This window comes from Paenibacillus sp. L3-i20, assembly GCF_022180385.2.
Lineage (GTDB): Bacteria > Bacillota > Bacilli > Paenibacillales > Paenibacillaceae > Pristimantibacillus.
In genome coordinates this window covers 2,695,992-2,860,440 of the sequence record NZ_BQME02000001.1, presented here as the reverse complement: position 1 = coordinate 2,860,440, position 164,449 = coordinate 2,695,992, and the positions used below count along the sequence as shown (strand labels likewise).

The 164,449-nt window shown below is 41.1% G+C and carries 141 protein-coding genes and 2 pseudogenes (1 of these 143 running past the window's edge); 43 read left to right on the top strand and 100 right to left on the bottom strand.

Annotated features, from left to right (window positions below; all coding sequences use genetic code 11):
* Positions 1 to 920, top strand: a pseudogene (locus MFF31_RS13195) (hypothetical protein); the annotation flags it as partial.
* Positions 921 to 1,031: 111 nt separating this feature from the next.
* On the opposite strand, the gene MFF31_RS13190 reads toward MFF31_RS13195, so the two are convergent.
* The 3 genes from MFF31_RS13190 to galU all read right to left on the bottom strand — a co-directional run bounded on the left by MFF31_RS13190 (position 1,032) and on the right by galU (position 4,577).
* The gene (locus tag MFF31_RS13190) at positions 1,032 to 2,162 is read right to left on the bottom strand and encodes a S1C family serine protease (RefSeq protein WP_238188423.1); all 1,131 of its coding nucleotides are present in this window, start codon (positions 2,160 to 2,162) and stop codon (positions 1,032 to 1,034) included.
* An 11-nt stretch (positions 2,163 to 2,173) separates the two neighbouring features.
* Positions 2,174 to 3,358, bottom strand: coding sequence for an FxLYD domain-containing protein (locus MFF31_RS13185; protein ID WP_248565480.1), 1,185 nt, complete (start codon positions 3,356 to 3,358; stop codon positions 2,174 to 2,176).
* A gap of 349 nt (positions 3,359 to 3,707) precedes the next feature.
* Positions 3,708 to 4,577, bottom strand: coding sequence for a UTP--glucose-1-phosphate uridylyltransferase GalU (galU, locus tag MFF31_RS13180; RefSeq protein WP_238188421.1), 870 nt, complete (start codon positions 4,575 to 4,577; stop codon positions 3,708 to 3,710).
* 225 nt (positions 4,578 to 4,802) lie between these two features.
* Here galU and trxB point away from each other — a divergent pair, with 225 nt between their 5' ends.
* Both trxB and MFF31_RS13170 read left to right on the top strand, forming a co-directional pair.
* Positions 4,803 to 5,744, top strand: a complete 942-nt coding sequence (trxB, locus tag MFF31_RS13175) for a thioredoxin-disulfide reductase (protein ID WP_238188420.1) — start codon at positions 4,803 to 4,805, stop codon at positions 5,742 to 5,744.
* Between the two features lie 388 nt (positions 5,745 to 6,132).
* Positions 6,133 to 6,567: a Dps family protein gene (locus MFF31_RS13170; RefSeq protein ID WP_238188419.1), complete on the top strand. Its 435-nt coding sequence runs from the start codon at positions 6,133 to 6,135 to the stop codon at positions 6,565 to 6,567.
* A 13-nt stretch (positions 6,568 to 6,580) separates the two neighbouring features.
* On the opposite strand, the gene MFF31_RS13165 is transcribed toward MFF31_RS13170, so the two are convergent.
* The 6 genes from MFF31_RS13165 to MFF31_RS13140 all read right to left on the bottom strand — a co-directional run bounded on the left by MFF31_RS13165 (position 6,581) and on the right by MFF31_RS13140 (position 15,033).
* Positions 6,581 to 9,337 (bottom strand): ABC transporter permease, encoded by a 2,757-nt coding sequence (locus MFF31_RS13165; protein ID WP_238188418.1) that lies wholly within the window; start codon positions 9,335 to 9,337, stop codon positions 6,581 to 6,583.
* Positions 9,331 to 10,020 (bottom strand): ABC transporter ATP-binding protein, encoded by a 690-nt coding sequence (locus MFF31_RS13160; protein ID WP_238188417.1) that lies wholly within the window; start codon positions 10,018 to 10,020, stop codon positions 9,331 to 9,333. The genes MFF31_RS13165 and MFF31_RS13160 overlap by 7 nt, the downstream gene beginning before the upstream one ends.
* Before the next feature lie 91 nt (positions 10,021 to 10,111).
* Entirely contained in the window at positions 10,112 to 11,500 is a 1,389-nt protein-coding gene (locus MFF31_RS13155; protein WP_238188416.1) for a sensor histidine kinase, read from the bottom strand.
* 2 nt (positions 11,501 to 11,502) lie between these two features.
* Positions 11,503 to 12,204: a winged helix-turn-helix domain-containing protein gene (locus MFF31_RS13150; protein WP_238188415.1), complete on the bottom strand. Its 702-nt coding sequence runs from the start codon at positions 12,202 to 12,204 to the stop codon at positions 11,503 to 11,505.
* Between the two features lie 200 nt (positions 12,205 to 12,404).
* The gene (locus MFF31_RS13145) at positions 12,405 to 13,040 is read right to left on the bottom strand and encodes a fumarylacetoacetate hydrolase family protein (protein WP_238188414.1); all 636 of its coding nucleotides are present in this window, start codon (positions 13,038 to 13,040) and stop codon (positions 12,405 to 12,407) included.
* 58 nt (positions 13,041 to 13,098) lie between these two features.
* Positions 13,099 to 15,033 carry an ABC-F family ATP-binding cassette domain-containing protein gene (locus MFF31_RS13140; RefSeq protein WP_238188413.1) on the bottom strand — a complete coding sequence of 645 codons (1,935 nt, stop codon included), beginning with the start codon at positions 15,031 to 15,033 and terminating at the stop codon, positions 13,099 to 13,101.
* A gap of 146 nt (positions 15,034 to 15,179) precedes the next feature.
* Between MFF31_RS13140 and MFF31_RS13135 the strand changes: the two genes are divergently transcribed.
* Entirely contained in the window at positions 15,180 to 15,746 is a 567-nt protein-coding gene (locus MFF31_RS13135; protein ID WP_238188412.1) for a guanylate kinase, read from the top strand.
* A 381-nt stretch (positions 15,747 to 16,127) separates the two neighbouring features.
* Here MFF31_RS13135 and MFF31_RS13130 read toward each other — a convergent pair whose 3' ends face one another.
* Positions 16,128 to 16,598 carry a hypothetical protein gene (locus MFF31_RS13130; RefSeq protein WP_238188411.1) on the bottom strand — a complete coding sequence of 157 codons (471 nt, stop codon included), beginning with the start codon at positions 16,596 to 16,598 and terminating at the stop codon, positions 16,128 to 16,130.
* A gap of 139 nt (positions 16,599 to 16,737) precedes the next feature.
* The gene (locus MFF31_RS13125) at positions 16,738 to 17,298 is read right to left on the bottom strand and encodes an NAD(P)H oxidoreductase (RefSeq protein ID WP_238188410.1); all 561 of its coding nucleotides are present in this window, start codon (positions 17,296 to 17,298) and stop codon (positions 16,738 to 16,740) included.
* 210 nt (positions 17,299 to 17,508) lie between these two features.
* On the opposite strand from MFF31_RS13125, the gene MFF31_RS13120 reads away from it, so the two are divergent.
* Entirely contained in the window at positions 17,509 to 17,880 is a 372-nt protein-coding gene (locus tag MFF31_RS13120; RefSeq protein WP_238188409.1) for a winged helix-turn-helix transcriptional regulator, read from the top strand.
* A 147-nt stretch (positions 17,881 to 18,027) separates the two neighbouring features.
* Here MFF31_RS13120 and MFF31_RS13115 read toward each other — a convergent pair whose 3' ends face one another.
* Entirely contained in the window at positions 18,028 to 18,759 is a 732-nt protein-coding gene (locus tag MFF31_RS13115) for a hypothetical protein (RefSeq protein WP_238188408.1), read from the bottom strand.
* A gap of 1,900 nt (positions 18,760 to 20,659) precedes the next feature.
* Here MFF31_RS13115 and MFF31_RS13110 point away from each other — a divergent pair.
* The 3 genes from MFF31_RS13110 to MFF31_RS13100 all read left to right on the top strand — a co-directional run bounded on the left by MFF31_RS13110 (position 20,660) and on the right by MFF31_RS13100 (position 24,341).
* On the top strand, positions 20,660 to 21,163 hold the full coding sequence (locus MFF31_RS13110; RefSeq protein WP_238188407.1) for a MauE/DoxX family redox-associated membrane protein: 504 nt from the start codon (positions 20,660 to 20,662) through the stop codon (positions 21,161 to 21,163).
* Positions 21,164 to 21,168: 5 nt separating this feature from the next.
* Positions 21,169 to 21,726, top strand: coding sequence for a TlpA family protein disulfide reductase (locus MFF31_RS13105; protein ID WP_238188406.1), 558 nt, complete (start codon positions 21,169 to 21,171; stop codon positions 21,724 to 21,726).
* An 803-nt stretch (positions 21,727 to 22,529) separates the two neighbouring features.
* A complete protein-coding gene (locus MFF31_RS13100) occupies positions 22,530 to 24,341 on the top strand; it encodes an ABC transporter ATP-binding protein (protein ID WP_238188405.1) in 1,812 nt (603 codons plus the stop codon).
* A 248-nt stretch (positions 24,342 to 24,589) separates the two neighbouring features.
* On the opposite strand, the gene fumC is transcribed toward MFF31_RS13100, so the two are convergent.
* Together fumC and MFF31_RS13090 are read right to left on the bottom strand one after the other, a co-directional pair.
* Positions 24,590 to 25,975 carry a class II fumarate hydratase gene (fumC, locus tag MFF31_RS13095; RefSeq protein ID WP_238188404.1) on the bottom strand — a complete coding sequence of 462 codons (1,386 nt, stop codon included), beginning with the start codon at positions 25,973 to 25,975 and terminating at the stop codon, positions 24,590 to 24,592.
* 180 nt (positions 25,976 to 26,155) lie between these two features.
* The gene (locus MFF31_RS13090) at positions 26,156 to 26,824 is read right to left on the bottom strand and encodes a bifunctional 2-keto-4-hydroxyglutarate aldolase/2-keto-3-deoxy-6-phosphogluconate aldolase (protein ID WP_238188403.1); all 669 of its coding nucleotides are present in this window, start codon (positions 26,822 to 26,824) and stop codon (positions 26,156 to 26,158) included.
* Positions 26,825 to 27,037: 213 nt separating this feature from the next.
* Between MFF31_RS13090 and MFF31_RS13085 the strand changes: the two genes are divergently transcribed.
* Complete coding sequence (locus tag MFF31_RS13085) at positions 27,038 to 27,712, top strand: class I SAM-dependent methyltransferase (protein WP_238188402.1); 675 nt, start codon at positions 27,038 to 27,040, stop codon at positions 27,710 to 27,712.
* Positions 27,713 to 27,898: 186 nt separating this feature from the next.
* On the opposite strand, the gene MFF31_RS13080 is transcribed toward MFF31_RS13085, so the two are convergent.
* Positions 27,899 to 29,122 (bottom strand): multidrug effflux MFS transporter, encoded by a 1,224-nt coding sequence (locus MFF31_RS13080; protein ID WP_238188401.1) that lies wholly within the window; start codon positions 29,120 to 29,122, stop codon positions 27,899 to 27,901.
* 120 nt (positions 29,123 to 29,242) lie between these two features.
* Between MFF31_RS13080 and MFF31_RS13075 the strand changes: the two genes are divergently transcribed.
* The 8 genes from MFF31_RS13075 to MFF31_RS13040 all read left to right on the top strand — a co-directional run bounded on the left by MFF31_RS13075 (position 29,243) and on the right by MFF31_RS13040 (position 37,491).
* Complete coding sequence (locus MFF31_RS13075) at positions 29,243 to 29,542, top strand: DUF1648 domain-containing protein (protein WP_238188400.1); 300 nt, start codon at positions 29,243 to 29,245, stop codon at positions 29,540 to 29,542.
* A gap of 172 nt (positions 29,543 to 29,714) precedes the next feature.
* On the top strand, positions 29,715 to 30,527 hold the full coding sequence (locus tag MFF31_RS13070; protein WP_238188399.1) for a 3'-5' exonuclease: 813 nt from the start codon (positions 29,715 to 29,717) through the stop codon (positions 30,525 to 30,527).
* Positions 30,528 to 30,546: 19 nt separating this feature from the next.
* Complete coding sequence (locus MFF31_RS13065; protein ID WP_238188398.1) at positions 30,547 to 31,458, top strand: DMT family transporter; 912 nt, start codon at positions 30,547 to 30,549, stop codon at positions 31,456 to 31,458.
* Positions 31,459 to 31,605: 147 nt separating this feature from the next.
* On the top strand, positions 31,606 to 33,102 hold the full coding sequence (locus MFF31_RS13060; RefSeq protein ID WP_248565479.1) for a PTS transporter subunit EIIC: 1,497 nt from the start codon (positions 31,606 to 31,608) through the stop codon (positions 33,100 to 33,102).
* Positions 33,103 to 33,942 carry a PRD domain-containing protein gene (locus MFF31_RS13055; protein ID WP_238188396.1) on the top strand — a complete coding sequence of 280 codons (840 nt, stop codon included), beginning with the start codon at positions 33,103 to 33,105 and terminating at the stop codon, positions 33,940 to 33,942. It begins immediately after the preceding gene.
* 273 nt (positions 33,943 to 34,215) lie between these two features.
* Entirely contained in the window at positions 34,216 to 35,580 is a 1,365-nt protein-coding gene (locus MFF31_RS13050) for an extracellular solute-binding protein (RefSeq protein WP_238188395.1), read from the top strand.
* A 76-nt stretch (positions 35,581 to 35,656) separates the two neighbouring features.
* Complete coding sequence (locus tag MFF31_RS13045; protein ID WP_238188394.1) at positions 35,657 to 36,565, top strand: carbohydrate ABC transporter permease; 909 nt, start codon at positions 35,657 to 35,659, stop codon at positions 36,563 to 36,565.
* Between the two features lie 74 nt (positions 36,566 to 36,639).
* Positions 36,640 to 37,491 carry a carbohydrate ABC transporter permease gene (locus MFF31_RS13040; protein ID WP_238188393.1) on the top strand — a complete coding sequence of 284 codons (852 nt, stop codon included), beginning with the start codon at positions 36,640 to 36,642 and terminating at the stop codon, positions 37,489 to 37,491.
* 174 nt (positions 37,492 to 37,665) lie between these two features.
* Here the strand turns inward: MFF31_RS13040 and MFF31_RS13035 are convergent, their stop codons facing one another.
* From MFF31_RS13035 to MFF31_RS13015, 5 genes are all read right to left on the bottom strand, one after another.
* Entirely contained in the window at positions 37,666 to 39,072 is a 1,407-nt protein-coding gene (locus tag MFF31_RS13035; RefSeq protein WP_238188392.1) for an aldehyde dehydrogenase, read from the bottom strand.
* Positions 39,069 to 39,671: a TetR/AcrR family transcriptional regulator gene (locus tag MFF31_RS13030; RefSeq protein WP_238188391.1), complete on the bottom strand. Its 603-nt coding sequence runs from the start codon at positions 39,669 to 39,671 to the stop codon at positions 39,069 to 39,071. The genes MFF31_RS13035 and MFF31_RS13030 overlap by 4 nt, the downstream gene beginning before the upstream one ends.
* A gap of 146 nt (positions 39,672 to 39,817) precedes the next feature.
* Entirely contained in the window at positions 39,818 to 41,710 is a 1,893-nt protein-coding gene (locus MFF31_RS13025; RefSeq protein ID WP_238188390.1) for an LTA synthase family protein, read from the bottom strand.
* Between the two features lie 234 nt (positions 41,711 to 41,944).
* Positions 41,945 to 43,717 (bottom strand): ABC transporter ATP-binding protein, encoded by a 1,773-nt coding sequence (locus tag MFF31_RS13020; protein ID WP_238188389.1) that lies wholly within the window; start codon positions 43,715 to 43,717, stop codon positions 41,945 to 41,947.
* Positions 43,714 to 45,471, bottom strand: a complete 1,758-nt coding sequence (locus tag MFF31_RS13015; protein WP_238188388.1) for an ABC transporter ATP-binding protein — start codon at positions 45,469 to 45,471, stop codon at positions 43,714 to 43,716. The genes MFF31_RS13020 and MFF31_RS13015 overlap by 4 nt, the downstream gene beginning before the upstream one ends.
* 134 nt (positions 45,472 to 45,605) lie before the next feature.
* Here MFF31_RS13015 and MFF31_RS13010 point away from each other — a divergent pair, with 134 nt between their 5' ends.
* Both MFF31_RS13010 and MFF31_RS13005 read left to right on the top strand, forming a co-directional pair.
* Positions 45,606 to 45,995, top strand: a complete 390-nt coding sequence (locus tag MFF31_RS13010) for a DUF4190 domain-containing protein (protein WP_238188387.1) — start codon at positions 45,606 to 45,608, stop codon at positions 45,993 to 45,995.
* Positions 45,996 to 46,031: 36 nt separating this feature from the next.
* The gene (locus tag MFF31_RS13005) at positions 46,032 to 46,784 is read left to right on the top strand and encodes an exodeoxyribonuclease III (protein WP_238188386.1); all 753 of its coding nucleotides are present in this window, start codon (positions 46,032 to 46,034) and stop codon (positions 46,782 to 46,784) included.
* Between the two features lie 47 nt (positions 46,785 to 46,831).
* On the opposite strand, the gene MFF31_RS13000 is transcribed toward MFF31_RS13005, so the two are convergent.
* Positions 46,832 to 47,515, bottom strand: a complete 684-nt coding sequence (locus tag MFF31_RS13000) for a TIGR00266 family protein (protein WP_238188385.1) — start codon at positions 47,513 to 47,515, stop codon at positions 46,832 to 46,834.
* Positions 47,516 to 48,119: 604 nt separating this feature from the next.
* Between MFF31_RS13000 and MFF31_RS12995 the strand changes: the two genes are divergently transcribed.
* The gene (locus MFF31_RS12995; protein WP_248565478.1) at positions 48,120 to 49,853 is read left to right on the top strand and encodes an ABC transporter ATP-binding protein; all 1,734 of its coding nucleotides are present in this window, start codon (positions 48,120 to 48,122) and stop codon (positions 49,851 to 49,853) included.
* Entirely contained in the window at positions 49,853 to 51,688 is a 1,836-nt protein-coding gene (locus MFF31_RS12990) for an ABC transporter ATP-binding protein (RefSeq protein WP_238188384.1), read from the top strand. Before MFF31_RS12995 ends, MFF31_RS12990 begins: the two co-directional genes overlap by 1 nt.
* A 77-nt stretch (positions 51,689 to 51,765) precedes the next feature.
* Here MFF31_RS12990 and MFF31_RS12985 read toward each other — a convergent pair whose 3' ends face one another.
* On the bottom strand, positions 51,766 to 52,908 hold the full coding sequence (locus tag MFF31_RS12985; protein WP_238188383.1) for a saccharopine dehydrogenase family protein: 1,143 nt from the start codon (positions 52,906 to 52,908) through the stop codon (positions 51,766 to 51,768).
* A 109-nt stretch (positions 52,909 to 53,017) separates the two neighbouring features.
* Between MFF31_RS12985 and MFF31_RS12980 the strand changes: the two genes are divergently transcribed.
* On the top strand, positions 53,018 to 54,088 hold the full coding sequence (locus tag MFF31_RS12980) for a helix-turn-helix transcriptional regulator (RefSeq protein ID WP_238188382.1): 1,071 nt from the start codon (positions 53,018 to 53,020) through the stop codon (positions 54,086 to 54,088).
* Between the two features lie 81 nt (positions 54,089 to 54,169).
* Here MFF31_RS12980 and MFF31_RS12975 read toward each other — a convergent pair whose 3' ends face one another.
* Together MFF31_RS12975 and MFF31_RS12970 are read right to left on the bottom strand one after the other, a co-directional pair.
* Entirely contained in the window at positions 54,170 to 55,063 is an 894-nt protein-coding gene (locus MFF31_RS12975) for a helix-turn-helix domain-containing protein (protein WP_375541290.1), read from the bottom strand.
* 153 nt (positions 55,064 to 55,216) lie between these two features.
* Complete coding sequence (locus tag MFF31_RS12970; RefSeq protein ID WP_238188381.1) at positions 55,217 to 57,148, bottom strand: FAD-dependent oxidoreductase; 1,932 nt, start codon at positions 57,146 to 57,148, stop codon at positions 55,217 to 55,219.
* 116 nt (positions 57,149 to 57,264) lie between these two features.
* On the opposite strand from MFF31_RS12970, the gene MFF31_RS12965 reads away from it, so the two are divergent.
* Entirely contained in the window at positions 57,265 to 58,437 is a 1,173-nt protein-coding gene (locus MFF31_RS12965) for an acyltransferase (protein WP_238188380.1), read from the top strand.
* A 292-nt stretch (positions 58,438 to 58,729) separates the two neighbouring features.
* Here the strand turns inward: MFF31_RS12965 and MFF31_RS12960 are convergent, their stop codons facing one another.
* Both MFF31_RS12960 and MFF31_RS12955 read right to left on the bottom strand, forming a co-directional pair.
* Complete coding sequence (locus MFF31_RS12960; RefSeq protein ID WP_238188379.1) at positions 58,730 to 59,089, bottom strand: Lin0512 family protein; 360 nt, start codon at positions 59,087 to 59,089, stop codon at positions 58,730 to 58,732.
* A gap of 37 nt (positions 59,090 to 59,126) precedes the next feature.
* A complete protein-coding gene (locus MFF31_RS12955; protein ID WP_238188378.1) occupies positions 59,127 to 59,888 on the bottom strand; it encodes an SDR family NAD(P)-dependent oxidoreductase in 762 nt (253 codons plus the stop codon).
* A 231-nt stretch (positions 59,889 to 60,119) separates the two neighbouring features.
* On the opposite strand from MFF31_RS12955, the gene MFF31_RS12950 reads away from it, so the two are divergent.
* Positions 60,120 to 60,896: a MerR family transcriptional regulator gene (locus tag MFF31_RS12950; RefSeq protein WP_238188377.1), complete on the top strand. Its 777-nt coding sequence runs from the start codon at positions 60,120 to 60,122 to the stop codon at positions 60,894 to 60,896.
* Between the two features lie 116 nt (positions 60,897 to 61,012).
* On the opposite strand, the gene MFF31_RS12945 is transcribed toward MFF31_RS12950, so the two are convergent.
* Positions 61,013 to 61,240, bottom strand: coding sequence for a hypothetical protein (locus MFF31_RS12945; RefSeq protein WP_238188376.1), 228 nt, complete (start codon positions 61,238 to 61,240; stop codon positions 61,013 to 61,015).
* A 276-nt stretch (positions 61,241 to 61,516) separates the two neighbouring features.
* Between MFF31_RS12945 and MFF31_RS12940 the strand changes: the two genes are divergently transcribed.
* On the top strand, positions 61,517 to 63,127 hold the full coding sequence (locus MFF31_RS12940) for a copper amine oxidase N-terminal domain-containing protein (protein ID WP_238188375.1): 1,611 nt from the start codon (positions 61,517 to 61,519) through the stop codon (positions 63,125 to 63,127).
* Between the two features lie 104 nt (positions 63,128 to 63,231).
* Here the strand turns inward: MFF31_RS12940 and MFF31_RS12935 are convergent, their stop codons facing one another.
* From MFF31_RS12935 to MFF31_RS12905, 7 genes are all read right to left on the bottom strand, one after another.
* On the bottom strand, positions 63,232 to 64,212 hold the full coding sequence (locus tag MFF31_RS12935) for a helix-turn-helix transcriptional regulator (protein WP_238188374.1): 981 nt from the start codon (positions 64,210 to 64,212) through the stop codon (positions 63,232 to 63,234).
* Between the two features lie 224 nt (positions 64,213 to 64,436).
* Positions 64,437 to 64,997 (bottom strand): GNAT family N-acetyltransferase, encoded by a 561-nt coding sequence (locus tag MFF31_RS12930; protein ID WP_238188373.1) that lies wholly within the window; start codon positions 64,995 to 64,997, stop codon positions 64,437 to 64,439.
* Positions 64,998 to 65,144: 147 nt separating this feature from the next.
* Positions 65,145 to 66,719: an alpha/beta hydrolase gene (locus MFF31_RS12925; protein WP_238188372.1), complete on the bottom strand. Its 1,575-nt coding sequence runs from the start codon at positions 66,717 to 66,719 to the stop codon at positions 65,145 to 65,147.
* Positions 66,720 to 66,745: 26 nt separating this feature from the next.
* Positions 66,746 to 67,768 (bottom strand): FecCD family ABC transporter permease, encoded by a 1,023-nt coding sequence (locus tag MFF31_RS12920; protein WP_238188371.1) that lies wholly within the window; start codon positions 67,766 to 67,768, stop codon positions 66,746 to 66,748.
* Positions 67,761 to 68,768, bottom strand: coding sequence for a FecCD family ABC transporter permease (locus MFF31_RS12915; RefSeq protein WP_238188370.1), 1,008 nt, complete (start codon positions 68,766 to 68,768; stop codon positions 67,761 to 67,763). Before MFF31_RS12915 ends, MFF31_RS12920 begins: the two co-directional genes overlap by 8 nt.
* 34 nt (positions 68,769 to 68,802) lie before the next feature.
* Positions 68,803 to 69,825 (bottom strand): ABC transporter substrate-binding protein, encoded by a 1,023-nt coding sequence (locus tag MFF31_RS12910; protein ID WP_238188592.1) that lies wholly within the window; start codon positions 69,823 to 69,825, stop codon positions 68,803 to 68,805.
* Positions 69,826 to 69,928: 103 nt separating this feature from the next.
* Complete coding sequence (locus MFF31_RS12905) at positions 69,929 to 71,578, bottom strand: AraC family transcriptional regulator (protein ID WP_238188369.1); 1,650 nt, start codon at positions 71,576 to 71,578, stop codon at positions 69,929 to 69,931.
* Between the two features lie 201 nt (positions 71,579 to 71,779).
* Between MFF31_RS12905 and MFF31_RS12900 the strand changes: the two genes are divergently transcribed.
* Positions 71,780 to 72,256 (top strand): GyrI-like domain-containing protein, encoded by a 477-nt coding sequence (locus MFF31_RS12900; RefSeq protein ID WP_238188368.1) that lies wholly within the window; start codon positions 71,780 to 71,782, stop codon positions 72,254 to 72,256.
* A 191-nt stretch (positions 72,257 to 72,447) separates the two neighbouring features.
* Here the strand turns inward: MFF31_RS12900 and MFF31_RS12895 are convergent, their stop codons facing one another.
* From MFF31_RS12895 to MFF31_RS12800, 20 genes are all read right to left on the bottom strand, one after another.
* On the bottom strand, positions 72,448 to 72,801 hold the full coding sequence (locus MFF31_RS12895; RefSeq protein ID WP_238188367.1) for a hypothetical protein: 354 nt from the start codon (positions 72,799 to 72,801) through the stop codon (positions 72,448 to 72,450).
* A 28-nt stretch (positions 72,802 to 72,829) separates the two neighbouring features.
* Positions 72,830 to 73,036, bottom strand: a complete 207-nt coding sequence (locus tag MFF31_RS12890; RefSeq protein WP_238188366.1) for a bacteriocin immunity protein — start codon at positions 73,034 to 73,036, stop codon at positions 72,830 to 72,832.
* Between the two features lie 339 nt (positions 73,037 to 73,375).
* Positions 73,376 to 73,768, bottom strand: a complete 393-nt coding sequence (locus MFF31_RS12885) for an immunity protein YezG family protein (RefSeq protein WP_282570456.1) — start codon at positions 73,766 to 73,768, stop codon at positions 73,376 to 73,378.
* 290 nt (positions 73,769 to 74,058) lie between these two features.
* Positions 74,059 to 74,538 carry an immunity protein YezG family protein gene (locus MFF31_RS12880; RefSeq protein ID WP_238188364.1) on the bottom strand — a complete coding sequence of 160 codons (480 nt, stop codon included), beginning with the start codon at positions 74,536 to 74,538 and terminating at the stop codon, positions 74,059 to 74,061.
* Between the two features lie 450 nt (positions 74,539 to 74,988).
* Positions 74,989 to 75,465, bottom strand: coding sequence for an SMI1/KNR4 family protein (locus tag MFF31_RS12875; protein ID WP_238188363.1), 477 nt, complete (start codon positions 75,463 to 75,465; stop codon positions 74,989 to 74,991).
* A gap of 26 nt (positions 75,466 to 75,491) precedes the next feature.
* A complete protein-coding gene (locus tag MFF31_RS12870) occupies positions 75,492 to 82,094 on the bottom strand; it encodes an S-layer homology domain-containing protein (protein WP_248565477.1) in 6,603 nt (2,200 codons plus the stop codon).
* An 84-nt stretch (positions 82,095 to 82,178) separates the two neighbouring features.
* A complete protein-coding gene (locus MFF31_RS12865) occupies positions 82,179 to 86,021 on the bottom strand; it encodes a DUF5704 domain-containing protein (protein ID WP_238188361.1) in 3,843 nt (1,280 codons plus the stop codon).
* On the bottom strand, positions 86,008 to 87,147 hold the full coding sequence (locus MFF31_RS12860) for a stalk domain-containing protein (protein WP_238188591.1): 1,140 nt from the start codon (positions 87,145 to 87,147) through the stop codon (positions 86,008 to 86,010). Before MFF31_RS12860 ends, MFF31_RS12865 begins: the two co-directional genes overlap by 14 nt.
* An 18-nt stretch (positions 87,148 to 87,165) precedes the next feature.
* Entirely contained in the window at positions 87,166 to 88,191 is a 1,026-nt protein-coding gene (locus MFF31_RS12855) for a hypothetical protein (RefSeq protein WP_238188360.1), read from the bottom strand.
* Positions 88,124 to 88,666, bottom strand: a complete 543-nt coding sequence (locus MFF31_RS12850) for a hypothetical protein (protein ID WP_238188359.1) — start codon at positions 88,664 to 88,666, stop codon at positions 88,124 to 88,126. Before MFF31_RS12850 ends, MFF31_RS12855 begins: the two co-directional genes overlap by 68 nt.
* 14 nt (positions 88,667 to 88,680) lie before the next feature.
* A complete protein-coding gene (locus tag MFF31_RS12845) occupies positions 88,681 to 89,046 on the bottom strand; it encodes a hypothetical protein (RefSeq protein ID WP_238188358.1) in 366 nt (121 codons plus the stop codon).
* A 70-nt stretch (positions 89,047 to 89,116) separates the two neighbouring features.
* The gene (locus MFF31_RS12840; protein WP_238188357.1) at positions 89,117 to 89,620 is read right to left on the bottom strand and encodes a hypothetical protein; all 504 of its coding nucleotides are present in this window, start codon (positions 89,618 to 89,620) and stop codon (positions 89,117 to 89,119) included.
* Positions 89,621 to 89,655: 35 nt separating this feature from the next.
* Positions 89,656 to 90,168, bottom strand: a complete 513-nt coding sequence (locus MFF31_RS12835; protein ID WP_238188356.1) for a hypothetical protein — start codon at positions 90,166 to 90,168, stop codon at positions 89,656 to 89,658.
* A gap of 17 nt (positions 90,169 to 90,185) precedes the next feature.
* Complete coding sequence (locus tag MFF31_RS12830; protein WP_238188355.1) at positions 90,186 to 92,282, bottom strand: hypothetical protein; 2,097 nt, start codon at positions 92,280 to 92,282, stop codon at positions 90,186 to 90,188.
* Complete coding sequence (locus MFF31_RS12825; RefSeq protein ID WP_238188354.1) at positions 92,279 to 94,135, bottom strand: pilus assembly protein CpaF; 1,857 nt, start codon at positions 94,133 to 94,135, stop codon at positions 92,279 to 92,281. Before MFF31_RS12825 ends, MFF31_RS12830 begins: the two co-directional genes overlap by 4 nt.
* A gap of 2 nt (positions 94,136 to 94,137) precedes the next feature.
* Positions 94,138 to 94,974: a hypothetical protein gene (locus MFF31_RS12820; protein WP_238188353.1), complete on the bottom strand. Its 837-nt coding sequence runs from the start codon at positions 94,972 to 94,974 to the stop codon at positions 94,138 to 94,140.
* Position 94,975: 1 nt separating this feature from the next.
* Complete coding sequence (locus tag MFF31_RS12815) at positions 94,976 to 95,551, bottom strand: hypothetical protein (RefSeq protein WP_238188352.1); 576 nt, start codon at positions 95,549 to 95,551, stop codon at positions 94,976 to 94,978.
* Positions 95,548 to 96,558 (bottom strand): SAF domain-containing protein, encoded by a 1,011-nt coding sequence (locus MFF31_RS12810; protein ID WP_238188351.1) that lies wholly within the window; start codon positions 96,556 to 96,558, stop codon positions 95,548 to 95,550. The genes MFF31_RS12815 and MFF31_RS12810 overlap by 4 nt, the downstream gene beginning before the upstream one ends.
* A gap of 464 nt (positions 96,559 to 97,022) precedes the next feature.
* Entirely contained in the window at positions 97,023 to 97,367 is a 345-nt protein-coding gene (locus tag MFF31_RS12805) for a hypothetical protein (RefSeq protein ID WP_238188350.1), read from the bottom strand.
* A gap of 216 nt (positions 97,368 to 97,583) precedes the next feature.
* Positions 97,584 to 98,867, bottom strand: a complete 1,284-nt coding sequence (locus MFF31_RS12800; RefSeq protein ID WP_238188349.1) for an MFS transporter — start codon at positions 98,865 to 98,867, stop codon at positions 97,584 to 97,586.
* A gap of 352 nt (positions 98,868 to 99,219) precedes the next feature.
* Between MFF31_RS12800 and MFF31_RS12795 the strand changes: the two genes are divergently transcribed.
* Positions 99,220 to 100,200: a phosphotransferase enzyme family protein gene (locus MFF31_RS12795; protein ID WP_238188348.1), complete on the top strand. Its 981-nt coding sequence runs from the start codon at positions 99,220 to 99,222 to the stop codon at positions 100,198 to 100,200.
* 382 nt (positions 100,201 to 100,582) lie between these two features.
* Here the strand turns inward: MFF31_RS12795 and MFF31_RS12790 are convergent, their stop codons facing one another.
* Positions 100,583 to 100,960, bottom strand: a complete 378-nt coding sequence (locus MFF31_RS12790; RefSeq protein WP_238188347.1) for a DUF3221 domain-containing protein — start codon at positions 100,958 to 100,960, stop codon at positions 100,583 to 100,585.
* A gap of 203 nt (positions 100,961 to 101,163) precedes the next feature.
* Between MFF31_RS12790 and MFF31_RS12785 the strand changes: the two genes are divergently transcribed.
* Complete coding sequence (locus tag MFF31_RS12785; RefSeq protein ID WP_238188346.1) at positions 101,164 to 103,407, top strand: glycosyltransferase family 2 protein; 2,244 nt, start codon at positions 101,164 to 101,166, stop codon at positions 103,405 to 103,407.
* A gap of 114 nt (positions 103,408 to 103,521) precedes the next feature.
* Here MFF31_RS12785 and MFF31_RS12780 read toward each other — a convergent pair whose 3' ends face one another.
* The 4 genes from MFF31_RS12780 to MFF31_RS12765 all read right to left on the bottom strand — a co-directional run bounded on the left by MFF31_RS12780 (position 103,522) and on the right by MFF31_RS12765 (position 105,259).
* Entirely contained in the window at positions 103,522 to 103,887 is a 366-nt protein-coding gene (locus tag MFF31_RS12780) for a hypothetical protein (RefSeq protein WP_238188345.1), read from the bottom strand.
* A 42-nt stretch (positions 103,888 to 103,929) separates the two neighbouring features.
* Complete coding sequence (locus MFF31_RS12775; RefSeq protein ID WP_238188344.1) at positions 103,930 to 104,385, bottom strand: alpha-helical endospore appendage domain-containing protein; 456 nt, start codon at positions 104,383 to 104,385, stop codon at positions 103,930 to 103,932.
* A 51-nt stretch (positions 104,386 to 104,436) separates the two neighbouring features.
* Complete coding sequence (locus MFF31_RS12770) at positions 104,437 to 104,742, bottom strand: alpha-helical endospore appendage domain-containing protein (protein WP_238188343.1); 306 nt, start codon at positions 104,740 to 104,742, stop codon at positions 104,437 to 104,439.
* Between the two features lie 211 nt (positions 104,743 to 104,953).
* Positions 104,954 to 105,259: an alpha-helical endospore appendage domain-containing protein gene (locus MFF31_RS12765; RefSeq protein ID WP_238188342.1), complete on the bottom strand. Its 306-nt coding sequence runs from the start codon at positions 105,257 to 105,259 to the stop codon at positions 104,954 to 104,956.
* Positions 105,260 to 105,468: 209 nt separating this feature from the next.
* Here MFF31_RS12765 and MFF31_RS12760 point away from each other — a divergent pair, with 209 nt between their 5' ends.
* The gene (locus tag MFF31_RS12760; protein WP_238188341.1) at positions 105,469 to 106,578 is read left to right on the top strand and encodes a glycosyltransferase; all 1,110 of its coding nucleotides are present in this window, start codon (positions 105,469 to 105,471) and stop codon (positions 106,576 to 106,578) included.
* Positions 106,579 to 106,699: 121 nt separating this feature from the next.
* On the opposite strand, the gene MFF31_RS12755 is transcribed toward MFF31_RS12760, so the two are convergent.
* From MFF31_RS12755 to MFF31_RS12735, 5 genes are all read right to left on the bottom strand, one after another.
* The gene (locus tag MFF31_RS12755) at positions 106,700 to 108,280 is read right to left on the bottom strand and encodes a response regulator (RefSeq protein WP_238188340.1); all 1,581 of its coding nucleotides are present in this window, start codon (positions 108,278 to 108,280) and stop codon (positions 106,700 to 106,702) included.
* A complete protein-coding gene (locus tag MFF31_RS12750; protein WP_238188339.1) occupies positions 108,267 to 110,111 on the bottom strand; it encodes a cache domain-containing sensor histidine kinase in 1,845 nt (614 codons plus the stop codon). Before MFF31_RS12750 ends, MFF31_RS12755 begins: the two co-directional genes overlap by 14 nt.
* Before the next feature lie 26 nt (positions 110,112 to 110,137).
* The gene (locus tag MFF31_RS12745; protein WP_238188338.1) at positions 110,138 to 110,965 is read right to left on the bottom strand and encodes a carbohydrate ABC transporter permease; all 828 of its coding nucleotides are present in this window, start codon (positions 110,963 to 110,965) and stop codon (positions 110,138 to 110,140) included.
* Positions 110,965 to 111,846: a carbohydrate ABC transporter permease gene (locus MFF31_RS12740; protein ID WP_238188337.1), complete on the bottom strand. Its 882-nt coding sequence runs from the start codon at positions 111,844 to 111,846 to the stop codon at positions 110,965 to 110,967. Before MFF31_RS12740 ends, MFF31_RS12745 begins: the two co-directional genes overlap by 1 nt.
* An 86-nt stretch (positions 111,847 to 111,932) precedes the next feature.
* A complete protein-coding gene (locus MFF31_RS12735) occupies positions 111,933 to 113,315 on the bottom strand; it encodes an extracellular solute-binding protein (RefSeq protein WP_238188336.1) in 1,383 nt (460 codons plus the stop codon).
* A 231-nt stretch (positions 113,316 to 113,546) separates the two neighbouring features.
* Between MFF31_RS12735 and MFF31_RS12730 the strand changes: the two genes are divergently transcribed.
* The 3 genes from MFF31_RS12730 to MFF31_RS12720 all read left to right on the top strand — a co-directional run bounded on the left by MFF31_RS12730 (position 113,547) and on the right by MFF31_RS12720 (position 115,642).
* Positions 113,547 to 114,179, top strand: coding sequence for a DUF1361 domain-containing protein (locus MFF31_RS12730; RefSeq protein WP_238188335.1), 633 nt, complete (start codon positions 113,547 to 113,549; stop codon positions 114,177 to 114,179).
* Positions 114,180 to 114,182: 3 nt separating this feature from the next.
* The gene (locus MFF31_RS12725; protein ID WP_238188334.1) at positions 114,183 to 114,500 is read left to right on the top strand and encodes a hypothetical protein; all 318 of its coding nucleotides are present in this window, start codon (positions 114,183 to 114,185) and stop codon (positions 114,498 to 114,500) included.
* 293 nt (positions 114,501 to 114,793) lie between these two features.
* Entirely contained in the window at positions 114,794 to 115,642 is an 849-nt protein-coding gene (locus tag MFF31_RS12720) for an ROK family protein (RefSeq protein WP_238188333.1), read from the top strand.
* Between the two features lie 223 nt (positions 115,643 to 115,865).
* Here MFF31_RS12720 and MFF31_RS12715 read toward each other — a convergent pair whose 3' ends face one another.
* From MFF31_RS12715 to MFF31_RS12695, 5 genes are all read right to left on the bottom strand, one after another.
* A complete protein-coding gene (locus MFF31_RS12715) occupies positions 115,866 to 116,810 on the bottom strand; it encodes an alpha-helical endospore appendage domain-containing protein (protein ID WP_238188332.1) in 945 nt (314 codons plus the stop codon).
* A gap of 222 nt (positions 116,811 to 117,032) precedes the next feature.
* The gene (locus MFF31_RS12710; RefSeq protein WP_238188331.1) at positions 117,033 to 118,367 is read right to left on the bottom strand and encodes an ABC transporter substrate-binding protein; all 1,335 of its coding nucleotides are present in this window, start codon (positions 118,365 to 118,367) and stop codon (positions 117,033 to 117,035) included.
* Positions 118,364 to 121,021 (bottom strand): EAL domain-containing protein, encoded by a 2,658-nt coding sequence (locus MFF31_RS12705; RefSeq protein ID WP_238188330.1) that lies wholly within the window; start codon positions 121,019 to 121,021, stop codon positions 118,364 to 118,366. The genes MFF31_RS12710 and MFF31_RS12705 overlap by 4 nt, the downstream gene beginning before the upstream one ends.
* A 680-nt stretch (positions 121,022 to 121,701) precedes the next feature.
* Complete coding sequence (gdhA, locus tag MFF31_RS12700) at positions 121,702 to 123,084, bottom strand: NADP-specific glutamate dehydrogenase (RefSeq protein ID WP_238188329.1); 1,383 nt, start codon at positions 123,082 to 123,084, stop codon at positions 121,702 to 121,704.
* A gap of 171 nt (positions 123,085 to 123,255) precedes the next feature.
* A complete protein-coding gene (locus tag MFF31_RS12695) occupies positions 123,256 to 124,242 on the bottom strand; it encodes a diaminopimelate dehydrogenase (RefSeq protein WP_238188590.1) in 987 nt (328 codons plus the stop codon).
* Between the two features lie 242 nt (positions 124,243 to 124,484).
* On the opposite strand from MFF31_RS12695, the gene MFF31_RS12690 reads away from it, so the two are divergent.
* The 4 genes from MFF31_RS12690 to MFF31_RS12675 all read left to right on the top strand — a co-directional run bounded on the left by MFF31_RS12690 (position 124,485) and on the right by MFF31_RS12675 (position 129,072).
* A complete protein-coding gene (locus tag MFF31_RS12690; protein WP_238188328.1) occupies positions 124,485 to 125,942 on the top strand; it encodes an aminotransferase class I/II-fold pyridoxal phosphate-dependent enzyme in 1,458 nt (485 codons plus the stop codon).
* Between the two features lie 278 nt (positions 125,943 to 126,220).
* A complete protein-coding gene (locus MFF31_RS12685; RefSeq protein ID WP_248565476.1) occupies positions 126,221 to 126,715 on the top strand; it encodes a hypothetical protein in 495 nt (164 codons plus the stop codon).
* Between the two features lie 132 nt (positions 126,716 to 126,847).
* Positions 126,848 to 128,062: an MFS transporter gene (locus tag MFF31_RS12680; protein ID WP_238188326.1), complete on the top strand. Its 1,215-nt coding sequence runs from the start codon at positions 126,848 to 126,850 to the stop codon at positions 128,060 to 128,062.
* 101 nt (positions 128,063 to 128,163) lie between these two features.
* Positions 128,164 to 129,072: an oxidoreductase gene (locus MFF31_RS12675; protein ID WP_238188325.1), complete on the top strand. Its 909-nt coding sequence runs from the start codon at positions 128,164 to 128,166 to the stop codon at positions 129,070 to 129,072.
* Between the two features lie 152 nt (positions 129,073 to 129,224).
* On the opposite strand, the gene prpB is transcribed toward MFF31_RS12675, so the two are convergent.
* From prpB to MFF31_RS12625, 10 genes are all read right to left on the bottom strand, one after another.
* Positions 129,225 to 130,127 carry a methylisocitrate lyase gene (gene prpB / locus MFF31_RS12670; RefSeq protein WP_238188324.1) on the bottom strand — a complete coding sequence of 301 codons (903 nt, stop codon included), beginning with the start codon at positions 130,125 to 130,127 and terminating at the stop codon, positions 129,225 to 129,227.
* A gap of 72 nt (positions 130,128 to 130,199) precedes the next feature.
* Positions 130,200 to 131,615, bottom strand: a complete 1,416-nt coding sequence (locus MFF31_RS12665; RefSeq protein ID WP_238188323.1) for a bifunctional 2-methylcitrate dehydratase/aconitate hydratase — start codon at positions 131,613 to 131,615, stop codon at positions 130,200 to 130,202.
* The gene (gene mmgD, locus MFF31_RS12660) at positions 131,590 to 132,756 is read right to left on the bottom strand and encodes a citrate synthase (RefSeq protein WP_238188322.1); all 1,167 of its coding nucleotides are present in this window, start codon (positions 132,754 to 132,756) and stop codon (positions 131,590 to 131,592) included. The genes MFF31_RS12665 and mmgD overlap by 26 nt, the downstream gene beginning before the upstream one ends.
* Before the next feature lie 26 nt (positions 132,757 to 132,782).
* The gene (locus MFF31_RS12655) at positions 132,783 to 133,928 is read right to left on the bottom strand and encodes an acyl-CoA dehydrogenase (RefSeq protein WP_238188321.1); all 1,146 of its coding nucleotides are present in this window, start codon (positions 133,926 to 133,928) and stop codon (positions 132,783 to 132,785) included.
* 23 nt (positions 133,929 to 133,951) lie between these two features.
* The gene (locus MFF31_RS12650; protein WP_238188320.1) at positions 133,952 to 134,803 is read right to left on the bottom strand and encodes a 3-hydroxybutyryl-CoA dehydrogenase; all 852 of its coding nucleotides are present in this window, start codon (positions 134,801 to 134,803) and stop codon (positions 133,952 to 133,954) included.
* Between the two features lie 22 nt (positions 134,804 to 134,825).
* Positions 134,826 to 136,013, bottom strand: coding sequence for an acetyl-CoA C-acetyltransferase (locus tag MFF31_RS12645; RefSeq protein WP_238188319.1), 1,188 nt, complete (start codon positions 136,011 to 136,013; stop codon positions 134,826 to 134,828).
* Positions 136,014 to 136,182: 169 nt separating this feature from the next.
* Positions 136,183 to 136,587, bottom strand: coding sequence for a ribosomal maturation YjgA family protein (locus MFF31_RS12640; protein ID WP_238188318.1), 405 nt, complete (start codon positions 136,585 to 136,587; stop codon positions 136,183 to 136,185).
* Positions 136,588 to 136,858: 271 nt separating this feature from the next.
* Positions 136,859 to 137,641, bottom strand: coding sequence for an ABC transporter permease (locus tag MFF31_RS12635; protein ID WP_238188317.1), 783 nt, complete (start codon positions 137,639 to 137,641; stop codon positions 136,859 to 136,861).
* A 29-nt stretch (positions 137,642 to 137,670) separates the two neighbouring features.
* Positions 137,671 to 138,375, bottom strand: a complete 705-nt coding sequence (locus tag MFF31_RS12630; protein ID WP_238188316.1) for an ABC transporter ATP-binding protein — start codon at positions 138,373 to 138,375, stop codon at positions 137,671 to 137,673.
* 83 nt (positions 138,376 to 138,458) lie between these two features.
* A complete protein-coding gene (locus MFF31_RS12625; RefSeq protein ID WP_238188315.1) occupies positions 138,459 to 138,980 on the bottom strand; it encodes a PadR family transcriptional regulator in 522 nt (173 codons plus the stop codon).
* Between the two features lie 841 nt (positions 138,981 to 139,821).
* On the opposite strand from MFF31_RS12625, the gene MFF31_RS12620 reads away from it, so the two are divergent.
* Together MFF31_RS12620 and MFF31_RS12615 are read left to right on the top strand one after the other, a co-directional pair.
* Positions 139,822 to 141,006: a carboxylate--amine ligase gene (locus MFF31_RS12620; RefSeq protein ID WP_238188314.1), complete on the top strand. Its 1,185-nt coding sequence runs from the start codon at positions 139,822 to 139,824 to the stop codon at positions 141,004 to 141,006.
* A gap of 42 nt (positions 141,007 to 141,048) precedes the next feature.
* A complete protein-coding gene (locus MFF31_RS12615) occupies positions 141,049 to 141,372 on the top strand; it encodes an ATP-binding cassette domain-containing protein (RefSeq protein WP_248565475.1) in 324 nt (107 codons plus the stop codon).
* An 86-nt stretch (positions 141,373 to 141,458) separates the two neighbouring features.
* On the opposite strand, the gene MFF31_RS12610 is transcribed toward MFF31_RS12615, so the two are convergent.
* The 5 genes and pseudogenes from MFF31_RS12610 to MFF31_RS12590 form a co-directional block, all read right to left on the bottom strand.
* Complete coding sequence (locus MFF31_RS12610) at positions 141,459 to 142,493, bottom strand: FecCD family ABC transporter permease (protein ID WP_238188312.1); 1,035 nt, start codon at positions 142,491 to 142,493, stop codon at positions 141,459 to 141,461.
* Positions 142,494 to 143,498: a FecCD family ABC transporter permease gene (locus tag MFF31_RS12605; protein WP_309296671.1), complete on the bottom strand. Its 1,005-nt coding sequence runs from the start codon at positions 143,496 to 143,498 to the stop codon at positions 142,494 to 142,496.
* An 81-nt stretch (positions 143,499 to 143,579) separates the two neighbouring features.
* Positions 143,580 to 145,244, bottom strand: a complete 1,665-nt coding sequence (locus MFF31_RS12600; protein ID WP_238188589.1) for an ABC transporter ATP-binding protein — start codon at positions 145,242 to 145,244, stop codon at positions 143,580 to 143,582.
* A gap of 241 nt (positions 145,245 to 145,485) precedes the next feature.
* Positions 145,486 to 147,420 (bottom strand): ABC transporter substrate-binding protein, encoded by a 1,935-nt coding sequence (locus MFF31_RS12595; RefSeq protein ID WP_238188310.1) that lies wholly within the window; start codon positions 147,418 to 147,420, stop codon positions 145,486 to 145,488.
* A gap of 139 nt (positions 147,421 to 147,559) precedes the next feature.
* Positions 147,560 to 147,682, bottom strand: a pseudogene (locus MFF31_RS12590) (LuxR C-terminal-related transcriptional regulator); the annotation flags it as partial.
* Positions 147,683 to 147,781: 99 nt separating this feature from the next.
* Here MFF31_RS12590 and MFF31_RS12585 point away from each other — a divergent pair.
* On the top strand, positions 147,782 to 148,024 hold the full coding sequence (locus MFF31_RS12585; RefSeq protein WP_282570455.1) for a hypothetical protein: 243 nt from the start codon (positions 147,782 to 147,784) through the stop codon (positions 148,022 to 148,024).
* An 80-nt stretch (positions 148,025 to 148,104) separates the two neighbouring features.
* Here MFF31_RS12585 and MFF31_RS12580 read toward each other — a convergent pair whose 3' ends face one another.
* The 4 genes from MFF31_RS12580 to MFF31_RS12565 form a co-directional block, all read right to left on the bottom strand.
* On the bottom strand, positions 148,105 to 148,443 hold the full coding sequence (locus tag MFF31_RS12580) for a VOC family protein (RefSeq protein WP_238188309.1): 339 nt from the start codon (positions 148,441 to 148,443) through the stop codon (positions 148,105 to 148,107).
* A gap of 370 nt (positions 148,444 to 148,813) precedes the next feature.
* The gene (locus MFF31_RS12575; RefSeq protein ID WP_238188308.1) at positions 148,814 to 150,439 is read right to left on the bottom strand and encodes an AraC family transcriptional regulator; all 1,626 of its coding nucleotides are present in this window, start codon (positions 150,437 to 150,439) and stop codon (positions 148,814 to 148,816) included.
* Positions 150,440 to 150,685: 246 nt separating this feature from the next.
* Positions 150,686 to 151,675: an ABC transporter substrate-binding protein gene (locus MFF31_RS12570; RefSeq protein WP_238188307.1), complete on the bottom strand. Its 990-nt coding sequence runs from the start codon at positions 151,673 to 151,675 to the stop codon at positions 150,686 to 150,688.
* 248 nt (positions 151,676 to 151,923) lie between these two features.
* Positions 151,924 to 152,580: a carboxylesterase family protein gene (locus MFF31_RS12565; RefSeq protein ID WP_238188306.1), complete on the bottom strand. Its 657-nt coding sequence runs from the start codon at positions 152,578 to 152,580 to the stop codon at positions 151,924 to 151,926.
* A 154-nt stretch (positions 152,581 to 152,734) separates the two neighbouring features.
* On the opposite strand from MFF31_RS12565, the gene MFF31_RS12560 reads away from it, so the two are divergent.
* From MFF31_RS12560 to MFF31_RS12550, 3 genes are all read left to right on the top strand, one after another.
* Complete coding sequence (locus MFF31_RS12560) at positions 152,735 to 153,199, top strand: GntR family transcriptional regulator (protein ID WP_238188305.1); 465 nt, start codon at positions 152,735 to 152,737, stop codon at positions 153,197 to 153,199.
* Positions 153,200 to 153,459: 260 nt separating this feature from the next.
* On the top strand, positions 153,460 to 153,690 hold the full coding sequence (locus MFF31_RS12555) for a hypothetical protein (RefSeq protein WP_248565474.1): 231 nt from the start codon (positions 153,460 to 153,462) through the stop codon (positions 153,688 to 153,690).
* 18 nt (positions 153,691 to 153,708) lie between these two features.
* Positions 153,709 to 153,957 carry a hypothetical protein gene (locus tag MFF31_RS12550; protein ID WP_238188304.1) on the top strand — a complete coding sequence of 83 codons (249 nt, stop codon included), beginning with the start codon at positions 153,709 to 153,711 and terminating at the stop codon, positions 153,955 to 153,957.
* Between the two features lie 232 nt (positions 153,958 to 154,189).
* Here MFF31_RS12550 and MFF31_RS12545 read toward each other — a convergent pair whose 3' ends face one another.
* The 7 genes from MFF31_RS12545 to MFF31_RS12520 form a co-directional block, all read right to left on the bottom strand.
* Positions 154,190 to 155,245 carry a serine hydrolase domain-containing protein gene (locus MFF31_RS12545; protein ID WP_238188303.1) on the bottom strand — a complete coding sequence of 352 codons (1,056 nt, stop codon included), beginning with the start codon at positions 155,243 to 155,245 and terminating at the stop codon, positions 154,190 to 154,192.
* A gap of 167 nt (positions 155,246 to 155,412) precedes the next feature.
* Complete coding sequence (locus MFF31_RS12540; protein WP_238188302.1) at positions 155,413 to 156,423, bottom strand: ABC transporter substrate-binding protein; 1,011 nt, start codon at positions 156,421 to 156,423, stop codon at positions 155,413 to 155,415.
* Positions 156,424 to 156,514: 91 nt separating this feature from the next.
* Entirely contained in the window at positions 156,515 to 158,179 is a 1,665-nt protein-coding gene (locus MFF31_RS12535; protein WP_238188301.1) for an ABC transporter substrate-binding protein, read from the bottom strand.
* A 249-nt stretch (positions 158,180 to 158,428) separates the two neighbouring features.
* Positions 158,429 to 158,587 carry a GNAT family N-acetyltransferase gene (locus MFF31_RS25425; protein ID WP_375541289.1) on the bottom strand — a complete coding sequence of 53 codons (159 nt, stop codon included), beginning with the start codon at positions 158,585 to 158,587 and terminating at the stop codon, positions 158,429 to 158,431.
* 241 nt (positions 158,588 to 158,828) lie between these two features.
* Positions 158,829 to 159,170: a DUF1801 domain-containing protein gene (locus MFF31_RS12530; RefSeq protein WP_238188300.1), complete on the bottom strand. Its 342-nt coding sequence runs from the start codon at positions 159,168 to 159,170 to the stop codon at positions 158,829 to 158,831.
* A 228-nt stretch (positions 159,171 to 159,398) separates the two neighbouring features.
* Positions 159,399 to 160,661 (bottom strand): RNA polymerase sigma factor, encoded by a 1,263-nt coding sequence (locus MFF31_RS12525; protein ID WP_238188299.1) that lies wholly within the window; start codon positions 160,659 to 160,661, stop codon positions 159,399 to 159,401.
* Complete coding sequence (locus MFF31_RS12520; protein ID WP_238188298.1) at positions 160,658 to 161,092, bottom strand: YciI family protein; 435 nt, start codon at positions 161,090 to 161,092, stop codon at positions 160,658 to 160,660. The genes MFF31_RS12525 and MFF31_RS12520 overlap by 4 nt, the downstream gene beginning before the upstream one ends.
* A gap of 271 nt (positions 161,093 to 161,363) precedes the next feature.
* On the opposite strand from MFF31_RS12520, the gene MFF31_RS12515 reads away from it, so the two are divergent.
* Positions 161,364 to 161,684, top strand: a complete 321-nt coding sequence (locus MFF31_RS12515) for a hypothetical protein (RefSeq protein WP_238188297.1) — start codon at positions 161,364 to 161,366, stop codon at positions 161,682 to 161,684.
* Positions 161,685 to 161,848: 164 nt separating this feature from the next.
* On the opposite strand, the gene MFF31_RS12510 is transcribed toward MFF31_RS12515, so the two are convergent.
* The 5 genes from MFF31_RS12510 to MFF31_RS12490 form a co-directional block, all read right to left on the bottom strand.
* Entirely contained in the window at positions 161,849 to 162,067 is a 219-nt protein-coding gene (locus tag MFF31_RS12510; RefSeq protein WP_238188296.1) for a hypothetical protein, read from the bottom strand.
* Between the two features lie 318 nt (positions 162,068 to 162,385).
* The gene (locus MFF31_RS12505; protein ID WP_238188295.1) at positions 162,386 to 163,105 is read right to left on the bottom strand and encodes an SDR family NAD(P)-dependent oxidoreductase; all 720 of its coding nucleotides are present in this window, start codon (positions 163,103 to 163,105) and stop codon (positions 162,386 to 162,388) included.
* A gap of 186 nt (positions 163,106 to 163,291) precedes the next feature.
* Complete coding sequence (locus tag MFF31_RS12500; RefSeq protein ID WP_238188588.1) at positions 163,292 to 163,726, bottom strand: hypothetical protein; 435 nt, start codon at positions 163,724 to 163,726, stop codon at positions 163,292 to 163,294.
* Positions 163,727 to 163,819: 93 nt separating this feature from the next.
* Complete coding sequence (locus MFF31_RS12495; RefSeq protein WP_309296670.1) at positions 163,820 to 164,095, bottom strand: alpha-helical endospore appendage domain-containing protein; 276 nt, start codon at positions 164,093 to 164,095, stop codon at positions 163,820 to 163,822.
* Positions 164,061 to 164,449: the 3' portion of a GNAT family N-acetyltransferase gene (locus MFF31_RS12490; protein ID WP_238188294.1), read on the bottom strand. Its footprint extends 187 nt past the window's final position; only the last 389 of its 576 coding nucleotides appear in the window; the start codon falls outside the window, past its right edge — the gene reads right to left on this strand; it ends in the stop codon at positions 164,061 to 164,063. Before MFF31_RS12490 ends, MFF31_RS12495 begins: the two co-directional genes overlap by 35 nt.

The following is a 164,449-nucleotide window of genomic DNA, read 5'->3' as shown; positions in this document are numbered from 1 at the left end:
GGCATCCGGGCGGCGGACATCAAGGACCGTGGCATCCGGGCGGCGGACATCAAGGCGGCGGACATCAAGGCGGCGGACATCAAGGCGGCGGACATCAGGGCGGCGGACATCAAGGCGGCGGACATCAAGGCGGCGGACGTCCCGAGCAGAATTTTTCAGAATATGGATTTATAGATCAATATCAGCAAGACCATGAGCATCTCAGCCAAGAGTTGCAAGAACAAGAACGTCATGAGTTGGAATCACAAGAAATAGAACGTCAAGAGCTAGCACATCACGAAATAGAACATCAAGAGCAAGATTTTCAAAGACTAGGACAGTTAGAAGTAGAACTGCAAGAACAAGAGCTACAAGAACAAACACGTCCACAACAAGGACATCAAGGTCAAGGACATCAAGGTCAAGGACATCAAGGTCAAGGACAACAAGGTCAGGGACAACAAGGTCAAGGACATCAAGGTCAAGGACAACAAGGTCACGGGCATCAAGGTCACGGGCATCAAGGTCAAGGACACCACGGTCACGGGCATCCGGGTCATGGACATCCAGGACCATGGCATCCGGGACCATGGCATCATGGGCCTGGACCATTTCCAATACCCGTTCCAATACCAGTACCCCTACCTTATCCTCCAGGACAGCAGCCATACGTAACCGTCGTTATTAATGGGGGGAGATTGTTTCCAAATATTACAAGCGGATACACTGTAAGGTTCCGCCCTGGCTTAACAGTAGGCGGCGCACTCGCTGAAACTGGGGTTGTAACCTTCTCTCCTGCAGGAACAATCGCAACTGTTAATGGTGTGCCTATTGTCGGAAATATTAACTATCAGTTACAACTAAACGGACGGATTATTCCTTCAACTCTTCTCGGTTTCCCAATCCAACCTACAGATACCGTTTCTTTGGTGCTGGTTTAGTACCTATAGAAACCTATATACTCTTTCGCCTATTATTCAAAGCTTCGTACTTCCAGTAAACTCGAAATAGCAAAAAATGCCCAGAAGGTCAATGACCTGCTGGGCATTTTGCTATTTACTTATTACCTTTCCTTTTCCGGTAATCAGCTTTAGTTGATCATTTTCATATCCAACTTTATATTTCACTTGGTACTTACTTAATACATTTTCTCCATTCTTTCTTTCATCTACGGAGATAACTGCCGTCACAATAGCTTCCTCATCTTTGCTAGTGACATGCATATCATCAATTACGACATTTCGGGTAGTCAAGTAACCTTCTCGAAACTTCACGTAACTGGTACCTTCTTTCCAGGTTCCTCCAAGTAGTGAGTATGCATAAACATAATCGCTATTATTGAGACTGTCATAAAAGTGCGTAACTAAGTAACTAGCAAGTTTATCTATAGATGCTTCATCCTGTGATTGCTTCTCTCCATCTGTAACTGTAGGATCTTCCGTTAACAAAAGGTCAGGAAGCATTGTCATTGGCTTTTTTGACCATCCTTCAGCCATCCCAAGTACATTCGACAGAGGAATGCTGAAGCCAATTCCACCTTCCTCAACCCCCGCAGAGTTAATGCCTAGAACAGCGCCTGTTCTCATATCAACAAGTGGTCCTCCACTATTGCCAGGAGCAATATGTGCTGAAATTTGATATACGTCTTTATAGTTGTAGGAATCGATCTGAAAGCTTCGACCTACGCCGCTGATGATGCCTGTCGTCACGGTGTTCTGAAATCCGAGAGGACTGCCTACAGCCAATACGTCGTCACCAACCTCACCGTTTTCATACCGTACGAGTGTTAATGGCTCTTTTCCAGCAAGCTCTTTTACACGAACCACTGCTAAATCTACATCTGTACTAATACCGATGACTTCACCTTCAAGTTCGCGAGCATCAGCCATCTTTACTCGAACATTACGAACACCGTAGACTACATGAGCATTTGTAATAAGGTCGCCCTCACGGTTATATAGGAATCCTGACCCCTGTAAGCCTGTTTCGGTTTCTATCATAACAACTAACTTCTGTGTTTCAAAAATAACATCCTTCAACGATTTCTTAATTTCTCCGATAGCTAGCATTGGCTTACCATTTAATTGCTTTGGTATTTCTAAACGTATTGTAATGCTTACTAATACCCCTGCACAAAGAATAAGGATGGAACCCAAAATGCCAACCCACATTTGTTTTTTCATTCTATGCCCCCCTAGTCCAAGTACCATGTGGCATGATCTACAACAACGACGACATCCTTTGTATTTACACCATAAATCGTCGCAGTATAGCTCAATTGCTCACCTGGCTCGATATAATTAGGAGTTGCTGATGCAGATCCTTTACCGAAAACTTCGCCATCCATGCTTTGCACAGTAAATTCAACTTTTACTTCGTATATCGGTCTTGTTGCAGCATTTTTCATAACACCAACAATTGTTAAATCACCAAATTCATCTAATGTATGATCCGTGCTTACGACTTCTACGGCTGCAGTCTGATTAATTAAATCTTCTTCAGCTGCTCGCTGCATCGCTTGCTCAATCCTTTGCTGCTCCGCTTGTTCGTATCGCTTCTGTTCATCCTCGACACGCTTCATTAAAGAGGTTAGGTCAGCATCCCCTTTTACCAAAAAAAGTGACTCTTCTACGACGGACAACGCATCTGTGAAGTTTTTTCTCTTCAAGAGCCCTTCTACTTCTGCTAAAGTAAGTTTACGGATACCAACTAAAACTCGATCCTTTAATGCAATTGCTTCTTCACCAAACAATCCATTGACCACTTTTAGCATATCGGCATGTTCTTCCACTGTAACAAGTGTCTCAAGCTGTTTTTGTAATTGTTGAATCGTCATCTTCATCTGAAGCGCATCAAGTCTCTCCCTGAGTTTGTCATAGATCGGTTCCTTATGACCACTAAGCTCAGACCTAAGAAGATTAACTCCAGCTTCAGCGTCCTTAATTTTATTGTTAGACAGCTGCTTCTCCACATCATCAGCTATCAATTTCACCTCTATTACATGCTGAATAATATCTTTGTCGGCTTTAATAGGTGCAAAAGCAGGACGAACCTTAGCAGCCTTAGATAGTAGATCCAGCGCCTTCTTATATTCCCCGCCAAGTGCCGCAGTTTTTGCTTCCGTTTGAAGATTAAGTACATCTTCATTTATATTTTTTTCATATTGGAAATAGTAAAATACCGATGCCGTAACAATGAATGCTAGACAAAGTAAACTAATTGGCATGATCCAGTTTTTTTTCGATTGCATTGCTTCCGATTGGATTACGCTACCTTCCCCCGAAATAGCAATACGCTGAATATCGTTTCGCACACTAATTACTTCTAACGATGCAGCACCTTCCATTTGCTCGCCTGGCCAAATCGCATTTTCATCCACTTGCAGTATTTTATAAGAATGTAGCCTTCTGCCGCACTGACTGCAAAAAATTGCTTCATCCGAAAAATCTCTTACGCAATGATGGCAATACACTTACATTCAACTCCCAGCCTATGTTCTCTATCTCTATCTACTCTCTTTCTCTATTCTATAACAAATAGTAAAAAATCACCATTTCAAAATAGTGGGAAAATCAACTTGCAAGTTACCTTTTGTCTTACTGGCAAAATAAAAACAGCACAAGATAATCCTTGCGCTGTTAATTTTACGCAATGCTTTTTCATTGACCTGCATGGAGTATCCTATCCAATAAAATCGCTCAGTCATTACAATTCAAGTTTCTCAATCATTACAATCCGAGTCTCTCCATCATATACTTGCGAATATCCTCAGACAAATCATCTCGTTCCAATGCGAAATCGATTGTTGCCCGGACGAAGCCTAGCTTGTCCCCTACATCATGTCGACGTCCATCGAATCGAAAGGCTGTTAACGACGCCATCCGTCTCAATTCCTGCAAGCTATCTGTCAATTGAATTTCTCCGGCTTTGCCTGGTTTAGCCTTTTCGAGCAATCCGAATATAATCGGATCAAGTACATATCTGCCAACTACCGCATAATTGGATGGTGCTTCACCATGGGCTGGTTTCTCTACGATATTGCGTACAACGGATACCCGTTTCTCTTGTTCTATGTCAACAATTCCGTATTTATGTGTTTGATCCCAAGGAACTTCCATAACAGCAACAACCGAGGATTGACTTTCTTCATATATATCGATCATTTGCTTCAAGCATGGCGGTTCAGAGGTTAATATATCGTCGCCAAGCAACACTGCAAACGGCTCATCAGCAATAAAACGACGTGCGCATAATACTGCATGTCCAAGACCTAATGGTTCTTTCTGGCGCACATAATAAATATCCGCAAGTTGTGATATCTCCTTCACCACAGATAACAAAATCTCATTATTCCGTGCTTCAAGTTCAGCTTCCAACTCCACAGATTTGTCAAAATGATCTTCAATCGCTCGCTTATTTCTGCCGCTTACGATAACAATACTTTCAATGCCTGATTGCACTGCCTCTTCTACAATATATTGAATAGCCGGCTTATCGATAATTGGTAACATTTCTTTCGGTTGAGCTTTTGTCGCCGGAAGGAATCGTGTGCCTAGACCTCCTGCTGGTATAATGGCCTTTCGAATCTGGTTAGCCATAATCGATAAAGCTCCTCTCTCCCCAAGGCTGGGAGTCGCAATTTCCCTTTCACTATACCCTCTTTTATTATTGAATACTAATTAGAAAGTTATAATCTCAAGAAAAAATATTCTAGGTTATTTAAGAAAATGAATGTTAGATGAACTGTATTGACATTTGTTACAGTTTGTTATAATTTTAGATTAACATTCATCTATTACTTTACTTGACCGGAGGGTTATCCTATGGAAAAAACAATTATTATCGGAACTGGACCTGCTGGTCTTACTGCTGCTATTTACTTGGCCCGCGCTAACATGGAACCGCTAGTGATCGAAGGCTGGCAGCCTGGCGGACAACTTACTACAACAACTGAAGTTGAGAACTTCCCCGGTTTCCCTGAAGGCATTCTCGGAAGCGAGTTAATGTCCAATATGCGTAAACAAGCACAACGATTCGGTGCAACATTCAAAACAGGCTCTGTCAAAAGCATTGACTTCAGCAAGCGCCCTTACACACTTGAAGTTGAAGGACATGGTCAGTTGCAGGCTCAGTCAATCATTATCTCAACAGGTGCGTCCGCCAAATATTTAGGTATTCCGGGCGAACAAGAAAACATAGGTCGTGGTGTAAGCACATGCGCAACTTGTGATGGCTTCTTCTTCCGTGGCAAAAAAATTATCGTGATCGGCGGTGGTGATTCCGCTATGGAGGAAGCTGGCTTCCTTACACGTTTTGCTACTGAAGTTCGACTAGTGAATCGCCGTGATGAGCTTCGTGCCTCCAAAATTATGCAAGACCGTGCCCGCAGCAATGAAAAGGTTGCATGGAGCTTAAATCGTACACCTCTTGAAGTAGTTGCTGGGGACAATGGCCTTAAAGGTCTTCGTGTCCGTAATAACGAAACTGGTCAAGAAGAACTGCTTGAAGCCGACGGTGTCTTCGTTGCTATCGGTCATACACCGAACACTGGTTTCCTTGGTGGTCAAATTGATACTGATGAACAAGGTTATATCCTTGTTAAGCCAGGTACTACATCAACAAATATTCCAGGTGTGTTCGCTTGTGGTGACGTTCAAGATACTACTTATCGTCAAGCGATAACTGCTGCTGGCAGCGGCTGTATGGCAGCTCTAGATTGCGAACGTTACTTGGAGTCGCTTGAACATGAATTGCAGCACGCATAAAAATCAATCGTATAGATGCTCCATATAAGCAGTTATAGACAATAATCGTAAAAGGTATTCCCTCTGCGCAATTCAGCAGAGAGAGCACCTTTTTTTGTTGCAACAATCATGTATTCCATTATAGGACTACGTTAGAGCAGAATAATGAATCATGAAACTTCTTATCAGGAAGCATATCCTCGTATCTTAACTTAATGGAAGTTATTCACTTGACAAATGGACTTTGATTTATAATAATTATAAACAAGGAATTGATCTAAATATCAACGAATATATTTTGACCGTATTTCACACCTCTATTTGGAACAAACTAACACGAAGTTTGGAACTGTTTGCGGAAGTACGATACATCTCATAACTAATTAACCATTTTGAAAGGATGATAAACATGACTATTCAACAACATCTTAATCGTCAAATTGCCAACTGGAGCGTTCTCTACATTAAATTGCACAATTACCATTGGTATGTGAAGGGCTCCCAGTTTTTCACCTTGCATGAAAAGTTCCAACTATTTTACGAAGAGGCTGCCCTTAATGTAGATGAATTAGCTGAGCGTTTACTAGCTGTAAAAGGACAACCCCTTGCAAGAATGAGTGACTATTTAGAAGCTTCCAGCGTAAAAGAAGCAAACGGGCAAGAAACAGCTGTAGAAATGGTCGATCAGCTAATTGCTGACTACACGCTTATTATTGGTGAATTAAAGGAAGGTATGGAAGCAGCACAAGCTGTAGGTGACGAAACAACTGCTGATGCTTTTCTTGCCATCCATATAGCATTAGAAAAACATGTATGGATGTTAAGCGCATTTAACGGCAGATAATCCATTCCTGTCATTATTCATTGCTCCTTCGCAGCGCGTCGGCGGCTTTTAGCTTAAGCGCTGCGCGAGCGGGCAATATATTCAATATCATCGCCATTATCAGCAGGCCGCATATAATAGGAAGCAAAATCTCGAACGGATAGTGAAGCGACAACACTTCTCCACTTGGAATAGTTTCACTTTTGTCAGAATGTATCATTATATTAGCTCCACTCGAACCAACAGCCCATCCTACCAATATACCAAGTGCACTAATGATGAACCCTTCGATAAAGAACATCCAATACAATTGCTTACTGGATACGCCAACGCAGCGCATCATCGCAATTTGTTTTCCTCTTTCTTTCACCGCTCTATACTGAATAATAGCAAGTCCCATTAGACCGATCAGAGCTGAAAATAAGGTGAATCCAACAAACCCGATTCCGAGCTGCCTATTAATCATTTGTTCAGCACTATTGTTTATATAGGGAACAGAAAAATTCAATATGCCGTTAATGACAAACCGTTCTTCCAACTGAGTGGCAAGTAGTATATTTTTATAATCAAACCTAAAAAGCGCAAAACCCAGATCGGTCTGATTCAACCATTTAAAGCCATGTGGACGAAGCTCTTCTACAACCGTGGGATGCATATACGTTAAACCCCAAAAGTCTATTAAATGAGCTTTTGTTGTATCCGGTGCAATTCCAGCCACGACAAATGGAATCTCTCTCAATACTTTCCACTCACTTCCAATTTTTCGAGTGACTTTGTGCTCGTAGACCGGTAAAGTAATAGAATCTCCTGCAGTCACGCTAGTCACACTTTGGTCGGATGTTGATTCCTTCCAATAATAATGGGGCAAGATGATGTAGTTTTCACTGCTACCTACTGCTTTCCACGCTTCCTCATCCGTAGCAAACTGGGGGGATCGCTCTAATAAAGGTATCGTATCTCCCAAAAGCAACTCTTTTGTAACTGGAATAACCGACTGTGCGAGAGCATTCTCTTTAAAATTAATCATGAATGGTTCTACAAATAATACGCCTTTTGTATTCTTTTGAATAAAAGAATCATTGGCTACAACTTCTTCTATCTTTATCCGTTCATCAATTGTGCGGTATGCTGAGAATCCCCCATGTCCAATTACCCTCTGCTCCGTTTGTTCCACATCGCTAGTATTCATAATAAGCTGCGTTAGCACAGTAGTGAACGTAATCATCATCATTGCTAATGCAAATAGCAGACTGGCTGTATAAGTGCGATTTCTCGCTCCTCTCGGATATTTGATTGCTAACATAATGGAAAGTTGCGGAATTCTAATCAAAGAAAGCAGCCATCGAATAGGTCTGCTCGCTTTATCAAGCGCATATAAAGCAAACATCTGTACCGTTATACAGGTCGCTATCCAAGTCAATAAAATAATAGGCAATGATCCACCATTAACTTCAGGATAATCAATAAATGCAAAAACAACATGTACAACAGTCGAGAAAATGCCCAGCGCGATCCCTATCCTTTTTATTACACTGCGACGACCGGCCAGCCTCTCTTGATAATTAACATCTCCTCGGATAGCTGCGATAATGTTTGCTTTTCCTGCTCTGCGAGCCGCAATTATCGAAACAATGAATAGAAGAAACAAAATAATAGCAAATAGGAGTAAACTTCCACCAACTGAAAAATGAGGATGTATAGGAATATGTTCTCCTGTCATCCGTGCTAGCTCATCCTTATACGTACCATAAAATATTTTTACAAGGAGATAGCCAATTCCACTCCCTGCAAGCAGCCCACTCACCGTGCTAGTTATCGAAAGCAATAACGATTCTATCAAAAATATAGTGCCTATTTGCCCGCTCGATAAGCCAATTGCTTTCAAGATGCCATAGATCTCATTTCTTGTATTTGCGATCATAATCAGTACCTGTCGCATAAAAAGAATACTAGATACTACAGCAACTGCGCTTATAAAACTGAGGAACAGTGTCAGTTTCATTCCATCAGCCTTAGATTTATAAGCTGCCATTAAATACTCTGTACGAAATTTCACTTCGCCAGTCGGGAATATCGAGTGATCAGTTAGCAATGGATCTACCGTTCCGACTAATAGTGAAGGATAGAACGTTTTTTTGATGCTTGCTAACTCCCTTACCGTGTTCTCTGTTGCTATTATTGTACCGGCGAATGCGTTCGATTCACGAAATCCAGCCAGTCCTTTTTGCTTTATTATTTCTTTAATTCGCAATATCTTGCTGCCAATCTCCGTTGTTACTGTTACCGTTTCTCCTTCCTCCACCTTTAACAATTTAGCTATCTCTGTATTTATAATAAGCTCATTGTCTTCTAACCCGTTGCTCCATAACGTTGCTTTTTCATAGTCGAGTAAAGCAGCGTCATCCATCTGAAACCCAAGCATATTCAGTGACTTTAAAGCTTCTATCTCATCAACTGAAGCTGCTTGTGTAACAATAGACGCCTCCACTGAGACATAGGGCAGCAGTCGATACGATACTGCTGTTGTCGCTACATAATTACGTAAAATTGCTATCTCCTTCTCAGAAAAACCAGTAGACTGAGTTGATTCTGGTGTTAATCTCCAACTAATTGAACCAAGACGTGAATCAAGCCAATCTTCACTGCTTTGTTTGATTGAATTATAATTGACGAAGCTGATCGTAATTAACATCGCTCCAATCGCCCCAGCAAATACGGTCAGAAGCGTTTGCTTCCATTGCAACCGCAAATTTCTAATAGCCATCCGCCATATTAAACGGGAGCCTAACATTGCGCTGTCCCTCCATCACGAATAACACGTCCATTCTGCAAGCGAATCGTACGCATTGTACGACCAGCTACCATTGGATCATGCGTCACAATTACGACAGTTGTGCCATGATGTTGATTCAGCATTTCCAGCATCCCAATAATTTGCTCTGCCGTATCTGTATCGAGAGCACCAGTTGGTTCGTCAGCCCAAATGATGGCTGGCTTTCCGACAATCGCTCTTGCAATTGCTACTCGTTGGTTTTGCCCACCGGAAAGCTGTGAAGGATATCGATTGGCTTTTTCAATTAGCCCAACTTCTCTTAAGGCATCGAGCGCACGAACACGAGCCTTTTCTGGAGCTTGGTGAGCCGCTATCAAGGGTAGTGCCACATTTTCCCAAGCTGTAAGAACAGGAACCAAATGAAAGCTTTGAAATACAAATCCCATCTTCGTTAATCTGAGATTTGCAATTTCTTTGTCGTCCCATGTATGAATCGGTGCATCGCCAATCCATACTTCACCGCTGTCGATAGATTCTATTCCAGCCAATATATGAAGCAAAGTCGACTTCCCACAACCAGACGGACCAGTTATCGACACCATTTCCCCTTGTTCAATCGTAAATTGAACCTCTCGAAGTGCTTTTGTTGCCGCTTCTCCTTTCCCGTAGGTTTTCGATAAGCCTTTTACTGTTATTCGCATGAGCTGTTCACCTCTAGTTCTACTGGATAACTCTAATCTAGCAGAACGATATGGATTCTTAATGGAGCAAATATGCAAAACTTGTGCAGATTTATCGTTCGTGCATAATAGGAATAATTACCTGAAAAGTCGTTCCTGTATTTATAACACTATCCACACTTACAGTACCACCATGTACTGTAACAATCTCCTTCACAATAGCAAGTCCGAGACCAAGACCTGCTGCTCGGCCTTTTCGAGTACCATTCACTTTCCCTCGATAAAATCGTTCAAACACTTTCGCAAGATCTTCTTCCTCGATCCCCCATCCATCATCAACTACTAAAAACTCCGCATTATTATGTTCATTGAGCCTAACAGTGACACTTACGAAACTCCGAGTATAATGGAAGGCATTCCCTATCAAGTTGATAAGAACACCCTTTATTCGATTCCTATCCGCATATAGTCGAACTTGAGGAAAGCTCGTCCATTCCGTTCGAATGTTACGTTCCTCCCCCTCCACTGATAATATTTCCAACACCTCTTCAGCCAACTCAGACAACGAAAACCAACTTTTGAACAATGGAAGGTTGCCACTTTCAGCTAATGACAACTCCTGTAAATCATGTACAAGCCGAGTTAGTCGAAGGGTCTCATCATGCAAGGTTAGCATCTTCGTCATGGAAAGCGGCATTTCAAGCCCAATTGCACTATCTAGTTGTGTTCTCATAATGGCAATTGGCGTTCGAAGTTCATGAGCAATATCTGCAACCATTGTTTGTCGTACCGTTTCCAACTTCTCTATTTTGCTAGCCATTTCTCTTATTTTGGCTATTACCGCAGCATGTGCAGATTGAGCCCGTTCTTGCATTGTCGCTAATTGAGTAATAGACATACTTCCAACTTCTATTTCAGAAAGATGCGAAAGGTTCTCCGTTTGATTCATTTCTCGCAATAAAGAAAGTGAAGTTATATACTGCTGCTTTGCACTATTTTTTCTATTACGTGATATTAACCACAGCACTATTAAATAAATGAAAGCTCCGGTCGCAACAGAAGCATAGATTATAGAATCGATAGAGCGTTCTAAACGAACCTCCGTATATCCAATAACGGCTTCTTGTGACAAAACAGCTATTTTTCGCGTTTTAGAGGACCCTTCATTTTCTTTAGTGGATGCAATTAAATCCTCTCCCATTTCTCCACGATAGAAATAAAGAGATAATGAAGGATCACCTGCATACATATAACGATCTCGTTCCAGTTGCTCAGTAAATCCATCCCAGTTTCCATTAGCTTCTACATATAGCTTCGCATAACCATTCCAGAACAGCTCGGCGCGTATCAACTCCCTCTGCACCGACTGCTGCTGCCAATACTGGATGCCGAAAAAAACAAAAAAGGATGAAGCCACACTGACGACAATAAGCAACGAATGTTTAGAAAAAGTAATAGACGCTCCTTCTTTCTTCTTCTTCTGAGTAACAATGGGAACCATCGTCATACCTCCTCGGTAAATCGATAGCCTACTCCGTACACTGTATGTATATATGGTCGCTCTGATTGTTGATCCTCTAGCTTCCTTCTCAAGTTACGAATATGTGAATCCATTGTCCGCTCATAACCCAAAAAGCCCTCTCCAAGCGCTTCATCCATTAAATGTGTACGTGAAAACACACGTCCCGGGTGTGAAGCAAGCTTCCATAGCAGTAGAAACTCCGTACGTGTAAGGTCAATTCGGACTCCGCTCTTTTCCACTGTGAACTTTATCTTATCTAGCCTAAGAGTTCCCCTCGTTATGCAATCAGCTTGTCTCTGCTCTGGTGTTACCGGTTCATGCTTCGTCACTCTACGCATAACTGCCTTAATGCGAGCACTTAATTCTCGAAGACCAAACGGCTTTGTCAAATAATCATCCGCTCCCAACTCCAATGCCAACACTTTATCAAACTCGTCACCTCTAGCTGTTACCATAATAATAGGTAACTGCCATGTTTTTTCGTTATATTTGCATATATCAATACCGCTAACTTTATCTCCCAACATCCAATCCACAAGCAGAAGGTCAGGTCGAGAGCGCTCGATTAATGCTTCTGCTTCTTCGAATGTCGAAGCTCCCAGCACATTAATAGACTCCCTGCACAAATAATCTGCACACTCTGTTAGCAAAGCGGACTCATCTTCAACCCATACAATGACCAACAATCGAACCCCCTTTTATCGAACAGGTAAATTATTACACACTTCATGTAAGCTGTCATTATCTTCAACTCTGTATAGTGGTTTAAGTAAGTTACAGCAAAATAATAAAAAGGCCGTATGAGATTGTTGCTCTCGATACGACCTTTTTGTACTTCATTTATAATTGCTATCTATTATTAAGAAACTGTGCGTCATTGTTTTTACACTAGCTTCACATTACAACTTCCTAGCTTCTGCTCGCCCCAATAGGCTTCTAGTAAATCGCCATCTTCAAGCGCAGCTACGCCTGCTGGGGTACCTGTGAATATAATATCGCCAGGTCCAAGACCATAGTTTGCTTCGATATGATTCACAAGCTCAGTAACGCCAAACAACATATCCTTCGAGCAACCAATTTGAGCAGTTTCACCATTTCGTCTGAGTGAAAATTCTACACTAGCAAGCTCTGCTTCACCAGGAAAAGGTATCCATGTTCCTAGCGGTGCAGACTGCTTAAACCCCTTAGCTGGTAACCATGGCTGCCCCTTAGCCTTCAACTTCGATTGTACATCTCGGAGTGTAAGATCAAGTCCAAGTGTAATAGCATCAATGCAATCATTGATTGGCGCTCCAGGCTTATAAGAATCACTAATTTTAAGTACGATCTCCAGTTCAAAATGCACTTCGCCTACAGTTCCGGGCAATGTAATCACACCACCAGCCATCTCCGTTATTGAATGCGAAGGCTTCGTGAATACTAATGGTTCCTCAGGTACTTCATTTCCTAATTCAAGTGCGTGCAAGCGATAGTTGCGTCCAATGCAATAAATATTTACTACATCACGATTATTGAACATGTATGGGAGACCGCCTTTACTGTTTTTTTGCTTACGTGTAGATTAAGCGATATTTGTATTATCCTTGTTTTTGGGCAGCGATGCGCTCTGCAAGTTCATTAAGCTCAGTCCAGCGCTCCATAAGTGACTCCAACTTTTCTTCCTGCTCCTGCTGTTTGATTGAAAGTTCTTGGAGCTTAGCAGAATCGCTGCTTGCTGCTTCCATTGCGCTAGAAATAGCGCTAAGCTCATCCTCAGCTTTCGCAATCCAACCATCAATTTCATCAAAATCCTTTTGTTCCTTATAGGACATTTTCAGCAATCTTTCTTTAGCCTGCGGCTTCACTTCAGCAGAGACAGCACCCTTGTTTGCATGAGTGACAGCATTGGCAGTTGCGGCAGATGCAGCTTTTTCCTTCTTCTCCGTAGCAGCCTGATAATCGGAATAGTTACCCGTATGATGGGTAATAACGCTGTCACCTTCGAAAGCGATGATCTTCTCAACCGTTCGATCTAAGAAGTAGCGGTCATGGGAAACAACAAACACTACCCCTGGAAAATCGTCTAAATAATCTTCAAGTACTGTAAGAGTTGCAATATCGAGATCATTCGTAGGCTCATCCAAAAGCAACACGTTAGGCGCATTCATTAAAACTCTTAGCAATTGCAATCTTCTTTTCTCTCCACCAGATAGCTTAGCTATAGGCGTCCATTGCATCGTTGGCGAGAATAGGAATCTCTCTAACATTTGACCAGCAGATATTAACGAACCATCCGCCGTCTTCACTTGTTCGGCTCCTTCGCGAATATACTCGATGACACGAAGTGATTCATTCATCTCTTCCCGCTCCTGCGAGAACCAGCCTAACTTAACTGTCGGACCAATATCTACTGTTCCTCCATCAGGAGTTAACTTCCCTGCAATTAGATGAAGAAGTGTTGACTTACCACTGCCGTTACGCCCAACGATGCCCACCCGATCCTCTGGAACAGCAATGTAGCTGAAATTGTGAATGAGTGTCCGATCTCCGTAGCTCTTAGAAATCTCTTCCACTTCCACAATCTTTTTGCCCAGTCTCGACGAAGCGACGGACAAATCCAGCTTGCCGTCAGTACCTTTAGGACCTGCTGCCTTAAGCGCTTCGAAGCGGTCGATACGAGCTTTCTGTTTCGTCGTTCTCGCTTTTGCCCCACGTCTTATCCAAGCCAACTCTGTACGAAGCAAGTTTTGACGCTTCGACTCTGTCGCTGACTCCCGTTCTTCGCGTTCAAGCTTTAATTCTATGAATCGGCTATAATTTGCTTGATAGAAATGGGCTTGTCCACGGTCCAGTTCGATAATACGGTTACTTACACGATCTAGGAAGTAACGATCATGCGTAATCATGAGCAATGCTCCACGTCGCTTCTGCAACATACCTTCTAGCCATGCAACCGAATCATTATCGATATGGTTCGTAGGCTCGTCCAATATAAGTACATCTGATGGTAAAAGCAGTGCCGCTGCCATCGCAACACGTTTACGTTGTCCACCAGACAACGTATCAACCTTCGCCTCATACTCATAGATCCCAAGCTTCGATAATGCAGTCTTCGCTTCGTTCTCCAATTGCCAAGCATCAAACTCATCCATAAGCTGATTCGCTTTAATAAGTTCTGTTTGCGCTTGCTCGCTCGTTGGGTTCAGCTCGATAGCTTCCATCGCAGCCGCATATGCTTGTACAGCTCTGAGCTGCGGTGAATTTCCTCCTAGTACATGCTCAAGCGCAGTCTCATTCGGCTGGAAAGTCGGGTCCTGTGCCAGCATGCGCACAATGACTCGTCCACCTATCGAAATTGTACCTGAATCAGCTTGCTCCATGCCCGCGATAACTTTTAGAAAAGTCGACTTTCCTGTACCGTTAACGCCGATAATACCAATCTTGTCACCGTCTTCTAAACCGAAGGTAACATCTTCAAACAACATCTTTTCGCCATAGCTTTTTGTTATATGTTCAACCGATAATAAGTGCATCGTCCAGACCTACTTTTGTTATAAGATAGTGCCGCTTGCACGGCCATCTTTATCATAGCATAGAACGGTTTGCTTCCGCACGACGTTGCCATAATGAAGAGGCCACTCCATACCGATATAAATATCAAAGAAGGGAGCGAGCCATTATGTCTAATTCATCCCCTAAATTATTCGTGTTCACCGGAACGAGCGGCTCAGGCCGCAAAACAGCCGCACACACAGCATTAAAGAACAGTGACATTATCCATATTCCTTCTTGTACCGACAGACCTCCGCGAAGCAAAGAACATCCAGACAGCGACTACAGATATGTAAGTCCAGCCCAATTCGAGCTCATGTATGTCAATCATTTTTTCGCAGAAGATGTTCGGATTGATCATTATCGTTATGGCATTGGAAGGCGTATTCTCGATGCAACGTTAAACGAGGGCAATGACGTCTATATGATTCTTAATCGAGAAGGAGCAGACAAAATTCGTGCGCTTTATGGGGATCGAGTTATCCGTATTTTTCTGTATGTGGATAAGAACACCGTACGTGAACGTCTAGAATCTAAGGGAACTCCCTATGAAATAATTGATAGTTACCTCGATCATTACAGTGAAGAAGTAACGTATCGCAAGAGTTGTGAACATGTGCTGGAGAATGTGAATTTGGAAAAGACAGTTGAGAAGATTAGGGAGATTGTGCAGAGCTATAAGAGTAACAATTGATAAAATAGGATTACATTCGGTCCCTAATCCAATGATTATTCTTCTCTACGAAAAGCAATACAATCTCTTTTACTGGTATGTCTATTCATATACGTATTTCTACATCTGTTGAAGTACTTTTTAGATAAAGACGAGCGTGACTATTCTTTTGAAATAATCTCGCCTTTCCATGCTTATTATAGAAGTCTTCATATTCCATAGGAACTAAACTTCCTTCATGAAGAGCCGTCGCAAATGCGAACGGCTCTATTTTCTTAACTATTGCCCAACAAAAAAGACAGAGAATGAGTCCCTTATTTAATACCCTTACAATGAATACTAATAAAAAAAGGAAGATAGAAATTTCCCTATCCCCCTCAAAGTCTCGCTAGCTGTTCCAAATTAATCATAAAACCATACGTATGCCGATTTAGATCCAATGATATAAAACTCAGCCTTTCTATTGTCCCCGTCCACAAAACCCCCGATCCCTCGCCATACCGCACACTTATTGCTGCCCGTACGTTCAGTCCATACTAAATCAGGAGCATTAGGTACAGAATCGGCTTCATATAACGTATAATAATCATGTACGGTTGAACAAACCCTAAAATCTCCTCCAGTAGAATTCACAGTAGGCGCACTTACATAATAATTGGGCCCTAGCCTAGTTAGCTGGTCTTCCCCAATCCAGTTCCACACTCCATCCCCGGCTTTAGGACTTACCTGCGACTCTCCCACTGCGTTTGCCGCTGATAACGGAATCATAAATACTAGCACCAAAAGCAACAAATAGATTCTTGTCCATGTCCCTCTGCGCAAACTCAAAACATCAACCAGCCTCCTAGCAGAAAATTGTTGTAAATTTCTCACATCAACCAACCTCCTAGAAATATTTTGTTTTGCACAAATAGTATACCATTAGACATTACTATTTTTTAGAGTAATTTGCTGATTTTTACTAATATTCCTCGCGATTAATAGGGTTATAAAGTTACGCTCCTCTATCTCATTATTTGTACTCACGTCCGAGCTGATATGCACGTTCCAGCAAACTCTCAATATGCTCCTTGGATTCAGAAAGGGTATCGCATAGCAATTCAACTCGTGATTCTTTTACTTGGGCGTAACCAGCAAGCAGTACATTGAGATAGTGTGACAATGTCTCGTCGCGCTTATATTTTTTCATATGCTCTTGATCCCCGCCAGTAAGGCAAATCCACAACACTTTTTTCTCCCCGATCTTCCCGAACAAACCTAAGTTCCATACTTTGTCCAAATAACCTTTAAGCATCGAAGGAACGTTGTACTGCCATAACGGGAACACAAAAACGAGCGTGTCCGCTGAAAGAATTCTGTCCATTTCTTTGCGAATCACGGGAGGATAGTTTTTGTTTGGATTTATCCAATCTTTTTCATCTTCAGCCGTATATACAGGATTGAATCCGTCGTAGTGCAAGTCCAACATATCGACTTCGTGGTTGTTTTGTTCTAAGCCTTCTATAAAACGGTTCATTACAGCGTGCGTAAGTGAGTTTTGTCGCGGATGAGATACAGTAACAAGCGTTTTCATTGGTTAACGACCTTCCTTTATATCATATTCCCGGCGGCATCTATGGATAACCTTTCGAAAAAATAGTCAATGGCCGGTTACAGTTGTTATTATGTATGATATAAATTATTCTGATAAGTACGCACTTTAAAGTGCAGTAGCTACTTTTAAGTTCCGTAGTATCATTTTTATACTGATTGAATTACTTTGGAAGGAAGGAGTGGTTTTGTTATGAAGAAATATCGCAATGGTATGGAAGCCGCTCTGGAAGTCGTCGGTGGAAAGTGGAAAAGCATCATACTATTCCATTTGATAAGCGGGAAAAAGCGAACCAATGAGCTCAGAAGATTAATCCCCGATATTACCCAAAAAATGTTGACGCAGCAACTTCGCGAGCTCGAAAAGGATGGCATTATTAACCGCATCCTCTACCATGAAATCCCTCCTAAAGTGGAGTATGAGATTAGCGAATACGGTTTGAGCTTGAAAACGGTGCTGGACAACTTGTGCTTATGGGGAGAAAGGCACTTGGACAAAGTGTATGGAGACAGATCGACCATCCTGGAGGTATACTATTCGGACGATACCTATGAGCGTATGTAACACCTTCATTACATTATAAAAAAGCGGCTCGCATTGAATATGCTCGCCGTTTTTCGTTATATGATCCGGAATGTAACTTGATCGTCCCTATCCGTTTTGATTTGGACTGAGGCGAGTGAAATATACGTCAGTACGAATAAAGAATTGCTAACACCTAGCGCTATCAATTTTATAAACTTCATCAGGAAAGGGTAATTTGGACGTCGGGTGCAATATGTATATATCTGCCTCTGATGTTGCTTCCAACATACTCAAATGATAATTCTCCTCTACGAACAGAACAACAATCTCTTTTACAGGTATGTTTAATGGAATACGTATTTCTTCATCCGTTGAAGTACTTTTAAGATATAGACGAGCATGACTATTCTTTTGAAATAAGTTAATTAACTCAAGTTGATATTCATAAGTATTATCCGATGTAATTTGTAATGAGTCAGTTGTAACCTCCTCTTCTAACCATCCGCCAGTGTCTACGTACTTAAACAATATTGGACTTAAGGAGAGCATACATAAAATCATTATAGAAACAGCAACTATTCTCCATGGAGATGAAGGAATCCATCCTTTGAAAAGTAAAATTATTGATGAAGCGATTAACATTATTGATGGTATTCCAAAATAGGCAAAAATCACGTTTGATACTAAATCTATTCCTCGTTGAAAATTTGCTGTCGTTCCAAAGACAAACCAAATAACGGCGGATAGATTAATTAAAATAGCTACTATCCATATAATTCTTATTAAGAGCAGTAATGATGTCACCCCCTTTTTATTTTTAAAATATGGGGACTGCAAAATAGCGTCCTTATCTACTAGTGAAATAATTATGAGTTTATATAGAAACCTTTCAATAGCTACTAGATGCAATTTTTCCAAACAGCTTCATTCACAACATTTTTACTTCATATTCCCTACACTCTCTCATATAATATTTTGTTCAGATAAGTATTTCTATATTTTATTTGGATAATTTTTTATTGTTCTTTCTAAACTAAAAAATCCAGTTTTCACAAGGGTTTAAGCTTGTATTGTCGAACTCATATGTACGGAAATTATAATCCATGATTCAAATATCTTGCTATCATAGGGGATCAATTGTGTACCCATCCATTTCTATGCAACGGATCAGCAGTTGCGTATTCCTGCTATCATCGGATGTTTAATAGACGAGCGAATCATCTGTATCGAAATGAATATTTCGTAATAAAGGAGAAACATTATGAAAGCTAAAATTGTAATTGGTGAATTACTTATTCTGTGCTTTATCGGATTTTCTTCATTTATGCTCAATAAATCAAAGACATTGGAGTACGCTTTTCAAAATGCAAAGATAGATGTAAAAAATACCATTGAATTTCATAACAATGGTAAGTCACTCGTTTTATTTCAACGCACATTTAACTCTAATTATGGGTTCGGAATCCCATGTCCTATTAACCTCGCTCTTTTTCATCACATTATCACATCTTTCTCTTATTTGGGCTCTATTAAAACATGAAATATTATAAAAAAATGTAATTGTCATGGAATAGAATTTACATCTAGCAAAACAATAAATAAACCCAGTCAATACCTATAAACAGGCTTCAACTGAGTCTAAATGTACCACAATAAATTATCATCTTCCGAGCATATTATAGCAAAACACTTCGAGTTTTAGGGAATTACTCCTTTTTTCACACCTTAAATTCGCAAGCCTTGTTAGGCTTTGGAATTATAAAATTGATTCAATGAACTAAGACAAATAAGCTAAACTAGCAGGCGCCAAATAGAAAATAGCAAGAAATATTAATCTAAAGAACGTAAGAATCTCGACAATTTTTGCATCCCCCCCTAATTTCTCTACGGATAATAGGACTAGAGCCTTAAACAAACTACGAGATAATCAATTGTTAACGCATTTTATAACATTCCATCACGAACATTCATACAACATGAAGGCATCAGAGCTTTACAATAAAACATATAACTCTCATACTGCGCCATTATGCAAGTCTGTGGGCATCTTCCCTTTGTTGAGGAACCGCTTTTGCTCAACTATCTTGTTCTTGCTTTTCTATCAAACTTAAAACTCTTAAGCAAACACACTGATTTCATGACCATAGGATCAGTGTGTTTTCGCTTGGTAAATTGGTGCAATAGTCGCATTGTAATCAACTTGACAAACACCGGACAAGATGTCATATTATTCAATATAAGAAATCTATCGATAACAATTATTAATAGATATTGCTAATAATTGAAATACTTGGTAGAATCATTTTAACTACAGACGAGCAGTGGATATAGTATAATTTTGCCGTATCAACTTGCATACTATCCACTAATCCACGATTATTCATTATTCAGCGCTATACGAGCATGGAACTCAGATCTAGAACATGCGTCGTTCTACACTTCATCACTCTCCACTGCTTTTACCTTCAAGGAACTACTACACACTTTGCTTGGGCATTCCAAGACATAAAACTACCTCTTCGTATACATAATATGACAAAAACTCCTTTGAATCTTTTGTTCATAAGGTTCCAACTGCGACATAAAATAACCAAAATCAACTTACCTTTTTAAATCCAACAACTTCCTTTTGAATTCTATAATGCATTTTTTGATCGTTATTGATACATGGCTTTTTTGTGTAATTTTATTTGTTTATATTTTACATAAATAGATTTATATGAGTTTTAATATTGCGATACCATCAAAGTTAGCTATCAAAATCATGTTCACGAGCTAATTCAACAAAATCTAAATAATAAGCGTTGGGAGGATGTTTATGGATGTTAATTTAGTCGTATCAGTTGCACTAGCTACTTTATTGCTCTACTCGTTTGTTGCCAAAATTGCAGCTTATCCTGATTTTAAAACAACAATTGAACAACTGAAGTTTCCACTGTTTTTCACTTGGATCGTAGTAGCGACTGAGGGAATTATAGCAGCGATGCTTGTTGTTGATTACACCAGATTAATTGGTCAGATTGCCGCAATGCTGTTGTTCCTTTCTTTTTATGCGGTTGCTGGACTCGCTATTTATAAAAATTTGAATGTAAGCTGCAATTGCTTCGGGAAATCTAGCGAAGAAAAGCTTGGCTGGGGGACAATGTGGAAGATTACACCGCTCTTGCTGCTAACATTAATCGGACTTTTCGTTGATCACTCTTCATCATTGGCTTCAGTGAATCTAACCGAAACTATCAGCTGCATCGGTATCACCATTGGTTTATTGAATATGTACTTAATGTTGAAAAATAGAAAACTATTGCTAGAGGGAGGCTCATAAGTTCTATGACTCTATTCAATCTATCCTATGCTTTTTTGTGGGCGATAATAGCACTTCAATCCTACTTCATCATTCAGCTTGGGAGAAAATTGCAATCTAAAGTACAATCCGAGGATGCCCATCATCTTATTGAAGAAGATCATGGGATTCCCCAAAGAGCATTATTTCCTCAGTTTCAATTTGAAACCGTTAACAAAGGCTTTATCGATTTACAACACCTCGATAAACAAAAACATGGATTTTTGATCGCTTTTACAGACGCAACATGCAGTTCTTGCAAAGAGCTATATCCGATATTAGAAAGATTCCATCAACAAAACCCACATTTCCAATCACTTATTCTAATGATCGGTCAGCAGCCTGAGGTGAAAGAAATTATTAATCAATATGAACTAACCGTTCCAGTAACAACAATCGATACAGCCGCTTCGTACGAAACTGGTATCTTCCCGTTTGTCTATTATCTATCTCCTAAAGGAGAGGTTATTGCTAAAAGTGTCGTGCAGCGCAGAGAAACGTTAAACGCTCTTATTGCTCGAACTGTTGTTCCAAAAGCTTCATAATTCGGAAAGGAGGTGGAACTATGGCATGCTCTTGTAGCGGCAATTGCGATTCTCGACGTTGTACTACAATCTCTCATGAGGTAAGACGCTTCACATGGTGCAATATTAATAGTAATTCAATCACTGAATTCGCATGTGGTTTCTAAGCTATTTTCTTTAAATTATCTATGCTCCTGACCAATTGAAAGGAGGTGAAAGATTATGGCATGCAATCCTGCTGGAGATTACTGTTATGCTCAACGTTGCGCTGCGGATACTCATATGGTGAAAGTTACTTATTGGTTCGCCGGAGAAAAGTGTAGATATGAATCTGAATCAAGATGCGGTTGCTAAGCAACTTCCCCTAGATATAAAATTTTCAATACATTTTTTTATAAACCAATAACAGAAAGTAGGTGAAAGATTATGGCATGCAATCCTGCTGGAGATTACTGTTATGCTCAACGTTGCGCTGCGGATACTCATATGGTGAAAGTTACTTATTGGTTCGCTGGAGAAAAGTGTAGATATGAATCTGAATCAAGATGCGGTTGCTAAGCAACTTCCCCTAGATATAAAATTTTCAATACATTTTTTTATAAACCAATAACAGAAAGTAGGTGAAAATTATGGCATGCAATCCTGCTGGAAATTACTGCTATGCTCAACGTTGCGCTGCGGATACTCATATGGTGAAAGTAACTTATTGGTACGCTGGAGAAAAATGTAGATACGAATATGAAGAAAGATGCGGTTGCTAGTCCATTCAAAAGAGGAGAGCGTTCAGCGCTCTCCTCTTTATTATATAATGAAGGTGAGCTCACATGCAGATAAATAACTTAATTTCGGACAAAAACAGGGTTGTTTTTAGCGTATTTATCCGGTTCATGCCGCTTATGCTTAAAATTATCCCTGGTGCAACCATCCTTCTTATTCTGCTCAAAATCATTACTGCTTTACTTCCAGTAGCCCAGATTTACATTGTTAAAGAACTGGTTGATTTAGTAACCTCAATATTCACAAAACAGCAAGGTGTCCCCACTAACGTTTATACCATCCTGTCGTTGCAAGCGTTAATTCTAATCGCCAATCGTGTTTGCAGTTATTTAGATTCTGTCATCGGATTTCGAACACAACAGAAATTGAAGTTTTATTTTGAACAATTATTAATCAACAAAGCTTCTCAATTACCGTTAAGTTACTTCGATCGCCCCGACTATTATGATCAATTGGAGCGAGCTGCATTTGGTGTAGATGTTAAAGGCTTTAACTTAGTCAATCTAATAATGACCATTGGTTCCAATATAATAACTTTAGTCGGACTCATATTTATATTATTGTCTTTCCATTGGATATTGGCCGCCATCGTCTTAAGTATGATAATTCCCAACATACTGGTGAATGCATATTTCGGTAAGCAAAAATATCAACAAGCAATGTCTCAAACACCAGAACAACGAAAAGTTCATTATTTGCTTGGCATTCTACATAGTCGCAGCTCGGCTAAAGAAGCAAGAATCTATGATTTTGTCTCTTATTTGACCTTCAAATGGAAAAGTGTATTCTGGAAAACTGCTAACGAACAATACGAACTGCGCAAACGAACCGACAGTAGACTGCTACTTGTAGAAGTTTCCCAAGTGGCGTTAGATATCGGGGTTATTATTGTACTCATAATATTTGGTTCTACCGGTGCATTAACGATCGGCCATTATGTCTCATTAACACAAGCTCTCCAGCATATTCAGTCAATTATTTCTGGATTAGGGTACTCGATTGCAGCCATTTACGAAGAAAGCCTCTTTATTAATGAGGTGTTGCACTTCCTTGATTTAGACGAGGAAAACTCGAAGGATCGAGATCAACAGTTCCCTGAAAAATTAAGTTCAAAAATAGAAGTGAAAAACTTATCTTTCACGTACGCAACGCATACAACTCCTCAGTTAAAAGGATTAAGCTTCACCATCTCTCCAGGGGAGAAAATCGCTATTGTTGGCGAGAATGGCGCAGGCAAAAGTACGCTTGCGAAGTGTTTGCTCGGGCTTTATTTACCCGATCAAGGGTCCATCTTGTTCGACGGTGTAGACATCTGTACGATCGATCCAAAAAGCATGCGTCAAAATGTATCCGCTGTATTTCAAGATTTTGAAAGTTATCAATTAACTGTTCGTGAAAATATTGCCATGGGTCATCCCAAAATCAATGATGATGCTTATATTGAGGCTGCAGCCGCTAAAGCTGGTGTCGGTGAATTAATCGGGCGTCTGCCTAAAGGTCTAGATACGGAGCTTGGCGCGATGTTCCATAATGGACATGAGCTGTCAGGAGGACAATGGCAAAAGATAGCTCTAAGCCGAGCATTCATGCGAGATGCGCAAATCATTATTCTCGACGAGCCAACAGCAGCGCTTGATCCTAGAGCTGAAGCAGAAATCTATGATAACTTCGCTACCCTTTACGAAGGAAAAACGACCATCATGATCTCCCATCGTTTGAGCAGTTGCAGACATGCGGATAAAATCATCGTGCTACATCACGGGGAAATTATTGAAGAAGGCAGTCATGAGTCATTGCTCGCTGCAAAAGGCGCTTACGCCGAAATGTTCCATACTCAAGCAAAGCGGTATGCATCTTAACCATTATTAGATACTTAGTTTAGCCATTAGCAAAATAACATCGAAGAGTGAACGGACCTCAGGATTCCCTTCCTCAAATTCGTTCTCTGGTGCACCTATAGAGTACCATTTACTTAATGGATTGCAACATTACATTAGTCATTATAGATAAGGTCTATACGTTCATGTTTCATTTACATGAAACAAAGAGGATGTCCCAAAAGTCATAACTTTTTGAGACATCCTCTTGCTATTGCTTCAATTATATATTAACGTCTTCCGATCATATTTTCCGGGCGAACAAACTCATCGAATTGCTCGGACGTAAGTAAGCCGCTTGCAATAGCGGATTCCTTGAGCGTCAGGCCCTTCTTATGAGCGTTCTTAGCAATCGCTGCTGCGTTCTCATAACCGATATGTGGGTTAAGAGCTGTTACTAACATAAGTGATTGATCCAAGTTGCGCTTAATCACTTCTTCATTTGGTTCAATACCGATCGCACAGTTATCGTTGAACGAAATCATTGCGTCTGCCATTAGTGCAAGCGACTGAATGAAGTTGTACATAATAACAGGCTTAAACACGTTCAATTCAAAGTTGCCTTGGCTCGCTGCCATACTAATTGCTGTATCGTTACCAATTACTTGGCAAACAGCCATCGTTAGCGCTTCGCTTTGTGTAGGATTAACTTTACCTGGCATAATGGAGCTGCCCGGCTCGTTTTCTGGAATCGTAATTTCGCCGATGCCGCAACGTGGACCGCTTGCAAGCCATCTCACATCGTTAGCGATCTTCATGAGATCAGCAGCTAATGCTTTGATCGCACCATGCGTATATACCATTTGATCATGACTGGTTAGGGAGTGGAATTTGTTCGCTGCTGTAACAAACGTTTTGCCTGTAAGAGTCGTTACTTCTTCCGCTACAGCTACTGCATAGTCAGGATGTGCGTTAAGTCCTGTTCCTACAGCAGTTCCGCCAAGCGCAAGCTCACGCATTGTATCTACACTTTGAATAATCATTGCACGAGTTTTGTCGAGCATTGCATACCAACCGCTAATTTCTTGACCGAGTGTAATTGGTGTTGCATCTTGAAGATGTGTACGGCCGATCTTTACAAGGTCAGCGAACTTCTCAGCTTTAGCACGAAGTGTACCATTCAGTACATCAATTGCTGGAATCAAGCGATCTTCGACAGCGATAACGCCTGCAATATGCATAGCAGCTGGGAATGTATCATTGGAACTTTGTGAACGATTGACATCGTCGTTAGGATGAACACGGACAGCGCTTCCACGTTCAGCAAGCAATTGGTTAGAACGATTAGCTACAACTTCATTTACGTTCATGTTTGTTTGAGTACCGCTACCAGTTTGCCATACAACTAGCGGAAACTCGTCATCCCATTTGCCGCTCAAAATTTCATCGACTACTTCACCGATAATGACCGCTTTTTCTTCATCCAAAACACCTAGCTTATGATTTGCAAATGCGGAAGCCTTCTTTACAATCGCCATTCCATATACTACTTCAATCGGCATACGTTCGCCGCCAATTTTAAAGTTTTGTAGGCTGCGCTGCGTTTGTGCTCCCCAAAGTCTGTGCGCAGGAACATTTATTTCTCCCATAGTGTCCTTCTCAATGCGGTATTCCATTTAAGTAACGACTCCTTTACGATCATATTAGTCCTATTCTAACAACCCTGTTTCTGTTATAACGCTAATTGCTCCGAGAAGCAAGACAGTACTAGACAAATTAGTATAAACGGACTCCACTGGGTGACTTAGCACCTGCGGCAATGAACTATATATTAAAAATCGTTTGTGAGTTAATAATTATGAACCTGTTGCCTCACGGTATGCAGCTATGTACGCAGCAGCTTTTTGCTCAATAATTGTAAAATCGCCAGTTTTCACTGCTTCCTTTGTTAGATCAGAACCAATACCAACCGCAACTGCGCCAGCTTTGATCCAATCTTTCAAATTATCAAGAGAGACACCGCCTGTTGGCATAATATTCGCTTGAGGCAATGGTCCTTTAATAGAAGGAATGACACTTGGCGAATATAGATTGCCTGGGAATAGCTTGACCACATCAACCCCAAGTTCAAGTGCAGTTTGAATTTCTAGAATCGTCATCGTACCTGGTAGAATAGGGACTGCATATCGATTACAAAGTTTGATTGTCTCGGGGTTCAGTGTTGGAGATACTACATATTCTGCACCTGCAAGAATTGCAGCACGAGCAGTCTCGGGATCTAACACAGTTCCAACGCCAATGATCGCAAAATTATGAGCGTCTGGGGACACATCGCTTGAATATTCTTTGGATAGCTGTTCAATTGCACGTAATGCAAATGGTACTGTCATCGTAATTTCAATCGCTTTAATTCCACCCTTGATTGCATGGCGGGCCATATCTGCTACTTCTTCTGCCGAATCAGCACGTAATACAGCTACAACACCTGCTTCAGTTAACTGCTGCAATATTTTAAGCTTCTTCATGTTTGAACCCCTCTTTCCTACTTCAAAATAATTGTTTGTAATCGTACTTAACCTACGGCTCATTATAGACTTTTTCGGACCACCCTTCAATCTGTTCACCTAATATACAAGAAACTTTTTATAGTTTTAAACTATAAAGTATATAAGTTTTATATATTTCCTTAATAATCGTATATGGAATAAGATGGAACAAATAGAAAAGGAGGAGTTAATATGAACAATGTTGTTAAGGATCTATTCGATCAAGGTGCAAAGGATTATGACATCCAGCGTCGCAGTTTAATACCATGTTTTAATGACTTTTACGGAGCGGCAGTAACATGGACGAATATCACCAAAAGCGCACCCGCTATACTAGATTTGGGTGCAGGAACAGGGCTTCTTTCTGCTATGATGCTGAACAAATTTCCTGATGCACGAATGACCCTAATCGATTTCAGTGAAGATATGCTATTGCAAGCAAAGCAACGTTTATCAGGCAACGAGCATGCAACTTTTATTACAGCTGATTATGTGGCATGCCCATTTGACACAACATATGACGCAATCGTTTCTTCTCTTTCCATACATCATCTATCCCATGAAGATAAGCAAATATTATTCCGAAAAATAGTGCAACATCTTAATCCGGGGGGAGTTTTTGTTAACGCGGATCAAGCATTAGGTGCTACGGCCGCAATCGAACAAGAAAATTTTGCATTATGGGAACAAGCTGTACGCGCAAGCGGGTTAGCAGAATCCTTAATTGATGCTTCCAAAAAACGGAGAGCGCTGGATCAAAGTGCAACATTAGAAGTACAGCTACAATGGCTGCGTGAAGCCGGATTCCCGGAAGTCGATTGTGTGTATAAGCAGTATGCATTCACTGTTTTTGTTGCCCGTACGTAATACAGATACATGAACTCTATAAGTAACATGAGCTAACATTCGCCCATCACTCGTAGTAGCATTATATGTAACGCAAAAGAACTGATGCAAGAGAGTACTTCCTTCTCCTTGCATCAGTTCTCACTAATTGTTCATCTAAACATCAATCTTATTCAATTAGCTACAATCCATTCAATCAGTTAGCGATTAGTGTCCTCGCTTCATCCTCGTTAAGAAGAAAAAACAACCCAATGAAGTACTTACGAGCAATAAAATTACGATAGCTAACGGTACTGCTGTAGCTTCCCCGCCCAAGCCAACTAATGGAGCAGCAGCCCCGCCGAAAATAAATGAAAGCATACCAAGCAGTGCAGACGCACTACCCGCAGATTGTCCTTGATCTTGCAATGCTAATGAAGTTGTCGTTGTCGAGATGACGCCGATGCTGGATACAACTAAGAAAAAAGCAATAATGACAATAGGCAAGCTAAGCTTCAGTACTGCTGCAATAAGCAAAATGATTGCACCAGTCGCCGCCATCGTAAGTCCGCCTCCTAGCAACTTTCTCGCTTCGATGCGTCCTGCTAGCTTCCCCGCTATTTGACTAGTCAATATAATCCCTATTCCATTCAAGCCAAAGACGAAACTATACGTACGCGGAGATACTCCATACATTTCTTGCAGTACAAAGGATGACCCCGATATGTAAGCAAACATAGCTGCCATCATAAACCCTGAAGTCATGGCATAACCCATAAATTTGGAATCGCTAGCCAACGTGCGGAAAGTTCGAAGTGTATTCCCAATTCCACCGCGCGAACGCCGCTCTACAGGCAATGTTTCCTTAAGTCCGAATATAATTGCTGCAAGCATTAGCAAGCCGGACACACTTAGTACTGCAAATACACCTCTCCAAGATGTAAAAGTCAAAATTTCTGCACCTAGTATCGGAGCAAGAATTGGCGCAGCACCATTTACTAACATAAGCAAAGCAAAAAACTTCGTCAATTCAACCCCAGAGTATAAATCCCGCACACTAGCACGGGCAATAACGATGCCTGCCGCCCCTGCAAGTCCCTGTACAAAACGCAACGCAATAAAAGTCCAAATCGTGGGTGCAATAACACATAAAAGTGATACAATGGAATAGATGGAAATTCCGATAATGAGCGGCATTTTCCGTCCACGAACATCACTAATTGGACCAACAATTAATTGTCCAAGCGCAATACCAAGCAAACAGGCAGTTAAGCTTAACTGTGTAATAGAAGCAGAAGCGCCAAGTTCACCTGCAAGAGCAGGCAATGCTGGTAAATACATATCGATAGAAAGCGGCCCTATACTAGCGATTGTTCCTAAAATAATGGCGATCCATAATCTTTTGGAACGAGGGATAGCATTGGAGCTTGGTATAGACTTAGTTGTACTCATCGTGATGAACCCTTCTTTCTTGATTAAAGCTGCTCAAAAAACTTAAGTATCATTCTAACCCCGAAAACCTATTCTGACAACTATTAACGTACGCTATCTCTCATCTAGAGGAGCCGTGAAATGATGAATGAACGCCCCATTATTAAACTAACTCGAACAAGAAGTGAACTTCTATTAGATCTATTAGGAATAGCAGCTATCGTTGCATCAACCGTTTATTTCTTTCTGTGCTGGTCAGACATGCCTCAAAGTATTCCTATTCATTTCAATTCGACTGGTCAAGCTGACGGCTGGGGTAGCAAATATATTGTTATTCTGTTACCTATAATAGGTTTGCTTCTATATATAGGACTAATCCTTATTCGCAAAAAACCATACCCAGTAAGTTGCCTACTATCTTCAAGCAAATATAACTCATAAAATAGCCAGTCTCCGAACAGAGCTGGCTATTTACTTATCGTCCTCCGTTTTCCAAAACCATACTAACTCCCTTCCTAAAAAGTCCCAACGCGTTAACGAATTCTATAATGCGCAATTTGGACAAATATCTGTTAGAATGGATGTTGCGAGTCTTATACCGGAGGTTATCTACTTGGACTATATTGTATTGGATATTGAATTTAATGGACGTAAATTTGCAAGTGATTTGCCGATGGAAGTTATTGAAATTGGAGCGACACGATTAGACGCCTCCCTTCAACTTGTTGACGAATTTACTGCTTTCGTAAAGCCAGTTTATTTCTCCAAGCTGAATCATTTTATACAGAAAAAAACGGGTATCCCTCAACAATCTATCGATACTGCATCAAGCTTTCCAAAAGTAATTGGCGATTTCTTAACATGGCTGAGTCGAAGTGAAGATCCTCTCATTATTACTTGGGGCGGCGAAGATATGAAACGAATCGTGTTAGACACACGCATGCATAAGCTTGATGATGCTTATTGGATGAAGACCCCTTATTTCGATCTGCTTAAAGGTTTTTTACGTGTCAAAGGACTAACGAATGATGTCAGCGTTGAAGGCGCTCTTAAAGAATTAGGACTTACATCAGAAGGTGCCGCCCATCGAGCACTTGATGATGCTCGTATGACTGCGGATATTTTTAGAGCAGTGTTTGCAGAACTCGATTTCGGAAAAACGCAGCACTACAAAGATATGTACACGAATGCGAAAGAAAGAAGATTAATTAAAAATGCGATCCGATTACTGCGCTCTCAGAAAATAGTACCGACATGGGAATCGTACGTAGAACATGTACTCAAAGACAAGATTTCCTTGGATGATCCGCGGAAAGCAGCGGAGATGAAGAGCTATTTTGAAGCGGAGCTTGTCAAGAAAGAGCAACCTGCTTCTAAGTCAGCTAAAGTAAATAACACAGATAAAGACGAAACATCACAATTATAAGTCGGGAGAGTAAGCGTCGATGGATCGCAGCATGAAGAGCTTCAGCGGATATGAACTATTATATATTATTGGAATTGTTGCGATCTCCTTCTCCTCTATTTTTGTCAAATGGTCAGATGCGGATGTCGCAGTTACAGCTATGTACAGACTTTATTTAACCAATCTATTACTACTACCGTTTGTATGGAAATATCGGCGCGAATTATTTAGCTTAACTCCTCGTCAGTGGGGACTCATTACCGCTTCCGGCGTTATGTTAGGCTTGCATTTCTTATTGTGGATGGCATCGCTTAACTATACAACGGTCGCAAGTTCGACGGTTATTCTTACACTTGAACCTGTCCTCGTTATGCTGGGCTCCTATTGGATATATAAGATAAAGGCTAACAAAATGATGTTATTGGGTATGGCAATCGCCATTACTGGATCTATTGTTATTGCAGCAGGCGATTTCACTATGTCTGGCACAGCATTACTTGGTGACATATTATCCTTTTTTGGGACAATTGCAGTTGCCATACATATGCTTATCGGTAAAGGCCTTCGAGAAAATATGGGCGCTTTCGCCTATAACTTCTGGGTATTTGCCATCGCTGCCACTGCTTTAGCTATTTATAATGTAATCAAAGGAAATGCTTTTACAGGCTATGACTCTAGCGAATGGGGCATCTTCTGGCTGCTAGCAATCGTACCAACATTATTTGGCCATTACCTGTTTAACTGGCTGCTTAAATATATGAATGCCACTGCTGTATCTATGGCTGTCCTTGGGGAGCCCGTTATCGCCTCCTTACTTGCTTGGGTACTTCTTAAAGAATCTTTAACCGGCTATCAACTGGGAGCTGGCGTGTTCATTCTATTTGGGGTTTGGCTGTTCATTCGATATGGTTCAGACAAGCCAAAAAATACTACTACTCTATCTGTAAATTAAACTTTGTTTTGACAAATGAAAGTCGTAAAAGGTATAATTTTTTGTGAATATTCATAAAAATGGACGTGTTACCTACAAAGGGCATTAGTTCAAGAAGGGATGTTGTTCTTGAGCTGCGCTCTTTTTTTATTAGCATAAAATGGGGTGATGGGCAAATTGAGTTACATCCAGCGTATTGGTCGTTCATTAATGATTCCCATTGCGGTTATGCCTGCCGCTGCTATACTATTTCGATTTGGCAAGATCGAATTCGATGAACCATTCCTCATTCGATTAGCGGCAATTTGCGAGGCAGCTGGCGGAGCAATCTTTGACAACCTCCCCCTTCTTTTTGCTATCGGTATCGCCATTGGTCTCACGCAAGGACAAGGTGTTGCAGCTTTATCTGCCGCAGTTGGTTATTTAGTATTTCAAGAGGTTATGCGAACATTTGAAGTTATACATACCAATGATTTAGCAGATGCAAATGTCCAGATGGGCGTTCTTGGAGGCCTCATTACGGGGGGCATAACCGCTTATCTCTATAACCGATTTAAAGATATACAATTGCCTCAAGCGCTTGGTTTTTTTTCAGGTAGACGGTTTATTCCGATCATTACATGTATAACGATGACGGTTCTAAGCGGAGCATTAGGATTTATTTGGATGCCTATACAAGAAACGATTCAAGTGTTTGGACTTTGGTTAGAATCAACCGGCGGCATTGGTACTTTTCTCTACGGAACCATTAATCGCCTGCTCATTCCAACGGGATTGCATCATATTATTAACAATCTTCTTTGGTTCCAACTTGGTGAATTTTCAGAGGCCGGGGGCAAAATTGTACAAGGTGATCTTGCAAGGTTCTATGCCGGTGACCCTACTGCTGGAACGTATATGACAGGTTTTTTTCCAATTATGATGTTCGGATTACCAGGTGCAGCTTTTGCAATGATCAAATGTGCAAAACCAGAAAACCGTAAAGTCATTATGTCCATTATGTTAAGTGGTGCTTTCACCTCTTTTCTTACCGGCATTACAGAGCAAATTGAATTCGCTTTCATGCTAGTAGCACCATCCCTGTTTGTTGTACACTCTCTACTAACTGGGCTCTCTATGATGATTATGTATATACTAGAGGTAAAGATGGGATTTGGATTTTCTGCTGGCTTCATCGATCTTGCTATTAACTGGAATGAAGCCTCTAATCCGTGGCTTATATTCCCTGTAGGCATAGCCTATTTCATCATTTATTATTTCATATTTTATTTATTTATTCGTATATTTAATCTCGCTACACCCGGACGAATGCCTGACAATATTGAAAATCCCGTATTAGCAAACATTCCGATTATTAGTAATGCTATGCCTATTTCAAGAACTACAAGTCCAAAATTAATGACACAAAAAGCTGCTGAAGTGTTGGAATTTATCGGTGGCAACGAAAATATTATAGACATCGATGCTTGTATAACGCGACTTCGTCTGACACTAAAAGAACCAAATCATGTACAAGATCATGCGCTTAAAGAGCTCGGTGCTGCAGGCATTATACGAATTGGCAAAGACAGTGTACATGTCGTATTCGGCACAGATTCCGAGCTAATCAAAGAAGAGATTCAGAAACTAATTAAATTGAACGCAACTAGAACAGGAGGTAAGTAGATGGCCGCAATTGAAAGAAGGATTATCCACGTGCTTTCCAACAATGTAGTGATGACCAAACTATCCTCCGGTAAAAATTCTATTGTGTTCGGAAAAGGAATCGGCTTTAAGAAGCAGCCTGGTATGAATGTGGTGGAAAAAGAAATTTCACAGGAGTTTTTCTTGCACACTATGGAGACAATTGAACATTACGAGCAAATATTAAACAATGTTGATACTCGAATTGTAGGAATAACGGAAGAAGTTATTGCGATGGCCCAGCAGCGACTGGAGGGCGAATTCTCTGAGACAATTCATGCTGCCTTAGTCGATCATATTAACTTTGCTATTGAACGTTGCCGTAGAGGTGTGCTTATTACTAATCCGTTCGCTTACGAAATCCGACTGATGTATAAGGAAGAATATGAGGCCGCCGCCGAAGCCGTTAATTACTTGAATCAAAAACTTGATGCAAAGTTTCCTGATGATGAAATTTCCTTCCTTGCGATGCATTTCCATGGAGCGCGCAACCGAGAACGCGGAACAGAGACGTTAGCTGTCGTTAGACTTGTAGCAAAAGTAATGGATGAGGCCAAAGTTATGGGTCTGCAATTTAATGACTCCTTCTCCTCCATCCGTTTCATCTCTCATCTCAAGGGACTTATCGACCGCATTAGAAAAGAAGCACATATTAAAAATCCGTTGCTCCAAAAAATAAAAATCGAATATCCACAATCTTACAACTATTCTTTAACTCTATCCCGATTGTTAGAAGAACAGCTCAAAAAGCCTGTTCCTGACGATGAAATCGGCTTCCTTACTCTTCATATCGAACGTCTAAATCAGCGTGAACAGCTATAATATAAAAATTAATTTCACATATTTTAAAAATAATGATTGACATAAAAGTTAAAATTTTATAACATTGCATCGTAAAACAAAATAACAACTCACGATAATGTGTTACCGAAAGGGCATTAGTTATCGAAGCTATTTTTTGCTTCGTTTCTAATGTCCTTTTTTTATTTCTCTAGAAAGGGGGATCGTGATCGCAGTTGAGATTGTAACCAATAAAAAACTGAAGTATGGATAGATCTTATGGACCACCAACTCATGTTAAGGGGAGATTAAACGATGACAAATGTGAAGAAAAAATCAGTAATAATCACGTTAGTACTGCTACTAGCGGTTAGTATGCTTGCTGCTTGCTCAGGTGCAAATAAAGAAACAGAAAAGCCAGCAGCAACTGAAGCACCTAAGGAAACTGAAGCTACAACTTCCTCAGAGCCAACTGCAGCAACCGAAGGATTAACCGGCGAATTCGAAATTCAATACTTCGTTGGCGGATATGGTGACAAATGGTGGAAACATGTAGTCTCTGAATTCGAAAAAGCTAATCCAAACTTAAAAGTAACACAAACAGCAGGATCACAAATTAACGAGCAAATGAGACCACGCTGGATTCAAGGCACACCTCCAGATTTCGTTTATATCGATGGTGCAGGCTCAAACGAAGCTCAAATGGTAACCGATGGTCAACTGCTTGATATGACTGAATTTCTGAAAGAAGCTAAAAACAAAGATGGCAAAGCTCTTCTAGACATCGCAATCGGCCAACCGACTGATTACGCTGGCAAAAACTTCACAATGCCTCTCGTATTCGGTTCATGGGGAACTTTCTACGATAAAGCTTGGTTCGCTAAGCAAGGTTGGGAAAAACCAACTGATTTCGAAAGTTTCCTAGCAGTAAGCGAAAAGATTAAAGCATCAGGCGTTTCCCCTTACATTCACACAGGCGTATATCCTTATTACATTAACGGAGGCTTACTGAACTCCGCAATCGTATCTGAAAACGGTAACGACGGCTCTATCATTTCCAGAATGGCTAGCTTAGAAGAAGGTGTATTCAAAAGCGAACCGATTATGAAAGCGCTAGATAAAGTTGTTCAAATGCGTGACAAAGGACTAGTTGACCCGGGTTCAATCGCACTTAACCATACTGATTCCCAAATGGCGTTCCTACAGCACAAAGCAGCATTTATTCCTAATGGCTTGTGGCTTGAGAACGAAATGATCAAAGATGTTCCAGCTGGTTTCGAATTTGATTTCATTCCATCCATCATGCAAGATAAAGGCGAAAAATATGTAGCAATCCCTTACACAGCATCCGTTGCAATTGCTGAGAAAGCAAAAAATCCAGAAGCTGCTAAAGCGTTCCTACAATTTATTTTCACTGAGAAATACGCAGTAGATTGGGCTGAGATGACAGGCGCTATTATGAACGTCAAAGCTGATCTTAGCACGTCCTCTGCTGGTCCAGTTGTAAAAACAGCAATGGATTACTTTAATAGCACTGAGCTAGTTGTAGCACCTGCACTAATCGTTAATGCAGATGTAGAAAAAGCACTTCAAGACTCCATCATCGCATTGCTTGACAAACGTATTACACCTGCTGAGTGGGGCGAGCGTATGGAGAAAGCTGCAGCTGCAGCAAGATAATTATGATGTAACAGCAGGCAGTCGAGGATTGTTCCTCCTCTGCCTGTACTATGACTTTTCAAGGGGCGTGTGAGCCATGACAGCCAAACCAATATCCTATCGACTAAGACGTGCCATGTTCATACTGGGCTTTATATTGCCAACCTTCATCTTGTTCTGTTTCTTAACTGCATATCCTCTGCTAAAGGGCTTATATATAAGCTTTTTTAAATGGTCTGGTTATTCAGGCAATATGAAATTTATAGGCATCGACAATTATAAACGATTGTTCCAGGATGAAATTATTCGTACAGCTATCTTTAATGACTATTTTCTTGTAATCGGAAAAGTCGTTTTGATTCTTATTATTGCTACTTTTCTTGCCGTTGCCCTGACACGCTTAAACATTAAACGTTCATCTCTGTTTAGAGTCATTCTCTTTTTTCCAAACCTAATCTCTGTTGTTGTCATCGGTGTTCTATGGAGATATATTTATAATCCGTCAGATATCGGATTTCTCAATGCCTTTCTCTCCTTGTTTACGAATGAAGCGGTAACTACAGTTTGGCTAGGACAAACGAACACAGCAATGTGGTCGATTCTTGCTCCTGCTGTATGGGCTGGTATTGGCTTTTATATGATTTTATTGATGGCCGCAATTATGAATATACCTGAGTCATTGTACGAGGCTTCCAATATCGATGGTGCTTCCAGATGGCATCAGTTCAAGCATATTACCATTCCGCTCATTTGGGAGCAAATGAAGGTATCTATCATTCATATCGTCATTACGACACTTAACGGCTCATTCATCATTATTTGGCTTATGACTGAAGGCGGTCCAGACAATTCTACACAGGTTATGGGATCATACTTATACCAAATTGGGTTCAAACAATATCATATGGGTTATGCCTCCGCTATAGGCGTACTTATTCTCGTGCTTACGCTTACTACTTCATTAATTCTAAATCGTTTAATGAAACGTGATGCAGTCCAAATGTAACTAGCGGATCTTCCAATCGTTACTCTATCCGTTTGAAGCGCATTTGCTTCACAAAAATTTAGGAGGCAGCCATCATGAAGCTCACCAAAAAAGAATCATTTGTTACGTGGATTGTCCGCCTGCTTCTGCTGGTATGGACAGTAGCAGTTGTATATCCTCTAGTATGGACACTACTTTCATCATTGAAGGACAATAAACAATTTTATGGAAACAAACCTTGGGCTCTGCCTGACTTCCCGCTCATTTGGTCCAACTTTTCCTACGTATGGACAGAATACAAATTTGCTGGTTATTTCTTCAATTCAGTCACTGTCACTTTAGCAAGTACAGCACTGGCACTTCTTCTATCGGCCATGACTGCTTATGTAATTGCCAGGTTTCCATTCAAAGGCAGCAACTTTCTGTATTTCATCTACGTATCTGCGATGATGATACCACTTATATTAAGTTTGATACCTCTCTTCTTCTTGTTAGACAGCTTACACCTTACGAATAACATCCTTGGTCTAATTTTAGTCTACAGTGCAGGAGCTTTACCGTTTGGTATTTTTGTATTAGTTTCATTTTACAAATCACTCCCGAAGGAAATGGAAGAAGCAGCGGCAATTGACGGCAGTTCCGAAGCAGGTACTTTCTTCCGTATTATGCTGCCTCTTTCAAGACCTGGACTCATTACAGTGGCGATTATGAATATACTCACTATTTGGAACGAATACATTTTGGGAACGATCATAATGAACGATCCAATGCAAAAAATTTATACGTTGCCTGTCGCTATTGCGGTTATGCAGGGTGAAATGCAATATCGTACTGAATGGGGACCATTGTTCGCAGCACTCGTTATTTCTATGATCCCAATCATTATTCTCTACTCCGTGTTCCAGAAACAAATTACAGGCGGTATAACAGCCGGTGCAGTAAAATAGTAATCGAACAACTGCCAATGCAGAAGTTAACATCCATTCAGTAAAGACTCAGCTTTCCCTCATTAGTGAAATAAAAAGCATCACCTAGCATGGTGCAGCTGTTCTTAACAGCCATACCCGCTAGGTGATGCTTTTTTCAGTTCGCTTTACTATCTCTGACTGCTATATTGGACTCTATTTCAATACTTTACGTATCCATTTAAGCTTTCCCTTGTATGGAGGGAACATAATACCGGTCTCAAAGCGAGTACTTCTCTTTAGTATACTCTTGTTGTGAGAGAATAGCTCAAAGCTATGTTTACCGTGATAGCCACCAATACCAGATGTTCCAACTCCACCAAACGGGAGTTCATGATTGATAATATGTGAAAGTGTATCGTTCACACATCCTCCGCCAAATGATAATGTCCCCAGTACTAACGACTGGATCGCATCATCTTCTGTAAAGAGATATAATGCTAACGGTTTTGGACGTTGCCGGATCATCTTTATCGCTTCATCTATGTGTGAATAGGTCAATATCGGCAATATCGGACCGAAAATTTCATCATCCATAGTAGCAACGTCCAAAGCACCATCGCCTACTTTGCCAATATCGAGAAGTGCCGGCTCAAGAAACAAATCTGCACGATCCTGTCTCCCACCGAAAATGATATGTTTAGCATCCAATTCCAACAACTTCGCCAAACGATCAAATTGATTCTCGTTAATGATCCGTCCAAAATCATCGTTCCTCTGTATGTCATCACTATAAAATGAAGTGATCGTTTCACGAAGTTTTGCAAGCAATGGCTTCTTCACATCTTCATGGACAAGCATGTAATCCGGTGCGATACAGGTTTGCCCAGCATTAAGGAATTTACCCCATATGATGCGCTTCGCTGCAAGCTCAAGATTGGCGGCCCGATCGACAATTACGGGACTTTTGCCCCCGAGTTCCAGTGTGACAGGAACAAGATTTTTCGCTGCAGCCTGCATCACAATCTTGCCTACACTTACACTGCCTGTAAAAAAGATATAATTGAATGGAGCATTGATAAGAGCAGAAGTTGTCTCCTTCTCCCCTTCGATAACTCTAATATAGGATGAATCAAACGTTTCTTCTATAAGCTTGCTAATAACAGCCGATACGTGCGGTGTATGTTCAGACGGCTTCACTACTGCACAATTTCCTGCTGCTATAGCGCCAATCAATGGCTCGAACACTAGTTGAACAGGATAATTAAACGGACTGACAATCAATATCGTGCCGTAAGGCTCCGGCATAATGTAGCTTTTTGTACCGAAGAGCTGAATGGGTGTTTTTACTTTTCTAGGCTTCATCCACTTCTTCAACTTCTTAGCTATAACGCCAATACTATTCAATACAAGCCCAATCTCCGAAGCGTAAGCCTCTGTTTCACTTTTTCTTAAATCTTTATGCAGAGCAGCGGAAAGTTCATTCTCGTAACGAATAATAGCAGAGCGTAGCTTTAATAATTGTTCTAACCGATATGTACTGCTTGCAGTAGCACCAGAATAAAAGAATTGCCTATGCTCATCTAAAATACGATGCACGTCAACTTCTTTCGTAATCATCATCTCAGAACCTCCTTATGAGACTTAGAACTTCCTGAAATGCCTTGCCAGTACACCTGCCATGCTGCTTCAAGACGTCGCTCCGTTCTGTCAGATCCACCGTACACCAGTTCCAAACAAATAGAGTCTACTAATGCCGAAAATGCCACATTCGCCGTCTCAGCATTTAATTCTCCCAGCTCGCCCTGCTCGGCTGCTTGTAGAAATCGTACTAACCAGAACTCACTTATTCGATCAACGTGTTCGGTTGAATACCCATTAATTTCAGCATATAAATGAGGCGGTGGATAAAAAGATACGCGCAAATAAAAACGTAGATGACTAGAACTTTGAAAACTATCGATATAGCTGCGTAACGTTTTATACAAACATTCCTCAAGTGAGGCTTCTTCATTATCCTTTAATAATGCAGTAATACGTTCCAGCTCTATCTCAAAGGCATCTCGAACCACCTGTAAGAATAAATCATCTTTACCTTTAAAATGTGCATATATCGACTGCTTCTTAAGACCAACTTGATCAGCAATTTGCGAAAGTGACGTACCTTCATATCCGTATTGCGTAAATATAGTTAATGCGGCTTCTTTCAGCGCAATACTCATATCATGTTCCCTCCTCGAATGAGTTGACGAACGAACGTTCGTTAATCAAATCACTCTATCATGTTTTTATCGCTATAACAAGAAAAAGAATGTCCCGAAGCATGTTCATCTGCAAGGGGACATTCTCTTCATCTTGTGAATGTTAATTATTCTGTTCGCTTAGGCAGAAGCTTCATATAACCATCAGAAAGCTTCATTACCTCTATAATGTAATCATAGTCTGCCCGATGTTTACTGAAGTCTTCTACTGGCTCCATCGTCTTCAAATCGATTGCTGTTCCATCTTCAAAGCCCTTGCCTGGTATAAACATAATCTCATCATTAAAGAACGTTCCTTTAGGAGAGTAAGCTCTCATAGCGACTACATTTCTCTTTGTATTAAGCAAATCTTTGCCGAAAACAGTATAGCCTTCGTCCTTCAATGAAATACCAAGCATATTAGCAACGGTTGGCATCATATCGATTTGTCCAGCCACACCCCCATATGTTTTCCCTTCTACACCTGGAGCATGTATCAACAAAGGGACATTGAAGCGGCTAATACGTTCATCATAGTTGATTCCAAGCACTTTTTCGACCCAAGCTGGGTCATTTTCTTTTGGCTGCAAACCATGGTGATCACCATAAACGACTAAAATAGTATCTTCCCACATGCCATTTTTCTTTAAGTTCTCAATGAAATCACCTAATGCTTTGTCAGCATAGTTTGTCGCTGCAACATAATGTCCTAACTGCGTACCGCTCAGCTCGACTGGAATTTCAATGTTCTTGAACTCCTTTTTCACCCAGAATGGATGATGACTCGATGTTGCAATGAAATGTGCATAAAATGGCTGGTTTTTTTTGTGAAGTTCTGTTAGCTTCTCTAAGCCTACACGATACATTTCACCATCCGAAGCACCAAGACCATTAAACTCATCATTTACGAAGCTCGGACGATCATAATACTTATCAAATCCTAGTGCAGGATATAAATCTTGACGATCCCAATAAGTTACATCATTAACATGGAATGTATTCGAGACGTAATTTTGCTTTGCTAGAAGTCTTGGCAAACTTGGTATTTCACGATCGCCATATGCCTTTGACATTGCAACATTCCCGATTGGATAAATACCAGTATTCATTAAAAATTCTGCATCGGACGTATTTCCTAAACCAATCTGTTGAAACATATTTGGAAAGTAGAAGCTATTTTTGTTAATGAGATCATTTAGTACTGGTGTTACTTCCTGTCCACCTACTTTTAGACCAATCATCATATCTTGGAAAGATTCCAATTGTATAGCAATCACGTTTTTCCCTTTTGCAACTCCAAAAAAGTTAGAGGAACCGGCCTCTACAACGCCGCCTTCTCCTTCACCTATGAAGCTTTGTTCTAGCTGTTCCAATGTCTCCATCGTTTCTAATGCAGAGCCATTTTCAACTGCTTTTTTATCTTTTGCCAAATTGACGGCTGTTGCTACTTGATAGTTTAGAACACCAAGTCTTTCCGCTTGAACAAGCTCATTCGTAATTTTCATATCTGTACGGATATATAGGAAAGAAGCTCCTATAGCAACTAATAATGCAATACCAACATATAGTGGTTTGGCTGCAGATTTGCTTTCCGCCTTGTCATCTCTGCTTCTTAACGTCAGCAAGTAAAGTACAGCTAGCAGTGCTAAATCCAAAAAGAACACAAAAAATTTCAAACTAATTGCAGATCCTACACTTTCTTTTACTCCGCCTACTTGATCTAAACTGTGTAGAACAGTATATGTCGGTATATTGCCGAAGAATGTGAAATAAACCGTACATGAAAACAGCAGTATAGATAAAATGACATTCGTTGTGTTGAATACGAGTGACTTCCATCTTGAAGTTGTAATTAACTCAAACACACATAACAGCACCAAAACTGCTGCTGCATCGGACAATAATCTGTCCACTTGTATACCGCCAAAAGTAAATTGACGGAAGAAAGCCATTTTTACCATTACGAGAATAAAGGTTGTCCAAAAAGGTGATTTGCGAAAAACGTTCAAAATCGAATTCAACTTTCTCACTCCTTGAATAATACATTGCCAACAACAAAAACCGTCAGTAATCGACGGTTGCAAGTGTATTTTTAATTGTTATGCTTATATTAACGTATCTATCAAAATAAATAAATAGGAACCTATTTACAATCGCAGAGAGAAGAATACCAGACTAACATTATAAATCGTAATTCAAGGGCTGGAGAATAGCGCATCTCTCCTACGGTATGCGGGCTTTAGGCGTCCCTCCATTTAATCTCGCACCTCTTGATCACCATGCCAGAGCCCTCTGAAAGATTCATTTTCTTCCAGCAGTTTATCAAGTGTTCCTTCTGCTTCAACGTAGCCATCTTTCATTACAATAATATGATCCGCATTGGATAACGCTGCTTTTCTGTGAGAGATAACTAAACAAGTCGCCTCTCCTCTTTCTGCAAATAGTCGAGTCCAAAGCTTACGTTCCGTCTCAACATCAAGTGCACTCGAAAGATCATCAAATACGAAGAGGTCTGCCTCTCTTACTAACATTCTAGCAGCTGCACTCCTTTGCACTTGTCCGCCAGACAACTTAACTCCCCGCGGCCCTATCATCGTATTTAAACCTTCTGGCAACTGTTTGAGATCATCTTCCATTACTGCAGTATGAATAGCTCTTTGCATGGCATCTTCATGAAATGGTTGGCCTAACAAAATGTTATCGCGAAGCGAATCACTATATAACCTTGGAACTTGAGCTGTATAGGCACTTCTAGGTGGAATAAAAAATGAAGCATGATCAGCTATTTCTACTCCATTCCAATGTACTACTCCACTATCTTTTGGCAGAAGACCAAGCAGAACCCGTACAAGTGTTGTTTTGCCAGAACCGATTGGACCAGTCACTACTGTAAAAGAACCTTTCGGCAAATGAAGATCTATATTTTCAATTCCTCTGCCTGTTTCTGGATAGCGATAGGTTAATCCTTTTACTTCAAGTAGCTCAAGCTTTTCGCTCTCCGAAAGTACAGCTGTTTCTGTTACTTGTTCATCCTTTTTGCGCAAACGCAATGATTTATACAATGTAAGCACCTTTGCAGGTGATCCTTGTAAAATCCAAGTCAATCGGGATAATGCGATGCTCATTTGTTTAAAATAAGTTAGAAACCTGCCAAAGTTAGCAATAAATTGAGTAACAAACGTTAAGTAATACACAAAAAGTGCAAAATCTCCAATTGCAAATTCCCCACTGCGCATTTTTGCTCCTGCAAGCAGAAGAATCAATCCCGTTCCCAAATTAACGGTGTTCGAAAAAATCGAGTCTAGCCCTTCAGTCATTAACTTATCTTTAAGCATCGTCTTACGCCGATTTTCGTTGAGAATTCTAAAGCGATCTACTACCCGCTTTTCTGCACCGGCAACTTGTATCGCTTGCACATTGCCGAACATCTCGCTAATCGCTCCAGTAACCTTTGAGGTCGCTTCTCTGCTCGCAGAGCGGTACTTCTGCAGCTTCGTCGTAGCAAGTTGTGCAGCAATAACTACGAGTACAAGTGGAAGAAATACGAGCAGCGTCATCCCTGCATCAATACGTATAAGTATAAAGCAAGCAATAACAGCAAAGCAGGTCATACCGAATACATCCACAGACCAACTGGTTGCTTCTTCCGTTTGATCGACATCATCACGGAAGTAACTAATCGCTTCTCCAGGTGAGCAAGGTATTGCCTTAGCTCCCGGCTCCTTCTGTACATGTTCAAGCAAGTTTCGTCTAAGTAGCATACTCACCCTAAATCTAAAGTTTACATCTGTAATAAATCCTATACATACGCTTAAACTTCGAGCAATCGCCACTCCAATTAGCATAGCTACTAACATCCCAGTTCCATAAATAACTGGATCATCAAGCGTCAACGAATCAAAAAATGCTTTTACAATAAGGCCGGGAAAAATAGGAATGATGTAAATTATGGTCCAGATGAGTGCATTAACAAAATACAAGCTTTTACGATAACCAATTAATCTCATCATATATTTAAAAGTGCTCATGCTGTTACCTCCTCTAGCCCGGCTGCAAGCATTCGACTAAATCTGGAGGAAGGGTCCTCTGCCAGCTTAATTCTTGCTCCAGACTCGATAACTGTTCCTTGCTCAAGAATGACAATTTGATCTGCTCGTTCAATTGTAGCTAGCCGATGTGCAATAATGATGCACGTACGCTCGCGAAGAAGCTTATCAACTGCTCTTTCAAGACGTTGCTCCGTTAGTGGATCTAATCTAGAGGATGCTTCATCCAAGATGACGAGTCCTGGTTCATTCAGAAACACACGAGCAAACGCAAGCAATTGAGCCTCGCCCGCAGATAAGCTGCCTCCACCTGAATCAAGCAATGAATCAAGACCGTTTGGTAGTGATGCATGCCATTCTCCTAGCCCTAAATCCCCCAGCACTTCAACTATAGTTTCATCTGAAATACTTCTATTATAGAAGGTTAAATTATCTCTTACACTTCCTTGCAATATTTCGATACTTTGTGTAACTAAAGCAACCTTACCTCGCAGTTCTGACAACTTACAGTTTCTAATATCGATATCGTTTAATGTAATGTGCCCTTGCTGGGGATCATAAAAACGGAGCAGCAAACGACCAATTGTCGTTTTCCCGCTGCCAGTACGTCCTAACAAGCCAAGTACTTGTCCAGGCTTTACGTCAATATTTAGAGCAATCAGAGTAGGCTGTTCTTCATATCCAAAGGTTACATTGTGAAAAGCTAATGCCAAAGGTCCCTCTGGCAACTTTACCCCAGGACCATCTTGAATCTTTGACGTTAAGTTAAAGAGCTCTCTAATACGTTTTAAGCTTGCATCTGCTTTTTGCAAATCTTCAAGCTGCATACGAATTTTCTCAACTGGCTTAGCAAGCAATTCCGTATAAAAAAAGATGAGATAGATCGTACCTATCGTTATGTTGCCTGTTTTCCACAAATATGCACAAATCGCAAATGCCATAGCATTACCAAGTGCAAATACGATAATAGTTGTGATCCACATTGATGCAAAGCCCAAAAATGCTTTTTTTCTAAGTGGTAGCATTCGCCGGATTAAGGAAGAAAACCGATTTATGACGAAGCCAGATGCACCATTCGCACGAGTATCTTCGGTACCTTCCAAATGTTCACCGATAAACCCATAGAACTCCGCATTCGACTGCCGCCATTTTGCCCAAACAGGAGCCGCTATTTTCCGAATTTTTTTCACAATATAAAGAGCAGACAGCACAAATATTAGCATACCTGCGCCGATCCAAACATTTTCGCGGAATAACAGAATAATGATACCGATCGTGAGAATTACGTTACCTGCCATGTTGATGATAAAGCTTGAGAAAAAATTGGCCAGCGCATTTACATCTCCATCTACCCGTTCAATTAAAGAACCTGACGTATTCGATTTGTGAAAAGTCATGTCTAATCGCAGGCAATGTTCCGCTAAGTCACCACGCAGCTTGTTTGTTGTACGCCATGCCAAATTTTCACTGACGTAAGTAGCAAAAACTGCAATGATCTGTTGAACGATCGAAAATCCGATAAACATTAATGCAGCATACATTAGAAGCTCAATCGGCTTGTCTGACGTTGCAGTATCGATAAAATAGCGAATGATTTGCGGATTGACGAGTTGAAGTGCAATGGAGCCAAATAGGAGAACGGTTAATCCGACCAACGTTGACTTATGAGGTAATAAATATTTGCTGAGCATACTATAGTAATGACTAAAGGTTTCTGAATTCTTTGGCTTACGCATTATGATTCCTTTCCTATCTTGCTATACAATCATGAGTTGTAAGCAATAGACATGTCTGATATTATTTTTACAGATTAGTTGCTCGTTCGACATTATTCGTTTACGATCAACTTAAGTAAAAAGGAGGCAATACATTGAATCAATTCTCGGATCATAACAACAATCAGAATAATCAAAACCATACTTCTGATCCATTCGGGCAACAACCCCAATTTTCTAATCAACAGCAGTTTCAACCTTATCCTTATCCACCCAAGACCAATGGGAAAGCAATTGCAGGTTTAGTACTAGGAATATGTTCACTTGTTATACCATATATCGGATTTTTACCAGGAATAGTTGGCTTTATTTTAAGTATATTATCGCTTAAAGAAATTAAGAAGAGTAACGAACAAGGACGAGGACTTGCTATCGCTGGTTTAGTCACTTCTATTATTGGTTCTTTATTGTGGATAGTTATAGTGGTGATTTTTGTTATTATTGTGATTTTTGCAGCCACAGTAGATTCGCCTTCCTATTACTAAGACCTACTAACTCTGACTCAAGGAGACCACACAATTATGAAGAAGCTTGTATCCTGGAATGTGAATGGACTTCGCGCTTGTGTTGGCAAAGGATTCATTGATTATTTCCAGAGTGTTAATGCTGATATTTTTTGTCTCCAAGAAACGAAGCTGCAAGAAGGTCAAATTGATCTAGATCTGGGAGCTTATCATCATTATTGGAATTATGCTCAGAAAAAAGGCTACTCCGGTACTGCTGTATTTACAAAAGAAAAGCCATTATCCATTTGGTATGGTTTAGAGGAAAATGAAGAACCAGAAGGCAGAGTTATTACGTTGCAATTCGAAACGTTCTATCTTGTAAATGTGTACACCCCAAATGCCAAACGTGATCTTTCAAGGCTCGATTATCGGTTGGAATGGGAACAACGCTTCCTCGATTATGTACAGAAGTTAGATTGTAATAAACCAGTTGTTATATGTGGCGATTTAAACGTCGCTCACGAAGAAATCGATCTAAAGAACGCAAAGTCTAACCATGGAAATTCCGGATTCACTGCTGAGGAACGCTCCTGTATGTCACGCCTTCTTAGCGCTGGATTCGTCGATTCCTTCCGTCATCTCTACCCTGAGCGAACGGATTCATTCTCATGGTGGTCTTACATGCCTAAAGTAAGGGAACGAAATGTCGGTTGGCGCATCGATTATTTTCTCGTATCTGCTAGACTAGCAACCAACATTACAGCAGCTGACATCGATTCCGCTATTATGGGAAGCGATCATTGCCCTGTTTCCTTGGAGCTAGACTAATTTTGTCCTTAATCGAATCAAAATCGATTAAGGACAATTTTTATTTTCTAGTTCGACGAAGTTGGAACGTAACGACGAAGCCAACTGCCAAAACTTGCAGGATTACGGCTCTGAATAAGTATGACTCCCTCTCCACGGAAACGACAAACGAGCATTTCACCACTTTTAATGCTGGATACCCAACCTTTGGAAGACTTCTCAATACTATATTGCATCGTGCTCGGCCAAGCTACGAGATGACCATTATCGATAACAACTTCTTCTCCTGGTGCCAGGTTTACCTCGTGTATAGCACCGAAGGATGACAGAAATATTGTACCTCGGCCGCTAATTTCAACTACGAAAAAACCTTCCCCAGAAAATATCCCTCTGCTTAAGTTTTGCATTTTCGTACTAACTTCTACACCTTCTGTAGCAGCAAGAAAACCATCTTTTTGCACAAGAAGCTTATGACTGCCATCCAATTCAATGGCCTGAACATCGCCTAACGTCTTAGGTGCGAGGAGTAGCTCTCCATTGCCTCTTGCAGCGTTCACCTCTTGAAAGAAGAAGCTTTCTCCGCTTAGCATCCGTCCGAGCCCTTTCATAATGCCTCCATTTGTTGTACCTTTCAATTCAAGGGTAGGCGACATGGATACCATCGCTCCTGATTCCGCCTTAATTCTATCCCCTTGTGCAAGTTGTATACTTAACATCGCAAATGCACCTTTGTTCAGCACTTCATATTTCATATCCTACTCACTCCCTAACTTGTTTCTGTTCCGTTATATGATTATTATAGCCGATTTCCAATTTTATGGGGAATCGTTAACGTTACAGTCCTGTTCTAATGACAATTATATTTATCGAATTATTAGATTACGCATACTAGTTTACTACAGTTTAAGTTGTTGTCTTTAACTAAAATTGAGTCACTCATTATATAAAAAAGGTATTTTTTATAGTTATTAATCCAGTATACAAATATGGATTGTGAGCAATAAAAAGCTATACTATGATCTAATTGCAACCTAATGAAATAGGCTATATCCAAAGCTCTTACATTTACTGCTTATGGGCAGAGAAATTCATTTACCTTTTGCAAGATTAAGTCGCAATCGAATCTACTACTTTCAGCTAACCCCCTTAATTTTCAATTTATCAGAACAAACGTTCTATATCAAGTGATTTTTTGGAGCGAAATGGATTTCTCATCCTATGGACAGTTATAAATTCAACCTAGGGTATCTATGCTCTTTTTGTATTTTATGTCATTATTGATAACTAGAGGTATATTTCGGAGGTGCTCACTTGAACCAAATGAACAAAACAAGCTCTTATCGTATTCTTTTGATCATGATGAAACGAGCTAAAAAGCATTGGGTTTCTTATATCGGTGTAAGCATTATTGCTCTTGCTGCATCCTTACTGCCTGTTGGCTGGGCGGAAGCGATGCGTCAATTGTTTAACGCAGCAAAAGAAATGGACAGTAACGCACTTAAATCCGCTGCGCTATTGTTTGGGGTGTTATTCGCGGGTGAAATTACTATCTCCACGATTAGAGCCTTTCTCATGCAGAAACTGTCCAACCGAACAACACAAGATCTTCAACGCGAAGTGTTACAAGGACTATTTATTATGAAAATGGCTAGATTTATGAGTTGGCATACTGGTGATAAGCTCCAAAGGATGAATCAATCCGCAACTAGCGCTCAAACAGGCATTAATCAGAAGTTGCCTGAACTTATCCAAAACTCACTATCTATCGTATTTTTATTTACCTATTTGACCGTTCTCTCGTGGGAGCTTATGGCGGGGGCAATTACTGTTGCGCTGCTAATACCTCTCTTAAGCAACTGGTTAGGCAAACCCATTCGCAGAAACCAAGAACTAACGAATGAGTCACAAGCAATTACCGATGCTTCTCTACTTGATCAACTTCAAGGCGGGGAAGTATCTCGGAGCTATGGTCTTCGGGATTCGTTCAATAAGCAATGGGAGAGCAATCTTGAAACTACAAGGCGGAGATGGCTTCGCACAGACTTTCTTCGAACGATGACAAACTCAACGATTACGATAGGGTTCTTTTTGGGTCAAGCTTATATTTTTATTATGGGGGCTTGGATGGTCTCTCAGCAAACGCTTAGTATCGGTTCTATTGCTGCATTTGTCCTTTCTTATGAAAGACTTGTATTTCCCATGGCTCAACTATCTAACACTTGGGCAGCTGTTCAAGACGCAATTGCACATGCAGGTCGGGTTCTGGAACTAACCGAGGAACCTCCCTCTGATCAACATAAAAGTTCAGACAGCGTAATCAAACTTCCACTTCAAGCAGATATTCATCTGGACAATGTGACCTTTCGTTATGGCGATAAGATCATTATTAAAAACTTCTCTGCCAGCTTTCTTCAAGGCAACACAACAGCTCTAGTAGGTCCTAGCGGCAGCGGCAAAAGTACTATCCTAAAGCTTTTACTCGGATTGTATCCGGCTGATTCGGGTACGATTCATTATGGGAACTCAGCGCTCCATAATGACAATTGGAAACAATGGCGGGAGCAAACAGCATATTTGCCTCAAGACGCTGCCATACTCGACGCAACTGTAGCAGACAATATACGTATCGGGAAGCTTGATGCTACTATTGATGAAATTAAGGAAGCAGCAAAGCTGGCTAACGCTCACTCCTTCATCGAAGCCCTCCCAAATGGCTATGAAAGCATACTTGGTGAAGGTGGCGGTCGACTTTCAGGAGGCGAACGACAACGTCTTGCACTGGCAAGAGCTTACGTACGTGACCCTCGTATTCTATTACTTGATGAGCCTACTTCAGCTCTTGATGCGACCAACGAAGCTCTTATGCAAGAAGCGCTTCATACGATGAAGCAAGACCGTACTGTCATTGTTGTTGCCCATCGACTGTCTACTGTTAGAGATGCTGACTGTATCTTGTATGTGGAAGATGGTCAATTAATGGAGGCAGGAACTCATCAACAACTTATGGATCAACGGGGACGATATGCATCGTTAGTTCAAGCTGGCGAATGGGTTGATGAAGAAGTTGTGTATGAAAGGAGCCTAGCCTAATGAACAAATATAGTGTACTAAGTCGAAACCCTAGAATTCGCGAGCTCGTTCCTATGCTTTGGAAGCGGCTTGGCTCTGGGCAACTATGGTTTGTCATTGCTATACTTTTCTGTCTTAGTGATATGGTTATTATGATGCTTACTCCTTATGTACTTGAGATTTATTTCAACGTTTTAGAAAACGGCGAATTAAAAGAAGTTCAAAATTTACTCATCCTCTTCATTGTCCTCGTAATTGTTTTAAGTGGACTCGGGCTGTTGGGCCATTATCTCAAGCAGGATAATATGAGTAAATTACATCGGGACATTACATTAGATTTAGTTGATCATGCACAGCGACTTCCACTAGAAAGATCTCAAGCCTCACATACTGCTGATCTATCACAACGAATTATGTTAGATTCGAGCAAAGTGACCGTATTACTTGAAAGAATTTTTAACAATATGGGAAACCAAGTTATTATGCTAATACTGGCATTGCTCTATATGCTGAAACTCCAATGGCAAGTTGCCGTTGGCGTGATGATTCTTATGCCCTTAGGCTTAATTGGCAGCCATCTGCTGCGCCATAGATTAGAACGAATTGGAAAAGAAGTGGCTGATGAAGAAAGTAGCTTTCGTCAATGCCAACAGGAAGCATTACAAAGTATGGACACGTTAAGGGCGTTCGATGCCGAGAGTTGGATGATGGATCGATTCATCACGCAACGTCAAAATCTTAATAAACTTTATTTACGGAGAATGTGGCTCCAACAATTAGTAAATGTACTAACAACTACTTTAGCTTTGTTCATTGCATGGGGGTCCATTCTTACAGTTGCATGGATGGCTGTTCAGGGCAAACTTCAGCTGGGAACGTTAATGGCATTCTTCATCCTCATTTGGAGAATTTACGACCCTCTGCTCATTCTTGGACGTCTATGGGGAGAAGTTCAGGAATCAAAGGGTGCTGCTACTCGTATATCCAGCATATGGCGAGCTAACAAAGAACCTAATGAAAAAGTCGAAGTTATTCCAGCTAACGCTGCTCTAAGTGAAAATCCCATTTTGAGCTGGAATAATGTCACTTTTCACTACCAACAACATGCCAATATACAAGAAATGGATGGTGTGGACACTTCTGAATTTGGTCAGATGAATGAACCTTTGCTGAAAGATTTCCAGCTCTCGCTTAGTCCCGACACTTTTACAGCTATTGTAGGTTCCAGTGGATCTGGCAAATCGACTGTTGCTAAACTAGGCGCAGGTCTGCTCTTCCCGATCGAAGGTTCCGTACATATTAATGGCTCATCTTCCCTAGTAAATGCTGAATTTGCTAGAAAGAACGTGTCTTATGTACCACAAAATCCTTATCTCTTCTCTGGTACTATACGAGAAAACTTGATGATGGCTATGCCTAATGCACTCGAATCTGATCTTATTGAAGCAGCAAAGATTGCGGAAGCTCATTCGTTCATTGAAGCTCTTCCAGATGGCTATGACACACAAATTAGCGAACATGGCTCTTCACTCAGCGGTGGACAGAAACAGCGACTAGCCATAGCTCGTGCTGTACTAGCTGCAAGACCAATCTGGATATTTGACGAAGCCACCTCTGCGTTGGATCTAGAAACAGAACGACGAGTTATGGAAGCTATCTTGTCCCGCATACGTGAACGAGGCAGTTCTCTACTTGTAATTGCCCATCGCCTGACAACCGTACAAGAAGCAGACACAATCATTGCAATGGAGACAGGTCTAATTAAAGAGAACGGTTCACATCGTGAGTTGCTCCAACGTGAGGATGGACTCTATCGCAAACTTTGGAAACAGATGGACGGTGGGGAAGCAGAGTAAGCACAAACAAGTTAGGTATCTAAGAGGACCTCCAAAAAGCGATGGCTTTTTGGAGGTCCTCTTTCGTCTGATAGAATCTATTTTATATGCGACCAGTATTTCACGTCCTCAGCCCAAACTCTGGCAGTCGTTGTTTCCTGCTGCCCTTGCACATATGCAAGTGTTAAACGATCATCTTGTGCAAGCAGTTCAAACAGTTGTTCAGAGTGATACACTCCTACTGGCAGGTTGGCGCGATACACTAAATCTACTGTCGCTGCAGCCATTGATGCCGTCACGCTCGATTCAACTCTTCCTTGCACATACAATTGCATTAACTTGTTCTCGCGATCCATGCGACCAGTTACATCAACCTTTAATGCATACCGATCAGAGCCATAACTCATCTTTTCAAATGCTTTAACAACAATCGATCTGATGAACTTCCCTCTAAAAAATTTAGTTAAACCAAGCTTCGTCATAAACGCTACTAGCGAAGTAGCAATATGTGAGTCAAAGCATAGTCGAGTCGCTATTGAGCTAGTACTCATTGTCCTTGGCAGCATAACCTGATCGGAGAATGGAAATCGATACGCTCTATGTTTCCCAAGCCCTCCTCCAAAGTCAATTGTTCGTCCATCTGTAAAGCTTTTCACACTTACTCGTTCACCCGCTTCCATTACTTCAAATGTATCTGCTAAACTATCTACCGTCCATTCGATAGCCGCTTTCCCGTGACTATCGCCAAGACCTAACATAATGCCAATTGAAACGTGATCGAGATGTTCAAATGTATTGCGTGCCTGTCGTACCAAAAGGTTGCTAAGTCCTGGTGCTAAACCGACACTAATAACTGCTGTAGCTCCCGACACACTGGCGACATCATTTAACTTCTCCATTTCTAATAAAAATGTACCATTCGCTGAAACATCAATATAATGGGTGCCGCTTCGCAAACATGCTGCCGCAAATGCAGTGTCACTCTGATCCAGACACATAACAACTAGCTTAACCGATGACAACCACTCCATATCAATGACATTCCCTACATTAAGTTGCAGAGGCTTCACATGCCCTCCCGTATTGGCACAGAAACGTTCTGCCTTCTCCTTACTTCTCCCAGCTGCATATATACGTCCCTGATATAGTTCACTTAGAGCATTACATATCGCTCCGCCAACGTGTCCATATCCGCCAATTACGACAATATCCCTCTTCAATCCCATCAGCTCTCTTTCCATTCCTGTGTCTATCTCTTACAATTAACTAAGAATTATTCTCAATTATATAGAAACAGCAAATAAGGACTATCCCACATTTATGGGAAATGCGGCGCAGGGGGAATACACGATGGACATTTTAACGAAAAAACTAAATTCGCTTGCAAAACGTTCTCAAACCTCACAGCAATATAGGGAGCTTACAATCGCCGCACTTAGAGAGGCATTGCCTTTCGAGGCAGCTTGTTGCTCCGCAGTAGATCCAATTACTTTGCTTTCGACGGGAGCAGTAACTGAAGATGGCGTAGAAACCATCCATAATAAACTATTAGAGTCGGAATATGTGCATGATGATATAAATGTATATAGTGATTTGGTGCGTTCGGAAATAATGGTCGCTACTTTATATCAATCTACAAATGGACAACCCGAACAAAGTGAAAGATACCGGGGCGTGCTAAAACCAGCAGGATTCGGCGATGAACTGAGGGCAATTCTTATTACAGACGGGGCATGTTGGGGACATCTAACTTTGTTCCGTACAAGTGAGCAGCCACCTTTCAGCCAAGGTGAAATGGACCTTATTCGAACAACAGCACCAATTATAGCAACGGAGCTGCGTCGTTTCACATTGACATTGCCTGAGGCAGGCAATGCAGTAAATAAAAATAGTGATCCTGGCATGATGACGATTTCTACTGGACTTGTCCCTCTTGCAAGCAATTATGCTGCATCCGAGTGGCTGCAACTGCTCCGACAGTGGGAGAACATTTCTAGCGATCAATTACCAAGACCCATTCAAGCAGTCAGCGTAAGAGCACTTGCTGATACAGACTTACCTTCCTCTGCATCTATGCCAGCAGCCAAAGTATGTCTCCGAATTCCTGATGGGACCTATTTAACGCTGCGTGCCAGCAAGCTGAATGGACTAGTGGGCGAGAATTGTATTGTTCTATCATTCGAGATAGCCAAACCTTCAGACATTCTGCCTCTGATTGCGAAAGCATATGACCTAACCCCAAGGGAAACGGATATCGCAGAGCAAATCTTCCGTGGGTGCTCCACAAAAGAAATTGCTTCAACGCTTCACATCTCTGCCTATACCGTACAGGATCATCTCAAATCGATATTCGACAAAACAAATGTCAACAGCCGCCGAGAGCTTGTCTGGCAATTGTTCACTCGATACGCAATTGAATGAAAAATCGGGAACCCTAGTAAGCAGGGCTCCCGATTTTTTTCATCTCATTCATTAATGATATAGCAAACAACACTTCACCAGTTATTCCTCTTCAAATGAAAGGTTTGTCGGTTCGTCCATAAGATCCGAACTCATCTGCATGTTTGTACTTTCGGTACGTTTATCCACTTTTTCGAAGGTGAAGCCATCCATCCATACTTTTCCCTTTCCAGTAAGGAGTACCCCGAAGGAAATTAGGTCACTGCCAGCCGGTACATCAAGAACGATAGAATATAAATTCCAAGCTCTAGTGCCAACGATCGGACGATCGCTCATGTTATCAAATTGAAGCGTATCTCCTGTCGAATTGTCTACTCTCATCCACAGCCCGGCAAAATACTCAACATCCTCCGATTGAATAAAAGCCGATAGTTTAATTCGCTCGCCTTTAAACTTATCTGCTTTAAATTGCTGCATCATAGTTGCAAATTGATCTGCTGAAACTGCGGTCATGGACTTTAAATAACCGGAGACCTTCCCCATATGCACATTTTCACGATCTATCCCCATCACATAATCAGCTGGATTGCAGCCACTCAAAATCCATCCTTTTATCCCCTGCTTCTTACTGCTCATCGTTTGAACCTCCTTATACATTTGTCCGTTAAGATTCATTATTAACTTGCGATAACGACCAGGTGGCAGGTTGTATACTTTCTTGAATGCACGTGTGAAAGCTTCCTGTGATTCAAACTTGCATTGAATTGCAATTTGCAAAATATCCTCAGTAGAATGCAACAACAACGCTGCGGCACCAGCCAAACGTCTGCATCGCACATAGTCGATAACTGACATTCCTACCTGCTGTTGAAAAATGCGGTGAAAGTGATACATCGAAAATCCCGCCGCGGCCGCAACGTCTTCCAACGTAAGCTCTTCCTCCAAATGAGTTTCAATATAACCTATCGCTTGATTAATCATAGGATGATATTTCACGTGATCACTCCTTGTATCAAACATTAACATAGGATGTTTACTTGTTTTTGATCGCTTTTGCTAAGTTAAAGAAAGTACAATAAGAACTGTACCCCGTCAGCAGGCACGACGGTGTACAGCCCATAATTACGTTTCAATATTTTATAATAGAAGCTATTCGTAACTTACGCCAACGTGATTTTTCACAACATCACGAACAATGGAAAACACTTCGCCATTGCTTAGAGATGTTGTATCTTCAAGCTCTTTAATCGTACTTTCTTCGACCAGACGTAAGCCTTTGAGCATTGCTAAAGCTTCCTTTGGTCCCACTGCAATACCCGCAGTCACGAGTACCGTATATGCTAGTTGATCAAGAGTTAACTGTTGCTTCCCTGGTTCTTCCAGATTTGCTATAGCAGCATATGGATTACCAGCAAAGTTGCCTGAATGAACCGTCTTTACCATCATCATATTATTGGCGAAGTGACCTGCATTTGCTTTACCGTCGAGATCCCACGCGTCATTATAGTCACCGCCGAAAGTGAGGGACATACTGACAGCTGCAAGCAGTCCTTTGTAATGTTTATGTTTCATATATTCGGGCTTGTCATACTGAACAGCGACCAGGTCCATTCCTTGCTTTGTTAGCTGTTTTCGAAGCTCTGATATTAACTCCTTTGACTTAGATAGTTCACGGAACGTAACCTTCTTGTCTTGCGAAAGTTTCACCGCAGCTCCAGCTGCTTCAGCTGTAGCCATACCTAGCGGTATGACGCGTGCACTGCCGTGTGGAATCGTATCAAAACTTGCCGCACGTCCCACAACTAATAAGTTGTCTACTTCAAGCGGAACTAATGTACGGAAAGGCACCCCATATTGCTCAGGAGCAACAACAATTGCCCCTCTATCCTGATGATTGAGACGTTGAATATCCACTTTATAAGATCCGTAAGCAATTGCATCCCAGTGATCTCGATTATCCATAACATCTACAGTCGTCAAGCGATATTCACCTTGAATATGTCTTGTTTCCCTGACATATAGCTCTGGTGCTGTACCAGCAAACTCAACATCTTTTAGCTGCTTATAGGTTTTGCGTAGATAGTTTGTAATGAGCGGTGCTTCCTTTCTACCAATCTCAAGTGCTTCCTTCACTGATTCCGGATTTAGCGGGTCAATTCCGAATATATGCATCGCATTAATGAGCACCGTGTTATCATTTTGCCTGCCTACATTAAGTGCGCGTATTCCAACTCTCTCTGGATTCGATGACACATATTCTCTAGCTTCCTTAAACCCCCATGCGCTCATGCTGTCTATTCCTGTACCATCACCAATCTTCTCGAACGAATCCCATACTTCTTGCGTCACTCCACTAAGCTTGAATACTAAGGTAACCGCCATCTGTGCATCCCGATTACCGATATCTTCTCTTCCTAAAGTAAATGGAGCCCCTGCTAATGCTGCGATATCACCATCCTGCGTCGCATCAATGACAGCAGATGATTCCACTTTATGCATCTTGCCAACACTATCAACAATTTGCAGTCCTTTAATCGACTTGGCTGCGCCTGACACTTCAACCAAAGGTTCCATGCTCTTAACCTTCATGAGCAAATCGATATTCGATTCTGCCTTGACCATTTCATAAAAAGCGTTCGCAGCGGTATTCGTATCTACCGATGTTCCTTCCAGTCGGTCATACCATTCTTGAAATATCCCTTTATTCAGGAAATTAAATTGACCCGACATAGCAGATTGGCTAGGTGAATAATTCAAATCTAATGAATTTAACCATCCAATCGTGATGAGCCCACCCAATATTTCTCTATTTCGTCCATCAACTAATAACACTTTTAACCCATTCCTTGCGGCAGATAACGCTGCTGTTACACCTTCAGGATCAGTTCCTGCGACGATAACATCATATTGTGGTTTAGGCTCATTAATAGACTCTACATCAAGTAAAGCTTGCGGTGAATAAGTATTTTTTGTGCTATTCTTTTTTTCTATCGTAAGCCAAAACGTCACACTACCTGCTGCTAATAAAAGCGATATTAATACTGAAAAGATGACAATTTTTCTCTTCCTGCTTCTAATCATAATGCCTCCTTATAATCAAAACGATATAATAATACGCACTTGACGTAACTGACCCATTCATACAATATATTACTAGGGTTATTTTGGAAGTATATTAATCTTCTAATGGAGGTCACATGAGCAAACTAAGTACGATTATTGCAAAAGAAAGCCGAATAACCGAAATCGATTTCGTACGTGCTTTTGCCATAATAGGTGTACTCGCAGTACATGCCACTTCATTTGCTACGATTGAAATGTTGCCTCATCAAAATAGTTATCCCATCTATAACTTTATTAATATATTTATGAAATTCGGCACACCAATCTTTATTTTCCTTAGCAGCTTTGTGCTATTCCTTAGTTATTTCCATAAACCGATAAATAAGAGTACTCTTATTTCCTTTTATAGAAGAAGATTGGTTTACATTATTATACCATTTCTTGTTTTTTCGACAATCTATTACGGAGCAGTTGCACTTACTAGAGAAGACGGTCAGTTGCCCCCCAATTTGTTCATTGATTATGCCATTAAACTTTTAACGGGCACATCGTATTCTCATCTTTATTTTGTTTTTATAAGTATTCAATTTTATTTGTTATTCCCAATCATACTTCTAGCGCTCCAAAAGTTCCCTCGTTTCATTCCATGGTGTATACCATTCGGCTTTTCTTTACAATGGGGCTTTTATGCACTTGATCATTTCATCTATATTCCTAACATTGGGAGCTGGGCGTTCTCATATTTCAGCTTTTATATGCTGGGTGTTTATGTAGGCATTCATTTCAAAAAAATACAGCACTTTTTATTTTCAACAACTGAGCATGTTAAAAAAAAGCGAACAAAAATCACATCCGCAGCCATTTGGAGCCTCTGGATTTTGACTGGTCTTAGTCACGTCATCATCCAATATAAACTTAGAGTTCATCATATCGTCTATCCGAAATATGTATACAGTATGATTTGGAATGTGTATATCTTTATGTCCTCATTCGTATTTATGCAAGCAGCCTTTTATCTTCAACGGAAAGTGAGCGCCCATTTCCTTCTCCGAAAGCTTCGTGAACTCGGTCAATTCGCATTCGGTATCTATTTACTGCATCCACTATTACTTGCGGCTTATCGGGAACTTCGTCCAACAACTGAACATACCGCAATTCTTCACGGATGGTATGCCGGTGGATTTGTGCTCGCCCTAATCGGCTCTTGGGTAATCGTTGCTTTCACCAATCGTTATTTCCCGTTTGCTTGGTTGTTATTTGGGAAAAATGAGCATAAGAAAAAGGACAACCCGCATATCTCTGCGTAGATTGTCCCAATACGTCTATTTATCATTAAGTGATTAATGTGTTCTATTGGTCGTTTCCACCACTCAGCTTTACGATTTTGTATGTTGTTCTTCCATGAACATTGCATTTTTCCGACCTGTAAAGACAATACTAAACAGGCAGCTAATAATAATATAAGTTGATTTAAATGTACGGTTTTTCATTTGTTATCTCCCCTTTGTCTTTGGCCTGTTCTTATCATAATGTAGAACATAATATGCAGCCATCGAACAACCTTGCAGGGAATATTACAATATTGTCACGTCCGATTCATTAATAGCCAACTTCAACCGATGCAATGACGACATAAGCTAGATCGTTACGATCTTCCTTGTCAGGCAGTACAATCCCACTTGTTGTAACCATGCCGCCTGGAACAACTTCAACCGTTACTTGTCCATATGGAAGCTCCCTCCTGACCGTCTCTACATCAAGAGACTCCATATCAGCGGGAATCGCCAGTCTGACATTCACTTTCATGTTGTTCAAGTCACCATCTGGCAAAACTGAGCGAATGCCAGGCATCGAATTATGATGAATCGCATTTTGAACAGCTCTAACCGCCGCTTTGGTCACATTTTGCCCATGGAGATCGATCCCCATCCCAATTTCTACAAACATTAATTTGTCCATTATATAATTTCTACCCCTATCTTCAAAAAATAGTCTCCTACTGTGCTGTCCATCCGCCATCTACTACTAGCAACGTCCCTGTAACGAGATCAGAAGCTGGAGAAGCTAAATAAATGACAGCTCCAGCTACATCATCAATTGTACCTATTCTACCCATCGGTATTCGCGAAAGCACATTTGCTTTGAACTCTGGTGTTTCTAGCCGCTCGGCAGTGCCAGGCGTATGTATAAAGGTTGGTCCAACAGCGTTAATGTTAACGCCTCTACTTGACCACTCTAAAGCGAGCACCTTGGTCAACTGATTAACACCACCTTTAGAAGCACAATACGCAACTCCTTCTGGAATACCTACGATACTTACTTGAGAGCTTATATTAACAATTTTCCCATATCCTTGCTCCAACATATACCGACCAGCAGCTTGGCAACAGAAAAACACGCCCTTCAAATTAGTATCCAACATGTCATCCCAGTATTGCTCTGTAACGTCCTCTGCTAACATCCCCTCGCCAAACCCCGCATTATTAACGAGAATATCTAAACTGCCAAAATCGTTGACGACCTGTTGAAAGACTGATCGAATTGCAATCACATCACGGACATCCAAAGAATACGCTGACGCAATCCCACCTTCGGCGCTTATTTCATCTACCAGTGCCGTTAGGTCATCTCTATTCCTCGCAGTAACTGCCACCTTGGCTCCCGATGCTGCGATAGCTTTAGCCAATCCGTATCCTATTCCTTTGCTTGCTCCCGTTACAATAGCAACTTTCCCTTCAATACTAAAGTTCGGCTTCATGGCAGCTCTGTACCTCCTTTTTATTTGCGCAAACATATCTAAAATAATCAATTAGGTCACTACTAACTTTACCATATTATTGCTAATTATTTAGTGGAAAGTGAGGCAAAACAACAGCCCCGTAGCGGGCAATAAGAGAAATATTTATACAAAAAAGTTGCACCTCCCGTTACGTTAGGTTGTATGCTTATACTTATGTACATATTTTTTAAGGTAAAAGGTGGCTAAAAGATGAATCAACCTATTATCTATTCGATTGGACAAATTTCTAAACTTACCGGTATATCGATTCGCACCCTTCACTATTATGATGAAATTGGTTTGTTAAAAGCAGTTAAAAACACGAAATCAGGACATCGTCAATATTCACAAAGTGATATTGTGACCTTACAGAAAATTGTTACTTTCAAGTTTCTTGGCTATAGTTTGGAACAAATTATTCAATTTGTAGAGCAGCAGCAATTCGATGCCAGTTTGCAAGAGACGTTGCTCGCTCAGAAAAAAGAGCTGGAAGTGAAAAAAGCCCATTTGGATACGACGTTAAAAGCGATTCAACGAGCGATTTCGCTGCTAGAGGAAACAAAGGTCATTGATAGTGGAGTGTTAATTAGTATCATCCAAAACATTCAGTCCGAAAAGGCTCAACGTGAATGGCTCGGACAATATGTAGAGTCCAAAACGATTAGCGGGCTTTTTGATCGATCAGATGAAGAGTTAGAGGAACTCGACAAGCAGTATATTAAACTCGTTCAGGAAACTCGGCGACTAGTTGGCAGTCCAATTGACAACCCTGAAGTTCAACAAATGATCGAAGAGTCCATTCAGCTCAATCTCGGATATGTTGGGGCAGAATTATTAGAAGAGATCGCCGGTCTCGCTGAAATTGAGGAAGAAAAATTGAAAGAACTTGAAGCACTCGCGCCAACTCCCTTCACACCTGAGGAGAATGATTGGCTTCAACTAGCGATGGATCATTATTTGAAACAGAAGGGGATGATTCCCAAATAATCTGTTGCATTTATATCGTAGTCAAACAATGAGATCGCACTCACAGATTATAATGACCGCTTAGTTCGATCTTTAGCGTTAATTCTAACTGATTAGTGCGATCTTTGACATTTGTTCTATGCGATCACTTGGCTCAGAAATTCTTTTTCATCCTCATGCAGACCTTCATATAACGAATCTCCCGCAAAGCGATGCGCCTCGATAAAATACACTTTTGCTTGATAATGATTACCCAAAGCTAAGTAGGCCCTGCCTAAACATATGGAGGGTAACGGCACCTGATTTGTAAGTGTCCATTCTCGTGCGATAAGGGACGCCTGAATACATTCCTTATAATGGCCCATTGAAAATAAAGTATCTCCCAGCCCACTTTGAACCCAGTAATAACTATCATGACTCTCCGATTCATCTTCAGCTTGAATGATGGTAAGTAAATTTCAAAAAAAATATTCATTGCCCTATTAGCTCCTAGTTCCCTTATCCTTATCTTAATCTCATTATTTCACAATACGTTACACATTTTTGACAATGTTAGAAAATTCTAAGAACCATTATTTCTTCGCAACCTTTTCAAACGATATTCGTCTACTTTTTTATAAAATGGATAAAGGTGGTGTGTCATGTACCATTCACAAAGTGAAAAACGTATGAGTACAACATATGTGTGGTTGAAGTTGTTTCTGGTTGCTGTTATTGCTTTTGGCGGCTTATCAATAACAACTACATCTGAGGTCAATGCACTTGAAGCACTTGCTGCAGTTAAGCTTACTGACAGCAAACAAGCGATTGAACGAGCAAAACAATTGAAGTTGTTGCCGGAAGAGAAAGCCGAGATCAAAGCAATAAAGGAAACAAAGCCAGTTGAAGCATGGAAAATAAGTTACTCTGTCGGTAAAAATACTGAAAAGGAGTTCATTAAGGAAAGCGGCGGCATTACACTGAGCGCAGCTTCAGGTGAGCTCTTGGATTTCCATGAAAATGTTAGATTAAATAACAAGGGCTGTGCTTATCCATGCGAACTCCCTGATCCACAAACAATTCAAGCTAACATAATTAAAGCAGCAACTGACTTCTTATACAGTAACAACTGGAAGATAGATGCGGACTATAAACACGATAATTACGCAATCTCTGATTACGTAGCTAATGAACGTGGATCTCTGTTTCCTTCAGTCCGATTTAATCGAACACATAATGGTGTACCCTATCTGAACAACGGGATAACGTTTAGAGTTAACCCATCAGATAATACAATAAGCGAATACAGCTTTAGCTGGTCAAAAACTACCTTTCATCTACCTAAGGACATCATCAGTCCAGAAAAAGCAGGTCGTATTTTGTTCAATGCAATTGAACCTAGTCTCGTGAGCTCAATGGATCTTCGGCAACCAGAGAAATTTAAACCCATCTATACAGTTAGTCCTAATTCCTTAAATAACGGTCCTGTAGTTTACAAGTTAGATGCGAAGGGAAACTTCTCTGAAGGGAAGGCTCCACAAACGTCATCACCTCCAAAAAACGTAAAAGCTAAATATTCTAAAGAATACGCAAAACATCGTCTTCTTTCCTTATACGAACTAGAGCTACAATATACGGACACGGAACTTGGTAAGGCAGAACCCTTCTATTATTTACGACTTAAGCAAGGAGTACCATTGTTACATCAAGAGCCGCACCCCTATATTGATGCGCAGACTGGGGAATGGATCAACTTTCTTCATGAGCCACTTACCGTTAAACTTCCACCTGCGGGCGATTGGCTAATCGACTTAGTAGCCGCACCTAAAGATATAGACTATAAAGCAGCTGTTGTGTGGGACAATGAACTTGTTGAGCTTGTTAATACGCCAATTATTAATAAAGGAACTACCCTTGTTCCTTTCAGAGAACTTTTGAAAAAGTTAGGTGCCAAGATCGGCTATGATCATGCTAAACGTAAAGTTACTGCTAGCCTTGATGGTGTCACTGTAGTGCTCACCATCAATTCAAAAACAGCTTATATTAACGGCAAAGCTCATACACTCATTGCTCCTCCACTTACAACAAAAGGAGTCACCTATATACCAGCACGAACAGTATTAGAAGCGTTCGGAGCAAAGGTTGGCTGGAACTCGGAATCCCGGCTTGTGCTCGTTCAGACTAACCCCGAATTACCGAAGCTAACCCAATTACAATTGGACCAGTTCAGGCTACAGTCACAAATTCGGTGGGAAGAGAAACATTGGAAGTAAAAAAATTTCAGTAGACATACAAAGAAGCCATACTCCATTTAATACGGGAGTGAAGGCTTCTTTAGTTTACTTTACTTTGCTACCTAGCCCAATAGGTGCCAATCTCACATACAATCCGAGATCTTTCTTTTTTTGGAAACCTCACTCGGATTAAAACCGAATGTTTTGCGAAATAGCGCAGAAAAGTGGCTCATATTCGAATATCCTACCATTAATGCGGTTTCACTTACGTTTGTTTGTCCCTGCTCAAGCAGCATTCGGGCAGTGTTCATTCTTTCCTCACGAATATAACCGAACACCGTTGTACCGAACAGCTCTTTAAAACCTGCCTTCAGCTTAAAATCGTTTAATCCAACTTGCCTTGCAAGCTCAAGAAGCCCTGGAGGACAGCTCTGTGTATGGCGCAAAATTTCTTTCGCTTGATACAACTTATCAATATCCGCCTTTTTCAGTTGCGTTGCTCGCAACTCCATATCTTGGGTCTGATCCATACCATACCAACAAATTGCAATAAGCTCGATTGCTTTGCCCTCCAAATAATATTGGCCCATCGGCCCACTGTATGGACAATTTTGCAGTTGATCCAATATAGTCTGTATTTCCGGAGAGAGGGAATGTTGTTTGTAATAGAAGGAATCATGAGGATGCCAAGGGAACTCCGTAAATAGTTGCCTCCATAACCTCATATCTATGCGAAGCTCCAAATGAATCAAACGATCCGTTTGCCGATGTTCAAACCGAATTTGAGCATTATTTATGTAAATGACGTTTCCTGTTCCAGATTTAATGGCACACTCCTTCTGGCTGCCGGCAATCGACCAATTTCCATTTCCATATAACGTAAACGATATTTCTAAATGCGGGTAATGTACACCTACGAAAAAAACATGATTTTCTCTTAAAGACACATCAACTGAATGAAGCTCCATCCCCGGTCTAAGTTGAATACGGCGGACATAACCTTCCCCCCACTGTTCCGGCAGTTTCATTCTCCCCCCTGGTCCTGGATTCGAATGATTGATCGTTGACTTCATCCATTCATCGTGCAGTGACTCTATATGGTAAGAATCAAACGTATGATTCATCCAAGCACCTCCGTAGTGATAATCGTTATCAATTAAAATTGTAACAATTAAGTTGGAAAAAGAAAACAATTATCTCTGTCGTTCAGGCAATAGTTAAACTATTAGAAAAAAGATCACATCTTCCTAGTCGTGGTTACTAGGAAATGTGATCTTCTTTTGGGATATCGGTTAATATCTATCCATGTTAGCCTATGGAGGCTATGTCATAACGATACGAACAACCTTTACTGCTCGCTGTCTGCGTGGACAATAGCAAAATACTCTTTTTCCAAAATGGAGAAAAAATGTTGATCAATCCACTGCTCCTGCCAATACAGCTCTTCTTTAAATACGGCTTCCTTAGTCATGCCTAGTCGCTCCATAATTGCTGATGATCGTGTATTAAGTGAATTACACATTCCTATAACTTTATGTGCATCTAGTTGATTAAAAGCAAAGTCTAGCAGCAGCTTGACGGATTCGCTTCCGTATCCTTGCCTCTCGTAGTCAGGTAGGATCGAAAATCCTAGTTCCCAACTCCTCCGATGATCAACATAATGCCAAATTTGAGCTAAGCCTATCGGAGTATTATGTTTATCGTCTCTTAATGAAATGATAAAATCATAGCTGCTCCTCTCGCCCTCCTCTTCTATTTTCTCCATGTACTCCTCACGAACCTCATTTACATCGGAATGTACAAAGTCTTCGTAGTACCATAAATTTTGATCACATTCTACTCTACAAATAAAATCTAGATCATCCGTCGTTATTTGGGTAAGTAATAATCGATCTCCCAACAAAATCATAGCTTCACACTCCTAGTTATCGTTTATCGTAGCAACCACTCCTCTTATTTTATCATCCCATAGCCCATTATTTATGGTAACAAATGGTTATAATTGAACAGCGCTGTTTCTTCGCTAGTCATATGTTCTGCAATATGTACGCTCTCGTCAAATAAATCTCAACAACTGGTTAATGAGCGGAGGAAGCACGGTAATATGTCCCTCACCTTCAACTTCTCGGTACGTAACGACAAATTTATCTCCCGAATAAGGCAGTAGCAGTTCATATAATTGCTTCGCGTCCTCAACCATTCCCCGCTTCTCTTCAGAACCAACGACAACTAGCAGTTCTGCCCCATACTGACTCCCATGCCACTTTCCTGCAACACTGGACCACTTCTTGATCAGCTCATGTTTCTTCCACCAAATAGACGGGCTGCCAGCAATATATGAACTGAATGCCTCTGGTTTTGTGAACAACGTATAAAGTGTAAAGAATCCACCTAAGGAATGTCCAAACAGGGACTGTCTCTTCTTATTAATCGGAATGATTTGTTCTATTTCTGGTTTCAACTGTTCTTCGATAAATGTAGAAAAGGCATCAGCCCCGCCCGTTTCCGGCCATTCTGAACCATCCGGCCTTTGTGGCAGCTCTTCTGGTAAAGCTGCTAGCGTGTAATCAAAAAATCGCTGTTGTGAAACGATTGGATCATCCGAGTCATATCCAATTGCTACAATAACCTGCGGTTCAATACCATGTGGCTTTCGGCCTTGAAGACGCATCGCCTCTGCCAGCGACCCGAATGATGCATTGCCATCCAAGGCATATATTACAGGGAACCCCTCTTCTGGAGCTTCCGTCTGTGGCAGCCATAGGAAGATGCGGTATTCTCTTCCCGTTTGCTTTGCTCGCATGATCAGATGGCGCGTATGCGGAATCGAGAACTCATCCGTCCATCTGGTATGTGGGGCAGTATCAATAGCTAAAGACTTATTCGCTACATCCTCGTTAAGAAATAGCCACTTCAAAGCTTTCAAATAGTTTTCGGCCATATATAACCAGTCATGGGTTCCACCCGCTTGAAGCTCAAAGTGAAACTTATTTGCTGGAAATCCTTGCTCCGTTATCAATGCCGATGCTTCAATCGTTTGATTAACCATATTGCGTTGAATATTTTGTTTATAGATACCTTCACAATCACCAACCGACATGTAGATACGAAGCTCATGGGAAAGTCCGGCCTGCTTTTTCATAAATGGCAGAACGTCTTGAAACCAAAAGGAAGCAGAAAGCAAACCTAATAAACCGAACGTGTCTGGACGCCAATATCCTGCAAATAACGAAATTAAACCTCCAAATGATCCCCCAATAATTGCCGTATGCTCAGCATTTGGTTTTGTCCGATAATGCTCATCGATGAACGGCTTTACAACGTCCGCTAATTCATCAATATATTCTCGGCCCTTACCTCCGAAGGCTGGATAACTATTCAGCAGCGCAGAAGCCGTCCACGGTGTATACTCAACATTCCGATCATGCGACTTTACCCCAATCATAATGACTTGCTGAAGCTTCTCCGTAATCATAAGGTGATCCAACTGATTCGTTACATTTTGAAACAGCCCTCCACCGTCCTGAACATAAGCTACTGGATAGGTGCGAGTAGAATCATAATGGTAAGAAGGGGGTAAGTATATAACAAGTTCTCGGTTTTCTACCGTCTTTTTCTCAAAATGGTTCATACGATAACACCTTTCTCCTGCCTATTCTATTTTTTCGATCGAATGAGCAACCATACAAAATACGGAACGCCAATGATAGAGATGACGATGCCAACAGCTAGTTCCGCAGGGGCAAATATCGTTTTCCCGATAAAATCTCCGAATACGACCATTGCCGCTCCTATTAATCCGCTCACTGGCAAAATAGAGCGATGGCGCAATCCTACTAATCTTCTCGCAATATGGGGAGCGATTAAACCGACGAAGCCGATGCTGCCAGAGACAGCAACACTTGCGCTCACAAGACCTATACTGCAAAGAAGCATTTGCTTCTTCACTCGCTCTACAGATACTCCAAGGCCGGTCGCACTGTGCTCCCCAAGCTGGAACAAATCTAACGATTTAGCCTTCCACCATAAGATAGGCGGCAGAATGAGCAGCCAAGGCAGCATCGTTGCAACGAATTTCCAATTGGCATTATATATGCTCCCTGCAAGCCAAACTGTAGCCATCTCAAAGTCATTCGGATTCATTTTCAAAGACACATACAATGTAACCGCTCCAAAGCCCGATGCAACCGCTATGCCGACTAGAAGTAAACGCTGTGGATCAAGCTTGCCTTGGTCCTTCGCAAACAAATAGATCAGTACAGTCGCAAGGAGCCCGCCTGCAAGACCGAACATTGGCATCATCATAACAGCTGCCCAGCCGCTTAGTTTCAATTGCCCTTGGAATAAAAACATGAACAAAACAACTACCATCCCCGCTCCCGCATTAATGCCAAGAATTCCGGGATCAGCGAGACCGTTGCGTGTTACTCCTTGAATTACTGCACCTGCCATTCCAAGTGCACTGCCTACTAACGCAGCCAATACGATTCGCGGTAGCCTGAATTGGTAGACAACTAGCACATGTTCTTTATTACTATCAATTCGCAGCAACGTTCTTACGATTTCTGGAACGGAAATATCAAACATCCCATTTGTTAAGCTAAGATAAGCACCAATGAATGTCACTAGCAAAGAGCCTGCTATAACGGACCATAATCGGGTATTCGAATGTTCAAACATGTTTGCCGCCTCCTCTCGTCTTAATTAAATAGAGGAAAAACGGTACACCGAATAACGCCGTCAACACTCCGATTGGTGTCTCGAACGGCTGATTCACAAATCTCGATAATATATCGCAGAAAGCTAGGAATAATCCGCCTAACACGCCTGATACAGGAATAATCCAGCGATAATCCATGCCCGACAGAAATCTTGCGATATGCGGTATAATTAGCCCTATGAATGCAATTTTCCCTGCTAGTGCCACAGAGACGCCAGTGAGGATTACGACGGACAAGATAGAGAGAATACGAACGAGCATCGTCCGTTGCCCAAGGTTCGTCGAAACCTCGTCACCTAGTGATAGCACCGTAATCGACTTGGACAACCCAATCGCAAGAGCGAGTCCAACAATTGCAAAAGGGATCGACATTTTTATTAGCTCAGGGTCCATTTGATTAAGCCTAGCATTGTACCAGAAGCTGAGACCTTGTGAGATTTGAAAATAACTGGATACAGCTGCAGAAACTCCACTTAGAAATGTTCCGATAATCGTACCCAAAATGGCAAGCTTAACGGGCGACATCCCGTTCGGAATGAGCCATGCAATGCCAAATACGATAGCCGCACCTAATGCCGAACCAATCATCGACATTGCGATAAGGCTGACAGAGCCTCCCGTTGGCAAAAATATCATGGCGAGCGTCACTAGAAAAACAGAACCGTCTGATACCCCCATCATGGATGGAGATGCTAGATAGTTTCTTGTCATTCCTTGCATGAGCGCACCCGAAACAGCCAAAAATGCGCCTATCAGCAAAGCACCAATAGCTCTAGGCATACGCGAAACTCGAATAATTTGATGATCTACATTATTGGGATCAAAGTGAACAATTGCCTGCCATACCTCTCCTAACGAAATATTTTTTGTTCCGAAGGATATAGATATGAGAATCAATAAGATAGCAGCTGCCGGTGCCATCACAAGGATAGCTACCGGCAGCGTTTGTTTTAATCGCATAAGAACACGCCTTATTCGCTTCTATTTGGTCAATCTATTTGTTAAGTGGCTCCATAATTGCTTTCAAAAATTCAATCTTGCTATAAGCTGTTCCACCTTGAGCAAGCGGATCAACCACGTTTACAAATGTACGTCCTTCTTTAATTGCCTTAGTTGTTTTCATAATTGGATTCGCTTGAAGCTCTTCAAACGCATTCGGCGTATCCTTGTTCTCATCTGGTGAGAATTGAACAAATAAATAATCGGGATCTATTTCCGTGAACTTTTCTACAGATATTTCTTCCTGCGCTTTAGCAGCTTTAATAACGTCTGGGACTGTTAGGCCCAGCTCTGAATAGAGAACCGGATTAAAGAAAACTTTCTCTGGATATACATACATCTTGCCCGTACGGATACGAACAGCGAGCACTTTTTTGTCTTTAAGCTTGTCGCTTAACGTTACTTTTGCCGCTTCCAAATCCGTTTTATATTTCGTAATCACTTCTTCAGCCTGTGCTTCTTTTCCACTTAGTTCGCCGAGCAGCTTCAAGTTAGCTTCCCAGTTTGTAGATACGTGAGAATAAAGAATAGTCGGTGCAATCGCAGCTAATTTCTCTTCCATTTCTGGAGGAGCTTTTGTCGAAGCTAATATTACGTCTGGCTTCAATGACAAGATGGACTCGAAATTCGGTTCCATCTTCTCACCAGTCGAAACTGCATTTTTCGTAATGGATTGGAACATTGGAGCAAATTCTCCCCTGAAACTAATTGCTCCTACTGGCTGAACATCAAGAACAATGGAGTCTTCCATAGCCTCTACAGCTCCCGTAATGACGATACGCTCAACTTTAGCCGGCAGTACATATTCTTTATCTAAATATTTAATTGTACGAGTTTCTGTTGAACCTTCTTTGGCAGGCTCCTCTTTGTTTGTTCCTTCTACAGCTTGTTTCTTTGTATTTGTAGCAGCACCTTTATTATTTGCTGGTACTTGCTCACCCTTGTTGTTGCCTCCACATGCCGTAACCATAACTGCTATTGCAACTACTAAAATTAGACTTCCAATGCCCTTTTTCATCACACTGTCTAGCTCCTCTCACTCCAACTATAATTGATAATGAATATCATTAGCAATTATAGGCTATGAGTCAGGCATCGACCATGGACAGTATCCTGAACCATTATGGACGATTTCCTGTTAATAACGCAGACGTCCCATCGATAATCCGACTAAGTGCAATAGGAGAATATTCTCTCCAAGGCTCAGAAGGAATCATTTTGAGACGATTCTCCCATACAAAAGGAAGCGACAGCCACTCTATCGACTGACTCAGCTTCGCCCAATAGTCAAGTGTCTCCGACTCCTGACAGACAAGAAGAAGCACATAATCAGCCTTCACCTTTTTTAAATCGTCCAGAGTCATTGGAATGTTCCATACTGGCTCATCCTCTATATGAAAAGGGACCACCCCCAGCCCGTCATATAATACGTCTTGAATAACAAGATCAGAGAACATGCTCACGGTATCTCTCAGCAGCTTAATAGTAGCTACTTTTAGTGGCCGTGATTGATGGTTTGACTGAATCTCATGTGCAACTTCCGAAGTTTTTTGGTCAAATGCCTCAATCCATTGCTTGCCTTCTGACTGCTCGTCCAGTGCTTCTTCCAACACATGAAGCCTATTTCTCCAACCTGTTCGTTCGTCTGGCAGCTCCAGAATCGGTGCAATTTGGGATAACCTCTCTTTTTCCCAAGGCTCCAAATCATGCTCACAAATGATAAAATCCGGGTTCGCTGCTTCTAGCTTGACGATATTCGCCTCTCTATTCATATTCTGGCGATATGCATCCAGATGGACTGGAATTTCATGGCCATAACGATCACAATAATATTTGCTCCATTTCGAATGAAGCGGCGCCGCATAAGGAATAATGTCCAGCGGAAGCAAATAACCGATTAGAGCTGTAGAACCATATACCGCAATCTTTTTTCCTCGTTTCTTCAAATACGCAGTTGGGGACATGCCAACAATCTGCTTAAACTTACGACTGAAATAAAATTCATCCGCATATCCAACCTCGTGTGCGATCTCCTTCAGAAGGCGGTCTGTTCGCAACATTAGCGACTTCGCTCGATCGATTCGAATTTTCGTCAAATAATCGAGGGCGCTTACTCCGTACGTTTTTTTGAACAAATCAACAAAATATTTGGGACTTAGCTCTGCCATGTTAGCTAACCGCTCTATCGTCATCTCAGTATGACTATTTTCCTTCATAAATGCTTTAGTACGCTCTAGAGCTTCCTTTGACCCTTCCTTGGAAACCTTCTTCCCCGAAGTAATCAGCAGGTAAAGTAGTTCTGAGCAATCTAGCTGTGCTCGCCACTTCTTCAACTGATCACCACTTACAAAGCCGTCATAAATCGTTCGACCTAACGAAGCCAAATTTCCAGCTGGTGCGAGTGATAGACCTTCCATATTGGTAAATAGAAAATGTGTAGATTCATTCGACTGGGAATCTAAGACCCTATCATTCCAAAATGCTACATTTAAACGAATTACAACAACAGTTAAATTCCCGTCAGTGTCCGATGTTAAGCCAAATGTACTCTCTGGTGGGCATGTGTAAATATGCTCTCGCTCAAGTAACGTGCCTCCATCCGCTCTTTTAAGTTTGCCGCTACCTGCAAGCGGAATAATTAATGTTCCCGATCTCGTCACATGCTGCTCCAATATGTCGCCAGACGCACCTGTATATAGCTCAGCCGAAATGAGCTTTATGTCCAAATTACTATAATCAATGTCACTTATTTCTCTATTCAATAGTTCCAATTAGCCCACCTCTTAATCGATAATGATTCTCAATATTGAATATAGTATACCAAATCACAATGAACATAAGAACATATCCCCCCTGATTATCGTCAGGAAACAATTTGAATATCTAGTAATTTGAAAGGTATAATTGATGTCAGCTAGTTTGATTATAAAGGTGCACCTATTTATCAATCACAATAAGGAGCTGTATCTGACATGACTACGACAGAGGTACTAACATTGGAGCGAACTGAAACAAAGCTGGTTGGTTACTCAGCAACGACATCATTACATCAAGATTTAGAAAATAACATTATTGTAGGATTACGCGAGAAGTTAATCGGCAAACGTCATGAAATTGTAAATGCAATAGAGGACACTGGAATCTATTTGGTTCAAGTATATTCAGACGAAGAGTGGAGTCCAGACGTTCCATTCGAAAGTATTGTTGCTGTAGAAGTTAGCCAATTTGCTGACATTCCTGAGGGGCTTGTTCAACATACGATACCATCGGGGAAATATGCAAAAGTTATTCATAAGGGACCTGAATCGGAGATAGGCGAAACCTATGATTGGATTCGAAACAATGGTATCGATGTCTCTCGACCTTTTGATTTTGAATATTGGACTAACATTAATTCGCATGACCAAGAAGATAGTACTATAGATATATTTTTGCCAATGATAGATTAAAAGGATGATAAAAGAACCAATACCAAAAGTGACTATAACTTAAAGTCATTGTTGCTGTTGGTTCATTTCCTTTTTGAATCAAATAACTTTTGTATCCCATCTTCACTAATTATTTCTTTAAATTGTTATATTGCATCTTTAAAGTCTTCCACTCATGAATCATAGATATGAACCTCTACAACTGCTTTCTGTTAAAATTCATCCGATAAATACCAGCCTGTTTCCTCACACCATAGTAAGTCATGGTCATCCAAATGGACGCTCCATTCGCAATCATTTAGAATATGACGGACTTCCGTCAAGCAAGCGGCCCAGTGTAAACAAGCATCATGCATGTCTTCAAGGTCTCCCATAGGCAGACCAGTCGCTCCGACAAAGATTGTCATAGGTTCCGAGTTGTCTGGTTCGTAAACACAAAAATCTTCGCCTTCTTCTTTAAACCCAAATGATCGCTGATAGTTGTTTATCACCTGCTGGATTGCTTGCTCTTCTTCCTTGGTTAGTGGGGTTGGTCGTTCGGCTTTGTAATATAGTGAAACTCCCATTGTATCTACTCCTTTTAATGATGATTTATTAACAAATTAGTTTATAAGATAAAGCTTCATCTACAACTTCTTTTGGTGTCAAATCTTTAGAATTCCAGAAAATCAGATCACTTAGTTCAGGATGTGGTACATTTCTCTTAAGAATGTCAATCATTTCGGCAATTTCTTCTTCAGAGCCCTCGACATTCATAATCTTACTTACTAATTCGACTAGATCTTCTCTGTTTAACGCCATATTATCAACTCCTTATTGTATACAGCTATATTACTATTAATATCCATAGTGATATTTGCCTTCTAGGATCTCTTTATGGACTCTCGGTGTAACTACATCACCTACCTGTCGGGTGGACGCAAGCATTCAACCTATTCCATCAACTCAAAATGATAAAGATACATGACTTCCTTGTAGACTTGTTCACCTGTTTCTTCATTGATTAGAAAAAATCTTCTCTCTGACTTCAAATGCTAATTTTTTGCATCCCATCATTAACTACCTTAGATTTATTTTCACGAACAATTTCTTGCCAAATATGGTGATGACCAGATGATGACCATCATTCTAAACTACTATTCAACTATGCTTCTTGAGATAATCCTCTATAAATTTCTTTGATTTCTCACTTTGAGGTAAAATACCTAAATGCTTGTACTTGAAAAGCCACCGTCTCTCTGTATTTGTAATGTCTGAAGCCAGAACATCTTCATAATCGTAACTAATATTAAATTCGCCTTCGGAAGTTAACATTAATGTCAGATTTGTCCAAACATGAGTATTGTGATTCCTAAATTCATCATTTAGATTCTCTAATAATTTATTTATCCCTCGCATCTTTTCATCGAAAACTGATTGATCAACGTTATAGATACTTGGTATATCCAAATAATAGTTATACTTACCTTCATCATGTGTATTAAAATCAAAATAAACAAGTGTAGAGTCCATGTAAATTACTTCTGCATACAAGTAAAGCTTATACTACGGGCGGGGAATGATATCATTCAGCGTTTCAGCAATTTGTTGATAAATCTCACTCATTTTCTGAGTTTCCATCTTGTTAGCCTCCCTTATAGCTACTCAGATCGAAATAATTCCCATTCATTTCTTCGTTAAAACTATTCAGGAAAGTTCTCAGCTCACAAGATATGAAGATGATTTTATAACATTCTTCTTTCTCTGCTTTAGATTCACTTCAACAAAAATCAATATTCAAAATAGGTGGTGACCAAAAGGCCACCACCATTTCACACTACTTTTCAACTGTGATTCTTAAGATAATCCTCTAAAAACTTACGATCGTTTTCGTCTTCTGGTAGCGTGCCAAGATTCTTATACACAAAAATCATTCTTCTTTCTATATTAGTTAGTTCTGATGAAAGTACATCTTCGTAATCATAACTAATATTGAACTTTCCTGAAGATTCAAGTTTTAATGTGAGATTTGTCCACATTTCTGGATTATTATCTTTAAACTCCAGATGCAATTCTTCAATTTTCTTGTATAACTCATCCATCATTTTATTGAAAATTGATTTATCAACATTGAAATTTTTAGGAATATAGTAATAATAAGTGTATTTGTCCATCTCATGCGTATTGAAATAGAAATAAACCATTGTAGAATCCTCGTAAATAACTTCAGCATAGAGATGAATTTCTTTCCAGTTTACTGGAATGATTTCATTGAGTTTTTCAGCAATCTCTTGATACAGTTGACCCATTCTGCTTGTTTCCACATTATCCACCTCTTTTATTTTTCATTTTTCATTTCTACTGGAGATGAAATTCTGATTTAAATCTCGCCCTCACACTCACCAGACCACATTGATCTCCCTGAATATATAGGCTTTATCGACACAATCACCATTTTAGGTGGGCCCCTTCATTTTGTTAGTTATAAACTTAACTCTGACAAAATGGAACTACGATAACTTTATGAAGCTATCTCCGCCGAGAGCGTAATCTGCTTCATTATTTAGAACATACCTTTCAATTATTAATATGTGTAAATGTGTATTGAAGAAATCCAAATTTAGGTACTTGCAATATTGATTGTAAAATGAGTTTATTCGGTAATGGTTAAGGACTATTAGGTCTCCTCTACGCCAGCGCATGAATAAAAAAAGCCACAATTACGGGCAGCTAGCTCGCATTGTGGCAATTTGTTTACAGATTTTTCGAAAAACTTATTCAGTTAACATATTTAGAAATGTTTCAAAGTTATTACTTGTAAAATATGTTACTGGATCTAAATCTGAGGACTCTTCATGATCCCAGACGCAAACAGATGGCTCTTTTCCATCAGTATTTCTAAAATCTAAACACACAAAATTACCAGCAAATAGAACAGCTATTGGCAACAACTCAGTACCTACTAAATTTTCATCCGAAACAATTCTTTCCTCTAACTGAGTTCTAACTACTCCTATATCGTAGAATTCATCATTCCTTTCCCCAGTTACTTTTAATATACATAAAAACCTATCAATTGCGTAACTGCGTTTACCACACAGAAAACTATCTTTTACAGGGGAAGCACCATTATTTTTTTTTATAAATTCTTTATATACTTCTGGTAATTTAACTCTCCACTTTTTTTCTTTTTCAAATAATAGAAAATCATCCGGTAATGGATAAATTACCGTCTCAACCTTAATTTCCATGTACATACCTCCTCCTAGAAAATATATTATCTTGGTGCGTCAGCCCACATACCTGCTGTCCTACCACCATTATGAGGTGTAATGTTGTGAATACCAAATGGAACCAGTTCCATCTTACCAGGGATTTCGGTATGATGCCACGTCATTCCACTTCTCGTACCACCTATTTGTTCATCTAACCATTTAAACTGTTCTTTATCCGAAGACTTCCAAAGCTTTTTTGGTAGCTGAATAGTTTCTTCTACAACACCTGCAACTGCAAAAGCAGCAAATCCATACTTCATTCCATCAACTTTTGTAACCTTTATGTCTGGAATATGTCCTTTTGCTATCGCCATCTCTTTTATTTTTCTTCTATGGGTAGATGACAAGCTATCCCCACCAGGAATAGTATCATCCCAAGACCAAGGTTTATTTGAATCAATACGTTCTTTATATATTTTTGCATAGTCTTCAACGACCTCATCAAATTTCTTTTTTCCTTTTATAAAATCATCTATATTTTTAAGATTTGCTTTATCCGTCCCCTCAATATCACAATCCTTCGTATTTGTATTATGCACCCAAATACCCAAATCGGTGACATAGTAGGTATGAAAGCCTTCTACTTCAAAGTTATAAACAGTAACCTTTTCTTGTAACTGAACGAGTTCAATATTATCAATTGTCAGATGTTCCCGGTTACTCTTCTGAAGTATATCTCCTTCCGCTAAATCTTCTGCAAGCACCCAACCTTTACCTTCTACCCAGAATGGATGATTAAACGTCGTTTCGATGAGTTGATCGTCTACCGAAAGCTTGTAAATTACATCCCGTTTGTTTCGGAAGAGATTTAGAACTTCCTTATAAGCCTGCTCCCCAGTCTCTTCATTCTTAGAAAGAACCATATCTCCGACTTTAATATCTTCAATAGGTTTCTCCCCATCATCTGTGAGAACCTTCGTCCCCGCAGTAAAGCAATTGCATCCAGAGGATTCCTTATCATTCTTATACTTAATGGTAATGTTATTTTTTGTTGCAATTTCTTCGTAATCTTTTCGATTTGCAAAGTTACTATTGGAGCTAGGTATTTCAATAACCAATCTACCATCGAGAATACGATTCGTTATGGAAGGCGGTTGAGTTGAATCATACTTCCACTTTCCAATCACGTCTTTACTTGAGCTAGTTACTACTGACTTTGGACCATACATATGAACAAGCTTCTGTTTATAAATGAGACTCGTAAAATCATTTGTGCTGATTGCTTCCATATCTACTGCTCTTCTTATAACGATCTCGCGAGAAAAATCATTATAGGAGCTTACAGTATTACCGTTAGAAAGTCTGATATCGTTAAATGGGTACCAATCGTTCTCTTTGGCCTTGTTATTAAACAGGGTTCCCCAATTTGTCCAATTATCAAATAACCAGTGATTTAAAATCGTAAACCAAGCCGCTCGGTCTACTACTTTCTTTCCTCTCGCCTTCATCTTAGCTACAAAACTCTGATAGTCTTTCTCACGTAGGCTTGATAAGAATTTTCCATCATTCCCAAACAAGGGTACATCTTTTTTAGGAGGACCGTCGATTTCATCCAACTGTCGTTGGAACCTCTTCGTCAGTGTCTTGCTAAGACTTTCTGATACTTTTGACAATACTTTGATTAATTTCCCAATCGTAGCTGCTCCACCAAAAAATACGCCTACAATCATTTCCAAAACTGCGCCTAGGTTTTTTCCATAAGTCTCAGCTTGTTCATTGGTTGCTTTGGCATTTAAAATGAGTTTGTAGTTTTTCTCATCGAAAACATATTCGAATGGTGCTCTTATTCCATCTACAACTGCTTCTAATAATTCACTAATTGTAATTTCCCTACTAGTAATTGCTTGTATTAAATCTAAAAACATTTGAATATCAATACTAAAAAAGTCTATTAGTGTCTCTACCGCATACATCCCAATCCCTTTAAGTATATATGCAGTGATGACAACTCCTCTAACTTTTGATTTGATATCCGCTTGTACTTCATCCCATGTTTTTGCCAGTCCATCAGTAACACCTTCTGCAATTTTATTAACCGCATTTTTCAGAGAATCCCATAAGCCCTTTGTTATTTCGGAGTCGTATTGCTGCATCATACCAATATCTCCGCGAACTGATTGTAGCTGAACAGATATATTTGCAGCCTTGTCTGTCATGAGACGAACACCTATCAATACCTTAGGTGAGTTTGTACTAGAATGGTTATCCTTCCATATTTCCCTCTCAGCTTCTCTAGCTTTGGAATAATCATTCCCTAGATATATCTCTTTCCACTCTAATCCCACGAATTTCAAATTTCGTGCTAATGCTTCCTGTTTCTCCTTTGGACTGGCTGTTCTACCTATATAACGAACTTCTTTCGTAGTTGGTTCTACTAGTGCATAAACCGTATGCTCAATTGATTCAACTCGTCGAACGCCTAGATCTGCTTCGACGGAATACAATTCGGTTTTACCCTCTGGTGATTGATACTCTATGAAAAAGTACCGATCAAAAAACTGCTTAAATTTCGCTGTTCCTAAGCCGCAACCATCAGGTAAATAACTACATGGATTATTTCGAATTTCGAGTGCTTCTATCGCAGTAACAATCTGAAATTTTTTATTTTCCTCTTGTTTATCTCCGTTATACATCCACCATGCTTCCATAAAGCCAAGTAAACTTTCAAATGCAGAACTATTCATCACATACTCGTAACTTTCATACGGAGTGATAGGCCTTTCCTGCAATAGTTTCGAATACATTTGCTGTAATTCTTTGCTAGACATATTCAGAAGCTTCTCGTAATCTAGCCCACCGCTGACTGTGCCTGCATCTGTATACTTTTTAAGATCACGATAATTTTCTATTCCAAGTTTCTGGTTCGCATTAAGTGGATTAGCTACTTCTCCTTCTCCAAATTCGCTATTCATCAAACCAATGTTGCTCTCAATGAGCCATGCCTTTGCTTCTTCATCTGTAGTCACTAGAATCTGCCCAGCATAATCGGCAATGCTTTGGTTAAGTGCATCTTTAAGTGTGCGAATTTGAGCTAAGTATGTAAGAAAAGCTTCGCGATCTATCGGCCTGATATCACTCAAAAAAGCTGCAATTTTATTCGAGTAGACGACCAAATCCACTTTGTACTGCTCAGCTTTAATGATATTGGCTTTGTATTCCTCTATCGAATTGGCTTGTACGTCAATGATATCCTTCAATTCTGCATGAATATCTCTCGAATATGCACTAGTTACTTTTGAGGTTGGATGATCGATGGATTCATAGAAACCACCATCTTCTTGGTAATAATAGTTGAGATTTAGTAGTTCCGCACCATCAGACAAACCATCTCTATCCGTATCCCAATTTTCAGGATCAAGCTTAATGGTCGCAACATACTTACCGTTATATCCTATTCTAATTCCTTGACTCTCTAACTCGTCAGATAGCCCGTCGTAGTCCTCATCCGTCTCGTCCATCGCTTCTAGATAAGAGATCTTCACATCATCTAGTAGCACAACGGTATCGTATTCCACATCCCCTTCGTCCAATACTTGAAATTGAATTCGAACAGAACCTTCTCCCGCGAAATCAGAAACATCGGCACTCACTCGCTTCCACCCTGTCATATAGGCGGTATTATCGCCACCATCAAGGTTCAGATCTGGAACAGCACGCCACTGACTGTGGTTTACCGACTGCTCAGCAAGCGTCACATCTTCTGAACTACCATCAACGATCGTTACTTTAAATTTATCGTCGTAATCGCTGTCTACCCACTCCATTGGTTCTTCCGAAATAATATTGTAATCAAATGTGATGGACTTAACGCCTGCTGGAATTTCTACAAACTGCTCCATGCTACTGTCTTTATTCTCAACAGAGCCAATACCTGTACTCATAAGCGCCATATAATCACCGTGTGCAGGTAAGATGGAACCAACTTTAGATACGACACGAACATCGCCCTTTGTATCGAAGCGAGCAACCTTTCCTTCTTCAAAAGAGGTACTCAAAAACTGGGTTTTCAGCGTTAAGTCGCCTGATCCAATCATCTGAAACATTTCTTGACCAGCTAGATTGGATTGTTTAATTTGTTCGTAAGCAGCACCTACCGTTGCTTGATCTACAATGATTGCTTGGAAAAATGCAGATACGATGGCTTGATCATCCACTACTTTAATATAATCCGAATATCCGAAATATGACTTTGCACCTAATGCTAGAAAAGACTGCGTAACTCCTGCATCAGACAAGCTTAGACAACTCGCGTTAAATACGAGACTTCCGGGTAGAAGATCGTTATATGTCTCTAGAAACTTCGGAGTAATCGCATAAAAACCATTCACTTCCACGAGCAGCCCAGTCTGCATATCTGCTTCATATTTCATTAGATTGGCAGCTGTCACCTTTTCACCCGTTAGAATCGCTTGTACCACTTCGTCACCAGAGCCGACTCTTTCGCCGTGTGTATCGAACACGATGACACCATATCGGGACAACTCTTTGAAAGATTCCACTGTTGCTGCTTCATTTTTCAAATGATTCACATTGAACTGACGCGTATCTTTGAATGATTCTGCGAGCTCGTCATATGCCTTTGAAGACAGACCTTTAGCTGCGAAAGGTGATACGATCAAAATATTAGCGCTTGCGATATAATCCTCGTTGCTAGATTGCGGTTGTCCATCCTCCGCTGAATACTGAGTTGATTGGGTTGTAGACTGCGACGAAGCGATTGAAGCAACCTGCTTGTCCTCAAAATTAGCTTTAGAACCACCAGATACTGGACTTCCCTTTGTCCCACTCTCACCGATCAATACGGCTCCGCTTAACCCTTGCTTCGTCTTGTACCAGATGCTCCCGCCCGAACTTGATAGACCTGTAGATGCTATATCCGGCTGATTCTTTAGCCAGCTTGCGATCTCATCTCCAGACATCTTACCTTCTTCTTGCTGCTGTAGTTCATTAATGAGCTCGATATAAGCAGTGCGTTCCTTATCTGAGCTGCGCTTCACCACACGCACAACAATATCTTTGCTGGTAGACTTCTCACCTGAATGAGTTAGTTCTGCTCTATATCTCAGCTCCCCAACTTCAGTCGTATCAATGGTTAGTAGCGTACTGTATATGCCGTCACCATCGATGTCATCTCCGCTATACAGGTTGCCATTGTCGTTCAACTTAGCTAAGGGCGAGACGTTTCCATTAGCTGCAACTTCCATTAGAGCTACCTCAGACTGTGAGTCTAAGTACTGTTCAACAGGAATATGGAACAACAACTTACCTGATTCACCTACGAATACGACTTGATTAGACACTTCCAGCTCACCAGCTAACACTGCCGATTCGTTGTATGCTACTTGCAGACTTTGTGATGTTTCATTTCCTGCGTAGTCGATTGCTTTGATCGTTATGTTATTAACACCTGGAACAAGTGTAAGCCCTGCAATATACCACTTCTCCAGTCCCTCCGCCGTCCGCTCAACCACTTCTTCTTCGGAGTGGTTGATGTATATAATGCGATCAAGCTGAACATTATCGGAGGCGGTACCTGCCAGATCAATCACGTCTTGCTTCCGATAAACCGTTCCCGCAGGAGGTGCATTGGTTAGCAGCAGTGACGGAGCCAATGTATCCTTCCTTATCGTAATTTTGTCACTAATCGAACGACCTTCATCGTCCTTAAGCGTGATCGTAACGGTTGTTTCATCTTGTAAAAGCTGTAAACTCGCCAGCTCCCACTGCCCATCTTTTGTCGTTAGTTCACCATTCCTGCCATCATCCGTTGCATAGCTCAAACGGTCGGACGTTGTTGCATTAGTGCTTCCCGACAGCGTCACCACATTCTCACGAAGTGCATATACATTCGCATAGGTTGGTGACGTGATATGAACAAGAGGATGATCCGTAGCCGCAAAATCCACCTCTTCATATTGAACGTTGTCAGCAGTCGTATTGAATGCTTCATCCTTGTCATATAAAGAAGACAAACGATCTATGATAACTAACGTTTCCGCTCTAGTAATCGGCTTCTTCGGCTTGAACAGACCGTCCGTGTATCCGTCAATTAGCTTATATTGGGATGCACGCGTAATCGCAGTACTAGACCATTCTGCAAATAGAGTTACATCTTGGAAGGCGACGTTTACTTCAGATTCGCCCCTTTTTGGTTTCCACTTCTCCATCCAATTATGTACAACGACAGCCGCTTCTTGACGGGACATCGTCTTTTTCGGGAAAAACATTTCATTATAACCCTGAATATAGCCCGCCGCCTTTGCGTTAGCTACATCCCGATAGAACCAATCTTGACTCTCCACATCACGGAATCCAGCTGTAAACACAGGCACATTCAGATTCATTTTCCGATTAACTAGAGCTGTAAACTCCGCGCGTGAAATCGATTGATTCGGTTTAAAGCTACCATCCTCATAACCTTCGATATCGCCATTCTCTTGCCATTTCCGAATCGTCTTCTGAGCCCAATGCCCTTTAATATCCGTAAATGCAGCAGCACTTGCCGCCTGTGCTTTCGCAGGTGGTGGCGGTGGTGTCATCGTTGCCAGTAAACAAAATATAACAACATATATAATCGTTCGTTTCATCCGCATCAGTATTGTCACTCCTCTTCCAACTCCCATTGGCTGCCCTAATATAAAGAGACGAACCCCGTACATTATGCAGGGTTCGTCTCGGTGTTAAATCATTTATCTGCCTGCACTTTCAAAGTCATTACGAGCTGAGAAATCGGATTCGAACAGGATGATATCTCCGCTTTCGAAGGCAAATCCGCCTGAATTCGTCGTTTGACCTTCAATCTTCCACATATCGGTATTCGTAGTCTTATAGCCGAGCATACGATTCTCATCATTGCCTCGAACCATATAGATTTGGAAGTTTACTAAGATGTAACCGCCCTTGAGATACTCACTTTCACGACCTGTTAGAACTCCTTTGTACTTCTCCAACAAATCGTTAATCTTCGTTCCCTTCGGCAGGATGTAAGGAGCAATCGGAACGTTATATTCACCGTACCACTTCTGTACACTTCGTCTCGCCACAGTTGCATCAATACCCGTTGGCAACACCGTTGGTCCTACGAGCGTCCTAGCCTTGTACGACAATATATTTATGTCATACCCTTTGGCGATAGCTGTCTCACGAACCTTATATTGTTTGTAAAAAGCTGTCCAAGGCGTCTGTAGACGCTGAGCTGGCGTCATAATCTCGTTATGCTCAAACTCTGCTGCGAACCGTAGCTCCGCCTCAACAATATTCCGCTCTGGCGCAGGAAGAACATAGGATCTTGTATAGAGTTGCTTATCCTCATTCGATCCAACCTTGATCATCTTATCCTTGTCGCCGGCAGTATCGTAATAGAGATCCACCACTTGACGCTGCTTGCCATCCTTGGAGACGAAGTAGAAGGTAGGCTCAACTCGGATACCATCACCCTTGTCCCAATAGTCGCCAATACTCTTCACTGTGTACTGAATCGGATAACCATTATGCGGTACAGTATTTTTCTGTGTTGGATGAGAACCTTTTCTCACTGGCAGAACCAAATTACTGCCTATTCCCGGTATTAGATCTCCATTAGCATCCTTATTGCCTGATACGTAAGCAACTCCAGTATGAGCAAGTGATCCAGCAGATTGACGGAACACATTTTCGAATCGGAAATCTCCTATATCATTAATTTTGAAACTATGAATTCGTCCTGTCACGCTTACTTCTATTTTTCGTTCAGCACACTGAATGGAACGGTTGCCGTTCAAATCAGCTTGGCATGTTTCGCCAGGCTGTCTATTAATAGCCCAAGCTTGAGTTGTTACCTCATAATCGCCTTCACTTACCCATGTTGGCAGCTTGAAGGTCATACTCGGTGTGCCAACAGGCATATCGATCCACGTTAACGCTGGATAAAACGTCGTTCCTGTTCCCTCGAACACATCGAATGGGAATTTAATTCTCTTCTTATCGATATATGCGCTGTAATCTCTATTTCCATATCCTTTTATGCTCAAATGAGGCGCCGTCTCGTCAAAATCTACCGTGAATGGTCGATCCAAAACGAGTATTGGTTTCGTCACATTCATATACGTATCCATCCGCTGATCGAATGGTCTGTTCGAATCTGGTATAACCGAATCGTTCACAACTGGTGTATGGACGGTTACCGCATTAGGTCCTAATGTTACATCTACCTTAGCAGGAGGACTGAACAGTCCTTCCAACAAGCGGTACTTCAAATTTCCGGTTGAAGGATATACCGCATTTTTAGTTGCAGCCGGAATTTGAATAGAAGGAACGTATAGTACGTTGTTGTTTATTATTTTCGCTTTAGGAACTTCCCCAGGTGCTGGAGCTTCCTCTTCTGTCCACGCATCGCTCATGACGGTTGTACTGTTTACAATAATTCTGTCATTCCTTACATAGACATTACCGACTTGGGCTTCAGCCGTAGACTCAAATCCCGAATAAAACGAAGATTCCGACTTGCTTCCTCTATAATATTCCTCACTGGGCAAAGTTACGATGCTGCTAATAATTTTTGCGTCTTTAACATGGTCTGACTCTGAGCTGCCATGCCATACATCTCTAGTTGGCGGTGAATATCCGCTTGGATTAATATTCACCCCACCACCAGAAATTGAGGCATTATTAATACGAGCATGGTCAATGCCATACAATGCGAATTTATCTGTTACGTAGTAATTAAATGGTCTTTCAATGGCATACGTCTCACTATAAACTTGAGCGGAGCCTGTTCGTCTTTCCTCATCTGTGTCTACGATACAAGAGTATTCTCTTGTTACTTTGCCTTTGCTATCTTTCTCTTCGCACGTCCCCCATACATTTACCGTTTCGTACCAAAATGGCGTATAACTCTTCCTAACGGTAATACTGTACGTTTTCTTGCCATTCACCGATTTATATTGGAATTCATTCAAATATTCCTTCGCATTTGTTACATTCGCATACAAGCTCTCGCTGCTAGGTATGCCCTTAGATACATCGAATTCCTCGCTGCCTCTATTTACAGATTCAAGAACTGTTTTATGAGAAGTATCCATGTCACTTGATCCGCCGCTCGCATTTTTTACAATTGTCTCATTGATGCTATCCTCCGCAAATTCTCCTTCTTTGTTATACACCTTAATTTTCGCAGTGATAGTCTTGGTTGCACTATTAACTGGTACATTAATCGCTATGCTTAGATTGCCAGTTTTGCCGCTTAATGTTCCTTTTTTCTGCTTTTCATTGACGTAATAAGCATTCGATAATCCAATAATTTCATATTCCTTAAGCTCAGTATTCGTATTCGCTAGTACTTCCAACGTTCCCGTAACATTTGTCTGCGTACTTCCTACATGATGTGGGATATGAAGTGAGAGATCTACAGCTACGGCAGGGTCATCGGTTTTCCGATATACACCCCAGAAAAAATGTCCTCCTTGTTCGACGTCCACCAGTCGTTGCAGCATCCCCTTACCTGATGTTTGCTCAAGGAACCGTCGATTTTTATCGCTTCTATTCGTTTGATAGCTCTTAACAAGTCTATATACATGTTCTCCAACTACTACCTTCTCTTCGTATTTATAAGTAGATTTAGCGCCAGTACGATAATTACCGACGTGTACATCATCAATAAGCTTCTTTCCGCTCTCATCAACAAACTTAGCGTCTACTCTCGCTCCATCTCCATCATAGATGGCTACGATCGTTGTTCCTCCATAAGCTACTGTCACATTACGTGTCGTAATGGAGCCATCCACCTCAAATCTCCGGCTACGAGGTTCTGCATCTCCTATGCGTTCTATCCAAGATCCTGTTAGCTCCAGTGTGGTCCCATTCCGATTAAGGACACGATCCAATACGATCGGCCCAGGGTAAGCACCCGCTGTATATTCACCGATCAGCTTCGGAGGCGTCAATATGCCTCCATCCTCATCCTTATAAACAACATATAGCGGGTTTTTACTAGCGAACTTAACGGGAATATCATAGTATTGGCGGAATCCGCTCTTCACCTTCCATTCCTGTGCTCCAATAACATCCCGAAGCGTTTTGAATTCTCCGCCAAGAGGCGAAAGGGCTCCAGCAGCATCTTTTTTATACAGCTTAAAGATAGGAGAGAAATATAGGTTTTGACCCTCCCTCACATCGGAAAATCCATCCTTTTGAAGCAGCTTCTCAACCTCAACTTTCGGCACTGTATAAGTCGTATAGGATCTGCCTCTGATCGTTACTGGCTCTCCTGCTATGAACGTGCGAAACTCTGCTGTTGGACCTCCACTTAATTTCGGGTTGCACTGTTGATCCCACACTTCGAGTCTCGGATCTGCACAGCCTGCTTTTTTGCTGGCAACCCAGCCAACCACTTTATATAGACCTGAGGAAGCACGTGATGATTCCACAACGGTAAATTCCAAATCACCCGACGGCAGGAAACTTATAGATACTCGTGCATCCGCAAGTGGAGAAAGAGGACTAGCGATTACTGCTAACATTACTAATAACAACATCACTTTTCTAATTTGTTTCAATAGAACCCCCTACTTCCTCTTGAATATTCCCTACTGGAGTGAAGAACAGATGGTCATGATAATCGACGCCGTAATATGGCCATGAGTCCCCCGATGTGTTGGTGGAGAGTACAATATCCGCATAACCGGAATACCAAACACCCGTTTTTAGCTTCATCTCATAAGATGCTTGGAAGGAATCTAGCAAAGTGCCATAGAGGGCATCCGATTCCAATACTCTAAATCTCACTTTCGTGCGCATCATATATTTTCCATCCTGCTTATACGTCATAGATGGCTCTGGTTCTGCCCAACCTTCTAAGCGAATATTATTCTTCTTCACCCATTCCGCATATTGAATGCGCGTCGTATTGTCAATGCTGCTGTTATTCATATAAGGTTGGAATGATTGCCACCAAGTTGAAGAATCTATCAATTGATAGTCCACCGAAAAAACGAGATCATAATAACGTTTGATCCGATTCGCCCATTTGTCCAAATTTTCTCGATTGAGGTTAGCGTCCTTAAATAGCTCCGATGCTGTCGTTCTCAAGCTGCCTTCATCCAAAAGCTTCCGATAGTCCATCGTATACGCAATGTTCGGAATATCTTGGAGCGTATAAGCCCAATCGCCTGCATTGCCGGGCTGTTTGTCCGTTCGAATCAGTCTTCCCCATGCGTCTAGCAAAGGCTTGCTCTTCTCAAATACGGCATCCATAATGTGAACGGTTTGTGCCTCACTATCCCAAGTAACCTTCGTACCAAGCGCTTCACTTACGAAGCGGAGACCTACCATCGTCCTGCCTTTAAGTTGGATAGCTGGTGTTTCAAGCTTCAAAGCTTTTCCATTCACAACAGCCTCTGTTGCCTTCTGCTTCAAGCTAATACTTGTCTTTCCATATGTAATTTTCATCTTGCCTCCACCTTGCCAATCCAAGGTCGCACCGAGCTGCTCCGTAACGAAGCGAATCGGAACCATCGTACGCTTATTAGCGTCCAAATAAGGCTGCGTATCTGGAAACGTTACTTTTAGTCCATTAACAACTACCCCAATCGGAATAGCAGCAGATGCGTGTACACCACTGAACACCATAACGATCAGCAAACTAGCAAGTGCTAATAGAAGCTTGTTGCGCAGCAATACCATCACGAATCCCTCCCATCTTTATGAACAATCTCTTATAAAATATCCTTTACTTGCCGCTTCCTCTGGATCATAAAATACTTCAATAGAGTCACGTCCCACAGGCACGCAAGCCTCGGGATAAGCGGTGAATTGTCTCGGAGCAGGCTCATACACACCTATAAGCGCAGTTCTCTGAACGACAGCACCTCCGCCATAAGAAAAGGCATCCAGACGTTCCCCGCCAGGAAGAGGATAACCTTGCATAAATGCGATCAAACCTACATTTTGATAGGCCTGCTCATCCAATCCTCGCGGCAAACTGAACTGAACATTCAATCCCATCCGCTTCATTAGCTCCATATGACGGTTAACCGCACCGCCTAAGTCCTTCTCTAAGGAGGCAGCAATTGTGTTCTGCCTAATTTGTCTGAATACGTTAATGTCAGTCAGTCGGATGAGTCCTGAACCTAACTCGCTAACAAGCTCGTTATGTTTTCCTTCCACAAACTGATTAGTAGACTTTTGGTACACAACAGCATGATCATCGAGTGTAAAATATACGACATTTCCGTTCGACAGCTTATATGTATAAGGGCGTTTCGGCCAGATGATCGGCTTCATTTCCTTGCCTTCAGCGTCTTCTAATGTAATAAGCACGTATCCGTCATATTTGAGAAAGACGAGTGCAGGTATGTGAAGCATCAGATTTTGCCGTTCTACCCCGTTGTTTCCGATACCAAATTTCATGGACAAATTATTATAAAATACAGCTAATGCCTCTTCGCCAAATTCCAGCTCCTTGGCACTTGCGTAATGAACATTCAATCCACTCTGCTGCGCTTCCAATTGGGACAAATAATAAGCCGTATCATCAACGGCGGCTTGAAAGTGATCGCTGTACTGCTTATACTTCTGCTCTCCGTTGTCTAGATAGTTCTGCCTTGCGTCATGCATAAAGGTGAGTGGTATTGCAATAATGAGAAAAAACATAAGAATGCTAAGGGGCTTCACTTCGTACCATCCCTCCGTATGATGCCATAAGTGGAATGTCAGCCATTTTCCCATACAACATACCCTGCAAACGACCGCCAAGTGTTGAACCTAAAGATTCAACTCTTACTTGCATTAAGTCGCCAGCATGCATCTTATATCGTCTGTGCTCATCAGCGACGACTGTATAGGGATATAATTTATCGAGTATGTCTTTGGTGAAAGTGCCGATATAGTCGACTGTAAATCGGTTTTGAAAAGTCGAGGTGTTATTGGGGTCGGTATAAACGGGTTGTATCGTTTTACGGTAATGCTCCAGCTGGATATCGAACACAACACCTGTACCGTTAAGCTTACCTAGTAATGTTTCATAATCGGAAACAGCGATATAGCCTTTTCCTCTTGTTGTGTCAACGAACTCCGTCACAGCCGCTGCGGCTGCCTGCCGTGATATATCATCGCTTCGATCTGCAATTCGCAAGGCAGGATAAGCGATGAAACCAATAATTATTAGTACAAGTACGACGATGGATTTAAACGCATCTACCATACTGAATTCACCGCCTAACGTGCTGCTGTAATGGAGATAACCTTGCCTGCTGCATTTCGTGTAAAAGTTAGCGTATAGGTTTTGTTCGAAACTTCGCGGAAATCTATAGAATCTAGCGATGTGGAGGGGCTGATCAATAATCCATCCAATGTGAGGATGAATTCGCCTTCTTTCGCATAGGTCACAAGTCCAAGCACTTGCTCGCCAGCCATTTGAGTCAAATCCACCGTGCCAGTGTATGCTCCCTCAAAAAGCAACGGCTTGCTCCAATCAGCAGATAGCTCGTTCATGCCCTGCTCGCCCTTTAGGTACATCATTGCTCCTGCCGCGAATAGGATCCATACGAATATAGTGATTAAGAAAGAGCGTGCGATGTCCATGCGCGTTCCTCGTTTCTTGCGGGATGATGTAGTCCTGCGGCTGTTAGGCCGCAGGGCTGCTGTTAAAGAATTATGGAACTTGTATGAACCGAATAAGGCGAACCTCTGCATTAGCATCGCGGAAGATTGCAGATGCAAAACGTGCTGTCGGGTTAACATACTCTAAAGCATCTTGATTTGTCATCGTTCCATAAGGAATAGTAGCTGAACCTGTTCCCCCACAAGTAGCATCTGCCGTAACATCCGTAGTAGCTGTAGCAGCTGGTACTGAGTAACAGCTATCAAAGCCTTCGGGATAATAAGCATTAGACAAACCAGTGTCCACCGATACCGTAAACTCTGGACGTGCTGCAAATTTCTTCACCGTATCTAACACATCAGTCCCTGACACATTCGTACGATCATACATCGTAAATTCTGAATCATCTAATAATGACGATTGAGATGTTGCTTGATCTTGCGCCTTCTTGAAGTTCCCATTAGCCAACATATACACACTAATACCCGCCGCAACAATAAGCAGCGTGACGATCAATCCGATCGCCCATTTTAAACCTGCCGAGATATTTTCCATTACCTCTTCGCCTCCTAAAAAATTTGTTTTATTTATTACTGCATCTTGAAGTAGATGCCAGCAATCCTGTCATTGCCGTCCTTTAACACCGTAGTTCTAAACTTTGCCTGCGGTGGGACGTAATTCGTATTCGCCACATTGCTAATGTCCGCCTCTAGTACGGCACAGCTACTCGATGTTCCTCCACCTAACGTTCCATTGGTATAGCTAAACGGCGGGCAGGCTGATGGGCCTACCCCTCCTGCTGGTGCGCTTGGTGTCATCCCAAATTGTTTAATGCCGCCCTGATTTGTCTGTACATAAATGTGAAAGGCATCCAGCATATAATATCTTCGATAAGCGGTTATCAATTGCGAACCGCTCAGCAACTGGTTATCGTAAGCCGAGAACTGTGCCTCCGCCATTAGCTTCGCTTGCTCAGCCGCCTGCTGCTGGGCAGCGACACCAATCGGCTTCGCCTTGTTCCATAACATAAGACCCATACTGATGATGGATAACGTAATGAGCAGCCCAATGGACCATTGCAGAAATTTTGAGATATTGTCCATCCCGTATCCCTCCTCTTCTAAAGTCCATTTGTTACGCCAGACAGATTACCAAGCTGTGAAACTGCCATATATGCGAATGGAACCATCAGATATAGTGCGAAAGTTGCTTGCAGCGGCAGGAAGCCGATTGACTTGCCAATCGCTGCTTTCCGACTGATCATCCCTTCGTATTGCATCTTTCTCTGCTCTAGTTCGAATGCTCGCTCCTGCTCCATATCATCGAATGCCTTCTTAATAGGGATAAGCTCTGCAGACACATGCAGCCGATCAATGATCCGCTCGAAGGGAAAGAACTTAACCTCCTCCTTCAGCCGCTCAAGTGCCTGCAAGGGACCCGCCTCATAATCGATAAGGCAGCGAAGCAGCTGCGGCTCGAAAATTCTGCTATACCGATGCATCCAATCTAATATTTCTATAACGCTAATGCGTGGAAGCCCTGATAATATCGATGCAATGGATGTGAAGCCATCCGATTCATTTTGCATCTCCCACTTCCGCATACTTCTTCGGAAGAACAATAGGATGTTCGGAATACGATAAACTAGGAATGCGACGCCGAAAGCAATAATGAGTTCATACCAGCGATATGACTCACTTCTATAGCTCTTAACTGCCGCAGCAAGCTCGGTTACAAATTTATCAAGCTCAGGTCCTCTCGCTACAAAAGATTTCCCGTCCATCTGCCGCTGCATATATGCCATTAGCTCAACGTCTGCTATTTGTAGCCGTATTGCTTCACGAATAGCAACACCTTTGAACTCGAATCGCTCAGCCTCTTGATAGTCACTTCTCGTAACAGGCGCAGTACCCTGAGTAGGATTAGTGGGATGTGCTAGTAACGTACGTGCTGCATCATGCATGTACACTTGAATGACAATAAAAATGACAAATGCACTTCCCGCCAGCAGCCACTTTCTCATATATAGCTCTCTGACCGACATCGAATCGTTGGCATCCGCAATCTGAGTTTTTGCTCGGTGATGCTTAGTAGAATAATCTGGCGGCGTCAATCGATCCGCCCATCGACGTATCATTGGCTTTCGCAGCAGCTTTTGAAGCAGAGTTCCTGGGCCTTCACCTTGTCCCGCTGCTCCATCCAGTCCCCGCACTAAGCGAAGTCCAATGAAGCTAACCCCCATAAGGACATACAACAGAATAAGCGAATACATGCCCCATCTGGAGTCGTAATAATCTCCCATAGTAGGAAAACTGCTCTCCCCCCATGCACGAAGCGGCTCGATAAAGAAGAGCGGACTAAAAGCAACGAAGACGATACCTGCAAGCTGGGCATCCAGCTTCTCTCTGCGTAATATGTCCATACGAATTTCTTCATTTATTTTCGATAAAGCATGAAGATAGAGGGAGCGTTCACCGCCCTGTTCTTTCTTCTCCTTCTTGGAGCTGCCGTCCCCATTCTCCAGAATGAGGTGACTTATCCCTGCCAATAACTTCGTATAACGATTAGGTGCATCATCGTAATATTTGCGCAGTTCTTCCTCAGGGTCTATGGAGGATAATATTTCCGCCAGCCGCTGCGCATGTGCCGCAACTAGTGGACTCGATCGCTCGGAAGCACGCTCTAACGATTCGATGACCATATGTGTCTGATGATATTCATGCCTGAGATCAAGCAATAACCCTGATAAGCCATAGAGCAGCCGCTTCTCTCGTCTGCCTATCAACATATCTGCTACAACCGTACCGATATATACCGCTGCCAATATAATTGAGATTCGTAAAACCCACGATGATACAAGCAGCAATGCCAACAACCAAAGACCGATTACTACACCACAGATAGTGAGCGTTAGTACAGCCGATTGTGATCGGACTAAACTTTCATCATCCGCGTACAACTTTATTAATTTGTAACGGTTGTTTAGCAACATAGAACGAACAATCGGGATCGTTCGCAGTACGGGGTAAAGCCGCTCAGCCGTAGCAGCGAAGGACGAGCCTTTGCGCTGCATCGGCAATAATCGCCGAAGCTTCTGCATTTCCTTGTACGCAACGGGATCAATTCTTGATTGTGCTGCTAATAGAATGACTACGAGCAGTGCCAACAACAGAATAAGAAATACAACAACCATTAAGATGAGAACAGCCGGGTTCATGAAGCGTCCCCCCAATGAACGTGAAGAAACTGTTTGAATTCCTCGGCATCTTTATCATTCATGTGCAGCAGCATCTCTTTCCGATTACGCTCCGAAAGTTCCGCAGTAGCTACATAACAGCCGTCTTGCCATTCCACTATATTGCGGTATTCAAACGTTTTGCGATCTGTGGAACGCTCGAAATATTCCGTCATCGTATCCATGAACGCTTCCAGTTTCCCATTGGTATCGTCATGCTCCCGATATGCTCTTGGGTATGCGGTTGAATCGCTGACTGGAATACATTCCGTAATTCGTTCAATGTATCGTCTGCCTCTTTCGTCCTTCACCAGATGGACATTGAACGTAATGACATCTACTACCTGCTTCTCAGCAATCTTTTCGTTCGTGAACACTCCCGTAGCCAGCAAGCTGTTACGCAAGGAATAAATTAAATTCGGAAAGGTTTTGGCATGGTGTGTGAATAGGGTGAACAAGCTTGCAACCTGCGCCATCTGGATCATCCAGCTCGCAATCGGATGTGTAGCAACTTCACCTAGTATGTTGACGGAACCGTCCGTTTTTTTCTGTGTATCCAATCCATCCTGACCACTGACGGTCGGTGTCTCGCGGAATGAAAGAATGTTGCGCTCTGGATAGATTTTGCGGAGTCTAAGTTCGAAAGCCATCTCTTGAATACGTAAATTTAAGGTTGGGTATATATGTTTGACGATTGCCATAAGAATCGTCGTTTTCCCTGTTCCCTGTTGCCCGGTAACGCCAGTTACACGTGCGCCCTTCACAAGATACGTAAGCATGCCAACGGCAAGCTCCGCATTTTTGTCCTTGATCAGCTCTTCTAGCTCTGCCTTCTGAATGTCGAACTTACGAACGAAGAACGCCCATGATTCAGACATCTTAGGTCGCACAACAACTACCCGACTTCCATCAGCCATATCATTGACCATATATCCATTGGATTCGTTTAATTGTCCTGGACTTCCGAACGTATAGATGTTTTGACATACTCGCTTTAGCTCCATTTCACTGCCAAAGCTGAGGAACGACAGATGAATCGATTTTCCTTTATAGAAAATCCAAACCGCATCATGCGCTTTCGGCACTTCCTTCATTTCTGAAGTATATCCCGCTACATCAAGCGATTGCGCAATATCAGACGGCAAACCGCTCGTCCCGCCATTGACGCCGTCAATATTCTGATCACGAATTTCATCTATGACGCCAAGTCCTTTGTAGGATTGATAGACACGCTGCACAATAATATCCAGCTTGTCGGACATTGTCAGGCTTAACCCTTCGGCTGCGAATGCTGCACGTATTTCTTCACTTGTAACTCGGTAGCCCTCTGAGCCGTCAGACAGCTTTTTCAATCCATCAAGCTTATACTTCGCCATCAGCACGTTAAAAGCTTCATAACGATGTTTTTTCTGATAATGATGCAGCAATATTTCAAATTGATCTTGTGTTGTTAATCGATCCGGGCGATCAAATGGCATGACATAATTAATTGTCGTTTCGCTAAGCCCATACGTCTGCTCCAGCAAATCCTTCATATTCGCTTTAACAAATCGTTTGGAAAAAACGTCTCCGTGCATACAGCTTCGAAGTGCTTTTCTTAATTCATGTCTTCTTGCTTTACGCCTAGTAAACTCTTCTTCACTCACGTTGCCGTCATTCATTCGCGTAGATGTCAGCTCTTGCAGCGCTGAACGAATATAAGCTCTAATATCAATAAGATTAAATCTGTTCTCGTCTTTGGAAACCGCTTGAACCTTCTTATTCGTAATAAGAATTCTGATTAGCACCATCATAATTCCAGCAGCGATAACAATAAGCAATATAATATTTAGCATGGTTAATCCAATGACACCTCCTCTAGAGGCGCAAGATCAAGCGAACGAAGCAGCAGCTTCCCAATATCTCGTATGGACGAAATGAACGCAAGGTTCTCATCATGAACAAACATCTGCTTCTTCACAGCCATGCTGCGCAACAATAAATCGAGGAGATTGCCGTCATTGAGTGCATCCATTAGACGAACATTGTGAGGTACCACCCCAAGTAGATCCGAGGAATGAAGTTTATATTGTTTTTTTATACGATCCATAGAAAGCTTGGAGTTTGGCTCGAAGTCGCTCACACAGAACTTCCTCTTTTTGCTATTCGGGAATTGTGCCTTATCCACATCTGCGAAATATCGCTCCAACCATTCCACATTTTGATTCAAGGTGACAACGATCAGATCTGCTTGCGCAAGCACCTGCTTTGTAACCAGATTTTCTGTACCCGCAGCAACATCTATAAAGAACAGATCGTAATAACGCGATGCTGAGCTTTTCAATTGCGGAAGTGCCATTAGCAGTCGATCATCCGCATTCATCGTTGGACCTCTAAGTACGTCCAGTCGCCCCTTTAAAACAGACTCCGTATGATCCCGCAATGTAGTTGGGGTGAGCATCTCACATTCTGCAAGGCGCAGAATCGCATCCATTCCACCTGAGTCACCGCTTGACGATATCCCTCTTTGGGACCTCAGTTGTCCCATTGATCGCTCAATAAGTGTCTCCCTAGGCACTGGATGTGTTATCGCTATTTTTAGCGGGTAGTCGAGTGCGAGCATCGCAGCAACAGCAAGCATGCTGCTTGTCGTACACGTTTGTCCCGGCGTGGGACCCCAGAAAGCTACCAGCATTTCAGGCACTCCTTTTCTTCAAATATATCCACATCTTTTTTAGATCAACGGGTGTAATTCCGGATATATCTTGAGCGAGCTCGCCAATAACGCTGGTAAAGTCATCTCCAAGCTTACGCGTGGAAACTCTGCCATCGAATACCCAATCCATTCGTCTGCGAGGATCATCGAAGCAGCTTAGTGTCTTTACATCAGGAAACAGATAGCGGATATATTTCGGTGTAATGGAGCAATCAGACTCTAATACGACTACACCTTGCACTTCATGTCTTTTCACAAATTCACATGCAAACTCCAGTGAAGGCTTATCATAGGTCGTCACCGCATACAGCTTGTCCAACCGATTCCGTGGCAACTCCATCGAATGCCAATCATAAATGACGGTACCCTCTACCGAATGGCTATCTTCTTCGAGTTGCACCGCCATGCCGCTCACTTCATCTTTGAAGTACTGATAGTGGCGATGTCGGTCGGCAACAATGGTTACCGGAGAGTCTGCATGATAGGACTTGAGCAGCAGACCCGCCATTAATGCCACATCAACTTTATCGCAATCACCTACAAAGCCGATATTCATCGTGCATTACCCTCCAATAATCCTGAGTCTCCTGTAGCTGCTGCTTCATTTCCCGCTGCCGGAGCAGTTCCCGTTTCTTGCACTGGAGGCGCAGCAACTTCACTTGCTGGAGGTAGCAATGTTTCAATCGTTTCCTTACGCTTCGAAACAGCCCCTCCATCTGGTGCATCTGTACCAATTCGCTGTCTAGATCCTTCAGGAATTTTACTTAATCTCGTATCGAGTTCGCTTCGAAGTCCTTCATTCAAACTAAGCTTAGCTTTGGCTACAATATTTGGATTCGATCGCAACACTTTCATCACATCCAAATTAGGTGTATACGTAACAACGGCTTTTGGCTGTAGTTCGGGCTCGACGTATTGAATGCCATATAGTTCTGCTTTGTTCGTATACGCATCTACTAATGCGGATTGTAGCAGCTGTCTCTCTTCCTCATTTACTGTAAAATAGGAAAGCTGATTCCCTGCATCTACATCATCAAGCTTCTTCTTAGACAACACGATATAATCCTCGCCATTCGGGAAAACAATGCGAATATCTACAATATCAAGCGGCTGCACCCGAATCGGAAGACGAATATATTGTGCTTCCTCCTTGCGGAGACTAGGATCAAGTTGCTCCTGATCGTAGACCATTTCACTTGTCAAAGCTGTGCCTGGTTTCCCATTCAGCTTCATCACTTTACCTATCACTTGTTCTGGTAATGCAATAACATCCTCCGGCGTAAAATAATCAGGCAATGCCCTTTTCTCAACATCTGTCTCAGCAATCGCATCACCCGCAGACTTCGGTACAATTAACACGTATCCGGCTCGCGTCTTCGTTTCATATAAGCTCAAATTTTGTACATGTTGAGATAATGCTTGCTCGTACTTTGCTTTCTCCCCTTGCCACTTGGCCTTTGATACTGCCGAAGCACCAATCCAAAGTACCAACAGAACAACAAGTGCACCCGCAGCGCCGAGCGCAATGACAATAATTTGTTTCTTTCGCACTCTACCTCGCACGAATATTGCCCCCTACTCTATAGTTTTCTAGCAAATTATATGTAATTGGATCACATTAAATCGATTGCTCGTGTATTCTGTTGAAAAAAAACTGTTACTATTGAATCATATCGATTTCACAATAAAAGTACATAGTTCTGGAGGCTATTCATATTTTTGGTAATTTTAAAACTAGTCGAAGCTGATCCTAATGATCTACTTACAGATTGTATTTTTATGTATAAAAATATCGAATGTTGTATATTCATGCGTATCAATGTCTCAAACAAGTATTATGATGTGCCTAAATAAGGTACTTGAGAAATGGTCGTTTTAGCTCATGTTTAATAGGTCTCTTTTTCATCCCAATAGACCTATACAAAAGGTTTAAAAAGGTTTAAAAAGATTTAAAAACAACAAAAAAGATCGCACCAAGCCAGGCATATTAAGCCCACTGGTGCGATCTTTTTTCCCCTATAGTCCTTCTACAACGGAATTCGATATTCCGAATTCAGCTCAATAATATGTTCTCCTTCACTGTAAACCCAGCTAAAGTGGAACACGTTTCCTTCGTATTTTGTCCGGCTCCGAATATCCGGCACAATAGTTGATTCAATATGACTGATGATAATGCCTTCCATCTCACTAAGCCGGCTCATCGTATCATTTGCCAACTCGCGTGCTTGCTCCTCCGGCTGAGAATGAAGAAAATACTGCAATGCAATTGCCTCATTCGACAAACCTTCCGTAAGCGTATAACCAGAGCCGCGAAGTACTTCCTTCGCTGTATTCACCCAATCATTAACCAAATCTATCGTTATTTCATACATGATCAGTTACTCCTATTCATGAGGTCAGTATGTTTTCTACCGTACCATAAGAGAATAGGAGCATGCAATAGCGACAACTATTAACCTCACCCATCCCCCTCTATCTGGGATTGCGCCAACTATTTCTCCATAAAGCGATACCGCTCTTTGGCTATTGCCTTAACAGAGTCTCTGTACTCTTATTCCTTCATAAGCTATATTTTCTCAGCCTTCCGCTCACTTGTACTCTTCACCCTTCAGCTTTACAAAATAAGAGAGCACAATCGAGATCGCTAGCAGAATAAGTGGAACTAAGCTAATAAGTACACGGAAAGTCGTTTCTGGATCATCGCCAGGATTATCTCCATTTTCATACCCAAATATGATGCCTACGATGAGGAAAGCTAGTGCAGAGATCAAACCGCTGGAACGAATAATAAATCCGCTTACCGCTGTATAGACGCCTTCCCGTCTGCGTCCAGTAGCCGCAAAGTCACGATCAATAATTAAACTGTTGACGAGCGACGGTGTAACAAAGAAACCTGCGAGTCCAAAACCTACACAAATACCTGCCAAAATCCCGCCCACCAAGCTTCCTCCAAACCAAAGAGGAATGACAGATACAGCATATGCCCACAATGACAATCGCCAAGCCTTCACTGGGTCCATCCTACGAATGATCCAGTACCATACACCTACCAGCGGGATGACAGATACGAAAATAGAGGCTAGCAGAAGTGCGACTTGCTCCTCCGGTATTTTCAGTACATATTTCGCATAAAAAGGAATCGTTGCGCTGAGCAAGCCATTTACAGTTTGAGCAAATGAGTTCGATAAATTAAATATCCAGAAAGGTTTATTATGTAACGTCGAGGAGAATGCTTCTTTAAGTTTCATCTGAGGAGCACTGCGAGTATCCGGATCCTCTTGAGTAAAGCGCATACAAATGATCATAAACACAACAAACAACACAGATAAAAGAATCGCCATCAGTCCATAACCTAATGCTCCGATTATGATTGGTGCAGCGATAGATACGATAAGAATAGCAACAATTTGATACCCCTGCTGAATAGATGATGCCTTGGCTCGCAGCTGACCACCGCGGAATAACTCTGGGAACAACGCACCATAGTTTACCCAAAGTATTGTAGCGATTGCTTCAAATAGAAGCAGCGATACTAGAAACCATGTAAATAGTCCAAATTCGGACATGCCGCCCGGGACACTGAACACCATAATGAAGGAAAGTACGAAGAGTGGAATAGAAATGTATATCCACGGCTTCCTCCGTCCATATTTCGTATTCGTTCGATCTGAGAAGTATCCTGCCATCGGCTGATTTACAGCATCCCAGATGAGAAAGATCGTACGTGCAATCGTGAAGAGTCCTATCCCTAATCCTAACTTTTCAACATAGTAATAGCTGTAAAATGTACTAAACGCATGGCTTGGAATCATCATCGCTAACATGCCAAACGCATACATCCACGGTGAATTTATTGCTCTGTTCTGTGTCATAAGTCTCACCCGCCCATTCGAAATTGTAAAACTCTTCCTAAAGCATACTTCGATTGCCACAACGTTGCAATCATAAGTTATTTTGACAATTTCAATGTATTTTCATATTCCCCATACCACTTGCTGTAAAAAATAGTTATAGTCATTTCTCACATTGCTTTGTTTCCTATTTGATCACAATATAGAAGAAGGAAGTCTGGATAGTAGTGAAAATTATACTTCCTGCCTCCAAATTACGAATCGAAGGAGTGATGGTGTGAAACAGTATCACAATACAAAGAAGCCTATGAGAGGTCTTCATACATAATTGTAATGAAAGCCTCTCATCATGGTATGGGAGGAAACTTTAAAGATGATGTCGTTAACTAACATGGTTCGAGGCACAATAACTAATGATGCTGCCGAAGCGCTTCTGCGCAATTGGGAGCATGATGTAGGAACATTGCAATTTTGGAGGGCGAGCAGCAATTTTGTATATCTGTTTCGTCACCACGGAGAAACGTATTATTTGCGTTTCGTTCATGAAGAAGATCAACAGTTTGCGAACATTACGGCTGAACTAGATTTTATGAACTATCTATATAACAATGGCTACCCTACAGTGACACCTATCTCCTCTATGAATGATCAATTAATTGAGACGATATCAACAGAAACAGGTCGTTACTTCGGCGTCGTTTTTACAGAAGCAAGCGGCAATCAGCCCGATCTTGAAGAGATGACTGACGATGAGATTGCACAGTGGGGCCAATCACTTGCACGGCTTCATCTGCTATCTGAGAACTACGATTACTCATCCTATCGGAGCTGGAGTGATGCTCTCGACTTTGTCGCAACTGTATTGCAACGTTATCCTAATGAACACGAGGCGCACCTAGAACTGCAACAATTACGCACAGCGTTAGCACAATTGCCCGAGGGGGTTGCCTCACAAGGTATTATCCACTATGACTTCGAGACAGATAATGTCTTTTACAATGCTGCTACTTCAACATTTTGCGCTATCGATTTCGACGATGCTATGGTGCATTGGTATGTCATGGACATTGCAGCTGCAATTTCAGACTTGCTTGAAGAGGAAAATGATGAAGCTAAGGCAAAGGTTGAGTGCTTCATATCAGGTTATCGATCTATTCGTAGGTTAGAAGAAGCTGAAGTTTCATTAATCCCGTTGTTCCAGAGATTTGCTGAGCTATATTCCTTCGCTCGTTTGCTTCGCAGTGTCGAGGATATGGATATCTCCGCTTATCCACTTTGGGCAATCGACTTGAGAAATAGACTTCTGCACTATTGTGAAGAAAATCGTGAAATCTGGCGAACATCTATCAAATGAAAGTGTGGCAAAGCTGTACGAATCGTTAGCACTCATAGAAATTAGAAGAGATAATAAAACTCGACCATCGAAGTGATGGTCGAGTTTTTGTTGGCTTGCTCGATCCCGTTACATGAGCATGTAGATATCCCGAATCAATCTGCACTAGCTCACCGGCATGTTTATATTTAATTGTGTTATATGCTGAAATGACAGTTTGCACTATAGTCAGTGGTAAACATGCAACTGCAATTATTACTCTCAAACATCTCTCCCTAAAAGGTATAGCATTCATCGCTCTCCCTCTTTTCTCCCTATTTTTCTTTTCTATAACTAATTATAGAATTGAAAAATCGGAACAAAAAGAGAAAGATTTCTTTAATCCATTTCCTATTATTCATTTTTACTTGGCTTGCTTATCAATTACGGTAATTCGTTTGGCAGATGCCTCTGCTGGATACGATTCTGATACATCTCCTTCAATATCCAAGCTAACTTCATCTCCAACCTCAATTGCCTCTAGCTCTGATTCATTAATCGCAGTTACCCAGACAGCCTCCGGCTTAACTACACTCAATATTTCCTCTACTGTCTTAAGCTCTGGTTTGAGCTCTAGCTCCGTTACATCTGTACTATCCACAACTAACAGTTTAGTTGATTCCTTCGCTATTACGTTGCCTTCACGATAGTCCCACGTTTGCTCTGTATTTTCTTTCGGTTGATTCGCAGAACAACCAACTAGTAGTACTGTCATTATTACGATTACAAGTTCTCTTTTCATCTTTGGACCCCTCCATAGTTAAAATTACCATCTATATCCTCTTACCCCTTCGTACCAAAATAGAAACAATTTACACCAAGCGTAAACGGCCGAGCCAATTTCCAGAGGCTCAGCTATCATTTCACGGAGAGAAAAATGTCATACGCACCTCAAAAAGGCTGACACATATGATGGGGTAAATGTTTACTTAGGGAGGGACCTCTGTGTCACTGGCTCCACGCCTTTCGTTATGTATGATTGTCCGAAATGAAGAAACTTTTATAAAGCAATGTTTGGAGCATGTACATCTAGTCGTAGATGAAATGATTATTGTTGATACCGGATCAACCGATGATACAGTTGCTATTTGTGAGTCCTATGGTGCTAAAGTTTTACACTATGAATGGAATGAAGACTTCGCATCAGCACGTAATTTCGGTCTACAACACGCGACTTGCGACTGGATACTTTGGCTTGATGCTGATGAGGTATTGTCGGAAATAAATTCGGAAGCCATTCGAAAAGTGCTTGCGTGGGATGATAAAGATTTGGGAGTCATTGGTCTTATCAATTATTTCGGTGATTATCCAGTCAGTATCGATAGGGCTTATCAAGTACAGCAGCATCGACTTTTTCGCAACCATATTGGCTTTAAGTTTAGCGGCCGAATCCACGAACGCCTTAACGTAAGCGAGCTTAGTTTAACGGAAGATCGAGTTGGCTACGTAGACGTTTTTCTGAATCATTATGGCTACCTCGAATCTGTAAAAACAAATAAAAACAAGTCAGAACGCAATCTAAATATGCTCCTAAATGAACTGGAGTTAGAAGATGCTAACCCCTGGATTCACTACCATATTGCAAGCGAATATAATCAAATCGGTGAACATCAAAAAGCATACGAGTCAGTAAACCAATCCATCTTAGCTTTTATCAAAAGCAATCAACTGCCGCCATCCTTGCTGTATCGCTTAAAGTACGAGACGATGCTTTCACTCGGCAGCTATCAAGGTATTGAACCCGCAATCGATAAGGCCATTCAGCTCTATCCGGATTACGTAGACTTGCATTTTATTAAAGGGGTCGTATTATTTCTTAAGGAACGATACACGCTTGCAAGAGAAGCGTTCGAGAGTTGTCTTGCACTCGGAGACCGAATGACTCTCCACTTAACGTTGTCTGGACTCGGTACATTTCAGGCGCACTATTATATCGGTAGATGTTGGCAGCAAGAGCGGAATTTCGAAAGGGCTATCGAAGCATATGAACGCAGTATCGAGGTTTGTCCAACATATGAACCTACAAAAGAAGCCCTGATAAGCATACAGGAGGAAATAGCGAAGTATAACGAGGATATTCTCAGTCACTCTCATATTAGTGTCAGCTTATGCATGATTGTACGAGATGAAGAAGCTCATCTAAAGCGTTGCTTAGAATCAATAACAGGGGTGATCGATGAGCTGATCATCGTAGATACAGGATCAATGGATCGCACGAAAGAAATCGCAGAAACCTTCGAAGCGAAAATATATGATTTTGAATGGATAGATGACTTCTCAGCAGCACGTAACTACGCCTTCAGTAAAGCTACTAAGGACTACATTTTATGGCTTGATGCTGACGATGTAGTTGCGCCGGAGGAACGTGAACATCTGCTTTTGCTCAAAAAGAATCTTGATCCTGACGTCGATGGTGTATCTATGCTGTATCATCAATCCTTTGATGATAATGAACATGTCACTTCCACTCTACGTTGTAATCGGCTTGTACGCAGTCGTTCCGATTTTCTATGGCATGATGCAGTTAACGACTACCTAGTTGTAAACGGAACTATTCAGCACAGCGACATTTCTATCCATCATAAAAAAAACGCTGAAACAACAACACGTATTCTCCAAGTCTACGAAAGACGTGAAATCAGTGGGCAACCATTATCTCCTAACGAAACGTATGGCTACGCCAATGAATTAGTCAAACATAAGCATTATCATAAAGCCAGCGTATATTACAACACCTTTTTGATCGAAAAAAACGAATCCTTGCAGAATAATATTACCGCATGTTGCCAATTATCAGAATGTGCAAAGCTGCTAGAGCGGGACGATTTACGGATTCAAGCACTATTTAGATCGTTGCAATATGGGGCGCCGCGGCCAGAAGTTAGTTACAAAATTGGTCAATGGCATATGGATAAAAATAATCACTTCGCAGCGATTGAATGGTTTAAGCACGCATTACAATCATCAGAGGATGATTATCACCAGTTTCCCCCTTATGTTGGCTACAAAACGTGGTTGCCGCTTCTTGGGCTCTGCCTCTGCTACGATCGACTCGGGCAATATAAGGAAGCTTACGACTATAACGAAGCTGCTCTCCGCTATTATCCCGATCATAAAAGCTTGCTTTTCAACCGAGTCTATTTCATGAAGCAGCATAATATTTATGATTTTGGAGGAGAAAAACGCTAATACCAATATTCGAGGGCGGCAGTTCTTGCTGCCGTTCTCACTCCTATTAATCCGCAATTATGAACCAGCATCTATCGCTATTTGTATAATCATATACTGCGGCATTTTCGTTCATTAGTAATATTGCTTTAGATAATGCAGTTTCTCCTCCAGTTGCGTTGCTATGGATATATCGTTGAATTCCCATATCTTAATTAGCTTTATCGTCTCTGATATATCATGTGCAACACTATGCCCTTCGCTGCTACTATTTGTAAAAGTATGATCTACCACTGATTCATCTTTAACACTTTTATATAATATTTCATTACGCCTTACCGCCATATAGATCTCTGCAATCTGATGGATCAGCATAGAAATCTGGTTCTCCACCTGCAACCTGACTTCCCGCTTCATCCCCTTCTTTCTACGATGAAGCGCCCTAACCAGATGCAGCACAGCTGCAATCAGTAATGAAGCCGATTGTATCCCCTTACTCACTGCACGCCACCTCTCGTTCTTTCTCAGTTAATCTTGCTCATCTTATTCTGATAGATCAATTTCTTCATCGATTTCTTCAACAAGCTCAGCTTCGGCCCCTTCAATGTCAGATGATCCATTATCGTCCTGGTGATCGTTATCTTCTATAGTCGTAACACTTGATTGAACAGTATCTTCTGTAGTCGTAACACTTGATAGATGTGCTTTCTCTTCACTCCATACTGACAGCTGAGAAATGGTATGAAGCTTTTTGAACAATAACCACTCCGCCATTTGAATCGAATCCAGGACACTAATAACGGAATGATTGAACCGAATAATTTCATCCGATGAAGGATGAAGAGGGAAATTCTGCTGCTTACCTACGAATGCTTCAATTTTGTTGGCTTCTGATACCACTAGCTGCGATAACGCTTTTTCTTCTAAAGCAATAGACTCGATAAGATGAGACAGAGCTTCAGACATTGTTGGGATGCTGTCTCCAGAGTATGGCTGCAATATATTACCTCCTTCTTATCACACTATATATGACATATCGCTAGATGAATGCTACTCCTCAAAGTGATCATCATGCCTATGATCTAAGCGAATGACATCCTCAAGCTTGAACTGTAGAAGCATCTGATTTTTAATGATATTACGTAGCATTCGTTCAACACTTTCATTCACGAGAAGCGCATCTCCTAAACAAAAATCTTTATGTTTTAGAACAGACTGGATCTTCTCAGCTTCCGCATTCAAAAGATGCGACAACCCTATCTCTTCAAGTGCGATCGATGTTAACAGCAAGTTGATTACTTTCTCTCGTTCCAAAGTAATTATGGGTGTTATATTGGGCACATGTGGCATCGACATCGTTATCAATCTCCCTTAGGCTGTAATTTTGAACGCTCTCCTAACAGAAGTCTACAAAATCAAATATATGTCCTCACTTTGATATTTATGTAGTAACCGAGAAAGTAATTATATACATGAAACACCCCCTGCAATCCATATCGACTGCAGGAGATGACAAACGAAAATAACGCTTCACTCATATACATTTCCACGTAATGACTACATAATGCTACCCTGCCGGTACAAATGCGATGATGTCCGATAGTTTTTTGCTTAGAAGTAATTCTTTTGTGATTACACTTTGTAACGTTTGATTCACACTTCTATTAATTTCCAATAACTGTTCTAACGTTGGTGGAGGTTCGACTCCGGGGCTAAGTGTTCCCAAAACAAATTGAATCTTCTCAGCTTCAGCATTCACGATATGTGCAAGCGCAAGCTCTTCGAAAGCAATGGAGGCTAATAGCAAATTTATGCTATCGCCAATGGTGAGCGATATAATCGGGGTAATATTAGGAATATTCGGTTGTGACATTTCATCTTCACCTCACTCCAATTAATTTTTCTTCTATGTGTAATTCCACTTACGTTTCCAATCCTATGTAGCTCTAGTTGTACTTTATTACAAAAGAAGAAATCGTTATCTAAAGAATAAGAACAACAAGCGAGCATATAATGGATTGTTTAAGTTGTTGATGTGTGCGGACTATGACTTCGCAAAGGGGAAGGATGGTTATACTGCCGATGGAGGTAATTAAACTGTCAGTATGCTTAATTGTAAAAAACGAAGAACGCTGGCTTACACAATGTCTTGAAAGTGCATTACAATTTGCAGATGAAATCATTATCGTTGATACTGGCTCAACGGATAGCACAGTAGAAATCTGCCGGTCACTTGGCGTTCGAGTGGAACATTATGAATGGGACAACGACTTTGCATCCGCTCGCAACTTCAGCCTCGAACTCGCTACTGGGGACTGGATTTTGTGGTTAGACGCAGATGAGAAGCTACTAATAAATGATCTTGAATTTGTACGTCAGCAATTGATGCAGGGCAGCGACCATTTATACGCCATCCACCTCGTTAATTATATTGGGAATAAAGTATCTCTTCACGAAACTTATCATTACAATCAGGTTCGAATCATTCGAAACCATTACGGCTTTAAATTTCAAAATAATGTCCACGAGACCATTAATGTAAATGAAGTGCTACCTCAATTAATAACAACAGATATTCAATGTCTACCTATTGAAATTCATCACTATGGTTACTTAGACAGCGTCGTTATTGACAAAGGAAAATCAAAACGTAATATTGCTTTATTAGAAGAAGCATTAAGAAAAGAAGATGACAATCCATGGAACTATTATCATCTCGCAAGTGAACATGTAAGGCTGAAAAACTACGATCTGTCATTTCGTTACGTTAATCGAGCTATCATCGGATTTCTTGAAAAGAAACTTGCCCCACCCTCACTGCTTTACAAATTAAAATATTCCATTCTAATAGATGCTAAGAGCATAGATGATAAAGTAATCGCTGCAATTGATAAGGCCATTATGATGTATCCTGATTATGTGGATTTGCATCTTTATCGAGGTATTATGCTCATGTCTGAAAAGCGCTATGATGAGGCCATTCACACTTTCCAGCATTGCATTGAGCTTGGAGAAAGTCATACCCGGCATCTCACTTTGGCAGGCAGCGGCACTTTTCATGCCTGGTATTATATTGGACAATGCCACGAGAAACTGTCTAATCAAGCACTTGCCAAAAATGCCTACCGTACCTCCGTCAGCTTCTATCCCGACTACCTACCTGCCAAAGAAGCAATGTTTACACTTCAATAATGCTCCATTAAACAGTAAAGACCGGGTCATCTCCTTAGAGGAGTGTCCCGGTCTTATTTGCGCTTAACTAACTATCACTTAACCATTATTGCTTGTTGCATTGTAACGCAAATTAGCTTAGTTATCGAACTGCTTGATGTTGTTCCCTATACTCAGTTGGTGTCATTCTTACATATTTCTGAAATACTTTCGTGAAATATCTTCGTTCCGAATACCCTGTAACAACGCCAATTTCAGTAACTGTCTTATCTGAAGTCACTAATAGTGACTGCGCCAGCTCCATTCTTTGCCTTGTTAGAAATTCAACAAATGTTTCTCCGAAGTGCAGCTTGAACAACATACTAAAGTAGCTGCTGCTTATGCCTAAATGCCCTGCCAGCTCTTCCACGCCAATATCTCTTGCTAATCGCTTAAGAATATAATCCTTTGCAGATAACATCAACAACTCCCTTGATTTCTTACTGAATGCTTTTGTTAGTGCATCATTTACTAATTGAATAATAATTTCGAGTACATCTTTCTCAGATACACTATGGTTAAGCTTCCTCCATATTTGCTCTTCTTCATAACCATTCACAATATTCATTTCTCGCATTTCTCTGAGCAGATGAATAAGCAAATAATGAAGGAACTTCTCCATACTTACTAACGTTTGTTGAGATTGCTTCATATACGACCTCTTAAGCCCCGTCAATGCTTTATGCATGACCGATTGATCCAACTTACGCAGCCCCGATACAATATCATCGATCGTATGCCATAACGAGTGACTTCTGTCATGACCATCTACATGTTCATCCCATTGATCTGGACTCATACTACTTGAACACCTTAATAACATAAGCTGAAGTTTTTTATAGGTTGCTGCGAGATCGTTAAAATCAACTTCTTCTGGATAAACCCCAACACTTATTGGCAGCTCAATCCGTTCTTTGACTGATAATTGGAGCGAACTAAGCCATATGCTTGCTTGCTCCATCGTTTGGGTTCGTTCATTCCTATTATGCTTAACAAGGATGCACCATTCTCCTTCACGAAGTTGTAGTACAGAATAGGGAAATCCTTCAGACAAAAAAGCCTCCTGAAACACACGCCTGACCTCAAGATTCCATTGTTTACGATCTTCTTCGGACCACTGTAACGATAATTGCGCGTAATGATCTGTATCAGCCAAAAACATCGTATACTGCAGACATTCAATTGGCATATCCTCTTCCAAATGCATATAAAGGCTCTGTTCCGATGAAAACCCCAGTAAAGTGTTATACAATATTTTGTCGTGCGCCATCCGGGCCATAATATCCCACCGAGCCACAGCATGAATACGCTTCATCTTGCGCGCACGAATATCTTCGCTTACTTTCCTCACAGTCGTTTCCAATACTTCATAATCGATTGGTTTCAAGATGTAGTCCCTCACGCCATTTTGCAACGCATGTCTAGCATATTCGAACTCCTGATAACCGGTCAGCATCAACACTTCGCATTCGCTGCTGAGCTGCCGCACTGCCTTAAGAAATTCCATCCCATCCATAACGGGCATTCGGATATCACACAAAATAAGTTCAGGCTGCTTCTCCTCGTAAAACTGCAGCGCCTCCTGCCCATTTCGAGCTAGAGCTACAACATCTATTCCCATGTTATCCCAAGGGAGTACAGCCTTTAAGTTATTCAATATTGGAAGCTCATCATCCACCAGCATGGCCTTTAGCCTCATTGATATCACCCAGCCCCATCATTGGTATGGTGCATCTAATGGTCGTTCCGTGCCCCCAAGTAGAGCAAATGATAAGACCATATCCAGTTCCGTATTGGATACGAATCCGATCTGCAACACTGCGAATGCCAAGTCCTCTAAGTTCAGGGTTATGCTCTTCTTTATTTCTAGGCAATAGACTGCTATCATCTTCAATCGTTAAAGTATGAAGTTTTATTAGCTGCTCAGTTGTCATTCCTCGACCATTGTCCTCAACAAATAGAAAAAGCTTACCATGAGCAGACTCCGCTCGAATACTAATGTGACCTGTTTGTTCCATTCCTTCAAAACCATGCTGAATACAATTTTCGACTAGAGGCTGCAATGTCAATTTCTGAACTCTACAATCCAATAACGACTCTGAAATTTCCATAGAATAATTGAAGCTTTCGGAGAACCGGAACGATTGAATTTCCAAGTAGCTCCGTACATGATCAATCTCCTGTCGCAGTGGGATTTCTTCTTGGCTCCGAAAGCTGATACGCAAAATATTCGCAAGCCTTAACACCATCTGACTTACCTTCTTGCCTTCATTCTGAACAGCTAATACGTTAATAGATTCTAATGTGTTGAATATAAAATGTGGTTTAATCTGAGTCTGCAGCAATAACATCTCTGCTTTATTTTTCTGTTCCTGTTCCTGCTTAACTCGCCCAAGCAAATGCTGAATACGCATAATTAGACTATTTAATCCGTTGCCAAGCAGATGCAGCTCATCCTTGCCTTCCACATTCATACGAATGCTGAGCTCCCCATCCTCTACTCTCCTCATGAATCTCACTACACGAATAATCGTTTTGGCTATACGGTTCACAAAGAACATTAGAAATACCATAGCCAACAACATAGATACCGTAACAATGCCGGTAACCCTTCTCACATACAAATCAATTTCGCTTGATAAAGAGTCCCACGAAGCAACTGAAACTAAACGCCAATCTTCGTTATTTAACCCCATACTGGACACGATGCTGTCCTCACCATCAAAAAACTGTCGATTACTAATATAGGTTGAGCCTGACAATGAATCGTTTCGTGTAAATTGTGTCATCTCTTTCCCATTAATAAGCTCGGAACTATCATAAAGTATGAGACCGCTTCCATTAACAATAAAAAATCTTGTATTGTAGCGCTCCTGATTAAATCTGAAGTATCGAAACACTTCATCCAATCCTGACTGTTTAATTTGAACAAGCAGAATTCCTTCATCTTGAAGTGTTCCAATATCCTTTACCACTCGAATTTGAGTAAAGAAGGAACTTCCTCCGGTAAGTTCCGGGTTTTCGTAAGGTCCTACCCATACGGGCTGACCATCTTGATCTTCTACATCTTGATAGATCGGTTGCATCTTCAATGCAGAAAAAGACATCACCTCAAAATAATCTTTTGAATAAATCGGTATGACAAGTCCATCCTTCCGTGTATACATTAAGGCATATTTTACGGATGGATGGTTTATGAGTAAATTTCGAAACTCACTTTGGATGCCATTAAGCTTAAATTCGTCTAACTTTGATAAATTGTTGAGATCATAGCCAGGCTGATTAAGCAATTGCTGCAATGCGTTACTAGCAATTGTACTGTCCGTTACTTTGTTCATTTCATTAAATACAAAATCAACATTTTGCCGCAATGCTCGCAGAGTCAGCTCTGTCTGCCCTGCATAACTTTTTTCTACTGTATCAGTAATATAATAATAGGCACCTATGCCGAGTAATAGTAATGGAAAAATAATAAACATAAAGAAGGCTGCAAACAGCTTGAAACGTAGCGTCATCCGTATCTGCACCCCTCTTTACATACTTATCCTTTCACGCTGCCCGCAGTAATACCTTCAATAATCTTCTCTTGCAAAAAGGCATATAAAATAAAGACAGGCACTACGCTATACACAATACCTGTACAGATTAATGCGTAATTTGTCTGATACGCGTCCCTAAAACCAACCATACCCGTTGGAAGAGTTCTTAAGTCTTCTTTACTAATAAAGAAGTTGGCTAATAGATACTCATTCCATACACCAAGGAAATTGACAATAAATACGGTGACAAGCGCAGGCATCGTAACTGGCAAAATAATTTTAAAGAAGAGCCCCGCCGTTCCTAGCCCATCTACAATTGATGCTTCTTCCAGCTCCCCTGGAATCGACTTCATAAATGCTGCTATCAACAAAATGCTAATAGGCAGTGCACCTGCTGTGTATGGTAGAAATAACGACCAATGCGTATTAAGTAAATTCAAATCCGAAACTAGAATATATTGTGCGATAAACAATACATTACCTGGAATAAGCATCCCTATCAAGACAATCTGATAAATAAATTTGCTAGTACGGACAAATTTCATTCTTACTAACGCAAACGCCGTACCTGCGGATAATAAAACACCAGCAAGTGCAGAACTTGCAGACAAGTAAGCGCTATTAAAAAAATATTTGCTAATATTTCCTTTCACCCATGCATCCACATAATTGTCGAACACAACTTTGGCAGGCCAGCCAAATGGATGCTCTGCAATATCGATATTATTTTCTTTGAAAGAAGATAAGATGATGAACACAAATGGGGCTAAAATAGCAACCACATATATCATAAGAATAATATGCGGTACGGTTCGTTTTACTATAGACATTAGTAGTTCACCTCATCCTTTGAACGACCGAACGTCAGTTGATAAATAGCCGTAAGAATTAAGGCAACCGCAAAAATCATAATTGAAAGTGTCGTTCCATATCCATATTCACCGTATTTGATCGCGCGATTGACCATATAAGATGCCATAACTTCTGTTGCGCCTACAGGTCCCCCTCTAGTCATAACGAGTACAATATCGACAACCCTCATTGCTCCAGCGATCGATAACATAACGACAACAGAAATAATTGGTTTAATGAGTGGCACTGTAATCCAAAACGCCTTCTGGAAACCATTCGCACCATCAATTTCCGCAGCTTCGTTTAATTCTCTTGGAATAGCTAAAATAGCGGCAAGCACTAATACGATAAAGAAACCCATCCATTGCCAAGCATTCGTGATTAGAATGGAGATTAATGCCCATTTCGTATCAGCGAGCCAATAAATGGTATCGACACCAAACAAGCTCAAAAATTTGTTAATAATACCGACTTCAGGATGGTAAATGAATTGCCACAAAATCCCGATTACGGCTGTCGATAATATGGATGGAACAAACACCGTTGTTTTATAAAATCGTTGAAATCTTTTTACACCGCCAATAAGAATGGCAAAGAAAATAATGAAAGGAACCTGTACAAATACAGAGAACAAAATAAAGTACATATTATTTAATATAGACGATTGGAAATAGGGATCTTTAATTGCCGTCACAAAGTTATCGAAGCCAACAAACTTCGGATCGTTTAATCCATCCCAGTCTGTAAATCCAAGATAAGCTGAAGATGCCATTGGATAAATCGTAAATAAAAAATACAATGCGATTGTTGGAATGATAAAAATGACATAGGCATAAGGGTTCTTCAAAATGCTTCTCATCGTCTGTCTCTCTCCTCCCGTATAACAGAAGAAAGCGCTGCCCACTCTAGGGCGGGAAGCGCCTTCCATCTCATGTACTTCCGCTGTTATTTACCTGCTTCAGCTTCCAATATTTTTTGAATGGCATCCGCAGCCTTTTGTCCAGTCGTTTGTCCAGCAATAATTGCTTGGATTTGCACTTCCGTTTCTGTATACACCTTTGACGGGATAATAATTTCGAAATGAGAGAATGCACCTGCTGCTTTGCCCGCAACATCCAGAACTTGCTTCACAACAGGATCAGTTACTTTAGTAACCGCGTCGCCAGAAATCTTCATTGAAGGCAATACACCGTCCTCAAGAAGTCCACGGACTTGCATTTCATCGTTGTACAAGTTTTTGATAAACGCTTTGATTGCTTTCAATTCATTTTCATTCGCAGTAGCGGAGAAACCATATCCATTGCCATAGTTACCGTTAATAAAAGTTTGATCGCCGATACCGCCAGTAACAGCTGGGAATGCAATGTAACCAACATCGTCAGGCGTAATGTTTTTTGTCAGCTCTGAGTTGTTAAATGCGGAAGAACGCCAGCTACCATCGAAGATCATTCCTGCTTTGCTGTTCAAGAAATCATTTAACATTTGGTCGTATGTCATCCCTAGTTCGCCTTTAGGGAAGTAACCTGCTTTAACCCATTGCTCGTATTTACTATATGCAGCTACGACAGTAGGATCGTTGAACTTCAGTGAACCGTCACCGATACGCTCAACAAGATCAGGTCCTGCATAACGACCGATTAGCGTGTTCACTAACATGTTAGGAACCCAACCCGCTTGAGAACCCATTGCGAATGGAGTAATACCTGCAGCTTTCAACTTATCTGCAGCAGCCTCCAACTCTTCAATTGTTGTTGGTGCTGTAATTCCGTTATCCGCGAACAGCTTTTTATTGAAGAAAATACCCTCATTATTACCGCCAATTGGCAGACCGTACGTTTTATCTCCAATCATGAATTGGCTGTTGTTAATAAATTTATCCTTGATGCCAAGCTCCTCAAGTATTGGTGTCAACTCAAGCAACTTACCAGCCTCTCCATATTTCTGAGCGTCACCTTTTCCTCCGAATAAGTCGAATATAATCGGCGGGTTGCCAGTTGCCATTTCAGCAGGAAGCTTCGTATAACGGTTTACTTGATCTTCTACTGCATCAAGCTCAAACTTAAGACCTGGAATTTCGCCTTCTGTCTTCTTTACGACATCATCGAGCAGCGCTTTACGAAACCTCTGTGTATCACCGATTTGGATATGACGCAAAGATACTGTGAATGGCTCTACTTTCTCTGGTTCTTTAGCAGGTTCTGCCGACGGTTCAGACGTACCTCCAGTGTTGTTGCTTGGCTTCGGATCTTCATTCTTACTACCACAGCCTGCCAATACGAGTGATACACTAAGCATAAGAACCATCATCAATAATAAGCTCTTTTTCATCCCTTAGACCCTCCAATGGATATGCAATATTGGTTTTGCTTCTTCATTATAAAAGCGCTTTCTTTATTAAAATAGGTATAGATTTACACAATCAGGGACAAAATTATCCACTTCTCTATTCGTTTTATTTTTATGTAATTCGTTATCATCAAAAATATTTATCTGTTAAAATGTTCTTTAAGGTGATAATAATGGTATGTTATTAATAACACTCACAAAGAAGGTGATACTATGACATTATTAATTAATTGCAGTGATCGTAATAAAGCACGTATTTTATTTTTTGTGTATTCACTGATGCTGCTATATTTCGATAACGAGTTTTCCTTTATGATATTTAATTTATTTCTTGCTTTTGTAGCACTGGAACTTTCCTATGTACTTCCCTTATTCACGATTAAATCAAAGTCTGAAATACCAATCAGTATTCTTGTTTACACTGTTTTTGTTCTATTATCGCCGAATATATTTTATGTCGTGACTGATCTTATTCACCTTAAATCATTTTCATTCAATTTTTGGGAAACTTTAGAGCGTAGTGAGTGGTGGCACTTCTTCATCCTAACAACGGGGGTAATGATTGCTGTTTTCTATTATCATCTAATGATTCAACAGATCCGAAGTGTAACTAAGCAGAGCAAATGGGGTCCGTTACTGCTTCTTATATTCATTGTACTTGGAAGTATAGGCATTTATATTGGCAGATTTCTTCGTTTCCATTCCGTTCATGTATTTACTGAACCATTCTCTATAGTGAAGCAATTTCTAAGCTCATTAACAACCGACTCCATTTTGTTCATAACATGGATCTCCTTACTGCAATTATTAGTTGTATGGATATTTCCAAAAGAGAGGAAGGAGTAATGTATGAACGATTTGTGGTTTTACTTACCAATAGTCATGTTAACTATCACAATGGCCGCATTCCAAATCTATTTTGCTGTAGAAATATTTCGTATAGATCGATCAATAGGTTGGACTTGCATTGCTCTTCTTTTGTTTGCTGGAATAAATGTACTCGTCTATCAAACATTTAAACTAGAAAAGGCTGCGGGATACTCCTTTGAAAAGTTGTCGCTCTCCGAACGTAAACGCTGGAGAAGAATTTATACTATGCTGATCGGACATTTTATCATACTATTTATTGTTGTAGGAGTTATTCTGACTCCCTCGATTTTCTATTGATTTTTTGGATAATTTTCCTTATTTGCATTTCAAAAAGATTAAAATAGACTCTAATCCACAGATATTAACCTTTCAGGCGGAACGATCGTGACTCTAAATAGTTAGACACCATCTGACGTTTGAGGTTTAGTTCAAATGCGCTGGGTTATTTTTTGTTGTAAAGCTTACTCCACAAGCTCTCTAGCAATTTATAAAGTAAAGATCCAGAATTCCACTGTCATTCTAATCATACATATGTTAGCATTTATAACATATTAATCTAAGATAATTATTGATGGTGGGGGCAAAATAAGATGAATCCATATGTAGGCATCGAATTAGACGGTGGACAAATGTACCTGATGGCAGATACGCCAGACGGGTTTTTGGAGCATTCTGTATCCATTGATAGAGAATGTACGCTACTTAAGCTCCAGCAGGAAGTTGAATCATTCATAGCTCATCTTCCATATAAACCTAGCGGTATCGGAATGGGTATGCCAGGTTTAGTCGTTGGCAGTGACAAAGTCGAACTTAGCCATGTATTGCCTGCACTGAATGGCGTTTCAGCCGATCAATTTTCCACAACTGCGAGCATCCCTGTAGCATTTATCAATGATGTAAAAGCAGCCACGATGGCCGAAGCTGCGCATTACGGAAACAATGAAACGATCGCAGTAGTTATGCTCGATGCCTTCATCGCAGCTGGTATCGTTGCTAACGGACAATTATTGCTTGGATCAAAAGGCTGGAGCGGTGAATTAGGTTATATGCTCATAGGTATGAATGGCGAGCCTGTTCTACTCGACCTGATTGCGAGTGGTTATGCAATATCGAAAAAGGCTGACAAGGATAACGCAGCTATACGAGCGCTTCTCGAAGCAGGCCATGAAGAAACAATTGAGATCGTTCGACAAGCAGGAACTTACCTTGGATATGCACTTGTTAACTTAATTCATTTATATAACCCAAGTGTTATGGTCATTGGTGGCAGTACCTCAACTTATAGAGGTTACATGGAGGCTGCAAAAGCTGCCCTTGATGCTCATGCATTACCGGAATTGCTCAAATGTTGTACAATTACGACCCCAAAAACACCACAACGATTAATCGCTTTTGGTGCTCGAGAATGGATTCGTAAGCAAACAAAGAGTCAGTCCTAATTATGTAGAAGCCTTCAGCACCACACTCAATGTGGCTCTGAAGGCTTTTTTATTACTCTCGAACCCGGAAATCTATAGGAAAACTTCCTTTTTTTATCATATTAATAAATATTGAATTCGCTAGGATAAAAAAAGCCAATCGACAAAAATGTCAATTGGCGTTTTCTGTTTCACAACAGGAAGCAATCTCCTTATCAGTTGCAAGTAAAGTTTTTAATAATTATTACGACGGGCCATTAGCGAATTTGAATACTCGAATATTTGCAGATGAACTAGTAATAGCCATACCAGGTGTTTGAACGATCGTTCTAGAACCTACAGAAACGTTTATAAGCTGGATTGTAAATGGTGTTGTAGTAATATTGATAAGAGCACCACCAGATAAATTCCCGCCATTAATAGAATCATCCGCTATTGCAGAAAAGGCACCCGCACCATTTTGATTCAAGGCAAATACACTTGCAGGACTACCTGCTTCGATGTTAACATACCAATCCACATAATATAGACCCACTTCATTTGCTGTGATGGTATCTACACCATTAAACGTTAGTGCAGTCCCTGCAACATCTGCTACAGTGCCTGCAACCGCACCATTGACAGGTATGACTTGTGCAGCATTGAGTGCTACTTCAATATAACTTGATAAACCTAAGCCTGTTGCACCTGTTGCCCCCGTTGCCCCGGTTGCACCTGTTGCTCCCGTTGCTCCGGTTGCTCCCGTTACTCCGGTTGCTCCCGTTGCTCCTGTTGCTCCTGTTGCTCCTGTTGCTCCTGTTGCTCCTGTTGCTCCTGCTCCTGTTGCTCCTGTTGCTCCTGTTGCTCCTGTTGCTCCTGTAGCACCAGTGGCACCTCCAGTTGAGCCGGTCGAACCAATTGCACCCAATACACTTTCCAGTTTGTTCGCCAAAATAAATTCTTTTTTCGTTACTGCTTGCAACGTTTCCTGTACGCTTTGGTTAATCGTCAGAACATCACTAATCGTTGCACCTGGACCTGTAATGCCGGGGAGCGTACCAAGTACGAATTGAATCTTTTCACCCTCTGCATTAATAATGTGACTTAGCCCAATTTCTTCTAATGCAATCGAAGAAAGCAATAAATTAATAGCGTCATCACGTGTTACCGTTATCGTAGGTGTAATATTAGGTACATTTGCTTGTGACATTAATTTCTCCTCCTATCTTGAAATAACTTTATCCTACTCATCTCTATTTTCATTTAGATAAATAGTATCCAACAAAATCATTCTATGATGGCGTTCAATTATTGGCATAGACTAACTACTTAATTTATGGAAGATACACATTCGACCACAACTATCCGTTTTGTCATCGATTACTTTAATAGTGATCATATAGAGCAAAAAAAGAGGCCCGGACAACCATTTTCATGGCTGCTCGGATACCTCTGCTTTCTGCACTGACTCCAAATAGTTTCTCAAAATATTTATTTCTTCATTTAACGAATTGAATATTTCTTGTTGCGCTTCATCCAATATGAGATCAGCACTTTTTTTCCGATCAATTCCCTGATTAAGAACTTTTGCCCAAATGGTTTTTGTTTGACCATCAATAGGGGTCAATCTTGTTTCTACCATTCGGTTTGCCAACATCTCGTTTATATTATACAAACGTTGCCCGCCAAAAAACGGTGACCCTTTTGACAATCTTTCTTCATTGGACCTAGCTGGCAAATAAGAAGGAACACTATTTCCCGCTCCATTTAAACTATATACTGTCACACAAAACTCGATAAACGCAAACGCCCAGTCTTTATTTTTAGAACTGCTAGGGATCATGAAGCTAGAACTGTTAGCCCACCCATACACATTAAAGGGCAATCTCGTTTGTCGCCACAAACCAGTCGTGTCAGGAGCCCACTGCTCTAGTTGAGAAGCACCCCATGTTCCCATATAAAGCATTGCTACTTTCCCATTATTAAGTGCTTCTGCACCTGATTTGGTCCATGTATCGGTCGATGAAGTTAATCCCTCATTATAGACCGTACTAGCAATTTCCAATGCATTTTCAAATGTTTTATTATTTCGTGCGAATTTCATATCTTCGGTATACAAGCCTACTGTGCTCTCAAATATTTGAACAACATCCATCGGCCACTCCGTAATATAACTTTCCTCCGCCTTCAGTGTTCTGGCTATTTTTAACCAGTTGTTCGAATCTTCCATGTAGGTCCCGAGCTCCTCTGGATCAGAAGGGAATCCGAACTTTTCCATTATATCAGCCCGATAATATGTTATCAGTGGTGAGCTGCCCGAAGGAAATCCAATTAATGATTTACCATCGAAAGAATAATTAATATCCCATAAACTGCTGCTAAAGTCATCACGATACTTCCCAGCGCCATGATCCAATAAATTTTCTAATCCTTGAATAGAGGCAAATCTGCCAAAATGTTCACTATCTACGATTAGAATGTCCGGAGCTCTCCCATCTGCTAATGCTTGTTCATATTTATCAACGTAGGTCTCATACGTAGACGTCTTTATGTTTACAGTAACATTAGGATACTTTTTCTCGAAAGCTGCTGCAATGCTCTCCCATCCAGGGTAATGCGACCAAAACTCCAGCTCTACTTTTTCTTTGGATAACCTAACTTCCGAGTCCTTCGTTCCTATAACCTCATCCTGTGGTGCGTTTGCTGGTTGATCACAAGCTGTAACAGATATAATTATTACAAGAAAAATGGCATAGAACACCCTCATGCTTCAATCCCTCGTTTCTCAAGATGAATACGTTGGAGTTCTCTTCTTATATAACTGACAAACGGTGCGCTCCGCAGTGGTTTGCTAAAATAATAGCCTTGCAGCTCGTCGCATTGTAATCGGCTAAAAAATAATCGTTCTTCTTCAGTCTCAATTCCTTCTGCAACTACTTTTAAGCCCATACTATGTGCGAGCTCAATAACCGCCCTAACGACAGCTGATTTCCGACCATCATGTTCTGCATCCTTAATAAATGTTCTATCCAGCTTTACAATAGAAATCGGTAATCGTTGCAATTGATTGAGAGATGAATATCCTGTTCCAAAATCATCTATCGAAATTTGTATACCCAAATCTCTCAATTGTGTAAGCATCCCAATTACACTTTCCATTTGCCTAATAAAGACACTTTCTGTTATTTCGATAATGACACAACTTGCATCAAGTCCTGTTTCTCGTAATATACCTACAATATTTTCTACTAAATTGCTATGATAAAAATGTTTAGCAGACAGGTTAATCGAGACGGGAATATGAGGGAGCCCCATCCTTTGCCATTCCTTCGTCTGTCTACATGCTTCTTTGAAAACCCAGAGATCTATATCCAATATTAAACCTGTCGATTCCGCAAGTGGAATAAACCTAACAGGAGAAATAAGACCTCTCTCCGGATGCTCCCATCGAATAAGTGCTTCAAAGCCTGTTGTAAAACCCGTATACGGACAAACTTTGGGTTGGTACTCGAGAAAAAATTGTCCCTTCTCAAGCGCCTTGCGCATCCCTATTTCCAAATGCATCTTTTCATTCAACGACTGTTCCATCTCATGGTCGAAGAAATAGCAACTGCTACTAATACCTTGTTCTTTTGCAGTATACATTGCCATATCTGCTTTTTTCACAATATCGTCGATAGTCGTTCCATGGTCTGGATATACACTGATTCCTACGCTAGTTGTCGTATAGACATGCGATTCATTCACTTCGAAAGGCTCTTCAAAGCAAGCACATATTAGATCTGCAAACACGATCGGCAGCTCAGGATTCCCGAAACGAAGCACGAATACAAATTCATCTCCTCCAAGCCGATAAACACTGCAATTTTCCCCCACAATGCAAACAAATCTTTTCGTAACTTGTTGAAGAAGCAAATCTCCTGCTGCATGACCGAGCGAATCATTAATTTTTTTGAAACGGTTCAAATCAACGAACATAACTGCAAGTTTCTCACCGTCTACCGTTGATTCTTCTATCATTTTGCTGAGTGTCTCTTTAAAGTGATGACGGTTCGGTAGTCCAGTTAAACTATCGTAATACGCCATTTGATGAAGCTTCTCTTCTGAATCGCGTAGTTGCCGGTTCATTCGTTCAGATTCCCGTAACATAGCCGATAAATTATGCGACATATCTTTGAAATTATGTACAAGCGAATCAATTTCCAAAATGCCGCTATGCTTCCATTCAAGCGGAACTCCCAGTTTTAGCTTGAATGGTAAATTAGTTGTTGATCCAGCAAGCTGCTTTAAACCGTGGCTTAGCCATCTGTTTATCCCAAATGCTAACAGTCCAGCAACCATTACACTTCCTAACGTGTATAACAAATGATAGATATATTCTCGGAAAAGCTGTTCTTTAAAAGTATCAACAGGGACACTAACCGCAATCGAAACTGGAATTTTTTCGAGTTTGACATGATATACATACTTCGCCTCTCTCCATGGCTGTGTAGGAAGTAACTTAACCGTTTCCTGCTTAGGCATTTCGATTACGAAGTTATCTGCGATTACTTGACCTGCCACGACATCTCGATTTATTGCTTTTATCTCATTTGATGTTGATACTAGCATTTTCATATTATGATCAGTCATCACAATTTCAAATGATTCTTGAATGTTATGACGATTAATAATTTCTTGTAAAAAACCTATTTGTATAATGCTTTGCAGTTTCACTCCTAATATTTGCTCCTCGTTCCATTTCCCTAGCTCATCCGAAATACTAGATACAGTATTACTGACACTCTGCAAGGTCGAGTTCGTCGAAGTATGGTAGGAGCTCCAGCCGCTAATGACCATAATAACCAAAAATGGCAATGCAACAATCGTAATCGAGAGGTGAAATATGGCTCGACTGAATGGAATTGGACTCTGTTTTTTTGCATCCAATTTAAGCCAGCGACGAAGAGGTAAATAGTCAACTATAATTTCGGCGATAAGAGCATTAAACATCCCGTTTGCAGCTGTTACTGCTAACAATAAAATAAACTCAATCGTGTTGAACGGACCGGATAGATAACAAGCTACAAGAGTTAGAGGAAAGCCGAGTATAACCCAAAATGCAAATCCTGGTATGAGTACAGGGCTTGGTTTTTTCTTCTGCCAAAGGGCAATCCAGCAAGATTCTAGTAGAAAAACCAAAATAAACAACGGGGCTTGAAAGAAAAGTAGCGCTGATCCATATACTATCAGCGATGCCGATAGACCGATCCGTAGACCAAATAGCCTCATTAATACAAGCATCATAATACTCGTAAAGGCAAAAGTAATACCGTAAATAAGTTTCAGCTGCTCAAAAGCGCTAAAGATTGCCAAACAGACGATACCTGCAATAAATAAAGAGCTGCGAATTGAACGCGGGCTATTAATTAGTTTCCACATATGAACACGGTCCTCCCAAAGCGATTACTTCTGCTGCATTCGCATCGGTGACTTTCTATACAATAAAACAAATAGCCAACTAAAAAAACGCTTTCAGACCATTAAGAACTTTTATCATAATTTCTTAATCATACCATAATATCCATGTGGAAGTCATAATTTCTCTTCATTTTTATCATGAAAATTTTTGGATTTTCATTACATCCGCTTATAAAAAACCCTTATAAACACTCGCTTTGTTTGAATTCAAACAGACTAAATGAGGATCACCCCTCAGACTAAATGCCCAAATAAAAACTGGTAATTTCACAACCTAAAGTATCATTAAAAATCACAAAATGTAGAAAAAAATCGAGTCATGTGCTGAAATGCACAAAATTGAATAGATAAAGTGTCAAAAAGCGACATCGAAATAACGTGGTGAGATTATTTATAAAGGCTCGCATATTTTAAATAATGATCACCCAAAACACGATAATTTCAACACGCAAATATATGAAAAATTCGTGAAGTTTTGAGCCAAACACTATTAATAAACGATCATATTTTCTGAAAAGTCATATTTAAAGGGTTGTTACCTAGTATAAGAGACAACTAGATAACAACCCTTTATGCATGACTACTAGTATAATGACCTTTGTAAATAGATGTACTTCTTCTACAGATACCGTCCTCAGTTATTAAATAACGCCCTGAACAATCATGGAGTCCGCTACCTTCATAAATCCTGCAATATTGGCACCCATCAACAAATTGTCCGGATCGCCATGCGCTTGCGCTGCACGAAGACTTTCATTATAGATACTGCGCATTATTGCTTGCAGCTTAGCGTCAACTTCTTCAAACGTCCACGATAGTCTCATATTGTTTTGTGCCATCTCTAATGCAGATACAGCAACTCCTCCTGCATTAGCAGCCTTTGCCGGTCCAAATAGAACCTTCGCCTTGTGGAAAACATCGATAGCTTCCAGCGTTGACGGCATATTAGCGCCTTCACTAACTGCAATTGTTCCTCCTGCAACGAGTGTACGAGCAGCATCTTCATCAATCTCATTTTGTGTTGCACATGGCAATGCAATATCACATTGGATCGACCAGATACCTTCGCAACCCTCAGTGAATGTAGCTCCCGGATGCTCTGTTACATATTCGCTAATACGTTTACGTTCAACCTCTTTTAACCGTTTAACAGTCGGCAGATGAATGCCATTTGGATCATAAATATAGCCATTGGAGTCACTACATGCTACAACTGTAGCTCCAAGTTGCTGAGCTTTCTCAATTGCATAAATTGATACATTTCCAGATCCAGATACAACAACCGTGCTGTCTTGGAAGGATAGACCTCTAGATTTCAGCATCTCAACGGCGAAATACACACAACCATAACCTGTCGCTTCCTTACGAGCAAGGCTGCCGCCATAACCGATACCTTTTCCTGTAAGAACGCCTGCTTCATAACCACCGCGAATACGCTTGTATTGTCCGAACATATAGCCAATTTCACGTGCGCCAACACCGATATCTCCCGCAGGAACATCTGTATCTGGTCCAATATATTTATACAATTCTGTCATGAAGCTTTGAGTAAAGCGCATTACTTCTGCGTCTGACTTTCCTTTAGGATCGAAATCAGATCCACCCTTGCCCCCGCCTATCGGCTGGCCTGTCAACGCATTTTTCAAAATCTGCTCGAATCCTAGAAACTTGATAATGCTTAAGTTAACAGATGGATGGAACCGCAATCCACCCTTGTATGGGCCAATAGCGCTATTAAATTGCACACGGAAACCGCGATTTACTTTAACTTCCCCTGCATCATTCATCCACGGTACTCGGAATGTAATCATGCGTTCAGGCTCAACTAGGCGCTCTAGAATACCATGTTGAATGTAATGAGGGTGCCTAGCTAGTACCGGCACTAACGATTCCAAAATTTCTTTCACCGCTTGATGAAACTCAACTTCGTTAGGATCACGGCGTACTACCTTGTCGTAGACGGACCGTACATATTGTTCTGCTTCTGTCTGTCTTTCTGCAATAACTGCTGATGAAATGGGCATGATTGAATACACTCCTTTTTGGCGATTAGGATGGATTTTGCATTTTTTGTATAAAACCTTGTACTTGTTAACGAGAAGTGTAATAAATTCAGAATATTTTTTCCAATAAAAATAACTTGTAACACCCATTAAAAAACCCGATCACTCCATTTTGGAGGATCGGGTTAAATATTATAATAGGTCTCTGCGAAGCTCTTCGGCAGATCGTGGTGACAAATAACCTAATGGAATATCAAACACTGTTCTTGCTCCAACTTGTCCTTCTGCACTTAAGCGGTGTACAGCTCTTGCATAAGCAACAAGTACACTTGCTGTAAACTCTGGATTGCTCTCAAGTTTAAGTCCAAACTCAATAATTTGTTTCGTTCCTTCTCCAGTTACGCCACTGCGAATAACGAATCCGCCATGAGGAATACCAGCGTGCTCATCCTTGAGCTGTTGCTCGGAAATAAATTCTACTGTTGTATCATAATCAGCAAAGTAGTTCGGCATCGTTACGATAGCTTCGCGAATAACTTCTTGATCTGCACCATCTTCTGCCACTACATAACATTGACGCAGATGCTTTTCTCTTGTTGCAAGCTCAGGCGTCTCTCCCCCGCGAATCCGATCGATTACTTCTTCTACCGGAACCGTATATTGAACGCCGCCTTTTACTCCAGGCACTCGGCGGATGGCATCTGAATGACCTTGACTTACGCCTTTACCCCAAAATGTATACTCTTTGCCTTCTGGTAATATAGCGCCTGCTAGCAAGCGATTAAGTGAAAATAGGCCTGGGTCCCAGCCAGTGGAAATTACACTGACTTTACCTGATTTGCTTGCACTATTATTCACATCATCATAGTACTGAGGAATATGTGCATGTGTATCAAAGCTGTCTACTGTGTTGAATAAACGTGCGAAATCCGGTCCTTGCTCTGGAAGATCAGTCGCTGAACCGCCGCATAGCAGCATAACATCGATCTTACCTATGTATTGCTCTGCTGAGGATATATGCTCAAACCGAACGCCATCCCATTGTGATTCCATTTGCGAAGGCTCGCGGCGGGTGAATATGGCCTCCAGGCTCATATCAGGATTTTGCGAGATTGCTTTTTGTACACCTTTTCCAAGATTGCCGTACCCTACTATGCCTACTCGAATTGTCATCTGAATACCCCCTTATTCGCTTCAGCATCAGTCCGCTTGAACATAATGCTCTTCATACATCTTACACGTTATGTCATTTTTTATCGATAACTTTTCCAAAAATAAGTCGAAAATAATAGATCTTTCGTGCAAATAAAGCCATAGAGCGACCTCTAGCAACAAAACAATTGACATTTTATCCATACTTGTCTATATTTCTCTTGATCGCTTTAAATAATTAAAGCAATTTGTAACTAGGAGGTTGGTTATTGACTAGATTGAATCAAAAAAAAACACCGTTATTCGATGCTCTAAAATCATATATAGATCATAGTGTTGTTCCATTCCATGTTCCAGGACATAAGCAAGGACACGGCCTCAAGGAATTGGCCAATTATTTGGGCGAACGAGTATTTCAAATGGATGTCAATGGCATGGAGGATCTTGATTATTCCAATAATCCAACCGGTGTTATTCTCGAAGCTGAGAAGCTTATGGCCAATGCATTTGGAGCTCAACATGCTTATTTTCTTGTAAATGGAACTACAGCTGGCGTGCAAAGCATGATTATGAGTGCTTGTGAGCCCGGCGACAAAATCATTATTCCTCGCAATGCACATAGATCCACTATTGGTGGCATTATTTTGAGTGGTGCTATACCCGTTTATATTCAGCCAGAAATCAATGATAAGTTAGGCATCGCAATGGGCATATCGGAAGAAAGTTTGAAAAAAACGATTAAAGAACATCCACATGCCAAAGCTGTTTTTGTCATTAATCCTACGTATTACGGCGCAGTTTCTGATCTAAAAGCAATTGTGCGCACTGCGCATAGACATGAGTTGGTTGTTCTTGTTGATGAAGCTCATGGTGCACATATGTCCTTCCATGATGACTTCCCGTTAACCGCTATGGAGGTTGGCGCAGATATGAGTGCATCCAGCATGCACAAAACGTCAGGCTCGATGACACAAAGCTCTGTCCTGTTACTAAGAAGTGATATCATTTCTCCAGAAAAAGTTCGTCAGGTGCTCAGCTTAACGCATACAACTAGTGCATCCTATGTATTAATGTGCTCGCTGGATGTTGCAAGGAAACAAATGGCAACAATTGGCGACCAGCTGCTAGAGGAAACGCTAGGACTTGCTCGATGGGCAAGGGACGAGATTAATACGATAGACGGATTATATGCATTTGGGAAGGAACTGATTGGCACACCCGGTTGCCATGACTTCGACGAAACGAAACTAAGTGTACATGTGGCAGGGATTGGCTACACAGGTTACCAAATCGAGTCCCTATTAAGAAAAGAATATAACATTCAAATCGAATTATCAGATATGCACAATATTATGGCGATTGTCAGTATCGGAGATAACAAAAGCAACCTCGAAGCTCTAGTTAATGCATTAAGAGATATCTCTTCCAAAACAGAACGTGCTGCAGTTATACATTCCATCGCCATTCCAAAAAGTCCCGAAATGATCGTCTCGCCGCGAAACGCTTTTTACAGTCCAAAAAAGGTTGTTGCCTTAGATGATTCCATCGGCGAAATAGCTGGGGAAATGGTGATGGCATACCCTCCCGGTATACCGGTCATTTGTATGGGCGAACGTATTTCGAAAGAAATCGTGGCGTATATCAAGCTTTTGAAAGAACAGAATTGCGAGCTGCAAGGCATGGCTGATCCTCTTGTCAATCATCTGAGAGTGTTAGGAACAAGCTAGAAATAGTTTGTACAGGATTACAACGTATCAATTGCACTGCCAATGATAAAACCTGTATAATTTGCGAGGGGCATATCAAACATTATCGATCATGTACTACTTGCATCAAGAGGGAGAGAACGACAATACAATCAACTAGACGTATCATTATTACCTACACTCTCATTATTATTAGCTCATTTTTATTCGTTTCTTTTGACCAACCGAAAATCTATATGTTTATCGCCGCATTGATCATCTTTGTGCTATTCATTGGATACCCCACACTTCACATATTTATGATCGAAACTAGAATTGATCGGCTTGAGAAATATGTGATCAAATTACGCAAAAAACCTGAAATCAACCTTATTTATGCAATTGCTCATAAACAGGATGAAGAAGTTACTCGTGCATTCAACCAATTGCTCGCCAAACATTATAACCCTCAGAAACAAGCTGTATATAAAGCGATCTATGGTGGTTATCAAAAAAACATAACACAATATAAAGCAGAAATAGCTACTATTCATTCTCCAAAATATCGTGGTTATTATGAAACATTTGTTCATATTGAAGAAGGTAATTTAGCTCTTGCTCGTAAAACTGCTGTTAACGTGCCATCCGTATCAATGCAGCATGTTTTATATGCTGAAATTGAGCTTCAATCCGGCAATCGACTAGAAGCTATTGCTCAAGCAAAAAAAGCTTTACACAGCTCCAAAGGATTGCAGCTATATCAAATTTATAAAGAATACGAGCGTGAATTACCCGAGGCTTTGGAAACTACTTAAATCTCATTGACCGATCCAATACAAAATAAACACATATTTATCCGTCTTCAGGTAGCACGCAACATTAAGTCCCTTCACAATAGATGAAGAGCGTTTTTAGTTACTGCATCATTTATTGTGGAGGCGATAGAGTTGAAACCTGAAAAAGTAGTATTTTTGTCCATCATGATTTGTTATATCGGATTTGGTGTTATAAATCCGATTTTAGCACCTCTCATACGTGACGTGGGACTTGAAGAGCAGCATGCTGGCTGGATTGTTTCTGCTTCAGCACTCGTTATGCTGCTAACTTCACCTCTTTGGGGAATATGGAGCGATAAACTAGGTAGAAAACCCGTAATGGTTATCGGGTTGATTGGTTTTGCCCTCAGTATGAGCATATTTGCCGCATTAGTTCTAGTTGGTCTGCGAGGTGGCATTAACCTCACTTTGTTATTTATTTTGTTCATCGCCTCTCGTGTTCTTTTTGGACTATTTTCCCCTGCTGTTATATCCTCCAGCCAAGCATTAATTGCTGATTTAACTCCACCCGATAAACGTTCTTCTGGTATGGCGCTTATTGGAGCTGCTACAGGAATCGGCTTTTTGATAGGACCAGCGATGGGAGCTGGACTATCAACTATTCATCTTGTCGTACCTATCATAATCTCCGCAGGTTTATCATTCACAGTCATCTTTCTCGTCATCTACCGAATCCCACGTATAGCCCCAAAACAGAATGAGCGACATGCATCTGTCAGCTTAAGTCGTCCTGGCATGCGTCCTTACTTAGTAGTTGCCACTTGTCTGATGAGCACAATTGTTATGTTGCAAGTCACTTCAGGTTTTTTCATTCAGGACAAATTCGGGTTTGACGGCAAGACGACTGCTCTATGGGTCGGAATTGGTCTGTTCTCCACTGGATTTATGATGGCACTAGTCCAAATGACAATACTCCGCAAACGTTCATTAGCGCCTCGTACTTTATTGCGAGTCGGATTGCCCATCATTGCAGTTGCCTTTCTAGCACTCATTCTTGCAGAACATATCAGTATTATAATAGTTGCTTTTTTATTGTTCGGAATTGGGGGAGGTTTCTCCCTGCCAGGGTATAAATCGGGCGTTTCTTTAAGTGCAGGGGAACAATCGCAAGGTGCAGCAGCAGGTTTAACAGCGACAGCTGCCGGTATTGGTTCACTTATTGCACCAATTGGCGGTACAACTTTATACCGTTTACAAGCCGAATTGCCATTTTGGATTGGTCTTTCTATTATCGTTTTGTTAAGCATTTATGTATGGAGCGGACATGTTGGTTTAAACATTCAGGTGCAGAGGGATAAAAGCGGAACATCGAAGCTGACAGCTTAATTGTTACTCTATTTATAATGAAACCTTATTTTGAAAGTTTTAGTATTAGACTTAAAGAAATATAGTAAGCTGTCATTGTTATAGGAGAGAGGTTTTTGAGGATGAGCAAACTGATATGGAACGAAAACAACATTGGGAGCCAAAAAAACTCTGTTATCGTCATTACAGGTGGAAACGCTGGTATTGGATTTGAACAAGCAAATGTGCTAGCTAATAAAGGGGCAACCATAATATTAGCGGTTAGAAACGTGGATTATGGTAAGGCCGCTATTGAAAAGATCAAAAAGAGTAATAGAAACGCCACTGTAGATACTATAAGATTAGATTTATCCGATTTAGATTCCGTCCAATCGTTTAGTCATTCGTTTAATTCGAAATATGATAAGTTGGATGTTCTCATTAATAATGCAGGTGTCATGATGCCCCCTGAGGGTAAAACAAAACAAGATTTCGAACTGCAATTTGGGGTAAATCACTTAGGTCATTACGCACTTACTGGATTGTTATTACCTACTCTATTGAAAACGAATAAATCACGTATCATTACGGTGAGCAGTTTAGCTCATGGTTGGAAAGGTGCCACTATTTATTTCGACAACTTGCATTGGGAGGGAAACTACAATAAAACTCTTGCCTATTGCCAAAGCAAACTTGCCAATCTCCTTTTCACTTATGAGCTAGATCGTAGACTAAAGAATAAGGGTTACTCTACGTTATCTTTAGCTGCTCATCCCGGATGGTCAACCACGAATCTACAAAATCATTTGAACTTCTTCGCCAAAAAAATCGTACATCTCCTCTCACAATCTGCTTCAATGGGTGCACTGCCCATACTAAGAGCAGCAACTGACAACAATGTTATCGGTGGAGAATATTTCGGACCTCCAGGAAAACTACAAAATCGCGGGTATCCTATTCAAGTGAAATCCAGTGATCTATCTCATGATCAGACCTTGGCGAAGCGTTTATGGGATGTGTCAGCTGAGTTAACCGGAATTCAGTATTTATAAAAAGCAACAGCAAGCTAACATGTGAATAAGGGCTTAACGCCCTGTCACTCTAAGCTCGCTGTTGCTTTCTGTTATAGACTTTCAATAATCCAGTTGGGTTCTTTATATCTTCTTTTGTATGAATCCGACTCATCTAATGCTATTTGCCCTACCTATTCTGGCAAGACGGTCTTTGCAATCTGGTCATCCAAAGCTTCGTAATCGTCATATCGAATCGTATGATACAGTTCTTTTCTCGTTTGCATCTCCGTTATTGAAGCTATCTGAGTGCCAGAAGTATAGATTTCTGCAAACACCTTCTCGTAGGCCTTAGCAGCTACCCGTAAGGAAGTTACAGGATAAATAACTATTCGGAAGCCCCAACGCTCGAATTGCTCGGCAGAATAATATGGTGTCTTACCGAATTCGGTCATATTCGCAAGAAGCGGACAGGATATAGAGTCGCTAAATTCCTCAAACTCTTCCTCCCTTTCGAGCGCTTCTGGAAATATAGCGTCTGCCCCTGCAGCAACATAATGGCGAGCTCTATGAATTGCTCCCTCCATCCCTTCAATGCTTCGAGCATCTGTGCGAGCAACTACAAATAAAGTTGGACTAACGGCTTTAATTGTACGTATTTTTTGAACCATTTCTTCTATCGGTATTAGCTTCTTCCCATTCAAATGTCCACATTTCTTCGGCATCTCTTGGTCTTCAATCTGTACAGCGGCTACTTTTGCCTCGACCATTTCCTTAGCTGTGCGAGCAACATTAAGAATGCCGCCGAAACCAGTATCAATGTCAACAAGTAAGGGCAAGCCCGATGATCGTACAAGTTCACGAGCCCGCTCTGCCACCTCATTTGAATAAATAAGTCCTAAATCTGGCAGCCCTCGACTTGCTGTATATGCTGCCCCGGACAAATAAAGTGCTTCAAATTTGCATTGCTTTGCGATCCTTGCCGCCATACCTTCATGTGCACCGGGAATTTTCAAAATGGGTCCATTCGTGACAAGCTCACGGAATCGTTCCGCAAGCTGGCTCTGTTCAGGCTCGTTTTCAACTAACCATACCATACGTACCTCCTGAGCAACTTTGAATTACAATGCGTAATTAGCATCGCTACTTCCTTTTGCGGATTACATCAATTAAACGATCAACATCGCCATAAATCCTGTAACGTCCATTTTACTTAGATGCTCATAGTCGAATGTTTGCCTTATAATATCGGCTGTCTTTTTCCTCGTATACTTTGTAAGTAGGCTTGCTTCACACTTTTCTATCACTTTCGGCAGCCCTTCTTCACGCCTTCTTCGATGGCCAATTGGATATTCACACTCAATTTTTTCTGATACAGTCCCATCGGAGAAATGAATTTGAACGGCATTCGCAATCGAACGTTTCTCCGCATCGAGATAATCAGAAGTATATCGTTCATCATGGACAACGATCATTCGTTGCCTTAGCGCATCGATCCGAGGATCATTAGCCGTCTCATCCTCATAATGTTCTGCGGTCAGCTTCCCGTAGATAAGCGCTGCTGCAACCATATATTGTAGACAATGATCTCTATCCGCAGGATTATGAAGAGGCCCTCTTTTATCGATAATTCGGATGGCTGATTCATGCGTTGATAATGTAATTTTACTGATGTCTTCTAATCGATGTTTTACTGAATTGTGAAGCTCGAATGCACATTCCACTGCCGTCTGCGCATGGAATTCAGCAGGAAATGAAATTTTTAGGAGTACGTTTTCCATCACATACGTTCCAAGGGGGCGTCCTAACGTAATGTTTTGACCATTGAATAGAACGTCCTGAAACCCCCACTTCTCCGAAGTAAGCGGGCTCGCATAACCCATCTCACCGTTCAAAGCCATTAATGCATGACGAACGGCACGGCTAGTCGCATCGCCAGCAGCCCAAGATTTCCTCGAACCAGTATTGGGTGCATGACGATAAGTTCTGAGACTTCCTCCGTCCAGCCATGCATTGGAGAGTGCATTCATAATTTCCTCTTTCGTTCCGCCTAACATGGCAGTTACAACCGCTGTTGAAGCTATTTTGACCAAAAGAACATGATCAAGTCCTACTCGGTTGAAAGCATTACCCAGGGCAAGCACTCCTTGTATTTCATGTGCTTTTATGGCCGCAGTTAGTACATCCTTCATCTTCAGGGACCTTTCCCCTTCACTCACACGCCTTCTACTTATATAATCTGCTACAGCCAAAATAGCTCCCAAGTTGTCTGAGGGATGTCCCCATTCCGCTGCCAACCATGTATCGTTATAATCAAGCCAACGGATCATACAACCGATATTGAAAGCCGCATGTATCGGCTCAAGCTCAAATCTCGTACCAGGCACACGGGCTCCGCCGGGCAAATAAGCACCTGGTACAACTGGACCTATGTGTTTCGCACAATCTGGAAAGCGCAGCGACAAGATTGCTGTGCCTATAGAGTCCATTAAGACGTATTGTGCGATTCGTTCAGCCTCCGTACTTTCCACTTTATAATGGAGCACGTAGTCGGCTATATCACTTAACAATTGATCCGTCTTCATCCGCTTCTCCTCCCTGCTCCAAAAGTCGTTTCGAATGCAGATTTCTTGGTCCATTGTAGCGTACACGTGGTCTGAACAGCCGATTGTTCTCATGCTGTTCGATGACATGCGCACATATGCCAACCGTTCTTGCTGCTAGAAACACAGGAGTAAATAACGGAATTGGAATGCCTAACAAATGATAAACAGGGGCAGCGTAATAATCTAAATTCGGATATAAGTTCTTTTCCCTGCGCACAATTTCTTCTCCTAGGACGCACATCTTAAACAATTTATGTTGACCTCTTTGATCGGATAAAGTAGACAACGCTTCTTTCATAAGCAGTGCACGCGGATCCGCCTTTCTCATATAGACACGATGACCAAAACCCATTATCCTCTCCTTATTCGCTAATTTGCTCATAAAGCTCGCTTCCACGCCTGCTTCCGAGCCCGCCTCCAACAGCAAGTTCATAACCGCTTCATTTGCCCCGCCGTGAAGTGTTCCTTTTAAAGAAGCTACACCACCTGTTAAAGCACCATACATATCGGATAAGGTTGATGCGATCACGCGTGCAGCAAACGTTGAGTTTGGCATTTCATGCTCGCTGTATACGATGAGCGATTGATCAAATAACTTCTCCTCCAGTTTGCTTGGCACATTTCCAGTAATCATGTACAGAAAGTTTGCTGTATAAGACAGATCATTACGTGGCTCAACAATCGGCATTCCATTAACGACACGATAGCCGTTGGCGACAATCTGCGGAACTTTCGCAAGCAATCGGATTGCTTTACGATCGTTCACTTCTTTCGTGCGATCTTCCAGTTCAATGTCAAAGCTGGCAAGAGCAGAGATGCCGGTTCTTAGCACATCCATCATGTTCGCATCTTTAGGCAGCATACCGATAATGGCATAGATGTTGGACGGGAGAGCATACTGGGCTACCAATTCCCCTTCGAGTGCACTACGTTCATCGAAGTTAGGCAGCTTTCCTAACAGCAACAAATGGACAATATCTACATACGACACTTGCTCGGCAAGCTCCATTAAGTCATAACCGCGTAATACAATCTCTTCCTTCTCAACATCCAAATAAGAAATCGACGTTTCACTTGCGATAATGTTCTCAAGCCCCGGCACATAGCTTGTATCCGACATAGCCCCATACACCCTTTCCACCCATATCAATTATCTTTAAGCAAATGCTTCGAAATAACGATACGCTGAATCTCATTCGTTCCTTCATAGATTTGTGTCACTTTTGCATCGCGGAATAACCTCTCTACTGGATAATCCCTCATATACCCGTATCCGCCATAGATTTGGACTGCCTCAACCGCAGCTTCCATTGCTGTATCTGAGCAAAATAACTTTGCCATTGCTGCTTCTTTGCCGCAGCGAATCCCTTTACTTCTTAAGGCTGCCGCTTGGTAAACGAGCAACTTGGCGGCCTCAATTCTGGTTGCCATATTAGCTAGCTTAAAGGAAATTGCCTGATGTTCTGCAATCGGCTTCCCAAATTGATATCTTTTCTTTGCATAATCAAGAGAACAAGTTAAGGCAGCCTCCGCGATTCCGAGAGCTTGAGCAGCAATGCCGATACGCCCAGCATCCAAATTGTTTAATGCAATCTTAAATCCTTCTCCTTCACGACCAAGGAGCTGCCCCTCTGGAACTTCCACATCCTCAAAGATCAACGCTGTTGTACTGGAGCCATGTAGACCAAGTTTCTTCTCCCCCTTCCCCACCGTAAGACCGATAGTCCCCTTCTCGACAATAAAAGCCGTCACCCCACTGTTTCCCTGTGATTGATCTGTCACTGCGAATACGATGAATGTATCTGCATAACCCCCGTTTGTTATGAATGTCTTTGTTCCGTTAAGTACATACCGATCGCCCTTTCTAACTGCGGACATCCGTATTTTTGCAGAATCTGAACCAGCACTTGGTTCCGTTAAGGCAAATGCACCAATAAACTCACCGGATGCAAGCTTAGGTACATACTTCTTCTTCTGCACCTCGTTCCCGGAGCCTAGAATAGGTCTAGTACCTACTGAAGTGTGCACCGATAAAATGACGCCGACAGCCGCACTTATTTTTGAAATTTCATGGATCGCAATAATATTCGATATGAAATCAGCACCAACTCCGCCCCACTCCTCTGGTACTGCAATACCCATCAGTCCAAGCTCGCCCATCTTTCTGACAACTGTTAATGGAAATTCATCCTTTTCCTCCATTGTCGGAATACATGGTGAAATCTCCCGCTTCGCAAAATCTCGAACCATTCGTCGCAGCGCTTCTTGTTCACTCGTGAATTGCAAAATCATTTCGCAATCACATCCTCTGTCTGTTATTCGTAGATGTAAAAGCCACGTCCTGACTTTCTTCCAAGCCAGCCAGCATGAACATATTGCCGAAGCAATGGACAAGGGCGATACTTCGAATCGCCGAAGCCTTGCTGGAGAACTTCCATAATCGCAAGAGAAGTATCCAGACCTATAAAGTCGGCCAGTGCAAGTGGTCCCATTGGATGGTTCATACCTAACTTCATCATTTGATCAACAGACTGTGGAGTAGCAACACCCTCATATACGCAAAAAATAGCTTCATTAATCATCGGCATTAACACCCGATTAGAGACAAAGCCTGGATAATCACCAGATTCAATCGGTGTTTTACCCAGCTGACGTGATAATTCACTAACCGATGTATACGTTTCATCCGACGTTGCAAGCCCCCGGATAATCTCAACTAATGGCATACGCGGAACTGGATTCATAAAGTGCATACCTATAACTTTATGTGGACGTTTCGTTGCAGCAGCAAGTCTGGTAATGGACAACGATGATGTATTGCTAGCCAGAATCGTATTGGGTGCACATATGGAATCAAGCTTGCTGAATAAATCCTCTTTAAGCTGCCCATTCTCACTAATCGCCTCGATGACGATATCTACACCCACACCGTCTTCAAGATTGTAGCAAGAACTAATACGACCAACGATTTCTTCACCCTCTTCCTTACTTCGTCGTCCTTTTACAACATCGCGAAGCACATTTTCGTTAATATTCGCTATCCCCTGTTGGACTCTAGCGGGAGTAATATCATAGAGAATAACTTGCAGACCTGAAGCTGCACTCGATTGAACGATACCACATCCCATCTGCCCTGCTCCTACGACCATAAGCTTGTGAATAGTCATTCCTATCCTCCCTTATTCCAAATTACCCATCAACACTAACCAATATCGCATCCCCTTGAGCAGCTCCGCTGCAAATAGCCGCGATACCGAGTCCCCCTCCACGGCGGCGAAGCTCATAAATGAGCGTCATAACAATACGTGCTCCGCTAGCTCCGATTGGATGGCCTAATGCAATAGCACCGCCGTTTACATTAACTCGTTCTGGATCTAAGCCTACAATTTGACTGCTAATTAGAACAACAGATGCGAAGGCTTCATTAATTTCAAATAAAGTGATGTCCTGCACAGAATAACCTGTTTTGGATAGCAGCTTCTGAATAGCAAAACCGGATGCCGTTGCGATATGCTGCGCCGCAAGCCCAACCTCGGCATGCCCTAATATTGTAGCTAGCGGTACTTTGCCTAACTCTTTTGCCTTTTCCTCTGACATTAAGACAAAGGCTCCTGCACCATCATTTACACCAGGTGCATTGCCAGCCGTTATCGTACCGTCCTTAGCGAATAAAGGAGTTAGCTTCGTCAGCGCTTCCATATTCGCATCCTTACGGGGAGCTTCATCAACTGTGACGACGACTTCAACCCCATTGCTTCCTAAGATTCGCACGGGTACCACTTCTTCATCCCAACTGCCTTTGTCCAAAGCATGCACCGCTCTCAGATGGCTGCGCAAAGCCCATTTGTCTTGATCAGCTCTCGATATCCTATATTCCTTAGCAGATTTACTGCCATATTGGGCCATTTGTACATTACCGAATGAGCAGGTCAAGCCATCATGTTGCATAAGGTCCAACACGACTTCATTTCCCATCCGTCTCCCCCATCGCATCCCCCGCAAAGCATGAGGCACATTGCTCATACTTTCCATGCCTCCCGCTACGACAATGTTTCCATCTCCAGCGCGAATAATTCCATCAGCTATCGTCACGGCACGTAATCCCGATGCACATACTTTATTGATAGTCTCACTCGTCACATCCCAAGGTAGACCAGCATATCTTGCTGCTTGCCTTGATGGTAGCTGACCACTACCTGATTGCAGTACCATTCCTAATAGGACCTCATCAATTGTTTCTCCCTGTATATCTGCACGCATCACTGCTTCTCGTACTGCTATTCCGCCTAATTCGACTGCGCTTACTCCTTTTAAAGCTCCCCCGAATTTCCCGAATGGCGTTCGCGTTGCGCTAATAATGACACTTCGTGTAGTCAATCGCACCCTCTCCCGGTAAATCAGTCATACTCTATCCTATGCACCAGATTAGGGTTCATTAATGATTCCGAATTAACGATTAAAATCAATCAAAACGACAAAACAAAAAGGAGCAAGTCGCTACGAAGCTACTCACTCCTTTTCGATTTTGTGCATGTGTTGAAGCAACTTACTCCTTTTCGATCTTGAACATATGTTGAAGCAAATATCGATCAATCAGATAAACCATCAAAATTCCTGCACCATACCTCACTAGATCCACCATCAAAAAACCATGACCTAACACTAACCCGCCTATCACTGTATCTCTAACGCTATTGATCCACTCACCTTGATATAACTGACTAAGCTCTATTACTAAACAAAATAGTGTACTTGCCATCATTGCCCAACCTAACTTCTTACTGATTCCTATAACTCGCATTCCAAAATAAATCATTCCGGCCCATAAAGCATCGCCAAAGTGCATCGCTACGAATTGGGGCAGATTGTCCGCCCAAAGTCTCGTACAAAGACCTGCAACGATCATTATAATAATTGCAACAACATAGAATATTCTCGCCCTTGTAATCATTTATCCTCCTCTCTAAGCAAACACTTCATTCACAATATAATGAATAGAATACTTCCCTATTAGATCATATAATCCTCTTTGCGAACAACTTTGGAAAACTACGTATTATTATATTTTTAAAAAATGAGTGCCCTGATCTAAAAAGCCGCCCTAATGACGTCTGGATAATTATTGGCTCTTGTTAATAGAATAAAACGGTTGAAACAAAATAAGCAGCAAACGAAAAGATGGCGGTTCAGGTTCAATACCTGTTTCGCCATCTTTCTATTATTTATAATGATTCCGTATTCCGTTTCTTCGGTAGGAACGATTTAATGCGACTTAAAGCTGACCCCTCTGTATCCCAACGGAAAGTGACTGCCGATATGATTACGCAAATGATAGTGAATCCTGTTAGTATGGCAAGAGGTATCAGTACATCTGCTAAAATTACTTGCTTCTGAACCGCAGCAGTCATAGCTTCCACGAAGTAGCTGAACGGTAACAAACTCCCTAAAATCTCTATCCATTTTGGTGCGCTTTTCAGACTATAGAACGCTTCGCTAGTAAATAACATTGGGAAACTTATCACGTTCGAAATCATGTTGACATTGCTCTCGTCCTTGGAAAAATTCGCTGCGATGAATCCAATTGCGGTAAAGCATATTGTACCTATCAGTAGTATACTGAGCATCAACAACAATCCAATCGCACTTAGCGTAACTTTTAATACTAGAACACTTATAACAATGACGATGCTGCTTACAAGTAAAACAAGTATCGTGCGGGCAGCTGTTATAGAACCAATAAAAGCTATAGTTGAGAATGGCGTAACACGAAGCAGCTTATAAATACCGCGGTTTCGATGAGACATCACATAGAAGGCAGTAACCATCGTCGAACCAAACAATACATTAGTGGTCAACACGCCTGCAAGAAGTTGCTCGGAATAGACGGGATTATTGAAATATAACCCGAGCCCTACCAACATCCCAATCGGAAATATAATATTCCAAACCAACGAATGAACATCACGAAAGATTCCTGCCAACATCGTACGAATTATAATTAACATTATTTATTCCTCCTAGTATAATTTTGAATTTATCTGTTACTATCAGTTAATTGAATATAAAGCTCTTCTAAACTTTCTGTGTTATACCTTTGCAATAATTGTTCGGGGGTGCCAGTTGCCTCGATACGACCTTCACAAATCATCACAATACGAGTAGCGAGCTTGTGCACTTCCTCCATATCGTGGGACATGAAGACTACAGTCGTTCCAGACTCCGCTAACTCTTGAATTAAGTTGCGAACTTCTCGGCGTGCTCTCGGATCGAGTGCAGCAGTTGGTTCATCTAAAAAGATAAGTTGCGGATTGTGCATCAGCATCATTGCAATTGAGAGCCGCTTCTGTTGTCCACCTGACAACCGAGTGGCATCAGTCTTAGCTGCTTCGCTTATACTACAGCGATCTAGTAACGTATAGAGTTCTGAGTTCGATGGACGCAGACCATAGAAAGCAGCGAACATTCGCATATTCTCAAGCGCCGTGAATCCTGGAAAAAAAGGTGTCGATTGCAGCTGTACACCAATATGTTGCGCAGGGTCCTTACACCAGTAGCTGATAGAACCTTTATCTAACTTCTTCAAGCTTAAAAGCAAATCTAGTGTAGTTGATTTCCCTGCACCATTCGGCCCTATAATAGCAAGTACCTCTCCTTTTTCAATTGTTAGGTCTAATCCATTAACAACTGTGCGATTACCATATTTCTTCACCAAACCACTAGCTTGAATCATTGTTTTCATCCCCTTGCACCCCTTTAGCCAATGTAGTATATCCAACCTTGGATATTTGAGCAAATAAGTTCGCCGACCGTAATCGGCGATTATTATTGCAATAAACTTATTACCTTCTTCATAAAGCTAATATCTTGTTCAAGTATAGCAATTGCATTATCGAATGAAGCAGCAACGATTGGAGTAAGACCGTATTCAGCTTTTATTTCCTTACCTTGACGCCACATCTCTAACGTAGATTCAACTTGTTGCAAATTTTGATACAGTAGCTCGAGTGCATCCTCTTTTGGAATAGCCTCGATCCAATTAAGACTTAGTGCAAAGTCAGACTTAACGGAGTGAGGTGTCAATGTCAACGATTTCCGTACGAGCTCTCGGAATTGCTCCTCGCCCTTATCTGTAATACCATAAATTTTCCTAAGACGAGCTCCTGTACGTTCCTCTGCCTCAGTTCGGACTAAACCATCTTGTTCCATTTTGTTCAAAGCATAATAAATTGATCCTGATAACAGATTAGCCCACTCATCCATTCGAGTTAACTGAATAAATTGCTGCATCTCATAGCCGTGCATCGGCCTGCTGCGAAGTAATGCCAAAATAATAAGATTAGCCATATGTTAACCTCCAATCCAAAACATTCAATGGTGTATATCCAACGTTGTTTATTTCTTAAATAAAGATTATCATACATAAATAACCATGTCAATAACTGTATCAAAAAATATTTGTAACTGAATTACTATTCATATTGCTTACATCGCTAACTACCCTAATTTACTTGCGATTACAGTCGCTGTCCTGACAGCCAGTAACGATCACTGTTTAACAGCTAACAAACTCAGTAACTCTTAATTGATCAAAATGTAACGTTTTCGAATTTTAACGAACTCCAGAATCGCTATTCGGAAAACCACAACCTAGATGAAGCTATATCTTAAGATATAGCTTCATCTGGGCTCGTTAAAATTCAAAACAAGTGATTTTCGGCACGATAAGCATATTAGAATTCGTTAGATTTTGACATTCATGAAACACACACTACAAAGCAGGGGCGGAAATTTGTCCGCTCCCTACGCAACCTACTCTCATTTCATCTAAGTGCTTTACTACTTGCTCACTTACCCCACACTCCCACTCTCTGGGATCAGCTCCAATTCACTAAACATCAGCTGTCTGTTCATAGTCCCTTCGATAGTAGAACTATCCAGCTTACTAAACATGTAGTAACCCAATTTTTTCTCTCTTGACACTTGATATCCCATCAAGACAATTCCAAACACTATCTCCAAGAGAACTGCGGATTAGAAAAAAAATCGAACGATGTACCATATTTGACATCATTTACCACCAATTGTAGTATTGAAACATATCTAGCCCATCTACATGAGATCAGTGAGATCGGTTCAACTCAACCGTTAACTGATCTTCCATCATCCAGGAAGCGAGTGTTGTTTCATGCTAAGCAAAGCTGTTATTCTCGGTTCAAACTTCTATACAGGTTTAAGCATTATTAGAGGTCTCGGCTCCAATGGCATATATACAGTTGCTATGGACTATTCCACCGATGGTACATACGGTGCCAAATCCAAATATTTAAACGAACAAATTATTGTTCCACACTACAAAAGGCAAAAGGAAGAGCTGCTGCAATTTTTAATTGACTATGCTAAGAAACAAGATGCAAAGCCCGTTCTCTTTCCAAGTGTAGATCCATATGTTGAGTTTATTGATTGTTATCTGGACGAGCTGAAACAACACTATCAAATCAATATGTCCGTACAAGGATTTTGGAGCGGGATTATGGATAAAGAAATTCTTCATACCCTTGCAACAAAACACAACGTATTAGTTCCCGAGTCTATTAGTCCTACAGACGAACGCTTTGAGGAACGAGTAACAGCAGAAATCGGGTTTCCTTGTATCGTCAAACCAACGGACTCTCCAACATTCGTCACTATCTTCAGAGCAAAAATATTTACATGCCATACGATAGACGAAGTTTATGCCGCAATAGCAAAGGCGCAACAAGCAAACCTTGAAGTCATCGTGCAACGAATCATTCCTGGCGCTGATGACCATGTGTACACATATGATGCTTACTTGGATCAATCCTCCCTAGTTACCCATTGGATGACCTGCCAAAAGCTGCGACAGTTTCCGATTAACTTTGGTGCATCCTCCTTCACAAAGCAAAAATATGTAGAGGAACTCCATCACATTGGCGCACCATTTCTCGAAGCTATTGGTTACAAAGGATTTGGGGAAATCGAGTTTAAAAAGGATGCCCTTTCTGGCAAGTACTACTTTCTAGAAATAAACGCCCGTACAACTACTCTCGACCCTCTTCTGCAAAAATGCGGAATTAACTTTCCCCTTCTCGCCTATAACGAGCTAACAGGAAAGGCTATCGGAACCCATGTTGTGAGACAAAATCTCAACATCGCATTCTGCTTTCTGTTCGAGGATCTTATCTCATCACGTAATTACGTAAGAACGAAACAACTAACCATCCTTGAAATCGTCAAATCACATTTTATGAAGAAAGCTCCTGCTGTTTGGAGCATCAAAGATCCTCTACCTGCCCTCTATTTTTTGGCTCTACTATTTAAGAAAGTAATACGGAAGCTAATACGGAGATAACAGACAAGTCAAAGATCGTTTATACTGAACGGTCTTTTTCATGTGGATGAAAGCGGTTCGAATTTTTCGGGGGGACAACGACAACAACTTTCCTTGTCGAGAGTTTTCTTGAGACAATCAGATCTGTATATTTTTGATGAGCCTACTTCTTCTCTCGATCATCAAACCGAACAAGCGGTAATGCAAAACTTACTTGCCTTTTTAAAGGGAAAAACCGCCCTTATCGTTACGCATAAAATAGAACTAGCTAACCTAGCCAGTCGCATTGTTGTTTTGGACAATGGAAAGATTATTGAATCCGGCACGCATGAAGAGTTGATGCAACAAGAAAATCTTTATTACAAATTATGTACAACCAACATGTAACTGCACGTTCTAACCTAAAAAAATAGGGCTCCTTTATAAAAAAGGTGAGCCCTATTTTTAATTCCTTTAATAGTTTTTACGATGACCTATGTGCGAGAACGTGCTAATAAATATAGGAAGTATGGTGCTCCAATAACGGCTACGACGATACCTGTTGGAATTTCCGATGGTTGTAAGATCCATCTTCCAATTGTATCAGCGACCATAACAAGCAAACCACCCACTAATGCAGATACCGGTAACAAAATTTCATGCTTCGGCCCTATCAATCGTCTAGCAAGATGTGGTGCAATCAAACCAACGAAACCGATTCCACCACTTACTGCGACGCTCGCCGCAGATAGCGCTACAGCTGCTGCCAGTAATTTCATCTGCTCCCTAGAAATATGTACACCGAGCCCTCTCGCTGTAACATCTCCTAAGTTCAACACATTAATCGTTTTCGATTTCATCATGACATACGGAATTAGTACTAAAATCCATGGCAGCAATGTTAATACAAACTTCCAATTTGTACCCCATATGCTCCCTGCAAGCCAAGTTGCTACAAAGTCATATTTCTCTGGACTCAGTTTCAGTGTTAATACGATCATCGCAGCACTTATACCAGCTGCGATCGCTATTCCTGTCAGTAGCAATCTTGTAGGCGATAGTCCTTCATGTCGCTTGTAAGCAAGCACGAATATAAGCGTTGCTGTTAATCCTGCTCCAACAAATGCTAGAATGGGCAACATAAACAATGGTGCCGCCATATTAGACGGGAAGAAGGAAAAGAATAACATAACCATAATGCCTGCTCCAGCGTTTATACCAAGAATACCCGGATCAGCGAGCGCATTCCGTGATATTGCTTGCATAATACAGCCGGATACCGCTAGTCCAGCACCAATTAATACAGACAACACGATCCTCGGCAAGCGGAATTCAAACAATATCAACTCTTGATTAGGAGTTCCTTTACCGACAATGGTCCAGAAAATATCTACTGGTGAAAGTTTAGAAAATCCAGTACTCATACTAACAAGAAATCCAGCAATGATTAGAAATACAAAAATGGCAAGAACGACATTACCCTTTTTACGTCGTTTCTGTTCAATCTGCTCTGCTGTTACGAATGACATCTACAGTTCCCTCCGTTCCTTGCGGGCTAAATAAAGGAAGAACGGAACACCTATTAAGGCAATGATAGCACCGACTGGTGTTTCTGCCGGCGGATTAACCATCCTAGCACCAAGGTCCGCAAACACGACAAGCAAACTTCCAAGAATAGCTGAGCATGGAATAATCCAACGATAATCGACACCAACCAACTTGCGAGTAAGATGGGGAACGATCAGCCCTACGAAACCAACAGCCCCTGCTACTGAAACAGCTGAACCAGCAAGAACTAGAACAACAATCGTACACGCTAGTTTAACTAGATTCGTTCGTTGACCTAATCCACGTGCGATGTCGTCGCCTAGACTTAGCATCGTAATAGAACGTGATAAAATGATTGCAGCTATAATAGCTACAACGATCCAAGGGAACATCACTTTCAATTGAATCCACTTCGTTCCAGCTACTCCCCCAGCGTACCAAAACGCTAGATTCTGTCCGATACGAAAGTACAGGGCAATCCCTTCGCTAAGTGCACTAAGCAATGCACTAAGAGCAGCACCAGCTAATACGAGTCTTACTGGAGTTAAACCGCCTTTGGCTAATGCTCCAATGCCATAAACAATTCCCGCACCAAGACCCGCTCCCAAAAAAGAATACATGATGAGATACATATACGGCATGCCTGGAAAAAAAGCAAAACAGAGCGCAATAACAAAGCCAGAACCGGCATTAAGTCCGAGTAAGCCGGAATCAGCAAGTGGATTACGCGTCATCCCTTGCATAATTGCTCCTGAAACTGCAAAACAAGCGCCAACCATAGCGCCAGCAAGCACACGCGGCAGTCTGGATTCTTGAATAATTTGATGTTCGTTAATTTCAGGATTAAAGTTAAAGATGGCGTCCCATACGACTGCAAACGGAATATCAGCTGCCCCGAAGGAGACAGCAAGTCCAATTCCGAATACTAGAGCTATTATGCCTCCAAGCATAATTATAGTAGCTGCCAATGGCCGACTCTTGATCATGGCCCCCTCCGGAGCCGGAACATTCGATGCACGAGGTAGATTTGTTAGTGCCATAATGTCTCCTATACAGTTTAATCTGACTTATCCGAATTGAGCGTGATGAAGTCTGCTATAAATACCATTTCTTTGAATGAGTTCTTCATGTCGTCCCTGTTCATCTACACCATTTTCAGTGACTACAACGATACGATCTGCATTTTTGATCGTCGCAAGTCGGTGAGCAATAACAAGTGTAGTACGACCTTCCGATAACTCGGCAAGCGATTGCTGAATAATTGCCTCTGTCTCTGTATCAAGTGCCGATGTTGCCTCATCCAATATTAGAATTGGCGGGTTCTTCAAGAACATTCTAGCTATCGATAGGCGCTGCTTTTGTCCACCAGACAATTTAACTCCTCGTTCTCCGATAATCGTATCCAATCCTTCCGGCTGCTCACGAATAAATTGCTCCAAGCGAGCTCGCCTAGCTGCTTCCCAAACTTCAGCCTCCGAAGCACCCAGCTTGCCGTAAAGTATATTTTCACGAATAGAGCCTGAAAAGAGGAATACATCTTGCTGAACAATACCAATCTGACTTCGCAAAGAACTAAGCTTTATATCGCGAATATCCATGCCGTCAATCGTGATTGATCCAGACTCCACTTCATAGAAACGTGGCAGCAAACTGCACAATGTTGTCTTGCCTGCCCCAGATGGACCAACGAAAGCTACTGTCTCACCTTTTCGAACGACAAGACTAATATCCTTTAATACTTCTGACTCTTTTTCATAGCCAAAAGATACATTGTTGAAGGATATTTCTCTCTTCAACTCATTCATATCTACGGCATTCGGAGTGTCCGCTACGTCAGGATCTGTATCCAATAGATCGATATAACGTTTGAAACCAGCGAAACCTTGCGGATAACTTTCAATAATAGCGTTAATCTTTTCGATAGGTTTAAAAAACACATTCGTTAGAAGAAGGAAGCCTATAAACTCGCCATTAGTCAGCTCACCTTGGATAACGAACCAAGTACCGCATACCATAACGAACATCGTAACGAAACGCATCATCATGTAACTGATAGAACCATTTAGTGCAATCAATTTATAAGAGACTAGCTTTGTGAATCGGAATCTGCTGTTATTAACGGCAAATTGCTTTTTCTCATGCTCTTCATTCGCAAATGCTTGGACAACACGAATTCCGCCGACATTGTCTTCTACTCTCGCATTGAAATCACCAATGTCCGTAAACAGCTGGTGAATAGCTTTGGTCATCTTCCCGTTAAAGTAAACAACAAGCCAAATGATTACTGGCACGACAATAAACGTAAGAACAGCAAGCTTCCAATTTATTAATAACATGAGGACGAAAGAACCAACTAATGTCATGACCGCAATAAACAGATCCTCTGGTCCATGATGAGCCATCTCACCAATCTGCATCATATCATTAGTCAATCGGCTCATTAGATGGCCCGTTTTTGTGTTATCAAAAAATCGGAAAGAAAGCTTCTGAATATGCTCGAAAAGCCTCTTCCGCATATCTGTTTCAATATTGATGCCTAGCGTATGGCCCCAATAGTTAACGATATAGAGCAGCACAGTATTAACTGCATACAATGCTACTAAACCGATCGAAGCCCATACGATAATCATCCATTCACCTTTTGGCAACAGATCATCAATAAACTTATTTACGACAAGCGGAAATGCAAGCTCCAGCAAACCTGCAAGTACCGCACAGCCAAAGTCAAGCATGAACAAGCTTTTATATGGTTGATAATAGGAAAAAAAACGCCGAACTAACAATGACTACTACACTCCTTCTCTACTCGCTTTATTTGAAATTGATAATCAATATCAAATTGTACGGTAGTTTACACCATCTGACAATGGATATTTGTGATATTTTCTTTGTACATTCCTGCACATACCACTCCCAAACACTACTGAAATTCCACTTTGTTATCCTTTACAAACAAAGCGAGCCTATTCAGAGCTACTTGCCTGCTAGCCACTCCGCAAGTTCTTCGGTTTGTGACAACGTTGCAATCGGATCAAAATACCACGATTTTTCACCTTTCCAAATAAAAACTCGATCATTTTCCACTGCATCCAAAGTTGACCAAATTGTGTCAGTCTTCAAATCTTCTAATGTAAGTTCTTTGGATGTGAAAATAATATAATCACCCGCATACTCCTTCAATAACTCCATCGATACTTCTACAGACTGAATTTCCATAATTTCTTTTGCATGAGCGGCAGGCGGCTTTCTCTCCAATGCCCGATAAATAGCTTGTCCTCCGCGTCCGAAATTGTCTCCAAACACACCTACCGTCTTACCCCAATCCTGCATAATTGAAAACGTTGCTTCTTGTGGAATAACTTTGTTTACTTTCTCACGTGCTATCGCTATACGATTGTCATAATCAGTAAGCCAAGCAGCTGCTTCTTTATCCTTACCAAGTAATTTACCAAAGTAATTAACTTCTTCATGAACGGTCTTAAGCTGACCGAATGGAACAACTACAGTTGGAGCGATCTTGCTGAATGACTCATAAGCCGCTTCATTACCTGTAACGATTAGGTCTGGCCCAAGTTCAACAATCTTCTCTAATGAAATATTTTCATAATCACCGATATTTTCTACTCCATTTAGATCATTCGTATAATAAGGATTTTTTAGATTCAAACTTGGTGTGCCAATCGGCTTTACATCTAATGCAATAAAGCTACCCAAATATAAATCGACAACAATACGTTCTGGCTTATCTGGTATTTTAATATCACCATTTATTGTGGATACTGTACGGAACGTGTTGCTCGATTCCGTCCCCCCAGTATTCGCCCTCGCTGTCTGTTCTATTGCAGCTTGATTTCCGCCTGTACCATTCCCTTTCGATGGCACATTACTTGAACAAGCACTTAATAATAAAACCAAACTAATCATGATGGTAGCAAACGCTTTAGTACTTCTAAACATTGTTAACTCTCCTCTATATTCGTTATGATAATGATTATCACTACCAATATAGAGCTTTGAATCCCTATTGCCAATGGACATTATGCTCCTGTCCGTTGGATAATTTGCGCTTAAACCAGACTGCCGTTGCTTGAACCGATACTGAATCGGAGATATCCCTGTATGTTTCTTAAAGCTTCGACTGAAATAATATTTATCGCCATATCCAACGAATAAAGAAATCTCCTCCAACGATGCCTCTGATTTCAACAATAATTTCTTTGCTTCAGTGGTTCGAACTTGATTAACGTATTGAATTGGGCTGCAACCCATCTCCCGTTTGAACAGCTTGACCAAATGTCCTACGCTGCAATCCAACATATCTGCTAACATATCTAACGTTATTGGTTTGGCATAATGCTCTTCTATAAATCGTGCAGCTTGGGATACATAGGACGCCCTGGTCATCACAATGCCATCTTTATGAAGCTGACTAAAGAGTTCTTGAACACACTGATAAAATAGCGCCTTGACTCGAAGCCGCTGAAGCTCCCCCCCTATTTGCCAACAAGTCTCCATTTCTTGCACTTTCATCATCATATTCAAAGGCAACTGCGGAACCATTCCATATTGAAGCTGAAAAGGAAAGCTTCTATCTAGCATTTGTTGCATCTCTGCTCTACAGGGAAGTGATATAACGGCCTTGTAGAGAATCAGATAATACTCGAATGTCGTTTCCGCTTGAATATCTAGGCTGGTTCCTTTCCCTCCGTGAAGAATATAGAACTGCTCTGTTTGATGCTTGATCCCATCCAATGAAAGAAGAGCATTCCCTCGAATCGCAAATAAATAGAAGCTGCTTGGCAACGTATATCCTCGCAGCTCCTCTCCTTCAACTACTATAATATGCCGGATGTCCATCACATTGATCAATGTACGATTCCATAAAGCGACGTGATCACTTAGCCTCATCTCTGTACACTCCCCACTTACTTGGCTTAGCTCATTCATCGTTCATTAGAAATGTCATTGTATTAAAATAAAAAGCTATTAACTCCAATTTACATGAAATGATAACGATTATCAATGGTAATTTTGAAAACACTTCCCATCAGAAAGAATTTTCTTCTAGCAGCTTATGTCTCAAAGCAAACTCTACTAGCTCGCTTTTTTGGGTCATATTTAGTTTGTTCATGAGTCTGGTTTTGTGGGTATCTACCGTCTTAATGCTTAAAGTTACTGGCTAAGTGATTCCGTACTATGGACTACTATATTTGCAGCAGCTATTGGTTGCTTTATCTATGTTCCGCAATTCCTTGCTTCCGTACAAACGATGGAAATCGTCCCTTCGTTTGCAGTTGGCTCCGCAGTTGGTCTAAGAGGTTTCATGAGTTATATCTTTGGTGCGACTCTTGGTCGGCTTGGTGTAGGTCTTGTATCTGATGCTTTTGGTTGGCAGGGTGGATTTGTATTCCTCTTGTCAGGTGCGGTATGTTGTATCGTATTCTGTATCTTGACTCACTACAGTGTCAAAGAAATGTATGCAAAACGTGCGCTAGAACAAGCACAACAATAGTTGTAAAACAACCTCTCTCCGAGGTATCGGAGAGAGGTTGTTTATTGTAACTAAGGAAATGACTATTAAACGTATTTACCTCAAGCCAGTACCTCGACCGTAAATCCACCTGGAGCTTCAACATAAAAAGTCCAACCGTGCAGCCTTTTTGGTGGCTTTACATCATATCCGTCATCCTTTAAGCGCTTATTAATCTCGTTCACCTTCTCCTCACTCTCCTGAATAAATCCTATATGAAAGGTTTTCGGATACATTACATCTTTCCCTTTCATCAAGGTGAGCACTGATCCATCATCATCGAACAAAACATCGAAAGTTTCACTGTTTTCTTCACTTGTTTGTAATCCAAAATATTTCCCCAAAAACTCTTTCGTTGCAATCACATCGGTAACCGTAAGATTGATATGGTTAATCTTCATCTCATTCACTCCCTCTTCTTCGTTATTCACTCCTGCAAATCACTTACTTCCTGATCATATCAAATTCATGCAAGTGCTAAACTTTATGACGTTTCATTCCTCTGCATATGAGAACATCCGTCACAGAGCTTTAATCTTTTTTAATAAGGACAAGACAAAAACCGGGCTAGATTCGCCTTCATTCATTTTTAATTCAGAGTCAGGTAATACCACTACTCCCTATTTTGTACGAAAGAATAATCGTTTTAATTATGACGAGTTTTACTTCAATCGACGCTTCAAACAAATCGAAGACATTTCTCCTCTTGTTAGATTCGGAACATCCAAACTGCTGCTGCGCTAATTATTGATCGTACAGCAGCAGACATACTCAATCATTAATCCCTAACAAGAGCAACTCTGAAAGCTTGTCTACCACTTTCCTATGTGTATTGGCATCGCAGCGGTTCCACGTTAATTCATCAATTAAATAAGTGCGATTTTGCTTCACAGCAGCAAGTGCCTTCCATTGAGTACTTCTGAGTGTTTCCTCTAGTGCTTCTCTGGACTGAGGACTACTAGGAACAAGCATAAACACACGATCACCTGCATAACTTTGCAGTTCATCTAACGTAATTTCTTTATATGGTATGTTGGCATTCAGCATTTCCTTAACAGTATTTACTGGCTCAAATCCTTTCGGATGATAGAGCACAGAAGTTAGCCCGATAGTGCCCATTACAAACAATCGTTTGCCCCGATGATGAATAAACACAGTTGCCGTCTCGCCCTCACTAATGACAGGACTCAGTTCCTGCCACATCTTTACTTTACGTTGATTGTTTATCTCTATCCATTTCTTTGCTTCCTTTTCTTTGCCAAACCATATCCCTAATGTGGATAGCCGTTCTTCCAATGGAGCGAATGAGTTGTACGTTAGCGTAGGAGCAATATGCGAAAATCGTTCATAGTCCTCCTTACTCTCGTTATCCAAAATAATTAAGTCCGGCTTTAACAGCTGTGCAGACTCGATATTAAACTGCCGTTCACCAAGACATATTCCGCCGCCTACAGGCTCAATACCAAGCACTAGCAAATCCTCTACCGTTTCACCATAGAAAATAATTCGAGGGGGCCATGAATGGCTCATCACTTCATTTCCCGCCCAATCCCTTAACAAAATACGTCCCTTCATCTCTTCCGCATACTGCCGCGGTGGAACGCCTGTCGTTTGACGAAACTTACGATTAAAGTAATACTCATCCGTAAAGCCAACCCGCTTCGCAATTTCACGAAGTGACTTATCGGTTTCAAGCAACAGATTTTGTGAATATTTTATTCGTAGCTCAGTCAAATAATCCAGCGGTCTCTTACCTGTCAGTTCCTTGAATATCGCTGAATATTGTCCATTAGGTACTCCTGACAGTTGCTCAAGCTGGCTAACCGTAATTTTGTCACAATAATGCTCCTGCAAATAACGAATCGTTTTTTCTACAGCAGCAATCGAATTCCCTTCCCCACCCGGTCGAACATGATGCTGCAAAATAAAATGAATCAGCCTTAAAAACAATAAGTTTTGATCTAAAAAGGCTAGCCCTGCTTGCTTACTCCCGCCCATGTAGATCTCTTCCATCCAATCTGTTAATTGAGAAGCAGGGTACACCTTTAGCTCGCTTAAGCTTGGGAATAGTTCCTCCTGAAAAAGGATAGGCATACCCGATTCATTTATATGCGTAATGATGAAAGAAATTTTATAGTAAGTAACTGGTCTATCATTGCTGCTTTTGAGCTGATAGCTTGTTTTAGGCGGCAACAAAAAAGCACTGAATCTAGCAAATAACAGCACTTCATCTTCTCTATAGAGCTTGCCCGTTCCATCACAGCATACAAGCAACGTATAACTGCTTATCACTTTCCCGTCAGGGAAACTCTCCGCAATACAAGATATTTGCTCGATGTGTTGCAAGTGAAAGGATAACGTATGTAGTGACAGTGCTTGTATGTCTGCAACTCTCATAATTGACGTATCTCCTCACTTTTTCGAATGTCCAATTGATAACGACTCTCAATTAAATGATTATAGTAGAAAAAAAGAAGCTTATCAACTTTCGTCGAATAGCTTCTTTCTTCTTAGTCTCTTGATACTTCAAATAGCTTAGGGAATTAAACGATTGAGTGCAAAGCAAAAAGCTGATACCTATTACATCTCGGTATCAGCTTTGCTCAACTGCTCTAAGTGGGATGTCCAGCAGCCGTTACTAAATTATTTGTTTAATGCTTTTGGCAGCTCTTCAAGCATCCATCTTCTAGATAGAGCATCTCCACTTGCCTTCAAAATATCAAACTTATACATATAATTGTTCTTCACTGCTGGAATACTGCTTACAATATCACTCTTCATAAGCGTATCGCTTTCTCCTGCTGCACCAGCATCAACGGGATTTAGTATAAATATACGATCGCCAGCGTAATCCGCAATTGACTCCGTAGATATTTCTAGGAAGCCCGTACCTTCTTCAATCAGCTTCTTCACTTGATCAACTGGCTTGAAACCGCCCTCTTCATACAAGAATTGCGGCAAACCTGCCCCCGCCATAACAAACAATCGATTTCCAGGATACATCGTGAAGACTGTAGCCGTCTCATTTTCTTTTATTACATTTTTACGCAACTCAGCCCACATCGCATCTCGATCCTCATGATAGCTTTGAAGCCATGTTTTAGCCTCTTCTTGTTTACCTAAGATCTCTCCCAGAGCTTTCATTCGATCATCTAGTAATGCGAAGGAATCATAGGTAACCGTTGGCGCAATTTTAATAAGTTTCTCATAAATAGCAGCATCACTATTTGAGAAAATGATCAAGTCAGGTTGCAGCGCAAGCGACTTTTCCATGCTGATTGGGAATCCAACATCCTCGGTCGATGCTAATAGATCGTCATATACAGTACCCGTAGATTTATTGTTACCTACAGGTGTTACGCCTAGCGCTAATAAATCACCAGTTACTTCACCATGGAAAATAACTCGTTTTGGATTAGTCGGTATAGCTACTTCATGACCGCTCCAATCCTTGTACATTTTAGTTGCTGACTCCTCTTTCTTTGGTTCTGGTGAAGCTGTAGCTTCCACAACTTCGCTCGCTGGCGCTACTTCCACCGCTTTGTTATTCGCTTCCTTGCCACAAGCTGCTAACAATGCCCCTGTTAGCGCGATGACTGTGAGCATTAAACTTATCCTTTTTGCTTGTACCATTCTATTTCTCCCCTTCATCATAAACGATTTTATTGATAATGTTTATCATTATCATTTAGTATCGTAAACAATTTTTATCGATCATACAATGGACAAAAAAATAACGTTGAAAAGTTTTGTACAAATGGCACTGGGCAGTTCGGATACCGATCATTGCAGGAAGAATGAACCATCATTATATACAAAAAGATCGGAGTCACTGTAATCAGTGATTTCTCCGACCTTTGTTACGAACAATATAGCAATTATCACTTTCGTTTATATTGCAGCAGCCACTCATAGAACGCTGGATTGCTATACGTTTCATTTATAATATTGTGTTTTAACGCTGGGAAAGTCGTGCTTCTTATATCCCCATTCACTTCCTGCAAAGCTGCAACCATCTCATCCATACATGCAATTGGAATAATATCATCATCAGATCCATGAAAAGTCCATATAGGAATATCCTTTAACTTTGCGGCTAGCTCTGGCTGATACCATCCACTTACTGGTGCTATAGCTGCAAATCTCTCAGGATAATAGGCAGCTAAATCCCATGTCCCATTCCCTCCCATACTGAATCCTGTCAGATAGATACTCTCTGGGTCCACACGATAATTTGTTATAATATGATCAAGCAATGGTAGCAGAGCATCATGCTGCTCAGTCCATCTCGACTCTTCAGGACATTGAGGTGTAACTACAAGAAAAGGAAAATGCTCAGAGACCTCTGCAATTGGAATCACCCCATAGCCGTCCAACATGCTGAGATCCTCTCCCCGCCTGTGCAATCCATGAAGAAATAAGATCAGCGGCCATCTTTGCTCACTTTTCACTTCGTAATCAATTGGTGTAAACAATTGATAACCTAGATTTGTATGCTGAGAGTCTACTTTTCTGGATTTTTGGTTTATAGTCGGCATTGTATAAGCACCTCACCTATTAATTTCAAATACTGATTCAACAACAATCGGAAGATGTTGATAATAGCTTTCATCCTAGTTTATACTTACGCTAACCTCTAATAAAGTACCAGTTATGGATTTATTTTAAAGGTCAGATAGGGATGACGAACTTATGGACATTATTTTTACAGGAAATGAACAGGACCCTTTATATAAGGCACTTTATGTGCAGATTCGTAGGTTTATTCTGAATGGCACAATTAAGGCAGGAATGAAGTTGCCTTCGATTCGCTCACTTTGTGAACAATTAAACGTAAGCAAAACGACGATAGAAACCACCTATCAGATGCTCCTTGAGGAAGGTATTGTTGTCAGCAAGCCACGATCAGGGCTATTCGTTGCTTTTTCCGATCAAATATTACCACTTATTCCTCATATAGAAGTTGTCACTACTAGCAAGGGTGAGATTGAGAATGAACACAATTTTACCCATTCCATCGATAATGATACCCTGATCGACTTTAGTCTATTAACGGTTGATAAACATTCATTCCCTGCTCGCACTTGGAAATCAGTCTGGAATGAGGCGCTTAATCAGCACCTATGCTCTATCCATCAATATGGGGATTCTAAATAATACTTCTACAATTGCTGTCGAAGAAGCTGGAGTTGCTCAAATTCGGGATATTGCTCGTGAGCATGGCTTTGAAGTGACTCCCACCCTCTCATCGTCCTCCTGGAAGCCCACTACCTTATTCAACTAGACAGCAACTGTTATCTTGGGCAAAAGCAAACGATGCATACATTATTGAAGATGACTATGACGGAGAATTTCGTTACGCGGGTAGAACTATTCCTTCACTTCAGGGATTAGATCAACATGGCTCAGTTATTTATATGGGGACGTTCTCGAAGGTTTTTACACCTGCATTGCGTATGAATTACATGGTTCTTCCAACTAAATTGTTAGGCAATCTTCAAGCCATAGAACTCATTTCATCCACCCCTTCCCGAATTGATCAGTGGGCAATGCAATTGTTCATAGAGCGCGGACATGGGTATCCTCATATACGACGAATGCGAATGATTTACCGCAAAAAATATAAATCGCTAGTCCAATTGGTTTAAACTTACCTATCTACAAATGTGAAAATTAATGGTGAAGGTGCAGGCCTACATCTAGAGCTAGTCGTCAAAGTTTCATGTGATGCTGAGCAATTAATAAAGTTAGCTGCATCTGTAGGAGTACGTATTTATGGTTCTCAAGATGCAGCAATGGATTGTGCCGATTTTCCCAAAATTTATTTAGGATTTGGCAATTTAATAGAAAGTGAATTGGAGCGTGGCATTCAATTATTAGCAGAAGCTTGGTCAGACGTGTTTCTTGCAACTTAAACGTAAATGAGTACGTTTAGTACTTAAATTGACTCAATACGGAGGAATTACATATGAATGGAAAAAAGAAATTTTTATTAAAATTGCTATGTGTTCTATCTATCCTAGTTTTCATCATCATCATTGGTATCATGACACTCGATAACTTTTCCGAAAGGATTGGGAGAAGCTACAGTAAAATGCAATAGCTAACCTATTTTCTTTGTATTCCAGGTAGTAACTGCCAGTTTCTTTAGTTTACGTTGAGAATAATTTGTTCTGCTTTCGAGTGAAGTTCCCATACATTACAGGTTTGATTCGCCATAATAATATGAGTTGTATCTATGTCTGGATAGTAAGCAAACATAACGGCTACCCCTGCATTTGAGCCCTCTTTATACATCCGAACTAGATTGCCAGCATTATTATAGAAAAAGTGAAAACCATAGCCATTTATTATTTTTCCCCACTCGTATGTCTGTTCTATTGTACTTTGAGGTTTCATTATTTCCTTAGTCATCTCTGGCGACAAAAAACTACCATTAGCCAACGCACGGATAAATAAATCAAGGTCACCTACTGTTGTGAAAGCTCCGCCATCCGATGTCCCGATTGGAGGAAAAGAATAAATATTTTTCTTCCAGGTCACTTCACCGTTAACATTTGTTATGGCTGAATATCCTTCAGCTACTGCGGTATCCCCGTCATCTTTTGAGCTAAAAGCTGTGTATTGCATATCGCATTTACGAAAAATGTTATGTGCCACATAATCACGGTATTTTAGATTGCTTACTTTCTCGACCACGAGTCCTAGTAATACAAACGCACAGTTATTGTAACTAACATTTGTACCTGCCTTAAACTTTGGTTCCTTATAAGCAAACTGCGGAATAAAGTCGATGCATTCTCTTATTGAATAATTGGGTTTGTCTATAAATAAGTCCTCATAGCTCTCCCCTTCTTCTTCATCTGCATCATCTGCAATACCAGATGTATGAGTTAGGAGTTGCGCTAATGTAACATCTGTTGGTATTTTCGTTCCGGAGAGATCAATAATATCCGTAATTCGATCATCTAATTGAATCTGTCCCTTATCAACAAGTTGCAAAATAGCGACTGCTGTAAATAGCTTCGTAACAGACGCTGTATCAAACATCGTGTTCTCTTTATTGGGTACTTTGAACCCTCTATGTGCCAGTCCGTATGCTTTTGCGAAAATAATATGGTCACCCTTTTTAATGAAACCTGCACCAGAAAATTGATGCTCCTCATAGTACTGATCAAATAGCGCAACTAGTTCATTTTCCATGTTCCTACTGCCTCCATTAGTTAGTCAATTCATTACTACATTATTTTACCATCTGATTTATGCTAATGATGATAAAGTTTAATTATAATGAATAGTAAAAAAGAGCGCTCAAGCCGGCGCAGCTCGCAAATGTGCGACTATCGGCTTTGAAACGCTCTTACGTTAACTTATTTCTTCTTACTGACAAGCCACTCCGTTAATTCTTCCGTTTGAGCTAGAACAGCAAGTGGATCATAATACCACGAGCGCTCCTCTGGCCACACATAAATCTGTCCATTTTTAACAGCTGGAAGGCTGCCCCAGATTGGATCAGCTTGGAAATCTTCTACTTTACGCGTATTTGAAGTTACTACAATATAGTCTCCTGCATACTTTTGCAACATTTCTGTAGAAATTTCAGCCCACTGCTTTTCCATAATTTCTGCAGCGATCTCTGTAGGCGGCTTACGGTCTAAAGCCTGATAGATTGGCTGACCGCCTCGACCAAAGTTATCACCATAAGCCCAAGTTTGTTTGCCAGCATCTTCGAAAATTGTGAAAGTAGCATCTTTTGGAATTGCTGCATCTACCTTCGCTTTAGCTTCTGTAATTCGTTGATCAAATTTTTCTAGCCAAGCCTTCGCTTCAGCTTCTTTATTAAACAGGGCTCCAAAGTAAGTCAATTCTTCATGAGCATTTTTCAAATCACCATATGGAATAAAGAGTGTCGGAGCTATTTTACTCAGTTGCTCATAGCTGTCTCCATTACCAGTAATAATGAGGTCTGGGCTAAGACCGACAATGTTTTCAATTGAAGGTTTCCCATAAACTCCTGTATCTGCAACACCAGTAAGCGCCTCTTTAAAATAGTAGTTTTCTAGCGTCAATGCAGGCGCTCCTATAGGAATAACGTCTAAGGCAATGAGACTGCCCAAATATTCTTCAGCAACGATTCGTTTAGGATTCACAGGAACTTTAATGTCCCCTTTAACGGTTTTAATTGTTTTGAATTGTTCTTCCGTTTCAGTAACTGATGCTGTTTCAGTAGGCTTCTGTTCCGTCACCGTACTACTAGTGTTTTTTTCCTTGTTATTTGCACCCGTTGCCCCACAACCAGATAGTATAACAACTACCAAAAACAATGAAAACATAATGAATGCCAATCGACTTTTCCCTTGTTGCTTCTCTCTAACAAACAAATGTAACCCTCCTTATTTAATAACGATAATCATTATCAACTAACTTTACCGTGTAAGAAGGGAAAATACTATACCTAAAAATGATATATTCTCATGTGAATTTATGATGTTGCATCAATACATGCAATAGTTCGTGAAGTTGTGCATGCGAAGATATAGGGTCATATCCCCAGAACATTTCTGGTTCATTGAGCAAATAGACCCGATTATTGGACACGGCTTCAAGTTTTAGCCAATTCGGAGAACTAAACAATCGATTAATACGTTGCTCGCCTTCAGGAAAGGACGGCAAATCGGTAATGAAGATATGATCCGCTGGGTAATTCACCATTGATTCGATATCTACTTCGATATATCCCCGAGTAGCAATACCTTGTTCAAGCATCTCATTAGTCGGTCGAAATCCGAGATCATCGTAAAGAATTTGAGCTCCCCTGCCGTAACTATTACTAATGCAATATGCTTTACTTGAGCCAATTTCCCATATAATCGCAGTACCTCGATGACCAAGTGACTGATCCAAAAGATGATTCCCCTTAACGATCAGTTCATCATATTTAGCGAACCATTCATCTGCTTGCTGCTCTCTGTTCACGACTTGGGCGATCATATGAAACTGCTCACGCCAATTCATCGTCATAAAAGGCAGCTCCAATACAGGTGCAATGGGCAAAAGACTCTTATTTCCCTCGTCTTTGCTATAGCTGAATATGACATCTGGATGGGCATCTGTAATTGCACCATAGTAGGATGTACCCGAATGTCCATATGAGTTGAGCTTCCCACCAATCGGAATGTTCTCTTTCTGCATGACTTGCTCAAGCCAAGAAGTATAGACACCAAGTTCAGGAGATAAACCTAATGCAACTAAGCTTGCAGTGTGATTGATATTGAGAGCGACAATTCGTTTGTCTGTACGTCGGTACGCTGTTGGTGATAATCCGATCGTTTCTTTAAATTTACGGCTTAAATAAAACCCTTCCTTATAACCCACTTCATTCGCTAACGTATTCAAGTCTGCCGTTCCAATCAATATACGACTCTGAGCGCTACGAATTCTTACTAGAGTGAGATAGCCATTAAAAGTACGACCTGTATACTTACGGAATGTACGTGACAAATGCTCTGGACTTACATTAGCTAGCTCAGCTAATTGTTCTCTTGTTAAATCTTCAGCGTAATGATTTTCCATGTAATGAATAACCTCCAGAAGCCAATCCTTCGATGGCTGCTGCTTGGCGGCTATAACGTAATGAAGCTCTATAAGAAGTTCAATGAACAACTGCTGTGTTCTAAATGGCCCGCTAATTTGCGGCTCCCTCCATATACTCTCCAATTCACCAGCCAGCCTTAATAGTCCAGGCGAACAACGTTGCAGAGGCACTGAATATTTTAGATCACTTGGTATATGGCCATCAGCGGTTATACAGTTATATTCAATCACTAACCCTTTTAAAAGGGAGTGAGACTTCAACCTAAGCTCAAGCTGTGATGCTGAATCACAAAGAAACACACTTCCCCTAGCTATTTCATATTGCTTATCGTTGAAACTTAACGATCCATTCCCACCCCATACGATAAGAATACGATGATAGTGCTGCTTGTCATCCTGTGGATTGCCCAAATATTCTGCATCCAATCCGGTCATGTTAACGGGCATATAAAATGAATGTATCGTTGGAAATACTTCTTTACTACTAATAGAACTCATCGGCATAGTACTCTCTTTCCGATCGATTATTTTCAATCGAATCATCTATATGGGGACTTCTTGGATAGTAACATATTAATAACGCCTTTAGCTATCAACATGAAAAAAGCCCCTCCATTATTCAGCTGAGGAGCAAGATCTCAATTTAAACGTTACAATACGGATAGCTTTTTATTCGAACTACCTCCACTTTTACTTGGTTTAGAAGATTAATTGTACAGTGAATTAATTCGAACATATTTAGCTCCCCAGTTTGATTGAGGATCTAAATCATTGCTTGGTTAACCTAGATACTCATGTCTCAGGATAGACATGACGTGCCCGATTGTTGAAAGTTTTCACATCCAACCAAATACGTTGAGTCTCTGAACTCTCAAATATCCATTTCACAATAAGCTTCATTGCCTCTTTCCCGTAACCTTGACCTTTAGTATTAATGGTTATTCTCTTCACACAGATAGCTCTATTTGGATCTACAATCCTGTTAAAATAGCATAACCAACTTTATTTCCTTGTTTGTCCTCAAGCACTAAATGAGCTATATCTTCAAGCGTCAAAACTTCTTGATGTTGTTCTAACGTCCATTGCCCCACAAAAGGATTGTTAGCTTCATCCGATTCGGTTTCAATGACAAATGCTAGATCACCACTATCGTTCTTCGCAGGTCGAGTATATCAGATCCAATAATTATCATCTATAACGTCGAAGCCGCTTCGCTTACTAGCGTAGATAATAATTCACTGTTGATTGATTGCCCTTTACGCAACTTGATCGTCTTTCTTTCAGTAGGCCCTTCAAACAATCCTTCTGGAAGAGTTAGCTCACTCGCATTAAAGATTGTAAAACTTACCGCATCCTTCGAAGTTGAAATGACCGCAGCGTACTTTCCGTTTTTCAAAAAATGAGGTTTCTTGTATTGAATGCGCTCCTGAATACCAGGTATTGCTGTCTGGACTAACTCACGAAGTTCAATGCACATTTCCTTTTGCCATGATTCGTTTACCGTTTCAATAAAATCTGTTACTTCTTGGTTCATATTTCTCGCTCCTCTTTAATAAAATTGGATTTGGGATACGTTATAAGTTTGTCACTCTATTATGACGACGAATATATCAGATCGAAATCGACAGCTAGTTGCTGAAAAATCAACTTTTCTCAACATATCCATTCGATCTCTTAAATCAACCTCTAACATCCCTGCTTTTTCCGCCCTATTCTACTTAAACGACGAATGAGATTTGTCGCAATCGACAACAAGGTAAATTTATTTTACTCCGTTATTACATTCCTCTGCACGCTTTAACAATAGGTCTCGCTCCCGCTCATTTCGTGTCAGTGATGCTGCGCGTTCGAACTCCTCACGAGCTTCATCCATCTGATTGAGCTTCACCAAAAGATCCCCGCGAACACTCGGCAACAGATGGTAGTCCTTTAATGACGGGACAGAGTTAAGCTCGTCTACAATTTGCAGACCATATGCTGGTCCAAAAGCCATTGCAATCGCCACTGCCCGGTTCAACTCAACGATAGGGGATGGCATTACACGTGATAAGGCTTCATAGAGCGCAGCAATACGGGGCCAGTCCGTCTCTGATTGAGTGCGTGCTTTCGCATGACAAGCGGTAATTGCTGCTTGAAGCGAATATGGCCCAAGTGGACGCCCCATTCTCTGTGCACGTTCAAGTGCATTTAATCCACGACGAATTAATAAATGATCCCATAATGCACGATTCTGATCCATTAGTAGTATCGGTTCACCATTAGCGTTTACCCTTGTCTTAAATCGTGAAGATTGAATTTCCATCAAAGCGACCAATCCATGAACTTCCGGTTCCGCAGGTGCTATTTCTGCAAGAATACGTCCGAGCCTTAACGCCTCCTGACAAAGCATCGGACGAATCCAGCTTCCTCCAGAAGAAGCTGAATAACCTTCATTAAACATCAAATAGATTACTTCGAGCACTGTTGACAAGCGCTCCTTAAGTTCATCACCAACAGGAACTTCGAAGGCAGCCCGCTTAGCACTTAGTGTACGCTTTGCCCTTACGATTCGTTGTGCAACAGTTGATTCAGCGATAAGGAATGCATGTGCAATTTCATCAGTCGTCAGTCCGCCGAGCAAGCGTAATGTTAACGCTACTCGTGCTTCCTGAGACAAAGATGGATGACATGCAGTGAAAATCAGTCGAAGAATATCATCACCCACCTCACCGTCCATCGCCATATCCACATCATCCTCGGAATACAACTCGCTACTGTTTCCAACTTCCTCATACTTCTGATCGCGCATTTTGTTTCTTCGAAACAGATCAATCGCAAGACGTTTTGCTGTAGTCATCAGCCATGCACCGGGATTGTCCGGAATTCCGATTTCCGGCCACTTATTCAATGCAATCATAAACGCATCTTGTGCTAGATCTTCTGCGGTACCAACATCTCGAACCATTCTCATTAATCCGGCAATTACCTTCGTAGATTCTATTCGCCAAATCGCATCAATTGTTCGAACTACAGTGGAGTCATTCACGTTCTCTTAAGCCTCTCTATTCCTTCAAACAGCGCATCCTTTATGTCCGAAGATTCGATTTCCTCCGTTAATTGTTGCGCCTCAAGTACTTGTCGAAGCTCTATTTCCCCTTCTCCATTACCATGTGGATCTGGCATGCGCATCGCCCATTCAATGGCTTCTTCCCTGGACTTCACCTCAATTAGCGTATATCCAGCAATTATTTCTTTTGCTTCTGTAAAGGGACCATCGATTACTTTCGGCTTTTCACCTGGATTCGGATATGAAATCCGTATACCATTAGAACTTGCTGACAAACCATCGGCAGCGAGCAGAACACCAGCTTTAGCTAACTCCTCATTATATTTCATCATCGCTTCCAGCAGTTCTTGACTAGGCATTACACCAGCCTCCGAGTCTTTTGTACCTTTGACAATCAGCATAAAACGCATTTGTATTACCTCCTGTATTAGTTGTCATTCATTATCTTCTTTCATTCAAATTACAATTTCCACTTCTATAGTGACGACGAATAACAAACAATAAAATCGACAGATCATCTCATAACTGGGATCAATTATTTATTCGTGGAATGCAAATAAAACTCCTTTTCAATGTCGAGAAAGAAAAAGATTACGAAATTTCTAAAACAGAGTTGCATTTCTTATTATTCCGAGTATAATACTAGGTAAATAGCGCATGTGAATAAGGAAGGTGCTTATTATGAACGCAATTAAGCAACAATCTACTTGGCTAGATGATTATTTGGATTTGTATAACTACGCAGATCAAATCAATGATTCCGTATGGAAAGAAGCGATAGTAGAGACAATTCGGAATGGTCCTTCAGAAGAGCATGCGGATGTCGTTCAGGGGCAACAAAAGGAACAATTGTGGCGTGAGTTTAATGCACTAAATGATAAGCTAATTGAGTTGTTCGCGATCAAGAAATCGAGCAGCTCATTATTTGAAATCGAAATTGTACAGCAATTAATCCAAACGTTAAAACAAAGAAGACTTGAAGTTGGACGGCTCTTAGTATGATAAAACTGAGGGGTTTATTGAATGAGGTAGTCAATATGAATATAACGACATGTAGTTGTCTACTCTGCCATCATTAGGAAGATAAGTCCGGGTAGCATGCATATGTATACTCTGCGTAAATTCAGTATTCGAATCTAGGAAATTCGATCTGAAGTGAATAAAAATTACATCGACATTTGTTTAGCTTCTGTCATCATTTTCATCATGTTCGTCATCATCTCATCGCAATTTTGCATGTTTTTCATCATCATGTCCATGTCCATACATGTCGTCATCATATCTTCTGACTTCATACACTCCATCATCATCATCATGCCATTCATGCGTGTCATCATATCTTGCATACACATTGTCATCATCATGTTCATCGCCATTTTTTCCATTTTATTCACCACCTCTCAACCTATTAATGTAGCCATAAAGAAGATACTATATTTTACATTTTAGGTCAATAAAAACTATTAGATTTATTTTTTGCGTTATGTTATCATACTAAACTTACTTAAATTGTAGGATTAGTACACAATATCTAAAATGAATAAATTATCGTCTAATTTGATGACGACATATATTGCAAAAGCAGCCAACCTCCTTATGAACTGTACCCCAGTTGTTAGATGGCGTCTAACAACCGGAGTGCAGTTTAGGTGTTGGCTGCTTTTTTTAAATATACATGGGTGAAGATGATTACGTATATCTATTTATGCATTCGAATCCGTTATAGCCGGAATATTGATTTCTTTCACACACGCTGCTTTTGATAAGTTCATCACACATTTGACCATATCAACGATATCTTGAAGTGGAATCCGGGTGCCATCGTATTCAGCAATCGCTTTTTCAGCGCCGTCCTCATACGGAATTTCTGCCGCTAGTTCACCAGGATTAACACATGTGACTGCAATACGATCTTTACGCACATGTTCCCGCAATGCGCTAGCTATTCCACGTAATCCAAACTTCGTAGCGACAAAAGATACTTGTGTATTATTTGTATTATCTAGCCCTGCTGATGATCCTATTAATATGATTTTGCCCGCATCAGACTTTCGTAGATTTGGCAACAATGCCTGAATACAAATAATAGTAGAAGTCATGTTTACTTGTATGATGTTCGCAATTTGTGCGGGTTCATCTTTTTCAAAATCGTAGTGATCTTCGAAACCTTCCTTTTCCCATATACCTACGTTATATATAAGCCCATCCAGCGTTTCGTTCTGTATAGCGTCTGCTACTATTTGAGCAGCATTATGCTGAGACAGATCAGCACCAATCCATATTCTCTGGATACCATCTTCCAAATCAATACTTTTTGGTCTGTTGCGAGATACGACCCAAACCTTATCTCCCTCTTGCGGAAGTCCTCTAACAAAAGCATCTCCTAGACCTTTACTAGCTCCAAATACAAGATATGATTTCATCTCTATCTCCTTCTGTAAACAATTTTAGATTGAGGTTTTTTTATATTTTACCATTCTTTCAACGATTGAAAATTCATATTTTGTGCCTTAATGATGTTGATTTAAAAAATTAAGAGTATGGGAAATCATGCTTTCCCATACTCTGTAGTTAGAATCAATTGAACGATGCCATTCTCTTACTCTCTTCTACCTGAGTTGAGTGATAACAAGGTGTGCTGAAACAGGCTCTGTTCCTCCAGCTAGGGGAGTGATGGTTAGTGCCGTGGATTCGGAAGCAGGGTTTCTTACAGTGAGTATTGAATTTATAACGCTCGTTGTGACAAGAGCCATTACTACTATTTGAGAAGTACCTGTTTCCCTTCCGACAACCGTATAGACTAATTCAGTGGCTCCTGCGCCCGAATCGATTGTTAAAACCAGTTGTCCCGCTTCGTTCACACTCACCTGAAACAAGACTTGATAAGTGCCAATTGCAGATAAGTTAAATGTAGACGCACTGGTACGGAAAATGCCACCACCACTACTAGGCCCATTTTGCGGAAACTGTACTTCTGTCCCTATCCCAACTGTTGCTGCGTTATCAGGAGGCATTAATGCAAAGAAATCTGCAAAGTCAAACACTCCTCCAGTAGCTCCCGTAGCTCCAGTTGATCCGGTTGGCCCAACAGAAATCGGTGTAGATAAAATAGTTTCGAGCTTGTTTTGAAGGAGAAACTATTTTTTCGTCACCTCACGGATTGTATCTCGAACACTACTATTAATTAACAGAACATCACTAATCGTAGATATCGGCGAACTTACTCCGGGCAAAGTTCCCAAAATGTATTGAATCTTTTCTCCTTCAGCATTCAAAATGTGACTTAACCCCAATTCTTCCATTGCAATAGATGATAGGAGTAAGTTAATAGCATCATCCCTTCCTGCTAGAATTCCAAACGCTCCAGCTGGGCTATAATTACAAACCATTTTGATAGTCCAAAAATGATTCATGACGATTCTTAACAACGCTCCAATTCTCATCAATAACACTGAATATTACATAATCCAGTCCATTGAATTTTTTCCTAAGAACGCCTTCCCTTATTGCTCCTAATCGCTCAATTGCTTGTTGTGAACGACGATGCGTGGATGTAGTAAAAATCTCAACGCGAACTGCTTCCCATACCTCAAATGCATATTTCAACAATAAATATTTGCATTCCGTGTTCAAGGGTGACCGCCAAACTTCGGGACAATACCATGTCCAACCAATATTTAAGCTATTATGTAACGGTGATATACGCAGATAACGAGTCATCCCAACGATTTGGTTAAGTTGCTTATCAAAGACTACATAAGGAAATT

Excerpts from the sequence above, each read along its gene's own strand:
- MFF31_RS13190 (WP_238188423.1), bottom strand. The coding sequence starts at position 2,162 with ATGAAAAAACAAATGTGGGTTGGCATTTTGGGTTCCATCCTTATTCTT.
- galU (WP_238188421.1), bottom strand. The coding sequence starts at position 4,577 with ATGGCTAACCAGATTCGAAAGGCCATTATACCAGCAGGAGGTCTAGGC.
- trxB (WP_238188420.1), top strand. The coding sequence starts at position 4,803 with ATGGAAAAAACAATTATTATCGGAACTGGACCTGCTGGTCTTACTGCT.
- MFF31_RS13170 (WP_238188419.1), top strand. The coding sequence starts at position 6,133 with ATGACTATTCAACAACATCTTAATCGTCAAATTGCCAACTGGAGCGTT.
- MFF31_RS13165 (WP_238188418.1), bottom strand. The coding sequence starts at position 9,337 with ATGTTAGGCTCCCGTTTAATATGGCGGATGGCTATTAGAAATTTGCGG.
- MFF31_RS13160 (WP_238188417.1), bottom strand. The coding sequence starts at position 10,020 with ATGCGAATAACAGTAAAAGGCTTATCGAAAACCTACGGGAAAGGAGAA.
- MFF31_RS13155 (WP_238188416.1), bottom strand. The coding sequence starts at position 11,500 with ATGGTTCCCATTGTTACTCAGAAGAAGAAGAAAGAAGGAGCGTCTATT.
- MFF31_RS13145 (WP_238188414.1), bottom strand. The coding sequence starts at position 13,040 with ATGTTCAATAATCGTGATGTAGTAAATATTTATTGCATTGGACGCAAC.
- MFF31_RS13140 (WP_238188413.1), bottom strand. The coding sequence starts at position 15,033 with ATGCACTTATTATCGGTTGAACATATAACAAAAAGCTATGGCGAAAAG.
- MFF31_RS13135 (WP_238188412.1), top strand. The coding sequence starts at position 15,180 with ATGTCTAATTCATCCCCTAAATTATTCGTGTTCACCGGAACGAGCGGC.
- MFF31_RS13125 (WP_238188410.1), bottom strand. The coding sequence starts at position 17,298 with ATGAAAACGCTTGTTACTGTATCTCATCCGCGACAAAACTCACTTACG.
- MFF31_RS13120 (WP_238188409.1), top strand. The coding sequence starts at position 17,509 with ATGAAGAAATATCGCAATGGTATGGAAGCCGCTCTGGAAGTCGTCGGT.
- MFF31_RS13110 (WP_238188407.1), top strand. The coding sequence starts at position 20,660 with ATGGATGTTAATTTAGTCGTATCAGTTGCACTAGCTACTTTATTGCTC.
- MFF31_RS13105 (WP_238188406.1), top strand. The coding sequence starts at position 21,169 with ATGACTCTATTCAATCTATCCTATGCTTTTTTGTGGGCGATAATAGCA.
- MFF31_RS13100 (WP_238188405.1), top strand. The coding sequence starts at position 22,530 with ATGCAGATAAATAACTTAATTTCGGACAAAAACAGGGTTGTTTTTAGC.
- fumC (WP_238188404.1), bottom strand. The coding sequence starts at position 25,975 with ATGGAATACCGCATTGAGAAGGACACTATGGGAGAAATAAATGTTCCT.
- MFF31_RS13090 (WP_238188403.1), bottom strand. The coding sequence starts at position 26,824 with ATGAAGAAGCTTAAAATATTGCAGCAGTTAACTGAAGCAGGTGTTGTA.
- MFF31_RS13085 (WP_238188402.1), top strand. The coding sequence starts at position 27,038 with ATGAACAATGTTGTTAAGGATCTATTCGATCAAGGTGCAAAGGATTAT.
- MFF31_RS13080 (WP_238188401.1), bottom strand. The coding sequence starts at position 29,122 with ATGAGTACAACTAAGTCTATACCAAGCTCCAATGCTATCCCTCGTTCC.
- MFF31_RS13075 (WP_238188400.1), top strand. The coding sequence starts at position 29,243 with ATGATGAATGAACGCCCCATTATTAAACTAACTCGAACAAGAAGTGAA.
- MFF31_RS13065 (WP_238188398.1), top strand. The coding sequence starts at position 30,547 with ATGGATCGCAGCATGAAGAGCTTCAGCGGATATGAACTATTATATATT.
- MFF31_RS13060 (WP_248565479.1), top strand. The coding sequence starts at position 31,606 with ATGGGCAAATTGAGTTACATCCAGCGTATTGGTCGTTCATTAATGATT.
- MFF31_RS13055 (WP_238188396.1), top strand. The coding sequence starts at position 33,103 with ATGGCCGCAATTGAAAGAAGGATTATCCACGTGCTTTCCAACAATGTA.
- MFF31_RS13050 (WP_238188395.1), top strand. The coding sequence starts at position 34,216 with ATGACAAATGTGAAGAAAAAATCAGTAATAATCACGTTAGTACTGCTA.
- MFF31_RS13045 (WP_238188394.1), top strand. The coding sequence starts at position 35,657 with ATGACAGCCAAACCAATATCCTATCGACTAAGACGTGCCATGTTCATA.
- MFF31_RS13040 (WP_238188393.1), top strand. The coding sequence starts at position 36,640 with ATGAAGCTCACCAAAAAAGAATCATTTGTTACGTGGATTGTCCGCCTG.
- MFF31_RS13035 (WP_238188392.1), bottom strand. The coding sequence starts at position 39,072 with ATGATGATTACGAAAGAAGTTGACGTGCATCGTATTTTAGATGAGCAT.
- MFF31_RS13030 (WP_238188391.1), bottom strand. The coding sequence starts at position 39,671 with ATGAGTATTGCGCTGAAAGAAGCCGCATTAACTATATTTACGCAATAC.
- MFF31_RS13020 (WP_238188389.1), bottom strand. The coding sequence starts at position 43,717 with ATGAGCACTTTTAAATATATGATGAGATTAATTGGTTATCGTAAAAGC.
- MFF31_RS13015 (WP_238188388.1), bottom strand. The coding sequence starts at position 45,471 with ATGCGTAAGCCAAAGAATTCAGAAACCTTTAGTCATTACTATAGTATG.
- MFF31_RS13005 (WP_238188386.1), top strand. The coding sequence starts at position 46,032 with ATGAAGAAGCTTGTATCCTGGAATGTGAATGGACTTCGCGCTTGTGTT.
- MFF31_RS13000 (WP_238188385.1), bottom strand. The coding sequence starts at position 47,515 with ATGAAATATGAAGTGCTGAACAAAGGTGCATTTGCGATGTTAAGTATA.
- MFF31_RS12995 (WP_248565478.1), top strand. The coding sequence starts at position 48,120 with ATGATGAAACGAGCTAAAAAGCATTGGGTTTCTTATATCGGTGTAAGC.
- MFF31_RS12990 (WP_238188384.1), top strand. The coding sequence starts at position 49,853 with ATGAACAAATATAGTGTACTAAGTCGAAACCCTAGAATTCGCGAGCTC.
- MFF31_RS12985 (WP_238188383.1), bottom strand. The coding sequence starts at position 52,908 with ATGGAAAGAGAGCTGATGGGATTGAAGAGGGATATTGTCGTAATTGGC.
- MFF31_RS12980 (WP_238188382.1), top strand. The coding sequence starts at position 53,018 with ATGGACATTTTAACGAAAAAACTAAATTCGCTTGCAAAACGTTCTCAA.
- MFF31_RS12970 (WP_238188381.1), bottom strand. The coding sequence starts at position 57,148 with ATGATTAGAAGCAGGAAGAGAAAAATTGTCATCTTTTCAGTATTAATA.
- MFF31_RS12965 (WP_238188380.1), top strand. The coding sequence starts at position 57,265 with ATGAGCAAACTAAGTACGATTATTGCAAAAGAAAGCCGAATAACCGAA.
- MFF31_RS12960 (WP_238188379.1), bottom strand. The coding sequence starts at position 59,089 with ATGGACAAATTAATGTTTGTAGAAATTGGGATGGGGATCGATCTCCAT.
- MFF31_RS12955 (WP_238188378.1), bottom strand. The coding sequence starts at position 59,888 with ATGAAGCCGAACTTTAGTATTGAAGGGAAAGTTGCTATTGTAACGGGA.
- MFF31_RS12950 (WP_238188377.1), top strand. The coding sequence starts at position 60,120 with ATGAATCAACCTATTATCTATTCGATTGGACAAATTTCTAAACTTACC.
- MFF31_RS12945 (WP_238188376.1), bottom strand. The coding sequence starts at position 61,240 with ATGGGCCATTATAAGGAATGTATTCAGGCGTCCCTTATCGCACGAGAA.
- MFF31_RS12940 (WP_238188375.1), top strand. The coding sequence starts at position 61,517 with ATGTACCATTCACAAAGTGAAAAACGTATGAGTACAACATATGTGTGG.
- MFF31_RS12935 (WP_238188374.1), bottom strand. The coding sequence starts at position 64,212 with ATGAATCATACGTTTGATTCTTACCATATAGAGTCACTGCACGATGAA.
- MFF31_RS12930 (WP_238188373.1), bottom strand. The coding sequence starts at position 64,997 with ATGATTTTGTTGGGAGATCGATTATTACTTACCCAAATAACGACGGAT.
- MFF31_RS12925 (WP_238188372.1), bottom strand. The coding sequence starts at position 66,719 with ATGAACCATTTTGAGAAAAAGACGGTAGAAAACCGAGAACTTGTTATA.
- MFF31_RS12920 (WP_238188371.1), bottom strand. The coding sequence starts at position 67,768 with ATGTTTGAACATTCGAATACCCGATTATGGTCCGTTATAGCAGGCTCT.
- MFF31_RS12915 (WP_238188370.1), bottom strand. The coding sequence starts at position 68,768 with ATGCGATTAAAACAAACGCTGCCGGTAGCTATCCTTGTGATGGCACCG.
- MFF31_RS12910 (WP_238188592.1), bottom strand. The coding sequence starts at position 69,825 with ATGAAAAAGGGCATTGGAAGTCTAATTTTAGTAGTTGCAATAGCAGTT.
- MFF31_RS12900 (WP_238188368.1), top strand. The coding sequence starts at position 71,780 with ATGACTACGACAGAGGTACTAACATTGGAGCGAACTGAAACAAAGCTG.
- MFF31_RS12895 (WP_238188367.1), bottom strand. The coding sequence starts at position 72,801 with ATGGGAGTTTCACTATATTACAAAGCCGAACGACCAACCCCACTAACC.
- MFF31_RS12890 (WP_238188366.1), bottom strand. The coding sequence starts at position 73,036 with ATGGCGTTAAACAGAGAAGATCTAGTCGAATTAGTAAGTAAGATTATG.
- MFF31_RS12875 (WP_238188363.1), bottom strand. The coding sequence starts at position 75,465 with ATGGAAATTAAGGTTGAGACGGTAATTTATCCATTACCGGATGATTTT.
- MFF31_RS12860 (WP_238188591.1), bottom strand. The coding sequence starts at position 87,147 with ATGGTATTGCTGCGCAACAAGCTTCTATTAGCACTTGCTAGTTTGCTG.
- MFF31_RS12855 (WP_238188360.1), bottom strand. The coding sequence starts at position 88,191 with ATGGGAAAATGGCTGACATTCCACTTATGGCATCATACGGAGGGATGG.
- MFF31_RS12850 (WP_238188359.1), bottom strand. The coding sequence starts at position 88,666 with ATGGTAGATGCGTTTAAATCCATCGTCGTACTTGTACTAATAATTATT.
- MFF31_RS12845 (WP_238188358.1), bottom strand. The coding sequence starts at position 89,046 with ATGGACATCGCACGCTCTTTCTTAATCACTATATTCGTATGGATCCTA.
- MFF31_RS12840 (WP_238188357.1), bottom strand. The coding sequence starts at position 89,620 with ATGGAAAATATCTCGGCAGGTTTAAAATGGGCGATCGGATTGATCGTC.
- MFF31_RS12835 (WP_238188356.1), bottom strand. The coding sequence starts at position 90,168 with ATGGACAATATCTCAAAATTTCTGCAATGGTCCATTGGGCTGCTCATT.
- MFF31_RS12830 (WP_238188355.1), bottom strand. The coding sequence starts at position 92,282 with ATGAACCCGGCTGTTCTCATCTTAATGGTTGTTGTATTTCTTATTCTG.
- MFF31_RS12825 (WP_238188354.1), bottom strand. The coding sequence starts at position 94,135 with ATGCTAAATATTATATTGCTTATTGTTATCGCTGCTGGAATTATGATG.
- MFF31_RS12820 (WP_238188353.1), bottom strand. The coding sequence starts at position 94,974 with ATGCTGGTAGCTTTCTGGGGTCCCACGCCGGGACAAACGTGTACGACA.
- MFF31_RS12815 (WP_238188352.1), bottom strand. The coding sequence starts at position 95,551 with ATGAATATCGGCTTTGTAGGTGATTGCGATAAAGTTGATGTGGCATTA.
- MFF31_RS12805 (WP_238188350.1), bottom strand. The coding sequence starts at position 97,367 with ATGTATGAAATAACGATAGATTTGGTTAATGATTGGGTGAATACAGCG.
- MFF31_RS12800 (WP_238188349.1), bottom strand. The coding sequence starts at position 98,867 with ATGACACAGAACAGAGCAATAAATTCACCGTGGATGTATGCGTTTGGC.
- MFF31_RS12795 (WP_238188348.1), top strand. The coding sequence starts at position 99,220 with ATGATGTCGTTAACTAACATGGTTCGAGGCACAATAACTAATGATGCT.
- MFF31_RS12790 (WP_238188347.1), bottom strand. The coding sequence starts at position 100,960 with ATGAAAAGAGAACTTGTAATCGTAATAATGACAGTACTACTAGTTGGT.
- MFF31_RS12770 (WP_238188343.1), bottom strand. The coding sequence starts at position 104,742 with ATGTCGATGCCACATGTGCCCAATATAACACCCATAATTACTTTGGAA.
- MFF31_RS12765 (WP_238188342.1), bottom strand. The coding sequence starts at position 105,259 with ATGTCACAACCGAATATTCCTAATATTACCCCGATTATATCGCTCACC.
- MFF31_RS12760 (WP_238188341.1), top strand. The coding sequence starts at position 105,469 with ATGGAGGTAATTAAACTGTCAGTATGCTTAATTGTAAAAAACGAAGAA.
- MFF31_RS12755 (WP_238188340.1), bottom strand. The coding sequence starts at position 108,280 with ATGCTGGTGGATGATGAGCTTCCAATATTGAATAACTTAAAGGCTGTA.
- MFF31_RS12750 (WP_238188339.1), bottom strand. The coding sequence starts at position 110,111 with ATGACGCTACGTTTCAAGCTGTTTGCAGCCTTCTTTATGTTTATTATT.
- MFF31_RS12745 (WP_238188338.1), bottom strand. The coding sequence starts at position 110,965 with ATGTCTATAGTAAAACGAACCGTACCGCATATTATTCTTATGATATAT.
- MFF31_RS12740 (WP_238188337.1), bottom strand. The coding sequence starts at position 111,846 with ATGAGAAGCATTTTGAAGAACCCTTATGCCTATGTCATTTTTATCATT.
- MFF31_RS12735 (WP_238188336.1), bottom strand. The coding sequence starts at position 113,315 with ATGAAAAAGAGCTTATTATTGATGATGGTTCTTATGCTTAGTGTATCA.
- MFF31_RS12730 (WP_238188335.1), top strand. The coding sequence starts at position 113,547 with ATGACATTATTAATTAATTGCAGTGATCGTAATAAAGCACGTATTTTA.
- MFF31_RS12725 (WP_238188334.1), top strand. The coding sequence starts at position 114,183 with ATGAACGATTTGTGGTTTTACTTACCAATAGTCATGTTAACTATCACA.
- MFF31_RS12720 (WP_238188333.1), top strand. The coding sequence starts at position 114,794 with ATGAATCCATATGTAGGCATCGAATTAGACGGTGGACAAATGTACCTG.
- MFF31_RS12715 (WP_238188332.1), bottom strand. The coding sequence starts at position 116,810 with ATGTCACAAGCAAATGTACCTAATATTACACCTACGATAACGGTAACA.
- MFF31_RS12710 (WP_238188331.1), bottom strand. The coding sequence starts at position 118,367 with ATGAGGGTGTTCTATGCCATTTTTCTTGTAATAATTATATCTGTTACA.
- MFF31_RS12705 (WP_238188330.1), bottom strand. The coding sequence starts at position 121,021 with ATGTGGAAACTAATTAATAGCCCGCGTTCAATTCGCAGCTCTTTATTT.
- gdhA (WP_238188329.1), bottom strand. The coding sequence starts at position 123,084 with ATGCCCATTTCATCAGCAGTTATTGCAGAAAGACAGACAGAAGCAGAA.
- MFF31_RS12685 (WP_248565476.1), top strand. The coding sequence starts at position 126,221 with ATGATCGAAACTAGAATTGATCGGCTTGAGAAATATGTGATCAAATTA.
- MFF31_RS12675 (WP_238188325.1), top strand. The coding sequence starts at position 128,164 with ATGAGCAAACTGATATGGAACGAAAACAACATTGGGAGCCAAAAAAAC.
- prpB (WP_238188324.1), bottom strand. The coding sequence starts at position 130,127 with ATGGTATGGTTAGTTGAAAACGAGCCTGAACAGAGCCAGCTTGCGGAA.
- MFF31_RS12665 (WP_238188323.1), bottom strand. The coding sequence starts at position 131,615 with ATGAAGACGGATCAATTGTTAAGTGATATAGCCGACTACGTGCTCCAT.
- mmgD (WP_238188322.1), bottom strand. The coding sequence starts at position 132,756 with ATGTCGGATACAAGCTATGTGCCGGGGCTTGAGAACATTATCGCAAGT.
- MFF31_RS12655 (WP_238188321.1), bottom strand. The coding sequence starts at position 133,928 with ATGATTTTGCAATTCACGAGTGAACAAGAAGCGCTGCGACGAATGGTT.
- MFF31_RS12650 (WP_238188320.1), bottom strand. The coding sequence starts at position 134,803 with ATGACTATTCACAAGCTTATGGTCGTAGGAGCAGGGCAGATGGGATGT.
- MFF31_RS12640 (WP_238188318.1), bottom strand. The coding sequence starts at position 136,587 with ATGATTACAAGGGCGAGAATATTCTATGTTGTTGCAATTATTATAATG.
- MFF31_RS12635 (WP_238188317.1), bottom strand. The coding sequence starts at position 137,641 with ATGTTAATTATAATTCGTACGATGTTGGCAGGAATCTTTCGTGATGTT.
- MFF31_RS12630 (WP_238188316.1), bottom strand. The coding sequence starts at position 138,375 with ATGAAAACAATGATTCAAGCTAGTGGTTTGGTGAAGAAATATGGTAAT.
- MFF31_RS12625 (WP_238188315.1), bottom strand. The coding sequence starts at position 138,980 with ATGGCTAATCTTATTATTTTGGCATTACTTCGCAGCAGGCCGATGCAC.
- MFF31_RS12620 (WP_238188314.1), top strand. The coding sequence starts at position 139,822 with ATGCTAAGCAAAGCTGTTATTCTCGGTTCAAACTTCTATACAGGTTTA.
- MFF31_RS12610 (WP_238188312.1), bottom strand. The coding sequence starts at position 142,493 with ATGTCATTCGTAACAGCAGAGCAGATTGAACAGAAACGACGTAAAAAG.
- MFF31_RS12605 (WP_309296671.1), bottom strand. The coding sequence starts at position 143,498 with ATGATCAAGAGTCGGCCATTGGCAGCTACTATAATTATGCTTGGAGGC.
- MFF31_RS12600 (WP_238188589.1), bottom strand. The coding sequence starts at position 145,244 with ATGCTTGACTTTGGCTGTGCGGTACTTGCAGGTTTGCTGGAGCTTGCA.
- MFF31_RS12595 (WP_238188310.1), bottom strand. The coding sequence starts at position 147,420 with ATGAGGCTAAGTGATCACGTCGCTTTATGGAATCGTACATTGATCAAT.
- MFF31_RS12585 (WP_282570455.1), top strand. The coding sequence starts at position 147,782 with ATGGAAATCGTCCCTTCGTTTGCAGTTGGCTCCGCAGTTGGTCTAAGA.
- MFF31_RS12580 (WP_238188309.1), bottom strand. The coding sequence starts at position 148,443 with ATGAAGATTAACCATATCAATCTTACGGTTACCGATGTGATTGCAACG.
- MFF31_RS12575 (WP_238188308.1), bottom strand. The coding sequence starts at position 150,439 with ATGAGAGTTGCAGACATACAAGCACTGTCACTACATACGTTATCCTTT.
- MFF31_RS12570 (WP_238188307.1), bottom strand. The coding sequence starts at position 151,675 with ATGGTACAAGCAAAAAGGATAAGTTTAATGCTCACAGTCATCGCGCTA.
- MFF31_RS12565 (WP_238188306.1), bottom strand. The coding sequence starts at position 152,580 with ATGCCGACTATAAACCAAAAATCCAGAAAAGTAGACTCTCAGCATACA.
- MFF31_RS12560 (WP_238188305.1), top strand. The coding sequence starts at position 152,735 with ATGGACATTATTTTTACAGGAAATGAACAGGACCCTTTATATAAGGCA.
- MFF31_RS12555 (WP_248565474.1), top strand. The coding sequence starts at position 153,460 with ATGGGGACGTTCTCGAAGGTTTTTACACCTGCATTGCGTATGAATTAC.
- MFF31_RS12545 (WP_238188303.1), bottom strand. The coding sequence starts at position 155,245 with ATGGAAAATGAACTAGTTGCGCTATTTGATCAGTACTATGAGGAGCAT.
- MFF31_RS12535 (WP_238188301.1), bottom strand. The coding sequence starts at position 158,179 with ATGATTCGATTGAAAATAATCGATCGGAAAGAGAGTACTATGCCGATG.
- MFF31_RS12530 (WP_238188300.1), bottom strand. The coding sequence starts at position 159,170 with ATGAACCAAGAAGTAACAGATTTTATTGAAACGGTAAACGAATCATGG.
- MFF31_RS12520 (WP_238188298.1), bottom strand. The coding sequence starts at position 161,092 with ATGCGTTTTATGCTGATTGTCAAAGGTACAAAAGACTCGGAGGCTGGT.
- MFF31_RS12515 (WP_238188297.1), top strand. The coding sequence starts at position 161,364 with ATGAACGCAATTAAGCAACAATCTACTTGGCTAGATGATTATTTGGAT.
- MFF31_RS12510 (WP_238188296.1), bottom strand. The coding sequence starts at position 162,067 with ATGGAAAAAATGGCGATGAACATGATGATGACAATGTGTATGCAAGAT.
- MFF31_RS12505 (WP_238188295.1), bottom strand. The coding sequence starts at position 163,105 with ATGAAATCATATCTTGTATTTGGAGCTAGTAAAGGTCTAGGAGATGCT.
- MFF31_RS12495 (WP_309296670.1), bottom strand. The coding sequence starts at position 164,095 with ATGAATCATTTTTGGACTATCAAAATGGTTTGTAATTATAGCCCAGCT.